General features: G+C 70.7%; 198 protein-coding genes and 1 pseudogene. 78 read left to right on the top strand and 121 right to left on the bottom strand.

All coding sequences use genetic code 11. The annotated features are described in order from the left end of the window. Nucleotides 1–268 precede the first annotated feature (268 nt). A complete protein-coding gene (locus BJ992_RS12685) occupies nucleotides 269–1,030 on the top strand; it encodes a sirohydrochlorin chelatase family protein (protein ID WP_184980646.1) in 762 nt (253 codons plus the stop codon). 3 nt (nucleotides 1,031–1,033) lie between these two features. Here BJ992_RS12685 and BJ992_RS12680 read toward each other — a convergent pair whose 3' ends face one another. Next, nucleotides 1,034–2,536, bottom strand: a complete 1,503-nt coding sequence (locus BJ992_RS12680) for a glutamate-cysteine ligase family protein (RefSeq protein ID WP_184980644.1) — start codon at nucleotides 2,534–2,536, stop codon at nucleotides 1,034–1,036. A gap of 199 nt (nucleotides 2,537–2,735) precedes the next feature. Here BJ992_RS12680 and BJ992_RS12675 point away from each other — a divergent pair, with 199 nt between their 5' ends. Together BJ992_RS12675 and araD are read left to right on the top strand one after the other, a co-directional pair. Then, nucleotides 2,736–3,863: a hypothetical protein gene (locus tag BJ992_RS12675; RefSeq protein WP_246496618.1), complete on the top strand. Its 1,128-nt coding sequence runs from the start codon at nucleotides 2,736–2,738 to the stop codon at nucleotides 3,861–3,863. 57 nt (nucleotides 3,864–3,920) lie between these two features. After that, on the top strand, nucleotides 3,921–5,645 hold the full coding sequence (araD, locus tag BJ992_RS12670; RefSeq protein ID WP_184980642.1) for an L-arabinonate dehydratase: 1,725 nt from the start codon (nucleotides 3,921–3,923) through the stop codon (nucleotides 5,643–5,645). Nucleotides 5,646–5,982: 337 nt separating this feature from the next. Here araD and BJ992_RS12665 read toward each other — a convergent pair whose 3' ends face one another. Then, on the bottom strand, nucleotides 5,983–6,678 hold the full coding sequence (locus BJ992_RS12665) for a ribonuclease activity regulator RraA (RefSeq protein WP_184980640.1): 696 nt from the start codon (nucleotides 6,676–6,678) through the stop codon (nucleotides 5,983–5,985). Nucleotides 6,679–6,788: 110 nt separating this feature from the next. Beyond that, nucleotides 6,789–7,688 (bottom strand): dihydrodipicolinate synthase family protein, encoded by a 900-nt coding sequence (locus tag BJ992_RS12660; RefSeq protein WP_184980638.1) that lies wholly within the window; start codon nucleotides 7,686–7,688, stop codon nucleotides 6,789–6,791. 178 nt (nucleotides 7,689–7,866) lie between these two features. Here BJ992_RS12660 and BJ992_RS12655 point away from each other — a divergent pair, with 178 nt between their 5' ends. Next, complete coding sequence (locus tag BJ992_RS12655; protein WP_184980636.1) at nucleotides 7,867–9,042, top strand: TIGR03118 family protein; 1,176 nt, start codon at nucleotides 7,867–7,869, stop codon at nucleotides 9,040–9,042. Between the two features lie 101 nt (nucleotides 9,043–9,143). On the opposite strand, the gene BJ992_RS33735 is transcribed toward BJ992_RS12655, so the two are convergent. The 7 genes from BJ992_RS33735 to BJ992_RS12620 form a co-directional block, all read right to left on the bottom strand. Next, the gene (locus BJ992_RS33735; protein WP_184980634.1) at nucleotides 9,144–9,821 is read right to left on the bottom strand and encodes a hypothetical protein; all 678 of its coding nucleotides are present in this window, start codon (nucleotides 9,819–9,821) and stop codon (nucleotides 9,144–9,146) included. Nucleotides 9,822–9,823: 2 nt separating this feature from the next. Continuing rightward, the gene (locus BJ992_RS12645; protein WP_246496617.1) at nucleotides 9,824–10,597 is read right to left on the bottom strand and encodes a bestrophin-like domain; all 774 of its coding nucleotides are present in this window, start codon (nucleotides 10,595–10,597) and stop codon (nucleotides 9,824–9,826) included. A gap of 212 nt (nucleotides 10,598–10,809) precedes the next feature. Continuing rightward, nucleotides 10,810–11,904 carry a phosphotransferase enzyme family protein gene (locus BJ992_RS12640; protein ID WP_343072631.1) on the bottom strand — a complete coding sequence of 365 codons (1,095 nt, stop codon included), beginning with the start codon at nucleotides 11,902–11,904 and terminating at the stop codon, nucleotides 10,810–10,812. Then, the gene (locus tag BJ992_RS12635) at nucleotides 11,901–12,089 is read right to left on the bottom strand and encodes a hypothetical protein (RefSeq protein WP_184980632.1); all 189 of its coding nucleotides are present in this window, start codon (nucleotides 12,087–12,089) and stop codon (nucleotides 11,901–11,903) included. The genes BJ992_RS12640 and BJ992_RS12635 overlap by 4 nt, the downstream gene beginning before the upstream one ends. 9 nt (nucleotides 12,090–12,098) lie before the next feature. Then, nucleotides 12,099–12,554 (bottom strand): methylation-associated defense system protein MAD4, encoded by a 456-nt coding sequence (gene mads4, locus BJ992_RS12630; RefSeq protein WP_425503657.1) that lies wholly within the window; start codon nucleotides 12,552–12,554, stop codon nucleotides 12,099–12,101. A gap of 70 nt (nucleotides 12,555–12,624) precedes the next feature. Beyond that, nucleotides 12,625–13,980, bottom strand: coding sequence for a methylation-associated defense system AAA family ATPase MAD3 (gene mads3, locus BJ992_RS12625; protein ID WP_184980628.1), 1,356 nt, complete (start codon nucleotides 13,978–13,980; stop codon nucleotides 12,625–12,627). Between the two features lie 403 nt (nucleotides 13,981–14,383). After that, nucleotides 14,384–15,970: an NsdA family TPR-like regulatory protein gene (locus BJ992_RS12620; RefSeq protein ID WP_184980626.1), complete on the bottom strand. Its 1,587-nt coding sequence runs from the start codon at nucleotides 15,968–15,970 to the stop codon at nucleotides 14,384–14,386. Between the two features lie 212 nt (nucleotides 15,971–16,182). On the opposite strand from BJ992_RS12620, the gene BJ992_RS12615 reads away from it, so the two are divergent. Beyond that, complete coding sequence (locus BJ992_RS12615) at nucleotides 16,183–16,773, top strand: ATP-binding protein (RefSeq protein WP_246496616.1); 591 nt, start codon at nucleotides 16,183–16,185, stop codon at nucleotides 16,771–16,773. Here BJ992_RS12615 and BJ992_RS12610 read toward each other — a convergent pair. Genes BJ992_RS12610 through BJ992_RS12590 form a run of 5 tightly spaced genes read right to left on the bottom strand, consistent with a single transcriptional unit; the run spans nucleotide 16,767 to nucleotide 21,344 of the window. Further along, nucleotides 16,767–17,309, bottom strand: a complete 543-nt coding sequence (locus BJ992_RS12610; protein WP_184980624.1) for a tetratricopeptide repeat protein — start codon at nucleotides 17,307–17,309, stop codon at nucleotides 16,767–16,769. The genes BJ992_RS12615 and BJ992_RS12610 overlap by 7 nt on opposite strands. Before the next feature lie 58 nt (nucleotides 17,310–17,367). Beyond that, a complete protein-coding gene (locus BJ992_RS12605) occupies nucleotides 17,368–18,261 on the bottom strand; it encodes an HpcH/HpaI aldolase/citrate lyase family protein (protein WP_184980622.1) in 894 nt (297 codons plus the stop codon). Continuing rightward, nucleotides 18,262–19,437, bottom strand: a complete 1,176-nt coding sequence (locus tag BJ992_RS12600; RefSeq protein ID WP_184980620.1) for a CaiB/BaiF CoA transferase family protein — start codon at nucleotides 19,435–19,437, stop codon at nucleotides 18,262–18,264. Next, nucleotides 19,403–20,356 (bottom strand): ribokinase, encoded by a 954-nt coding sequence (locus tag BJ992_RS12595; RefSeq protein WP_184980618.1) that lies wholly within the window; start codon nucleotides 20,354–20,356, stop codon nucleotides 19,403–19,405. The genes BJ992_RS12600 and BJ992_RS12595 overlap by 35 nt, the downstream gene beginning before the upstream one ends. Nucleotides 20,357–20,390: 34 nt before the next feature. After that, nucleotides 20,391–21,344, bottom strand: coding sequence for a GNAT family N-acetyltransferase (locus BJ992_RS12590; RefSeq protein ID WP_343072630.1), 954 nt, complete (start codon nucleotides 21,342–21,344; stop codon nucleotides 20,391–20,393). Between the two features lie 102 nt (nucleotides 21,345–21,446). Here BJ992_RS12590 and BJ992_RS12585 point away from each other — a divergent pair, with 102 nt between their 5' ends. Then, a complete protein-coding gene (locus BJ992_RS12585) occupies nucleotides 21,447–22,415 on the top strand; it encodes a CorA family divalent cation transporter (protein ID WP_184980616.1) in 969 nt (322 codons plus the stop codon). Between the two features lie 95 nt (nucleotides 22,416–22,510). Here BJ992_RS12585 and BJ992_RS12580 read toward each other — a convergent pair whose 3' ends face one another. Then, on the bottom strand, nucleotides 22,511–22,801 hold the full coding sequence (locus tag BJ992_RS12580) for a hypothetical protein (RefSeq protein ID WP_184980614.1): 291 nt from the start codon (nucleotides 22,799–22,801) through the stop codon (nucleotides 22,511–22,513). Beyond that, the gene (locus BJ992_RS12575) at nucleotides 22,798–22,941 is read right to left on the bottom strand and encodes a hypothetical protein (protein ID WP_184980613.1); all 144 of its coding nucleotides are present in this window, start codon (nucleotides 22,939–22,941) and stop codon (nucleotides 22,798–22,800) included. The genes BJ992_RS12580 and BJ992_RS12575 overlap by 4 nt, the downstream gene beginning before the upstream one ends. A gap of 690 nt (nucleotides 22,942–23,631) precedes the next feature. On the opposite strand from BJ992_RS12575, the gene BJ992_RS12570 reads away from it, so the two are divergent. After that, on the top strand, nucleotides 23,632–24,144 hold the full coding sequence (locus tag BJ992_RS12570) for a hypothetical protein (protein ID WP_184980611.1): 513 nt from the start codon (nucleotides 23,632–23,634) through the stop codon (nucleotides 24,142–24,144). 91 nt (nucleotides 24,145–24,235) lie between these two features. Here the strand turns inward: BJ992_RS12570 and BJ992_RS12565 are convergent, their stop codons facing one another. From BJ992_RS12565 to BJ992_RS12550, 4 genes are all read right to left on the bottom strand, one after another. Further along, complete coding sequence (locus tag BJ992_RS12565; protein ID WP_343072629.1) at nucleotides 24,236–24,670, bottom strand: nuclear transport factor 2 family protein; 435 nt, start codon at nucleotides 24,668–24,670, stop codon at nucleotides 24,236–24,238. 224 nt (nucleotides 24,671–24,894) lie between these two features. After that, entirely contained in the window at nucleotides 24,895–25,725 is an 831-nt protein-coding gene (locus BJ992_RS12560) for an alpha/beta fold hydrolase (RefSeq protein WP_184980607.1), read from the bottom strand. A 184-nt stretch (nucleotides 25,726–25,909) separates the two neighbouring features. Continuing rightward, nucleotides 25,910–26,311 carry a phosphatase domain-containing protein gene (locus tag BJ992_RS12555; protein WP_221474789.1) on the bottom strand — a complete coding sequence of 134 codons (402 nt, stop codon included), beginning with the start codon at nucleotides 26,309–26,311 and terminating at the stop codon, nucleotides 25,910–25,912. 150 nt (nucleotides 26,312–26,461) lie between these two features. Continuing rightward, entirely contained in the window at nucleotides 26,462–26,854 is a 393-nt protein-coding gene (locus tag BJ992_RS12550; protein ID WP_184980605.1) for a RidA family protein, read from the bottom strand. Between the two features lie 190 nt (nucleotides 26,855–27,044). Here BJ992_RS12550 and BJ992_RS32150 point away from each other — a divergent pair, with 190 nt between their 5' ends. The 3 genes from BJ992_RS32150 to BJ992_RS12530 all read left to right on the top strand — a co-directional run bounded on the left by BJ992_RS32150 (nucleotide 27,045) and on the right by BJ992_RS12530 (nucleotide 28,889). Next, nucleotides 27,045–27,698, top strand: coding sequence for a MarR family winged helix-turn-helix transcriptional regulator (locus BJ992_RS32150; protein ID WP_221474788.1), 654 nt, complete (start codon nucleotides 27,045–27,047; stop codon nucleotides 27,696–27,698). Continuing rightward, nucleotides 27,698–28,552, top strand: a complete 855-nt coding sequence (locus BJ992_RS12535; RefSeq protein ID WP_184980603.1) for a haloalkane dehalogenase — start codon at nucleotides 27,698–27,700, stop codon at nucleotides 28,550–28,552. The genes BJ992_RS32150 and BJ992_RS12535 overlap by 1 nt, the downstream gene beginning before the upstream one ends. A gap of 121 nt (nucleotides 28,553–28,673) precedes the next feature. After that, entirely contained in the window at nucleotides 28,674–28,889 is a 216-nt protein-coding gene (locus tag BJ992_RS12530; RefSeq protein ID WP_184980601.1) for a hypothetical protein, read from the top strand. 260 nt (nucleotides 28,890–29,149) lie between these two features. On the opposite strand, the gene BJ992_RS12525 is transcribed toward BJ992_RS12530, so the two are convergent. Continuing rightward, nucleotides 29,150–29,452 (bottom strand): sigma factor, encoded by a 303-nt coding sequence (locus BJ992_RS12525; RefSeq protein ID WP_343072628.1) that lies wholly within the window; start codon nucleotides 29,450–29,452, stop codon nucleotides 29,150–29,152. 282 nt (nucleotides 29,453–29,734) lie between these two features. Here BJ992_RS12525 and BJ992_RS12520 point away from each other — a divergent pair, with 282 nt between their 5' ends. Next, nucleotides 29,735–29,962 (top strand): hypothetical protein, encoded by a 228-nt coding sequence (locus BJ992_RS12520; RefSeq protein ID WP_184980599.1) that lies wholly within the window; start codon nucleotides 29,735–29,737, stop codon nucleotides 29,960–29,962. A 197-nt stretch (nucleotides 29,963–30,159) separates the two neighbouring features. Here BJ992_RS12520 and BJ992_RS12515 read toward each other — a convergent pair whose 3' ends face one another. After that, nucleotides 30,160–31,182, bottom strand: coding sequence for a glycoside hydrolase family 10 protein (locus BJ992_RS12515; RefSeq protein WP_184980597.1), 1,023 nt, complete (start codon nucleotides 31,180–31,182; stop codon nucleotides 30,160–30,162). Between the two features lie 170 nt (nucleotides 31,183–31,352). Here BJ992_RS12515 and BJ992_RS12510 point away from each other — a divergent pair, with 170 nt between their 5' ends. Next, on the top strand, nucleotides 31,353–31,886 hold the full coding sequence (locus tag BJ992_RS12510; RefSeq protein ID WP_184980595.1) for a DUF302 domain-containing protein: 534 nt from the start codon (nucleotides 31,353–31,355) through the stop codon (nucleotides 31,884–31,886). A 104-nt stretch (nucleotides 31,887–31,990) separates the two neighbouring features. Further along, the gene (polX, locus tag BJ992_RS12505; protein ID WP_184980593.1) at nucleotides 31,991–33,673 is read left to right on the top strand and encodes a DNA polymerase/3'-5' exonuclease PolX; all 1,683 of its coding nucleotides are present in this window, start codon (nucleotides 31,991–31,993) and stop codon (nucleotides 33,671–33,673) included. 159 nt (nucleotides 33,674–33,832) lie between these two features. Here polX and BJ992_RS12500 read toward each other — a convergent pair whose 3' ends face one another. The 9 genes from BJ992_RS12500 to BJ992_RS12460 form a co-directional block, all read right to left on the bottom strand. Further along, nucleotides 33,833–35,443 (bottom strand): solute symporter family protein, encoded by a 1,611-nt coding sequence (locus BJ992_RS12500; protein WP_184980591.1) that lies wholly within the window; start codon nucleotides 35,441–35,443, stop codon nucleotides 33,833–33,835. Beyond that, nucleotides 35,440–35,730, bottom strand: coding sequence for a DUF485 domain-containing protein (locus BJ992_RS12495; RefSeq protein WP_343072627.1), 291 nt, complete (start codon nucleotides 35,728–35,730; stop codon nucleotides 35,440–35,442). The genes BJ992_RS12500 and BJ992_RS12495 overlap by 4 nt, the downstream gene beginning before the upstream one ends. Before the next feature lie 210 nt (nucleotides 35,731–35,940). Continuing rightward, nucleotides 35,941–37,671 carry a sodium:solute symporter family transporter gene (locus tag BJ992_RS12490; protein ID WP_184980587.1) on the bottom strand — a complete coding sequence of 577 codons (1,731 nt, stop codon included), beginning with the start codon at nucleotides 37,669–37,671 and terminating at the stop codon, nucleotides 35,941–35,943. Further along, a complete protein-coding gene (locus tag BJ992_RS12485; protein WP_184980585.1) occupies nucleotides 37,668–38,048 on the bottom strand; it encodes a hypothetical protein in 381 nt (126 codons plus the stop codon). Before BJ992_RS12485 ends, BJ992_RS12490 begins: the two co-directional genes overlap by 4 nt. A gap of 108 nt (nucleotides 38,049–38,156) precedes the next feature. Next, nucleotides 38,157–38,924 carry a LytR/AlgR family response regulator transcription factor gene (locus BJ992_RS12480; protein WP_343072977.1) on the bottom strand — a complete coding sequence of 256 codons (768 nt, stop codon included), beginning with the start codon at nucleotides 38,922–38,924 and terminating at the stop codon, nucleotides 38,157–38,159. Between the two features lie 93 nt (nucleotides 38,925–39,017). After that, nucleotides 39,018–40,166 carry a sensor histidine kinase gene (locus BJ992_RS12475; RefSeq protein ID WP_425503726.1) on the bottom strand — a complete coding sequence of 383 codons (1,149 nt, stop codon included), beginning with the start codon at nucleotides 40,164–40,166 and terminating at the stop codon, nucleotides 39,018–39,020. Nucleotides 40,167–40,438: 272 nt separating this feature from the next. Continuing rightward, complete coding sequence (locus tag BJ992_RS12470; protein ID WP_343072626.1) at nucleotides 40,439–40,870, bottom strand: HIT family protein; 432 nt, start codon at nucleotides 40,868–40,870, stop codon at nucleotides 40,439–40,441. Then, on the bottom strand, nucleotides 40,867–42,024 hold the full coding sequence (locus BJ992_RS12465; protein ID WP_184980581.1) for an acyl-CoA dehydrogenase family protein: 1,158 nt from the start codon (nucleotides 42,022–42,024) through the stop codon (nucleotides 40,867–40,869). The genes BJ992_RS12470 and BJ992_RS12465 overlap by 4 nt, the downstream gene beginning before the upstream one ends. Before the next feature lie 15 nt (nucleotides 42,025–42,039). Beyond that, nucleotides 42,040–42,552, bottom strand: coding sequence for a MaoC/PaaZ C-terminal domain-containing protein (locus BJ992_RS12460; RefSeq protein WP_184980579.1), 513 nt, complete (start codon nucleotides 42,550–42,552; stop codon nucleotides 42,040–42,042). A 154-nt stretch (nucleotides 42,553–42,706) separates the two neighbouring features. On the opposite strand from BJ992_RS12460, the gene BJ992_RS12455 reads away from it, so the two are divergent. Further along, on the top strand, nucleotides 42,707–43,873 hold the full coding sequence (locus BJ992_RS12455) for a MalY/PatB family protein (protein ID WP_246496615.1): 1,167 nt from the start codon (nucleotides 42,707–42,709) through the stop codon (nucleotides 43,871–43,873). Nucleotides 43,874–43,887: 14 nt separating this feature from the next. On the opposite strand, the gene BJ992_RS12450 is transcribed toward BJ992_RS12455, so the two are convergent. Next, nucleotides 43,888–44,826, bottom strand: a complete 939-nt coding sequence (locus BJ992_RS12450) for a diacylglycerol/lipid kinase family protein (protein ID WP_343072625.1) — start codon at nucleotides 44,824–44,826, stop codon at nucleotides 43,888–43,890. Between the two features lie 118 nt (nucleotides 44,827–44,944). Next, nucleotides 44,945–47,722 (bottom strand): immune inhibitor A domain-containing protein, encoded by a 2,778-nt coding sequence (locus BJ992_RS12445; RefSeq protein WP_184980577.1) that lies wholly within the window; start codon nucleotides 47,720–47,722, stop codon nucleotides 44,945–44,947. A 165-nt stretch (nucleotides 47,723–47,887) separates the two neighbouring features. Here BJ992_RS12445 and BJ992_RS12440 point away from each other — a divergent pair, with 165 nt between their 5' ends. The 6 genes from BJ992_RS12440 to BJ992_RS12415 all read left to right on the top strand — a co-directional run bounded on the left by BJ992_RS12440 (nucleotide 47,888) and on the right by BJ992_RS12415 (nucleotide 57,245). Beyond that, nucleotides 47,888–49,246, top strand: coding sequence for an FAD-linked oxidase C-terminal domain-containing protein (locus BJ992_RS12440; RefSeq protein ID WP_184980575.1), 1,359 nt, complete (start codon nucleotides 47,888–47,890; stop codon nucleotides 49,244–49,246). Between the two features lie 92 nt (nucleotides 49,247–49,338). After that, nucleotides 49,339–50,877, top strand: coding sequence for a protein kinase domain-containing protein (locus BJ992_RS12435; RefSeq protein ID WP_184980573.1), 1,539 nt, complete (start codon nucleotides 49,339–49,341; stop codon nucleotides 50,875–50,877). A gap of 90 nt (nucleotides 50,878–50,967) precedes the next feature. Beyond that, nucleotides 50,968–52,500 carry an acyl-CoA carboxylase subunit beta gene (locus tag BJ992_RS12430; RefSeq protein ID WP_184987949.1) on the top strand — a complete coding sequence of 511 codons (1,533 nt, stop codon included), beginning with the start codon at nucleotides 50,968–50,970 and terminating at the stop codon, nucleotides 52,498–52,500. Nucleotides 52,501–52,590: 90 nt separating this feature from the next. Next, the gene (locus BJ992_RS12425; protein WP_184980571.1) at nucleotides 52,591–54,543 is read left to right on the top strand and encodes an acetyl/propionyl/methylcrotonyl-CoA carboxylase subunit alpha; all 1,953 of its coding nucleotides are present in this window, start codon (nucleotides 52,591–52,593) and stop codon (nucleotides 54,541–54,543) included. 75 nt (nucleotides 54,544–54,618) lie between these two features. Beyond that, nucleotides 54,619–55,404 (top strand): enoyl-CoA hydratase-related protein, encoded by a 786-nt coding sequence (locus tag BJ992_RS12420; protein ID WP_184980569.1) that lies wholly within the window; start codon nucleotides 54,619–54,621, stop codon nucleotides 55,402–55,404. Next, nucleotides 55,401–57,245: an acyclic terpene utilization AtuA family protein gene (locus BJ992_RS12415; RefSeq protein WP_184980567.1), complete on the top strand. Its 1,845-nt coding sequence runs from the start codon at nucleotides 55,401–55,403 to the stop codon at nucleotides 57,243–57,245. Before BJ992_RS12420 ends, BJ992_RS12415 begins: the two co-directional genes overlap by 4 nt. Nucleotides 57,246–57,264: 19 nt before the next feature. On the opposite strand, the pseudogene BJ992_RS32815 reads toward BJ992_RS12415, so the two are convergent. After that, nucleotides 57,265–58,491: pseudogene (locus tag BJ992_RS32815) on the bottom strand (MFS transporter); the annotation flags it as partial. Nucleotides 58,492–58,523: 32 nt separating this feature from the next. Between BJ992_RS32815 and BJ992_RS12410 the strand changes: the two are divergent. From BJ992_RS12410 to BJ992_RS12390, 5 genes are all read left to right on the top strand, one after another. Further along, nucleotides 58,524–59,132, top strand: a complete 609-nt coding sequence (locus BJ992_RS12410) for a helix-turn-helix domain-containing protein (RefSeq protein WP_184980565.1) — start codon at nucleotides 58,524–58,526, stop codon at nucleotides 59,130–59,132. 104 nt (nucleotides 59,133–59,236) lie between these two features. Beyond that, nucleotides 59,237–59,740 carry a DinB family protein gene (locus tag BJ992_RS12405; protein ID WP_184980563.1) on the top strand — a complete coding sequence of 168 codons (504 nt, stop codon included), beginning with the start codon at nucleotides 59,237–59,239 and terminating at the stop codon, nucleotides 59,738–59,740. A gap of 124 nt (nucleotides 59,741–59,864) precedes the next feature. Continuing rightward, nucleotides 59,865–60,071, top strand: a complete 207-nt coding sequence (locus BJ992_RS12400; RefSeq protein WP_184980561.1) for a hypothetical protein — start codon at nucleotides 59,865–59,867, stop codon at nucleotides 60,069–60,071. Between the two features lie 171 nt (nucleotides 60,072–60,242). Beyond that, the gene (locus BJ992_RS12395) at nucleotides 60,243–61,094 is read left to right on the top strand and encodes a helix-turn-helix domain-containing protein (RefSeq protein ID WP_184980559.1); all 852 of its coding nucleotides are present in this window, start codon (nucleotides 60,243–60,245) and stop codon (nucleotides 61,092–61,094) included. Nucleotides 61,095–61,167: 73 nt separating this feature from the next. Then, complete coding sequence (locus BJ992_RS12390) at nucleotides 61,168–61,425, top strand: hypothetical protein (RefSeq protein WP_184980557.1); 258 nt, start codon at nucleotides 61,168–61,170, stop codon at nucleotides 61,423–61,425. A gap of 53 nt (nucleotides 61,426–61,478) precedes the next feature. Here the strand turns inward: BJ992_RS12390 and BJ992_RS12385 are convergent, their stop codons facing one another. Genes BJ992_RS12385 through BJ992_RS34255 form a run of 3 tightly spaced genes read right to left on the bottom strand, consistent with a single transcriptional unit; the run spans nucleotide 61,479 to nucleotide 65,636 of the window. Next, on the bottom strand, nucleotides 61,479–62,864 hold the full coding sequence (locus BJ992_RS12385) for an aspartate aminotransferase family protein (protein ID WP_184980555.1): 1,386 nt from the start codon (nucleotides 62,862–62,864) through the stop codon (nucleotides 61,479–61,481). Further along, complete coding sequence (locus tag BJ992_RS12380; RefSeq protein WP_184980553.1) at nucleotides 62,848–64,023, bottom strand: aromatic ring-hydroxylating oxygenase subunit alpha; 1,176 nt, start codon at nucleotides 64,021–64,023, stop codon at nucleotides 62,848–62,850. The genes BJ992_RS12385 and BJ992_RS12380 overlap by 17 nt, the downstream gene beginning before the upstream one ends. Further along, nucleotides 64,020–65,636: an FAD-dependent oxidoreductase gene (locus BJ992_RS34255; protein ID WP_184980551.1), complete on the bottom strand. Its 1,617-nt coding sequence runs from the start codon at nucleotides 65,634–65,636 to the stop codon at nucleotides 64,020–64,022. The genes BJ992_RS12380 and BJ992_RS34255 overlap by 4 nt, the downstream gene beginning before the upstream one ends. Nucleotides 65,637–65,791: 155 nt before the next feature. Between BJ992_RS34255 and BJ992_RS12370 the strand changes: the two genes are divergently transcribed. The 6 genes from BJ992_RS12370 (at nucleotide 65,792) to BJ992_RS12345 (ending at nucleotide 71,270) form a co-directional block, all read left to right on the top strand. Further along, the gene (locus BJ992_RS12370) at nucleotides 65,792–67,018 is read left to right on the top strand and encodes a polyamine ABC transporter substrate-binding protein (protein ID WP_184980549.1); all 1,227 of its coding nucleotides are present in this window, start codon (nucleotides 65,792–65,794) and stop codon (nucleotides 67,016–67,018) included. Nucleotides 67,019–67,105: 87 nt separating this feature from the next. Further along, nucleotides 67,106–68,026, top strand: a complete 921-nt coding sequence (locus BJ992_RS32810; RefSeq protein ID WP_184980546.1) for an ABC transporter permease subunit — start codon at nucleotides 67,106–67,108, stop codon at nucleotides 68,024–68,026. After that, nucleotides 68,023–68,937, top strand: a complete 915-nt coding sequence (locus BJ992_RS12360) for an ABC transporter permease (RefSeq protein ID WP_184980544.1) — start codon at nucleotides 68,023–68,025, stop codon at nucleotides 68,935–68,937. The genes BJ992_RS32810 and BJ992_RS12360 overlap by 4 nt, the downstream gene beginning before the upstream one ends. Nucleotides 68,938–68,944: 7 nt before the next feature. Next, the gene (locus BJ992_RS12355; RefSeq protein ID WP_184980542.1) at nucleotides 68,945–70,174 is read left to right on the top strand and encodes an MFS transporter; all 1,230 of its coding nucleotides are present in this window, start codon (nucleotides 68,945–68,947) and stop codon (nucleotides 70,172–70,174) included. A 29-nt stretch (nucleotides 70,175–70,203) separates the two neighbouring features. Next, nucleotides 70,204–70,578: an effector-associated constant component EACC1 gene (locus BJ992_RS12350; RefSeq protein WP_184980540.1), complete on the top strand. Its 375-nt coding sequence runs from the start codon at nucleotides 70,204–70,206 to the stop codon at nucleotides 70,576–70,578. Nucleotides 70,579–70,607: 29 nt separating this feature from the next. Next, a complete protein-coding gene (locus BJ992_RS12345; protein WP_184980538.1) occupies nucleotides 70,608–71,270 on the top strand; it encodes a hypothetical protein in 663 nt (220 codons plus the stop codon). 8 nt (nucleotides 71,271–71,278) lie between these two features. Here the strand turns inward: BJ992_RS12345 and BJ992_RS12340 are convergent, their stop codons facing one another. Together BJ992_RS12340 and BJ992_RS12335 are read right to left on the bottom strand one after the other, a co-directional pair. Then, nucleotides 71,279–72,445 carry an acyl-CoA dehydrogenase family protein gene (locus BJ992_RS12340; protein WP_184980536.1) on the bottom strand — a complete coding sequence of 389 codons (1,167 nt, stop codon included), beginning with the start codon at nucleotides 72,443–72,445 and terminating at the stop codon, nucleotides 71,279–71,281. A gap of 55 nt (nucleotides 72,446–72,500) precedes the next feature. After that, nucleotides 72,501–72,914 (bottom strand): nuclear transport factor 2 family protein, encoded by a 414-nt coding sequence (locus tag BJ992_RS12335; RefSeq protein WP_184980534.1) that lies wholly within the window; start codon nucleotides 72,912–72,914, stop codon nucleotides 72,501–72,503. Between the two features lie 151 nt (nucleotides 72,915–73,065). On the opposite strand from BJ992_RS12335, the gene BJ992_RS12330 reads away from it, so the two are divergent. Beyond that, on the top strand, nucleotides 73,066–73,674 hold the full coding sequence (locus BJ992_RS12330) for a TetR/AcrR family transcriptional regulator (RefSeq protein ID WP_184980532.1): 609 nt from the start codon (nucleotides 73,066–73,068) through the stop codon (nucleotides 73,672–73,674). Here the strand turns inward: BJ992_RS12330 and BJ992_RS12325 are convergent. From BJ992_RS12325 to BJ992_RS12305, 5 genes are all read right to left on the bottom strand, one after another. Further along, nucleotides 73,655–74,212: a hypothetical protein gene (locus BJ992_RS12325; protein ID WP_184980530.1), complete on the bottom strand. Its 558-nt coding sequence runs from the start codon at nucleotides 74,210–74,212 to the stop codon at nucleotides 73,655–73,657. The genes BJ992_RS12330 and BJ992_RS12325 overlap by 20 nt on opposite strands. Beyond that, nucleotides 74,213–75,265, bottom strand: coding sequence for a DUF916 domain-containing protein (locus tag BJ992_RS12320; RefSeq protein ID WP_246496614.1), 1,053 nt, complete (start codon nucleotides 75,263–75,265; stop codon nucleotides 74,213–74,215). Next, nucleotides 75,258–75,773: a hypothetical protein gene (locus BJ992_RS12315; protein ID WP_184980528.1), complete on the bottom strand. Its 516-nt coding sequence runs from the start codon at nucleotides 75,771–75,773 to the stop codon at nucleotides 75,258–75,260. Before BJ992_RS12315 ends, BJ992_RS12320 begins: the two co-directional genes overlap by 8 nt. Nucleotides 75,774–75,965: 192 nt before the next feature. Beyond that, complete coding sequence (locus BJ992_RS12310) at nucleotides 75,966–76,604, bottom strand: TetR family transcriptional regulator C-terminal domain-containing protein (RefSeq protein ID WP_184980526.1); 639 nt, start codon at nucleotides 76,602–76,604, stop codon at nucleotides 75,966–75,968. A gap of 66 nt (nucleotides 76,605–76,670) precedes the next feature. After that, nucleotides 76,671–77,291 (bottom strand): TIGR03086 family metal-binding protein, encoded by a 621-nt coding sequence (locus tag BJ992_RS12305; RefSeq protein ID WP_184980524.1) that lies wholly within the window; start codon nucleotides 77,289–77,291, stop codon nucleotides 76,671–76,673. A gap of 97 nt (nucleotides 77,292–77,388) precedes the next feature. Here BJ992_RS12305 and BJ992_RS12300 point away from each other — a divergent pair, with 97 nt between their 5' ends. Continuing rightward, a complete protein-coding gene (locus BJ992_RS12300) occupies nucleotides 77,389–78,351 on the top strand; it encodes a helix-turn-helix transcriptional regulator (RefSeq protein ID WP_184980522.1) in 963 nt (320 codons plus the stop codon). 145 nt (nucleotides 78,352–78,496) lie between these two features. Here BJ992_RS12300 and BJ992_RS12295 read toward each other — a convergent pair whose 3' ends face one another. Then, complete coding sequence (locus tag BJ992_RS12295) at nucleotides 78,497–79,468, bottom strand: hypothetical protein (protein ID WP_184980520.1); 972 nt, start codon at nucleotides 79,466–79,468, stop codon at nucleotides 78,497–78,499. 544 nt (nucleotides 79,469–80,012) lie between these two features. Between BJ992_RS12295 and BJ992_RS32145 the strand changes: the two genes are divergently transcribed. Next, the gene (locus BJ992_RS32145; protein WP_221474786.1) at nucleotides 80,013–81,536 is read left to right on the top strand and encodes an SMP-30/gluconolactonase/LRE family protein; all 1,524 of its coding nucleotides are present in this window, start codon (nucleotides 80,013–80,015) and stop codon (nucleotides 81,534–81,536) included. Nucleotides 81,537–81,707: 171 nt separating this feature from the next. On the opposite strand, the gene BJ992_RS12280 is transcribed toward BJ992_RS32145, so the two are convergent. Next, nucleotides 81,708–82,103, bottom strand: coding sequence for a hypothetical protein (locus tag BJ992_RS12280; protein ID WP_184980518.1), 396 nt, complete (start codon nucleotides 82,101–82,103; stop codon nucleotides 81,708–81,710). Between the two features lie 280 nt (nucleotides 82,104–82,383). Between BJ992_RS12280 and BJ992_RS12275 the strand changes: the two genes are divergently transcribed. Continuing rightward, complete coding sequence (locus tag BJ992_RS12275; RefSeq protein ID WP_221474785.1) at nucleotides 82,384–82,701, top strand: hypothetical protein; 318 nt, start codon at nucleotides 82,384–82,386, stop codon at nucleotides 82,699–82,701. Between the two features lie 91 nt (nucleotides 82,702–82,792). Here the strand turns inward: BJ992_RS12275 and BJ992_RS12270 are convergent, their stop codons facing one another. The 3 genes from BJ992_RS12270 to BJ992_RS12260 are packed head-to-tail and all read right to left on the bottom strand — an operon-like array spanning nucleotide 82,793 to nucleotide 84,015. Continuing rightward, nucleotides 82,793–82,975 carry a DUF397 domain-containing protein gene (locus BJ992_RS12270; protein WP_184980516.1) on the bottom strand — a complete coding sequence of 61 codons (183 nt, stop codon included), beginning with the start codon at nucleotides 82,973–82,975 and terminating at the stop codon, nucleotides 82,793–82,795. A gap of 18 nt (nucleotides 82,976–82,993) precedes the next feature. Beyond that, a complete protein-coding gene (locus BJ992_RS12265; RefSeq protein WP_184980514.1) occupies nucleotides 82,994–83,197 on the bottom strand; it encodes a DUF397 domain-containing protein in 204 nt (67 codons plus the stop codon). Then, nucleotides 83,188–84,015, bottom strand: coding sequence for a helix-turn-helix domain-containing protein (locus BJ992_RS12260; RefSeq protein WP_184980512.1), 828 nt, complete (start codon nucleotides 84,013–84,015; stop codon nucleotides 83,188–83,190). Before BJ992_RS12260 ends, BJ992_RS12265 begins: the two co-directional genes overlap by 10 nt. Before the next feature lie 347 nt (nucleotides 84,016–84,362). Here BJ992_RS12260 and BJ992_RS12255 point away from each other — a divergent pair, with 347 nt between their 5' ends. The 3 genes from BJ992_RS12255 (at nucleotide 84,363) to BJ992_RS12245 (ending at nucleotide 87,118) form a co-directional block, all read left to right on the top strand. After that, a complete protein-coding gene (locus BJ992_RS12255) occupies nucleotides 84,363–84,806 on the top strand; it encodes an ATP-binding protein (RefSeq protein ID WP_184980510.1) in 444 nt (147 codons plus the stop codon). Between the two features lie 663 nt (nucleotides 84,807–85,469). Then, nucleotides 85,470–85,763: a hypothetical protein gene (locus BJ992_RS12250; protein ID WP_184980508.1), complete on the top strand. Its 294-nt coding sequence runs from the start codon at nucleotides 85,470–85,472 to the stop codon at nucleotides 85,761–85,763. A 281-nt stretch (nucleotides 85,764–86,044) separates the two neighbouring features. Further along, a complete protein-coding gene (locus BJ992_RS12245) occupies nucleotides 86,045–87,118 on the top strand; it encodes an AI-2E family transporter (protein ID WP_343072976.1) in 1,074 nt (357 codons plus the stop codon). A gap of 272 nt (nucleotides 87,119–87,390) precedes the next feature. Here BJ992_RS12245 and BJ992_RS12240 read toward each other — a convergent pair whose 3' ends face one another. After that, on the bottom strand, nucleotides 87,391–90,219 hold the full coding sequence (locus tag BJ992_RS12240; RefSeq protein WP_184980506.1) for an NACHT domain-containing protein: 2,829 nt from the start codon (nucleotides 90,217–90,219) through the stop codon (nucleotides 87,391–87,393). 367 nt (nucleotides 90,220–90,586) lie between these two features. On the opposite strand from BJ992_RS12240, the gene BJ992_RS12235 reads away from it, so the two are divergent. After that, entirely contained in the window at nucleotides 90,587–92,818 is a 2,232-nt protein-coding gene (locus BJ992_RS12235; RefSeq protein ID WP_184980504.1) for an acetate--CoA ligase family protein, read from the top strand. A gap of 117 nt (nucleotides 92,819–92,935) precedes the next feature. Here BJ992_RS12235 and BJ992_RS12230 read toward each other — a convergent pair whose 3' ends face one another. Both BJ992_RS12230 and BJ992_RS12225 read right to left on the bottom strand, forming a co-directional pair. Continuing rightward, the gene (locus BJ992_RS12230; protein ID WP_184980502.1) at nucleotides 92,936–96,619 is read right to left on the bottom strand and encodes an NACHT domain-containing protein; all 3,684 of its coding nucleotides are present in this window, start codon (nucleotides 96,617–96,619) and stop codon (nucleotides 92,936–92,938) included. A gap of 277 nt (nucleotides 96,620–96,896) precedes the next feature. Next, nucleotides 96,897–98,471, bottom strand: coding sequence for an MFS transporter (locus BJ992_RS12225; protein ID WP_221474783.1), 1,575 nt, complete (start codon nucleotides 98,469–98,471; stop codon nucleotides 96,897–96,899). Nucleotides 98,472–98,669: 198 nt separating this feature from the next. Here BJ992_RS12225 and BJ992_RS12220 point away from each other — a divergent pair, with 198 nt between their 5' ends. Continuing rightward, nucleotides 98,670–99,296 carry a helix-turn-helix domain-containing protein gene (locus BJ992_RS12220; protein ID WP_184980500.1) on the top strand — a complete coding sequence of 209 codons (627 nt, stop codon included), beginning with the start codon at nucleotides 98,670–98,672 and terminating at the stop codon, nucleotides 99,294–99,296. A gap of 11 nt (nucleotides 99,297–99,307) precedes the next feature. Here BJ992_RS12220 and BJ992_RS12215 read toward each other — a convergent pair whose 3' ends face one another. Next, nucleotides 99,308–100,849 carry a phytoene desaturase family protein gene (locus BJ992_RS12215; RefSeq protein WP_184980499.1) on the bottom strand — a complete coding sequence of 514 codons (1,542 nt, stop codon included), beginning with the start codon at nucleotides 100,847–100,849 and terminating at the stop codon, nucleotides 99,308–99,310. Nucleotides 100,850–100,933: 84 nt separating this feature from the next. Here BJ992_RS12215 and BJ992_RS12210 point away from each other — a divergent pair, with 84 nt between their 5' ends. The 3 genes from BJ992_RS12210 to BJ992_RS12200 all read left to right on the top strand — a co-directional run bounded on the left by BJ992_RS12210 (nucleotide 100,934) and on the right by BJ992_RS12200 (nucleotide 104,724). Then, nucleotides 100,934–101,872: a pseudouridine-5'-phosphate glycosidase gene (locus tag BJ992_RS12210; protein ID WP_184980497.1), complete on the top strand. Its 939-nt coding sequence runs from the start codon at nucleotides 100,934–100,936 to the stop codon at nucleotides 101,870–101,872. Further along, nucleotides 101,873–102,766: a PfkB family carbohydrate kinase gene (locus BJ992_RS12205; protein WP_184980495.1), complete on the top strand. Its 894-nt coding sequence runs from the start codon at nucleotides 101,873–101,875 to the stop codon at nucleotides 102,764–102,766. A gap of 290 nt (nucleotides 102,767–103,056) precedes the next feature. Beyond that, nucleotides 103,057–104,724 carry a hypothetical protein gene (locus tag BJ992_RS12200; RefSeq protein WP_184980493.1) on the top strand — a complete coding sequence of 556 codons (1,668 nt, stop codon included), beginning with the start codon at nucleotides 103,057–103,059 and terminating at the stop codon, nucleotides 104,722–104,724. Nucleotides 104,725–104,733: 9 nt separating this feature from the next. Here the strand turns inward: BJ992_RS12200 and BJ992_RS12195 are convergent, their stop codons facing one another. The 6 genes from BJ992_RS12195 to BJ992_RS12170 form a co-directional block, all read right to left on the bottom strand. Further along, entirely contained in the window at nucleotides 104,734–105,186 is a 453-nt protein-coding gene (locus BJ992_RS12195) for a GNAT family N-acetyltransferase (protein ID WP_184980491.1), read from the bottom strand. Nucleotides 105,187–105,340: 154 nt separating this feature from the next. After that, complete coding sequence (locus tag BJ992_RS12190) at nucleotides 105,341–106,183, bottom strand: helix-turn-helix domain-containing protein (protein ID WP_184980489.1); 843 nt, start codon at nucleotides 106,181–106,183, stop codon at nucleotides 105,341–105,343. 93 nt (nucleotides 106,184–106,276) lie between these two features. Beyond that, nucleotides 106,277–107,443 carry an acyl-CoA dehydrogenase family protein gene (locus BJ992_RS12185; RefSeq protein ID WP_184980487.1) on the bottom strand — a complete coding sequence of 389 codons (1,167 nt, stop codon included), beginning with the start codon at nucleotides 107,441–107,443 and terminating at the stop codon, nucleotides 106,277–106,279. Then, complete coding sequence (locus BJ992_RS12180) at nucleotides 107,430–108,371, bottom strand: hydroxymethylglutaryl-CoA lyase (RefSeq protein WP_184987939.1); 942 nt, start codon at nucleotides 108,369–108,371, stop codon at nucleotides 107,430–107,432. The genes BJ992_RS12185 and BJ992_RS12180 overlap by 14 nt, the downstream gene beginning before the upstream one ends. 11 nt (nucleotides 108,372–108,382) lie before the next feature. Continuing rightward, nucleotides 108,383–110,356, bottom strand: a complete 1,974-nt coding sequence (locus tag BJ992_RS12175) for an acetyl/propionyl/methylcrotonyl-CoA carboxylase subunit alpha (protein ID WP_184980485.1) — start codon at nucleotides 110,354–110,356, stop codon at nucleotides 108,383–108,385. Between the two features lie 3 nt (nucleotides 110,357–110,359). Then, a complete protein-coding gene (locus BJ992_RS12170; protein WP_184980483.1) occupies nucleotides 110,360–111,943 on the bottom strand; it encodes a carboxyl transferase domain-containing protein in 1,584 nt (527 codons plus the stop codon). A 97-nt stretch (nucleotides 111,944–112,040) separates the two neighbouring features. On the opposite strand from BJ992_RS12170, the gene BJ992_RS12165 reads away from it, so the two are divergent. The 5 genes from BJ992_RS12165 to BJ992_RS12145 all read left to right on the top strand — a co-directional run bounded on the left by BJ992_RS12165 (nucleotide 112,041) and on the right by BJ992_RS12145 (nucleotide 117,538). Further along, the gene (locus tag BJ992_RS12165; protein ID WP_343072624.1) at nucleotides 112,041–112,637 is read left to right on the top strand and encodes an SACE_7040 family transcriptional regulator; all 597 of its coding nucleotides are present in this window, start codon (nucleotides 112,041–112,043) and stop codon (nucleotides 112,635–112,637) included. Nucleotides 112,638–112,725: 88 nt separating this feature from the next. Next, nucleotides 112,726–113,346 carry a PadR family transcriptional regulator gene (locus BJ992_RS12160; protein ID WP_221474782.1) on the top strand — a complete coding sequence of 207 codons (621 nt, stop codon included), beginning with the start codon at nucleotides 112,726–112,728 and terminating at the stop codon, nucleotides 113,344–113,346. Then, on the top strand, nucleotides 113,343–114,329 hold the full coding sequence (locus tag BJ992_RS12155; RefSeq protein ID WP_184980479.1) for an ATP-binding cassette domain-containing protein: 987 nt from the start codon (nucleotides 113,343–113,345) through the stop codon (nucleotides 114,327–114,329). The genes BJ992_RS12160 and BJ992_RS12155 overlap by 4 nt, the downstream gene beginning before the upstream one ends. Before the next feature lie 3 nt (nucleotides 114,330–114,332). After that, nucleotides 114,333–115,202, top strand: a complete 870-nt coding sequence (locus BJ992_RS12150; protein ID WP_184980477.1) for an ABC transporter permease — start codon at nucleotides 114,333–114,335, stop codon at nucleotides 115,200–115,202. Between the two features lie 122 nt (nucleotides 115,203–115,324). Further along, nucleotides 115,325–117,538 carry a thiamine pyrophosphate-dependent enzyme gene (locus BJ992_RS12145; protein WP_184980475.1) on the top strand — a complete coding sequence of 738 codons (2,214 nt, stop codon included), beginning with the start codon at nucleotides 115,325–115,327 and terminating at the stop codon, nucleotides 117,536–117,538. Here the strand turns inward: BJ992_RS12145 and BJ992_RS12140 are convergent. Together BJ992_RS12140 and BJ992_RS12135 are read right to left on the bottom strand one after the other, a co-directional pair. Then, nucleotides 117,535–118,104 (bottom strand): TIGR03086 family metal-binding protein, encoded by a 570-nt coding sequence (locus tag BJ992_RS12140; RefSeq protein ID WP_184980474.1) that lies wholly within the window; start codon nucleotides 118,102–118,104, stop codon nucleotides 117,535–117,537. The genes BJ992_RS12145 and BJ992_RS12140 overlap by 4 nt on opposite strands. Nucleotides 118,105–118,127: 23 nt before the next feature. After that, complete coding sequence (locus tag BJ992_RS12135) at nucleotides 118,128–119,276, bottom strand: magnesium and cobalt transport protein CorA (RefSeq protein WP_343072623.1); 1,149 nt, start codon at nucleotides 119,274–119,276, stop codon at nucleotides 118,128–118,130. A gap of 308 nt (nucleotides 119,277–119,584) precedes the next feature. On the opposite strand from BJ992_RS12135, the gene BJ992_RS12130 reads away from it, so the two are divergent. Further along, nucleotides 119,585–120,325, top strand: coding sequence for a M50 family metallopeptidase (locus tag BJ992_RS12130; protein ID WP_343072975.1), 741 nt, complete (start codon nucleotides 119,585–119,587; stop codon nucleotides 120,323–120,325). Between the two features lie 52 nt (nucleotides 120,326–120,377). Here the strand turns inward: BJ992_RS12130 and BJ992_RS12125 are convergent, their stop codons facing one another. Next, a complete protein-coding gene (locus tag BJ992_RS12125) occupies nucleotides 120,378–124,544 on the bottom strand; it encodes an AAA family ATPase (protein WP_184980473.1) in 4,167 nt (1,388 codons plus the stop codon). Further along, nucleotides 124,541–125,665 (bottom strand): exonuclease SbcCD subunit D, encoded by a 1,125-nt coding sequence (locus BJ992_RS12120; protein ID WP_184980472.1) that lies wholly within the window; start codon nucleotides 125,663–125,665, stop codon nucleotides 124,541–124,543. Before BJ992_RS12120 ends, BJ992_RS12125 begins: the two co-directional genes overlap by 4 nt. 148 nt (nucleotides 125,666–125,813) lie before the next feature. Between BJ992_RS12120 and BJ992_RS12115 the strand changes: the two genes are divergently transcribed. Together BJ992_RS12115 and BJ992_RS12110 are read left to right on the top strand one after the other, a co-directional pair. Continuing rightward, nucleotides 125,814–127,307, top strand: coding sequence for a prolyl oligopeptidase family serine peptidase (locus BJ992_RS12115; RefSeq protein WP_184980471.1), 1,494 nt, complete (start codon nucleotides 125,814–125,816; stop codon nucleotides 127,305–127,307). Nucleotides 127,308–127,496: 189 nt separating this feature from the next. After that, nucleotides 127,497–128,939, top strand: a complete 1,443-nt coding sequence (locus BJ992_RS12110) for an LCP family protein (protein WP_184980470.1) — start codon at nucleotides 127,497–127,499, stop codon at nucleotides 128,937–128,939. Nucleotides 128,940–129,014: 75 nt separating this feature from the next. Here the strand turns inward: BJ992_RS12110 and BJ992_RS12105 are convergent, their stop codons facing one another. The 6 genes from BJ992_RS12105 to BJ992_RS32805 all read right to left on the bottom strand — a co-directional run bounded on the left by BJ992_RS12105 (nucleotide 129,015) and on the right by BJ992_RS32805 (nucleotide 138,581). After that, nucleotides 129,015–130,088 carry an enolase C-terminal domain-like protein gene (locus tag BJ992_RS12105; RefSeq protein WP_184980469.1) on the bottom strand — a complete coding sequence of 358 codons (1,074 nt, stop codon included), beginning with the start codon at nucleotides 130,086–130,088 and terminating at the stop codon, nucleotides 129,015–129,017. A gap of 141 nt (nucleotides 130,089–130,229) precedes the next feature. Next, on the bottom strand, nucleotides 130,230–131,414 hold the full coding sequence (locus BJ992_RS12100; protein ID WP_184980468.1) for a VWA domain-containing protein: 1,185 nt from the start codon (nucleotides 131,412–131,414) through the stop codon (nucleotides 130,230–130,232). Beyond that, nucleotides 131,414–133,705, bottom strand: a complete 2,292-nt coding sequence (locus BJ992_RS12095; protein WP_425503656.1) for a DUF5682 family protein — start codon at nucleotides 133,703–133,705, stop codon at nucleotides 131,414–131,416. Before BJ992_RS12095 ends, BJ992_RS12100 begins: the two co-directional genes overlap by 1 nt. 265 nt (nucleotides 133,706–133,970) lie before the next feature. Further along, nucleotides 133,971–135,032, bottom strand: coding sequence for an ATP-binding protein (locus BJ992_RS12090; RefSeq protein ID WP_184980466.1), 1,062 nt, complete (start codon nucleotides 135,030–135,032; stop codon nucleotides 133,971–133,973). Between the two features lie 334 nt (nucleotides 135,033–135,366). After that, on the bottom strand, nucleotides 135,367–136,788 hold the full coding sequence (locus BJ992_RS12085) for a DUF5691 domain-containing protein (protein ID WP_184980465.1): 1,422 nt from the start codon (nucleotides 136,786–136,788) through the stop codon (nucleotides 135,367–135,369). Between the two features lie 233 nt (nucleotides 136,789–137,021). Continuing rightward, entirely contained in the window at nucleotides 137,022–138,581 is a 1,560-nt protein-coding gene (locus BJ992_RS32805; protein ID WP_343072621.1) for an SWIM zinc finger family protein, read from the bottom strand. Between the two features lie 125 nt (nucleotides 138,582–138,706). Here BJ992_RS32805 and BJ992_RS12075 point away from each other — a divergent pair, with 125 nt between their 5' ends. Beyond that, complete coding sequence (locus BJ992_RS12075) at nucleotides 138,707–139,312, top strand: cupin domain-containing protein (protein WP_184980464.1); 606 nt, start codon at nucleotides 138,707–138,709, stop codon at nucleotides 139,310–139,312. Nucleotides 139,313–139,418: 106 nt separating this feature from the next. Then, a complete protein-coding gene (locus BJ992_RS12070) occupies nucleotides 139,419–140,954 on the top strand; it encodes an aldehyde dehydrogenase family protein (RefSeq protein WP_184980463.1) in 1,536 nt (511 codons plus the stop codon). A gap of 70 nt (nucleotides 140,955–141,024) precedes the next feature. Here the strand turns inward: BJ992_RS12070 and BJ992_RS12065 are convergent, their stop codons facing one another. Further along, nucleotides 141,025–144,054, bottom strand: coding sequence for an AAA family ATPase (locus BJ992_RS12065; protein WP_184980462.1), 3,030 nt, complete (start codon nucleotides 144,052–144,054; stop codon nucleotides 141,025–141,027). 33 nt (nucleotides 144,055–144,087) lie between these two features. Beyond that, entirely contained in the window at nucleotides 144,088–144,795 is a 708-nt protein-coding gene (locus BJ992_RS12060) for a hypothetical protein (RefSeq protein ID WP_184980461.1), read from the bottom strand. A 544-nt stretch (nucleotides 144,796–145,339) separates the two neighbouring features. Here BJ992_RS12060 and BJ992_RS12055 point away from each other — a divergent pair. Continuing rightward, nucleotides 145,340–146,311 carry a pirin family protein gene (locus BJ992_RS12055; RefSeq protein ID WP_184980459.1) on the top strand — a complete coding sequence of 324 codons (972 nt, stop codon included), beginning with the start codon at nucleotides 145,340–145,342 and terminating at the stop codon, nucleotides 146,309–146,311. Between the two features lie 427 nt (nucleotides 146,312–146,738). Continuing rightward, complete coding sequence (locus tag BJ992_RS12050; protein ID WP_184980457.1) at nucleotides 146,739–149,627, top strand: glycosyl hydrolase family 95 catalytic domain-containing protein; 2,889 nt, start codon at nucleotides 146,739–146,741, stop codon at nucleotides 149,625–149,627. A gap of 137 nt (nucleotides 149,628–149,764) precedes the next feature. Here BJ992_RS12050 and BJ992_RS12045 read toward each other — a convergent pair whose 3' ends face one another. After that, on the bottom strand, nucleotides 149,765–150,157 hold the full coding sequence (locus BJ992_RS12045) for an ATP-binding protein (RefSeq protein WP_184980456.1): 393 nt from the start codon (nucleotides 150,155–150,157) through the stop codon (nucleotides 149,765–149,767). Nucleotides 150,158–150,454: 297 nt separating this feature from the next. Here BJ992_RS12045 and BJ992_RS12040 point away from each other — a divergent pair, with 297 nt between their 5' ends. The 3 genes from BJ992_RS12040 to BJ992_RS12030 are packed head-to-tail and all read left to right on the top strand — an operon-like array spanning nucleotide 150,455 to nucleotide 152,144. Then, a complete protein-coding gene (locus BJ992_RS12040; protein WP_246497193.1) occupies nucleotides 150,455–151,138 on the top strand; it encodes a DUF5753 domain-containing protein in 684 nt (227 codons plus the stop codon). After that, nucleotides 151,128–151,328 carry a DUF397 domain-containing protein gene (locus BJ992_RS12035; RefSeq protein WP_184980452.1) on the top strand — a complete coding sequence of 67 codons (201 nt, stop codon included), beginning with the start codon at nucleotides 151,128–151,130 and terminating at the stop codon, nucleotides 151,326–151,328. The genes BJ992_RS12040 and BJ992_RS12035 overlap by 11 nt, the downstream gene beginning before the upstream one ends. Before the next feature lie 60 nt (nucleotides 151,329–151,388). Further along, nucleotides 151,389–152,144 carry an SDR family NAD(P)-dependent oxidoreductase gene (locus BJ992_RS12030; RefSeq protein WP_184980450.1) on the top strand — a complete coding sequence of 252 codons (756 nt, stop codon included), beginning with the start codon at nucleotides 151,389–151,391 and terminating at the stop codon, nucleotides 152,142–152,144. 299 nt (nucleotides 152,145–152,443) lie between these two features. Here BJ992_RS12030 and BJ992_RS12025 read toward each other — a convergent pair whose 3' ends face one another. The 3 genes from BJ992_RS12025 to BJ992_RS33720 all read right to left on the bottom strand — a co-directional run bounded on the left by BJ992_RS12025 (nucleotide 152,444) and on the right by BJ992_RS33720 (nucleotide 155,045). Further along, nucleotides 152,444–153,601, bottom strand: a complete 1,158-nt coding sequence (locus BJ992_RS12025; RefSeq protein ID WP_184980448.1) for a WD40 repeat domain-containing protein — start codon at nucleotides 153,599–153,601, stop codon at nucleotides 152,444–152,446. Further along, nucleotides 153,514–154,305, bottom strand: coding sequence for a hypothetical protein (locus BJ992_RS12020; protein WP_184980446.1), 792 nt, complete (start codon nucleotides 154,303–154,305; stop codon nucleotides 153,514–153,516). Before BJ992_RS12020 ends, BJ992_RS12025 begins: the two co-directional genes overlap by 88 nt. A 611-nt stretch (nucleotides 154,306–154,916) precedes the next feature. Beyond that, a complete protein-coding gene (locus BJ992_RS33720) occupies nucleotides 154,917–155,045 on the bottom strand; it encodes a hypothetical protein (RefSeq protein ID WP_281390342.1) in 129 nt (42 codons plus the stop codon). Nucleotides 155,046–155,376: 331 nt separating this feature from the next. Here BJ992_RS33720 and BJ992_RS12015 point away from each other — a divergent pair, with 331 nt between their 5' ends. Further along, a complete protein-coding gene (locus BJ992_RS12015; RefSeq protein ID WP_184980444.1) occupies nucleotides 155,377–157,752 on the top strand; it encodes a hypothetical protein in 2,376 nt (791 codons plus the stop codon). Here BJ992_RS12015 and rfbB read toward each other — a convergent pair. From rfbB to BJ992_RS12000, 3 genes are read right to left on the bottom strand one after another with little or no spacing between them, the layout of a single operon-like run. Then, nucleotides 157,742–158,710, bottom strand: coding sequence for a dTDP-glucose 4,6-dehydratase (rfbB, locus tag BJ992_RS12010; protein ID WP_184980442.1), 969 nt, complete (start codon nucleotides 158,708–158,710; stop codon nucleotides 157,742–157,744). The genes BJ992_RS12015 and rfbB overlap by 11 nt on opposite strands. Beyond that, the gene (locus BJ992_RS12005; protein ID WP_184980440.1) at nucleotides 158,707–159,774 is read right to left on the bottom strand and encodes a glucose-1-phosphate thymidylyltransferase; all 1,068 of its coding nucleotides are present in this window, start codon (nucleotides 159,772–159,774) and stop codon (nucleotides 158,707–158,709) included. The genes rfbB and BJ992_RS12005 overlap by 4 nt, the downstream gene beginning before the upstream one ends. After that, on the bottom strand, nucleotides 159,771–160,280 hold the full coding sequence (locus tag BJ992_RS12000) for a GtrA family protein (RefSeq protein WP_184980438.1): 510 nt from the start codon (nucleotides 160,278–160,280) through the stop codon (nucleotides 159,771–159,773). The genes BJ992_RS12005 and BJ992_RS12000 overlap by 4 nt, the downstream gene beginning before the upstream one ends. A 160-nt stretch (nucleotides 160,281–160,440) precedes the next feature. Here BJ992_RS12000 and BJ992_RS11995 point away from each other — a divergent pair, with 160 nt between their 5' ends. Then, on the top strand, nucleotides 160,441–161,379 hold the full coding sequence (locus BJ992_RS11995) for a glycosyltransferase family 2 protein (RefSeq protein ID WP_184980436.1): 939 nt from the start codon (nucleotides 160,441–160,443) through the stop codon (nucleotides 161,377–161,379). 4 nt (nucleotides 161,380–161,383) lie between these two features. Here the strand turns inward: BJ992_RS11995 and BJ992_RS11990 are convergent, their stop codons facing one another. Next, nucleotides 161,384–162,172, bottom strand: coding sequence for a GNAT family N-acetyltransferase (locus BJ992_RS11990; protein ID WP_221474778.1), 789 nt, complete (start codon nucleotides 162,170–162,172; stop codon nucleotides 161,384–161,386). Then, nucleotides 162,172–163,365: a dTDP-4-amino-4,6-dideoxygalactose transaminase gene (gene rffA / locus BJ992_RS11985; protein WP_184980434.1), complete on the bottom strand. Its 1,194-nt coding sequence runs from the start codon at nucleotides 163,363–163,365 to the stop codon at nucleotides 162,172–162,174. The genes BJ992_RS11990 and rffA overlap by 1 nt, the downstream gene beginning before the upstream one ends. 167 nt (nucleotides 163,366–163,532) lie before the next feature. Between rffA and BJ992_RS11980 the strand changes: the two genes are divergently transcribed. Next, nucleotides 163,533–167,309 (top strand): DUF4082 domain-containing protein, encoded by a 3,777-nt coding sequence (locus BJ992_RS11980; RefSeq protein WP_184980432.1) that lies wholly within the window; start codon nucleotides 163,533–163,535, stop codon nucleotides 167,307–167,309. 11 nt (nucleotides 167,310–167,320) lie between these two features. On the opposite strand, the gene BJ992_RS11975 is transcribed toward BJ992_RS11980, so the two are convergent. The 4 genes from BJ992_RS11975 to BJ992_RS11960 all read right to left on the bottom strand — a co-directional run bounded on the left by BJ992_RS11975 (nucleotide 167,321) and on the right by BJ992_RS11960 (nucleotide 172,851). Next, nucleotides 167,321–169,330: a DUF4082 domain-containing protein gene (locus tag BJ992_RS11975; protein WP_184980430.1), complete on the bottom strand. Its 2,010-nt coding sequence runs from the start codon at nucleotides 169,328–169,330 to the stop codon at nucleotides 167,321–167,323. Nucleotides 169,331–169,599: 269 nt separating this feature from the next. Then, nucleotides 169,600–170,406 (bottom strand): hypothetical protein, encoded by an 807-nt coding sequence (locus tag BJ992_RS11970; RefSeq protein ID WP_184980428.1) that lies wholly within the window; start codon nucleotides 170,404–170,406, stop codon nucleotides 169,600–169,602. Nucleotides 170,407–170,476: 70 nt separating this feature from the next. Continuing rightward, complete coding sequence (locus tag BJ992_RS11965; protein WP_184980426.1) at nucleotides 170,477–171,577, bottom strand: ice-binding family protein; 1,101 nt, start codon at nucleotides 171,575–171,577, stop codon at nucleotides 170,477–170,479. 14 nt (nucleotides 171,578–171,591) lie between these two features. Next, nucleotides 171,592–172,851 carry a nucleotide sugar dehydrogenase gene (locus BJ992_RS11960; protein WP_184980424.1) on the bottom strand — a complete coding sequence of 420 codons (1,260 nt, stop codon included), beginning with the start codon at nucleotides 172,849–172,851 and terminating at the stop codon, nucleotides 171,592–171,594. A 438-nt stretch (nucleotides 172,852–173,289) separates the two neighbouring features. Here BJ992_RS11960 and BJ992_RS11955 point away from each other — a divergent pair, with 438 nt between their 5' ends. Beyond that, nucleotides 173,290–174,579 (top strand): UDP-glucose dehydrogenase family protein, encoded by a 1,290-nt coding sequence (locus BJ992_RS11955; RefSeq protein WP_343072974.1) that lies wholly within the window; start codon nucleotides 173,290–173,292, stop codon nucleotides 174,577–174,579. Nucleotides 174,580–174,637: 58 nt separating this feature from the next. On the opposite strand, the gene BJ992_RS11950 is transcribed toward BJ992_RS11955, so the two are convergent. From BJ992_RS11950 to BJ992_RS11935, 4 genes are read right to left on the bottom strand one after another with little or no spacing between them, the layout of a single operon-like run. Beyond that, nucleotides 174,638–175,615, bottom strand: coding sequence for a methyltransferase domain-containing protein (locus tag BJ992_RS11950; RefSeq protein ID WP_184980422.1), 978 nt, complete (start codon nucleotides 175,613–175,615; stop codon nucleotides 174,638–174,640). Nucleotides 175,616–175,617: 2 nt separating this feature from the next. Next, the gene (locus BJ992_RS11945; RefSeq protein WP_221474777.1) at nucleotides 175,618–176,448 is read right to left on the bottom strand and encodes a methyltransferase; all 831 of its coding nucleotides are present in this window, start codon (nucleotides 176,446–176,448) and stop codon (nucleotides 175,618–175,620) included. Nucleotides 176,449–176,452: 4 nt separating this feature from the next. Then, nucleotides 176,453–177,592, bottom strand: coding sequence for a glycosyltransferase (locus BJ992_RS11940; protein ID WP_184980420.1), 1,140 nt, complete (start codon nucleotides 177,590–177,592; stop codon nucleotides 176,453–176,455). Beyond that, a complete protein-coding gene (locus BJ992_RS11935; RefSeq protein ID WP_184980418.1) occupies nucleotides 177,589–178,590 on the bottom strand; it encodes an NAD-dependent epimerase/dehydratase family protein in 1,002 nt (333 codons plus the stop codon). Before BJ992_RS11935 ends, BJ992_RS11940 begins: the two co-directional genes overlap by 4 nt. A gap of 458 nt (nucleotides 178,591–179,048) precedes the next feature. Between BJ992_RS11935 and BJ992_RS11930 the strand changes: the two genes are divergently transcribed. Both BJ992_RS11930 and asnB read left to right on the top strand, forming a co-directional pair. After that, on the top strand, nucleotides 179,049–180,179 hold the full coding sequence (locus BJ992_RS11930) for a glycosyltransferase (RefSeq protein ID WP_184980416.1): 1,131 nt from the start codon (nucleotides 179,049–179,051) through the stop codon (nucleotides 180,177–180,179). After that, nucleotides 180,179–182,095 (top strand): asparagine synthase (glutamine-hydrolyzing), encoded by a 1,917-nt coding sequence (gene asnB, locus BJ992_RS11925; RefSeq protein WP_281390340.1) that lies wholly within the window; start codon nucleotides 180,179–180,181, stop codon nucleotides 182,093–182,095. The genes BJ992_RS11930 and asnB overlap by 1 nt, the downstream gene beginning before the upstream one ends. Before the next feature lie 25 nt (nucleotides 182,096–182,120). Here the strand turns inward: asnB and BJ992_RS11920 are convergent, their stop codons facing one another. From BJ992_RS11920 to BJ992_RS11900, 5 genes are read right to left on the bottom strand one after another with little or no spacing between them, the layout of a single operon-like run. Continuing rightward, nucleotides 182,121–183,029 (bottom strand): glycosyltransferase family 2 protein, encoded by a 909-nt coding sequence (locus BJ992_RS11920; RefSeq protein ID WP_184980412.1) that lies wholly within the window; start codon nucleotides 183,027–183,029, stop codon nucleotides 182,121–182,123. A gap of 10 nt (nucleotides 183,030–183,039) precedes the next feature. Beyond that, nucleotides 183,040–184,341, bottom strand: coding sequence for a polysaccharide biosynthesis protein (locus BJ992_RS34250; RefSeq protein ID WP_184980410.1), 1,302 nt, complete (start codon nucleotides 184,339–184,341; stop codon nucleotides 183,040–183,042). A gap of 3 nt (nucleotides 184,342–184,344) precedes the next feature. Next, nucleotides 184,345–185,517 carry a glycosyltransferase gene (locus BJ992_RS11910; RefSeq protein WP_246496608.1) on the bottom strand — a complete coding sequence of 391 codons (1,173 nt, stop codon included), beginning with the start codon at nucleotides 185,515–185,517 and terminating at the stop codon, nucleotides 184,345–184,347. Between the two features lie 39 nt (nucleotides 185,518–185,556). After that, nucleotides 185,557–186,957 (bottom strand): O-antigen ligase family protein, encoded by a 1,401-nt coding sequence (locus BJ992_RS34245; protein WP_184980406.1) that lies wholly within the window; start codon nucleotides 186,955–186,957, stop codon nucleotides 185,557–185,559. A 25-nt stretch (nucleotides 186,958–186,982) separates the two neighbouring features. Further along, a complete protein-coding gene (locus tag BJ992_RS11900) occupies nucleotides 186,983–187,924 on the bottom strand; it encodes an NAD-dependent epimerase/dehydratase family protein (RefSeq protein ID WP_184980404.1) in 942 nt (313 codons plus the stop codon). A gap of 508 nt (nucleotides 187,925–188,432) precedes the next feature. On the opposite strand from BJ992_RS11900, the gene BJ992_RS11895 reads away from it, so the two are divergent. The 3 genes from BJ992_RS11895 to BJ992_RS11885 are packed head-to-tail and all read left to right on the top strand — an operon-like array spanning nucleotide 188,433 to nucleotide 191,846. Beyond that, the gene (locus BJ992_RS11895; RefSeq protein ID WP_343072620.1) at nucleotides 188,433–189,428 is read left to right on the top strand and encodes an NAD-dependent epimerase/dehydratase family protein; all 996 of its coding nucleotides are present in this window, start codon (nucleotides 188,433–188,435) and stop codon (nucleotides 189,426–189,428) included. Continuing rightward, nucleotides 189,425–190,459, top strand: coding sequence for an MraY family glycosyltransferase (locus tag BJ992_RS11890; protein WP_184980402.1), 1,035 nt, complete (start codon nucleotides 189,425–189,427; stop codon nucleotides 190,457–190,459). Before BJ992_RS11895 ends, BJ992_RS11890 begins: the two co-directional genes overlap by 4 nt. Next, nucleotides 190,446–191,846, top strand: coding sequence for a polysaccharide biosynthesis tyrosine autokinase (locus tag BJ992_RS11885; protein WP_184980400.1), 1,401 nt, complete (start codon nucleotides 190,446–190,448; stop codon nucleotides 191,844–191,846). The genes BJ992_RS11890 and BJ992_RS11885 overlap by 14 nt, the downstream gene beginning before the upstream one ends. Here the strand turns inward: BJ992_RS11885 and BJ992_RS11880 are convergent. The 4 genes from BJ992_RS11880 to BJ992_RS11865 form a co-directional block, all read right to left on the bottom strand. After that, entirely contained in the window at nucleotides 191,812–192,495 is a 684-nt protein-coding gene (locus tag BJ992_RS11880; protein ID WP_184980398.1) for an arsenate reductase/protein-tyrosine-phosphatase family protein, read from the bottom strand. The two genes, BJ992_RS11885 and BJ992_RS11880, sit on opposite strands and share 35 nt — an antisense overlap. 115 nt (nucleotides 192,496–192,610) lie before the next feature. Beyond that, complete coding sequence (locus BJ992_RS11875) at nucleotides 192,611–194,368, bottom strand: DUF4012 domain-containing protein (protein WP_184980396.1); 1,758 nt, start codon at nucleotides 194,366–194,368, stop codon at nucleotides 192,611–192,613. A gap of 13 nt (nucleotides 194,369–194,381) precedes the next feature. Beyond that, on the bottom strand, nucleotides 194,382–195,185 hold the full coding sequence (locus BJ992_RS11870) for a fibronectin type III domain-containing protein (RefSeq protein WP_184980394.1): 804 nt from the start codon (nucleotides 195,183–195,185) through the stop codon (nucleotides 194,382–194,384). A 256-nt stretch (nucleotides 195,186–195,441) separates the two neighbouring features. After that, nucleotides 195,442–196,662: an ABC transporter ATP-binding protein gene (locus tag BJ992_RS11865; RefSeq protein ID WP_184980392.1), complete on the bottom strand. Its 1,221-nt coding sequence runs from the start codon at nucleotides 196,660–196,662 to the stop codon at nucleotides 195,442–195,444. Between the two features lie 166 nt (nucleotides 196,663–196,828). Between BJ992_RS11865 and BJ992_RS11860 the strand changes: the two genes are divergently transcribed. Both BJ992_RS11860 and BJ992_RS34240 read left to right on the top strand, forming a co-directional pair. Further along, nucleotides 196,829–197,827 carry a LacI family DNA-binding transcriptional regulator gene (locus BJ992_RS11860; protein WP_184980391.1) on the top strand — a complete coding sequence of 333 codons (999 nt, stop codon included), beginning with the start codon at nucleotides 196,829–196,831 and terminating at the stop codon, nucleotides 197,825–197,827. 478 nt (nucleotides 197,828–198,305) lie between these two features. Then, nucleotides 198,306–199,259 carry a lytic transglycosylase domain-containing protein gene (locus BJ992_RS34240; RefSeq protein ID WP_221474775.1) on the top strand — a complete coding sequence of 318 codons (954 nt, stop codon included), beginning with the start codon at nucleotides 198,306–198,308 and terminating at the stop codon, nucleotides 199,257–199,259. A 23-nt stretch (nucleotides 199,260–199,282) separates the two neighbouring features. On the opposite strand, the gene BJ992_RS11850 is transcribed toward BJ992_RS34240, so the two are convergent. Continuing rightward, a complete protein-coding gene (locus BJ992_RS11850; protein WP_184980389.1) occupies nucleotides 199,283–199,915 on the bottom strand; it encodes a TetR/AcrR family transcriptional regulator C-terminal domain-containing protein in 633 nt (210 codons plus the stop codon). 93 nt (nucleotides 199,916–200,008) lie between these two features. Here BJ992_RS11850 and BJ992_RS11845 point away from each other — a divergent pair, with 93 nt between their 5' ends. Beyond that, nucleotides 200,009–201,154: a diiron oxygenase gene (locus tag BJ992_RS11845; RefSeq protein WP_184980387.1), complete on the top strand. Its 1,146-nt coding sequence runs from the start codon at nucleotides 200,009–200,011 to the stop codon at nucleotides 201,152–201,154. Here the strand turns inward: BJ992_RS11845 and BJ992_RS11840 are convergent. The 5 genes from BJ992_RS11840 to BJ992_RS11820 are packed head-to-tail and all read right to left on the bottom strand — an operon-like array spanning nucleotide 201,151 to nucleotide 205,543. After that, nucleotides 201,151–201,474 (bottom strand): DUF202 domain-containing protein, encoded by a 324-nt coding sequence (locus tag BJ992_RS11840; RefSeq protein WP_184980385.1) that lies wholly within the window; start codon nucleotides 201,472–201,474, stop codon nucleotides 201,151–201,153. The genes BJ992_RS11845 and BJ992_RS11840 overlap by 4 nt on opposite strands. Beyond that, entirely contained in the window at nucleotides 201,471–201,809 is a 339-nt protein-coding gene (locus BJ992_RS11835) for a YidH family protein (RefSeq protein WP_184980384.1), read from the bottom strand. Before BJ992_RS11835 ends, BJ992_RS11840 begins: the two co-directional genes overlap by 4 nt. 55 nt (nucleotides 201,810–201,864) lie before the next feature. Continuing rightward, a complete protein-coding gene (locus BJ992_RS11830; RefSeq protein WP_184980382.1) occupies nucleotides 201,865–202,239 on the bottom strand; it encodes a hypothetical protein in 375 nt (124 codons plus the stop codon). A 43-nt stretch (nucleotides 202,240–202,282) separates the two neighbouring features. Continuing rightward, the gene (locus BJ992_RS11825) at nucleotides 202,283–203,881 is read right to left on the bottom strand and encodes a Na+/H+ antiporter (protein ID WP_184980380.1); all 1,599 of its coding nucleotides are present in this window, start codon (nucleotides 203,879–203,881) and stop codon (nucleotides 202,283–202,285) included. Nucleotides 203,882–203,926: 45 nt separating this feature from the next. Beyond that, on the bottom strand, nucleotides 203,927–205,543 hold the full coding sequence (locus BJ992_RS11820) for a hypothetical protein (protein ID WP_184980378.1): 1,617 nt from the start codon (nucleotides 205,541–205,543) through the stop codon (nucleotides 203,927–203,929). Nucleotides 205,544–205,950: 407 nt separating this feature from the next. Here BJ992_RS11820 and BJ992_RS11815 point away from each other — a divergent pair, with 407 nt between their 5' ends. Continuing rightward, nucleotides 205,951–208,083: an ATP-dependent DNA helicase gene (locus BJ992_RS11815; protein ID WP_246497180.1), complete on the top strand. Its 2,133-nt coding sequence runs from the start codon at nucleotides 205,951–205,953 to the stop codon at nucleotides 208,081–208,083. Between the two features lie 42 nt (nucleotides 208,084–208,125). On the opposite strand, the gene aroQ is transcribed toward BJ992_RS11815, so the two are convergent. From aroQ to BJ992_RS11750, 12 genes are all read right to left on the bottom strand, one after another. After that, entirely contained in the window at nucleotides 208,126–208,560 is a 435-nt protein-coding gene (gene aroQ, locus BJ992_RS11810; protein WP_184980374.1) for a type II 3-dehydroquinate dehydratase, read from the bottom strand. Between the two features lie 52 nt (nucleotides 208,561–208,612). Next, nucleotides 208,613–209,689 (bottom strand): 3-dehydroquinate synthase, encoded by a 1,077-nt coding sequence (gene aroB, locus BJ992_RS11805; RefSeq protein WP_184980372.1) that lies wholly within the window; start codon nucleotides 209,687–209,689, stop codon nucleotides 208,613–208,615. A gap of 144 nt (nucleotides 209,690–209,833) precedes the next feature. Next, entirely contained in the window at nucleotides 209,834–210,340 is a 507-nt protein-coding gene (locus BJ992_RS11800; RefSeq protein ID WP_184980369.1) for a shikimate kinase, read from the bottom strand. Nucleotides 210,341–210,413: 73 nt separating this feature from the next. Further along, nucleotides 210,414–211,592, bottom strand: coding sequence for a chorismate synthase (gene aroC / locus BJ992_RS11795; RefSeq protein WP_184980367.1), 1,179 nt, complete (start codon nucleotides 211,590–211,592; stop codon nucleotides 210,414–210,416). A 70-nt stretch (nucleotides 211,593–211,662) separates the two neighbouring features. Continuing rightward, complete coding sequence (locus tag BJ992_RS11790; protein ID WP_184980365.1) at nucleotides 211,663–212,196, bottom strand: prepilin peptidase; 534 nt, start codon at nucleotides 212,194–212,196, stop codon at nucleotides 211,663–211,665. A 335-nt stretch (nucleotides 212,197–212,531) separates the two neighbouring features. Continuing rightward, complete coding sequence (locus tag BJ992_RS11780; RefSeq protein ID WP_343072619.1) at nucleotides 212,532–213,068, bottom strand: SseB family protein; 537 nt, start codon at nucleotides 213,066–213,068, stop codon at nucleotides 212,532–212,534. 470 nt (nucleotides 213,069–213,538) lie between these two features. Beyond that, complete coding sequence (locus BJ992_RS11775; RefSeq protein WP_184980361.1) at nucleotides 213,539–213,988, bottom strand: hypothetical protein; 450 nt, start codon at nucleotides 213,986–213,988, stop codon at nucleotides 213,539–213,541. Nucleotides 213,989–214,667: 679 nt separating this feature from the next. Continuing rightward, a complete protein-coding gene (bar, locus tag BJ992_RS11770; protein WP_184980359.1) occupies nucleotides 214,668–215,774 on the bottom strand; it encodes a barbiturase in 1,107 nt (368 codons plus the stop codon). Between the two features lie 14 nt (nucleotides 215,775–215,788). Then, nucleotides 215,789–216,697, bottom strand: coding sequence for a carbamate kinase (locus BJ992_RS11765; protein WP_343072618.1), 909 nt, complete (start codon nucleotides 216,695–216,697; stop codon nucleotides 215,789–215,791). Nucleotides 216,698–216,790: 93 nt separating this feature from the next. Next, a complete protein-coding gene (locus BJ992_RS11760; protein ID WP_184980357.1) occupies nucleotides 216,791–217,171 on the bottom strand; it encodes a type II toxin-antitoxin system death-on-curing family toxin in 381 nt (126 codons plus the stop codon). Beyond that, nucleotides 217,168–217,515: a ribbon-helix-helix protein, CopG family gene (locus BJ992_RS11755; protein ID WP_184980355.1), complete on the bottom strand. Its 348-nt coding sequence runs from the start codon at nucleotides 217,513–217,515 to the stop codon at nucleotides 217,168–217,170. The genes BJ992_RS11760 and BJ992_RS11755 overlap by 4 nt, the downstream gene beginning before the upstream one ends. A 69-nt stretch (nucleotides 217,516–217,584) precedes the next feature. After that, nucleotides 217,585–218,757 (bottom strand): pyridoxal phosphate-dependent aminotransferase, encoded by a 1,173-nt coding sequence (locus BJ992_RS11750; RefSeq protein WP_184980353.1) that lies wholly within the window; start codon nucleotides 218,755–218,757, stop codon nucleotides 217,585–217,587. A gap of 150 nt (nucleotides 218,758–218,907) precedes the next feature. Between BJ992_RS11750 and BJ992_RS11745 the strand changes: the two genes are divergently transcribed. The 4 genes from BJ992_RS11745 to BJ992_RS11730 are packed head-to-tail and all read left to right on the top strand — an operon-like array spanning nucleotide 218,908 to nucleotide 221,622. Next, entirely contained in the window at nucleotides 218,908–219,879 is a 972-nt protein-coding gene (locus BJ992_RS11745) for a DUF418 domain-containing protein (protein ID WP_184980351.1), read from the top strand. Nucleotides 219,880–219,904: 25 nt separating this feature from the next. Then, entirely contained in the window at nucleotides 219,905–220,726 is an 822-nt protein-coding gene (locus BJ992_RS11740) for a nitrilase-related carbon-nitrogen hydrolase (RefSeq protein WP_184980349.1), read from the top strand. Nucleotides 220,727–220,735: 9 nt separating this feature from the next. Beyond that, complete coding sequence (locus tag BJ992_RS11735; RefSeq protein WP_343072617.1) at nucleotides 220,736–221,194, top strand: hypothetical protein; 459 nt, start codon at nucleotides 220,736–220,738, stop codon at nucleotides 221,192–221,194. After that, on the top strand, nucleotides 221,191–221,622 hold the full coding sequence (locus BJ992_RS11730; RefSeq protein ID WP_184980347.1) for a hypothetical protein: 432 nt from the start codon (nucleotides 221,191–221,193) through the stop codon (nucleotides 221,620–221,622). Before BJ992_RS11735 ends, BJ992_RS11730 begins: the two co-directional genes overlap by 4 nt. On the opposite strand, the gene BJ992_RS11725 is transcribed toward BJ992_RS11730, so the two are convergent. From BJ992_RS11725 to BJ992_RS11705, 5 genes are all read right to left on the bottom strand, one after another. After that, nucleotides 221,598–223,100 (bottom strand): carboxyl transferase domain-containing protein, encoded by a 1,503-nt coding sequence (locus tag BJ992_RS11725; protein WP_184980345.1) that lies wholly within the window; start codon nucleotides 223,098–223,100, stop codon nucleotides 221,598–221,600. The genes BJ992_RS11730 and BJ992_RS11725 overlap by 25 nt on opposite strands. Next, entirely contained in the window at nucleotides 223,097–224,254 is a 1,158-nt protein-coding gene (locus BJ992_RS11720) for a CaiB/BaiF CoA transferase family protein (RefSeq protein WP_184980343.1), read from the bottom strand. The genes BJ992_RS11725 and BJ992_RS11720 overlap by 4 nt, the downstream gene beginning before the upstream one ends. Nucleotides 224,255–224,397: 143 nt before the next feature. Beyond that, nucleotides 224,398–224,553 (bottom strand): hypothetical protein, encoded by a 156-nt coding sequence (locus BJ992_RS11715; RefSeq protein WP_184980341.1) that lies wholly within the window; start codon nucleotides 224,551–224,553, stop codon nucleotides 224,398–224,400. Nucleotides 224,554–224,664: 111 nt separating this feature from the next. After that, the gene (locus tag BJ992_RS11710; RefSeq protein ID WP_221474772.1) at nucleotides 224,665–225,639 is read right to left on the bottom strand and encodes a sensor histidine kinase; all 975 of its coding nucleotides are present in this window, start codon (nucleotides 225,637–225,639) and stop codon (nucleotides 224,665–224,667) included. After that, nucleotides 225,636–226,619 (bottom strand): MEDS domain-containing protein, encoded by a 984-nt coding sequence (locus BJ992_RS11705; protein ID WP_184980339.1) that lies wholly within the window; start codon nucleotides 226,617–226,619, stop codon nucleotides 225,636–225,638. Before BJ992_RS11705 ends, BJ992_RS11710 begins: the two co-directional genes overlap by 4 nt. Before the next feature lie 492 nt (nucleotides 226,620–227,111). On the opposite strand from BJ992_RS11705, the gene BJ992_RS11700 reads away from it, so the two are divergent. The 3 genes from BJ992_RS11700 to BJ992_RS11690 all read left to right on the top strand — a co-directional run bounded on the left by BJ992_RS11700 (nucleotide 227,112) and on the right by BJ992_RS11690 (nucleotide 230,086). After that, nucleotides 227,112–227,942: a DUF2786 domain-containing protein gene (locus tag BJ992_RS11700; RefSeq protein WP_184980337.1), complete on the top strand. Its 831-nt coding sequence runs from the start codon at nucleotides 227,112–227,114 to the stop codon at nucleotides 227,940–227,942. Between the two features lie 141 nt (nucleotides 227,943–228,083). Further along, nucleotides 228,084–229,766 (top strand): hypothetical protein, encoded by a 1,683-nt coding sequence (locus BJ992_RS11695; protein ID WP_184980335.1) that lies wholly within the window; start codon nucleotides 228,084–228,086, stop codon nucleotides 229,764–229,766. Continuing rightward, entirely contained in the window at nucleotides 229,763–230,086 is a 324-nt protein-coding gene (locus tag BJ992_RS11690; RefSeq protein ID WP_184980333.1) for a hypothetical protein, read from the top strand. The genes BJ992_RS11695 and BJ992_RS11690 overlap by 4 nt, the downstream gene beginning before the upstream one ends. Nucleotides 230,087–230,686 lie beyond the last annotated feature (600 nt).

Here is a 230,686-nt window from a genome sequence, read left to right as displayed (position 1 = left end):
CGCTCACCGCCGCGACGCGCGAAACAACCCTGTCATGATCTCGAATGATTACGGACGGTTGACACCCGCTGTCGGGCCGAGACCCAAAATCAAGTGTCCTGAACCGGTTGTGGGAAACCCCACTGTCACCTACCTAGGCGAATCCGACTCAAAATTCGCCCCATACCCCGTAAAATCCGCCGTTGTGAACGATGGTCACCACGCTCCACACGAGCTCCCGGTCCGCGGGCGCTCGTTCCGTACCACCTCCGGACGGCATCGCCGGCCGGTGCCGGCGAACCTGCCGCCGGAGGCGCCTGCCCTCGTGCTGGCCGCTCCCGGCGCGGAAAGCGACGTGCCGAGCGACGTCAAGACCATCGTCTGCGTCGATCATCCGCAGCTCGACGTGAAACTGGTCCACCTCGGCGACCCCAAGATGAGCCTCGCCGAGACCCTGGCCGACTGCGCCGCCAAGCGGCCGGACGGCGCCACCGCCGCCGTCGTGGTCCCCATGGTCACCGGCCCGCACCCTCAGGTGTACCGCGCCGTACGGGAGGCGGTGGCCGAGAGCGGCGTGCTCACGACCGTCGCCGACCCGCTCGGCCCCCATCCGCTGCTCGCCGAGGCGTTGCACGTCAAGCTGGCCGACGGCGGCCTCGCGCGTGCCGACCGCATGCGGCTGTTCAACATCGCGGCCCCGGTGGACGGCATCATCATCGGAACGGTCGGCGGCCAGGAGGCCGTCCGCGCGGCCGACGCCACCGTCGTGCTGCTGGCCGCGCGTCTCACGCTTCCCGTGGTGGCCGCGTCCCTGGACGCCTCCCCCGGCGTGGGTGACGCCGCGCAGCGCCTGCGGAACATCGGCGCCTCACGCCTCGCGCTGTCCCCGTTCCTGATCGGCCCGGAGATCGACCCCAGGCGCATCACCGACGCCGCCGAGTCGGTGGGGGCCGGCTGCGCCGAGCCGCTCGGCGCGCACAACGCGGTGGCGCAGCTCGTGGCCCTCAGCTACGGCAGTTCCCTCACCGGAGTCGACCCCGACGGGCCGTGACCCTCACCGGCCGGCGGCCGGGGACGCGGCGGGGACGCCGAGGTCCTCCAGCGGGTCGGGCCACGTGTGCACGGGTGCGTGGGTGAACGACAGCGCGCGGTAGTGCTCCAGCATGGCCGCACGGACCCCCGGCTCGGCGCCGAGCGCGGCGAGCGCGCGGCGCTGCCAGCCGGCGCCGGTGCGGCGCAGCCGTACGCGTTCGGCGACCACGTCGAGCAGGCGGCCGGCCTCCTCGGGGTCCACGCCGGACGACACCAGGCCGTCGCGGGCCACCGGCAGCAGATCGAGAGCCAGCTCGTACGCCGGGACGTACCCGTCGCGGCCCGGCCAGGCGAGCTCGGCGTCGAGGCCGCCGCGCGCCGCGCGGTAGAAGTTGCGGTAGGCGTCGGCGAACGGGAACTCCTCCGTCCACGACGGGTCGGCGGCGGTGGCCCGGACCAGGCCGACGAGGAACGCCGCGTTGGCCGCCATGTCGGGTGCGGTGGGCCCGGCGGGTAGTGCGCGCAGCTCCACCCGCAGGTGGCCGCCGTCGGCGGGGTCGTACACGGGCCGGTTCCACTGCCAGACGGTCCCCTGGTGCAGCCGCAGCTCGTCCAGCTCGGGGACGCGGCCGGCACGCACCGCCTCCAGCGGGTCTTCGTCAGAGATGACCGGCATGACCGGCTCGTACTCCCGCACGCTGAGCGCGAACAGCTCGGCGGCCCCCTCGCGCACCCAGCCGGACCCGAAGCAGACCCGGCCGCCGACCCGCCACAGCCGCTCGGGGTCACGGTCGTCGGCCGAGGCCTCGAACAACGCGATGCGGGTCTCCTCCCACAGCTCCCTGCCGAGGAAGGCCGGCGAGTTGCCGCTCACCGCGAGCACCGGCCCGATGGCGAGCTGCGCGGCGTTGTACGCGGCGGCGAACGCCTCAGGCGGCGTGCGCAGATGGACCTGCCACGAGGTGTTGGCGCTCTCCAGCAGGACGTCCTCGACCTCCAGGTCCAGCCGCTCCACCCCGGCGATCCGCACCCGGAACGGCTCCTCGCGCACCCGCCGGATGCCGCTGCTCAGCGCCTTGTACCGCTTCTCGTCGCTCATCGAGTCCGGTCCGAAGTCGAACTCGGTGAGCGTCGGCAGGATGCCGATCGGCACGACCCGGCCGCCGTACGCGTGCGCCGCCTCGTCCACCCGCGTCATGGTGTCGCGTATCTCGGCCTCCAGCGCGGTGAACGGACGGCCGGCCAGCGGCAGCGGCGTGAGGTTCACCTCCAGGTTGAAGCTGCCGAGCTCCAGCACCACCCGGTCGTCGTCCACGGCCTCGAGGACGTCCTTGTTGCGGCGCAGGGGCCGCGCGTTGCCGTCGATGAGGAAAAGCTCCAGCTCGGCGCCGAGAGTGGCGGGGCCCGCGCCGAAACCGGGGCGGGCGAGCACATTGTCGAGCGCGGTGAGCGAGTCCTTCAGGCGTTCACCGAAACGTGCGAACTCCGCTTCGGAGAACCGCTCCTTGGCCACGTGCTGTCCCATCCGCGTCCTCTCCGGTAGATGTCCGAGTGACCGCCGTCGCCTCGGTCTCTGTCCAGGGGGAAGGCATTCATGCTCGCACCGCGCGCACTCGTTGTGACAATCCGGCGTGCCGCGTCGTGCGCACGGCATTGACGGGACGGAAGTGAATGGGTATGCCTGAACAACGCCATTTGTAGGTGAGGGCCCTTAATGGGAGGCGATGGCAATGCGCGTGCTGGTGCACGCCTACCCGTGGGACGTCATCGGTGATCCGCTGTTCACCGGACGCATGCAATCTCTCGGCTGCGACGGGGTCAACCTCGCCGCGGCTTACCACACGGTGCGCGCGGCCACGCCGTGGCACCCCGAGCACGCGTACCTGGACGCCAGGCACGCCGCGCTGTACCGGCCCGTCCGCGAGGAGGCCTGGACCGGGCGGCGTCTGGTGCCGGGTGCCGCGCCGTGGATGACCGGCCCCGACTCCTTCGGCACGGCCGCGACGGCGCTCACCGAGGCGGGGGTGCCGGTGACGGCGTGGGTGGTGCTGACGCACAGCAGCCGCCTCGGTGAGGCGAACCCGGACCTGAGCGTGGTCAACTGCTTCGGCCAGCACTACCCGTGGGCCCTGTGTCCCTCGCGTGCCGAGGTGCGCGAGTACGCCGCGACGCTGGCCGCCGAGTCGGTGCGCGGCCTGCCGCTCGCCGGCGTGCTGCTGGAGGCGTGCGGCCAGCTCGGGGCCGACCACGGCGGCCACCACGAGAAGACCGACGGCGCCTACGACGCACGCGCGCGCCGCATGCTGTCGGTGTGCTGCTGCGAGGCGTGCACGACGGCGTGGGACGGCCGCGGCGTCGACCCCGAGCGCACGGTGCGCGAGCTGCGGGCCGCGGTGCGCTCACGGGAACACGACCTGGACGAGGCGACCGCCGGCGCGGTGCTCGCCGTACGGCACGAGGCGGCCGACGAGCTGCGGCACGAGGTGATCGCGGCGCTGCCGTCCGGGCTGCGGGTCACACTGCACGCCAACCCCGACCCGTGGGCCACCGGCGCCAACCCCGGTCTCGGCCCCGAGCCGGGGAAGGACGTGGACGCCGTCGTGGTGCAGTGCTGGCCACCGGGCCAGGACTCGGCCGAGCGGGTGCGCCAGGCGCGCCGGCTGCTGCCTGAGCACGTCGCCGTGGGGTCGTACGTCACGGTGCTCCCCCCGGTGCGTCCCGAGGAGGTGGCGCCGCACGTGCGGCGGCTGACGGAGGCCGGTGCGCAGGAGATCCACCTGTACCACGGGGGTCTCGCCGGGCCGTCACGTCACGGCATGCTCGCCGACGCCGTCCACGCCGCGCGGACCTGACGAGGCACACGAATCCTCCTCCTATACCGTGATAGATCGGGCTAACGAGGAGGGTTCGTGGACCGTCTGGCACCTGAGCAGTTGCGCAGCCACCGGTGGTACGGCACCGACACCGTGCGGTCGTTCAGCCACCGGGCCAGGACCCGGCAGCTCGGACTGTCCGCCGAGGACCACCTCGGCAAACCGGTCGTCGCGATCATCAACACGTGGAACGAGCTGAACCCCTGTCACATCCACCTGCGTGACCGCGCCGAGGACGTCAAACGCGGCGTCTGGCAGGCCGGCGGCTGTCCGGTGGAGCTGCCGGTCATCTCGCTGTCGGAGAGCTTCCAGAAACCCACGACCATGCTGTACCGCAACCTGCTCGCCATGGAGACCGAGGAGATGCTGCGGTCCCACCCGGTGGACGCGGCGGTGCTCATGGGGGGCTGCGACAAGACCACCCCCGCGCTGATCATGGGTGCCTCCAGCATGGACATCCCCGCGATCTACGTGCCGTGCGGGCCGATGATGCCGGGGAACCTGCGCGGCGAGGTGCTCGGCAGCGGCACCGACGTGTGGCGCTACTGGGCCGACCGGCGCGCCGGCCTGGTCCCCGACGGCGTCATGCGCGACCTGGAGGAAGGCATCGCGCGCTCCCCCGGCCACTGCATGACCATGGGGACCGCGTCCACCATGACGTCGGCCGCCGAGGTGCTCGGCATGACCCTGCCAGGCGCCGCCGCCATCCCGGCCGTCACCTCGGCGCACGTCCGCATGGCCGCCGCGTGCGGCCGGCGGATCGTCGAGATGACCTGGGAGGACCTGCGTCCGTCGAAGATCCTCACCGCCGAGGCGTTCCACGACGCCGTCACCGCCGTCCTCGCGCTCGGCGGCTCCACCAACGCGGTCATCCACCTGATCGCCATGGCCCGCAGACTCGGCGTCGACCTCACCCTCGACCACTTCGACGCCGCGTCCCGCCGCGTGCCGGTCCTGGCCGACCTGCGGCCGAGCGGCACGTACCTCATGGAGGACTTCTACCTGGCAGGCGGCCTGCCGGCCCTGCTGACCCGCATCACCGACCTGCTGCACCTGGACCGCGTCACCGTCACCGGCCGGCCGTTCGGCGACGGCATCGCCGACGCGCAGGTGTACGACGACAAAGTGATCCGCCGGCGCGACGACCCCCTGTCGGAGGAAGGCGGCCTCGCGGTCCTTCGCGGCAACCTGGCCCCCTCCGGCGCGGTGATCAAACACGTCGCCGCCGAGCCGCGCCTGCTGCGCCACACCGGCCCCGCCGTCGTCTTCGACGGCCACCGCGACCTGCGCCGCCGCATCAACGACGAGAACCTGCCGATCACCCCCGACTCGGTCCTGGTCCTCCGCGGCGCCGGCCCCCGCGGCGGCCCCGGCATGCCGGAACAAGGCATGCTCCCCATCCCCGACCGCCTGCTCAAAGCCGGAGTCCGCGACATGGTCCGCGTCTCCGACGCCAGAATGAGCGGCACCAGCTACGGCGCCTGCGTCCTGCACGTAGCCCCGGAGTCCCACGTCGGCGGCCCACTGGCCCTCGTCCAGGACGGCGACCTCATCACCCTGGACGTCGAGGCCCGCCTCCTGACCCTGGAGGTCCCCGAAGAGGAACTGACCCGCCGCCGCGCCGCGTGGACACCACCGCGAACAGTCTTCCGCCGCGGCTACGGCGCACTGTTCGACACACACATCCAACAAGCCGACCAGGGCTGCGACTTCGACTTCCTCACCGGCACCGGCGGAGCCCCAGAACCCGACACCGAGTGACACCAACGACAAAGCCGGTGCCGGCCCCAAAGCCACACCGGAACCGACACCGGCCTCACGACAGCGACCAGCCCATCACTCCACCGCAACGGCCGGTGCCGGCCCCAAAGCCACACCGGAACCGACACCGGCCTCACGACAGCGGCTGGCCCGTCACTCCACCGCAACGGCCGGTGCCGGCCCCAAAGCCACGCCGGAACCGAGACCGGCCTCACGACAGCGACCGGCCCGTCACTCCACCGCCGTAGCGGTGTTCCCCGGCGCCGACGCGGCGGGACGTCGTACGGCGAATTCGGCGCCGCAGTACGGCGGCCCAGCGGGAGGCAACCGGCCGGCTTCAGCGCTTTTCGCGGTACGCGCGCAAGGTGTCCTCGTCCGGTGGGTAGGTGCCTCGTAGGGGTGCGCCGTTCTCGACGAGTTCCTGGATGTACTCCTCCAGGTGCTCCTGCTCCAGCGCGTCGCGTGCCACGTCGGCGGCCAGGTGGCGTGGCACGCAGACCACGCCTTCGGCGTCGGCGACGATGACGTCACCGGGGTACACCGGCACCTCGGCGCAGCCGATGGGGACCTGCATGTCGATGGCGTGGTGGCGTGCGAGGTTGGTGGTGGCGCAGACGCCGGCGGCGAACGCCGGCAGTTCCAGCTCGGCGAAGAACGGCGAGTCGCGGACCGCGCCGTCGGTGACGAGGCCCGCGGCGCCGCGGCGGAGCAGCCGGGTCGCGAGGATGCCGCCGATGGACGCGGCACGGGTCTGGCCGCGGCAGTCCATCACCAGGACCTGGCCGGGACCGACCGACTCGACGGCCTTGCGTTGCGGGTGGTCGTAGTCGCGGAACACCGACAGCACGTCGAGGTCCTCACGCGCCGGGATGTGCCGCAACGTGAACGCCTCGCCGACCATGCGGGTGCACGACGGGTTGAGCGGACGCAGGCCCGCGAGAAAGGCGTTACGGAGGCCCCGCGCGAAGAGCTGGGTGGTGATTGTCGCGGTGGACACCTGCCGCAGCGCCTCGAACACCTCCGGGCCGAGCATGCCTGCGCTTTCCTCCCGTCCGGAGGCGCCTGCGCTCTCGCCAGGACCGGTCGTTCCCGAACTCTCCGAGCCGTGCTGCATGTGTCCCTCGTCCCTTTCCATGCGTGCGGTCATGTCGTGTCGAGCCGCAGTCCGGCGAGCGCGGCCGACACCTCGGCACGCTCGGCGTCAGGCAGCTCCGAGATCGGTGGCCGTACGTCCCTGCGGCACACGCCGAGCTGGGCCAGCGCCTCCTTGAGCACCGACACGTTGTTGCCGTTCGAGTGGCGGGCCCGCAGGTCCTCGACGGGTTTGAGCCGCCGCCACAGCTCCATCGCCGCCGCCGTCTCGCCGTCGCGCAGCCGCGCAAGCAGCGCCAGCGACAGCTCAGGCGCGATGACGGCCAGCCCGGAGGTGAAGCCGCGCGCACCGGCCGGCCAGAGGAACGGGGCCCATCCCTCGGCGAGCCCGCACACCCACACCAGCCCCGGCAGCTCACCGGCCAGCTCGGCCAGGCGCGGCGGGTCCGGCACGGCGTACTTGACTCCGGTGACGTTGCCGCACGCGGCGGCGAGCCGTCCGATGGCACGCGCGGTGACCAGCGGCGACCGTACATAGCAGACGACGCCGAGACCAGGCACCGCGTCGGCCACGGCACGGTGGTACGCGACCCACCCGTCCTCCGTCTGGTACGGATGCACCGGCTGATGCACCATGACGGCGTGCGCGCCGAGGCCGGCGGCCTCACGCGCCATCTCCACCGCGCGCGCCGTGTCGTGTCCCACCCCGGCGACGACCACCGCGCCGCGCGCCTCCCGCACGGTGAGTTCGACGACACGGCTCAGCTCGGCCGCCGACAGCGAGTAGAACTCCCCGGTGTTGCCGTTGGCGGTGACCACGCCGACCCCGGCCGCCACCATGCGCTCCACCACGGCGCCGTAAGCCGGCTCGTCGACATGACCCGCCTCGTCGAACGGTGTCACAGGAACCGCCACCACCGAAGCGAGCGCCTGCCGCACCTCATCGATCACCGAGATATCCCCCTCCGACGACCGTCCGCCGCATCCGGTATATCAGCACATCACCCCTCGGACCCGTGACCTGCGGGACAGACGTGGCGGAAACAGTTCCAAATTCGATTTGAACCGGGACCCGAGTGGCCGCGTACCTGTGGCCGTACGCACATGCAGACGACATCAGGAGGCCTTGATGCGGCCACGCATCGTCACGCTCTGCGCTGCGGCACTCGTCCTGGGCATCACCACCGGCACGATCCCCGCGCAAGCTGATTCCACGTCACGTCCCAAGGAGTCCAAGAGAGTCACCACCGGAAGTTCCCGCTTCACCTCGGTTCCCATGATCTCGGACGTGGCAGGCAAGGCCGACGTGACCGACCCCAAGCTGGTCAACCCGTGGGGTCTGGCCATGGGGAAGACGCTCTGGGTGTCCAACGCGGGTACCGGCACGGCCACGGTGTACTCCGGCGGCGCCGGGCTCATCACCAAGGAGAAGACCGAGGTCTGGATCCCCGGCGGCACGCCGACCGGCCAGGTGTTCAACGGCACCGACGGGTTCGAGATCTCCTCCAAGGGCAAGTCGGGACCGGCGCAGTTCATCTTCGCGAGCCCCAGCGGCGCCATCACCGGCTGGAACGCCGACGTGGACCCGAAGAACGCCATCATCGCCGCGTTCACGCGGAAGGCCGACTACAAGGGCCTCGCCATGATGCCGACCAACCGCGGGTCGTTCCTGCTCGCGGCGGACTTCGGCCGTAACCGGGTCGACGTGTACGACAGCGACTTCCGCAAGGTGCGGACGTCCCGCTCGGCGTTCCGCGACAGGGCACTGCCGTCCGACTACCACGCCTTCAACGTCGAGATCGTCGGCACCTCGGTGTACGTCGCGTTCGCCAAGCGCGACCCCGAGACCGGCAAGTCGATCGCCGGCCGCGGCCTCGGTTTCGTCAGCCGCTTCTCGGCCACCGGCCGCTTCCTCGGCCGTGTCGCCGCACGCGGCGCGCTCAACGCACCGTGGGCCATGATCTCCGCTCCGCGCGGCTTCGGCGCTCTCAGCGGCGCGTTGCTCGTCGGCAACTTCGGCGACGGCCACATCAACGCCTACAACAGAAGCACCGGCCGCTACCTCGGCCCGCTGCGCAAGGCCGACGGCCAGCCGCTGGCGTTCGAAGGCCTGTGGGACCTGGAGCGCGGCACCGCGGCGAGCGGCGGCGAGAACTCGGTGTGGTACTCCGCCGGCATCCAGAAGGCCCAGCACGGCGTGGTCGGCCTGATCATGCCGGCCGGCGCCAACGGCGCCGCCGCCCCGACGTCGTCGGCGACCCCGTCACCGAGCTCGTCCCCCACCGGCTACAACAACAACTACTGAGGGACCCAGCACGTATCCGCACACGAATAGGCGGAAGTCGGCTGCGGGGTGGCGCGCCCCGCAGCCGTCTTTCGCGTGTTCGGACCCTTTTGTCGAAGGGGTTACCGGACGGCGAACGCGACGCTCGCGATGCTCGCGATGACCGTGGACAGGACGATCACAACGAGCAGGGTGTCGAGAGGCTTGCGCCGCTTGGCGGGTGCCACGGCCAGACGCCGCGGCAGGGGACGCACCTCCAGGGGTCGAGGCGTGGGACGCACCACCGGCGGTGACGGCGTCGGGGTCTCGGTGGGAGGGGTGGGACGGGGGGCCGCGAGCGGCGGCCTCGGTCCGGGGGGAACCGAGGGACGCACCGCCGGCACCGAGGCCGGAGGCGAGGCTGGTCGCCGTGACGGCCGGGGTGGGACGGTGGGCCGCGCACGCGGTGGTGTGGCGCGCGGCGGTGTGGCACCCGGTGGTGTGGCGCGTGGAGGTGTGGCGCGCGGCGGCCGAACCGTCGGGGACGGGGCCGGCGCCGGAGGTGGCGGCGGCTCCTCGGGGACGGCGCGAGGACAGATCGGCGGCCCGAGCACGCTGATGCCGGCACGCAACCTGACCACCACGTCGAGATCGATGCAGATGGTGATGCCGTCCCCGTTCAGCACGTCACGGGACGGCACGGCCGCCACCGCACGGGACGGCACCGCCGCCACCGCACGGGACGGCACCGCCGCCACCGCAGGCAGCGCCGGAACACCTGCCGCGAGCACGACGGCCAGGAGAATCGCGATGCGACGCATGGTCAGCCACTCGTCGGGATCTGCTGGATCTCCAGCAGCGCGGCGGTGAAGGCCTCAGGTCCGACCGACAGTCCGCTCGCGAAGACATGCGAGATGTGCCAGGCGAGAAAGATCCCCGCGCCGAGCATGCCGGACATCAACGTGAGCGGCACCAGAGCCCACCCCCGAGGCCGGGCCCCGGCGAGGAACGGGAACAGGATGACGATGACGCCGGTCAGCACCGCCAGCGGCAGGATGCCGGGAGGCGGCTTCGTGGCCGCGTCGGCGGCCCGCTGCCGCCGCGCCGCCGACATGGCCTGCACCTGCTCCAGCACAGCGGCCCGCGCCGCCTTGGCGTCGTCGTCGGTGAGCACCAGCGCCGCCACCTGCGTACGCAGCGCGTTGACCCGCTTGGTCCCTTCGGGATCGAGCCGTCCCTCGGCCAGCCGCGGCCATTCCTTGTCGGCCACGAACCCGAGATAGGCCCGCACCTGCGACCGCACCGCGTCCGCCGCCGCCGCAGGCAGCCCCGCCGCGGCCCAGTACGTGTCCACCGCCGCCTGACTCTCGGCGTAGGTGTTGAGCCGCGCCGAGTCCGCCGTGGTCCACGGCACCACGATCGCGATGGCGAACACCAGCAGGAACATCGCCGACAACATCGAACCCGCATGACCCGCCGACGGGCCGTTCGGCGCGAGGTCGTCGGTGCCGCGGCTGACCCGCCGGAACAGCAAGGCCGCCGTGCCGACCACGCCAAGCGCCACGCCGACGGCGACCACGAGGACGAACATGATCATCTCCCTAACCTTGTCGCGGGGGAAGGCGGCGCGGTCGCCTTACCGATCACATGCCGTCACATGACTACCACATTACGTGACCATCCGGGGGCGCCATTCCCCCAGATGTGCACACCGTTACACGACAGGAACCAACGGTAGTCAGCGAGATGCCGGCCGGCACCGCGGCGGCCGTGCGTGAGGCCGGTCGGGACTTCCGTTGGTCCGGTGCTTCAGCGGTAGTTCGTGAGATACCGCTCGGCGAGGACACAGGTGCCCTCGGTGTACCCCGCACCGAGCCGCTGAGCGATGTCCACCACAGGATGCGTCCCGATCCATGCGACCAGCAGCAACCGCCGCACCATGACGAACGTCCACAACTCCCGCTCGTCCGCCACCGGCAGCTCCAGCACAGTCCGGTACCCCCGCACCCAGGAATCCATCATCTCCGGCACATCAGCACGATCCTCGATGAAGCTGACAGCCGCCGCGAAGTCATACATGAACCACCCGAACCCACAGTCATCGAAGTCGATGACCGTAGTCCCCACCCCCTCCTCCACCAGCAGATTGGCCGCTCGGAGATCCGCATGAATCAACCCGTACCGCTCCTCCCCCACCCCGAACCGAGCCAGCCGGCCCCGCACCACACCCTCCAGCCGTCCGAGCACCTCAACCTCCGCACGACCGACCCCGGCCCCGTCCCGCCACCTCCCCCACCGAGCCCTCTCCCCGAACGCCGCCTCCACATCCCAATGAAACCGAGTGAATCCCGCCGGCCTCTCCCACCTCCGCGCATGCGCATGCATCCGCGCCGTAAGCACCCCAAGCTGCTCGAACCCGCCGACCAACGCCTCCTCCGCCGGCTCACCCCCCGGCACGAACCCGAACATCACACACTCCCGCACCTCTCCCCCAGGATCCTCGACCCTGACCACCCGCTCCCCGTCCCGCGCCGCCACAACAGCCGGCGTGGTCACCACCCCCTCCTCCCGCAACGCCGTCACCCAGTCCAACTCCGACAGGACAGCCCCAGCCGCGTGATACCCCAGCCGATGCACCCGAAGAACAGCCCGCCACTCCCCGTCCTCAACCAGAAACGTCGCATTCTCCGACACATCAAGCAGCGAGACCTCAGCCCCAGCAGACACGTCATACCGCCGCAACGCCGACCGAGCCACCCCCGCGACCCGTCCAAGAACCCCATCCCCCTCCGACAAATCGTGAAGCAGCACAAACCCTCCCCGAAGCCCACAAGCGTCCCGAATGATAACGGCCTCCAGGCCGGTGCCGTTTCCCTGGAGGTACCGGTAGGTCTCATCTCTCACAGGTGGTGAGACGTGCGGGGAAACCAGGTCCGCAGGTGTTCACAAAGAGACTGGAACGCCGTGTCCTGGCAGCTGCGGACGGAGATCTTGGCGGCGAGCCTGCCGAACTCGGCGTTGAAGGATGTGAGCTTGTAGCGGCGCCGCAGGTGGTCGAGTGCGGCCTTGGGGTCGGGGGGCTTCGACAAGCCGGCGGGTCAGTGGCCGCTGCGTTCGAGGATCGCACGGAAGTCGGAAGGGAAGTTCAGCGTCTGCGCGACATGCGGACTGTCCTGCCAGATCCATGCCTCCAGCTCAGGGTCGATCACCACGACGGTGAAACTGTCCCATCGGGACTTGAGCCGCGTCGTGAGAGCCTCACGGATGGCGTCCGCGCCGGGGCTGCCCTCCCAAGCCGCGTCGAGCATGACCACCGCGTGCGCGTACTCCCCCTCGTACAGGCGAAGCAACTCGTGCGCACGGAGGAACACGCCGGGGTCCCGACCTGGATCGACGATGATGTCGCGTCCGGGATCCACGGAGAACGGTCCGCAACCGAGAGCGTGATGGAACCTCTCACGAGAGAAGAAGCCGCGGAGCATCGCCTCCATTCCTTTGTCCGCGACCAGGAAGACGACGTCACGGACAGGCGGCTGGGGGGAGGGCCGGTTCACGTGTGTGTGCTCACCTCTCAGAGCGAAGACGACGACGGGACACGGTGTGATGCCTCGCGGGATCGGCGGGTCACGAGAGCACACCGGACGCGAACAGGGTGCCGACGTCGAGCGAGCCACGCCACTCGCGGAGCCGGGGATGCCGGTCGCCGCGGACCACACCGACGCTCCCGTCGTCGTTCAGCCGCGCGGCGAGCACGTCGGACAACTCGGTGTGCGCGAGGACGATCGGCGAGTGGGTGGACACCAGGACCTGGGTGTCCCACAGCGAACTCAGCGACTCGACGACCGTCTCGATCGCGCGCGGGTGGATACCGTTCTCCGGTTCCTCCGTCACGAGCAGCCGCGGCATGACCTTCTCCCCCAGGTACGGCAGCAGCGTGAGCGCCAGGATGCGCAACGTGCCGTCCGACAGACCGGAGGAGGTGACCCGGTAGCCGCCGGTGTACTCCACGGAGAAGTACGCGTAGTGGTCCTCCTCTCTTTCCACCGCGTGGATCGCCGCGACCTGCGGCAGCGCCGACCGGACATGATCGACCCAGGCGGCGAAGCGCTCGGTGTCGGTCTGCTGCAGGTGGAGAGCGAGCCATGGCATGTTCCCCCCCGATGGCAGCAGGCGCAGCGGGTCTCCAGGAGGCGCGGGACGCCGCAGCGCCTCCCAGTCGGGTGCGAAGAACACCGCGCGCTCGCGAAGCAACTGCGCGAACCAGAGTGCGGCGGGGAACAACGTCTCGTCCGAGGGGATCGAGCCCAGCGCGAGCTGCTCGAACGGCACTCGCAGAGGCGGTATGGCCACATTCCCCGGCGACGGCTCGGTCTGCGCAGGGAATTTTTCCGGAAGGACCAAGTCCGTCACCATAGTGTTTGTCTCAGGGAGATACCCTGTGGCCGGCGATCTGCTGCTCCGCATGATCACCGGACGGCGATTCGGCGGCACCTCCTCCAGACCGCGCTCCGCCGTCCCGTGTGGAGATGCCTCCATCTCCACGCCGGTGTCGGCTCTGAAGTCCAGATACAGGTACTCCGTCTCGACGTCGACGGTCCGTGGGGTGACCCTGAGTCGAAGCTCATAGCGCAGATGGGTGTGGACACGCCGCTCACCGTGGCGAACCTGAGCGGCCTGCGCCAGGACCTCAGAGAGGTCGTCGTCCAGACGCGCCTCGACGGCGAAACCGATACTGTCCCCCTCCCCCTTGTGCAGCAGTTCGACCGGGGTGCTCGCTCGGGGAGCCCGGCCGTGCTCCTGCCGCTCAAGGAACGCCGAGACGACCCGCCGCCGGTCCAGCATGTCGCCGAGCAACGCGGGGATGTCCAGCAACGTCGTCTTCCCCGCGCCGTTGGCCCCGGCGAAGACGTGATAGCGGCCGAGATCGACCCCTAGCGTCTGGAAGCAGCGGTAGCCGTACGCCTCGATCCGGGTGATCAACTCGTGCTCCCCTGCTCGGGCCAGGCCCACGCCAGATCAGGACGCATCCGTCCCTGCTCAGAACCCATCCATGCCTGCTCGGGAAGGCGACCCATCCATGCCTGCTCGGGAAGGCGAAAGCCCGTCACCCTGTGTCCGCTCTCCGTTGAGGACTCGCAAGCGACGACGCCGCCGAGGTCCTCCAGCGACTGCGCTCGCCCCGTTCCGGTCCGCTCACCGATCTCAAAGCCGACTTGCCTCATCGCACCCTCGCCCCTGCGTTCCTCACGTACTCGGCGTCCCGACGGGCCACGTCGCCGGATGCCGAGTCCGGGAACCTCGAATCTTATGACCAAAGGACCGGGATGCCCGGCCGTTCGAACGGCGAGTCAGCTTAACCAGGCGGCGGGTCCGGTGGTTCGTCTCAGGCGGTGGCGGTGGTGGTGACGCCGAGGACTCTTAGTTCTTCGTCGAGGTCGCGGATGTGTTTGTTGCGTTCCCAGGGCTGGAGGTGGGTGCGGGCTTGGCGGATCAGGCGGGACAGGCAGCCTGAGTTGTATGCGCGGCCGACGTGTGCGGCTTGGCGGAGTTTGTCGGCGGCTGCCGGGATGTCGCGTTTGCGGGTCAGGGCCTGTGCGTATCGGACATACGTTTGCCCCTTCAGGTACTTAGGCATGGTCGGTGAGGTCAGGGCTTGTTCTGCTGCCGCGATGGCGTCGTCGGGACGGTCCCAGGCGAGCATGCAGTCGGATGCGCAGCTCTGCACCTGGTCGATGGTCCACCAGTACAGATAGAGGGGGTCGGTTTCGCCTCGCGACCGGCCGGCGAGTTGGGTCGAGTGTGCGAGTGCTCGTTCGCTCTCCTTGGCGTCACCGGCTCTCGCCAGCATGCGTGCCAGTTCCATGCTCTGGACGGAACGCACGAGATCGCTGGAGCCGCGGCGAGCCCAGCCTTGGGCCGCGAAGGAGTGGTCCAAGGCGGTCCCCGTACGGCCCCGGCCGTCTGCCATGCGACTCAGGAGGACGTGGACGTACGCGCTCAGGTGCACGTCGGAGATCTGCTGTGCGGCGGTCAGAGCGGCGTGGTACCTGCGGCGTGCCTGCGGGAAGTCCAGCAGGTCGTTGTAGATGTAGCCGGACATCTGATCGAGTTGAGCGCGAGCACGGATGAGCCGGTCGCGCACGGCGGGTAGCGCCGACTCGTGGCGCAGCATTCCGGTCACGAGAGCGCGCTGGGCCTCGACCGTGGACAGGACGGTGGCGGGGCCGAAGTCGTCGTCGAGGCGGCGGCAGCGGGCCGTCAGTTTCTCGATCACTTCCACGGTGGCGGTGTCGACACGGCCGGTGCCGCGTACGGCTCGGGTGAGCCGGTCCTCCTCAGGTGGGGTGAGGTGGCGTAGCAGGGTCACTGCGGGGGTGCCGCCTAAGGCAAGGGCCAGTTCGAACAGCAGGTCGCGTCGTCGCACATCGGCCTCCTCGGTTCTGAGGGTGCTGAGAAGTACGCCGCATTCCGAGGGGGTGATGACATAGGCCTCGTCCTCGGCAGGCGCCTCGGTGTCCATGCTGGCACGCGAAAGCTTCTTGGCTGGGACAGGACGAGAGGGGTGGGGAGCGAGGTGGCTGTGGTCCGTACGGTTGATGAGCTCGCGGTCCTTGACGGTGTACGTGGCGTAGACCTCGTCGGTGATGAGCCGTCTGGCCTTGGTGCGATAGATGCGTGCGAAGACGGTCAGGGCCTGTGCGCTCGGACGGCGGTCGGAGGCGGGCCAGGACTCGAAGACGTACAGGCGGCACTCGCGCAGGGACGCGCCGGCTGCCGGGTCGAGGTCGTTGTAGGCGGCCACCACCTCGGAGCCGGTCATGCCGTGCGCGTACCGGTGGAGCTTCAGTGGGGTGGCCTGGTGGTAGAGCGCGAAGATGTCGGCGATCTGGTCGTGGCCGAAGCCCTGGCCGCGTAGCGCCTCGCTGCGCCTGCGGCATTCGAGCAGGACACGGTAGCCGTCCCCCGACATCGTGGACCCCCTTCCGGCATGGCCATGTGGTCACCGATCGCACTTGATTGATTACCAGGAGTTTACCCCTTCGGAGAGGCCGGTCATGCCAACTCGGGAACACCGGCTGCCTGATGTACGTGTTCTGGCTGGTCATCGCGGCGATCACGCGATCACCGGCCGGAGGTGACCGGGTATGCCGCCGCCGGGGTCCGCACGCCAGATTCGGACCCATGTCACACATGCCAGGCGACGGCCGGGTCGACAGGCCGGAAGGGTCCGCGTCGTCACAGCTTTCGGAGAGTCTCATCCCCCGGATCGACAGGCCGGGAAGGGCCGCGTCGTCACAGCTTTCCACGGCCTTCGCGGGGACCATGGTGTGGGCCAGGTCCTTTCCCGGCAGGCCCGACCAGGCGGCTCAGGCCCGGCGGTTCGTCCGGTTCCTGCTCGCGGGTACCTCGTGTGCGGACGAGGCCGAGTTGATCGTGTCGGAGCTGGCCGGCAACGCCTTGCGGCACACGCGCAGCGGTGGGCCCGGCGGCCGGTTCATCGTGGAGGTGACGGTCGCGCGGTCACCGCTTCCGGGGAGGGCCGGGGTACTGGTCGCCGTCCACGACGAAGGGGGTGGTGATGTGCCGCAGGCCGGCGCGGTGGACGGGGACCGGGCCGGAGTGGTGGACGGGGATGTGGAGGAGAACGGTCGCGGGCTGGCGATCGTGGCGGCGGTGGCGGTGCGGTTCGGGTTTCAGGGGAGTTCGGTGGACGGTCACACCGTGTGGGCCTATCTGCGGGCCGAGGCCGGGGAGGGGGTGTCGAGCTACTGATCGCGTTCGCGCTGGTCGTGAACCGGCGGCCCGTCCGGCGTGGCAGGCGGGTCCGGGTCGATGAGGAGGCGAGCGTAGTTGGCCATTGAGCGCTGGTAGCGCGGCAGGTGGGGGGCCAGCGCGGCGAGGACCAGGGAGAGTCCTTCGCGTTCGCGGCCGGTGTCGGCCAGGCAGAGGGCCAGGCAGGCGCGGACGGCGTCGTCCAGGTGGTCGGTGACGGCCAGTTCCGGGGTGAGGAGTGCGACGCCTTCCTCGGGGTGGCCGAGGTTGCGCAGGGAGCTGGCGAGCTGGATGACGGTGCGGCGGCGGCGTTCGCCGGACAGGTCGTGGGTGAGGGCCTGCCGGTAGAGGGTGACGGCTTCGGCGGGGTGGCCGGTGGAGTCGTAGGCGGCGGCGCGTTCGAACAGCGCGTCACCGTCGTCGGCGGGGAGTTCGGCGGCGAGGGTGCCGATGAGGGTGAGGAAGTCGGTCTCGGTGCGGGTGTCGAACGAGGCCCAGGCGTCCGCGACCCGGCGTTCCCAATCCTTTTTGTCCATGAGGAGTAGTTTTTCAGAGGTTTCGTCCGCCGGTGGCATCGGTAAGAGTGGCTCGGCTTCAGAGGTTTCGTCCGCCGGTGGCGTCGGCGAGGGTCGCGCGGGCCTGGCGGATGATGGCTTCGTCCACGAAGCGGCCGTCGGGGAGGACGGTGGCGCCGGCGCCGGAGGCGGTCAGTACGGCCTCGGCGGCGGCGATCTCCGGAGCGGTCGGACGGTAGGCGGCCACGATCACGGGGAGCTGGGCCGGGTGGATGGCGGCGCGGCCGCGGAAACCCATGGCGCGGCCGAGGCGGCAGGACGCGGCGAGGCCGTCGAGGTCGCGGACGTCGGTGTACACCGACTGCGCGGGGGCCGGCAGCCCCGCGGCCCTGGCGGCGACCACGACGCGGGACCTGGCCCAAGCCAGTCCGGCTTCGTCGTGCACGCCGAGCTCGGCCCGCAGGTCGGCCTCCCCGAGGCCGATGGACGCGACCGAGGGGTGCGCGGTGGCGATGTCGTACGCGCGTTCCAGGCCGACGGCGGACTCGATCAGCGGGTGCAGCGGCACGCCTGGCGCGGTGTCGGCGACCGTCCTGAGCAGCGCGGGTGACTCGGTCTTGGGGAGGCGCAGTCCGGCGGTACCCGCCATCAGCGGCGCGAGGGCCCGCAGGTCGGCGAGACCCCAGGCGGTCCGCACGTCGTTGACCCGCACCTGTAATCGCGTGAGGTCCCGCGCGACGCCGTCCCATGCCGCCGTCCTCGGTGCCGGCACGTCCCCCGCGTTCATCTGTGCCGTACGTCCGTCCCTCCGGCGCAGGGACGTCAGCAGCGTCACCACAGCGGCACGTGCGGCGTCCTTGGCGGCGGGGGCCACGGCGTCCTCAAGGTCGACGACGACCACGTCGGACGGGCCGGCGAGGGCCTTGGTGAGGCGGCCGGGGTGGTCGGCGGGGGTGTAGAGCCAGGTGAGCATTCAGATCACCTTCTTGGCGCGCAGGGAGTCGAGGTCGGCGGGGGTGAGGCCGAGTGCGGTGAGGACGGCGTCGGTGTCGGATCCGTGGGGACGGCCGGGCCAGTCGATCCGGCCGGGGGTGGCGGACAGGCGGAACATGACGTTCTGCATGCGCATCGGCCCGAGGTCGGGATCTGTGACAGTGGTGACGGCGTCGAGTGCCGTGAGCTGCGGGTCCGTCATGACGTCCCGGATGTCGCAGATCGGCGCGACGGCGGCCTCGGCCTTGTCGAACGCCTCCAGCACCTCGTCCCGGGTCCGCGCGCCGACCCACGCGGCGACGGCGGCGTCCAGCTCGGCGGCGTGCTCGGCGCGGCCCGCGCCGGTGGCGAACCACGGCCGGCGAGCAAGGTCCAGGCGGCCGACGAGGCGCATGACGCGTTCGGCGACGCTCTGCGCGGAGGTGGACACCGCGACCCAGGTGCCGTCGGCGCAGCGGTAGGTGTTGCGTGGCGCGTTGTTGACCGACCGGTTGCCGGTGCGCGGCGGCACGACGCCGAGCATGTCGTACACGGTGGGCTGCGCGCCGAGCACGGTCAAGATGGGCTCCACGAGCGACATGTCGATCACCTGGCCGACGCCGGAGACGTCCCTGGCCCGCAGCGCGGTCAGCACGGCGTACGCGGTGGCGAGCGCGCAGATGCCGTCGGCCAGGCCGAACGGCGGGAGGGTCGGCGGGCCGTCCGGTTCGCCGGTCATGGCGGCGAAACCGCTCATGGCCTCGGCGAGGGTGCCGAAGCCGGGACGGTGCGCGTACGGGCCGAACTGGCCGAAACCGGTGACCCGGGCCAGGACCAGGCCGGGGTTGGCGGTGGTCAGGCGGTCGTAGGAGAGGTTCCAGCGTTCCAGGGTGCCGGGCCGGAAGTTCTCGATGACGACGTCGGTGCCGGCGGCGAGCCGGAGCAGCAGGTCCTGTCCTTCGCGGGTGGACAGGTCGAGGGTGATGGCGCGTTTGTTGCGAGCGAGCATCTTCCACCACAGACCGCCGGGACCGTGGCCGCGTGACGGGTCTGGTTTGAGCGGATGTTCCACTTTGATGACATCCGCACCGAAGTCTCCGAGCAGCATCGCGGCCATCGGGCCGGCGAAAAGCGTGGCGAGGTCAAGGACCCGGATGCCGTCCAGCGGGCCTTCCATGGGGTCTCTCCGTTCGTCGCAGCGCGGCGTCGATCTCCGCGCGGGCCGGCATCGAGGTGCCGGCCCCCGCTCGTCGCACGGACAGGGCCGCCGCGGTGGCGGCGAACCGCAGCGCCTCGGCGACCGGGAGGCCTTCGGCGCGGGCCACGGTGAGCGCTCCGGCGAAGGCGTCCCCGGCCGCCGTGGTGTCGACCGCGCGGACCGGCACGGCGGGGACGCGCAGCCGCTCCCCCGTCCGTGACCCGTATCGTGCCCCCTGATCACCGAGAGTGATCACCGCTTCGGGGACGAGTTCCAGCAGCGCCTCCAGAGCGTCGCCGGGGTCGTCGTGGCCGGTGACGGCCGCGGCCTCGTGCTCATTCGGCACGATCAGGTCCACGGCGGCGAGCAGCTCAGGCGGCAGTTCGGCCGCGGGGGCCGGGGTGAGGACGACCGGTACGGTGGCGGCGCGCGCGGCGGCGACCACCGCGTCCATCGGCAGTTCGAGCTGGAGCATCAGCGCGTCGGAGCGCGCGATGACGGCGAGGTCCTGCGGCGTCGGGCCGGTGACGGCGCCGTTGGCGCCGGGGATCACGATGATCGAGTTGCCGCCGTCGTCGTCGACCACGATGTGCGCGATCCCTGTGGGGCCCGGCACCTCGCGCAGCCGCGAAACGTCCACACCGGCGTCGGCCAGCGCGGCGCGCAGCACGGGCCCGAACGCGTCGTCACCCACCGCTCCGATGAACGCGGCGCCGGCGCCGGACGCCTTGGCCGCCGCGATCGCCTGGTTGGCGCCTTTCCCGCCGGGGACGGTGGCGAACGACCGGCCGGTCACCGTCTCGCCTCGTCCCGGTGCCACCGGCGTGTACGCCACCAGGTCCATGTTCGCGCTGCCGAACACCGAGATCACGTGTTCCTCCTCGTCGCCTGGTGCCATCGAAGGTAGCGCCACCTCGGCGAGGGCCACAGGTCTACAGCGCGCGGCGCCACACGTCGATGGTCAGCACGGGCCGCATGCCGGCCGACAGGTACAGGTCCAGCGCCGGGGAGGTGTTCTCGGAGTCCACATGCAGGTAGGTGCCGGCGCGGCCCCTGGCGGCGTCCGCGGCGAAGGCGTGCCGCAGCAGCAGGCGGCCGAGGCCCCGGCCGCGGAACTCCGGCAGCACCGCCAGCACGCGGACGTACCCGGAGTTCTCGTCGGAGACGAACATGTCGGAACCGAGCAGCATGCCGGCCGGGACGCCGTCCACCGTGGCGAGCAGCAGTTGCTCCCAGTCGTGCGTGCTGGACGCGTCGAAGTCGGCGCGCCACGCGGCATAGTCACGCGCCACGAAGCCGAAGTGCTCGGCGAACCCCTTCTGATGCACCTGGTGCGCGGCCCTGACGAGGTCCTCGGCCTCGGCGGCCCGCCGCACCTCGACGCCGTCCGGGGGCCGGGGTGCGTCCACGGCGCCGGTGTGGTCGGCGCGCAGGCGGTGGAAGCTGCGTTCGGCGGCGAAGCCGTGCCGTTCGGCCAGCTCGCGTTTGCGCGCGTCCTGCGGGTAGATCCCGATGGCCGCCACCGCGCGCGGCGCGCCGACCTCGGCGGCGATCTCGCGGGACCGCTCCAGCACGACGTCCCACAGCCACGCCGCCACGCGCGGGTCCAGCGAGCAGACCTCGATGTCGCACTCGCCGCCGTCCCCCTGGCGGCGCGCGTACCCCCAGCCGGTGACGTCGCCGTCGCGCAGCACCACCCAGGCGTCCCGCGACCGGTCCAGCGCCGGATCGGCCAGCTCGTCCGCCACGTCGTCCGGCGTCATGTCCGGGTGGCCGAGCACCTCGGTGTCACATGCCGCCACCAGCGCGTGGATCGCCCCCGCGTCGTCCGCCTCGGGACGCCGCACCTCGTACGGCCCCTCAGGCGCCGTCGTACCCTCGTTCACGAACCCCGTTCTACACCCGCCGCCTGCCTGCGATCGAACGGGTTTTCCCCGGCCACCGCGCTCACGGTGAAGCGGCGCGGCGGCGCGTTACGCTTGGTGGCCGTGGCCCTCACCCGTCTGTACCGTCACGGCGCGCTGGAGGCCGAGGGGTTCCCCATCGCGGAGGTCTCCGACCATCTGCGTGACCCCGAGGCCGTCGTGTGGTTCGATCTGCTCAGCCCGACGCCGGAGAAGCTCGCCGTGGTCAGCGAGGAGCTCGGGCTGCACCCGCTGGCGATCGAGGACGCGCTGCATCCCCATCAGCGGCCCAAGGTCGGGTTCTACGACAGCCACCTGTTCCTCACCGTGTACGCCGTCCGGCTCGCCGGCGGCGGGCTCGATCTGTCCGAGCTGTCGGTCTTCGCGACCAAGAACGCGCTGGTCACGGTGCGCGGCAGCGACTCCTGCGACATCGACGCGATCAAGGCGCGGTGGGACAGCGCGCCAGGCATGTCCAGGTACGGCGTCGCGTTCCTGCTGCACGGGGTGCTCGACTACGTGGTGGACGGCCACTTCGACGTCGCCGAGGAACTGGACGACCGGGTGGAGGACCTGGAGGACGAGCTGTTCTCCGACACACCGGCGTCCGGCCGGGCCATGCAGCGGCAGATGTTCGACATCCGCCGCACCACCGTCCGGTTCCGCCGCATCGTGACGCCGATGCGTGAGGTGCTGAACAGTCTGCTGCGCCGCGGCCCCGAGATGCTGCCGCCGGAGATGACGCCGTACTACCAGGATGTCTACGACCACGTGCTGCGGGTGTCGGAGTGGACCGAGTCACTGCGCGAACTGGTGGGGAACGTCTACGAGACCCACCTCAACCTGCAGGGCAACCGCATGAACGAGATCATGAAGCGGGTCACGAGCTGGGCCGCCATCATCGCCGTCCCCACCGCCATCACCGGTTTCTACGGCCAGAACATTCCTTACCCCGGCTTCGCGCACGTCACCGGCTTCTGGACGTCCACCGTCCTCATCGCGGTGATCTCGGTGGGGCTGTACTTCGTGTTCCGCAAGAACGAATGGCTCTGACACCGTTCCCCGGCAACCACCTGCCGACAACCTCGGCTCGACCCGTTCTCGGTGGCCACGAACCATCCGGCGCCGTCACAAGCCGGTCTCGGGGGTCACAACCCATCCGACGCGGTCACGACGTCCCGGCCCGCGCCGCGGCCGTCCTCGATGGCGTACCACTCCTCGTCCGACAGCGGTGTCGTGCCGAGGGCTCGGGCCGCCTCGTCCAGGCCGGCGCGGTTCAGCCGCCAGCCGTGCATGAGGCTTTCCGCTCGCCTGCGCTGCCGCTCGCTCGCCACGATCGTCGCCATCGCGGCCCGCACTCTGCTCACCGTGCCGCGGTTGACCCGGACCCGCTCCGGGAACCCGCCTAGGTCCCCCGGGTCGTCGTCTTCCTCCGTCACCCCACCTGCTCCGCTCCCCCGTCGTTCGTACTCCGCTCGCGCAACTGCGCGTACCGCCCCGCCACCCGGCGCGCCGTGGTGACCGGATCGTCGGCCGGGCCGTAGGAGTACGTCCGCCGCCGCGTCGTCTCGGAAACCACTCCAGACCACCAGAAATAACATCGACCGTCCGTCCACGCCACCAGGTCCGCGCAGACCTCCACCAGAGCAACCCCTCGACCCTCACGTACCCGGCCGCTGATGCCGTGCCCTTCCAGCACCCCTCTCAGCCGATACGCCGCCCGAGCCGCGGCCCGCCGCCGCTCGGCCTCGTCACCACGCATGACCACCATCCGCTACCGCATGACATAAGGTCATGGGTCGAAAATAAGAATTGCTCTCATTAGCGGCAAGAAGGTTTCCCGTAGTTGCTCGGCGTCGCGCGGGAGAACTGAGTGGTCTTTGCCATGTTCTTACGAGGATCGGTTTTCGGCGTCCGAATCATCGCAGATCAGGCGGCCGTATAGTGCCTGCGCTCTGCCGGCCTGCGAGGTGAGAACTGTCGTGGGGAGCGAATATTCATTGTGAAATGTTTCGGGGAATTCGCTGCGGCAGGAGGGGATCACACAGAGCTGTCCGCCGTGCCTGTGAACGGCCGCGTAACGGTCGTTCCCCTTTTCCGGGGTCCGTGCCGCCGATGAGAGCGATCGCGGTCCGGGGCCCGCCGCCACGTACGGCCACGACCTCGTCCGGAACCCGCCGCCACGTACGGCGACCGACCGGGAACCTGCGCAACGCCTGTACCGGTATGAGGTGTACGACCTTCCCGGCATCCGACAGGAACCCCACCCATGCGTCACCCGAAAGCCGTCCTCACGGCCACCGTGTCCCTCGGTCTCTGCGCCACGGCCCTCAACGGCTGTACCGGGGCTGACGAGCGGCCGGCACAGTCCCCCGCCGTTTCCGGCACTCCGGCCGCGGCGTCCACCGCGCGGGACTGTGCGGTCACCGGCCCCTCGGACCGTACGGCCGAACCACCGGCCGAGGTGCCGCGCGACGGGACGGACCGCTGGTACGGCGAAGAGGTGCTCTGGGTCTCCCTGCCTGACCCCTCCTATCACCCCGAGAAGGGGCCGGACGGGCACAGCATGAAGGTCGGCTGGTGGCGGCTCACGGAAGGCCCCCTGACGGTCAGGGCCACACGGGTCGGCGGCGGCAAGGCCACGATGACGCCGCACATCCCCTCCGGCTACGGCCGCACCGGCTTCCAGGCCAGCGGCCTCGACTTCTCCGAGACCGGCTGCTGGCGCGTCACCGCCACCCTCGCGGACACGGACATCGACTTCCATCTGCGGGTCCAGTGACCCCCGGGCCCGACCACCGACCGTCCGCCGGCCGAACCGCCGCACGACGGCGCCGATCGCTGGAGCGTCCCGCCGTTCCGGCCGGCTTTTCCTAACGCTCAGCGGACGTGGGGACCAGGCCGTCGGCCATGAGGCCGGTGAGCACAGCCTCACCGAGAGCCTGTACGGCCGACTGGGGGCGGACCATCACGGTGAGTTCTCTGATCAGGCCGGCGTCGTCGAAGTGGAGCATGTCCATGCCGTGGATCTGCTTCCCGCCTGCTGTGGCGCGGAACACCAGGACCTCTGACGGTGTCTCCTGGCCGTCGGCGCTGGTTTCGGCCGTACCCGCGAAGTTTCCGACGTAGCGGAACTCCTCGAAGGTGCGCAGAAGTACTCCGAACAGGCCCATCACCATCTGCTTGCCTTCGAACGGAGTGAATTTCACCGGGCTGTAGAGCCGGATGTCTTCCGCGAACAGTTCCTCGAAGGCGCCGAGGTCACGCTTGTCCACCGCGGCACGGAAACGCTCGCCAGTCGTCGTCACGACCAACCTCCATGATCGAGAAATAGTAGCCTCCCGTTCATTTTGGTACCGCGGGATTCCGCTCCTGCCGCCAGGTCCGGGTTCCTCCTGAATCATGAGGCCTGGCGGTCGGCACCTGATCGATGCTCGGGTGCCGACCCGGGGCCTTTACTTTGTAGATCATGAGGACTCCCCGCCACATGAGGCAGGACGTGGTCACCGTACGGTCAGGCGCCGGCCGCCGGTCAGCCGGCGACGGTCGTCACGAAATCGGCTGGGACGTCGTGCCACGGGAAGTGACCGGTCCCCGCCAAGGTGACGTGCCGAGCGGCCGGGAAGAGCGCCGCGAACTCGGCCACGGCGGAGGCGACGGAGTTCAGGTCGTAGGCGCCGGAGAGGAGGAGGACCGGGGACAGGAAGGATTTGAGCGCGATCCGGGTCTCGTCCGGAGTGAAGGCGCCTTCGGCGGCGAAGACCGCGGCGGCGTCGTCGTTCCGGTGCGTGCCGTGGGACCGATGGTAGGACTCGGCCTCCGGGGTCCAGCGACCGTAATAGAACGGGGCGATGGCGTCCCAGGCGCCGGGTGCGGGGTCGCCGGCGGTGATGCCGGTCAGCGCGGCGTACGCCTCGGGGTACCACGGCTCGTTCGCGCGCAGGCGGGCCACCGCCAGCCGGTCGCCGGCGGTGACGTGGATGCCGGGGGCCGCGAGACTGGGGGTGACGAGGACCAACCGGCTCACGCGGGCCGGGTGGCGGGTGGCGTACAGGGTGGCGATGTTGGCGCCGGCGGAGTGCGCCAGGAGGTCCATCCGGTCGAGGCCGAGATGGGTGCGCAGGGCCTCCACATCGTCCACCAGGCGGTCGCAACGGTACGTGGCGGGGTCCTCGGGGACGGCCGAGGCGCCGGTGCCGCGGGGGTCGAGCAAGATGAGGCGACGGTGCGCGGACAGGCCGCCGAGGTCGCCGAGGTAGGCGGAGTCCTGCATGGGGCCACCGGGGACGCAGACCAGCGGGTCGCCGTGACCGTGGACGTGGTACGCGAGTCGTGTTCCATCGTATGAGGGGAAAGTCGGCATTAGTCATTCCTTTCAGCGGGGAACCTCGGCCGAGTCGGCGTGACCCGGCGGACTCGACACGACGTGCTCACGTCGGCGCGGGCCTGTACCGAGTCGACCCGAGCGGACCGTCTCGGCGTGGACCGGCCGGGTCGGCGCGAGCGGCCGGACCGGCACGGTTCGCCGGGTCGGCGTGGGGTCGGGATCAGAAGTCGCCTTCGGCCACCTGGAGGACGGTCAGGCCGAGGGAGCGCCACATGGCGACCACGGATCTGCGGTCGTCGATGACGCCGGTCACGCTCTGGTGCGCGAAGTGGCGGCGGTAGATCTCGCGCTTCACCTTCACGTCGGAACGGTTGTCGTGGTCGGCGCGCAGCCACAGGCCTTCGGCGCGGTCCCAGTGGCCGACGTGGGTGGCGAGCCAGAACTCGGTCTGGTGGCGGCAGTGTTCCTTGCGACCGGACAGGTAGGCGACGCGGTGGCCGGCCAGGACGAGCGCCTGGACCACGGCGACGACCGGCGCGTTGGGAGTGTCCTCGCCGACGCGGGCCCAGTCGTACGGACCGCGGTCACCGCGCAGGGCGAGGGTGCCGTCGATGTCGACCAACCACAAGCCGCTCGCTCGCGGCGCGCCGCCGCACGGGCCGGAGGTCAGGTGCGCCTGCCGGTGGCGCCGGGTGCCGACTGTGACATGCGCGTCATGCTAGGCGGGGCCGATCGGCGCGGGCAATCGACTTTCCCGCGCCGGCCGACGGCGTCAGACGGTGGCGGGACGGCGTGCGTAGACCTCGATCTCGATCTTCATACGGGGGTCGGACAGGCCGCACTGGATCATGGTGGCGGCGGGACGGTTGGCGCCGAGCGCGCGGTGGATGGCGGGCCAGCAGGGCTCGAAGTCGTCACGGTCCGGCAGCATGTAACGGACCCGCACGACGTCGGCGAACGTGCAGCCGGCCTCGTCCAGGGCCGTACCGATGTTGCGCAGGCACTGTTCGGCCTGGTCGACGATGTCGTCGGAGATGGTCATGGTGGCGTAGTCGAACCCGGTCGTGCCGGAGACGTGGACATGCTCACCGTCCACCACGGCCCGGGCATACCCCACCTGCTCCTCGAAACTGGACCCACTGAAGATCGCTCGGCGCTCGGTCATGGACCAGAACCGTAGAAGATCGGCAACCCGGCCGCCACATGATCCACGGAAGTCCGCCGCACACTCGCACCATCCCCGGCTCCTCCTCAACCGGCCATGCACGCCATCGCGGACCGAAAAGCGAACGTCGACGCGCGACACTCCTCCTCTAAAGTAGCCATGGCTATAGTAGCCATGTACTGTATCGGCCATGAGAAGACCCGTGGAGCCGACACCGGGATACCTCGTGTGGCGGCTGGCCAACCGGTGGCGAGTCGCGGTCGACAGAGCACTGGCCCCGGCCGGCCTGACCCACAGCCAGTACGTGGTCCTGGCCTCCCTCTACGGCATGGAGGCGACCACGACCTCCTCCGAACAGCGCGACCCCACCGGGCCCTCCCCACTCGACCCCGCCACGTCCCCCCGTGCCGAGCACCGACCCCCCGCCAAGCACGCCTCCGACACCACCACCCCGGCCAAGCAGGCCCCCGGCACCGTCTCCCCCACCCGGCGTGAACCCGTCGAGTCCTCCCCCACCCAGCGCGAACTGGCCGACCACACCGGCCTGGAAGCGCTGTACGTCTCCAAACTGGCCCGCACCCTGGAGACCCGCGGGCTCATCGAGCGCACCCGCGACGCCAAGGACACCCGCGCCGTACGCCTCGCGCTCACCGCCGAAGGCCGCGAGGTGATCCGCCCCGCCATCGGCACGGTGCGCGTCCTGCTCGACCGCCTGCTTCAACCCCTCGGCGGCCGAAGCGACCCGCGCGCCATCGCCTTCACCCGCGACCTGACGGCCCTCCTCGACACCCCGCTCGACCTCCAGGACGACCCGCCACCTCCCGGCGACCAGAAGGACCACTGATGCCCGAGATCCGCGTACTCGACTCGACCCTCCACTACGAGGACTCAGGAACCGGCACGCCGATCGTGTTCCTGCACGGCAACCCCGCCTCGTCCCATCTGTGGCGCAAGGTCCTGCCCCTGATGGGCCCGGGACGGTTGCTGGCCCCCGACCTCATCGGCATGGGCCGCTCCGGAAAACCCGACATCCCCTACCGTTTCGCCGACCACGCACGCTACCTCGACGCCTGGTTCGACGCGCTCGGCCTCGACCACGCCGTACTGGTCGGCCACGACTGGGGCGGCGCTCTCGCCTTCGACCACGCCGCACGCCACCCCGGCCGGGCCCTCGGCGTGGCCTTCCTGGAGACCATCGTCAAGCCGCTGTCCGCCGGCGACCTGTCCCCGCAGGCCAGAAAACGCTCCGAGCTGATCCGCACCGCCGAAGGCGAGACCATGGTCCTCGACCAGAACCTCCTGGTCCGCCAGGCCTTCACCGGCGGCGTCCGCACCCCCCTCACCGAGGAGGAGCTGGCCCCGTACCTGGCCCCCTACCCCACCCGCGACTCCCGCCGCCCCCTGCTCGCCTGGGCCCGCCAGATGCCGATCGACGGGGACCCCGCCGACCTGGTCGTCCGCATCGAGGCGTACGACGCATGGCTCGCCACGAGCACAGACGTCCCCAAACTCCTCCTCACCTTCGAGGGCTCCCCCACCCTCCTCATCGACGACCGCATGGCCGCCTGGTGCGTCGCCACCATCGCGGCCCTGGAAACCGTCCACTGCGGCCCCGCAGGTCACCACGCTCCAGAGGACCGTGCCGCCGAGATAGCCGCCGCGGTCACCGAGTGGACCACCCGTCTCCTCCCCCGCTGAACGTTTCACCTCCCGCGCCTCTCACGCGCAGCTCACTTCCGTTCTCGATCCCCGGTGAGCGACGCGACCTGTCCCCCTCCCTCCACCGGTGCGATGCTTGCGCCACCCCCAAGGAGGAGCCATGCGCACCGTACGAACTCTCCTGACCTCCGCCGTCCTCGGCACCGCGCTCGCGGTCTCCCTGAGCGTCGCCACCCCTGCTCACGCCGAGACGCTCCGCAACGTCTACTACTACGACTGGGACTGCCACCGCGTCGGTAACCTCGGCATCCAGAGCGGCTGGTGGTCCTCCTACCGCTGCTCTTACGAGTACAACTTCTGGTTCCTCTACGCCTGACCCATGCCACCGGCCCTCTCCGCGCCGCACCGCGGAGAGGGCCGGGCCATACGGCGGGACCCCGACACCCGCGGCACGGACGGCGGGCCGGCGTGGCCCGTGATCGGGTCTCGCCGGGAGGGGGTTCATGGAGCACGTTCGTCAGACGTGATCGGCTGCCGGCTGGACGGAGGCGCGGACGCTTTTCATGGTGTCTGGCTGCCGGACGGGTAACTTCGCCAGGGCGCCACGTACGTCATCGGCCACCGCGCGCGTGTCGCCTAGGTCGCCGGGGGGGCCGGGTCGGGCAGATCGGCGCGTGGAATCTCACGGCGCCACCGGGCACGCCACCAGGACCGGTGGGTGTTGACCATGATGCGGCGCAGGTAGGCGTCGGGGTTGCTGCCGGTGTCCAGCCGATGCCAGACCCGGTGCAACTTCCCGAGGCAGGACTGCACCAGGTCCTCGGCGGCGTGCCAGTCCCCCGTGAGCAGGACCGCCGTCCTGAGGTGGTGGTCTCCTCGGCGCCGCACGAACTCCACGAAATCGGCGTCCACCGCTCTCCTTTCGTCGCTGTAGGCCACCTCTGACACTCCTTGGGCCACCTTCCGGGTTGACCCCGGGCACGCGCCGGTCCGGGCCTCGGTTCAGGTGGTGGTTGTGCCAAGGGGGGAGGGACGACGACGGCCGTCGGGTGAACTTTTCACGGGTACGTCAGCAGATCGGCAAGGTCATACCGGCAGAGGTGGGGAGTCGCGGCGGCGGCCCTGGTCAGGGGTGGGTTCCGGTGCGATATTGCGGGTGCGTGCGCCCTGGTGTCCTAGCGATCGGTGGGGGGTGCCCCTCGTTCGCACAGTGGAGGATCGATGCGTAAGTTACGGGCCCTGATCGTCTCGATGGCCGTCGTCGGCGGTGCCCTGTTCGCGTTCGGCAGCGCACCCGCGCAGGCCGACAGTATCCGGTATGTCTACTACTACCAGTCCGACTGCTACAACGGCGGGTACCTGGGGATCCAGTGGGGCTGGTGGACGAACTTCAACTGCGCACCCGCGAACTTCTACCCCGGCGACACCCGGTGGGTCCTGTGGGCCTGACCCTGTGAGAGAGGCCTGGCGGGGTCCCGCCAGGCCTTTTCCGACGCGAGCGTGGCGGACAGGCGTCCTCAAGAGGAGGACGGTGGGGTCGAGGCGGGGTGGTGCCGGCGTCGGAGACCAGCCGGACGTGCACGAATTCCCGGCGGCCCGCGGGCCGGCGCCGCGCCGGGCCGGCCCGCGGCCTGATCAGCGGATCGTCACCCGCCGAGCAGCGTGTTGTAGATCGCGGTATAGGCAGGTTTGGGCTGGATGTTCACGTCCCATGGCGTCGCGGATCCCTGGCTGGGGAACGAGTACGGGATCTTGGAGTACTTGTCGGAGAAGGTCCACAGGGTCACCCCCGCGCACCGCGGCACGGTCAGGCAGGCGCGCACCATGGTGGTGTAGTCGGCGGCCTGCTGAGCGTCCTTGGCGGCCGTCCTCGGCTGCTGGACGCGCACGTCCAGCTCGCTGATCACGACGTCCAGCCCGAGGTCGGCGAAGCGCTGGAAGTTCTGCGCGACCCCGCCCGGCACCTGCCCGGCGGCCATGTGCCCCTGGAACGCGACGCCGTCGACCGGCACACCCTCGGCCAGCAGCGAGCGCACCAGGTTGTACAGCCCCGTGCTCTTGGCGCCGAACCCCTCGGCGTCCGACTCGCTGATGTACAGCTTCGCGCCGGGGTCCGCGGCCCGTGCCGCTCGGAACGCGTCCGCGATGTACGACGCGCCGAGCCGCTGGTAGAAGAACGAGGTGCGGTACCCGCCGGTGCCGTCCAGAGGCTCGTTGACCACGGTCCACGCGCGGACCGCTCCCCGGTAGTGCGTGGCCAGCCGGTCGATGTGGTAGATCATCGCCTCCCGCAGCCGGGTGGGGTCGAGGCTCTGCACCCACGCCGGCACCTGGCTGTGCCACACCAAGGTGTGTCCCTGCACGGTCATGTCGCGCTGCCGCGCGTACGCCACGATCCGGTCGCCGTAGGTGTAGTTGAACTGGTTGCGCATCGGCTCGGTGGCGTCCCACTTCATCGCGTCCGTCGGCGTGACGGCGGTGAACTCCCGGTCGAGCACCGTGGTGTACGGCACGTCGCCGAGCTGGCCGACGTCGATGCCGGCCCCGAAGTGCTTGCCCCGCAGGGCCGCGAGGGAACCGAGCGTCATGGCCGCGTCGGCCGGTGGGGTGGCGAACAGACTCGCCGCCGTCGCCACGGCGGTGATCAGCGTGACCGTTCTCCCGTTCATGGGTGCTCCTCGGACGCCGATTCTTTTCGGTGTCGTGACGTTAGGTTTCCCTGGGATCTCCGTCAATCGCCGGAGCGGCCCACCGGGAAGTGTCGATGTCGTCGCTGAAACTTTCCGGCGGATTTTCGTGTCACGGCCCCGGGGTACGCCACACAGAAAGGAGGAGTGAGATGACCCGTCTGGGTGCTGTCCTGGAGGCGGTGCACGAGATGTGCCGTCTCGACATCGACGTCGGGCTGCCGTTCGACGTGTTCCGCGGGAGGTACGAGCAGGCGGTGCCCGCCGTGGACGGCGCCGCGCTCACCCGGCTGATCAGCGACGGCGCCGGCTGGGACGAGGTGCTGCGCGCGGCCGCGGCGAACGCCCCGCACGGCTTCATGATCTACTGGAGCTTCGACGCGACCCCGCTCATGGGCCTCGCCGGGGACCACCTGCGCTGTGTCGAGTACCTCATGGGCAATCACACCATCGCCGAGCGGATGTACCGGTACGAACCCGGCGTCATGCTGTACGCGCCGTTGCGCACGGTGATCCACGAGGACCTCCAGGGCACCACGTGGTTCAGCGTGGACCACCCCCGCGCCGCGTTCGCGTCGTTCGGCGACCCGCGCGTGACCGCCGTCGGCGCCGAGCTTGACCGGAAACTGGCAGGCCTGCTGGAACACCTCGACGTCCCGGTCCCCGGCAGGCTCCTGCGCGACTGACCTCAGGGCCGCCCAGGCCATCAGCACCACCAGGGCCAGCACGAGCGGTCGTGCCGGACGGTCACCTGCGCGGGACAGGCGGCCAGGCACTTAAAGTGACCTGTATGGGGCGGGCCAATGACGCCGCGGCGGCGGCGCTTGAGGAGTACGCGGAGCTGTTCGCGATGACGGGTGGGGACGCGTTCCGGGTGCGGTCGTACCAGAAGGCGGCCAAGGCGATCGCGGGGCATCCGGGGGACATCTCGCGGGTGGACGTGCGGGAGGTGCCGGGGGTCGGGGAGGCGATCGCGAAGAAGGTCGAGGAGTTCCTGGCTCGGGGGAGTTTCCGGCAGCTCGACGCGTTGCGGGAGGAGGTGCCTGAGGGGGTCCGGCGGATGACGCGGATCGCTTCGCTCGGGCCGAAGAAGGCGGTGTTGCTGTTCAGGGAGCTCGGGATCGGGTCGCCTGAGGAGTTGGAGCGCGCGATCCGTGGGGGGCGGCTCGCGGGGGTGCGGGGGTTCGGGGCGAAGACGGAGGAGAACCTGCTGAAGGGGATCGAGCAGCTTCGGCAGGCGGGGGGCCGGGTGCATCTCGGGGTGGCGATGGAGCTGGCGGAGCGGGTGGTGGCGTCGTTGCCGGCGGAAAGGGTCGCTTACGCGGGGTCGTTGCGGCGGATGAAGGACACGGTCGGGGACGTCGATGTGCTGGCGGTGGGGTCGGTCAGCCTGATGGAGGTGTTCAAGGGGCAGCCGTACGTGGCCGAGGTGATCGCGAGCGGGGAGCGCAAGACGTCGATACGGTCGGACCGGGGGTTGCAGGTGGATCTGCGGGTGGTGCCGGAGGAGTCGTGGGGGGCCGCGATGCAGTACTTCACCGGGTCCAAGGAGCACAACGTGCGGCTGCGTGAGATGTGTGTGAAGCGCGGGTGGAAGCTGTCGGAGTACGGGTTGTTCGAGGGTGAGCGGGTGGTGGCGTCGCGCACCGAGGAGGACATCTATCACGCGCTCGGCATGCAGTGGGTGCCGCCGCCGCTGCGTGAGGACGTCGGGGAGATCGAGGCGGCGCTCAAGGGGGAACTGCCTGAGCTGGTCACGGTGGAGGATCTGAAGGGGGATCTGCACACTCACACCGATCTCACGGACGGCATCGCGACGCTGGAGGAGATGGTGACGGCGGCGGCGGCGCGCGGGTACGCGTACTACGCGGTGACCGACCACGCACCGAACCTGTTCATGCAGCGCATGACGCTGGAGAAGATGCGGGAGCAGCGGGAGCAGGTGCACCGGCTGCAGGAACGGTTTCCTGACATGCGGCTGCTGCACGGCACCGAGCTGAACATCGCGCCGGACGGCACGGTGGACTGGCCCGCCGAGATCCTGGCGGAGTTCGACGTGACCGTCGCGTCGGTGCACTCGCATTTCACGCAGTCCCGCGAGGAGATGACGCGCCGGTTCGTCGCGGCCTGCGAGAACCCGCACGTGCACATCATCGGCCACCCCACGACCCGCAAGATCGGCAAACGACCCCCGGTGGACGCCGACTGGGAGACGGTCTTCGCCGCCGCGGCCCGCACCGGCACCGTCATGGAGATCGACGCCTACCCCGACCGCGCCGACCTGCCGTCCGACCTGGTCCGCATGGCCCGCCACCAGGGGGTGCGCTTCTCCATCGACAGCGACTCGCACGCCGTGCCGCACCTGGCGAACATGCGGTTCGGGGTCGGCATCGCGCAGCGCGGCGGCCTGACCACCGACGACGTGATCAACACCTGGCCGCTGGACCGGCTGCTCGGCCTGCTGTCCTCGTAGGGATCGACACCTGCGCCGCAGGAGTGGCTGCTCGTACGCCAGGCCCGGAGATCTCGGCTTCCGGCGTGCACAAAAAAAATGACCACCCGGTCCCCCGAGGGCCGGGTGGTCCTCCCGGCCGGGGGTGATGCGGACCCCCGGCCGGGTGGTCGAGGGGGATCAGTGGGTGGTGGCCTTCTCGGCGCCGGCTCCGGTGAGGGAGCGGACCTCGATCTCGGCGTACTTGGCGGCGTTGTACTCCTTGCTGAGCACAGTGCCGATGTAGCCGGCGAGGAAGCCGATGGGGATGGAGACGAGGCCGGGGTTGTCGAGGGGGAACCAGTGGAAGTCGGCGTTCGGGAACAGGGAGGTCGGCTTGCTGGAGACGACCGGGGAGAAGATGACGAGGAACAGGGCCGCGCCGAGGCCGCCGTAGATGGCGGAGACGGCGCCGGTGGTGTTGAAGCGCTTCCAGAAGAGGCTGTAGATGATGGCGGGGAGGTTGCCGGAGGCGGCCACCGCGAAGGCCAGGGCCACGAGGAAGGCCACGTTCAGGGACTGCGCGAAGATGCCGAGGACGATGCTCACCGCGCCGATGGCGAACGCGGCGATCCTGGCGACGCGCACCTCCTGCTGGTCGGTGGTGTTGCCCCGCTTGAAGACGTGTGCGTACAGGTCGTGCGCGAAGCTCGACGACGAGGCCAGGGTGAGGCCGGCGACGACGGCGAGAATGGTGGCGAAGGCGACGGCGGCGATGATGGCGAGCAGGATGGTGCCGCCGACGTCACCGAAGATGAGTTCGCCGACCTTCTGCGCGAGTTGTGGCGCGGCGGTGTTGCCTGCGGCGTTCTGTTCCTTGATGGCGCTGCTGCCGACGAGCGCGGCGGCGCCGAAGCCGAGGACCAGGGTGAGCAGGTAGAAGACGCCGATGATGCCGATGCCCCAGATGACCGACTTCCTGGCGTCCTTGGCGGTGGGGACGGTGTAGAAGCGGATGAGGATGTGCGGCAGGCCGGCGGTGCCGAGGACGAGCGCGAGGCCGAGGCTGATCAGGTCGAGCTTGCCGGTGAGGCCGGCGGCGTCGGTGCCGTAGCGCAGGCCGGGTTCGAGGAACGCGTCGGCCTTGCCGCTCTGACCGGCGGCGTCGCCGAGCAGGCTGGACAGGTTGAAGCCGAAGTGGCCGAGGACCAGCAGGGTCACCAGTGCGGCGCCACCCATGAGCAGGACGGCCTTGACGATCTGGACCCAGGTGGTGCCCTTCATGCCGCCGACGACCACATAGATGATCATGAGGACGCCGACCACGACGATGGTTCCGGCCTTGCCGGCGTCGGAGGTGATGCCGAACAGCAGGCCGACGAGGGCCCCGGCGCCGACCATCTGGGCCAGCAGGTAGAAGATGCTGACGACGATGGTGGACACGCCGGCGGCGGTGCGCACCGGACGCGGGCTCATGCGGAACGCCAGCACGTCGGCCATCGTGTACTTGCCGGAGTTGCGCATCAGTTCGGCGACCAGCAGCAGCGCCACCAGCCACGCGACGAGGAAGCCGATGGAGTACAGGAAGCCGTCGTAGCCGTACAGCGCGATGATGCCGGCGATGCCGAGGAACGACGCGGCGGACATGTAGTCGCCGCCGATGGCGAGACCGTTCTGCACGCCGGTGAACGAACGGCCGCCGGCGTAGAAGTCGGCGGCGCTCTTGGTGTGCCGGCTGGCCCAGAACGTGATGCCGAGCGTCGCCGCCACGAACAGCACGAACAGGACGATGCCGAGCGTCTGCTCGCTCATTCGCCGCTCCCTTCGATCTCGCCACGCAGCTTGTCCGACAGGGGGTCGAGCTTGGTGGCCGCGTGCCGCGAGTAGCCCCACGCGATCAGGAAGGTCGACACGAACTGCAGGATGCCGAAGATCAAGGCGATGTTGATGTTGCCGAACACCTTGGTGCCCATGAAGTCCCGCGCGAAGGCGGACAAGATCACGTACAGTAGGTACCAGACCAGGAAGGCGACGGTCACCGGGAAGGCCCACGAACGGTAGCGCCGGCGCAGTTCCTGGAATTCGCTACTGGCCTGCACCTGTTCATATATCGATGACTCGCCATGTCGAGTGGCCACAAGACCTCCCACGTTGTGACTTGGATCACGCCTACGGTAGGAGCGTGGTGAGGGTGGCGCAGTGGCCGGAGGGTCCGCGTCGCCAAGCCGTAGCTAACGCTCGGTCACGGGGGGCGATGATGCGCCGAAAGGGGCGTTCCACGCGACGAATGGTCCTAGCCGACAAGCCGGTCACGTCGAACGGGGCCGCCAGTCGCCGCGGTCGACGTTCAGCGCCTCCGGCGCGTGCAGCCGCACCATCGTCCGCGCCACCCCGCGCGGCACCCGGCCCGGGGTGAAGAGCGACACCACGATCATCACGACGAACGCGATCGGCACGGTCCACGCCGCGGGTTGCGCGAGCAGCGCGCCGGTCCACCCGGAGAACGGGCCGCCGCCGATGACCGTGATCACCGCGGCGCTGGCCAGCCCGCCGCCGGCGACCAGGCCCGCCATGGCGCCGGTGGTGGACAGCCGCCGCCACCAGATGCCGAGCACCAGCAGGGGACAGAACGACGACGCGGCGACGGCGAACGCCAGGCCCACCACGTCCGCCACCGCGACGGACCGCGCCGCGAGCGCGAGGCCGAGCGGCACGGAAACGGCGAGCAGCGTGGCGGCGCGGAACGACGGCACGCCGCCGCGCAGGATGTCCTGTCCGATGACCCCGGCCACCGACACCGCGAGACCCGACGACGTCGACAGGAACGCGGCGAACGCGCCGGCGACGACCAGCGCGGTCAGCCACTCCCCCGCCGTGCCGCCGATCAGCCGTCCCGGCAGGGACAGCACGACGGCGTCGGTGCGGCCGGTCATCAGCAGCTCGGGGGTGTACAGGCGGCCGAGCGCGCCGTAGAGGGCCGGCATCAGGTAGAAGGCGCCGAGCAGCGCGAGCACCACCAGGGTGGTGCGGCGCGCGGCGCGGCCGTCGGGGTTGGTGTAGAAGCGCACCAGCACGTGCGGCAGGCCCATGGTGCCGAGAAACGTCGCGAGGATCAATGAGTACGTCGTGTACAGCGGGTGTTCGCGGCCCTGCAGCGGCAGCAGCCACTGCTCGCCGTCCAGCACCGGCAGGTCGTGCATGTGCGGCACCGCGGCCCCGGCGGGGAACGTCACCGTGGAGTCGTGCCGCACGCGGTGCTCGCCGGGGGTCAGGGTGAGCGGCGCGTCGCGCAGCCGCCGGCCGTCCACCTCACCGGTGACGGTGACCTCGACCGGCGCGGCCACCCGCACGGTGACGTCGGTGCCGACGGCCACGGCGGTGCGGTCGGCGAACACCGGCGGTGGCGCGCCGCCGACGGCCGGCGCGCCGTTTCCGTACCAGGCGAACAGCAGGAACAGCAGCGGCACGGCCAGCGCGGTGAGCTTCAGCCAGTACTGGAAGGCCTGCACGAACGTGATGGACCGCATGCCGCCGGACAGCACGTTGACCGCCACCACGACGGCGACCACCACGCCGCCGACCCACGGCGGCGCGCCGGTGACCATGCGCAGCACCAGGCCCGCGCTCTGGAACTGCGGCATCAGGTAGTACCAGCCGATCAGCACGACCAGCACGCTCGCCATGCGCCGCACGGCCATCGACTCGAGGCGCGCCTCGGCGAAGTCCGGCAAGGTGTAGGCCCCCGAGCGGCGCAGCGGGGCCGACACCAGCACCAGCAGCACGAGGTAACCGCCGGTCCAGCCGACCGGCAGCCACAGCATGTCGGCGCCGTAGGCGAGGATCAGGCCGGCGATGCCGAGGAACGACGCCGCCGACAGGTACTCGCCGCCGATCGCGGAGGCGTTCCACAGCGGTGAGACGGTGCGGGAGGCCACGTAGAAGTCGGACGTCGTGCGGGACAGGCGCAGGCCGAACGCGCCGATCAGGATGGCCGCCACCACGACGACCGCCACGGCCGCGAGGCCAAGCGCCGGATTCACTGCCGTTCGACCAGGTCGGCGAAGTGGCGCTCGTTGCGCTCGGCCTGCCGGACGTGCAGCCAGGCCCCGGCCACGAAGGCGGGGTAGATCAGGCCGGCGAGCACCACCCACGGCAGCGGCAGGCCGGCGACCCGCAGATCGCTCAGGTGCGGCACGAGCAGGAACAGCAGCGGCAGGCCGCCGACGACGCACGCCAGCACCGTGCACACGAACAGAGCGAGGCGCAGCTGCGTGCGGATGAGCGAGCGCATGTAGACCTCGCCGAGGCGGGTCTGCTCGTCGATCTCGCGGGTGGCGGGGTACCGGGGACGGCGCGCGGCCGTGGTGCGCGGACTCGTCACCACCTCGCGGCGGGGCCGCTCAGGGGTCCTCGTCATGAGGCGCGGCCCTTCCCACGAGTCACCCCGGGGCTCCTCGTCATGAGGCGCGGCCCTCACGAGGAACCGCCACGCGGCCGTTCGCGTGGGCCCGCCGGGATGTGCGGATCACTCGGTGCGGCCCTTCCTGGCGCGCCGGACCAGCAGGTCGCGCAGTTCGCGGGTGTGGCGGCGGCTCACCGGGATCTCGGTGTCGCCGATGCGGACGGTGCAGCGGCCGGAGTCGATGTGCAGTTCGTCGATGTGCTTGAGCGCCACCAGGTGGCTGCGGTGCACGCGGACGAACCCGGCGGCCCCCCACCGCTCCTCCAGCACCGCCAGGGGGATGCGCACCAGGTGGCTGCCGCTCCCGGTGTGCAGGCGCGCGTAGTCGCCCTGCGCCTCGACGTACCGCACGTCGGAGCTGGCGACGAACCGGGTGACGCCGGCCAGCTCGACGGGGATGGTCTCGGTGTCCGGCCGGGACGCCTCGGACGCCGGTTCGGTGGCCCCCGGCAGGCCGGCGCAGACCCGGCGGACGGCCTCGGCGAGCCGCTCGGGACGTACCGGCTTCAGCAGGTAGTCCTCGGCCTTGATCTCGAAGGCGTCCACCGCGTGCTCCTCGTAGGCGGTGACGAACACCACCCGCGGGGGCCGCGCGAACTGCGCGAGGAGCCGGCCGAGGACCACGCCGTCGAGGCCGCGCATGCGGATGTCGAGGAACACCGCCTCCACCGGCCTGCCGTCGGCCATGGCGCGGTCGAGCATCTTCAGGGCCGAGGCGCCGTCGCGGGCCAGCGCGACCTCGCCGATCCGGGGATCGGCGCGCAGCATGTAGGCCAGGTCTTCCAGCGCCGGCTGCTCGTCGTCCACCGCCAGCACGCGCAGGCCGGTCACATCCACTTCCATTCACCCGTCGCACACCTGAATTCCTAGAGAGTGATGAATCAGGCGAGGTAAGTCAACGGGGAGGGGGGCCTGCGCGGATAACTATACGGAGACACCGGGCCGGTACTTCGGCAACCGGACGTTGATCTTCGTACCGGCGCCGGCCGCCGTCTCGACGACCAGGCCGTACTCGTCGCCGTACACCTGGCGCAGCCGCTCGTCCACGTTGGCCAGCCCGACGCCGCCGGCGCCGGACCGCTCGTCGGTGTCCCCCGACAGGATGCGGCGCAGCCGGTCGGGTTCCATGCCGACGCCGTCGTCCTCCACGCTGATCGCGCATTCGGCTCCCGCGTCCTCGGCGATGATCGTGATGCGGCCCTCCCCCGCCTTGCCTTCGAGGCCGTGCCGGACGGCGTTCTCGACCAGGGGTTGCAGGCACAGGAACGGCACGGCGACCGGCAGCACCTCAGGCGCGATGCGCAGCGACACCCGCAGGTGGTCGCCGAACCGCGCGCGTTCCAGCGTGAGGTAGCGGTCGATGGACCGCAGCTCCTCGGCCAGCGTGGTGAACTCGCCGTGCCTGCGGAACGAGTAGCGGGTGAAGTCGGCGAAGTCCAGCAGCAGCTCGCGGGCCCGCTCGGGGTCGGTGCGGACGAACGACGCGATGGTGGTGAGGGAGTTGTAGATGAAGTGCGGTGAGATCTGCGCGCGCAGCGCACGCACCTCGGCCTCCATCAGCAGGGTGCGTGAGCGGTCGAGCTCGGCGAGCGCGAGCTGCGAGTCGACCCAGCGGGCCACCTCGCCGGTGGCGCGCACCAGGCCCGCCGAGGCCTGGTCGCCGTACGCGGCGAGCGACCCGACCACGCGGTCGTCGGTGGTGAGCGGCACGACGACGGCGTGGCGCACGGGACACTCGGGCCGGTCGCAGGCCACGGTGTCGGGGCCGAGCACCTGGGTGCGGCCGTCACGCAGGGTGGCTGTGGCGTGCGCGAACGCCTGCTGCGCGTGGTGGTCCCCCGCGCCGTCGTACACCAGCAGCTCCTCGCCGCTGGTGATCGCGATGGCCGGTGAGCCGAGCAGCTCGCGCAGGTGCCGGGACGCCTTGAGCGCGCCGGACGCGGTGAGGCCGGCCCGCAGCGGCGGCGCGGCCAGCGAGGCGGTGTGCAGGGTCTCGAACGTGGCACGCTCGGCGGGGCCGGTGCCGAGCTCACGCCGGCCGCGCAGCACCCGCCACAGCACGATCGCGGGCACTCCCGCGAGTATCAGCAGGAGCGGCAGCGCGAACAGCGGTTCCACGCCGCCGGAGCCTACTGCACGCCGCCGCGCCGCAGGCCGCGCGTGACCGGCGCTGTGGACGAACGGCGTGCGCCACTCGCCAGGCGGCCCCGCCGCACCGGCGAACGGCGCCCCCGGATCGCCAGGCGGCGGGTCGGTCACCGGGACCGACCGTGTGCCGGGGTCACCAGGCGATGGGTTCGCCACCGGGACCGACCGTGTGCCGGGGTCGCCAGGCGGCGGGTCCATCAGATCTCGCCGAGGCCGTCGCGGACGCGTGCGGCGTACTCGGCGGCCTCGTCGTCGCTGTCGTACTTGGTGCGGGGCCAGAAGAAGCCGCGCAGGCCGTCCTTGGGCCGGCGCGGCACGACGTGGGTGTGCAGGTGGGGGACGCTCTGGCTGACGCGGTTGTTCATCGCGACGAAGCTCCCCGCCGCGCCGAGGCCCGTCTCGACGGCCGCGGCGACGGCCCTGACCCTGGTGAAGTACGGCCCGACGTCCTCAGGCGGCAGGTCGACGAGGGTCTCGGCGTGGATGACCGGCACGACCAGCACGTGGCCCTTGAACAGCGGCCGGTTGTCGAGGAACGCCGCGACGACGCCGTCGTCGAGCACGACGGCGGCCGGCAGGTCTCCCGCGACGACCGCGCAGAACGGGCAGGGGCCCGTGGCGGGGCTCACCAGCCGGCCTTCAGCGCGCCGGACAGCAGGGCCCGCGCGATGACCAGACGCTGCACGTCGTTGGTGCCTTCGCCGATCGCCATCAGCGGCGCGTCCCGGTAGAGCCGTTCGACGACGAACTCCTGTGAGTACCCGTACCCTCCATGGATCCGCATGGACTCCATGGTGGCGCGTAGCGCGACCTCGGAGGCGAAGTACTTGGCCATCGCGGCCTCGGCGTTGACCGCGCCGGCCTCCGAGCGGGACGCGGCCCAGTAGGTCAGCAGCCGCGCCGCCTGGATGTCGGTGGCCATGTCGGCGAGTTTGAGCTGGATCGCCTGGAAGTCCCCGATGGGCCGGCCGAACGCCTGCCGTTCCCGCGCGTAGCCGAGCGCCGCGTCGTACGCGCACTGCGACACCCCGACGGCGCGGGCCGCGATGTTGAGCCGGCCGAGTTCCAGCGCCGACAGCACCTGCTGCATGCCGCGGCCCTCGGTCCCGCCGAGCAGCCGCGACGCCGGCACGCGCACGCCGTCGAACACGACCTCGCAGGTCTCGGTGCCTTTGTAGCCGAGTTTCGGCAGGTCGCGGCTGACGGTGAAGCCGAGGTCGGCGTCCACCAGCAGCACCGACATGCCTTTGTGCGCGGGCTCGGTCACCGAGGTCTTGACCAGCACCGGCAGGGGGTCGGCGTGCCTGGCGTTGGTGATCCACGTCTTGGTGCCGTGCACGACGTAGGAGTCGCCGTCCCGCACGGCGCGCGTGGTGATGCCCTGCAGGTCGGTGCCGGCGCCTGGCTCGGTGAGCGCGATGCCGGTGCGCCTGGCGCCGGTGGCGAGGTCCGGCAGGTACGCGGCCTTCTGCTCCTCGGTGCCGTAGGTGGCGATCATCCAGGCCGACAGGGTGTGCGAGCCGAGGATCCCGGCGACCCCCATCCAGCCGCGCGCGATCTCCTCGAAGACCAGCGCGAACGACACGCGGTCCAGGTCCAGCCCGCCGTACGCGGCCGGCACGGTGACGCCGAACAGGCCGAGCCGCCGGAACCCGTCGATGATCTCGGCGGGGTGGCGGCCCTCGCGCTCCCACTCGGCCGCGACGGGGACGATCTCCCGGTCGACGAAGTCGCGCAGGGTGCGCCGGAACAGCTTCTGGTCGTCGTCGAGCTCGAAGTCCACAGCGCCTCCGGCCGTCTACAGCGGCCCGGTGCGGGCCTCGGGGAAATGGTCCCGGTCCTGCGCCGAGTCCTTCTTGTACACCAGGACCGACCGCCGCCACGAGAGCACCTCGTCGCCGTCCTGGTTGAGGCCGCGGGTGCGGCAGGTCACGATGCCGGCGTACGGCCGGGACCGCGACTCGCGTTTCTCGAGGACCTTGGACTCGGCGTACAGGGTGTCGCCGGCGAACACCGGGTGGGTGAGCCTGATCTCGTCCCAGCCGAGGTTCAGCTCGGCGTTCTGGCTGATGTCGATCACCGACATGCCGAGCACGATCGCCACGGTCAGGCCGGAGTTCACGATGACCTTGCCGGCGGGGGCCCGCGCGGCGTAGTGCGCGTTGAAGTGGTTCTGGTTGGTGTTCATGGTCAGCAACGTGAACCACGTGTTGTCGGCCTCGGAGATCGTGCGGCCGAACGGGTGCCGGTACACGTCGCCGATCACGAAGTCCTCGTAGTAGCGGCCGATCCTCGCCTCGTGCACGGTCACGATCCCACCCGCCTCTCCCGTCCCGGCCATTCCAGCACGCGGGGTGGCGGCCGGGCCAGCAGGGTGTCCACCCTCCGGACGGAACAAAACGCCTGATGTGCTAGTCATGGCCATAGAACACCCTGCGACGACGGCCCCTGACGTGCGGAGGAGCATGATGAGCGGCATCGGCCACGCCAACCCCCTGACCGCGTACGACCTGGCTGAGCTGCGGCGACGGCGCAGCGTCAAGTGGCGCGAGCATCCCGGGGACGTGCTGCCGGTGTGGGTCGCCGAGATGGACACACCGCTCGCGCCGCCGATCGCCGAGGCCCTCACCGCCGCGGTCGCGCGCGGCGACACCGGGTACGCCGAACCCGGCGCGCTGCCTGAGGCGTTCGCGGGGTTCGCGGCACGGCGGTTCGGCTGGCGGCCCGACCCGGCGTCGGTCCGCCTGGTGCCGGACGTCATGACCGGCATCGTGGAGGTGCTGCGGCACGTCACGGGGCCCGGCGGCCAGGTGGTGGTCAACACGCCGGCCTACCCGCCGTACTTCAGCTGGATCCCCAAGATCGGCCGCAGGCTCGTCCCCAGCCCGCTCGCGCTCACCGCGCAGGGATACCGGCTGGACCTGTCGGACCTGGAGCGGCGGTTCGCCGGCGGCGCGGAGGCGTTCCTGCTGTGCAGCCCGCACAACCCGACCGGCCTGGTGTTCACCGACGAGGAGCTGCTGGCCGTCGCGGAGCTGGCCGGACGGCACGGCGTGCGGGTGATCTCCGACGAGATCCACGGCCCGCTGGTCTACCCCGGCACCCGTTTCGTGCCGTTCGCCACGGTGGACGGCACGGCCGCCGAGCGGTCGATCACGGTGACGTCGGCGTCCAAGGCGTGGAACCTCGCGGGCCTGAAGGCCGCGGTCACCGTGTACGGGCCGGGGGCCGGCGCGGAGCTCGCGATGGTGGACGACGAGATCAGCGAGTTCAGCGGCCTGTTCGGTGTGATCGCCTCGGAGGCGGCGTTCAGCGAGGGCGAGCCGTGGCTGGACGACCTGCTGGCCGGGCTGGACGCCAACCGGCGCCTGCTCGGCGACCTGCTGGCCGAGCACCTGCCGGAGGTGGGGTACCAGCCGCCGCAGGCGACCTACCTGGCGTGGCTGGACCTGCGCGCGCTCGGCCTCGGCGACGACCCCGCCGAGTGGTTCCTGCGCCGCGGCGGCGTGGCGCTGTACGCCGGGCCGATGTTCGGCCCCGGCGGCGCGGGCCACGCGCGGTTCAACTTCGCCACGGCGCCGGAGGTGCTGACCGAGGCGGTACGGCGCATGGCGGCGGCGCTGCGCGTCTGACGGCGCCGGCCCGGTCAGGTGTCGACGAAGTCCGGCGGGACCATCACCCGCATGCCGTTCGGCACGGTGCGGATCGTCAGCGGGGTGCGCAGGCGCACCTCGCCGTCCACGTCGGCGGGGAGCGGCGGGTCGGTCTCGATCAGCAGCTCGGCGCCGGTGACGAACGGGCCGCCGGCGAGGCTCGTCCAGCGGCCGGTGGCGGCGCGCGCCATGGTCTCGGCGAGCAGCCGCAGCCGCCGTCCCGAGCCGAGCGCGTAGGCCACCAGGCGGCGGTTGTCGATGCTGATGTCCTTGGCGATCTGCCAGCCGCCGTGGTAGCGGCCGTTGGCGATGTTGAGCTGGTGGGTGAGCAGCTCGTGCCTGCGGCCGTCGACCGTGACGTACGCGCGGAACGGCCGGTGCCGCGGCAGGACGGTCAGCGCGGTCAGAGGGTAGGCGGCGCGGCCGAGCAGCCGCTTCAGCCACGGCTTGACGGTGCCGGCGACCTGGACCGAGACCCCGAAGCTCGCGAGGTTGGCGAACGGCGTGTCCCCCGCCATGCCGAGGTCGATGTCGGCGACCTTGCCGTGGCTGAGGACCTTGACCGCACGGGCCAGGTCGAGCGGCAGGCCGAGGCTGCGCGCGAAGTTGTTGGTGGTGCCGAGCGGCAGCACGCCAAGCGCCACGTCGCGGTGCGCGATGTGCTTGACGGCCCCGCTGAGGGTGCCGTCGCCGCCGCCGACCACCAGCAGGTCGGGTTCGAGGCCGAGCGCCTCGTCGAGGATCTCCGGCAGCCGCGCCGGGTCGGTCACCGCGTAGGTGCGCATCGGCCGGAATCCCTCGTCGGCCAGCCGCCGCAGCGCCTCGAAGTACAGGCGCCGTCCCCGCCGTGACCTGGTGTTGACCACCAGGACCAGCCGGCGCAGGTCGCGGATCGCCTTGGTGTGCTCCGCTTTGCTCCGCAACTCGCTCACCGATCACCTGTTCCCCGTAGACGCGTCCCGGCACATGCTATTTGAGCCGGGAAAGCGGACGGGGCGGGTACGGCGTGCGCCGTACCCGCCCCGCGGGTTCCTCAGGAGGACCTGAGGGTCACTTCTTGGACGCGGTCACCTGGAGGATGACCCCGAGGTTGCCCGGCAGCGGTGAGATCAGCTTGATCTTCACGCCGAGCTGCTTGCCCTCGTCGCCGGGGTTGCCGGAGCCGAGGGTGAACCCGTTGACGGTCTCGCCGTACAGGTCCGTCGCCGGAGTGCCGTCGGGGTTGACGATCCGCGCCGAGTACAGCTGGTTCCCCTTGGACGGCACGACCGTCGAGCCGTCGCGGAACCGGTAGTACAGGCCGTCGTCACGGATCTCCAGACCCGGGTACCAGCCCTTGGCGTCGGTGAACTCCTTGATCGGGCTCTGCGGGCCGAAGTTCGTGCAGACCGGGACGAACGGCGCGGACTCCAGGCACTCCTTGAAGGAGTACGTCTTGTTGAAGCCGAACGCCGCGTTGGAGGACTGCGGCCGGGACGGGATGTTCTTCAGCACGCCGGGGTCCGCCGCGGCCGCGGCGCCGGTGCGGCGCAGCGGGTCGAAGTGGGAGTCCACCAGCAGGAGCTGACCCTTGGCGCCGAGCGACGGCGGAGCCCACAGGTTCGCCGAGGCGTTGTTGGCGGTGTAGGACGTGTCGCGCAGCCACACCAGCAGACCAGGCGCGTTGTACGGCGTCTTCTCGACGTTCCAGGCGCCGTCACGCAGCCAGGTCGTGTCGTAGGCGTACTGCAGGCCCTTGTCGAAGCCGTCGAGGTTGCGCCACTCGGCCAGGTAGTACTGCGCGCTCTCGCTCGAACCGCTGTACCGCTTCCAGCCCGTACCGGTGGTGTCGGTGAAGGTGGTCACGGTGGGGGTCCAGCCGTTGTCGCCGGACTCGACGTCGTCGCTCCAGACCGTGGTGGAACCGTTGGTCACGGAGAAGTCGTCGAGGAACCAGCCACGCTCGGCCGCCGCCGCGTCGGTGGCGTACCGGGTGCGCAGCGTGATGTTCTGGCCGGCGAACGGCGCGAGGTCGACGTAGTAGTTCTGCCAGCCGCCGGAGTCACCGGTGAGGCCGTACTTCTTGTTGCCGTAGTCGACCAGGCGGTGGTTGGGGTCGGCGTAGCCGTCGTCGGTGGAGACGAGCGTGCCGTCCGCGCCGTAGACCTTCTGTTCTTTCCACGTCGCGCCGCCGTCGGTGGAGACCTCGACGAACCCGAAGTCCCAGTCGGCCTCGATCGTGTAGTCGGTCCAGAACCGGAACTTCACGTCCGTGCCGGACGGCACCGCGATCGACCGGGTGAGCCGCACGTCGGCCCAGTCCTGGTCGTTGCCGGAGTACCAGACGTTGGACCCGCTGTGCGGCGTGGTGAGCACCACCGTCTTCGGCGGCAGGTTGACCCGCACGCCGTCCTCGGTGAGCTTCGGCGTGCGCGAGCTCTGGCCGACGGTCAGCAGCTTGGTCCCGGACCCGGGCTCGACGACCTTCGGGTTGGCCCAGCCGAGCACCCACTTGTCCCACAGACCCATGTGGGTCGGCAGGGACTGGAAGATGGGGCCGGAGTGCGAACCGGTCGACATCAGGTCCCAGAACTCGACGTCGCTGTCGCCGCCGTTGCTGGAGTCGTACAGGTCCGGCAGGCCGAGGTCGTGGCCGTACTCGTGCGCGAAGACGCCGACGCCGGAGTCCTCGGGCTGCACGATGTAGTTCGAGATCTTGACGCTGGTGCCGGGGACGGTGTAGCCGCCGGGGATGGCGCTGGAGTGGGCCCAGATGGCGTACGTGCCCTCGTTGCCGCCGCCACCCGACTTGTCCTCACCGGCGTGCACGAGCACCAGGTGGTCGACCACGCCGTCGGGCTCGTTGAAGTTCCCGTCGCCGTCCGCGTCGGAGGTGTCCTCCTTGTCGTAGTCGGCCCACGGGAAGTTCGGGTTCTGCGCCGCGAGGACGTTCACCGCGTCGATGCCGAGCTGGGACGCGCCACGCGGGTTGTCCGGGTGGCCGGACATGTCCTGCGGTGCCGCGTTGCAGGCGCCGGCGCCGTACCACGCCTCGGAGTGGGGGACCTTCAGCCAGCCGATGGCCTCACCGGTGACGGTGTAGGCGCCCTTGGACATCTCCTCGTACATGTTCTTCAGGGTGTTGCCGGAGATGTCGATGCCCGGCTTGCCGTCCCGGGGGTCCTTCAGGTCCGTGCGGACCCGCTTGGTGATCCCCTTGGAGGAGTAGAGCATCGAGTTGTAGTGCGCGTTGTTGAAGTCCGGCACCCACATCGAGTTGTTGTCCTTGCCGCCGCCTGCTGCCGTGGCGGGGTTCGGAATCGTGTTGTGCAGCGGCCCGTTGAGCAGCGTGCCGGCCGGCTCGGTGACACAGTCGGTCGTGTCGTCGGTGCTGCGCGGACGGCTGAAGCCGGAGAAGTCGTCGTTGGCCTTGTCGTTGAACTCGACCAGCAGGGTCAGCAGCTTGGCTTCCTGCGTGACCTTCGCCTTCTTGTACAGCCATTCGAAGGGGTTCTTGCCGGTGCGTACCGCCTGGCGCTCGTGCTTGTTGAGCACTCGCGCGGCGACGGGGTTACCGAGGTTGTGCTTCTTGTCGAATTCCTCGGCCGTGGGCACGTGGCCCTTCCGCCCCGCCTTGGTGTCGACCTTCTCGTCGGCCTTGGTGGCGGACTCGGCCTGCACCCGCGGAGGGGCGTAGTTGATGTAGTAGTCGCTCGCCTTCGGCTGGTACCGGGCTGCGGTGCCGTCCCCCGCCGTGGCCGGGGAAGCCGAGCCCGTGACCACGAGCGTCGCAGCCGCCAGTCCGAGGACCGGCAGCGTCGCGGCGAGACGCCTGACTCTGCGTGACAACAGGGATCCTCCTCATACAACCGCCAGAATCGGCAAAGCGGACGTTAGAGGAAAAAGTAAAGCGAAAGTAAAGTAAACTCGGGATGTTGCTGAATCGTCATCTGCGGGAGTCGACACCGGACCCCGAGTGGGAGAAATCGGCGAGCGGCACATACGCTCACATGCGTGAACCACCTGGCTGACCTCGTCGCGGCCCTGCCCGCGGGCCGTGTGCTGACCGATCCCGACGTCGCCGGTGCCTACGCTCGCGACCAAACATTCCTTCCACCAGGCACGCCGCTGTGCGCCGTCGTCGCCGAGAGCCGCGACGACGTGGTGACCACGCTGCGTTGGGCCACCGAGCACCGCGTGCCGGTGGTGCCGCGCGGCGCCGGCACCGGTCTCGCCGGCGGCGCCACCGCCGTGGAGGGCTGCGTGATGCTCTCCATGATCCGCATGACGGCCGTGCGCGAGCTGTCCCCGGCCGACGAGATCGCCGTCGTGGAACCCGGCGTGATCACCGCCGACCTGGACCGCGCCGCGCGCGCGCACGGGCTGATGTACGCGCCGGACCCGTCGTCGTACGAGATCTCCACCATCGGCGGCAACCTCGCCACCAACGCCGGCGGGCTGCGCTGCGTCAAGTACGGCGTGACCCGCGACTCGGTGCTCGGCCTCGAGGTCGTGCTGCCGGACGGCCGGGTGCTCGCCACCGGCCGGCGCACCATGAAAGGCGTCACCGGGTACGACCTCACCGGCCTGTTCGTCGGGTCCGAGGGCACGCTCGGTGTGATCACCGCGGCCACGCTGCGGCTGCGCCGCGCGCCGGAGACGCCGCCTGCGACGTTCGCCGCCGAGTTTCCCTCGCTGCGCGCCGCCGGGGACGCCGTGGCGGCCATCATCGCCGCCGGGTGCCGTCCCTCGCTGCTGGAGCTCATGGACCGCAACACCCTCAAGGCCATCGACGACTGGAAGAACATCGGCCTCGAACCCGGGGTGCGGGCCATGCTGATCGGCCAGTCCGACGACGGCGTCCCCGGCGCGGCCGAGCGCATGGCCGCGCTGTGCGAGGAGAACGGCGCGACGTTCGTGGCCGCCACCTCCAGCCCCGATGAGGCCGAGGAGCTGATCGGGGTGCGGCGGCTGGCGTACCAGGCCAAGGAACGGCTCGGCACGTGCCTGGTCGAGGACGTGTGCGTGCCGCGGTCCGCGCTGCCGGTGATGATCTCCGAGATCGAGGCGGCGGCGGAGCGGCACGGCGCGCTGATCAGCACGGTGGCGCACGCCGGCGACGGCAACCTGCATCCGGTGTTCATCTTCGAGCGCGGCCTGGCCGAGCCGCCGCCGCACGTGTGGGCCGCCGCCGACGACGTGTTCCGCGCGGCGCTGCGCCTCGGCGGCACGCTGACCGGGGAGCACGGCGTGGGGGTGCTCAAGCGCCGCTGGCTGGACCTGGAGCGCGGAGAGGTCTCCGGCGACGTGCAACGGGGGATCAAGAACGTCTTCGATCCCCTCGGCATCATGAACCCCGGGAAGGCCATCTGAGCCTCTCAAGTCACCGGCGGCTGACGGCGTCCCGCTGATAGCGTGCCGAGAACCGGCAAACACCACCAAGTCATGATTCACGGGGGTTCTGAGTGACGCAGGCGCTCACCGGCGGCGATCCGCACCGCCTGGGGGCGTTCGAGCTGCTCGGACGCCTCGGGGAAGGCGGCCAGGGGGTCGTCTACCTCGGCCGGGGGCCGTCCGGGGAGCCGGTCGCGGTCAAGCTGCTGCACGCGCGGCTGTCGGACGACGGCGACGCCAGGGCCAGGTTCCTGCGCGAGGTCGAGGTCGCGCGGCGGGTCGCGCGGTTCTGCACCGCGCCGGTGCTGCACGCCGACGTCGAAGGCGACCGGCCGTACATCGTGAGCGAGTACGTGCCGGGACCGTCGCTGCGGCTGCTGGTGGACCGCGAAGGGCCGCGGCGTGGCGCCGCGCTCGACCGGGTGGCGGTCAGCACGGCGACCGCGCTCGCCGCGATCCACAGCGCCGGCGTCCTGCACCGCGACTTCAAACCGGCCAACGTGCTCATGGGCCCCGAAGGGCCCGTCGTCATCGACTTCGGTGTGGCCCGCGCGCTGGACACCCCCGGCGCCACGCTCACCGCCGACACGATCGGCACGCCGTCGTACCTGGCGCCTGAGCAGCTCGGCGGCGGGCCGCTCACCTCGGCGGTGGACGTGTTCGCGTGGGGTGTCACGATGGTCTACGCGGCCGGGGGACGGCCCGCGTTCGGCAACGACTCCATCCCCGCGGTGATCAACCGCATCCTGCACGAGCCGCCTGACCTCGGCCCCCTGGACGGGCCGCTGCGCGACCTGGTGGCCGCGTGCCTCGCCAAGGACCCGGCGCGCAGGCCGACGGCCGAGCAGGTGCTGTCCCACCTGATGGGCCGGCCGTTCGTCCCGCCACCGCCGCCGCGTGCGCCGCGCCGCCTGCGGCCGGTGCTCGTGCCGGTGGCGGCCGGCCTCGTCGCCGCCGTGCTCGCGGCCGGCGCCACCCTGGCCCTGCGCGCCGGCGCCGATCCCCCGCAGGCGCAGCCGCCGGTCGTCGCCGGTGTGGAAGGCAGCGAGGAACCCACCGCCGAGCCGGCCGGGTCGCCGACGGCCACGCCGACGCGGCGCACCCGCACGCCGTCCCCGCGGCCCAGCCGTCCGGCGGCGGCCCGCACGTCCCGCACCCCTTCGCCGTCGCCGTCGCGGACCCGCACACCGACCCCTGCGCCGTCCCCCACCCCCAGCGCGACCCCTTCGGCCACCCCCACCCCGAAGCCGACGCCGACGCCGAAACCCAGCCCGTCGCCGAAGCCCAACCCGTACACCGCGGCGCAGGTCTGCGGGTCCGGGTACAAGCGGATCGACGCGCACGCGCTCGGCGCGAACGCCACGGTCGTGCTCATGTACAACGCGACCGCCGGCAAGAACTGCGTGGTGACCATGGCCAAGTACGTCGCGCCGCAGAAGGTCCGGATGTCGGCCGTGCTCAAGGTGCAAGGCGGCGCGTCGCAGTCCGACGGCGGCATGTTCACCGCGTACGCCGGGCCGGTGCGGCTCACCGCCGGGAAGGCCTGCGTCATCTGGGGTGGCAGCCACGCGGGTACCTCCTGGCAGAGCGGCTGGTCCCACTGCGGGTAGCCTGCGACGCGAGGACGATCTCAGGAGCGCAGCGTGATCCACAGCCGTCTCGACCCCGCCGACCCCGCCGTCCGGGCCAGGCGGGAGGCCATGCTCGCCAAGCTCGCGGACCTCGGCGCGGAACAGGCCAAGGCCGTCGCCGGAGGTGGCGCCAAATACGTCGACCGGCACCGCGCGCGGGGGAAGCTGACCGCGAGGGAACGCGTCGAGCTGCTCGTCGATCCCGACTCGCCGTTCCTTGAGCTGTCGCCGCTGGCCGCGTGGGGCACCGATTTTCCGGTCGGTGCGAGCGTCGTCACCGGGATCGGGGTCGTCGAAGGCGTCGAATGCGTGATCGTCGCCAACGACCCGACCGTGCGCGGCGGGTCGTCCAACCCGTGGACGCTGCGCAAGTCGCTGCGGGCCTCCGACATCGCGCTGGAGAACCGCCTGCCGCTGATCAACCTCGTGGAGTCCGGCGGCGCGGACCTGCCGACCCAGAAGGAGATCTTCATCCCCGGCGGCCAGGTGTTCCGCGACCTCACACGGCTGTCGGCGGCCGGCGTGCCGACGGTGGCGCTGGTGTTCGGCAACTCCACCGCCGGCGGCGCGTACGTGCCGGGGCTGAGCGACCACGTGGTCATGGTCAAGGAGAGAGCCAAGGTGTTCCTCGGCGGGCCGCCGCTGGTCAAGATGGCCACCGGGGAGGACGCCGACGACGAGTCCCTCGGCGGCGCCGAGATGCACGCACGGGTGTCCGGGCTCGCCGACCATCTGGCCCTCGACGAGCACGACGCGCTGCGCATCGGCCGGCGGATCGTGCGGCGGCTCAACCGGCCCGCCGCTCCTTCCCGGGTGGGTGCGCCGCCGCTGTACGACGAGGACGAACTGCTCGGGGTGGTGCCGGAGGACCTGAAGGTGCCGTTCGACCCGCGTGAGGTGATCGCGCGGGTCGTGGACGGCAGCGAGTTCGACGAGTTCAAGGCCCTGTACGGGGCCGGGCTGGTCACCGGGTGGGCCGAGCTGCACGGCCACCCGGTCGGGATCCTCGCCAACGCGCGAGGAGTGCTGTTCAGCGAGGAGTCGCAGAAGGCGGCGCAGTTCATCCAGCTCGCCGACCGCACCGGAACGCCACTGGTGTTCCTGCAGAACACCACCGGCTACATGGTCGGCAAGCGGTACGAGCAAGGCGGCATCATCAAGCACGGCGCGATGATGATCAACGCGGTGGCCAACTCGGCCGTGCCGCACCTCACCGTCGTCATGGGTGCGTCCTACGGCGCCGGCAACTACGGCATGTGCGGCCGCGCCTACGCGCCACGCTTCCTGTTCTCCTGGCCGAGCGCCAAGTCCGCCGTCATGGGCCCCGCGCAGCTCGCCGGCGTGCTGTCCATCGTCGGCCGCGCCGCCGCGCAGGCCCGCGGCCAGGTGTACGACGAGGAGGCCGACGCCGCGATGCGCCAGATGGTGGAGGCCCAGATCGAAGCCGAGTCCCTGGCGTTCTTCCTGTCCGGCCGCCTGTACGACGACGGCGTGATCGACCCCCGGGACACCCGCACCGTCCTCGGCCTGTGCCTGTCCGCCATCTGCTCCTCCCCTCCCCCACCTCCCGCCTCCGCCGGTTTCGGCGTCTTCCGGATGTGACCGCAGCATGAGCACAGAACTCCACCCGGAGGAGATCTCCGTCCGGATCGTCCGTCCCCGCCGGTCCCCGCGACTGGATGTGACCTCGACATGATCACACGGCTGCTTGTGGCCAACCGCGCAGAGATCGCGCGACGGATCTTCCGTACCTGCCGTGCGCTCGGGATCGGGACGGTCGCGGTGTTCTCCGACGCCGACACCGGCTCACCGCACGCCGCCGAGGCCGACCAGGCGGTGCGGCTGCCTGGGGCCCGGCCCGCCGACACCTATCTGTCCGTGCCGTCGATCATCGAGGCGGCGCGTGCCGCCGGCGCCGACGCCGTCCATCCCGGTTACGGGTTCCTGTCGGAGAACGCCGAGTTCGCGCGTGCCGTGCTCGACGCCGGGCTGACCTGGGTCGGGCCGGCGCCTGAGGCGATCGCGGCGATGGGCTCCAAGATCGAGGCCAAGGAGCTGATGGGCCGCGCCGGGGTGCCGCTCCTGCCGTCCCTGGACCCCGAGGACGAAGGGCTGACGTTCCCCGTGCTGGTCAAGGCATCCGCCGGCGGCGGGGGCCGTGGCATGCGGACCGTGCGCGACGCCGCCGAGCTGGCCGAGGCGGTGGCGGCGGCGCGACGCGAGGCCGCGGCGGCGTTCGGCGACGGCGCCGTGTTCGTGGAACCCCTGCTGGAGGACGCGCGGCACATCGAGGTGCAGGTGCTCGCCGACACGCACGGCACCGTGTGGACGCTCGGCGAACGTGACTGCTCGATCCAGCGCCGCCACCAGAAGGTCGTGGAGGAGACCCCCGCGCCGGGTCTCGCGGCCGGCACCCGCGCGCTGCTCCTGGAGTCCGCCGCCAGGGCCGCCACCGCCATCGGGTACGTCGGCGCCGGGACCGTCGAGTTCCTCGTCAAGCCGGGGCCGTCCGGCGACACCGTGGCGTTCCTGGAGATGAACACGCGTCTCCAGGTCGAGCACCCCGTCACCGAGTGCGTGTACGGCCTCGACCTGGTCCGTCTCCAGCTGGAGATCGCCGAAGGCGCACGCCTCCCCGCCGATCCCCCGGCCCCGTCCGGCCACGCCATCGAGGTCCGCCTGTACGCCGAGGACCCCGCCGACGGCTGGCGTCCCGGCAGCGGCCCGGTGCACCTGTTCGACGTCCCCGGCGTGGACACGCGTTTCACCGTCCCGGACGGCCCCGGCCCCCACCTGCGGCTCGACTCCGGTGTGGAGACCGGCTCGCACATCGGCGTCCACTACGACCCGATGCTCGCCAAACTCATCGCCACCGGCCCCACCCGCTCCGGCGCGGCCCGCCGCCTCGCCACCGCGCTCGCCACGTCCCGCCTCCACGGCCCCGCCACCAACCGCGACCTGCTGGTCGGCATCCTGCGCCACCCCTCCTTCCTGGCAGGGGACGTGCACACCGGCTTCCTGACCCGCCACGACCTCCACGTCCCCGGCGACGGCGGCGCCGATCTGGCGGCACTCGCCGGAGCCCTGGCGCTCGCCGCCGGCCGCCGGGCCACCGCCAAGGCGCTCGGCGGCCTGCCGAGCGGATGGCGCAACGTCGTGTCGCAGCCCCAGCGGACCGCGTTCGAGGGCCCGGCCGGACGCGTCGAGGTGGCGTACCTGCTGACGAGAGACGGCCTGGTCGCCGACGGCCACGAAGACGTCCGCCTGGTGTCGGCCACCGCCACCGAGGTGGTGCTGGAGACCGGTGGCGTCGTGCGCCGCTTCGCCGTGGCCGCGTACGAGGACACGCTCTTCGTCGACTCCCCCCTCGGCTCGATCCGCCTCACCGCACTCCCCCGCCTGCCGGCCCCCGAGGACACCGCCACCCCCGGCTCCCTCCTGGCCCCCATGCCAGGCACCGTCCTGCGCGTCGAGGTCACCCCCGGCACGGCCGTCACCGCCGGCCAGCCGATCCTCACCCTGGAAGCCATGAAGATGGAACACCAGATCAAGGCCCCCACCACAGGCGTCGTCACCACCGTCGGCACGGCCCCCGGCCACCAGGTCGAAGCAGGCGCCGTGCTCGCCGTCATCGAGGAAGCCTGATGCTCACCCGTCGCCGCAGATCCCCGCTCGTCCTCGGGACGACGGCTTCAGGCACACCGTCGTGAAGGAGAACTGATGCTCGTTCATCTGGAGACACGCGACGGCGTGGCGACCCTCACCCTGGACTCCCCCGCCAACCGCAACGCACTGTCCACCCGGCTGCTCGCCGAACTGCTCGACGCTCTCGGCCAGGCGCTCGGCGACGACGCCACACGCGTGCTCGTCCTCACCGGCACCGGCACCGTCTTCTGCTCAGGCGCCGACCTCAAGGAGCAGGCCGCGTCCGGCGCACCGGTCACCGGCGCGTTCCCCGACGTGCTGCGCGCCATCTGGGACAGCCCCAAGCCGGTGATCTGCCGACTGAACGGCACCGCACGCGCCGGCGGCCTCGGCCTGGTCGCGGCCTGCGACTTCGCCATCGCCCCCGACACCGCCACGTTCGCGTTCAGCGAGGTACGTCTCGGCGTCGTCCCCGCGATGATCGCCGTGACCGTCCTGCGGCGCCTCGACCCCCGCGCCGCGTCCGAGTACTTCCTCACCGGCGAGGTCTTCGACGCCACCCGGGCCGTCGGCATCGGTCTTCTCACCCGCGCCGTCCCCCCCGGGACCCTGGACGACACGGTCGCGCACTACACCGGAATGCTGCTCAAAGGCGGCCCCGAGTCCCTGGCGATCACCAAGCGGCTGGTGCGCACCGTCCCCTCGATGTCCGTGGACGAGGGCCTGCGCCAGATGGCGGACCTCTCCGCCGAACGCTTCACCTCGGCCGAAGGCCAGGAAGGCATCAGCGCCTTCCGGGAGAAACGTCCCGCCTCCTGGATCCCGGCCCCGGACGGCGCGACCGGGGAGCGGCCGGCATGACGAGCGGCGAGGCGCCGTTGCGGATCGCCAACTGCAGCGGCTTCTACGGCGACCGGTTGTCGGCGGCACGCGAGATGGTCGACGGCGGCCCCATCGACGTCCTCACCGGTGACTGGCTGGCCGAGCTGACCATGCTCATCCTGGCCGGAAACCGCATGAAGGGTCGTCCCGGCTACGCGCGCACGTTCCTCACCCAGATGGAACAGGTCCTCGGCACCTGCCTCGACCGCGGCATCAAGATCGTCTCCAACGCCGGCGGCCTGGACCCGGCGGGCTGCGCCCAGGCCGTCACAGATCTGGCGTCCCGTCTCGGCCTCACCCCGACGGTGGCCCACATCACCGGCGACGACCTGCTCGCCGCCGGCACCGACCTCGGCGACATGACCAACATGGACACCGGCGAACCCCTGACCGCCACCCCCGTCACCGCCAACGCCTACCTCGGCGGCCGTCCCATAGCCACCGCGCTCCGGTCCGGCGCCGACGTCGTCATCACCGGCAGGGTCACCGACGCCGCTCTCGTCACCGGCCCCGGCATGTGGCACTTCGGCTGGACCGCCACCGACCTCGACGCTCTCGCCGGCTCCGTCGTGGCGGGCCACGTCATCGAATGCGGCTGCCAGGCCACCGGCGGCAACTACTCCTTCTTCGAGGAGATCCCCGACCTCCCCCACTGCGGCTTCCCCATAGCCGAACTCCACGCCGACGGCTCCAGCGTCATCACCAAACACCCCGGCACCGGCGGCGCCGTGACCATCGGCACCGTCACCGCACAACTCCTCTACGAGATCGCCTCCCCCGCCTACCAGGGCCCCGACGTCACAGCCCACTTCGACACCATCCACCTCACTCAGCGATCCCCCGACCGCGTCCACATCACCGGCGTCAAAGGCACCCCTCCACCTCCGACCCTGAAAGTGGCCCTCAACTACCTGGCCGGCTACCGCAACACCATGACCCTGGCCCTCACCGGCCTCGACCTCGAAGCCAAAGCCCGCCTGGCCGAAGAAGCCATCTTCACCCGAGTCCCGAAATCCTCCTTCACCGAAGTCCACACCGACCTCACCCCCACCACCCCCGCCGGCCTGGCCCTCCTCCGCATCACCGTCATGTCCCCCGACCAGCGCCTTGCCGGCCGCGCCTTCTCCTCCGCCGTCGTGGAAACCGGCCTGGCGAGCTACCCCGGCTTCTACTCCCTCACCCCACCCACCGACGCCACCCCCTACGGCGTCTACTGGCCCACCACGACCCCCACCACCACCGTCCACCCACAAGTCCACCTGTCCCCCCCACCAACCGAGACCGTGCACCACACCTCCCCCGACCAGACCGCACACCACACGTCCTCCACGAAGGCAAGCCACGCACCCCCACCCCCCGCCACCGCCGAGCCCTCCCCCCGCCTCCCCGGCACCTCCCTCTCCGGCGCCGACGCGGCGGGACGTGGTACGGCGAATTCGGCGCCGCCGTACGGCGAGAAACCCTCCCCCGTACCTGCCGGCACAGATGTCCGATGGGCCCCGTTGGGAACGATCGCCGGAGCCCGCTCAGGCGACAAAGGCGGCAACGCCAACCTCGGCGTCTGGACCCGCACTCCGGACGAGTACACGTGGCTGCGCACCTACCTCACCACAGACCGCCTCAAAGAACTCCTCCCGGAAACGAGCCACCTGAAGATCGACCGCTACGACCTCCCCAACCTCCTGGCCGTGAACTTCGTCATCCACGGCCTACTCGGCCGCGGCGTAGCGGCATCCCCCCGCCTCGACCCCCAGGCCAAAGCCCTCGGCGAACAACTCCGAGCCCAGCTCGTCCCCATCCCCCCACGCCGGAGTGCTTGACGGTGAGGTTCGCGACGGCCGGACGCGGCAAGCCGGCGCGGACCACCGGAACCATCCCGGCAAGACAGACCCCCACGGCGGTGATGAGCACGACGGGAAGCGAGGTCATCGTGGCCAGGAGGCCGCCGAGTGCGGCGCCGACGGGAATGCCGCTCATGCCGATCAAGCGGTACACGGAGTTCACGCGTCCGAGCAGATCCTCCGGTACCAGACGGTGGCGCAGTGAGATGGTCACGACGTTGGCCAGCGCGTTGGTGACACCGAGGAGCACGGCCGCCGTGTACGTGGGGACGAGATGCGGCGCCAGGACGGGGACCAGCAGCAAGAGGCTGTTGACCAGCCAGGAGAGCAGCAGGGCCCACTTGTCACCGAGCTCGGCGATGACGCGGTGCGCCACGAGCGAGCCGGCCAGGATTCCCACGGCGACGGCGGTCATCAGCAGCCCGTAGGCGGCGGGGGTCAGCGCCAGCGAGGTCCACGGCCCGACCGCGAACAACACGAAGACGGCCCAGTAGGCGGCGTTGGCGAGGTTGAGCAGCCCGGCGCTGGCCGCCACCGAGCGCAGCACGCGGTGACCGCGAAGGTACCGGAGTCCTTCCACCATGTCGGCACGCAGCGGCCGGGTGGACACGCGCTCCGGCCGGAAGCGGCCGTGCATGCCGAGCAGGAGGACCGCGGCGGCGGCGTACACCACGGCGGGTGCGGCGAACAGCACGGCGGCGCTCACCCCGACCAGCAACCCGGCTGCGGGACCGCCGAGGAAGTCGTTCCCGACGGTCTGCGCGCCGACGATCCTGCCGTTGGCGGCGGCCACCCGCTCCGGCGGCACGGTCATCGGCAGGACCGACTGCGCGGAGGTGTCAGCGAACACCTCCCCCACCCCGGCGACCAGCAGCGCCACCAGCAGCACGGGAAACGTCAGCTGACCGAGCACGCCGAGCACCGCCACGACAGCGAACACGCCGGCCCGGGCCCAGTGCGCGGCGACCATCACCCGCCTGCGGTCCCGCCGGTCGGCCATGACCCCGGCGTGCAGCGTGCACAGCAGCCACGGCAGGCCGCCGGCCACCGCGGTCAGCGACACCAGCAGCGGTGAGCGCGTGACGCTCACGGCGAGCAGTGGCGCGCCGACCTTGAGCACGCCGTCCGCCACGTTGGACAGTCCGGTGGAGGCCCAAAGGAAGGCGAACGTTCTGCCGATCGTCACGGCTCCTCCGCTACAGTGTGTGCAAGTAAAGTTGTGCATAAATTCCTTTGCAAAGATAGGTGTGCACACTCATGGAACGCAAGAGCTTCTCCGCACGGGCCCTCGACGCTCACACGCTGAAGTCGTTCGCGCACCCCACTCGCCTCCGCCTGTACGAACTTCTCGACGCCGGCGGCCCCTCCACCGCCACCCGCCTGGCCGAACACCTGCACGAGAACACCGGCGTGACCAGCTACCACCTGCGCGAACTCGCCAAGCACGGCATGATCGAACAGGTCCCCGGCCTCGGCAAGGGCAAGGAGAAGTACTGGCGCGTCACCCCCGGCGGCTACTCCGTCGGCCCCCCACCCGACGACGAACCGGAGACCGCCTCCGCCATCGAGATCCTGACGGACCACGTGGTCCACCACCGAGCCACCGAACTGACCCGCTGGCGCGAGGAGGAATCCACCCTCCCCCCCGAATGGAAGGAAGCCGGCGGCCTCAGCCGCCGCTCCCTCCGCCTGACCCCCGAAGAGACCATCACCCTGTCCCACCAGATCCAGGAGATCCTCACCACCTACCGCACCCTCTCCGACCACCGCGAGTCCGAGACACCTCTCGTCCCACCCCCGGACACCACACGGGTCGTCATTCACTTCGACGTCCTCCCGGCCCACCCCGAGGGGACACCGCAGTAAGGAACGAGCAGGGAAGCAACGGATGCGTCCCGCGGAGAAGACCCCGGCCGGCCTCCCGGATAACCGGTGGACACGGCCGGTGGACGGGGAGCAGGCTCGGGGTCATGGTGCGGAGTGATATTCCTGAGGCGTGGGACGAGCGGGCCGTGTTGGAGAGGCTGCTTGACTACACGCGGGCCACGGTGCGTGCGAAGTGTGAGGGGTTGTCGGAGGAGGGTGCGCGGAGTGCGCCGCTCGGGACGTCGCCGTTGATGTCGATCAGTGGGCTGGTGAGTCATCTGCGGTGGGTGGAGTACTCGTGGATCCAGGTGCGGCTGTTCGGTGAGGACGATCACGGGCCGTGGACGGATGACGATCCGGATCGGGAGATGCGGATCGGGGTGGAGATTCCGCTGGCGCGGTTGCTGGCGGAGTACGAGGAGCAGGCCGAGCGGTACCGGGGGTTGTTGCGGGAGGTGAGCCTGGACACGTGGGCCAGGAAGCCGACCAGGGAAGGACATATCGTCAATCTGCGGTGGATCTACCACCATCTGATCGAGGAGACGGCCCGGCACAACGGGCACATCGACATCCTTCGCGAGATGGCGGACGGGGTGACCGGGGACTGACAACGGAGTTTGCCGGAATTACCCGATTGGTCTAGCTGGCGCAGAACATCCCGTTCGCGACGTCTGGATGGATTACAATTGCGCGCAATTGCGCCAGTCGATCTTCCTCCGGGGAAGGACATCCATGCGTCTGCGGTTTCTCGGGTCCACGTCGGAGGCCGGTGCCTGTCCGTCGCTGTACGAGACGGACCGGGGCACCATCGTCGTGCAGGGGATGGCGGTGACCGATCCGGACGCGCGGGCCGATCTGCGGGACGTACTGGACGGGGAGACCGCGGTCGAGGTGCCGCGCGAGTTGCTCACCGAGATCGCGCGGCGGCTGCTCGCCTGAGGGCCGGCCGCCGGTGGCGCACCGGCGGTGGCCGCTGACCGCGCGGTGGCCGCTCCCCCGGGTTCAGCTGCGATGACGTCGCTCCGGTCACGAATAGGGAGATCCCTATGGCCTGACCGGCGTCGCCGTTCTACCCTCGTGCGAGTTCCGATGCCCCAGCCGGAGGTAGGTTTGAGCGGCTTTCAGGAGGCGCGGGTTACTTTAGGCGCGCAGCTCCGGCACCTGCGTGAGACCGCGCAGATGTCCGGGAAGGATCTCGCGGCGCGGCTCGGCTGGCAGGCGTCCAAGGTGTCGCGGATCGAGAACGCGCGGCAGAGCGCGTCCGAGGAGGACGTGGTCGTCTGGGGGCAGGCGGTGGAGGCGCCGCCGGAGGTGATGGACGCGCTGATCGCGCAGGCGGTGTCGCTGATCGAGCGGCAGGACTCCTGGCGGCAGCGGCACAAGTCGGGGCTCGCGGCCCTGCAGGAGGACGTGCGCGACCTGGAGTCCCGCACGTTGCTCTTCCGGGTGTTCGAGCCGGGGGTGATCATCGGGCTGCTCCAGACGGCCGAGTACGCGCGGCACATCTTCAGCAAGGTGCGGCGGGTGCAGGGGGTCGGGGACGACGTGGACGCGGCGATCCGGGTGCGGATGCGCAGGCAGGACATCCTGTACGACCCCGAGCGCCGGTTCCACTTCCTGATGCCGGAGGCCGTGCTGCGGTACCGGCTGGCGCCGGACGACGTGATGCGCGGTCAGCTCGACCGGCTGCTGGCGGTGACGACGCTGCCGAACGTCGAGTTCGGGCTCATCCCGTTCGGCGCGGAGCTGCCGTCGGCGCTGTTGAACGGGTTCTGGATCTACAACGAGTCGCTGGTCGGGGTGGCCACGCGCACCAAGGAGTTGCTGCTGCGCGACCCCGAGGAGGTGGCGTTCTACGCGGCGGCGTTCGAGGAACTGCGCGCGGCCTCGGTCTTCCATGAGCAGGCCCGCGAGCTCATCGTCCGCGTACTTGTGGAGTACTCCTCACAATCGACGCCTTGATCCGCACAATTGCTTGCCGATCATCCCAAGATCATGCAATCCTTGCCTTCCAGGTGATCTGGAGGTGAGGCCGGTGCTCGACACGATGTCCTGCCTTGAGCGCTTCGCGGACTCCACTCGCACCCACATCGACCTCGCGGTCCGCGTCGTGCCGGGCTCCCCGGCCAGCGTGCGTGTGCGCAACCGTTTCAGCAGCAACCTGCACGAGGTCGTCACCTGCAGCTCCGAAGGCGCGTTCGTCACCTCGTGGGGGTACCGCCTCGGCACGGTGGACGACATCGACGCGGCGGCGGCCCGGCTGGCGTACCTGCTCGCGGCCATGCCGGCCTGACGGTCCATGCCTGAACGGCACCGCGCCTTTCCTGCGCCGCCGCGCCGGAGCCGTCAGCTCGGACGCAGGTGTGCCGCCATCCGTTCCAGGTTGACGACGAAGCGCCGCACGTCGGCCTCGGTGTGCTGCACCGACACCGTCCACTGCTCGCACTTGCCCCACGGCGGCAGGAACACGCCGCCGTTGTGCTGGTACAGCCAGTGCGCGTTCCCCCACTGGTCGGGGTACGCCACGAAGTCGCGGTAGTCGCGCAGCGGCCGGTCGTGGAACACGACGGCCCCCTTGGCTCCGTAGGACCGCACGTGACCCGGCAGACCGTACCGGTGCAGGATCTCCTCGGCGCCGTCGGACATGACGCGCCGCAGCCGCTCGAAGTGCCGGTACGCCGCGTCGTCGAGGATGTCGAACAGCATGGCCCGCGCGGCGGCCATCGTGAGCGGGTTGCCGTTGAACGTGCCGACCTGCTCGTAGGTGCCGTCGGCGATGATCCCCATGAGCTCGGGAACCCCGCCGATCGCGCCGCACGGGATGCCGCCGGCGAGGGCCTTGGCCAGGCAGATCAGGTCCGGCACCACACCGGACCACTGCGTGGCCCCGCCTTGCGACACCGCGAGCCCGGTCTTGACCTCGTCGTACGCCAGGTACGCGCCGTGCCGGTGCAGCAGCGCCTTCAGCCCGGCCAGGTAGCCGTCCGGCGGTGCGATGAGCCCGATGTTCATCATGATCGGCTCGATGATCATGCCGGCGATCTCGCCGGGGTTCTCCACCAGCAGCCGTTCCACCGGCTCCAGGTCGCCGAACGGCACGACCAGCGTGAGCTGCGCCAGCGCCGGCGGCACCGCGGGCCCCACCGGCACCGAGTACGGCCGTCCCGCCGGGCCGCGCTCCTCGGGGCCGGGGTACACCGACACCTGCACACTGTCGTGGTGACCGTGGTACGTCCCCTCCACCTTGATGATCTTCATACGGCCGGTGGCGGCCCGCATCAGGTGCACGGCGTCCATGGTGGACTCGGTGCCGGAGTTGCCGAACCGCCACAGCGGCACCCCGAACCGCCGGGCCAGCTCGCGCGCCACCACGACCGCGTCCTCGGTGGGCTGCGCGAAATGCGTGCCTTTGCGTACCCGATCGGACACGGCCGCCACGATCGCCGGGTGCGCGTGACCGGCGAGGCCGACGCCGAAGCCGCCGTGCAGGTCGACGTACGACGTGCCGTCCACGTCCACGACCCGCGACCCCGCGCCGTGGGAGATCCACACCGCGCCGGGTGGCGCGTCCTGCCAGTTGGAGGCGACGCCGCCAGGCAGGACGTCCGCGCTGGCGGCGCGCACGCGGCGCGACTCGGCGGTGCGGGCCAGGAAGACCGACTCCTCGGCCTCGATCAGTGTGTCCAGCAGGGCTAGGTCCCGGTCGGCGACGGTCTCACTGGCGACGGACATCTTCGTTCCTTTCGACCGCCGGCAACCGGCCGGTCAGGTATGCGGCGCCGACCCAGGCGATCCACTGGTTGGTGACCTCCTCCTCGGGGGCGAACGGGCCCGGCACGTAGCCGCGGGACGCGACGCCGCGCTGCACGCCTTCGCACGCCTCCCAGTCCTGGCGGTTGGTGACGTCCCAGAAGTCCACCGCGTACGAGGGGTCGGCGCCGGCCGCCTCCGGCGGGAACAGCCACTGGCAGGTGACCTTGGTGTGTCCCGCGGTGACCGGTTCGAGCACGTGGGTCATGACGTAGTCGGGGTGCATGCTGAGCAGCAGGTTCGGATAGAGCTGGATGTACTCGACCTTGCGCCGCAGCGTGCCGGTGATCCCCCGCAGGTGCGTCCCGCCGGACGCGCCGGTCATCGACATGGTGTCGGCGCCGTCCACCAGGGTCATGCTGCCGCCGGCCCACAGCCCCGTCGGCGGGTGGTTGTCGCCGCTGTCCGGCGGGGACACCCGGCACAGCTCCGGGTGGATGGCGGGACAGTGGTAGCACTCGTGGTAGTTCTCCACCGCGAGCTTCCAGTTGGCCGCGAGGTCGTACTCGTGCGTGGCGGCGACCGTGAGGCGTTCCATCTCGTACGGCGCGACGATCTCCTCAAGGCCCGCGAGGTACTCCGGCAGCGGCGGCGCGTCACCGGAGGCGTTGACGAACACGAAGCCGTGCCACTCCGCCACGGCGGCCGGCACCAGGCCGAGCGCGCCTGTGTCGAAGGCGTCGCCGGAGCGCGGCACGCGGCGCAGCGCGCCGGTGAGGTCGTAGACCCAGTTGTGGTAGGGGCAGGTGATGAGGCGGCCGGTGGCCGTCGAGCCGCACGGCAGCAGTTCGTGGCCGCGGTGCCGGCAGACGTTAGAGAAGCCGCGCAGGGTGCCGTCCTCGTCGCGCACCAGCAGCACACTGTCGTCGCCGACGGCGACCGCCTTGCGCGAGCGCGGCCCGAGGTCGGACGACCGTCCCGCGCAGACCCAGCCGCCGGCGAGGATCACCTCGCGTTCGAAGGCGAGCACGTCGTCGGACAGGTACGCGGCGGCCGGCAGCATCGTGCCTGGCGGGACGACGGCGGCACGCACCTGATCGAGGTCGAGGGGTGCGGTGCGTCCTCGTGCCGTGCCGGTCATCGTCGCCACCTCCGGTCGCGCAGGATCCGCTGTGAGCACAGGTACCCGGCGATGCCGGTGACCCCGCCGCCGCCGTGCGTGGCCGACGAGCACTGGTACAGGCCGCGCACCGGCGTGGTGTAGCCGGCGTACCCGGGGGCCGGCCGCAGGTGGAAGAGCTGGTCGGCCGACAGCTCGCCGTGAAAGATGTTGCCGCCGACCAGGCCGTACTGCTGTTCCATCCGGTGCGGCCCGATGACCTGCCGGTGCAGCACCGACGCCTTGAAGCCGGGGGCCAGGTCGTCGTACAGCCCGATCACCCGGTCGGCGTACGCGTCGAGCTCCGCCTCGTGCGGCTCGGCCGACCAGGTGTGCGGCACCCACTGCGTGAACATCGACATGACGTGCGTGCCTGGCGGACACAGGCTCGGGTCGAGGATGGAGGGGATGACGCTGTCGGAGAACGGCGCCGCGGCGGGACGTCCCTCGCGCGCGTCCTGGAAGGCCCGCTCGACGTACTCCAGGTCGTGGCACAGCTCCACCGACCCGCTGAGCTGCTCCGGCGCGAGATCGGGCCGCGAGGCGAACCGCGGCAGCCGCGACAGGGCTACGTTGATCTTCACGACGCCGCTGCGCGACCGCCACCGCTCGATGTCGGCCACGAAGTCGTCCGGCAGTTCGGCCCGCTCGATCTGATCGAGGAACGTGATCCTCGGGTGGGTGGCGGCCACCACGACCGGCGCGGTGAACTCACGGCCGTCGGCGAGCGCGACACCGGTGACCCGTCCGCCGCGCACGGCGATGCGTTCCACCTTGGCGTCGGTGAGCACGTGCGCGCCGAACGCCTCCGCGGACCGGCGGATCGCGGCCGACACCGCACCCATGCCGCCGATCGGGTACCCCCAGCTCCCCATCTTGCCGTCGCCGACGTCACCGATGGTGTGGTGCATCATGACGTACGCCGTGCCGGGCTCGGCCGGCCCGGCCCACGTGCCGATGACGCCGTTGATCGCCATGGTGCCTTTGACCTGTGGCGACTCGAACCACTCGTCGAGCAGGTCGGAGATCGACATGGTGAACAGCCGGACCGCGTCCGCCGCGCCGCGCGTGCGCAGCCCCCGCATGGCCCACGCCAGCCGCAGCTGGCCCATCAGGTCACGCGGCCGCATGGAGCCGACGTTCGGCGGGGTCTTCATCAGCAGAGGCGCGAGCACGTCGCCGACGCCGCGCAGCCACGCCTCGTACCGCGGCATGGCGTCGGCGTCCCCGCGGCCGAACACCGACAGCTCGGCGTGGTCGTGGCGCTCGTCCCCGGTGAGCATCAGCGACCTGCCGTCCGGGAACGGCATGAAGTCGGGGCCCATGGGGACGACCCGGTAGCCGTGCTCGGCCAGCCGCAGGTCGTTCAGGATCGTGGGGGGCATGAGGCTCATCACGTACGACAGTGCGGTGACCTTGAACTCCGGTCCCCATGGCGTCTCGGTGGTGGCGGCGCCGCCGGTGACGGCGCGGGCCTCCAGCACGAGGGGCCGCAGCCCCGTCCGCGCGAGGTAGGCGGCGGCGACGAGCCCGTTGTGCCCGCCACCGACGATGATCGCGTCGTAGGTGGTTGCTGTTCGGTCGCTCCGGTCCACTGGCCGGGCCCTTCCTGCCACGTTCGGGGTACCGTTTTGCCCCGACCCGGAAAACTTGGTCTGAGAGCCTTGTGGCGGCGGACCCTCCACACCAGACTAACTGGTTAACCAGTCAGTCTGGCAAGAGGTGACCTGATGCCAGAAATGAGCCGCGCATGCCCCCCCACCCACGCGACCCACTGAACCGGCGCCTGTTCCTGCAGGTCGCAGGGCTGACCACGCTGACAGGTCTCGCCGCGGCGTGCGGCGGGGAACGACCGGGACGCCGCGCCGCCGCCGCGTCCGCCGTGCCGCTGAGCCGTCCCACCTCCCCCGCGACGCTGCCGCTGCACGCCGACGTGCCGGCCGTCGCGAGCGGCCTCGAGCCGGAGAAGGGCGGCACGCTCAAGCTGCTCAACTACGCCGAGTACATCTCTCCTGACGTGTGCAAGGCGTTCGGCAAGGAGCACGGCGTCGAGGTCGAGGTCACCGTGTTCACCACGATGGACGAGATGATCGCCAAGCTGCGCACCGCAGGCGAGGGCTTCGACGTGTGCTTCCCCACGCCGGACGTCATCGCCAAGGCCGCCGTCGGCAAGCTGCTCCAGCCGCTCAACGCGTCCTACCTGCCGCACCTCGCCGGGGTCTGGCCGCAGCTGCGCGACCCGTTCTACGACAAGGGCTCGCGGTACACCGTGCCGTACAACGCCTACACCTCCGGCATCGGCTACCGCGCCGACCGGGTGAAGAGTCTGCCGTCCAACGGGTACGACCTGCTGTGGGACGCCGCGTACAAGGGGAAGTCGTACGTCATCGACGACGCGCGCGAGGGGCTGGCGCTGGCGATGCTGCGCAACGGGGTCACCGACATCAACACCGAGGACCCCGCCAAGATCAAGCAGGCCGGCGCGTGGCTGGCCGAGCTGATCCCCCGCACCGGCGTCAAGGTCGGCATCTCCGCCTACCAGCTCGTCGCCGAGGGCCAGGCCACCGTGCATCACTGCTGGTCCGGCGACATGATCAACGCGCAGGCGTACCTGCCGAAGGGTGTGGACGCCGAGGTGCTCGGCTACTGGTACCCCGACGCGTCCCTCGGCGTGGTCGGCACCGACACCATGGCTGTGCCGCGCAACGCCACCAAGCCGGTGCTGGCGCACATGTTCATCGACCACCTGCTCGATCCCAAGGTCGCCGAGCAGAACTTCTCCTACACCGGCTATCAGCCGGCGCTCACCGCCATCACGCCGGAGAAGATGGTGACCGATGGATTCGTGACAGAACAGCTCAAATCCACCATTGTTACCCCTGACGTCTACGCGCGCAGCCTGCAGATCCTCCAGATCAGCCCACCCGCCGAAGCCCTGTGGAACGACGCCTGGGCCGCGTTCAAGGCCGGACGCTGACAACCGGCGGCCGGTGGCGGACACCAGGCGGCGCAACGGACGGGGGGTGGGAAACGATAGAGGATCGGATGACGAGGCGGTGAACGGGTGAGGGTGACCGGACGCGCGACGGCGCGGCGCGGCGTGGCGCGCACCGGGCTGTGGGCCGCGCTCGCGGCACCCGGCACGCTGTGGCTGCTGGCGCTGTTCGCGGTGCCGTTCTACGCGGTGGCCGCCGTGGCGTTCGGCTACACCGACCCGCTGTTCAACGCGCCGATCCCCGAGTGGGACCCGCGCTACTGGGACGTCACGACGTTCGGCGAGGTCGTACAGCGCAGCCTCACCGGCGACCTGCGGCCGGTGTTCCTGCGCACCCTGCTGTACGTCGGCGTCGCGCTCACCGTGTGCGTACTGATCGGCTACCCGGTGGCCTACTACCTGGCCCGGCACGCCGGCCGCCGCAAAGGCCTGCTGCTCGCGCTGGTGCTCGCGCCGTGGTGGATCAACTACATCACGCGCATGCTCGCCTGGCTCAACCTGCTGCAGGACGACGGCTACGTCAACGACCTGCTCATGGCGGGCCACCTGATCAGCGAGCCGGTGCGCTGGCTGTCCGGCAACCCGTACACCGTGATCCTCGCGCTGGTCTACGGCTACATCCCGTTCTTCATCGTCCCGCTGTTCTCCACCCTCGACCGGGTCGACGAGCGCCTGCTCGAGGCCGCGCGCGACCTCGGCTGCACCGGCGCTCGCGCGTTCTGGCACGTCACCCTGCCGCTGTCCCGCCACGGCCTGATGACCGCCGCCGCCATCACGGCACTGCCGATGTTCGGCGACTACTACACCACCACCCTGGTCTCCGGCTCCCCCACCACCACCATGGTCGGCAACCAGATCGAGTTCTACCTCCTCGGCGGTTCCAGGAAGGAACTCGGCGCCTCCCTCGTGCTGATCCTCTCCGCTCTGCTGATGGCCCTCATGGCCTACTACCTCATCGCCACCCGCCGCGCGGAACGCGACCTCACATGACGACCCACGACGTACGACGCCATGAGCACCCGCCGCGCGGACCACGACCGCGCGTTCGCGAGGAGCGTTCCCGGCGCCGTGCCGTCCGCCGCGGCCCCGTGGTCCTCGCCACCCTCACCTGGCTGTACGTCGCCTGGTCGCTCCTCCCCGTCCTCGTCGCCGTGCAGTTCTCCTTCAACGCCGGCCGCTCACGCAGCACCTGGCAGGGCTTCTCCCTGCGCTGGTACGCCGGCGACCCGGCGTCTGTCGCCGCCGACCCCGGCCTGCACACCGCGCTCGTCAACAGCCTGGTCCTCGCGGCCCTGACCACCCTGGTCGCCACCCCGCTCGGCGTGGCCCTGGCCATCGGCCTGGCCCGGTGGCGCGGCCGCACCGGCCGCGCGGCCGGCGGCCTGATGCTGCTGCCGCTCGCCACCCCCGAGATCGTCATGGGCAGCGCGCTCTACCTGGTGTTCACCAACCTCTATCTGTTCGTGCCGCTCGGCCGTCCCGCCATGGTCCTCGGCCACGTCACGTTCTCCGTCTCCTACGTCGTGATCATCGTCCGTTCGCGCCTGGCGTCCATCGGCGACGAGTACGAGACCGCGGCCCGCGACCTCGGCGCCTCGCGCCTGCAGGCGCTGCGCCTGGTCGTGCTCCCCCTGCTCACCCCCGCCGTCTTCGCCAGCGCCATGATCGTGTTCGCGTCCTCCATGGACGATTTCGTGATCAGCGCCTTCCTGTCCCCCGACGCGTCCTCGGTGACCGTCCCCATCAAGCTGTACAGCGCCGTCCGCACCGCCCCCACCCCAGCGCTCAACGCGCTGGCGACCCTGCTGCTCGCCGCCTCCGCTCTGGCCCTTGTCCTCGCCTGGCTCGTCCTGCGCCGCCGGGGCTCGACCGCCGCCCTACGGGACATGGCCTCGATGTGACCTACCGTTGGCGCGGCCCTCCCTGACGGCACTGCTCGTGGCCGAGACCATCTCGGTCACGGGCAACCACGCCACCCGGCTGGCCCTGCCGTGGTTCGTTTTGGAGACCACGCACTCGGCCGGCCGGATGAGCGCCGTGCTGGCCACCCAGATGGCCGCCATGGCGATCTGCGGCATCCCCGGCGGCGCACTGGCCGCCAGGTTCAGTCCCCGGCGCGTCATGCAGGTCTCCGACCTGGCCCAAGGCCTCCTCATCGGCCTCGTCCCGGCCCTGTACGCGGCCGACCTGCTGTCGTTCCCCGTGCTGCTCGTCATCGTGTTCCTCGTCGGCTCCTTCTTCGCGCCGTACCACGCCGCGCAACGCGTGCTGCTGCCGTCCCTGGCAGGTGACGGTCTTCGCGCGTTGGAACGTGCGAACACCTTGCTCGTCGGCGCGGCCCGCAGCGCCGCACTGCTCGGCCCCGCCGTCGCGGCCGTCCTCATCGCCTGGGTAGGCGCCGCACAGGTCCTGGTCCTCGACGCCGCCAGCTTCCTGGTCGCGTCCCTGCTCGTCACCCTGGCCGTCCGCACCACCGGCCCCGCGCGAACCACCCCCGCCAAGGTGTCCGCCGGTGTCGCGGTACTCCTGCGCGACCGCGTCCTGCGACCGTGGACGTTCGGCCAGTGCGCCTGCGAGATGTCCGTGCAGATCGTCCTCGCCGCCATCCCCGTGATGGCCTTCCTCCGCTACGGCGGCCAGGCCGAGACCGCGGGCCTGCTCCTGATGCTCTTCGGCGCCGGCGCCGTGGCCGGCAACATCCTCGTCCTCGGCCTGCTCCGCCACTTCACCGGCACCCGCCTCATCCTCGCCGGCTGCGTCCTGGAGCCCCTGGCCCTGTGGGTCATCGTCGTCGACACCCGCCTCATCACCCTCGGCGTGATGCTCCTCCTCGCCGGCGTCTTCCTCGGCCTCCTGAACGGCCCAGGCGCCGCCATGCAGATCGAACGCATCCCCCCACCCCTGCGCAGCCAAGGCATGTCCGCCTTCGCCACGGTCGTCCTCGCCGCCGGCGCCATCGGCCTCGCCGTCAGCGGCCCGGCCGCCGAGACCCTCACCCCGAGCGCGGTCTTCTCCATCGTCGCCGCTCTGTACACCGCGGGCTGCGTCCTCGCCATGATCGCCACCATGCGACGACACGCACCCCTCATTGAGGGTCACGAATCATCGCTGCCGGATCATCCTGCGTCACACTGGTGACGTTCACCCGCTTCCAGTGATGAGGGCATATGACGTTCGTGGTCACCGCATGGTCGGAGAACCCGGGGGAGTTACGCCGGCTGCACAAGCGAGTGATCGAGGAGCGGTCGATCCGGGGCCGTGCGCGCATCGTGGAGGTCGAGACGGAGGGAGACCGCCTCGGCCCTCTGGTGGACTCCTTACAGGTGACACTGGCCTCAGGCGTAGCGACCGCCGCCTTCGCCGACATGGTCGTGACCTGGCTCGGCACTCGGCCGGCGGAGGTCACCGTACGGTTGACCCGCGACGAGCATGAGATCGTCGTCTCGGCCGACGAGGTCGCCGTCATGCCTCCCGCCGCCGCACGCGAGCTCACGGAACGGCTGACCGAGATGTTCGACGGCGACCACCGGCACTCCTTGTAGCAGGGCCACGCCGATGCGATGCTGACCCAATGGACCTGGTCCGTACCGTCATGGACCTCTTGGTGATCCCGCTCCTCACCCTCGTCGCGACCTTGGTCGCGGTCGACAGCTGGCTTGCCGACCGGCGGTCACGCACCCGGCCGCGGAACACGCAGCACCCCGGCTCGCCTTCCGCCGGTCCGCCGCACGGCGTCATGTACGGTCTGCCTGATCCCTACGCGCCGTCCACGCCGTACGGCCAGGCTCCCGCGTACGGTGGTGCGCAGGTTCGCGCCGTGCCACCTGCCGCGCCGTCCCGTCCGGTGTCCGCCGGTATCGCCTTGTGGGCCGTGCCTCTGCTCCATGTCCCCCTCCTCGGGGTCGGGTGGTGGCACATCGTCGCCTGGGACTCCATCGTGGCGGGATCCTTGGGTGAACTCACCCCCCAGGACCTGGAGAAGTCGCCGGTGAGCGCCTTCTTCTTCGTCCTGTCCGGCGCTCTGCTCTGCCTCCGGCTCGCGCGATCCGACGACCCCGCGCACGACGGCCGGCGGTGGCTGTACGGGACGCTGCTCGTGGCCGACATAGTCACGGCCGTCCTGCTCATCGTGCTCAGGGAACAGATCTGGAACTACACGTTTCTCCCCGCCTTCGCGGTGTTCCTTCTCCTCACCGGCTGGTCCCTGCCACGCGGACGACGTCAGTACGGCTGACCCCGCGGTCAGGCGATGACCGACGGGACGCCGCGGCGGAGCATCGAGCGCGTGATGACGAGGCGCTGGATCTCGCTCGTCCCCTCCCAGATGCGGTCCACGCGCAGTTCGCGCAGAAAGCGTTCCGCCGGGGTGGTGCGCATGTAGCCGCGGCCGCCGAAGGTCTGGACGGCGCGGTCGGCGCAGCGGTGTGCGGCTTCGCTGGCGAAGAGCTTGGCCAGGGACGCCTTGGCGTGGACGATCCTGGGGTCGGTGCCGGAGTCGGCCAGCGACGCGACCTCGTACACCAGCAGGCGGGCCGCGGCGGCGTCGGCGGCCGAGTCGGCGAGAGGGAAGGCCACCCCCTGGTGCTCGATGATCGGCACGCCGCCTTGTACGCGGGCGGTGGCCCAGGCGACGGATTCCTCCAGGAGTCTGCTCATCGCGCCGACGCAGTGGGCCGCGATGCCGAGGCGTTCCTCGACGAACCACGCGCGCTGGAGGTCGTCCGCGCCGCCGAGCGGGCCGAGGACCGCGGTCTCGGGGACGCGCACGCCGTCCAGGCGCAGGGTGGGGTGGCCGTGCGGGAAGGTGTGGGTGAACGGCGGGTCGTCGGTGAAGGTCAGGCCCTCGGTGGCGGCGTCCACGACGAACAGGGTCGGGCCGTGCTCCTCGGCGAGCGCGACCACGATGTGCGCGGCGGCGACGTCGCCGCTGGTGACGAACCACTTCTCACCGTCGAGGACCCAGCCTCCGGCGTCGCGGCGCGCGGTGGTGCGGATGCCTGAGGGGTCCGAGCCGGCGTGCTCCTCGGTGACGGCGTACGACAGCCAGCCCTCGCCGCGCAGTGCGGGCCGCAGGTATCGGTCGATCTGCTCCGGGGTGCCGGCGGACATCACGTTGTAGGCGTCCGGCACCCACCACCACAGGCCGTTGGTGTTGCGGCCGAGTTGTTCGTGCGCCACGACGTAGTCGACGGCCGACCACCCCTGGCCGCCGTGCGCGACGCTGTGCCTGCCGCCGTTGAGGCGTGCGCGGACGGCGGCCGTCATGATGCCGGCCACGACGCCGGACGGCAGCCGGCCGCCGGACCGCTCGGCGGTCTCCTCGTGCGGCACGAGCTCCTCGTCGACGAACCGGCGGGCCCGCGCGCGCAGTTCGTCCTGCTCCGGCGTGAGCCGTACCAGGGACGTCATGGCATCCTCTCCTAGGCTGACTGATCACCCAGTCAACTCAGTGCCGTCACCGGTGTCAATCCCCGCGCAGCGACGCCACCAGACCCGGCAGTCCTCCGGTGGCCGCCGCGACGGCGATCGGGTCCTGGTACTCACGCCAGAGCACGACCTTGCCGTCCCTCGCGCGCAGCACCCCGGCGAACGGGGCCCAGGCCTCGCGTCCGTCCGGCAACGTGCCACCGAGTTCGTACTCGACCACGATCACCTCGGGGTCGGCCGTCTCGTGGACCACCACTTTCCGGCGCCGCAGCTCGAACGGGAACGCCTGCCGTCCGGGCCGCGCGAACGCGAGCCACTCCTCCTTGCCTACCCACCGCCGCGGCCGGCCCGGCGGCGCGAACGGCGTCTCGACCACGAGGCCGTCGGCGAGGACGTCTTCGTGCTCGCCGAAGATGGGGAAATCCTCGAACAGCTCGCGTGGTGTGCGCATGGCGAATCCTTCCAGCCGACTAAGATGAGTGACGACTCACGTTGGAAAATAATGAGTGCCGACTCATCTTGTCAACGGACGGACTTCCGCATGCCTGAATCGCCTATGCGCACCGACCGGCCCCGCGACCTCCTCACGGACGGATCTCCGCATGCCTGAATCGCCTGTGCGCGCCGACGCCAAGCGCAACCGGTCCCGCATCCTCGCCGAGGCGGCGGCCGTGTTCGCCGAGAAAGGCGCGTCCGCGTCCACCGAGGAGGTCGCCGCACGGGCCGGCGTGGCCATCGGCACCGTCTTCCGACACTTCCCCACCAAAAGAGACCTCCTGCAGGCCATCGTCAAAGACCTGCTGGAGCGCCTCACCGAGGAGGCCGCGACCCTCGCCGCCGACGGCGACCCCGCCACGGCCCTGTTCGACTACTTCCGCCACATGGTCGCGCAGGCCGCCGCCAAGAAGACCGTCGCCGACCTGCTCGCCGCCGACACCGGCGTACAGCTGGAGGTCTCCGGTCCCGTCCTCACCCTCAGCGCCGCCGTGCAGACCTTGCTGAGCCGCGCGCAACACTGCGGCGCCGTCGACCCCGCCGTCCGCCTCGACGAGGTCATGGCCCTGCTCACCGCCACCTGCCAAGGCGCACTGCGTTCCGGCTGGTCCCCCGATCTCCAGGAACGCACCCTCACCATCGTCTTCGCCGGCCTGCGGGACCGGTCCTCCCAGGCCGGCGAAGACGTGGCGGCGGTCAGGCGACGGAGTGGGTGACGACGCCGGTGTAGGTGCCGGCGGTCACGCCGGCGAAGGGGATGGACAGGACCAGGGTGGGATTCCAGGAGGCGGAGTTGACCCCCCCTTGCGCGGTGCGGGAGAACGCCGTCCGTGGGACGGCGAGGGTGACCCTGGCCGCGGCGGTCGGCTGCCCGGGAACGAACGGCCCATTTCCTTGGGTGGCGGTGGCCTGGCCGGACCAGTAGCTCATGTTGGCCCGGCCGATCGTGGCCACCGGCGGGGTGGTGCGGGTGTAATCGGTCGAGGAGACAGTGGCCGTCCAGGCACCCGCGCCTGGCGCGCGCGTGTCGGTCACCGTCACCGTCCCCATCTGCGCGCTTCGCTGACTTCCGGACGTACCGCTGCCCAGGGACACCGCCGCAGGTGCGGTGATGGTCAATGCCCCGGCGCGGGCCAGGACGTAGGTGGCCGACGAAGCGGCCGTGGACGCCGGACATGACGGCAGGACCGCCGCGGGTACGCAACCGGCCAGTACGGCCATGGTGACGAGAGGGGGTTGGGTACGTCTGCGCATTTACGCCTTTCGGGGTTCGGGGTGGGGTCCGGCCCGCCGGCGTCTCCAGACGACGATCCCGGCGGCCGCCAGACCCAGTGCGACGACGAGCGCGGGAAGGATGAGCCACGAGGTGCCGGTCAAGGCGACGGGCCTGCCCACTCCGGCTTCGGGGAAGACGACGGTCGCGGACACCTCGCGTTCGATCATGCCGCTACGGACCACCAGGTCGGCCTTCCAGGGCCCTTGCGGCAGCCGTGGGTCCAGGACGACGGCCAGCCGTCCGGACTCCCCCGGCCGCAGGGTGACCCCCAGTTGTGCGGGGTAAGGTCCGGCGCGCAGTCCACCCGGCCCGTCCGACAGGGACAGCGAGCCGGACAGGTCCAAGGCCCGGCCACCGGTGTTGTGCACCCGCGCGGCCAGGACCGGACGGCCTGACGCGTCACGCTCGGGGGTGAGCCGGTCGATGCTCATGTCGGACGGCGGCTCGCCGCCTGGGCCGATGTCGAGATACATCCGGATGCCGACCCGGATGGCCAGGCCGATGTTCCGCGCCTTGTCGGGCTCGGCGGTGGCCTGAGCCCAGATCACGCCGTACCGCTCACCCTTCCACGCCTCGGACGGCACACGAATGGTGAACCGCACTCTGCGTGCCTGACCGGGGGCCAGGTCGATCTCCGCGGGCCTGACGGTGGTCCAGCTCGTCAGCTCGTTCGGGGTGCGGTCAGGCGCGAAGACGAACGCGTGACCGCGGATGTCGGCCGCCGCCGGATACAACTGGACGCGCATCGGGTGCCCGCTGCTGTTGGACACCTCGATCCGCCGCCTGACGGTGGTCCCAGGATCGAGGTGGTCCACCACACCCTTGAGCGCACGAGGGTCGGCGCGACGGGCCACGGGTGCGTCGACCAGCCGGATACCCAGTCCTCCCCGGGGGTCGTCTCTCCTCGGGGACGACGCCGGCGAGGAGCCGGCCGTGGCGGGAACCGGCACGGCCGCGACCGCGACCGCGCCGGCACACAGTCCGGCCAGCAGGACACCGATGGCCGGACTGCCGCGTCGTGGGTCAGGCAACGGAGTGAGTCACCGTCCCGCTGTAGGTGCCAAGGCCCACCGACAGCGGGATGGCCACGGCGATGGTCGGGTTCCACGTCGCCTGGCTGTTACCTGTGCCGCCGCTGTAGGACATGGCGACCCGCTGTACGTCCAGGGTCCCGCCGGGGCCCGAGGTGAGGGTGCCGTTCCCGGTGATCAGCGTGCCGGGGCCGGGTGTGTAGGTCGCCGCGGAGGAGGGGACCGTGTCGGACGGGCCGACGAAGGCTGTGGACGAGACACGGGCGGTCCAGTCCGAGGTGGGGACTCCGCCTCGTGCGTCGGTCACCGTGATCGAACCGATCGGCCCGCTGACGCTGTTGCCCGCCGCCGCGCTGCCGAGGCTCACCGGCCCCGCAGGCGCGGTGATGGTCAACGCGCCGGAGGTGACCGTGAAGGTCACCGTGGTGTCCACGGCAGCGGCCGGATCGGTGAGCACGGCCAAAGTCAGCGCGGTACCCGACATCAACGCGAGCAGCCTGAGTCGCATGCTTGTTCCCCGAACATGTCAACGCCCCCGCCATGGGCGAGAGCCCGATGATCACCTGCGTCCACGGTAGGGAGCAAGGTTCGTGGTCGCGGGGAACGACGGGCCCGTCCTGGGGCTAATTCGCCTTCCCTTGGCGAAGGCTTGATGTCCGGGACGCGCCGATCGCCACGGTCACGGGGAACGAGTCACGATCTAGACGGGAAAGGCGCTACGAGGCAGCCCCACCTCACGCGAGGCGGCGACGCGCGCGTGTTCCAGCAGCCGCTTACGTGACAGCACACTGGGATGCAACGTGTAGCGGATGATCAGGCCGTCGAGCATGCCGTCCAGCCGTTCCGCCGCACCCTCGGGGTCGTCGCAGGTGAACTCCCCCGACTCGACCCCGGCCTCGATGACCTGCCGGACCGCGCCGATCCACGCCGACTCCAGCTCCAGCAGGATCTCCTGAAGCACCTTCTCGCGCAGTCCCGCCGCGAAGGCGTCGATCCACAGGATCCAGCTCTGATCGGAACGCGTGCGCGGAATGTAGTACCGCAGCACCCGGTCCAGCCGCTCCACCGCCGGCCCGGACCCGCGCACGATCTCACCGAGCCGGACCACCTCACCGTCGATGGTCGACCGCAGCATGGCCGTGATCAGCTCGTCCTTGGTGGCGAAGTGATAGTGGATGAGCCCGCCGCTGACGTTCGTCGCCTTGGCGATGTCGGCGACCCGGGTGCTGGAGATGCCACGCTCCAGCACCACCCGCCGCGCCGCGTCGAGCAACTCGGCCCGCCTCTGGTCGGCCTGGTCGGCCCGGCTGCTCCCCGACGATCGTCCGGCACTCTGCACGGCTAGATGCTACTCCGTAACCGCTCGCCGTAACCGTCCCGCGATCGCCGGTGTACCCGTCCCGCGTCAGCGGGGTTCGCGGCCGAGGTACCGCAGCAGCTCGTCCACCACCGGGGTGGCGGACGGCGCGCCGTCGGCCTCGACCACGGCGGCGTACGCACCCCACTGCCGCAGCGGCTCGACGATCCCCCGCGCGGCGGCGAGCAGGTGGCCCGCCAGCTCGTCGTCCAGCGGCGACGGCTGTCCCGTGGCCACCGCGATGTCCCAGGCGTGCACGGCGGCGTCGAGCGCGCACATCACCGCGGCCACCGGGGTAGGCAGGTCGCCGTGCGGCAACGGCGTCGGAACGGTCGCGGTGTCGTCGGACACCGTGGCCCACGCCGCGGCCGTCTGCTCGACGGCCTCCTTCACCAGCCCCGCCGCGGTGCCGTCCACGGTCCCCGACGGCGCGAACGGGTCGTACGCCGGCCCGTTCCCGACGCCGAGCTTCATCGCGTACGCGAGCTGGTCCCCGGCGGCGTGCTGGATGACCTGGGTGACCGACCACTGCGAGCACGGCGTGACGTTGTCCTCCTGGCCGTCCCGCACCCCCGCGACGGTGCGCTCCAGCGCCTGGTACGAGGCCGCCAGCACCCCGCGCCACACCGGCCGGAGAGACTCGACGGTCGCGCTGTCGGTGGTGTTCATGTTCACGCCTTTCGAAGTTCTTCCTTGCTTGTGACACCAACGCTACGACCCCATTAGGCTACTTTCGTTCCTAATAGGTGTGGAGAGCGAGAAATCGATGGCACCGACCACGACCCGAGTGCTGCGCCTGCTGTCCCTCCTGCAGGACCGCTCCCACACCGGCCGCGAACTCGCCGACCACCTAGGCGTGACCGGCCGCACCCTCCGCCAGGACATCCAGCGCCTCCGCGACCTCGGCTACCCCGTCCACGCCACCCGCGGCGCCGTAGGCGGCTACCGATTGGGACAAGGCGCCAAAATGCCGCCACTCCTCCTCGACGACGACGAGGCCGTAGCCGTCGCACTCGCCGTAGGCCTCGCCGAAGACGGCTCCACCGGCATCGCCGACATCGACGCCAGCCTCACCAGAGCCCTCGCCAAACTCCAGCGCGTCCTCCCCAAACACCTCCAGCGCAAAGTGACGGCCCTCCGCTCCGCCACCGCCGTAGGCCCCGCCACCGTAGGCTCCCGCGAACCCGACGCACCCGTCCCCGCCACCACCCTCACCACCATTGCCACCGCCATCCGCGACCACACGACCCTGCTCACCACCCGCACCGCCACCGAGACCGAGGTCGAGCCGTACCGCCTCATCAACTGGCGCCGCCGCTGGTTCCTCGTCGCCTACCCCCTCACCACCCACACCTGGCAGGCCCTCCCCGTGGCCGACCTCACCGACGTCCGACCCGCATCCCGCCACTTCGCGCCACGCTCCCTGCCGGACGACGACCTGGTCGCCTTCGTCCTCCGCGAAGTAGCCAAAACCGGCTGGAAAGTCCAAGCCCGCATCACCGTCCTGGCCCCCGCCGAAACCGTGATAGCCCGCATCAACCCGGCGGTAGGCATAGTGGAGGCCGTCGACGCGCACACCAGCGTCCTGGTGACCGGCGCCGACGCCTTGGAGACCATCGCCATCTACCTCAGCATGCTCATGATGGACTTCCGCGTGGACGGCCCCCCGGAACTCGTCACCCACATCCGCACCCTCGCACGCCGCTACACCGAAGCCCTCGACGACTAGGCCGGCCGGACCCGCCACGCAGCAACTCGTCCCCTTGATCTGCCGCGAGATCGTCTTACAGAGCCCGGACCGGCTCCGCCTCGCCGGAAAGCCGTGAAGCGCACATTCTTACCTGTGGAAGCCGGCACTCCTTTTGTGCACGCGCCTAGTCTCTTGATGTCAATTCGTCCCAGCACCCTCCACAGAGACCCCCCTCGTCGTCGACTGTTATGAACGGCAGTCCGCAGCGGGTGCAGTCGTCGATGTTGTCGAACGCTTCAGCGCAGCTGAAGCAAAAGCGCATCGGCCTGTCGGGGTCGGCTGCCACAAGAACGCCGTGAACAAGACTTTCGTCGTCGCACTGGGGGCAGCGATCCGCGTAGGGCTCTCCTTTGCGAAAAGCGCGGTAGCCCTGTTCCAGGATGATCGCGACGTAGTCGAGCGGCAGTTCCTGCCTGTCGTGTTGAGCGTGGCAGAACAGACATGTGGATTCTTGAGTGTCGACCACCAGGGCCCATTGGCCGCACTGGGGACAATGAAGGGTCTGCCACGGCGCTCGCGACAGTTGCTGGGCCAGCGCCTGCATGCGAGTGGTGACGAGGCTCTGGATACGGTGCAGGCGAGACCGCACGAGGTTCATCTGGGTGGCCAAGTGGTCGGCTTCGGTGTCGAGCAGCACAGGTTGAAGGTGGTTTCTGATGAAATCCAGGAGAAAATTCAGCACATTGGCCGTGCGAGCCTCGACGGCTGCCGCCGTGTCGGTGAGACCGAAGTGCTGGAGCCGGTTTCGCTGACGGCTCAAATAGGTGATTTCTTCTCTCGCGTCCTTCGGAATTTCGACACCTATATCGGACAGCCGAGACAGTGCCTCCTCCGCGCTGCAGCTGTAGAAGTCACCTTTTCGAAAGCTCTCCAGCGTGGCCTTGCCTGGCCTGCCGAAGACAAGTTTCCAGTCATTGATGATGAGCCGGGATTTCAGGAGCACCTCGACGCCGGCCTGGAGGTGTAACACCGCGTATTTCAAGTTCCGCGCGGACGGCCCTCCTTCCAGATGTTCGACAGCGCTCAGCAAATAGTCGACTCCGTTCACGAGCGGAGAGAACTCGATTCTCGATTCACTCTTTTCGCGGTCACCCATGATCGCTTCACCTCCGGCTTGCCTGCGGCGCCTGACTGCCTTTTGGCCCTGATCGCTGACAAGATCTGCCGCCTGGCCGGCCGCACGTCGGCACGGGACGAGGCGCCGCGCGCGGCACGCCGCGACAAAAACGCGTGTCGTACTCCTGGACGGCACTCTCATCCCGATCGACGCGTGACCGCCGACCGGCTGTACCAATCGCACATGCCACAGCTCTCGACGGCAAGCTGAACGTTTCAGCACCCTGGCCTGGGCTCCTTCCGTACCGCGATCACCTCACCGTACGAACGGCCGGTCGCGTTCCCCCAGGCTGAGACGGCTTCCGGCGCGGCGCGCGACCAGCCGTAGCGGCGAAGGTGATCACACCGCGTCTCACCACGCGAACGCCGTGCCGGACCGTTAATCGCGACCCCCAACTTAATCGCTTAATTTCGTGAGGCTCGGCCGACGGCGCGCCGTGTGGCGTACCGGCGGCTCTCCGTCCCCGACCGGCCCCATCGAGCGGCCGGCAGTAGCCGTCGTCATTCCCCGAAAGGACTTCCTGATGAGACGAAGTCTCGCCACTGTCGCGGCCACCGCACTGGCCGCCGCACTGGCCGCCGCCGGTGGAGTAGCAGCGGTCTCGACGCCGGCCGCGGCCGCCGCCGGATGCAAGGTGACGTACAAGATCGTCAGCCAGTGGGGCGGCGGCTTCCAAGGCGACGTGGCCATCACCAACCTCGGCGACCCGATCAGCAACTGGAAACTGGAGTGGGACTTCCCCGACTCCGGCCAGCGCATCGCGTCCGGCTGGAGCGCCACCTGGACCCAGTCCGGCACCCGGGTGTCCGCCACCAGCCTGCCGTGGAACGGCTCCATCCCCACCAACGGCACCGCCACCGGCCTGGGCTTCACCGCGACCATCACCAGCACGAACCCCATCCCCAACACGTTCTGGCTGAACGGCTACATGTGCAGCGGCCCCGTCCCGGTGACCCCGACGCCGACCCCCACACCGACACCTACGCCAACCCCCACCCCCACCCCCACCCCCACCCCCACACCGACTCCAACGCCGACCCCCACCCCCACCCCCACCCCCACACCGACTCCAACTCCCACACCTACGCCAACCCCCACGCCGACCCCCGGCACCCCACGTCCCGGCGTAGGCCCGTGCACGACAGGCACGACCTATCCCAACCCTCTCCCCACCACCTCAGTGACCGCCACCAAGATCCGTGACGGCTTCAACTTCCTCGAAGGCCCGGCCTGGGACGCCACCAGCCAAACCCTCCTGCTGTCCCTCATGCGCGACGGCACCGGATCGGAGAACGTCCAGCCCGCCGACGTCCTCCGCTTCACCGAGCCGAACACCTTCGAGACCTTCATCCCCAACACCGGCAGCAACGGCCTGGCCATCAGCCGCGACGGCAGCACCCTCCTGGCCGCCACCCACGACCAGCGCAGCGTCTCCTCCTTCCGCCTGTCCGACCGCGCACGCGGCGTAGTGGCCTCCACCTACCAGGGCCGCGCCTTCAACTCCCCCAACGACCTGACCGTCGCCGCCGACGGCACCGTCTACTTCACCGACCCCGACTTCCAGCGCGCCAACCGCCCCGACCAGATGTCCGGCCGCACCGGCGTGTACCGGGTCAAGAACGGCGTCGTCAGCCTCATCGACGACACCATCCGCGAGCCCAACGGCATCGTCCTCTCCCCCGACGGCAAGACCCTCTACGTAGGCGGCAACGGCACCGGCCGCGTCTACAAGTGGCCGGTCAACTCCGACGGCTCCGTGGGCCAGCGCTCCGACTTCGCCTCAGTGAACGGCTCGGACGGCGCCACCATCGACTGCGCCGGCAACCTCTACCAGGCCTCCTTCAACGACGGCCGAGTCCGCGTCTTCTCCCCCTCAGGCACCCAGATCGGCACCATCTTCGCCGGCCAGAACACCACCAACGTCGCCTTCGGCGGCCCCGACGGCAAAACCCTCTACATCACCTCAGGCACCCCCTCCCGAGGCGGCAACACCGGCAACTTCGGCCTCTACCGCATCCGCCTGAACGTCCCCGGCTGGCCGTACTGACCCCCAACCTTCCACTCAATGCAGATGCCAACGCTTTCTGGCAGCTCAACGGCACCATGACCGGCCCCGGCAGCACCTACCCCTGATACACCTGGAACGAGAAACAGATCGCCGCCTGACCGGAGACGACCCGGCCGCCTCGCTCGGCGAGGCGGCCGGCCTTTTCCCCGGCTACGAATTCCAGAGAATTCCGATCGTGTCCCAGGAGCTGTTGTACACCTTCAGGTAGTAACGACCGTAGAGCCCGTCGATCCTTCCGCTGCGACTGTTTCCGGTTCCGATGTATCCCTGTCCCACAATGGCACCGTTGTCCGCGTCGTAGACAGCGTAGTTGGAGTCGTCCCAGGCGGCGTTCTCCACGCTCCACTTGACCCAGTGGCCACTGCCGTTGGCCGGGATGATATCGGTGTTGCAACTGTACGTACCGACGTTGCAGGTCACCGTCTGCGCGCTGGCAGGACCGATGAAACCGATGGTCATCATCGCCATGACGGCGATCACGGTCAACGACCGGCGGAACCGGCGTATACCGCGGAGCGGATTCACTGAAATACTGACCGGCTTCACGCCAATCCTTTCGTGGTAGGCAATGACGTGCTCATCACAACGTGCCGACAACAGAGATTCTTGCCTTTACGTGCACGTCATTTGCCTGCCAGCGCACGTCGGCCCCTCAACGCACACCAGCTTGTCCAGGTGCGACGGCACCTGTTCCGAGTCGAGCCAAGGGCTTGTGACCGGTGGGGCCCGATCCCGTGCGGCATGTGCGAGGTGGAGTCCGCCGAGGCCGCTGATCTCGCGCTCGGGTTTGCGTCGGCCTCCTCCGCTGTGGTGCGGCGAGCCTGGGTTGAACGACCTCTTCGACGCCGAGTCGTTCGTCGAGTCCCAGATCCGCAAGTTCGTGCAGGGGCTGCTGCAGCGACTGCTCGCCGACCCGGGCCTGGTCCACCCAGACCCGGGTGAACTCGAAGAAGCAGTTCATGGAGTCGCAGACTTCCATTCCGCTGTCAACGAGGCCGTTGCCGACAACCAGGTGGCGCACAACACCATGGCTGACTACTTCTTCAACGAGGGGCCCGCACTCAAGGGGGTCATCGCAGCTCTCGCCGACGCGTTCCACGAGGCCGCGATCGATGAGGCAGGTCGGCCTTCCTCAGCGTCTTGAGGTATCTCCCGCTGTTCCTCCCCCTTGTTCGTGGGGCCTTGCGGATCAGGCTGTCCGGAGGCGGCGCGGTGCCGCCGCCAGGCGATGCGGCCTACTTGAGGCTGGCGACGAAGGATCGCCATTCGGAAGGACTGAAGACCAGCGTGGGGCCATCCGGAAACTTGCTGTCGCGTATCGCGACCACACTCGGCAGGTTGCCGGCGACCTCGACGCACTGACCTCCGTTACCGCCGGAGAAAGACGATTTACGCCAAACAGCAATGCTGAGATCCATTCCTGTCTACTTTCTCGATCATTTGGATGGATACGCGCTCGCCTTGACACCGACGACGAAGGAGCTCCACTCGGACGGACCACACGTGAGTATGGGGCCATCCGGAAACTTGCTGTCGCGTATCGCGACCACACTCGGCAGGTTGCCGGCGACCTCGACGCACTGACCGCCAGTACCTCCAGAGTAGGACGATTTTCGCCAGACAGCGTGACTTAGGTCCATTCCCGCCTCGCTTCCTCGATCACTTTGAGAGACACACGCTCAGGATAAGCCCAGAGACGTATCGCCTCATATCGGTTGCGGATGGTCGTCACCATCCTGTGGTCGCTGGTGAACTGACCTTCGGCGGAGGATTCTGCGTGAATGGCGTGTGGCTGTCCATCTCTGAGTTCAGCGATCATGAACGCTCCGAGCAGGCCGATAAGACAGTTCGGGTCCACGATCTGTACGGAGACGTTGGGCTTCTCGGTGATCTCAATCAGGTAGTCGAGCTGCTCTCGCATCACCTCCGGCCCACCGACCTGGCGGCGCAGTACGCCTTCGTCGATGAGGGCCACGAAGAGGGGAGGGTCGTCTCGGTCGAGGATGCCTTGGCGCTGTGCGCGGGACTCGACGCGTGCTTCTACCTCCTCGGCGGCGATCTGGGGCTCCTGGTTGAAGATGTGACGCGCATAGGTCGGGGTCTGGAGAAGGCCGGGGATCAGCAGGGGGTCCCAGGACCAGAGGACGCGGGCTGCCGGCTCGATCTCCTCGGCCCAGTCGGTGAACCAGTCTGGGCTATTGGGTCGGGCTACGACGCGCCTGCGTAGGTCTGCGAAGAAGGTGCTGTCACTGGGGCCGAAGAGTTTGTCCAGCCTCTCGGCGTCGGAGACCGATGGGGTGCGGGTGGCGGCCTCCAGGCGGCTCACCTGGGTCTGAGTGCAACCGAGGCGTGCGGCCACGGCTGCCTGGGACAGTTGAGCGGCCTCTCGAAGGCGGCGCATCTCGGCACCGAAACGCGCGCGGGGGGATTCGGGGCCTGGGAAAGGCTCGACGCTCATCGCGTTCCTCCAGAAATGAGGTTAAAAACGGACTTTCTGGGTTGCGGGTAATACCGGATAGATGGTTTATCTAAACCGGCACCTCGACATCGCAGGTCATTTTCTGGGGTACTGATTCGCCCCCGATTTCGCTGGTCACGGGAGCAATCTAAGCACACGGATTCTTTGTTCTGCAGGACAAAGGAAAGCAATCTCATCACTCGTGAATCAGCAAGGGGACGAGGTATGCGGGATCGGAACTATGTCCTTACGGGTCTCATTTGTCCGCACTGGGGATGTGCGAACGGCGGCCCGGCGACGACGAGCGCGAGGCATACGGTGCGCGTGGTCGTGGCGGAGGTGGTCGTGTGAGGTCGGGAGAGCAGGTGCTGCGGCACGGTGGGGAGATGCCGGGGGCCGATGTGTGGAGTGGGGAGTTTCCCGGGGAGATCTCGTCGGTGCCGGTGGCGCGGTCGTGGGTGCGGGGGGTGCTGGTCACGCGGGTCGGGGGGCCGGCGCTGGACGATGTTCTGCTGCTGTTGAGCGAGGTCGTCACGAACGCGGTGGCGTACTCGGCCTCCGGCAGCACGGAGGGAGGACGGGTGACGGTGCGGGTGGCCGTCTCCTCGCGGCTGGTGCATGTGGAGGTGACCGATGCCGGGTCGGCCACGAGCGCGCCTGTGGCTCGGGTGGTGGAGGCCGACAGCGAGGGTGGCCGGGGGTTGTGGCTGGTCAACATGATCGCTACGGCGTGGGGGTCCCACTGCGACGACGAGGCAGGCAGGACGGTCTGGTTTCAGGCTGCTCTGTAGGCGGGTCGTGGCGCGAGGCGCTCGCGGACTGGTCCGGCATGGGGGGACTTGCTGAACGGCTCTCGTTCGCGAGTCTGTCGGCCTCCTCGGCACCACACTCACCGGCATTGCTCCCGCCTCCGCAGCCACCTCCCCCATCGACTGCTCCACCGGCGGCTACACCCGAGTCCTGGCCACCTACATCCCCACCAACCTCCAACGAGGGACGATAGACGGCCGCATCTACAACATCTCCGGCCCAACGGCGTACACGTACGAAATGTGCCTCGACATCCCGACACCTCGACCTTCACCATCGAGGCCCAGATCCGCTCCCTCGACGGCTCCACCCGCGTCTTCCTGGACGAAGATTCCGGTCTGACGCCGAACACACCGGCCGCCTGCCCCTCTAAGGCGGCTGGTCTTTTCTTCCCAGGTGACCCTGGATTGCCGCATGGACAAACGCACCCAGGGGGCTGTGCTGAAGTTTTCACGGCTGTCGTGGGGGTTCCCTTTTGGACTGTCCGCTGACGTTGACGCACGGGGGAGCGCGTGAAATAAGGACGGCGGATGTGGCCGAGTTCCGTGAGGAAGTGCCGCCGTCCCGATCGGCGATCATCGCCATCGCGCCGGCGTTCTTCCTGGGGTCATGCTCGGCAGGTGGTAGGCCTCGACCGAGGGGACATGATGCGTCGACTTCGCACGGCTGTTGCACTTGCCGGCATCGCCACCGGACTGCTGATGGGCCTCGGGACCCCGGCCCAGGCCGCCGCGCCTGCGGACCGCTCCTCCGCCACCAAAACCGCGAGCCCCGGCTGGTGGCGGTTCGGCGTGTATTACACCTCGGACGCCTGCCACTATTTCGGCAACAGCCTGACCCAGACCCCTCAGTTCTCGTCGTACTACTGCGTCCAGAATGTGTGGGACACCGTCGATCAGAGGTACTACTGGGGCCTGTGGGTCTACCAGGTCTCCTGAACCCTGTATCGAAGTCGGTCAGAGCTATTCGTTGATCGCAGCGATCAGGACGGTGGCTCCGGCCGATCGCCGGCTACACACCACGACAGAACCCGATCCCGCAGACACTGACCGCTTGACCCGCAGAGTCGGGGGCCGGTGAGTATCTGGTGTGGCGGCGACCGGCCGGGAGGGCTGTAGGGGTTGCGGTGCGGTGCCCCTAGGGTGTGCTTGTGGCTGGTGCTATTAGTGCGAGTAAGACTCGTGGTGCGTTGCGGACGTCGGCGCGGATCTCGTTGGAGATGTTGCTTGTCGTCGTGATGACGGTGGTGACGTTGTGGGTTCTGGGGCAGATGTGGTCGGTTCTCTGGCCGCTGGTGATCGCTCTGCTTCTCACCACGCTCACCTGGCCGGTGACCCGGTTTTTGCGGGGGCTCGGGTGGCCGCCTGCGTTGGCGGCTTCGGTGGTGACTGTTCTGTTTCTGCTGCTGATGGCCGGCACGGTGGTGCTGATCGCGGTTCCGGTGGCGTCGCAGGCCGGGGAGTTGGCCACGGGGGTGGGGAACGGTATTCAGCAACTGCGGAACTGGGCTGCGGGGCCGCCGTTCAACATCGGGGCTGATCAGGTCAGTACGGCGCTCGACGCGGCGGTGAAGCGGATTCAGGACAGTGTGGGGAGCATTGTCACGGCCACGCTCACCGGGGTGGGGACGGTGGTCAACGGGCTGGTGACGACGGTTCTGGCCTTGTTCCTGATGTTCTTCTTCCTCAAGGACGGGCCGCGGTTCCTGCCGTGGCTGGCGCGTCAGCTTCCTGGACGGCTGGCGACGGACGTGCTGGTCGTGGGTGAGCGGAGCTGGGACACGCTCGGGTCGTTCGTGCGGTCGCAGGCCTTTGTGGGGTTGCTCGACGCGGTGTTCATCGGGCTGGGGTTGTGGATCGTGGGGGTGCCGTTGGTGCTTCCGCTGGCGGTGCTGACCTTTGTGTCGGCGTTCATTCCTATTGTCGGTGCGCTGTTCGCGGGGTTCGTCGCTGTTCTCATCGCGCTGGTGTCGAACGGGTGGACGGATGCGCTGATCGTGCTGGCCATCATCGTGGCCGTGCAGCAGCTTGAGGGGAACGTGTTCCAGCCGATGGTGCAGAGCCGGGGGCTCGGGCTGCACGCGGCGGTGGTGTTGCTGGCGGTGACGCTCGGGGGGAATCTCGCGGGGATCGTGGGGAGCCTGCTGGCCGTGCCGGTGGCGGCGTTGATCGCTGTGGTGTGGAACTACCTGCGTGACCAGCTCAGCGATCCGCCTGAGGAGGTGGTGGCCGGCGGGCCGGAGACGGATGCGCCGGATGCCGGTGCGTCGGTCGCCGCACAGGAGGCCACCTGACGTGGCCGGCCGTCGACGCTGGATCGGGACGGACGGTGCCGCGCTGGAAGCGGCCTGACATGGTCGCCGGCCGGCGGCGCTGAGCGGTGGCGCGCGGGAGGCGGTCCGACGTTGAGGGCTGGTGGCGGGGTGGACCCGCCGGTGGCCGGACGGGACCATGATCGGCCGGCCACCGGCCCCGTTGCCGCCGCGAGGAGCGGACGGTCCGCGCGGTTGAGCCTATGGTGACTATGCGTGTGTCTTCAATCGCTTTTGGTGACCTACAGTGGCCGTCACTGGCGGACGAGGAGGAGGACCTCGTTCGCCGGGAGGCGGCCTGCGGCTCGTTCTTGGAGGGCCACCAGGCCGCGGTACGCCTCGGCCAGGGTCACGGCGACCCTCGGGACGACGGCGGGTACGCCTGCCTTGGTGACCTGTGCGGACACGGCCGGGGTGGCGAGGACGGCCAGTACGGCGAGGAGTTCGACGCGTGCGCAGGTCAGGGTCGTCTTGTCGTAGGGGGACGAGCGGTCCAGGATCGGGGTGACGGTCGTGTGGACGGTGCCGGCCAGGCCGACCGCTGTGGCCATGGGTTCGTCGTGGTCGCCGGGGATGTCGTGCAGCAGGTCGAGTGCGCGGCGGGTCAGGACGTCGGGGGGTCTGCGCGTGGTGTCGCGGGACTTCAGGGGGCCGCAGACCAGGTCTCTGAGGTAGGTGTCGAAGTCGGCCAGTTCCTCGCCGGTGCGTGATCTGCGGGGCCGGGTCATGGCGCGGCAGGCCACGAGGAGCTGGAAGGCGTCGAGGGTGGTGGGACGGAAGCCGGTGAGGCCGGCGTGGTCGAGGGCCGAGTCGGTGTGGAGGTCCCTGGTGGGGCCGTCGACGCGGACGTGGAGTTCGCGTGCGAGGTCGCGGGCCAGTTCGCGTACCTGCATGGCGTCGGCCCAGGAGATCATGCGGGGTAATCGTTCCACGCGGTCGGGGGTGAGGCGGCCGTCCCGGCCGAGGTCGAGGAGGCCGGCGGAGCCGACGCCGCCGTCCAGAGCGCGGCTGCGGACCACGATGCGCAGGTACGGGGTGGTGGCGGCGCGGTCGGCGGCGGGCCGGCGGCGCAGGGGTCGTGGGGGGACGTCGTACGGCCAGGGGACTCCGTCGGGCCGGTGCAGGCGGGGTCGGGTCTCGCCGTGGGCCCAGATGGTGTGGCCCGCCACGCCGGTGACGAGGCCGGCGGCGGGGTCGGACAGTTCGGCGGTGGTGGGGAGGCGGTAGACGGTGCCGTCGTCGAAGTGGGTGTTGAGCCAGGTGACGAAACGGGTCACGTCCACGGCCCACATGCCGGTGGCGGGGTCGGTCTCCTGGCCAGGCGCGGGATCGTCGTCCCGGGGGATGTGCCTGCCGGACGCCTTGCGGTCCTTGGTGAACAGGGCCCATAGCTCGCGGGTCACGGGGTGCGCGCAGACGGCGGTGCCTTCGCCGAGGACGATGACGTCGCGCAGTGCGCGGGAGGCCTTGACGCCGGTGATGAGGCGGCGGCGCGCGTCGTCCTCGCCGCCGGGGTCGGTGTCGGCGGGGAGGGTTTCCAGCTCGGCCCTGGTGCGGGGGTCGACGGCGACGGCCTCCTCGGCGCAGTCGAGCGCGAGGGCCAGTGCGCGGACGGTTCCCGAGGCGATGCAGGCGGCGATGACGGGGGTGGCGTCGTCGGCGCCGGCGGCCCACAGTCGGGTCGTCTCGCGCCACCAGGGGTCGTCGACGTTGCCGGTGAGCAGGCCGAGGAGCTCGGGGTGGCGGCGGATCTGCTCCGCGGTGAGGTACTCCTGCAGCGTGGGGTGGACGAACGCGTACAGGTCGGGGCCTCGTTCGACCAGCAGGCCGCTTCTGACGACCTCCGCCAGGAAGACGCGTGGCCGTACGTCTGGGGAGACCTGGCGCAGGGCCTCCTCGATGACGCCGACGGCGGCGGCCGCGGGGATGTCGTTGACGTGGTCGCGGGTCATGACGAGGGCCAGGCGGCGCATGACGTTCTCTTTCTGCGGGCCGCGCAGGCCGGTGGCGCCGGCCAGGCGTTTGGCCTCCTGGCGGCGGTGCAGCAGGACCTCGCACATCTCGGCGTACAGGTCGGCGCGGCTGCCGGGGAGCTGGTTCCGGTACGCGTGCACGTTGGCGATCATGGTGAGGAGCAGCGGGTTGGCGGCCAGCTCGTACAGGGCCGGGGTGGCGCGCAGGCGTGCGATCAGATCGTCGGCCTTGGCGCGGGCCGCGGCGCGGACCTGTCTGCCGGTGGCTTCGGTGTCCCGGCATTCGATGGCGTAGTACCAGCCGTGCAGGAAGCGGGAGATCTGCTCGCCGGTGAACCTGCGGACCTGGAGGACCTCGGCGCCTGGCAGGTCGTCGGGGTGGAAGCCGTGGGAGCGGGTCGTGATGATGAAACGGTTGCGGGGGTAGCGCTCGATCTGGCGCCGCACCCAGGCCACGACGCCGTCCGGGACCTCGTCGAGGCCGTCGAGCATGACGACGCAGCCGCCGCGGTCGAGGCGGCGTTCCACCCAGGAGGCGGGGACCTTGCCGTGGAGCCAGCCCGCGGCGACGGCGGCGGCGCCGAGAGTGGGGGGCTGGTCGCCGGTGACGGCGGCGGCGTGGTCGCGCAGGTACAGCAGGACCGGCAGCGGACGGCGGATGCCGGGCCGGGTGGGGCCGCTCAGTCGTTGCGCGGTGTGACGGACGAGGGTGGTCTTTCCCGAGCCGGGGTCGCCTTTGACGACGAGGACGGGGCTGGTGTCGCCGCGCAGGAACGATTCCAGCGATCTGCGCTCGCCAGGCGGAGCGTTCTGCGGAGATTGTCCGTTGTCATGCGGCGGTTTCAGAGCGAGGCTCACGTCTACATATACCTGCCGTAATTGCAGCGCGTAAGGGGGATTAGTGGCCACACCAATTGTCTCGATCGCGCGGACGTTGTCCCGCAACTGCCGCACGTACGTGCCGCGCCGGCCCTGCGGCACCAGCGGCGCCTCCCTGCGCTCCCCCGCCAGTATCTCGCCTGACCACAGGCTCAGCGCCGCCACGGCGACCGAGGCGTAGGCCCATCCCCAGCTCAGCCCCCCGTCGCCGAACACCTGGTTGGTCGTCACGGAACCCGCCACCATCCCCGCCGCGCCAGTCATGATTCGCAGGCCTGTCCTGAGGCCGCTCACCGGACCATCCCGTGTTCCCTCGCCCCGTCTGGATTTCCAGTTTTCTGTTTGACGCCGGAAATTACCATGAACATGCGCGGTCCGTCGCCGGAAAGTCGAATCGCTATCGGTTGGCGGAGGCAACTGACCGATCATTCGGGGACGGATTTAAACGTAAACTTTCTCGCCGACAATAGGGGTTTCCGGTACGGCCGCCGGAGTCGCCGCAGGTCACGGCGGACGTGACGGCAGGTTTCCCTGTGCGCCGCCGTCGCAGGCGGTGGAGGCTTGACGCTGACTGGATGCTCAGTCAGGGTTGGCGGATGTGAATCTCGCACGTCTGCTTCGGCCGCGGTCGGTGGCGGTGGTCGGGGCCTCCACACGGCCCGGGTCGTACGGGAACCTCGCGGTGGCCAACCTGGTGACGGCCGGGTTCCCCGGGCCGGTGTTCGGGGTGCATCCCACCGCGGCCGAGGTGCACGGGGTGCCGTGCGTGCCGCGGATCGCGGACCTGCCTCTCGCACCGGACGCCGCCGTCATCGCCACACCCGCCGCCACCGTGCCGGGGCTGGTGGCGGAGGCCGGTGCGCGTGGGTGCGGCGGCGCGGTGGTGTTCGCGGCCGGCTTCGCCGAGACGTCCACCCCGGGAGGGGTCCGGCTGCAGGAGGAGCTGGTCGCGGCGGCGGCGCGGTACGACATGCCGGTGTGCGGGCCGAACGGGAACGGGATCGTGGCGGTCGCGGCGCGTGCGCCGCTGTGGGGGGACGCGTACGTGACGCGGCGGCCAGGTGGGGTGGCCCTGGTGTCGCAGAGCGGGAACGTCGCGGTGAACGCGCTGCTCAGTGCTCGTGGGTTGCGGCTGCACACTGTCGTGTCGTGCGGGAACCAGGCGGTGGCCGGCGCCGCGGACTATCTGGCGGCGCTCGCCGCCAGTGACGGGGTACGGGCCGTGGGGCTGTACCTGGAGGACGCCGGGGACGGGAGGCGGCTGGCGGAGGCGCTGGCCGCGTGTGCCGATCGGGGGGTCGGGGTCGCTGTCCTCCAAGGCGGCAGCAGTGCGCTCGGGGCCGCTTCGGCGGCGGCTCATACCGGTGCGGTGGCGGGGGACGCGCGGGTGCTGCGCGCTCTGGTCGAGGAGGCGGGGGGTGCGTGGGCTCACAATCCTCATGAGCTGCTCGAACTCGCCAAGACCCTTGCCTGCGCCGCGCCTCCTGGACCGACGGGGATCGCGGGGTCCGGAACGCCGGCGTGGGGCCGGCCGCCTGAGTCCGAACGGGAGGCACCAGTCGTCGATCAGGTACCGGAGGCCGAGCACGGGGTGCGGGTCACCGGACAGGTGCCGGGGGCCGAGCGCGGGGTGGCGGTGAGTGAACGGCGGGGGCCGGAGGTGGGGGTGCTTGTCGTCACGTGTTCCGGCGGGGACGCGGCGGTGGCGGCAGACGAGGCGGCGCGGCATGGGGTGCCATTGGCGACGTTGAGTGAGGCGACCAGGGTGGCGCTCCAGAACTTGTTGCCGGAGACCGCGACGCCGGGGAATCCGCTGGACTACACGGCTGTGATCTTCGGGGACGCGGCGCGGACGGCGGCGCTCATCACGGTCGCCGCCGGCGACCCGTCCGTGGGGCCGGTCCTGGTCTGTCACGACCGGCCGGCCAGTGTGCCGGAGGGGGCCGCCGCCGAGTGGGACGGGGCCTTGGAAGGGATCATCTCGGCGGCGGAAGCACTGCCTGGACGGCTTGTGGTCGCGTCCACCCTCCCCGAGCTCATGCCGGAGGAGGTCGCGGAACGCCTGACCGGTCACGGTGCCGCGCCGGTCGCCGGGCTCACCGAGGGGGTCCGCTGCGCCGGAGCGCTGCTGCGCCGTACCGCCGGCGGTGAACGGCTGCGGGAGATCGCCGCGGCGGCCACCCGTGCGGGGTCCGCCGCGGGGTCGCGGCCGGCCGAGCATGAGGCGAAGGCGCTGGCCAGGTCGTACGGCATTCCTGTGCCGGCCGGACGTACGGCGCGCACGCCGGACGAGGCCGTGGCGGTCGCGGCGGCCCTCGGTGTGCCGGTGGCGGTCAAGCTCAGCGGCCCGGACATCGGTCACAAGGCCGACATCGGGGCCGTCGTGCTCGACGTCCGCCGTCCTGAGGACGTACGGGCCGCCGCCGACCGCCTGCTCGGCCTTCCGGTGGAAGGGATGCTGCTCGTGGAGGAGATGGCGCCGCCGGGGGTGGAGATGATGGTGGCCGTGCGGCGGGACGGGGTCGTGCCAGTGCTGGTGGTGGCGATGGGTGGCACCTGGGTGGAGGTGCTGGACGACACGGTGCTGCTTCCGCTACCCGTCACACCGGAACAGGTCGTGGCAGCGGTAAGGCGGCTGCGGGGGGCCGCGCTGCTCAACGGTGGACGGGGCCGGCCGCCGGTACCGCTCGCTGCCTTCGCGGCGCTCGCGACCCGCGCCGCCGCGCTCGCTCGTGAGGAGGACCTGGCGCTGCTGGAGTTCAATCCGGTCATCGTGGGGCCCGGCGGCACGACGGCCGTGGACGCGGTGGTCGCTCGGGTCGGCGCGTGACGGAGATGAGCGTCGCCGGTCAATGACGAGCCGGGTGAGTGCGGCCGGTCAACGGCGAGCCGGGTGAGTGGGGCCGGTGAACGGCGAGCCGGGTGAGTGGAGCCGGTGAACGGCGATTCAGGAGGCCCGGTCGTCGTTCTTCCGGCGGACCAGGAGGATGACCTCGTTCTGCCGGATTCGGCTTGCGGCCTGTTCCTGTAGGAGAACCAAACCGCAGTACGCTTCGGCCAGTGACGGCGCGACCCAGGTCAGACCCGGGTACCGGGGCTTCGACGGCGGCCCGAGTTCGGCCATCGCGGCGAGCAGCGCGACACGCGCGTGTGCCAGTGCCGCCGCGTCGTACGGCGCGGTCCGCTCCATGATCGGCATGATGGTGCGCAAGGCAAGCAAGCACAGAGAACGCACCAGCAGCGTCCAGGATGGGGCCTCAGAGGGACCCCATCCGGGTTCCAGCCTGCGGCACACCTCTCGCACCACCGCGTCCGGCGGCGTCTCGACCGTGTCTCTCGACGTCAGTGCCTGGGCCAGGACATCGTGAAGGAACGAGTCGAAGTCCCTCAGCGCCTCACCGGCCTTGAGCCGTCTGCTCTTCTGCGTTCCCCATCGCCGGACCAGCGTCGCGCAGGCCGACACGAATCGCGACTGCGGTTCCGGCAGGTGAGCGAGGTCCAGTGCGAGGTCCAGGCGGCGCAGGACCGCATGCGGTGCCTCTGAGCGGTGGGTATCGAGATCCGGGTCCAGCGCGAGCTCGCGTTCCACTTCGCGCGCGAGATCGGCCCTCCGGCCGTGCTCGTTGTCGTGCTCCAGGCCGGAATACACTGAGCCCTTTTTCCGGTCGACGAGTCGCGTCAGCCGGCCGACGCGCTCCAGCACAAGTTCTTCGTGGTCGGAACCGAGGAGACGCGCGTAGGGCTCGACCACGTCGCGCGTGATGGTCAGTTCCACGAGGACAGCCAGAGCCCGGCCAAGGCATCCGGCCAGCTCGCGAGCCACGGCGGCCGGCTCGAAGGCCGGCGAGGAGGGATCCGGCGCTTCGTAGGGGAGGATCGTGAGGTCTTCCATTGCCTTGCCATCGACGATCAACCCGTGTTCGACGGCCGGGCCTGGATCGGGGTCGTCCCCGGTCCCGCCGGCCGCACCGAACGCCGCCGCGAGTGCGATGTCGACATCGTCGATGAGCGCCGTGTGTGCCGGGTCGTAGACATGGCCCTCCTGTACCGGAGCGACCGCCTCGGCGCGGACGTGCGCGATCGCGAGAGCGTGCGCGAGCGTCGTGGCCCTGTCGAATTGCCGGTGCAGGTTCGTGCTCACACTCCGGATCAAGGTGAATGAGCTCAGGCTGCGTTCCAGCAAACGGTGAAGCAGAGGTGCCACATGACGCGGATCGTCCCCGAGGGGGATGCCGAGGAGTTCACCGAGCCAGTGCGTACGGGTGAGAAGGGGAGTACCCGGGACGGAGATGGCACGGGTGAGGTCGCGGGTGAACGCCAGGACCAGGATGAGCTTGAGAATGCTGCACCGTGGATGGGGTACCCGGCGCGGCGTGGTGGCGGCGAGGACGAAGACGCGGCTCACGTCCGTGAGTTTCTTGCGGTCCGCCGGCCGCTTGGGGTACGGCGGCAAGGCGAGCCGTAAGTATGGTCGTACGGCTCGCCGGTCCGCGGCCTGGTATCCGCGCAAGGTCGCCGCGCCGAGGCTCGGCGGTGGGACGCCGCCGGGCCGGTACAGGCGGGGCCGGTCGTCTCCGTGGGCCCAGAAGATGTGACCGGACAGGTCGGCCGAGCGGCCGACGGCGGGGTCGGCGAGCTCGTCGGGGGTGGGGAGGCGGTACGCGGTGCCGTCGTCGAAGTGTGAGTTGAGCCAGATGACGAAACGCGCGGCGTCGACGTGGCTCATGCCGGTGGCCGGTTTGCCGTGATCGGTCCAGTCGGGGTCGTCGCGCTGAGGATGGCGGCCGGCGGCGCGTTCGCTCCGTGCGTACAGCGTCCACAGTTCGCGGTTCACGGGTCGTGCGCAGACAGTGGCGCCGTCGCCGAGCGTGATGACGTCGCGGAGGCTCCGGGACGCCTGGACGGCGGTGATCAGGCGGCGGCGGGCCTCGTCGCTGCTGTGCGGGTCCAGGGCCGACAGAACGGTGTCGAGTTCTGCGCGGGTGCCGGGGTCCACGGCGAGTGCCTCTTCCGCGCAGTCGAAGGCCATGGCGAGGGCCCTTACGGTGCCGGAGGCCAGACAGGCGGCGATGACGGGGGTGGCGTCGGAGGCGGCGGCCCACAGGAGGGTGGTCTCACGCCACCAGGGGTCGTCCACGCTGCGGGTGAGCCAGGCCACGTGTTCGGGGTGTTCGCGGATCTGCGCGGCGGTGAGGTACTCCTGCAGCGTGAGGTGTGCGAAAGAATAGACACCGTTTTCGCGTTCGACGAGCAGGCCGCTTTTGCGTACCTCTTCGAGGAATGTGCGTGGGGAGACGTCGCGGGAGACCTGGCGCAGTACCCTCGCGATCAGGAGTTCGGCGTTCGCGGTGGGGACATGCTCGACGCGGTCGCGGGTCATGGTGAGGGCCAGGTGGCGCACCACCCGTTCCTTCTGAGGACCGCGCAGGCCGGTGACGTCGGTGAGGGCCTTGGCCTCCTGGCGGCGGTGCAGGAGCACGTCGCACATCTCGGCGTACAGCTCGGCGCGGCTGCCGGGGAGTTTGTCGCGGTACATGTGGACGTTGGCGATCATTGTGAGGAGCAGGGGGTTGGCCGCGAGGTCGTTGAGCGCGCGGTTCGTACGCAGGCGGGTGTCGAGGTCGGCGGCCTTTGCTTCGGCTTCGGCGCGGACCTGTTTGCCGGTGGAGTTGGTGGCGCGGCACTCGACGGCGTGGTACCAGCCGTGCAGGAAGCGGGTGATCTGGTCGTCGGTGAGGCGGCGCACCTGGAGGGTCTCGGCGCCGGGGAGGGGGTTGGACAGGTAGCCGTGGGGTCGTGAGGTCAGGACGAAACGGTTGCGGGGGTAGCGTTCGATCTGGTGTCTCACCCAGGCGACGACCCGGCCGCGGTCCTGTTCGTCGGCGACCTCGTCGAGGCCGTCCAGCATGACGACGCAGCCGCCTTTGTCCAGGCGGCGTTCGACGAAGGACGCGGGGACGCTGCCGTGGAGCCAGCCGGCGGAGACCGCCACGGCGCCGAGGGACGGCGGGTCGTCGGCGAGGACGGCGGCGGCGTGGTCGCGCAGGTAGAGCAGGACCGGCAGCTCGCGGCCCGGCCATGGCAGCCAGGCGTGCCGGCACAGGTCGAGTGCGGTGTGGCGGACCAGGGTGGTCTTGCCTGAGCCGGGGCCGCCGATGACGGCGAGCACATGGCTGCCGTCGCCGTGGAGGAACGAGTCGAGGGTGCGCCGCTCCTCCTGCGGGTCGTCGGGGGTCACGCCGATGTACGGGGTGTGCTCGGTGTCCTGGGAGGACGTGAGCACCAGGCTCACGTCCACGTACACGTCGCGCAGGTTCAGCGCGTAGAGCGGGGTGGTCGCGATGCCGATGGTGTCGATACGGCGGACGCTGTGGCGGAGTTGCCGCACATAAGCGCGGCGCCGGCCCCGAGGTATCCCCGGCCCGGTATCGGGGACCGCACTCGGGATGTCCGTTCCGCCGGGGGCCAGCACCTCGCCGAACCACAGGCTCAGGACGGCCACGCCGATGGAGACGTACATCCAGCTCCAGCGCAGTTCACCGCCGCTCAGCACCTGGTTGGCGGCGACGGAGACCGCCACCAGTCCCGCCGCGCCGGTCACGACTCTTAAGGCCGTTTTGAGACCGCTCATCCGCAAAATCTCCGCGCTTTCCTCGCCGCTCCGGAAAACCGGCAAATATCATGAAAAGTCGCGATCGTCCCCCACGACCACGTCCATCGGTATCAGCCGATCCATGAGCCTAGCCAAGGACATCCATCCAATTCCCTGCTTATACCGTGACTCATTTGGAGATCGATTGTTTCGCGAGTGGAGTTACGGCCGGATGCGGGCCCGGCTGTACCAGGTGATGCCGGACCAGCCCTGCGCGCGAGGCCGGGAACGGTCGCGGTGCGCGATCGACTCTCGGTCAGTGGGTGGTCCCGTCGGCGGACTCCGTGACGGATGCCGGCGCGCGCGTGGGTCCCCGGAAGGCGACGAACAGTGCGAGCGCGGCCATGACCGCCACGCCGACCCACATGGCCTGCTGCCAGCCTGCGACGAAGGCCTCCTGTGCGGCGGTCATGATCCGCTCGGCGTGGCCGTCCGCGTGCTGACTGACGGCCGCGGCGTTGGCGACACCTTCCCTCGCGGTCGCGGCGAGGTCGGCCGGCACACCGTCGAGGCGGCCGCGGAGCGCGTTCCGGTAGCCGGCGACCAGCAGGCCTCCCAGCAGGGCGATGCCGAGGGCCGCGCCGAGTTCCCGGGTGAGGTCGTTGAGCGCGGACGCCACGCCTTGCTGCTCACGCGGCAGAGCGGAGGTGATCGCCTCGGTCGAGGGTGTCATCGCCAGCCCCGCTCCGAGTCCCATGGCGATCAGTCCCGGCAACACGCCGAGGTATCCGCCGGAGACCGACACGAGTGACGCCATCAGCGCCAGCCCGGCACCGGCGAGGCCCAGTCCCGTGACCATCGACCCGCGGACGCCGATGCGTGCGGCCAGGCGTGGCGCGACGCCGGAGGCGGCCATCATCAGCAGTGCCATCGGCATCAGCCCGAGGGTGGCGAGCAGACCGCTCCAGCCGAGCACGACCTGGAAGAACGGGTACAGGACGAGAGAGACCCCACCCTGGACGCCGAACAGGACCAGCAGCAGCGTGGTGCCGGAGGAAAGGCCGCGGGTCCGGAAGTTCCTGATGTCCAGCAGCGGGGACGGCGTGCGCAGTTCCCACGCGACGAACACGGCTGTCGCGACCACGGCCACGACGAGCGTGAGGACGACGGCGGGGTCTCCCCAGCCCCGCGCGGGTGCCTCGTGCAGCGCGTAGGTGAACCCGACGGCGGCGACGACCGAGGCCAGCGCGCCGGGAAGATCGAACCGGCCCCGAGCGGCCTCACGCGAGTTCGGGACGGCACGGACACCGATCAGGACCGCGGCGAGGGTGAGGACGACCGGCAGAGCGAACAGCCAGCGCCAGGACGCGACGTCCACCAGGAGCGCGGACAGGTACATGCCGAGGATGCCTCCGCCACCGGCGACCGCGGTCCACATGCCGATCGCCTTCGAGCGTTCGGTGCCGGGGAAGGACGAGGTGATGACCGAGAGGGTGACCGGCATGATCATCGCCGCGCCGATACCGCTGAGCAGGCGCGCGCCGAGCATCACCCCCGCGACCGGCGCGAGCGCCGCGGCGACGTTCGCGACCCCGAAGACGGCGAGGCCGGCGACCAGAACGGGCTTGCGTCCCCAGCGGTCCCCCGCCGCGCCGAGCGGCAGCAGGAGTGCCGCGAGGGTCAGGGTGTAGGTGTTGATGATCCACAACACCTGTCCCTGGGACGCGTCGAACGTGACGGCCAGTTGCGGCTGCGCGACGTTCAGCCCGGAGACGGACGCGACGACGGCCATCAGCGCGACGCACACGGCCCACAGGATCGCGCGGCGGCGCCGCGGATCGTCGATCACCGGCGCGGTCGTGTCCGCACCGGACATGGCAGTGGAAGACATGATGGGAAGGTCCTTTCAACGAACAGGCCGGCCGCAGAAGAACAACCGGGCACGAGAGCCCGCGTCCGGCGCGCTCACCGCGACGCGAAGGGGTTCCGCGTTCATCGCGTTCTCCCCCCTGCTTCGACGTGCGGCCCCCAGACTCACCTCCATCACGCCAGGACGCAAACATCCTTGCCAAATGGCAAACTAAGGGACATGGACCGAACCACCGACGCGACCCTCGACGCCGTGGGCCCTCGCCTCAAACACCTACGGCTGCGCCGCGACGTCACGCTGACCCGGCTCGCCGCGGAGACCGGCATCTCCACCAGCACCCTGTCCCGCCTGGAAGCCGGACTGCGACGCCCCACCCTCGAACAACTCCTGCCGCTGGCCCGCTACTACGGCGTCACCATCGACTCCCTCGTCGACGCTCCCCGCACCGCGGACCCGCGGGTCGACCTGCGTCCCCTGTCATGCAGCGACGGATCGATCATCATCCCGCTCACCCGCCGTCCCGGCGGAGTCCAGGCGTACAAGTTCGTCCTCCCCACCGGCCGCGACGACGCCGTCCCCGACCTCCGCTCCCACGAAGGCCACGACTGGGCCTACGTGCTCAACGGCACCCTGCGCCTGGTCCTCGGCGACCACGATCTCCTCCTCCACGCCGGCGAAGCGGTGGAGTTCGACACCCGCACCCCCCACTGGTTCGGCGCCACCGGCGCGGGCCCCGTCGAATACCTCAGCCTCATCGGCCGCCAAGGCGAACGCACCCACATCCGCGCCACGACCACCCCTCACGAGAACCCGCACACGCGGTCCCATGGCGCGGTCGCGGAGTGAGGCGGGACGGCTCAGCCGCCGAGAACCGCCATGGCGGCGTTGTGACCGGGGATGCCGCTGACGCCGCCGCCTCGGCGTGCGGCGGCGCCGCACAGCAGGACGCGGTCGTGGTGGGTTTCCACTCCCCAGCGGCCGTTTTCCTCCGGGGTTTCCGCGTAGGGCCAGGTGAGGTCGCGGTGGAAGATGTGGCCGCCGGGGAGGGCCGCCTCGCTTTCCAGGTCGGCGGGGGTTTTCGCTTCGAGGCAGAGGGTTCCGGAGGGGGTGCGCAGCAGGCAGTCCTCCAGGGGTTCGGCCAGGACGGTGTTGACGGAGGCCAGGGTGGCGGCGAGGGCTTCGGCGCGGGACTTGTCCGGGTCGGCGCGGAAGAGGCGGGACGGCATGTGGAGGCCGAAGAGGGTCAGGGTGTGCGCGCCGGTCGCCGCGAGGCCGGGGGTGAGGATGGAGGGGTCTGTCAGGGAGTGGCAGTAGACCTCGGCGGGGGGAAGGGTGGGGATCTCGCCTGCGGCGGCTTCGGTGTAGGCGCGGGCCAGCTGGTCGCGGGACTCGTTGATGTGGAAGGTGCCGCTGAAGGCCTCGGCCGGGGTGACGCCGGGGTCCTTGAGGCGGGGCAGGCGGGACAGGACCATGTTGATTTTCAGTTGAGCGCCTTCAGGGGTGTGCTCCGGGTCCTCTCCGAGGAGGCGGGAGAGGGTCGTCGGTGGGGTGTTGGCGAGGATGTGGCCGGCGGTGACGGTGTGTTCGGCGCCTTCGGGGGACCGGAAGCAGACTTCGCCGGTCACCGGGTCCACGGCGAGGACTTCGGTGTTGGTGTGGATCTCGGCGCCGGCCTTCGTGGCGGCGGTGGTCAGGGCCGTGGTCACGGCTCCCATGCCGCCGACGGGGACGTTCCAGTCCCCGGTGCCGTTGCCGATCACGTGGTAGAGGAAGCAGCGGTTGGCGAGGAGGTCGGTCGAGGGGTCGGCGAAGGTGCCGATCAGTGCGTCGGTGAGTACTACGCCGCGTACGGTGTCGTCGGTGAAGGTCTCGTCCACGACTTCACCGATGGGTCGTTCGAAGGTGTCGCGCCACAGGGACTCGTCGGCCACCACGTGTTCGCGGACGGTGGTGCGGTCGCGCAAGGGCTCCAGGAGGGTGGGGGCCAGGCGTTCGGCCAGGTGCGCGGTGGCCGCGTAGAAGCGGCGCCAGGCCTCGTGGTCGGTGGCGCCGCCGGTGACGGCCGTGAAGGACGCGGCGGTGCGGTGGTCGTCGGCGTTGTCCACCAGGAGGCCGCCGTCTCCTACGGGGGTGTAGGAGGCGTAGCGGCGGCGGCGCAGGTCGAGGGTCAGGCCCAGGTCGGTGATGATCTTGGTGGGGAGGAGGCTGACCAGGTAGGAGTAGCGGGAGACTCGTGCGCCTACGCCGGGGAAGGCCTGGGTGGAGACGGCGAGGCCGCCGGTGCACGGCCGGCGTTCCAGGAGCAGCACGCGGCGGCCGGCGCGTGCGAGGTACGCGGCGGCCACCAGGCCGTTGTGTCCGGCTCCGGCGATGACCACGTCGTACCGCGAGTGGCGCATGACCAGGTCTCCTAACTCGGACAGTACGGTGTCAGGGGGGCAAATCTCCCTGGAGCGTACCTACGGGAAGGGCACGGAGCGAGCATGCACACTAGTGGTCCCGGCGAGACGATCATCCGGACATCACCTGAGGTCGCCGAGGCCCTGGCCGGTGGTGTTCCTGTGGTGGCGCTGGAGAGCACGATCATCTCGCACGGTCTTCCTCAGCCGCGCAATCTCGAGGTGGCCGTCGAGCTGGAGGGCCTGGTACGGGACTCGGGTGCGGTGCCTGCGACGATCGCGGTGCTGGACGGGGTGCCGTGGGTCGGGCTGGGCCGGGACGGGCTGGAGCGGATCGCCAAGGAGGCGGGGCTGCGCAAGCTCGGGTTCCGGGATCTGGCGCCGGCGGCGGCGCTCGGCGCGAGCGGGGCCACCACGGTGTCGGCCACGGCGTTCCTCGCGGCGCGGGCCGGGATCCGGGTGTTCGCGACCGGAGGGCTCGGCGGGGTGCACCGGGGGTGGACGTCGGACCAGGACGAGTCCGCGGACATCGGGACACTCGCCGCGACGCGGATCACGGTGGTGTGTGCGGGGGTGAAGTCCATTCTTGATGTGCCGGCTACGCTCCAGCGGCTGGAGACCCGGGGGGTCACCGTCGCGGGGTACCGCACCGACACCTTTCCGGGGTTCTATCTGCACACCACTGGACTGCCGGTGGACTGGCGGCTGGACGAGCCGGCGCAGGCGGCGGGGGTCATGCGTGCGCAGGACCGGCTCGGAGGGCCGGAGGCGGCGCTGATCGTGGCCAATCCGGTGCCGGAGGAGAGCCAGCTCGATCCCGGGTTGCACGATCGTGTGCTGGCGGAGGCGCTGACCGAGGCGGAGCGGCAAGGGGTGACCGGTCAGGCGATCACGCCGTTCCTGCTGGACTATCTGGTGCGTGGCACCGATGGCGCGTCCCTGGAGGCCAACCTCGCGGCGGTGCGCGGCAATGTCGGCCTGGCGGCGCGGATCGCGGTCGCCTGGGCCGTCGCGGAGGGCTGAGTGGCGGGGTTGCTCGTCATCGGGGACGTCGTCACCGATGTGGTGGCGCGGCATCGGTCGCCGGTCGCGCCGGGGACGGACACCGAGGCGGACATCGTGCTGCGGCCCGGCGGGTCGGGGGCCAACACGGCCGCGTGGGCCGCGTATCTCGGTGCGGACGCGCGGCTGCTGGCGCGTGCGGGGTACGACACCGGGGCCTGGCACGTCGGTGAGCTCACCCGGGCCGGGGTGCGGCCGCACGTGCGGATCGACCCGGCGCACCCCACCGCGGTGGTGATCGCCATGGTGGACGGCGCCGGTGAGCGGACCATGCTCACCACGCGCGGGGCCGGACGGCGTATCGGGCCGCAGGACTGGGACGACGGGTTGCTGGACGGCGTCGGACGTGTGCACGTGTCCGGGTACACGTTGTTCGCGGCGCCGGGGCTGGAGCTGGTGCGGCTGGCGACGCGAGCGGCGCTGGAGCGTGGGGCCGCGGTCAGCGTGGATCCGGCCTCCGCGGGGTTCCTGCGGGAGTTCGGGTCGGAGCGGTTCCTGCGGGAGACGTCCTCGGCAGGTCTGGTGATCCCCAACCTGGACGAGGCGCTGCTGCTGACCGGGGCCGGGGACGCCGTCACCGCCGCCGAGGCGTTGAGCGCGCGGTACGGCACGGCGATCGTGAAGCTCGGCGAGGACGGCGCTCTGCTCGCGACCGGAGGCACCGTCACCCGGCACGCCGCGGGGACACCGGGAGCCGGGCCGCTGGACTCCACCGGTGCGGGGGACGCGTTCGCCGCCGGGGTGCTGACGGCCCTCCTCGGCGGCGCGGACGCAGGCGCCGCCGTCGAGGCGGGGTGCCGTGCCGGCGCGACGGCGGTGACCCGCGTCGGCGGACGGCCCGTCTCCGGGCCGTAGACCTCTGGACGGCCGTCCGTGAGAACCGCGGTGACCGTCCGGACAGCCCGCCGTGTCGGTCCGTGCTCAGGCCGCAGGCCACGGGATCGGCCCTCACCATCACTTTGCGTCATGGTGATGTGTGGATGTGCTGATCTTCAAGGTCGGAGCGGTCCAGGGGAAAGTGTGCGGTCAGGCGCCAGATGAGTGGTCCTCGCACTATGTTCTCCTTGATGACGCTAATTGCCAGCGTCCGGCGTAAGCTGCACCATTAGCAACATGCGTCACACTCGGGAGGATGCGGTCAGCCGATGGACGCCGATTCAATGATCTGCCTGAGTGATCTCGTCCCGGCCCTGCGCTGGAGCCGGCCTCAGCAGGTCGCCGAGGTCCTCGCCGATCCACGGCTGCCGGGGGGCTGGTGGGGGTCGGTCGCTCTGGGTCGCGCGCTCGGCACGACCGGTGTCGACTGGGTGTGCGATCGTTTGTCCCGGCTCGCGGTGCTTCGCTGGGACCACCTTGCGCTCATGGACGTGCTGCCGGCGCTTCAGGTGCACACGGTGGATCCCGCGCTCACCGGCTGGCCGGAGCCGGCCCGTACGGCGATCAACGGCATGGGGGGGTGGGACCGGCTGCGGCGGCTGACGGCGGCCGACCTGCGTGCTCCGGCCGGGCCCGCGTCGGCCGAGGTCGTCATCACGACCGTGTTCCGGGAGATCCTGGGACGCGTACCGGCCGTGTCGAGCCCCGTGTCGAGCCCTGTGGTGTCGAGCCCTGTGGTGTCGAACCCGGTGTCCTCCCCCGCGCCTGCCGTCCCGGCGCAGCCGCCGGTGGTGGCCTCGTCGCCGCCGGTACGGCCGGTGCCGCCGACCAGAGCCGCGCCTGCGCCGCCGCCGAAGCCCCCGGTGTCGGACAATCCGCTGGTACGGCTGGTGGACACGGTGTTCCGTGAGTGGACGCCGATGGAGCGGGCCGTGGCGATCGAGCGGCTGTTCGCGGCGGAGCCGGTGAGCCTGCGCACGCTCGCGCACGAGCTGCACGTGGACCGTGATGTGCTGTCGCAGGCGCAGCGGGCCGCCGAGGAGCGGGTGCTGCACTGGCTGCGGTCGCCGGAGTCGACCGCGGTGACGGGGCACTTGTTCCGGCTGACCGAGTGGCTCGGCACGGCGGCGACGGAGGAGCAGCTGATCGCGGCCGACCCGGCGCACCCCATCGACGTGCCGTCGCTCGGCACGCCGCTGTGGCGGGTCCTGGTGGCGCTGATGCCGGACCGCCGCCTGCAGGACGGCTGGCTGGTGGTCGGCGATCTGACGCGGCTGCGTGAGCGCAGTGTGCAGGTGCTCGGCGGGAAGACCAGCGGTGAGGACGCCGTCGAGCTGCTCGGCCAGCTCGGCATCCGCGCGCACTCGGCGGAGGCGTGGATCGAGTCCCTGCCGAAGACGGCCGCCGCGCCGCAGGAGCCGCTGTCCCCGACGACCACCGGTGGTTTCCCCGCTCCCCTCCCCCGCCGCACGCCGGGGGCCAACGGCCATCAGATCCGCGGCGGCACCCCCGTTCCGTCGGTGTCGGGGAGCCTGCCGGACGCGCAGACGGCGCAGAGCGCGCTCGCGGCGCTGACGGCCCTGTCGGCGAACCCGCCGCGGCCCCACCTGGTGCCGGAACCCCGTACGGCTCAGCGTCCCCTGCCGGGTCCGGCGTCCGATCCGCGCAGGTGGCAGCGGATCGACGTGACGAGCGAGCATCTGCGCGGCGAGCCGGTGCCGGTGCCGGAGGGGTACGCCACGCAGCTCGGCATGCGTCCCGGCACACTGCTGTCGGTGACGGGGCCGGGGGACAACGCGGTCGTGCTGGTGTGGCGGGACCGGCAGCCGGTGTTCGACTCGTTGCAGCCGGTGCTGATGCGCCTGAACGCGCGGCCGGGAGACTCGGTGTACGTGACGGTGGACGGTTACCGGCTGGACGCGCAGCTCACCTCGTAGGCGCGGCGGTCAGGCCTGGTCCTCCAGCGACATCAGGGTCTTGCGGTAGTAGGTGCCGGCGGACTCGTAGCGCAGGGCCTGGTAGAACTCCTGGGCTCTGCGGGTGGCGAGCGCGATGTAGCGCGCGTCCCTGCCGCGGGCCCAGGTCTCGAACTCCTCCAGCAGGGCCCGGCCGAGTCCGCGGCGGCGGAAACCGTGCTGCGACACGGCTTCCTCGATCCACGCCACGTGGCCGTTGGCGAAGAGCGTGAGGTGGACGAAGCCGAGCAGGTAGCCGCGGACGTGGCCGTTCACGACCGCGACCAGGAGCAGCGCGTCGGGGTTGTCCAGCAGGGCCGGCAGGTGCTGGTCGAACGGTTCGCGCCGGGGACGCACCGACATGGCGAACTCGCGGGTCAGTGCGAAGATCTCCTCGGCGTCGTCGTGGACGGCCCTGCGCACCAGAAGATCATCAGAAGTCATGAAAAGGACTTTAGGGAGTAGACCCGTCGTCCGTCCAATCGCGCCGCGTCCCTTCCCCGCGCCGCGTGCCTGCCGGGTCACCGCATGTCAGCCGTGTTCGACGGCCGCCGTGCCGCTTCCCTTCCCGCGCCGTGTGTCCGCGGGTCGCCGCATGTCAGCAGCAGTACGACGGCCGCCGCGCCGCGGCCGTGGCGCCGAGGCAGGCCAGTGCGTGTTCCGAGGGGCTGCCGGGCTCGGCCTGAAAGGTGACCAGCTTCTGGCAGGAGGTCTCGTCGATGGTCATCACCTCCATGGTGGTGAACAGGTCGCCGGCCGTGTGGTGGTGGAAACGCACGGGGTCGCGGCCCCGGCTGCGCACGTCGTGCCTGGCCCACATGCGCCGGAAGTCGGCGCTGCGTTCGGACAGCTCCTGGACCAGCGCGGCCCGTTCGGGGTCGTCGGGCCCGATCCCGACCGCGGCGCGCAGGTGCGCGACCTTGCAGCAGGTGTCCTTCTCCCAGTCCCGGTAGAACTCCCGCGCGCGGGGGTTGAGCAGAGCGAGACGCAGCAGGTTGCCGTTGTGCTCCAGTCCGCCGTACAGGCCTTCGGCGACCGCGTTGCGTGCCAGCACGTCGAGCCGCTGGTTCACCACGTACGCCGCGACCCGGTCCCAGCGCTCCATGAGCCGCACCACGTTGGGGTCGACCCGGCCGGACGCGCTGTCGGTGCAGGGTCCGGCGCGGGGCCGTGCGAGACCGTGCAGGTACTCGGCGGCCTCGGGGCCGAGCTGGAGGACCCGTGCGAGGGAGTCGAGCACCTGGTCGGACGGGTGGCGCTCCCTGCCTTGCTCCAGCCGTATGTAGTAGTCGGTGCTGACCCCGGCGAGGGTCGCGACCTCCTCGCGGCGCAGGCCGGGGGTGCGGCGGCGGTCGGACAGCGGCGGCAGGCCGACCTGCTCGGGGGCCGTCAGGTGACGACGGGCCCTGAGGAAGTCCCCCAGATCGTTGTCCCGGCGCATATCACCAAGCCTCGGCCGTGACCTGCCCTCCGGTGAACCCTGGGGCCGGGTTCTTTGCCGTCCACTGGACGAAACTCGACCTCCGGGTGGCGGTCAGGCCGGCAGGCCGAGCTGGCGCGCGATGAGGATGCGCTGCACCTCGCTGGTACCTTCGCCGATCTCCAGGATCTTGGCGTCGCGGTAGAAACGGCCCACGGGGAACTCGTTCATGAAGCCGTAGCCGCCGAAGACCTGGGTGGCGTCGCGCGCGTTGTCCATGGCGGCGTCGGAGGCGACCAGCTTGGCGATGGCGGCCTCCTTCTTGAACGGCTCCCCCGCCAGCATCTTCTCGGCCGCGTGGTAGTAGGCGAGCCGCGCGGTGTGCGCGCGGGTCTCCATGTCGGCGATCTTGAACTGGATGGCCTGGTAGCGCGCGATGGGGACGCCGAACGCGTGCCGTTCCTTGGCGTACCGCAGGCTCTCGTCCACGCATCCCTGCGCGAGGCCGACCGACAGGGCCGCGATGGCGACCCGGCCCTCGTCCAGGGTCCGCAGGAACTGCGCGTAGCCGCGGCCCCGCTCGCCGAGCAGGTTGGCGGCCGGCACGCGGCAGTCGGAGAACGACAGCTCACGGGTGTCGGAGGCCGACCAGCCGACCTTGGAGTACTTCTTGGAGACGGTGAAGCCGGGGGTGCCGGACGGCACGATGATGGTGCTGATCTCCGGCGCGGTCGTGCCGTCCTCGCGTTCCCTGCGGCCGGTGATGGCGGCGACCGCGACGAAGCCGGTGAGGTCGGTGCCGGAGTTGGTGATGAACGCCTTGGAGCCGTTGATCACCCATTCGTCCCCGTCGAGCACGGCCATGGTGCGCATGCCACCCGGCACGTCGGAGCCGCCGCCGGGTTCGGTGAGGCCGAACGCGCCGAGCACCTCGCCGGACGCCAGGCGCGGCAGCCATTCGGCCTTCTGCTCGGGGGTGCCGTACCGGTGCAGCGGCATCGCGCCGAGCGACACCGCGGCCTCCAGGGTGATCGCGACCGAGGAGTCCACGCGGGCCAGTTCCTCGAGGGCCAGGCACAGCGCGAAGTAGTCGCCTCCCATGCCGCCGTGCTCCTCGGGGATCGGCAGCCCGAACAGCCCCATGCGGCCCATCCGGCGGACGATGTCGTAGGGGAACTCGCAGCGCTCGTAGTAGTCGCCGATGACCGGTGCGACGACGTCGCGTGCGAACTCCTCGACGGTGGCGCGCAGGGCCTCGTACTCGTCGTCAAGCCTGTGCATGGTCGGGCTCCTGTTCCTTGGACAGCGCCTGGACGACGCGGGAGGGACTAGGACGGCCGAGCTCACCGGCCAGCCACACGCTGGTCGTGACCAGCGCGCCGAGGTCGACCCCGGTGGCGATGCCGAGGCCGTTCAGCATCCACACGAGGTCCTCGGTGGCGAGGTTGCCGGTGGCGCTGCGCGCGTAGGGACAGCCGCCGATGCCTCCGGCGGAGGCGTCGACGACGGTCACCCCGGCGCGCAGCGCGGCGAGGGTGTTGACCAGGGCCTGGCCGTAGGTGTCGTGGAAGTGCACCGCCAGCCGCTCGGGGCCGACGCCGGCGGCGGCGAAGCCGGTGAGCAGCGTGGTGACGTGGCCGGGGGTGCCGGCGCCGATGGTGTCGCCGAGGGACAGTTCGGCGCAGCCGAGGTCGAGCAGCCGTACGCCGGTGCGGACGACCTGCTCGACCGGCACCGGGCCCTCCCAGGGGTCGCCGAAGCACATCGACAGGTAGGCGCGGACGCGGATGCCGGCCTCGGTGGCGCGGGTCACCACGGGGGTGAACATCTCGATGGAGGCGTCGAGGCTCCGGTTGAGGTTGCGCCTGGCGAACGTCTCGGTGGCGCTGCCGAAGATCGCGATCTCGGTGACGCCGTGCGCCATGGCCCGGTCCAGGCCGCGCTCGTTGGGGACGAGCACCGGGTACCGCACGCCGGGGGCCCGGTCGAGGCGGGTGAGCAGGTCCTCGGCGTCGGCGAGCTGCGGCACCCACGTGGGGTGGACGAAGCTCGTGCTCTCGACGGCGGTCAGCCCGGCGGCGGCGAGCCGGCTCACCAGCAGTGCCTTGGTCTCCACCGGCACGACGGTCTTCTCGTTCTGCAGGCCGTCCCTCGGGCCGACCTCGTAGATCGTGACGCGGTCCGGCAGGCCCTCGGCCCGGAACTCCATCGGCAGGCCCGTCACGACTCCTCCTCGCGGACGACGGCGAGCACGGCGTCCATGTCGACCGGACGGCCGGCGCGGACCGGCAGGTCGGCGACGACGCCGTCCATGGGGGAGGTCACGGTGTGCTCCATCTTCATCGCCTCGACGATCATCAGCGGCTGGCCCTCGGTGACCCGTTCGCCGGGGACCACCTTGACCAGCAGGACGGTGCCCGGCATCGGGCTGCGCACCACGCCGTCACCGGTCCGGCCCGCGGCGGCGTCGCCGGGGTCGCCGGGGACGTGCGGGGTGACGGCCCAGGCGTGGCCGTCCCGGCCGAGCCACACGGCGCGGCCGTCGGACGCGCAGGCGTACCGGCGGGTCACCCCGTCGAGGGTGACGAGCACCTCGCCGTCGCCACGGGTCAGCCGTGCCTCGGCGGCCGGTTCCCCGTCGTCGAGGACCACCTCCGCGCCGTGTCCCGGCGTCCCCCGCACCTGGACGCGCGTGGTGTTCCCCCGGGTCTCCAGGAGCCAGGTGGTCCAGGCGAGTTCGCCGAGCCGCCAGCCGTCCGGGACGTCCCACGGGTCGTCGCCGGCGGCCTCGGCGAGGTCGTCCTGGAAGACCAGCGCGGCGGCGGCCCGCACGTCGCGTGGCGGCGCGCCGTCGCCGTACGCGGCGGCGAGCAGCGTGTCGAGGCGCTCGTCGATGAGACCGGTGCCGAGGTCGCCGGCGGCCACGGCGGGGTCGGCGAGCAGTGCGCGCAGGAACGCGATGTTGGTGGTCACGCCGAGGACGGTGGTGGCGCGCAACGCGGCGTCGAGCCGCCGCAGCGCGGCCGGCCGGTCCCGGCCCCAGGCGATGACCTTGGACAGCATGGGGTCGTAGTCGCTGCCGACGACGCCGCCGGCCTGGATGCCGGAGTCGACCCGCACGCCGGCGGGCTCGGTGAGCGCGAGCACCCGGCCGCCGGTCGGCAGGAAGCCGTGCGCGGGGTCCTCGGCGTACACGCGGGCCTCGATGGCGTGGCCGCGGCTGCGGATCTCGTCCTGCGTGAACGGCAGCGGCTCCCCCGCGGCGACCCGGAGCTGGAGCTCCACCAGGTCGAGGCCGGTGACGAGTTCGGTCACCGGGTGCTCCACCTGGAGCCGGGTGTTCATCTCGATGAAGTAGCCGGGGTGTCCCGGCTCGTCCCCCGGCACGATGAACTCGACGGTGCCGGCGCCGACGTACCCGACGGCCGCGGCGGCCCGGACGGCGGCGGCCCCCATCGCGGCGCGGGTGGCGTCGTCGAGCAGCGGCGACGGGGCCTCTTCGATGATCTTCTGGTGCCGGCGCTGGAGGCTGCACTCGCGCTCGCCGAGGTGGACGACGCCGCCGTGCGCGTCGGCCATGACCTGGATCTCGATGTGCCGGGGGTTGGAGACGAACCGTTCCAGCAGCAGCGTGCCGTCCCCGAACGCGGCGACGGCGGTACGGCGGGCCGACTCAAGCGCCGCAGGCAGCTCCTCGGGGGAACGGACGACCAGCATGCCTTTGCCGCCGCCGCCGGCCGACGGCTTGATCAGCACGGGGTAGCCGACGGACGCGGCGACCGCCGCGAGGTCGTCCTCCGGCTCGGCGGCACCCGGCACCACGGGAACGCCGGCCCCCGCCACGGTGGCCTTGGCACGGATCTTGTCGGCCATGGCCTCCATCGCGGCCGGCGGCGGCCCGGCGAACACCAGGCCCGCCTCGGCGCAGCGCCGCGCAAAGGCGGCGTTCTCGGCGAGGAAGCCGTAGCCGGGGTGCACGGCCCGCGCTCCGGTGGCGAGGGCCGCCGCGACGACGCCGTCGACGTCGAGGTAACCACCTGGCAGGCGCACGGCGACGTCGGCCTCGGCGGCGTGCCTGGCGCCTTGGTCGGCGTCGGCGTACACGGCGACGGAGCGGACGCCGAGGCGGCGCAGGGTGCGCAGGATCCGGAGGGCGATCTCACCCCGGTTGGCGACGAGAACGGTGTCGAACATGCCTCACATCCGGAAGACGCCGTAGCCGACAGGGTCGAGCGGCGCGTTGGCCGCGGCCGACAGGGCCAGCCCGAGGACGGTGCGGGTGTCGACCGGGTCGATCACGCCGTCGTCCCACAGGCGAGCGGTGGAGTGGTACGGGTTGCCCTGCTCCTCGTACTGCTCGCGGATGCGCCGTTTGAACTCCTCCTCGTCCCCCGATCCGGAGGGACGCACCGTGGCCAGCACGTTCGCGGCCTGCTCTCCCCCCATGACCGAGATGCGAGCGTTCGGCCACATCCACAGGAAGCGCGGCGAGTAGGCGCGGCCGGACATCGCGTAGTTGCCGGCGCCGAACGAGCCGCCGATGACGACGGTGAGCTTCGGCACACGCGCGCAGGACACGGCGGTGACCATCTTGGCGCCGTGCTTGGCGATGCCGCCGGCCTCGTAGGCGCGGCCCACCATGAAGCCGCTGATGTTCTGCAGGAACACCAGCGGCACGGCGCGCCGGTCGCACAGCTCGATGAAGTGGGCCCCCTTGAGTGCCGACTCGCCGAACAGGATGCCGTTGTTGGCGACGATCCCGACGGGATGGCCGTGCAGGTGCGCGAAGCCGGTGACGAGCGTCGGGCCGTACTCGGCCTTGAACTCCAGGAACCGGCTGCCGTCGACCAGCCGGCCGATCACCTCGCGCACGTCGTACGGCACGCGGGTGTCGGCGGGGACGATGCCGTACAGGTCGCGCGGGTCGTGCAGCGGCTCCTCGGGCCGCGCGCGTTCCCAGGGGGAGGCGGCGCGCGGCGCGAGGGTGGCGACGATGTCGCGGACGATGGACAGCGCGTGCGTGTCGTCGCGCGCCAGGTGGTCGGTGACGCCGCTGATCCGCGCGTGCACGTCGCCGCCGCCGAGGTCCTCGGCGCTGACCTCCTCACCGGTGGCGGCCTTCACCAGCGGCGGCCCGCCGAGGAAGATCGTCCCCTGGTTGCGGACGATCACGGCCTCGTCGCTCATCGCGGGGACGTAGGCGCCGCCGGCGGTGCAGGAGCCGAGGACGGCGGCGATCTGCGGGATGCCTTCGCGGGACATGGTGGCCTGGTTGTAGAAGATGCGGCCGAAGTGCTCGCGGTCGGGGAACACCTCGTCCTGCAACGGGAGGAACGCGCCGCCGGAGTCGACGAGGTAGACGCACGGCAGGCGGTTGTGCAGCGCCACCTCCTGCGCGCGCAGGTGCTTCTTCACGGTGACCGGGTAGTACGTGCCGCCTTTGACGGTGGCGTCGTTGGCGACGACCACGCATTCGCGGCCGCTGACCCGGCCGACGCCGGTGATGATGCCGGCCGCCGGGGCCTCGTCGCCGTACAGGCCGGTGGCGGCGAGCGGCGAGAGCTCAAGGAAGCGGGAGCCGGGGTCGAGCAGGGTGGTGACGCGGTCGCGTGGCAGGAGCTTGCCGCGCTCCAGGTGGCGGCGGCGCGCGCGCTCGGGGCCGCCGAGCGCGGCGGTGGCGAGCCGTTCGCGCAGCTCGGCCGTGAGGCGTTCGTTGGCCTCCGCGTTGCGCTTGAACTCCTCGGCGTCGGGGACGGCGGCCGTCCGCAGCACAGGCGCCATGTGGCGTACCTCCTCCTACTCGGCCCCGGTTAACGAGCGCTAACACCGCTTCTGGATGTTAGTCAGCGATAACGTTGTTCGTCTACCATTGCGGCTCGTGACCGTTGTGCGGAGTCCTACCCGAGTTCCTGGCCGCAGGCGCGGAGAGATCCTCGCCGCCGCGGCCACGCTGTTCGCCGCGCGCGGCTTCCACGGGGTGTCCACCGAGGAGATCGGCGCGGCGGTCGGCATCTCGGGGCCCGCGCTGTACCGGCACTTCGACGGCAAGGAATCCCTGCTGGCCGAGATGCTGCTCGACATCAGCGAGCGGCTGCGCGGCGCGGCGGTGGAGCGGGTGACGCGGGCCGCGGACGGCGCCGAGGCACTGGACGCGCTGATCTGCGGACAGATCGACTTCGCGCTCGACCACCCGGCGCTGATCACCGTGCACGACAGGGAACTGGGGAACGTTCCCGAGGCGGAGCGGCGGCGGGTGCGGCGGCTCCAGCGGCTGTACGTCGAGGAGTGGGTCACGGTGCTCAGCGAGCTGTACCCCTCGGCGCGGCCGGCGCGGCTGCGCGCGGCGACCCACGCGGTGTTCGGCCTGCTCAACTCGACGCCGCACAGCGCGGGTGAGCTGCCGCGCGCCGAGATGGCGGAGCTGCTGCACCGGATGGCGCGGGTGGCGCTGCACACGTTCGTTAACGAGGGTTAACTTTCCCGACGTTGGTCAGAAATGGGTTGTTCGTGCCAACTATCTAGATATATCGTTCGCGTATCTCGATAGTTGGAAGGGTGATCACATGAGAGACCCCCGTGAGTGGCTGCCTCCCGTCGTCCCCCCTGGTCCCCCAGGCCCGCACGGTCCCCCGCCTCCCGAGGACAGATATCGCGAATGGGGCCCGCCTGCGCCACCGGGACCAGGGCCGCACTTCGCTCCCCGCGTGCGGCGCGGCGACGTCCGCGCGGCGCTGCTGACGCTCCTGCAGGAGCAGGCGCGCAACGGCTACCAGATGATCCAGGAGATCCACAGCCGCAGCGCCGGCATCTGGCGGCCGAGCCCCGGGTCGGTGTACCCGGCGCTCCAGCAACTTGAGGACGAGGGGATCGTGTCCGGCGAGGAGGCCGGCGGCAGCCGGATCTACCGGCTCACCACCAAGGGACACGACCTCGTCGCGAGGCGCGGGGAGCTCACCGACACCCCCTGGGCCGACGTGGCGAACACGCTGCCTGAGGAGATCATGGAGCTGCGCATGTTGTGGACGCAGCTCGACGACGCGTTCGGCCAGCTCATCCGGCACGCCAATCCTTCGCAGGCCGCCGCGGCGCGGACCCTGCTCAAGAAGACCAGACGCTCGATCTTCGCGATCCTCGCCGACGACGAGGACACCGTGGACTGTGACCACGGCAAGGGGGACACGTGACGACCAAGGACGAGACACCTGCGGTCGAGGTGCGGGGCCTGAGGAAGACTTTCGGCAAGGTGGACGCGGTCAAGGGCATCGACTTCGAGGTGCGGCCCGGCGAGGTGTTCGGGTTCCTCGGGCCGAACGGCGCCGGCAAGACCACCACGATCAGCATGCTGTGCACTCTCGCGCGGCCCACCGGCGGCACGGCGCGGGTCGCCGGCCACGACGTGGTGCGCGAGCGGGACGAGGTCCGGCGCAACATCGGGCTGGTGTTCCAGGACCCGACGCTGGACGGCTACCTGTCGGCCGAGCAGAACCTGCGGTTCCACGCCGAGCTGTACGGCGTGCCGCGCGAGGTGGTCGGCGAGCGCATCCGGCAGGTCATGGAGATGGTGGCCCTGTGGGACCGCAAGGACGCCAAGGTGATGACGTTCTCCGGCGGCATGAAGCGGCGCCTGGAGATCGCGCGCGGCCTGCTGCACTCGCCGCGTGTGCTGTTCCTCGACGAGCCGACGGTGGGCCTGGACCCGCAGACCCGGTCGGCCATCTGGGGGTACATCAACAAGCTCCGGCACACCGAGGACATCACGATCTTCATGACGACGCACTACATGGAGGAGGCCGAGTACTGCGACCGCATCGCGATCATCGACCACGGCGAGATCGTGGTGATCGACTCCCCCGAGGCGCTCAAGGCGAGTATCGGCAAGGACCGGGTGCAGATCCAGACCGGTGACGACGCGGGGGCCATCACCGCTCTCCAGGAGCGGTTCGGCATCGAGGCGGCGGTGCGCGAGGGTCAGGTGACGTTCGCGGTGGCGTCCGGCGAGGAGTTCGTGCCGCGCCTGTTCGCCGAGCTCGGCGTGCCGATCCGCTCGGTCAGCGTGTCGCGTCCTTCGCTGGACGACGTCTTCATGAACTACACCGGCTCCACCATCCGCGACGCCGAGGCCGAGAACGGCGCGGCGACGTGGATGCGGGCCATGGCGAGGAGGTAGGCGATGAGCACAGGCGTCACCGCTCCCGGCGTGGTCCGGGTGCACGTCCCCCGGCGCAGCGTCGCGCACGACCTGCGTGCCGTCAAGATCGTGCTGCACCGCGAGCTGCTGCGGTTCGTCAGCGACCGCACCCGCATGATCTCCACGTTCGTCCAGCCGGTGCTGTGGCTGTTCGTGATGGGGACCGGCCTCGGCACGCTGGTGTCGCGGGGGCCGGCCGAAGGGGTGGACTTCCGCACCTTCATCTACCCCGGCGTGATCGCCATGACGGTGATCACGACGGCGATGTTCTCGGCGGGGTCGATCGTGTGGGACCGCGAGTTCGGGTTCCTGCGCGAGATGCTGGTCGCGCCGGTCAGCCGGGGCTCGATCGTGGTCGGCAAGTGCATCGGCGGCGCGCTCATGGCCACCGTCCAGGGGGCCATCATCCTCGCCATGGCGGGGCTGGTGAGCGTGCCGTACTCGCCGGGGCTGATCCTCACGCTGCTCGCGGAGATGTTCCTGGCGTCGTTCACGATCACCGCGTTCGGGGTGAGCCTGGCGGCGCGGATGAAGAACATGCAGTCCTTCTTCGGCGTCATGCAGATGGCGATCATGCCGATGATCTTCCTGTCCGGAGCGCTGTTCCCCCTGGCGAACCTTCCGGGGTGGCTGTCGTTCCTGACGAAGATCAACCCGCTGACGTACGCGGTGGACCCGATGCGGCACGCGGTGTTCAGCCACCTGGACGTGACGCCGGAGGTCGTGCGGATCCTCAACCCGGGGGTGCACTGGTTCGGCTGGCAGGTCCCGGTCGGGATCGAGCTGCTCATCATCGCGGCGATGGGGCTGGCCCTGCTCGGGGTCGCCATCGCGCAGTTCCGCCGCGACTGACGCGGACAAATACCAGCAAAACTCGTGAAAGCCTCGCCGCACGTCGCGGCGGGGCTTTCCGGGTCTGGCCGTATCGGCAAGCCACCGGACGTGGCGTGACGACCGGCGACATAATCGGTGGTGTGGCCCGCGACACTGCCGAGACGCACTTCACCGAGTCGGTCGCCGCGCTGACGCCGGGTGAGCGCCGCGATCCCGCGCTCCCCGTCCGGCCCGGCACCACACTGACCGGAGGGCTGTGCCGCGACCTGTTCGAGACACAGGTCGCCAGCCGGCTGCTCGACATCGCGGCCCGGTGGCTGCGCGAGCAAGGCGAGGGGTTCTACACCATCGGGTCGGCCGGCCACGAGGGAAACGCCGCGGTCGCCGCCGCCGTGCGCGCCACCGACCCGGCGCTGCTGCATTACCGGTCCGGCGCGTTCTACCTCGCGCGGTCCGCGCAGGCCGGCCGGCTCGCCGAGGAAGGGCTGCGCGACGTGCTGCTCGGCCTCGCCGCCGCGGCCGAGGAGCCCATCGCCGGCGGCAGGCACAAGGTGTTCGGCCACCCCGGCCTCGCGGTCATCCCGCAGACCTCCACCATCGCGAGCCACCTCCCCCGCGCCGTCGGGGTGGCGTTCGCCATCGAGCGCGCGCGCAAACTCGGCGTCACCGACACCCCGTGGCCGGAGGGCTCGATCGCGGTCACGAGCTTCGGTGACGCGTCGATCAACCACGCGAGCGCGCTGACCGGGCTCAACACCGCCGCGTACTGCGCCTACCAGGGGCTGCCGCTGCCGGTGCTGTTCGTCTGCGAGGACAACGGCCTCGGCGTCAGCGTGCGCACCCCCCGCCGGTGGGTCGAGTCCGCCGCGCACCCCCTGATCCCCCGGTTCGAGGCCGACGGCTGCGACCTGGCCGAGGCGTACGACGTGGCGTGCCGCGCCGCCGACCACGTGCGCGGCCGCCGTTCCCCCGCGTTGCTGCACCTGCGCACCGTGCGGCTGATGGGCCACGCCGGGTCCGACGTCGAGTCGGCCTACCGCACGCCGCGCGAGATCGCCGCCGACCTGGAGCGCGACCCGCTGGTCGCCACCGCGCGGCTGCTGGTCCACGCGGGTCTCGCCGACCCCGGCGAGCTGCTCGGCCGGTACGAGACGATCCGTGAGCACGTGCTCAAGCTGGCGCTCGACCTGACGCGGCGGCCACGGCTGCGCTCGGCCGCCGAGGTCATGCGGCCGCTCGCGCCGCGGCACCCGGCGCGGGTCGCCACGCTCGCGGCCCGCGCGGCACCCGGCCGTGCGGCGCTGACCGGCGCCACGTCACCCGAGCGCGAGGGTCCGCTCACCCTGTCCCAGGCGATCAACCGCACGCTCACCGACCTGCTCGCCGCGCACCCCGAGGCGATGGTCTTCGGTGAGGACGTCGCGCGCAAAGGCGGGGTGTACGGGGTCACGCGGGGCCTGCTCAAGCGGTTCGGCGCGGCGCGGGTGTTCGACACGGTGCTCGACGAGCAGGCCGTGCTCGGGCTGGCGCTCGGCGCGGGGGTGTCGGGGCTGCTGCCGATACCGGAGATCCAGTACCTGGCCTACCTGCACAACGCGCTCGACCAGATCCGCGGCGAGGCGGCGTCCTTGCGGTTCTTCTCCCAAGGCGCCTACCGCAACCCCATGGTGGTGCGGGTCGCCGCCTACGCCTACCAGAAGGGATTCGGCGGCCACTTCCACAACGACAACTCCGTGGCGGCGCTGCGCGACATCCCCGGCCTGGTCGTCGCGTCCCCCGCGCGGCCCGACGACGCCGCCGCGATGCTGCGCACCTGCGTGGCCGCCGCCAAGGCCGACGGCGAGGTGTGCGTGTTCCTCGAGCCGATCGCGCTGTACCACACGCGTGACCTCATGGACGACGGGGACGACGGGTGGCTCGCGCCGTACGCGCCGCCGTCGCGGTGGGCCGAGACGCACGTGCCGATCGGCCGGGCCAGGTCGTACGGCGACGGCCGCGACCTCACCATCGTGACCTTCGGCAACGGCCTGCGCATGAGCCTGCGTGCCGCGATACGCCTCACCGCGGAAGGTCACGGGTGCCGGGTGCTCGACCTGCGGTGGCTGTCCCCGCTGCCGGTCGAGGACCTGCTGCACGCCGCCACCCTCACCGGCAAGGTCCTGGTCGCCGACGAGACCCGCGGGTCCGGCGGCGTGTCGGAGTCCGTGCTCGCGGCGCTCGCCGACGCCGGTTTCAGCGGTCAGGTGTCGCGCGTGACGTCCAAGGACTCGTTCGTCCCGCTCGGCGACGCCGCGGCCCACGTGCTGCTGTCGGAGGCCGAGATCGAGGACGCCGCGCGCAAGATGCTCTCCTAGGGCCGGCGGCCGGTCAGGGCCAGGGTGCGGGTCTGGATGTCGGCGTCCGCCGGCACCGGCACGGGGCCGGCGAACAGGCCGGTGGCGGCGAGGTCCTGTCCCAGCGAGGCCAGGTGGTCGTACGCGGCGGCCATCAGCGCCGGGTCGATCCGCTCGTCCACACCGAGGGCCCGCGCGAGGTCCCAGGCGTGCACGGCGAGGTCGGCGGCCATCTCACGGCAGTACGTGCGGCAGGGGACCGTGCCGTACGACAGGTGGACCTCGCCGTCCAGCGCGCCGGGGGCCGCGAACGCGGCCTGCGCGTCGGCGGCGGCCCGGGTCCAGCTCGCCACCGGGTCGTCGCCGAGCCGGTCACCGTCGAACCGGTCGCCGACCTCGGCCGGAGTCGCGCCTGCGACCAGTGGAGGCACCCAGAGCTGCTCCACCACCAGGTGGTTCACCAGGTCGCGCACCGTCCAGTCCGAGCACGGCGTCGGGTCGTCCCACTGGTCGGCGCGGACCATGCCGGCGCGCAGGCCGAACTCGTCCATCGCGATGGCGTGCAGTTCAAGCTCACGGTCTTCCATACCGGCCGACCTACCCCGCCGGCCTACAGCCAGTCGCGGCGCTTGAACACCAGATACAAGGTCAGGCAGACGATCCCCATCAGCGCCACGGCGAACGGGTAGCCGAAGACCCAGCCGAGCTCCGGCATGTGGGTGAAGTTCATGCCGTAGATCGTGCCGACCAGGGTCGGCGCGAACAGGATGGCGGCCCAGGAGGAGATCTTCTTGACCTCCTCGCTCTGCGCGTAGCTGGCCTGCGTGACGTTCTTCATCTCCTCGTTCTGCGCCTGGCTGACCAGCGTCGAGTTGACGATCAGGATGTCCTGGAGCATCTGCCGGAAGTTGTCCACCCGCTCCACCACCGTGATCGCGTGGTCGGCGACGTCCCGCAGGTACCGCTGCAGCTCGCCGTCCACGCCGTACTTGGCCGAACCCGCGATCAGGCCCTCCAGCATGGCGAGCAGCGGCCGGGTGGCGCGCTGGAACTCGATCACCTCACGCGACAGCGCGTAGATGCGGCGCGGCGCGGCCGGGTCGCCGCCGAAGACCTGCACCTCGATCTCGTCGATGTCCTTCTGCACCCCGGCGACCACCGGCGCGTACCCGTCGACGACGGCGTCGAGGATGGCGTACAGCACGGCCTGCGGGCCCTGGCGCAGCAGGTCGGGGTCCTCCTCCATGCGGCGGCGCACCTTGGACAGGTCGGGGGCCTCGCTGTGGCGCACCGTCAGCACGAAGTCGGCGCCGACGAACACGTGCAGCTCGCCGAACTCGACCTTCTCCTGCGAGTCGAGGTACCGCGCGGCGCGCAGCACCAGGAACAGCGTCTCGCCGTACCGGTCGGCCTTCGGCCGCTGGTGGGCCACGATGGCGTCCTCGACGGCCAGCTCGTGCAGCGCGAACTCCTCGGCGATGTGCAGCATCTCGCGCTCCGGCGGCCGGTACAGCCCGATCCACGCCATGCCGCCGGGGTTGGACCGCAGCGCCGCCACCGCCTCAGGCAGCGACGGCGGCGACGCCACCCGCTTGCCGTCCACGTAGACCGCGTTGTCGATCACACTCGGCTGGGCCGGGCCGCCGTCGTCCCTGGACCTCGGATCCATGGACCGCTCAGGCGCGACCTCCCCACGCTCCCCGTTCCGCGCGGCCCCACGCACGAGGCCCCGCAGCCCCCGAGTCCGCCGCTCCGCCACGTGACCCTCCTTCATCCCACCACCGGCATCCCACCACCGGCCGAGTCCGACCTTAACCGGACATTCCAAACTCCTGATGAACCTCCGGGCCCATACCCGTCACCGGCGCGCTCACCGCGTCCACGATCTTTTCCCGATCACGCGGCTTCCCGGAGAGACACCGGCTCCCCACCGGCCGGGAATCGCACCGCGTACCCGGCCCTTCCTGATCCTCCGGTCGCCGATCTCCTACCGGTCACCGACCTGTTCGCCGCGTACACGATCTCCTTCCGATCATGGGATGCTAGGTCGCGCCGCACGGTGGCCCGATCGACGGAGGTGGCACCCTGGAGACGCTCGACGCTCTCTGGACGCGCCTGATCACGACCCAGCCCGCGCCACCCTTATGGATCATCCTGCTCGCCGCGCTCGTCGCGCTGGCCGTCGTCCTGCACCCCAACGCGTGGCACCTGTCGCGCGGTCTCATCACGGTCGCGCACGAAGGCGGCCACGCCGTCGTCGCGCTGCTCACCCGGCGCAAGCTCCAGGGTATCCGCCTGCACTCCGACACCAGCGGGGTCACCCTGACCCGGGGCCGGCCCACCGGTCCCGGCATGATCCTCACCGCCGCCGCCGGGTACGTCGCGCCGTCCCTCATCGGGCTCGGCGCGGCCTGGCTCACCGCCGCCGGGTACATCACGGTCTTCCTGTGGACGGTGCTGCTGCTGCTCGCCGGCATGCTGCTGATGATCCGCAACATCTACGGCGCGATCGCGCTGATCACCGTCGGCGGGGCCGTCTTCACCCTGTCGATGTTCACCCCACCCGATGTCCAGGGCTGGGTCGCCTACGCCGCCTGCTGGTTCCTGCTGTTCGGCGGCATCAGGCCCATTCTGGAACTGCGCCGCAAACGCCGCAGGGGCCGCGCCGTCGACTCCGACGCCGACCAGCTCGCCAGGCTGACGCCGTTCCCTCCCGGCTTCCACATCTTCATGTTCCTTCTGATCTCCACCGCGGCCCTGGTCGCCGGAGCGTACCTGCTGGCCCCCATCACGCTTCCCCCGCTCTGAGCACTCGGTCTCGTCCGCGGGTCCCGGGCCGGTCGTGTCGCGCGCTGAGCCCTCAGCCGGGGACGGCGACCGTCAGGGTGGAGCCGTCGCGGTTCTTGCGGACCTTGAGCTGTGCGGGGACCCGGGAACGCAGCTCGGCGACGTGGCTGACGATGCCGACGGCGCGGCCGCCGTCGCGCAGGTCGTCCAGGATGTCGAGGACGGCGTCCAGGGTGTCCTCGTCGAGGGTGCCGAAGCCCTCGTCGATGAAGAGCGTGCCGAGCTCGACGCCGCCGGCCTCGGCGGTCACGACGTCGGCCAGGGCCAGTGCGAGCGCCAGGGACGTCATGAACGCCTCGCCGCCGGACAGGGTGGCGGGGTCGCGGTCGGTACCGGTCCAGCCGTCCAGGACCTTCAGGCCGAGGCCGCCGCCGGAGCGCCTGCGGTCGGCCGCGGTCCTCGCGGTGTCGTACAGCAGCAGGTAACGGCCGCCGGACATGTGGTCGAGGCGTTCGTTGGCGGCGTCCACGACCTGACGCAGGCGTTCCCCGAGCACGTACGACGACAGGCGGATGTGCTCGGCGTTGTCGGCCGACGTGCCGCCGGTCAGCTCGGCGAGCCGTTTCGCCAGCACGTACGCCTCCTCGGCGGGCCGCCACTCGGCGAGCGTCTCGTCCAGGGTCACGGCGAACCCGGCGAGCTGGTCGTGCCGCGCCACGGCCTGGTCCCGCGCCGACAGCCGCGCGGCGTGTTCCCGCTCGGCCTCGTCGTGCACGGCTTCGAGCACCGAGAGGTCCGGTGCCGGCAACGCCGCCGCCGCGAGCAGCGCCGGGTCCGCGAGCGTCCTGCCCACCGCGGCCCGCTCGGCGTCCAGCGTGCGCAGCCGCTCGCTCATCTCCTCGACGGTCGCGGCGTCCCGAGCCGCGGCCCCGACGTCCTCGACCCCCGGGAACCCCGCCTCCCGAGCGGCCCGCTCGGCCCGCTCCCACGCCGTCACCGCCTCGGCCTCCGCCGTGCCGGCGGCCCGCCGCGCCTCCGCCGCGTCCCGAAGCAGCTCCGCCTCATGCGTGAGCCGCTCCAGCCGCGCACTCAGCGAAGCGTCCTCCCCCCTGGCCTCCTCAAGGAGCGACCCCAGCCGCTCCACATCCACCAGCACGCCGTCCCGCCGCGCGTTCACACCGGCGATCTCCACCCCGACCCGCGCGCTCCGCTCCCCCGCCTCGGCCAACTCCTCCTCCACCCGGACACTCTCCGCACGCAGCTCCTCCTCACGCGCGGCCTCCTCCCCCACCCAGGCCAGCACCCGCTCCGCCTCGGCCAGGACCGCCAGGACCTCGTCCTCCACGGGCTCGTCGGCCTCGGCCGGCTCCTCCTCGTGGAGGGTGTCCCCGAGCGGCTTCTCCTGGCACACGGCCTCCTCCCGCACCTCGGCCGGCACGGCCGGGTCGTCGCTGTCCTGCGCCGGCTCCTCTCGGGACGCGGTCGCGACAGCCCACGGCAGGACCCACCCCGCGGTGGGACGAGGTCGCAGGCGGGTTCGGAGACCGGCCGCACGTGCCGCTTCACCGGCGGTGGACGTCTCCACGGCGCGGGTCGCGGCCTCGATGGCGGTCTGGAGGAGGCGGGAATCCTCGGTGCGGCGGTCGCGGCGGGACGTCACGCTCGGGTCGTCGCCGCGTGCGGCGTCCAGGGTGCGGGTGAGACGGTCGAACTCCTCGCGCAAGGCGGCCCGTGCCGTGCGGGCCTCGGCGGCCTCGACGGCGAGCTCGCGCGCACCGGCCTCGGCGACCTCAAGCTCGGCGCGCAGGCGGACGGCCTCCTCGGCCAGGGCCGGCTCGCCGGCGGCGGACTGCTCCAGCCGGGCCAGCTCGGCCTCGGCCTCCTGGCAGGCCGCGAGCGCCTCGGCGACCCCCAGGCCGCCGGCCTGAGCGGCGGCCTCCTCCAGGTGCGCGGCCAGCACCGCCACCCGTTCCTCGGCGGCCTGCCGCGCCTCCCACGCGGCCTCGTCGCGCGCCTCGGCCTCCTGCTCGTCATGGGACGTGGGGGCCGCCTCGTCCGGCGCGGCCGGAGCTGGATGCTCGTCCGAACCGCACACCGCGCACGGCTCGCCGGGGTGCAGGCCCTGCGCCAGCTCGGCCGCCATGCCGTCCAGGCGCGCCTGCCGGACGGCCTGCACCAGGTCCCGTGCCTCCTGCGCCTCGTCGGTGGCCGCTCTTCGCGCCTCCTCGGCCTCGGCCAGCTCACCTTCCAGCGCGTCACGCCGCTCGGCCTGCTCCGCCTGAAGCACCGCCGCGTCCCTGGCCGCCAGCGCCGCAGGCACCGCCGCCGCGTCGGCCCGCACCACCGCGAGCCGCTCCTCGGCCGCCGCGACCCGCGCCGGCAATCCGTCCCGTGCGTCCGCGAGCCCCGGCTCGCGCGCCGCGACCTCCCGCAGCCGCACCTCGACCTCGGCCAGCCCCCGCTCCACCTCGGCCAGCCGTTCCTCATCCCCCAGCCGCGCCTCAAGCACCACCACCTCGTCCTGAACCGACCTGGCGACCTCGGCCAGCCACTCCCCCACGACCACCGGGTCGATGCGGTCGGGTCCGGTGGCCGCGAGCCTCCCCACGCTCGCCGGCTCGTCATGGGCCGGCCCAGTGGCCTTGGCCGATCGGTTCACCAGCTCGGCGTACTCCTCTGAGAGCCGTTCGGCGACCGGTTCCAGCACGCGGTCCAGCTCCTCCAGTGCGGCCCGGGCCTCGACGGCGAGGGTGTCCCTGCGGCGGACGGTCTCCACGTCGGCGTGCGCGGCCTCCACCTCGGCCCGTGCCGCCGACAGCCGGGACGCCGCGAGCCGTGCCGCGGCGAGCTTCTCCCCCGCCTGTCGCCGTGCGGACGGCAGCTCGGCGAGGAGCGTCGCCACGTCCTTCTCCTCCTCGGCGAGCCGGTCGAGCCGCTCGCCGGTGCGACCGAGTTCCTCTCTCAGCTCGGCCAGCCGGTTCTCCTCCGCCGTGAGCTGTTCGAGCCGTGCCACCTCGTCGCGCCGGTCGCGTTCAAGCAGGGCCAGTTCCTCCACCCCGGCCTCACCGCCGGCCACCGCGACGGCGCGGGTGAGTGCGTCGGCGGCCAGGTCGGCGGCCTTGCCGGCGGTCTCCTCGCGGTGCTCGGCCTGCTGGATCAGGGGGAGGACCCGGCCGGCTCGCGCGGCCTCCGCGAGGATCGTCTCCAGGTCGGCGCGTTCGTCGGCGGTACGGTCGAGGTCGTCGCGGCGGGCCAGGGCCTCGGCGTGGGTGCGCTGGAGCTTGGCGAGGTCGCGCGCGCTTTCCAGCGCGTCGCGCGCGGCACGCAGCGTGCCGGCGGTCTCCTTGGCGGCGGCCCCCGCGTCGTCGCGTACACGCGCGGCACACGCCACCAGAGCGGCGGCCCAGCCGGCGGGGTCGGAGTCGGCCTGAGGAGCGGGAAGAGGATCAGCCGGGTCGTCCGTGCCGGGCTGCCGTGCCGGTAGAGGACCGGCCGGTTCGCCGGCGCCGGGCTGCGGCTCGGCAGGAAGAGCGAACGCGTCGCTGGTGCCGGCCGGCCGGTCGAGCAGCGGGCCGGCGGCGCCGCGCATGTGGTCGAGGGTGGAGTCGACCTGTTGGCGGAGGGTCTGGCGGTTCTGGCCGGCGCGGGTGCGGTGGTCGGCGAGCCACTGCTCCACGGCGGTGTAGAGGCGGACGGAGAAGAGTTTCTCCAGGAGTCTGCGGCGGTCGTCGCCGTCGGCGCGCAGGAAGCGTGCGAAGTCGCCTTGGGGGAGCATGGCGACCTGCCAGAACTGGTCGGCGTTCATGCCGAGGAGGCCGCCGATCAGGTCGCCGGCCTCGTCGAGGCGGCTGGAACGGAACGTCCACTCGCCGGTCGGGAGAAGCTCCTCCAGCAGGATCTTGGGTTTCTGCTCGACGGTGCCGTCGCCGCGCAGCTTGGGACGTTCCCACGCGGGGGAACGGGTGACGCGCAGGCGTCTGCCGCGCAGCGTGGTCTCCAGGACCACCTCCGGAGCGCGGCCCGGTGGCGCGTGGTCGCAGCGCAGGCGCCGCGCGCTGTCGCGCTGGCCCGGCACCCTGCCGTACAAGGCGTAGCACACGGCGTCGAGGACGGTGGTCTTGCCGGCGCCGGTGGGGCCGTGCACGAGGAACAGGCCGGCGTCGCCGAGCGCGTCGAAGTCGACCTCCTCTCGCGCGGGGAACGAGCCGAACGCGGTGAGCGCCAGCCGGTGCAGCCTCAAACCAGGGCCTCCTTGGCGCGGCACGACTCGAAGGCCCGGCGCAGCAAGGCACGCTCGGCGGCGTCGGCGGGCTCGCCGCGCACATCGCGGACGAAGTCCATGGCGACGTCGATCTCGGGCCGGCCGGCGAGCCGCGGGGCCCGCGCGGGCTCGGGGGCGTTCTCGGGGGCGAACACGAGGTTGAGGGTATGGGGGAAGCGCTGCCTGAGGCGCTCCATGGCCGCTTTGGGACGCACGGGGTCGGTGAGGGTGACCTGGAGCCAGTGGTCCTCGTACGCCGACCAGGCCGGCGAGGTGACCAGGTCGTCCAGGTGGCCGCGCAGGCGCGCCAGCGGCCGCGGCACCGGCGCGGGGACGAACGTGGCGGACGTCAGGCCCTCGGGGCCGATGTCGGCGAGCCACGAACCTTTGAGGTGGTCGGCCTCGGAGAAGGAGTAGGCGATCGGCGAGCCGGAGTAGCGGACGGCGTCGGTCATGCGCTGGCGGCCGTGCAGGTGGCCGAGCGCCACGTAATCGGTGCCGGCGAACGTCGAGACGGGGACGTGGGGGACGCCGCCGACACTGATGTCGCGCTCGCTGTCGCTGGACTCGCCGCCGGTGACGAACGCGTGGGCCAGCACCACCGACGGCGCGGCGCGGGTGGCGGCGTCGGCGCGGACGAGGGACATGGCGTGCGCGACGGCCGCGTGGTGGCCGCGCTCGGTGAGGCCCCACGGGACCCGCACCATGTCGGGCTCCAGGTAGGGGATTCCGTACACCGCGACCCCCTCGATCAGCACGGGACGGCCCACCCCGGCCGGGTCGGTGCGCAGGTGGACACCGGAGGCGTCGATGAGGCCGGCGCCGAAGCCGAGCCTGCGCGGCGAGTCGTGGTTGCCGCTGATGAGCACGACCCGCGCTCCGGCGTCGGTGAGGCGGCGCAGGGCCTCGCCGCACAGCTCGACGGCGTCCACCGGCGGCAGCGCGCGGTCGTACACGTCTCCCGCGACGAGCACGGCGTCGACACGCTCTGACCGCACGGTGGCGACCAGATGGTCCACGAAGGCACCCTGCGCGGCGATGAGGCTTTCACGATGAAATGCCCGGCCCAGGTGCCAGTCGGAGGTGTGCAGGAGACGCATGTCGCAGGAAGCTAACAGGTCCCGCTGACAAATGCGGCCCCTCGCGCACCATCGTTCGACCGGTGTGACTTAACCTACTGATCGAAGGTCATAATCGGGCGGAAAAAGCCCTCGCCGCGACGAGCCGCCCCGACCTTGAGGAGGTGGCGTGAGCGAGCGGGGCCGTCTGAGCGTGGCCGTCGCAGCGCTGCTTGCCGCGCTCACCGCGACGGGATACCTGCTGTCCCCGCCGGCGTTCGACCCGCCACCGCTGCGTGAGGACGTGAGCTTCCAGCACCTCCCGCCGCAACCGGCCGCCGAGGTGCGGCCCGTGCGGCACGACGGGCCCATCGTCACGCAGGAGATCGTCGTCCCCGCCGGCGACACCGCGCTCGCCGCCACCGTACGCGCGCCGGCCACCCCCGGCCGTCACCCCGCGATGGTGTTCGTCCAAGGCTCGGGGCCCGGTTACCGCGGCGAGTTCACCACGCAGGCCACGTGGCTCGCCAAGGCCGGGGTGGTGACCCTCACCTACGACAAGCGCACCGTCGGGTACGACTTCCGGCACCGCGACTTCTCGCTGCTCGCCGACGACGCGCTGCGCATGATCGACGTGCTGCGGAGACGTCCCGACGTCGACCCCGCGCGGACCGGTCTGTGGGGGGTCAGCGAGGGAAGCTGGGTCACCCCCATCGCGGCGCGCAGCGCCGACGTGGGGTTCACCGTCATGGTGTCCTCCCCCAACGTCACGCCGCTGCGCCAGGTGGCCTGGGCCCTCAACGAGCAGCTCGAACGGCTGCACGCGCCGGCCGGGGTGCGCGACCTGCTCACCAAGGCGATGGGGGTCGCCGGTTTCGACTTCCTGCGGTACGACCCCGAGCCGGCGCTGCGGCAGATCACACAGCCGGTGCTGGCGCTGTACGGCACGATGGACCCGTCGATCCCGTTCGTGGAGAGCACACAGAAACTCACCGCGGCGCTCAAGGCGGCCGGCAACCCCGCGTACACGATCAGGTTCATCGGCGGGGCCGACCACGCGATGCGGGTCAACGGCGGGCCGTTCACCAAGGGGTACCTCGAAACGCTCGCCAACTGGGTACTCGACCTGCCGCGCACGGCGCTGCCGCCGCCTGGCCTGCAGATCGCCGGCGCCACCCCCGTGCAGCGGTACGAGACGGCGGACGTGCCGCAGGCGCCGTGGTACGCCGGCGGCGCCATCCTCACGCTGATGCTGACCCTCGCCACGGTGGCGTACGTCGCGGCGCCGGTCACCGAGTTCGTGGTGCGGCTGCGCGACCGGCAGATCGTGTCACCGGCCCGGTCGCCGCAGTGGCCCGCCGTCCGGCGGCGGCTGCGGCGCATGGCGTGGACCGGCGTGGGGCTGTTCGCGGCGGTGATCGCGTTCATCATGCTGATCGTGCTGTTCTCGGTGAACCAGGCAGGCGCGTGGCCCGCCGTGCTGTCGGGGTGGCTCGTGGTGCGGGTCCTCGCGCTGCTCATGCTCGTGCAGGAGGTCACGGCGGCGGCCGCGGTGTACACGGCGGTGCAGGACGGCTGGGAGCCGGGCCGGTGGCAGCGGTTCACCATCGCGGCGGTGCTCGGCGGCACCGGCGGGCTGCTGCTCATCGCGGCCTACTACGGGTTGTTCAGCTTCCCCTGGTGAACGCGGGATCGGTTCCGCCGATGCGGACGCCGCCGGTTCACCGGTGAACGCGCGGCCGGTCGCCGTACGGCACATGGCCGGGTGACCGTTCGACGTGTGGCCGCATGCGGCCGTTGGTGAAGTGTTCATGTTCGCGTCGGACTCGCCGGATATCGTGCCGCCTCTGGAAACGGGGAGGTACAAGCAACCTTGGGCCACGCGAACAAGCCACCGGGGACGGCCGGAGTCATCGGCTGGACGGCGTTGTCCGCCATCGCGCCGGGTGCGGCGCACCTGCGGGCCGGCCGGCGGCGAACGGGATTCCTGCTGCTCGGGGGCTATCTCCTCGTCCTTGCCGCGCTGGTCGTGACCGTGCTCACCGGGGGTGCCGGGCTCGCGGGACGGCTGCTCGACCCGGTGTGGCTGCGCGTCGTCATCGTCGTGGCCTGCGTGGCCGGGGTGTGCTGGTTCGCGCTGCTCGTGCGGTCGTACGTCATCCTGCGGCCCGGTGAGCTGTCCCAGGTGGGGCAGATCATCTCCGGGGTGCTCACCGGCACGCTCGCGGTCGCGTTCGCGATGCCGTTCGCCGTCGTCGCGCAGTACGCGCTGGTGTCGGGTGCCACGCTCGACGCGGTGTTCGACGCGCCGTCGGCCGAGGCGGCGGCGACCACCCCGCCGGTCAGGCCGGAGGACCCGTGGGACGGCCGCGACCGGGTCAACATCCTGATCCTCGGCGGCGACTGGCAGCCGGACCGGGTGGGGGTGCGCACCGACAGCATCAACCTGGCCAGCGTGGACGTGCGCACCGGCGACACCGTGCTGTTCAGCCTGCCGCGCAACCTGGAGAACGTCCGCTTCCCGCCGGGGACCCCGATGCACCGCGCGTTCCCCGATGGGTTCCGGCTGCCTGCCAACCCCGACGGGTCGAGGGAGGACCTGCTGTTCTCGGTGTGGCAGTACGCCGAGAACCACCCCGAGCTCTTCGGCGGCCGGAAAGGCATGGGGCCGCGGACGCTGAAGGAGACCGTCGGGTACACCCTCGGGCTGCGGGTCGACTGGTACGCGCTCGCCAACATGTGGGGGCTCGCGCGGATCATCGACGCGCTCGGCGGGCTGACGCTCACCGTGCCGGTGGACATCGTGTTCGGCAAGTACAACGAGGGCCTGGTCAAGGCCGGCACCCGCAAGCTGCGCGGCGCGGACGCCATGTGGTTCGCGAGGTCCCGCACCAACAGCGACGACTACACGCGGATGGGCCGGCAGCGGTGCGTGCTGAACGCGCTGGTGCACCAGGCCGACCCGGCGACCGTGCTGCTGCGGTTCAACGAGCTGGCCCGCGCGTCCAAAGGCATGTTCCGCACGGACATCCCCCGGGCCATGCTGGAACACCTGGTGCCTCTGGCCCTGAAGGTCCGCGGCGCGAGGCTCGCCGGCGTCCAGTTCGTCCCCCCGCTGATCCACACCGGCTCCCCGGACTGGGCCCTCATCCGCCGCACCGCCGCGCGCGCTCTGCGTCCCCCGGCGACCCCCGCACCGGCCCCGTCCACGACCGGCGGCGTGACCGCCACCCCGTCGCCTGAGGTGACCAAGACCCCGAGACGACCCACCGGCACACCGGGAGCCCCCCGCCGCCTCGCCGACGGCTGCGCCTGACCGTACGACCCGCGCCGAGGCCGGTGTGGCGCGGCGCCGCCGTGCGCGTCTCCCGGCGGACCGCGCCGGCCGGGATCAGAAGCGGAACGACTCGGACGCGAGGCGGCGTACGCGGTCCTCGTCGACCAGGTGGCCGAGGCCCGGCTGGGTCAGCGGCACGGCCACCACGCCGCCGGACGCGCCGACCGGCGGGGTGACGATCTGCGCGCTGCGCGGCGGCTCGGTGACGTCGCTCGGCAGGGTGCAGCCGGGGAGGCTGGCGACCGCCACCGTGGCGGCGCGCGCGAGGCCCGTGCCGCGACCGCCGGCCGCGGTGACGTCCCACGCGGCCTCGGCGGCGCGGTCGTGCGCGCGGCGCGCGGCACGCAGGGAACCGAAACGGGACGGACGCAGCAGCAGCGCCGTGCCGGCCCGTGCCGCGACGGCCTCCTCGACGGCCGCGACCGAGTGCACCTCGACGGCGACCGTGGAGTTCACCCGCTCCTGCAGACGCGCGTGCATGTCGAGGTCGGCGTCACCGGCCGGCCCGCCGAACGGACGCTCGATCGCGGTCACGTCGTACGCCTCCAGGGACGGCAGGTCCCCGAGGTCGGTGTAGGCGCCTCTGCCGTCCACGGCGAGGGCCAGCGCCGGGTAGGCCTGCCGGACCGCGCGCACCGGCTCGACGTCCCAGCCCGGGTGGATGTCCAGCGTGACGTGCGCGTACCCGGCGCAGACGTGCCGGTTGACCCGCGCGACCATGGCCTCAAGGGACCGCTCCGCGGCCAGGCGCACCGTGGCGATCAGCGAGGTCCTGGTGCCGCCGAGAGCGTGCGCGAGCGGCACCCCCCGCATGCGGGTCCACAGATCCCAGCACGCGAGGTCGACCGCCGAGCCACCCGGCACGTCACCGAGCTCGTCCGGATGCTCCCAGTCGACCCCGAGCAGCGCCGGCGCGAGCGACTCCTCCATCGTCCCCCAGGTCTTGGCGAGCGTCGCGTCCGCCTCCCGCGACGGCCCCCCGCCGGCGTCCCCCCGCACCGCGGAGTGCACGGCCTCCCCCCAGCCGGTCATGCCGCCGTAGTCCGTGAGCTTCACAAGGATGCTCTCCGGCCGCCTGCCGTACGGCAGCACAAGCCGGAAGACCTCAAGCTCCCGTACGCGCGGCATGCGTCTCCTCCCTCGACCCTGCCTCTCCATGGTGCCTTCTCCCGCCACCCCGTCCAAACCGGAGAACCGAAAAGCCGGGGTACGACACGGGTCCCCGGCCGGAACAGCCCCCTGTCCGAGTGGCGGAGCACGGACACCGGGTCAGTGGCGGCCGCGGACGGAAAGGGTGCGTTCGGCCCACTGGGTGATGTCCCTGCGTTCGATGGCGGCGGCCATGAGCTCGGGGAAGGCGTCCGGGGTGCAGGCGAACGCCGGGACGCCTAAGGCGGCGAGGGCCTGCGCGTTCTCGTGGTCGTAGTGGGGCTGGCCCTCGTCGGAGAGGGCCAGCAGGACGATCACCTGGATGCCTGAGGCGGTCATGGCGGCGACCCGGCGGAGCATCTCCTCGCGGACACCGCCTTCGTACAGGTCGCTGATCAGGATGAAGATGGAGTCGGCGGGCCGGGTGATCAGGCCCTGGCAGTAGGCGATGGCGCGGTTGATGTCGGTGCCGCCACCGAGCTGGGTGCCGAACAGCAGCTCCACCGGGTCGTGGAGCTGGTCGGTGAGGTCGACGACGCTGGTGTCGAACACCACCAGGGACGTCCTGAGCGAACGCATCGACGCGAGGACCGCGCCGAACACGCTGGAGTACACCACCGACGCCGCCATCGACCCGCTCTGGTCCACACACAGGGTGACGTCGCGCAGCACGGCCCGTTGCCGGCGCGCGTACCCGACCATCCGCGACGGCACGACGGTGCGCCGCTCCGGCAGGTAGTTCTTGAGGTTGGCCCTGATGGTGCGGTCCCAATCGATGTCGGCGACCCGCCGCGGCCGTGACGTGCGCGCCGAGCGGTCCAGCGCACCCGACACCGCCGTCATGGTGCGCCGCGCGAGCCGGCGCTCCAGGTCCGCCACGACCTTCGCCACGACCGCGCGCGCCGACCTGCGCGCGGTCTCCGGCATGACGCGGTTCAACGAGATCAGCGTGCCGACCAGATGGACGTCCGGCTCGACCGCCTCCAGCATCTCGGGCTCGAGCAGCAGCCGGGTGAGGTTGAGCCGATCGATGGCGTCCTTCTGCATGACCTGCACCACGGTGGAGGGGAAGTACGACCGGATGTCCCCCAGCCACCGGGCCACCCGAGGCGCCGACCCCCCGAGCCCGGCCCCCCGCCGCGCGTCCCCCGCCGCGCCGCCACCGGACCCCTCCCCCGATCCCCCGCTGTCGTACAGCGCCGCGAGCGCCGCGTCCATCCGCGCGTCGTCCCCCGACAACTCCCCGGCGGCCCCACCGGCCTCCCCGCCGAGCACCATCCGCCATCTACGCGCTCGCTCGTCCATCAGTTCCTCCTGGTCGACATCGACGGCCCGCCGGCCCCCAAGATCTGCAGGACGGTGCGGACGGCCGGGGCCGCGCGCCGTGCGTCGGCCTCCGGGGTGGCGGCTCGGGCTGTGTGGGTGGTGGTGACGCGGGTGGCTATGGTGCGGCGTTCCGGGACCGGGAAGGCGCCGAAGGTGCGGCGGAGCAGGGGGAGGACGTCGATGAAGGCCTCGGGGGTGAGGGTGGTCAGCCAGGTGTCGACCAGGGTGAACAGGGTCGAGTCGTGCACCAGGAGCAGGCCGCTGCCGGCCAGGAAGCCCTCGACCCAGGCGGCGGCGCGGGCCGGTGGCGTGCCTGCCGACATGGCGCGGGACATGCGGCGTGACACCTCCTCGGCGGGGACGGTGCCGGCGTCGAGCAGGATGCGGGTGAGCCGGCCGCCGATGAGGCCGTGCAGGTCGTCGCGCGCGGCGATGCCGGACAGGACGGCCAGCCAGCCGTCGCGCCGGTCCTCGCGCAGGCCCACGGCGGTGTGCACGGCGTCCACGTGGCGCAGCAGCTCGCGGGCCGAGTCGTCGTCGAGGCCGGTGACGGCCGCCGGCAGGCCGGCTCGGATGCGCGCGAGCAGCGACTCGGCGATGGCACTCAGCCCTTCGGCGGAGGTGCCGCGCACGTCGCCGTACCGCTCGGCGCGCACCAGGGACGGCAGCGCGGCCATCAGGTGGGTGACGTCGCTGTCGAGCGCGGCGCGCGCCGACACGGCCGACAGCACCGACGTCAGCGCGTCCGGCAGGTCCGCGAGCAGGCACCGCTCGGCGGCGTCGGTGAGCTCGGCGAGCGGCCGGTCCCGCGCGGCGAACTCCCGTACCCGTGCCGACGCGGCGGCGGGGACGGTGGTGCCGTACCCGCCGGCCTCGATCAGCTCGATGTCGAACTCCGGACGCCACTCGAGCCGCCACGACTCCCGGAACGTCCCCTTGCCTCTCGCCTCTCGCGGCACCCCCCAGGCCACGCCGAGCAGCCCGAGCCGGTGCAGCAGGCGGCTGCGGTCGAGGTCGAGCGGTTTGCGCAGGTCGAGGTCGAGGTCGCGCTCCAGGGCCTCGGCACGCAGCCGGAGCCGCGTCATGCGTTCGCGCAGGTCCCGCTGCAACGGCACCATGGGGGTGCCGTCCGGGACGTGGCCGAGCCGCTCCCCCACGACCATGCGCCGCTGGATCAGCTCCACCGGCAGGTCGGCCCCCTCGCACAACACGGACCTGACCGCTTCGGTGACCTCGCTCAACCCGGCGAGCGGCCGTCCCCGGATCGCCGCGAGCCCTTCGGCCAGCCGTACCCCTTCGATGACGTGCGCCGAGGAGACCGGCAGGTCCTCCTCCCTGAGCACCGCCGCGGCCCGCGCCATCCACCGCTCGATCGGCCGTTCCGGACAGGCGAACAGGTGGTCGTACCACCCCGGCGACCGGACCCCGGCCCCGTACCCGCTCCAGGACGCGAGCCGTCCGTACGTCCACGGCACCCAGGTCATCTCGACCTTGACCCTCGGCAGCCCCCGCAGCAGCCGCTCGTCCGGCGCGGCCGGCCCGATCTCCCGCAACGCCGGCACATGCCAGGCCCCGCAGACGACCGCCACCCGCCGGTACCCGTCCTTGAACGCTCCCCGGACGACCTTGCGCATGTACGCCTCACGCCGAGCCTCACGCTCGTCCGGCACGTACCCTTCCCGCACCGCCGCCATCGCCTCGGCGATCACCTCGAACGGCGCGTCCCCCCGATGCTCGACGACGTCCTCCCACCACCGCTCCGCGTCGTCATACCCGGCCGCCTCCGCCAGCCTCCCGATCGGATCCCTCCCCGCGGGCCCGAAGTCCTCGACCCCGTCCTCGGCGACCTCGTGATCGCGCGACCCCTCCGGTTCCCGAGCGGCATCCAGGTCCCGCGAGGCACTCGGCGGCTGCGCGGCGTCCGGGCCCTTCGAGGCGTCCCGTCCGGCGGCGTCGCGCGAAGAAGGTGCCAGGCTGTACGCGGCGGGGAGGTCGCAGAAGCGGACCGGGACGCCGGCCGCGAGCGCATAGCGCATGGCCTGCCATTCCGGTGAGAACGCCGCGAACGGCCAGAAACCAGCCCGCGACGGCTCGCTGGGAACGTGCGCCAGCAGTGCGACCGGCGGCTCCATGTCCGGTTCCCCGGCCAGCCCGACGAGCGCGTCCGCCTCAGGCGGCCCCTCGATGAGCACGATGTCCGGCCGGACCCGCCGCAGCTCCGCCACAAGGGCCCGCGCCGACCCCGGCCCGTGATGCCGCACCCCGAGCACCACATGGACCGCCGCGCCATCCGTCCCCTGTGCCGACCCGACGGCGGCGGAATCGGAGAGTACGCCGATCGGCCCTCCACCTGGGAGGGAGTGGGATACGCCGGCATCGGCAGAACCGGACGGTACCCCGGCCGACTCCCCACCTGCGAGAGAGGCGGACATACCGACAGCCGAAGAACCGGACGGCACCTCCACCTGCTCCCCGCCTGTCAGGGAGGAGGACATACCGGGAGACGTGCCGGCGGCAGGGGTCGTGGTGGTGGGGTCAGGCATCGCGGCAGGCCCGGTAGAAGTCGCGCCACTCCGGACGCTCGCGGACGACGGTTTCGAGGTACTCGTTCCAGATGACGCGGTCGGAGACGGGGTCCTGGATGACGGCGCCGACGATACCGGCGGCGACGTCGGCGGGACGCAGGACGCCGTCGCCGAAGTGCGCGGCCAGGGCGATGCCGCTCGTGAGGACGGAGATGGCCTCGGCGGTGCTGAGGGTGCCGCTCGGGGACTTGACGGTGGCGCGGCCGTCGGTGGTGGCGCCGGAGCGGAGCTCGCGGAAGACGGTGACGACGCGGCGGATCTCCTCCATCGCGGTGGTGGTCTCCGGCAGCTCAAGAGCGCGGCCGAGCTGGGTGACGCGGCGGGACACGATGTCGACCTCCTCGTCCTCGGTGGCGGGGACGGGAAGCACGACGGTGTTGAAGCGGCGCCGCAGCGCGCTGGACAGCTCGTTGACCCCGCGGTCGCGGTCGTTGGCGGTGGCGATCACGTTGAAGCCGCGGGTGGCCTGCACCTCCGTCGCGAGCTCCGGCACCGGCATGGTCTTCTCCGACAGGACGGTGATCAGCGCGTCCTGCACGTCGGACGGCATGCGGGTGAGCTCCTCGATCCGCGCCAGCCGGCCCTCGGCCATGGCCCGCATCACCGGGCTCGGGGTGAGCGCCTCACGGGACGGCCCCTCCGCGAGCAGCCGCGCGTAGTTCCACCCGTACCTGACCGCCTCCTCGGCCGTCCCCGCCGTCCCCTGCACCAGCAACGTCGAGTCCCCGCTGATCGCCGCCGCGAGGTGCTCCGACAGCCACGTCTTCGCCGTGCCCGGCACACCGAGCAGCAGCAGGGCCCGATCGGTGGCGAGCGTCGCGACCGCCACCTCGACGACCCGCCGCGGCCCGATGTACTTGGGGCTGATCTGATCCCCGTCCCCGAGGATGTAGGTCGTCACGGCCCACGGCGACAGCCGCCACCCCGGCGGCCGCGACCGGTCGTCGGTCTTGGCGAGAACCGCCAGCTCCTCGGCATATTGATCTTCCGCGTGCGGACGCAGGACTGTCATCGGTGTTGTCAGCTCGCTCTCACGTAGGGGTGACACGGAATGGGGAGGTTCGAGGTCGTCGCGGCGGCCGGTCTCGTCCGGCGAAAGGCCATGGTCCTCGCGGCCGGCCTTGTCCGGCGATAGGGCCGTGGTCCTCATGGCCGGCCTCGTCCGGCGAAAGGCCACGGTCCTCGCGGCCGGCCTTGTCCGGCGAAAGGGCCGTGGTGGTCGGGCCGGCCTCGTCCGGCGAAAGGGTCGCGGTCGTCGCGGCGGCCGGAGCCCGGCGGACGTGGCGCGGCAGGGACCGCGCGGTCGTGCGGCGGCCCGGAATCGGTCAGCCGGCGGTCGGCGGTCGTCACGGTGGTCCCAGCTCGGTGAGCATGGCGTGGCGGAAGCGGAGGACGTCGGCGACGTCCTGGACGGCGGGTTCGGGGGAACGGGAGGCCGCGGTCGCGTGGCCGGAGGGGTCGGCGCGCTCGCCGGCGAGGCGGGTGAGTTCGCCGAGGTTCCAGGGCTGGTGGCCGACGGTTTCGACGATCTTGTCGAGGACGGCATCGGTGAGGGCCGGGCCCCAGGGGCCGGGGATGCCGCCGAGCATCATGATCAGCTGGCCGTCCACGGGCTGGCCTCGCACCAGCTCGGCGGCCTGGCCCGCGCGCTCGGCCGGTGGCAGGACGGCGAGCAGGTCGGTGAGGGGCTCCACGGCGAACAGCGCGCGAGCCCACTCGGGGTCGTTCTGGAGCACCACGGCGCGTTCCCAGCCGAGCCTGACCTCGCGCGGCCACTCCTCGACCTTCAACCGGACGATCTGCTTCGGCGGAAGGCCGAACCGGCCGGTCCAGAAGGTGAGAGGGGTGCGTGCGACGACCTGTTGGAGCCACCAGCTTCCCTGGCCGGTGCCTGCGGGGGCTCGTGAACGGATGCCGTCGCGCTCCATGGCGGCGTCGCACTCGGCGGGAGGCTCGGCGACGAGGCGGTCGCCGGACAGCGTCAGGCACCTCTCGGCCCGCGCGGCCATACGGCGGCCGAGCCTCGACCCGGGGAGCCTGGTGAGCAGGTCGGCGGCCTGGCCGCGGACCTCGCGCCTGCGGTCGTCCAGCGCGTCCTCAAGGAACGGCTCGTCGTCCATGGACAGGCCATCGGCGAGCGCGTTGACGAACGCGGCGCGGTCCTCGGGGCCTTCCTTGGCCCAGCCCTGGAGGAGCAGCTCGCGTGCCTGCGCCGGGTCGGCGCGCCGCAGCGTCCGCAGGTACGCGAGGCGGTCGCCGCGTGTGCCGTACTCCCAGAGGTCCATCGGCGGCCCCGGCGCGGCCGTTCCCGTCGTGACGACCGGCTCCGGCACGGTGACCGGGGTGGCCTCGTCCTGGACGTAGGCCCAGGCGGGGTTGAGGCCGGCCAGCCACCGGCCGCGGGCCCCGGCGAGCACCCCGATGGGAGCGCGCAGCGAACGGTCGCGCGCACCGTGGTCGAGCACCTGCGGCAGCAGCTCGGGAGGCAGGCGGTAGCCGCGCGCGGCGGCGGCCTCCAGCCACTCGGGGAGCAGCCGCGGCTGCTCGCCGTCCAGGATGCGCGCCAGCCGGTCACCCGCGGCACGCGGCACCATCGCCTGCTCCTCACCGGGTGCCGCAGGCAGCGGCTCCCCATGGCGCGGCGGCTGACCGGCCCGCATGCCGACGACATGCGCCGCCGCGCGTCCGAGCACATCGCCTTCCGGCCGCCGCTCCACCCCCACAAGCGCCGCCGACACCAGCCGCTCCCACTCCACGACCGTGCTCACACCACCTCCCGGACCGCCGTCACTCGTCCGCTCACCAGCGGCGTCTTCGCCGGTGGCTCCTGGACCGCTGTCACTCGTCCGCTCACCGGCGGCGTCTTCGCCGGTGATTCCTGGACTGCTGTCACCTGTCTGCTCACCTGCGGCTCGTGCGGCGTCCTCGCCGCTGCCTCGCTGACGGGGAGCCCTGTCGCCGGTGACGGCGCTCAGGTCCGGGCCGCTTTCGTCCGGGGTGTTCACAGGACCACCAGCCGTCCTTCCTCGTCCCACGCGGTGAAGGGTCTGAGCCCTAGAGGGGTCCACTCGGCCGCCACGGTCACCGGCCGGCCGCCGGAGACCGCGAGCAGGCGCCACGGGTGGCCGGCCACCGGATGGACCGGCATGCCGGGGGACTCGCCGCCGTCCTCGCGAGGAGTGGACGAGGGAGGGTCGGTCAGGAGCCAGCGGCCGGCGGACCTGGCGGGGGTGGCGGGTCGCAGGACGATCGGCCAGGAGTCGGTCCAGGGGTCGCCGGCGACGGCGGTGGCGATCTCGGTGAGTGCGCCGCTCACGGTGGTGCCGTCGGGGGGTGCGGCGGGGACGGGGCCGCGGCGGGTGGCGACCAGTGCGCGCAAGGGAGACGCGCCGGGATAGAACGCGAGGTCGGCGTCCACGGCGGTGCCGGTGACCAGTGAGACGTCCAGGGGCTGGCGTGGCGGCGCGAAGGACAGGACCAGCGCGAACCTGCCGGTGTGGCGGCCGCGCAGCCAGACGCGGCGGGACGTCAGATTGTCCTGCTCGTCGTCCCGCCGGCCGAGGACGTCCCAGACGTCGCGAACGAGCTCACCGGCCAGCACGTCGTCCCGTGAGACGGGGAAGCCGACGCGCGACCGGATCGTGTCGCGTAACGGCCCCGGCAGGCCGGACGCGTGGCGGTGGCCGACGGCGAGCAGGTGGAGCAGGCCGTACTCCCCGAGAAGCCGGGACGGCCAGTCCTCGTCGGCGAGCACGCGTGGCAGCCGCGACACGACCCCCGCGACACCAGGCGCCTGCGCGTCCACCAGCCGCCGCGCCAGCTCCTGCCAGCGCGCGGTGGCGTCACGCCGGGCCCCGGCCAGCCCCTGGCCGATCTGGTCGGCGAGCCACCGCTCCAGCTCGGCCAGCCCGGCCATGACCCTCTCCTCGCGCTGCGCCGCACGCCGCGCCGCCGCGTCGGCCGAAGACCCGGCGACCGCACCGGCCGGCCCGGCACCCGCCGCGCCGAGCAGAGCGGCCCCGTCGTCCGTCACCGCGGCCTCCCCCGCCGCGGAACGGGACGCGGAACCGTCCGCACCAGGCGGACCGGCACCGCCGGCACCAGGCGGACCGGCACCGCCGGCACCGGGTGGACGGAGTGCGTCCACCCCAGGTGAACCGGTGCCGTCCGGACCCGGAGAAGCCGCACCGTCCGCGCCAGGCGGACCGGCGCCCTCCTTGCGGCCGGCGCGTGCGCGGCGTTGCTCCAGCCACTCGCCGACCCAGGTGGGGGGCTCGTCGGCCGGGGTCACGCCGTCGGCGGACCATAGTAAGAGGAGGCCGAGTGCGTGTTTGCAGGGGAACTTCCGGCTTGGACAGCTGCACCGGTAGGCGGTGTCGGCGAGGTCGACGCACGCGCGGTACGGCGTGGCGCCGCTGCCTTTGCACTCTCCCCAGAGGACATCAGGCATGACCCCGGCGACCGGCCACTTGGCAGGGCCGCTGACGCTCTGCGCGCCTTTCTTGGACGACGCGTCGGGGGCGAGCGCCAGGACCTGATCACGGCTCCAACGTTCGATCACACAGGAACACTATCGACCCCCTCCGACAATTCCCGGCGGCTTCTTGTACCTGGTCAGAGGGGATATTTCATCCCAGAGACCCCAGTCGGGCGACACCCCGGCGACGGTCGCCTACGATCGGCCGGATGCTGCTGATGACGTACGACGCCTACCCCGACGGTCCCTCCATCGCGGTCGCGGGCGAACAGGAGGCCCTGCGGGTCGCGGCCCGTGAGTTCCCCGGTGACAGCACGGTGGTCGCCGTCGAGGACGGCACGGTGTTGTTCCTGCGCAGGGACGTGACCGGCGCGTTCACCGGCCTGCGGAGGCGGCCCCCCGTGGCCGAGGAACTCGGCCTGCTCCCCCACCCCGAAGGGGGCTGGTTCCGCGAGACGTGGCGCACGTCCGCCGAGTTCGTGCCAGCCGGGTACGACGGCCCCCGGCAGAGCGCCACCGGCATCTACTTCCTGCTCGCTCCAGGCGAGGAGTCGGTGTGGCACGCCGTCCGTTCCGACGAGGTGTGGTTCTGGCACCGCGGCGGGCCGCTGACGCTGACGCTCGGCGGCACGGGCCGCGAGCCCGGTGAGCCGGCCGCCGTCACCCTCGGGCCACGCGTGGAGGACGGAGAGCTTCCGCAGGTCATCGTGCCGGCGGGGACGTGGCAGGCGGCGCGGCCGACCGGCGCGGAGGCCGTGCTGGTGAGCTGCGTGGTGTCGCCGGGGTTCGACTTCGCGGACTTCACGGCGCTGTGATCCCCTGCCGCCGCGAAAGGGACAGGTTCAGGGGCAGGCGGTTGTGGTATCGGCACAGTGCGGGGACAGGCGGGGACAGGGCGATTCGAGGAGGGCGACGTTGAGCATGCGGATCGTTTCCGTCGTCGGCGGCAAGGCCGCCGAGGACACCAGTGCCGCGGCCTACGACTCGGTCAATCCGGCGCGGACCGCGGACATCGTGGCGAAGGTGCGACTCGCGGACGGCGCGACGTTCGCGTGGGCCTGCAGCGTGGCGTCGGCGGCGCAACGCGAATGGGAGAAAGTGCCGGCGCCGGTGCGCGGCCGGGTGATCGCGTCCATGGGACGGCTGGTGGAGGCCAACGCCGAGGAGCTGGCACGCCTGGTCACCGACGAGATCGGCAAGCCGTACGCCGAGGCGCTCGGCGAGGTGCGTGAGATCGTCGACACCTGCGACTTCTTCCTCGGCGAGGGACGCAGGCTGTACGGCCAGACGGTGCCGTCGGAGATGCCGGACAAGAGCCTCTTCACGTTCCGCGTGCCGGTCGGGGTCGCCGCAGTGATCACGGCGGGGAACTTCCCGGTGGCGGTGCCGAGCTGGTACATCGTCCCGGCCCTGTTGTGCGGCAACGCGGTGGTGTGGAAGCCCGCCGAGTACGCCGCCGCGTCGGCGCACGCGCTGTACCGGCTGTTCGCGGCGGCGGGCCTGCCGGACGGCGTGCTGAACATCGTGTTCGCCGACGGCCCGGCCACCTCCACCGGCCTTGAGGCGGCGCTCGAGGAGGGCACGGTGCAGAAGGTCGGGTTCACCGGATCCACCGCCGTGGGCCGCGTCATCGGTGAGCTGTGCGGACGTCACCTGCAATCGCCGTGCCTGGAGCTCGGCGGCAAGAACCCCATGGTCGTCATGCCGGACGCCGACCTGGACCTCGCCGTGGAAGGCGCCTTGTTCTCCGGTTTCGGCACCGCGGGCCAGCGCTGCACGTCGCTCGGCACCGTGATCGTGCACGAGTCGGCGCACGACGCGTTCGTGGAGCGGTACGTGCGCGCGGTCGCGGCGGCGAAGGTCGGCGACCCGCGCGGCGACGTGCTGTACGGCCCGATGCTGGACCACCGGTTCGCCGAGCGCTTCGAGGAGTACCTCGGGTGGCTCCAGCCGCACCACACCGTCGTGACCGGCGCGACCGGCCGCATCACCACAGGCAACCCGCGTGGGGACTTCGACGGCGCGGGTGGCCTGTTCTACCACCCGGTCGTGGTGGACGGCGTGCGGCCCGGGGACCGGCTGTTCATGGAGGAGACGTTCGGCCCGATCGTCGGCGTCACGACGTTCGGCGGGCTCGACGAGGCGATCGCGCTGGCCAACCGGCCGGGGTACGGCCTGTCGTCCTCGATCTACACCACCGACCCCAAGGCGGCCTTCCGGTTCCGCGCCGGGGTCGGCGCCGGCATGGTCAGCGTGAACAACTCGACCTCAGGCGCCGAGGCGCACCTGCCGTTCGGCGGCAACGGCAGATCCGGCAACGGCAGCCGCCAGTCCGGCATGTGGGTGCTCGACCAGTTCACGCGCTGGCAGGCGATGAACTGGGACTACTCGGGCCGCCTGCAGAAGGCGCAGATGGACGTCGCCGAGATCGTGCCTGACCTGGAGTTCCGTCTCTGACCTCCGCCGGTTCCGCCGGGGAAGGCCGCGAGAGCCGCCGCCTGGTCTCCCAGGCGGCGGCCTCGCAGGGTCACGACCCGCTCTGGCCGCTCTGGCCGTTCTGTCCGTTCTGTCCGTTGCGGCCGTCGTACCCGAGCAGGCGCATCGCCGTCTCCGGGTCCATGGCCGCGGCGAGCAGCTGCGCACGTTCGACGGCCCGGTCCCGCGACGCCTCGGCCCGCGCGCGTCCCGCCTGGTGGTTGCGCACGACGATGACCGCGATGGCGCACGCCACGATCACCAGCACCACCACGACGACGAACGCGACGACCCCGCCGACCGGCGCGACGTTCGCCGCGCCGCCGTCGGCCCCGCCGCCGAACACGGCGAGCCCGAGCACCACGAACAGCATCAGCGCCGCGATGGCCGCGAGCGCCAGCAGCACAGGCCGCGTCGACCGCCGGGGCTCCGGCGGCGGCGGTTGCGGTACCGCCGCCGGGGGGGCCTCTCGCGGCTTGTCCAAGCTCCACGGGATGAACTCCGGCGAACCACCGCCGTTGGCGTGCGGCGCGGCCACCCCGCCGTTGCCGGCAGGCGGGCCGATCAGCGGCGGCGCGGCGAACGGGTCAGGCGCCGCCGTCAGGCCGGACGTGGTCAGGCCGGGTGGCGCGGTCATGCCAGGTGGCGCGGTCAGGTCGGGTGGCGTGGCGGACGCCGACACCACCTGGCCCGCGATCACCGGTACGGCCGCCGGCGCGATCGCCGGCCGGGGCAGCGGCGTGGTGACGTGGCTGTGCGTGCGGTGCGCCTCGGCGGCCACCGTGTGGTACGCCTCCAGCGCGTCGCAGAAGTCGTCGTCACCGTAGACCGTGCCGTCCACCAGGGGGCCCCGCGTGCACTCGATCACCGCGATGACGTCGTCACCGGACAGTGTCTTGTGCTGCTCCAGCGCGTGCGCGACGGCGAGCACCTCGCGCCGGTTGGCCCGCAGCAGTTCCTCGGTCTTGCTCAACAGCCGCGCCAGGTTGTACTCGATGCGTTCGGCCAGCATGTCCGGCACGTTCTTGTCCCGTGCCGACCCCGGCTCCTGCGTGTAGCCGATGCCGCCGCCGGTCCCCGGCTGCGGCGCCGCCTTGCCGTCCCTGATGCCGAGCTGCTGCAGCGCCGGCAGCGCGGCGATGCCGACCCCCATGCCCCAGTACGCCTCCATCAGCCCGGTGACCATGGTGGCGCTCTCCAGGTCACCCGACACGCCGGAGGAGTTGTCGTCGCCGAAGAACATGCGCTCCCCGGCCAGCGACGCGAGCGACACGATGATGTCGCTCTCGTACTCGCTGCGCCACCGGGTGAACTGGTCCTCGGGTTTGATGCTGGACACCATGCCGAGGTAGTCGGCGCCTTTCTCGATGGTGGCGAGGTCGATCTCCAGGTGCTGCCGGGTGCGGTACGCCGCCACGGCGTGGCACGCCTCGTGCACGGCGACCGCGTGCCGTTCACGCTCGATGTACTCGACGTCCTCCGGCGGGCCGAGTTGCTTGAGCCGTTTGGCCGTCATCACGTCGTGCCAGGTGATGACGTCACGGCCGCCGCGGATCGCGGTGATCAGCGACTCGTTCACCAGGTCCTTGATGGTGGCGCCGGTGGCGTACGGCGTGATGGTGGCGAGCTTGTCGATCTGCTCGGCGGTCAGGTCGTGCCGCACCTTGCCGAAGTACCCGTGGTAGGTGCGCACCCGGCCGGCCTTCGAGGGGTAGCCGACCTTGTAGATGCGGTCGATGCGGCCGGGCCGCAGCAGCGCCTCGTCCAGGGAGTTCGGCATGTTGGTCGCCATCATGACGAGGATGCGGTACTTCGGCGGGGGCTTCGGCCGCATGCCGAGCAACCGCCGTACGTACCGGTTGAGCAGGCCGCGCGGCTTCTTCAGGCCGGACAGCTCGGTGAGCAGCGCCTGCAACGTCCCCTGGTCGCCGCCGCCGCCACCTCCCATCGGCATCCCCATGAAGCGTTCGCTCTGCCGCGGCGGCGCCTCGGCCGGCGCGGTGAGGGACCGGCGGGTCAGCAGGGACCGCGTGTCGCCGGACAGGTAGCCGAAGCCGTGGCAGGCGTGGTCGGCGCCGAACCCGATCCGGCCGCCGGGTGGGCCCTGCTGCGCGAGCGCGCCGCGCCGTCCGAGCGAGTCGGCCTCGTCGAAGAAGACGATCACGCCGCCGTACCGCAGCGCGAGCTTGCGCAGCTTGCGGAACAGCGACTTGACCTTGAGGATGCCGATCCCCATGAACATGTTGATGAACGCGCCGGGGTCCACGAACACGTACGGCTTGCCGGTCTCCCCCGCGACGGCCTCGGCCATCAGGGTCTTGCCGGTGCCGGGTGGCCCCCACAGCAGCAGGCCGCTCGGCACGTAGCCGCCTTTGGCCTCGATCTCGTCGGGCTTCTCCAGGAAGACGATGTTCTCCTTGACCCGCTCGACCACGTGGTCCTGGCCCCACACGTCGGTGAACCGGGTCTTGATGTCGTCGGGGAAGTACGTCTCCACGCCGCCTCTGGACATGAACCAGAACAGGCCGACGAACTGGAAGATGACGAAGAAGAACGCGAAAGCGAGCTGGAGCCCGTACGGCAGCACCTGCCACACCAGCGCCGGGGCCTGGAACAGCGCGAGCAGCGGGGACGTGCCGAGGATCTGGCCGAGGACCAGGGCCAGCAGCGCGATCCAGAACAGCCACTTCAGCGCGCGTGCGATGCGGAAGCGGTTCCAGTCGCTGAACCGGCGTTTGCTCCAGCGGTCGAACCCGCCGAACACGCTTTTCGTCCAGAACCGGTGGTAGCCGGGGGATTTCTCGCTGACGCGGAAGTGGACCTGTCGAAGCGCCTCGACGACGAACAGCACGAGGACGATGCGTCCCGCGCCTTCGGTGGCGGCCACCTGTGCGGCGTCGGTGAACGGCATGATGCCTTCGAAGCTCGCCATCTGGTGCCACACCAGGACGAGGAACGCCACGCCGAGGCCGATGAGGAACTTCAGCCGGTCCCACATCGGCATGGTGACCCGGCCGGTGGCGACCGGGCCGGAGTCAGGTGCCCGCAGACCGGCGGGCTCGGGTGCGGGGGTTTGTGTCATCGGGACTCCTCACGGTCACCAGGCCGGCCGGCGTCACCCGGGTAGCCGCTTGACCTTGAATGACTGCGCGATGCCGCTGATCGCCGCCGCCTCCGAGCGGTAGCAGGCGGCCGAGCAGCGGATCAGCAGTACCGACACGCGCGTGCCGTCGGCGGCGAGGTAGGCGGTCTCGTCGAATGTCTGCACAGGGCCGCCCTGCACCTTGTAGTTGAAGACGACGTGTACGCCGCGTACGCCGTCCGTCGGGGGGAGCACCTCGTCGCTGAGGAGTTCGAAATCCTTGAAGGGATAGCCGGGGGTCTTCTCCATCTGCTCGCGCAGCTCGTCGGTGACCACCACCGGTAACCCGGCGGCGTTGCGCAGCGCGTCCAGCGAGACCGCGTCGCGCTGCTTCTCGGTCAGGTTGGTCACCATGGCGAAGACGAACGGCTTGTCGGAGCCGCCGGCGGCGTCGAACAGGTGGTCCGCCGACGGAATGGTGTGCCCGTCGTAGCCCACGGTCCAGGACAGCTTCTTGCGCACCTGCGCCGTGGCGGAATCCAGGTCGCCGAAAACCTTGCGGTCCAGCGCTTTCTGGTCGACCTGCCGCCAGGTCGCGGGCACGCGGAAGTAGCTCTGCCCGTCGCCACCCATCACGTACGTGAAGCCCGGCCCACCACAACCGGCCGAGCTCACCATCACCACCGTCACTGCGGCGATCACCATAACGATCAGCCGTGACCCCACCCGCGTCCGTTCCACAGGGGCCTTACCTCCGCTTTGCGGGCCATCATGGTTGTTGTGCCCCCTATAAGGGGCTCTCTCCCTGAGCACAACCGGAAAAATCTTGACCAAATCTTGGCGAAAAATTAGCTCGACTTGTGACACACAGAGTGTCGTGACCGCCGGCGACCCTGGCGCCGGCCGCGACAACCCACGTGCCGTACCTGTGGCGACCCGCCGGACGGCGCGTCCCACGTCTCACACCTTGGGTCACGACCGGCGGCGACCCTGGCGCCGGACGTGACAGCTCTTCGCCGTACATGCGGCGACCCGCCGCACCTCTCGCGGCCCGTGACCTGCGACGACTCCGGCACCGGCCATCCGGGAATAGTTGAATACTAAACTACTGTTGTGCGGCGTGTGAGGAGCTCGACCGCAACGCCTCACACCGCCTACCAGGAGGTTCGCATACCGGCCACCGCCACCGACACCCTTACTCCGCCGAAACCGCCCCAGTCGCCAGAACACCCCGCCACCTGACACCAGCCGACCCGCGAACCTTCCCTCCAAGGAGAGCCGAACCATGCCTGCCGTCACCGTCGAGAACACCCTGACCCTGCCGCGCGTCGCCGCACCCGCCGACGCCGTGTCCCGTCCCGTGCTCGGCGTCAGGACCGCGCCGACCGGCTTCGAAGGCGAGGGCTTCCCCGTGCGCCGCGCCTTCGCGGGGATCCACTACCGCCACCTGGACCCGTTCATCATGATGGACCAGATGGGTGAGGTGGACTACCAGCCCGGCGAGCCGAAGGGCACCCCCTGGCACCCGCACCGCGGCTTCGAGACCGTCACCTACATCATCGACGGCATCTTCGACCACCAGGACTCCAACGGCGGCGGCGGCACCATCACCAACGGCGACACCCAGTGGATGACCGCCGGGTCCGGCCTGCTCCACATCGAGGCCCCGCCGGAGTCCCTCGTCATGTCCGGCGGCCTCTTCCACGGCCTCCAGCTGTGGGTGAACCTCCCCGCCAAGGACAAGATGATGGCCCCGCGCTACCAGGACATCCGCGGCGGCCAGGTGCAGCTGCTCACCTCCTCCGACGGCGGCGCGCTGCTGCGCGTCATCGCCGGCGAACTCGACGGCCACGAGGGCCCCGGCATCACCCACACCCCCATCACCATGATCCACGCCACCCTGGCCCCCGGCGCCGAGGTCACCCTCCCCTGGCGCGAGGACTTCAACGGCCTCGCCTACGTCCTGTCCGGCCACGGCACCGCCGGCGCCGAACGCCGCCCCGTCCACCTCGGCCAGACCGCCGTCTTCGGCGCGGGTTCCTCCCTCACCGTCCGCGCCGACGAGAAGCAGGACTCCAACTCCCCGTCCCTGGAGGTCGTCCTCCTCGGCGGACAGCCCATCCGCGAGCCGATGGCCCACTACGGCCCGTTCGTCATGAACACCAAGGCAGAACTCCAGCAGGCCTTCGAGGACTTCCAGAAGGGCCTCCTCGGCACCGTCCCGGCCGTGCACGGGATGTCCGAGCGGGGGCTGTAGGAGACTCACCGGCCATACGCGGTTCGAGCCCGGTCCGGACAAGGACCGGGCTCGCCGGCGTTCACCGGCCGGCGCCGCCGGACGATGGAACGGGTCCCCACTGAGGGGGGACGGCAGCACCTCCACCATGACGACCATAGGTGGGATGACTCGGCTGCCACAGCGCGCGCCACGGCGTACGGCGGCCGTGACCCCGCGAGGCGCGCACGTCCCGATGACCGCAGGGGGAATCGCCACTCGGCTGATGAAAATTTCACGACCAGCCAGCGGGTTTACCGACAGATCCGGAACCCGGAGCCGGAGCTCGCGACCTCGCGGTCCGCTCCCTTGACGGTAGACATCACACATCATATGTTTCGGCGAACATCGGATGCCTTCTCGCGCAGGCGACCATCGACCGGCACCTCCCTCGCCATCAGGAGTCTCGATGAACACGCCGATCAATCGTCGACACTTCATCGCCGGCACCTTGGCCACCGCAGGCGCCGCCGCGTTACCCGCCACGATCTTCGCCGGTCCGGCGGACGCCGCGGTGCCGCCGCAGTTCACACTGCCGCAACGCGGCATCCACGACACGACGGCGGCCGGGAACTGGACCGACGCCTTCCTGACCGGCAACGGCGAGTACGGGGCCATGCTCTACGGCGCACCCACCCTGGAGAAGGTGATCTTCACCCATCACCGGTTCGTCCTGCCGAACGGCACCCGCGACGTGACTCCCCCGGTGCTGTCGGGCCGGCTCGCGGGGGTCAGGGACAAGGCGCTCGCCGGTGACTTCAACGGTGCCACCGGGGACTTCACCTCCGGCTGGTCGCTGCGCTGGACCCAGACCTTCCATCCGGGCTACGAGCTGCAGATCGGCACCCCGGGGATGACGGGGGTCGGCGACTACGCCAGGATCACCGACTTCAGGACCGGTGAGGTCACCTCGACGTGGACCGACGGTTCCGGTACGTGGACGCGCCGCGCCTTCGTGTCCCGGGCCGACCGGGTGATCGTCCACGAGCTGACCCCCGCGCCGGGCCGGACGATCGACGCCACGCTGAGCGTCAACACCGCGCTCAGCGGCGTGCCGGGGTCCGTCGGCTTCACCACCTTGGCCACGGTGAGCAACGGTGACGGATACCTGAACCTGCGGGGCCGGTACCCGTCCGGACAGGGTGCGTTCGGCTACGAAGGCGTCACCCGGGTGGTCGTGTCCGGCGGTTCGGTACGGGTGAGCGGGTCGTCGATCGTCGTGTCGGCGGCGGCCAAAGTCCTGCTGCTGACCAAGCTCGACCGCTACGAGTCGTCCACCGCGTGGGACGCGCGACCGCTGCACACGGCGCTCGCCGCGCTCGGCACGGACTACGCGGCATCGCTCACCCGGCACACCCCCCTGCACACCGCGCTGTACGACCGTTCCCGCCTCGACCTGAGCGTCGGCGCCGCCGACCGTCAGTTGCCGACCAGCGAACTGATCGCACGGCAGAACGCCAACCGCAACGTCATCGACCTCGCGTTGCTGGAGCGCATGTACGACTCCGGCCGCTACCTCTTCCTCAGTTCCAGCGGCGTCCTGCCGCCGCGCCTGACCGGCCTGTGGACGGGTGCCTGGGACGCGGCGTGGGCCGGCGACTTCACCACCGACGCCAACGTCAACTTCCAGGTCGCCGGGGGCAACATCCTGTCCCTCACCGAGGCCATGGACGGCTACTTCACCCTGATCCTCGGCCAGCTCAACGACTGGCGCACCAACGCGAGGAATCTCTACGGCACGCGCGGCCTGCTCGCTCCGTCCCGCACCGACGGCGAGTACGGCAAGATGCTGCACTTCGACGGCGGGTTCCCCGGCCACACCTGGGTCGGCGGCGCCGACTGGCTGCTCTATCCGCTGCTGGAGTACTACCAGGTCACCGGCGACACCACGTTCTACCGCACCAAGCTCGCCCCGGTCCTCATCGAACTCGCGCTGTTCTACGAGGACTTCCTCACACGCACCGACGCGAGCGGCAAGGTCGTCTTCGTGCCCTGCTTCTCCATGGAGAACAGCCCCGGCAACACCGGCAGGCACCTGTCCATCAACGCGTCCGGCGAGATCGCCGCAGGCAAACACGCGCTGCAGGCCGCGATAGAGGCCGCGAACTTCCTCGGCACCGAGCAGGGCTCAGGCCAAGGCGTGCAGCGCTGGACCGCCTTGCTGGCCAAGATGCCGGACTACCGGATCAACGGCGACGGCGCGCTCGCGGAATGGTCGTGGCCCAGCCTGACCGACCGGTACAACCACCGCCACGTCCAGCACATGTACCCGGTCTGGCCGCTGCACGAGATCAACCCCGAGGACAAACCGGACCTGGTCCGCTACGCGAGCCGTGCTCTGGACCTGCGAGGAGACGAGTCAGGCGAGGCGCACGGCGCCATCCACCGCGCTCTGGCCCGGGCCCGGCTCAAGGACGGCGCCGGCGTGTACGGCAACCTGCGCAAGATCCTCGGCAACAACATGGTCTACCGGTCGCTGATGACCTCGCACAACCCGAACCTGTCCATCTACAACGCCGACGCCGCCAACTCGCTCCCCGCGATCCTCGCCGAGGCCCTGATCTACACCAGGCCCGGCGTCCTGGAACTGCTTCCCGCGCTCCCCGACCAGCTCGCCAAGGGCACCATCACCGGCGTGCGCGGCCGTAACCGCATCCGGATCGATGCGCTCACCTGGGACCTCGCGGCCCGCACCGTCACCGCCACCGTGATCTCCGACCTCACCCAGACCGTGACGCTCATCTGCCGCCGCGGCATCGCCTCCATCACCACCGGCGCGGCCGTCACCACCTCGCCGCTCGGCGGCCACGCACGGCAGCTGTCCCTCACCGCCGGCACGACGACCCAGATCACCGTAGAGCTGAACGCCGGCACCCCGTCCACCGGCATCGTCCGCCTGGTCAACCGCAGAAGCGGCAAGGTCCTGGACGTCTACGGCGGCTCCACCGCCGAAGGCGCCGCCGCCGTCCAGTGGCCCTGGACCGGCGGCACGAACCAGCAGTGGCGGATGCTCCAGAACTCCGACGGCACGTTCCGCCTGTCCAGCGTCAACAGCGGCAAGGTCCTCACCAGACCGAACACCAACCAGGGCACCGCACTCGTCCAGTCCACCGACACCAACGCCACGAACCAGCGGTGGCGCCTGGTCGCCGCGACCACCGGCTACTCCCGCCTCGTCAACGCCGGCAACACCCTGTGCGCGGACGTCGAAGGCGGCTCCACCGCCGACGGCGCGCGCATCATCCAGTGGCCCGCCAACGGCGGCACCAACCAGGAATGGCAGATCGTCACCATGTGACACCGGCCCCCAGGCGGCCGTCAGCTCACCGAGCGTCCGACGGCGACGACGACCTGTCTCCTCGGGGTCGTGGACGACCGCGTCGAGGGGACGCATTCCTGCCTGCGGGGTAGGACGGCCTTCTCATTCATTGCGATTCAGGCTTTGTACGCCACCTGAAACCACACGACGCGGCCCGCTGAATCCTCGTGAGTTCCCCATTCCCTGGACAACTGCTGTACGAGAAAGAGCCCTCTCCCGTTTTCCGCGAGCATGTCATCGGATACCGGCCCAAAAGCCTCGCCTCCGTCATCGACGACATCCACGTGGATCATGTCGTGACAGTCCGCCATGGCCACCGTGACCCGTCCACCGTCCCGTGACCTGGAGTGCACCACCGAGTTAGTCACCAACTCCGACACCAGCAGCGTCACATCGTCCACCGCCGGGTGCTCTTCTCCCAGCCGGCACCTCACGAACTCACGCGCGGTTCTGACCGCTTCAGGCGAACCAGAAAGCTCGATTACCCCTAATAGGTTACCTGTGCACATTAAGGGACACCCTCCCTCCTTGAGCGCTCAGTTCACCTCACCAGATTGGCCGTACTTCGCTATCATCGAAAGCGTTTACCTCTCACGCCTTTACCACAATCGACGTGAGGATAAAGGTAATGTCAGCAATAGTCCGATAACGAAAGGAAAGGCGGCCATTTGTCCCCCAGCGAGCTCGACCCCCGCGAGTCTCCGCGCGCGCTCTTCGCCTACTAGCTCAAGCGACATCGGAGCATCGCCGGCCTGACTCAGCACGGACTGGGTCACCGCATCGGCTATTCAGGTTCCTTGGTCGCCATGGTGGAATCCCTCAGACGTCCTCCTACCGAGGCGTTCGCCCGTCTCTGCGACGTGGCCATGAGCCTGGACGGCACGATGACGCGGCTCTATCACGCGACCACGTGGCACAAGGCCCCCGAGCACTTCAGGCTGTGGCTCGCGGAGGAACAGGACGCCACCGGACTGCGGAGCTGGGAACCCGTCATCGTCCCCGGCCTTCTCCAGACCGAGGCCTACGCGCGCGAGATGATCTCGAAGACGCCGAACATCACCGCGGAGCAGATCGAGCAACGACTCGTAGCTCGCATGCAGCGGCAATCGATCCTGCGCCGGGACAGTCCGCCTACGTTGAACTTCGTCATGGACGAGGCCGTCCTCCACCGGAAGGCCGGGGAGCCGGAAATGATGCAGGAGCAACTGAGTCACCTGCTGGAAGTAGCCCAGCAGCCGACAGTAACGCTCCAAGTCGTTCCCTATGAGACCGGGCTCCACTGCGGTCTCGCAGGAGGCTTCATCATCGCCGAGCGGAACGGGTCCCCCTATGTCGCCTTCACTGAGGGCCAACCCCACGGACGTACCACAGCGGACAACACCGAAATCGCTCGGCTGATGCTTCGGCATGACTCGATCAGAGCCGAGGCCTTACCGTTCAGACATTCGATCCGGCTGATCCAGGAAGCGGTGAACGCTCATGGTGCATGACCTTCATGGCGCGCGGTGGCGCAAGAGCAGCCAGAGCGCTGACGACAACTGTGTCGAAGTCGCATCGAATCTGCCTGGCATCTTCGCCGTCCGAGACAGCAAGAACCCTGTCGGCCTCGCGGTGGTCGTTCCCCGCTCCGAGTGGTCGGCGTTCCTGAACGCTGTCCGATCAAGGCCCTTGTCCGGCTGAGTCCGACGTGCCGCGTCGTGGTGGTGCGGGAAGAGGCATGCGGGCCGCTAGTCTGCCCGCATGCCTACCGCACTGATCACCGGAGCCACCGCGGGTATCGGGGCCGCGTTCGCTCGTAAGCTCGCCGCCGACGGCCTCACGCCGGTCCTCGTGGCCAGGGACGCCGCGCGGCTGAAGGAGTCCGCCGCCGGGTTGCGGAGGCGGTACGGCGTCGAGCCGGAGGTGCTGGCGGCCGATCTCACCACGGAGGACGGCCTCGCGGCGGTCGAGGAGCGCCTGCACGCCGGGGTGGACCTGCTGGTGAACAATGCCGGGTTCGGACACGAGAGCCGATACGAAGCGCTGGACGTGCCGGTGGCCGACGAGGTGCGGATGCTGCGGCTGCACTGCGAGGCCGTGCTGCGCCTCACCATGGCGGCACTGCCGTCCATCCGAGCCCGCGGCAGGGGTGGGGTGATCAACGTGGCGTCCGTGGCGGCGTTCTTCCCCGGCGGCACCTACAGCGCGTCCAAGGCCTGGGTGGTGAACTACAGCCAGTCCATGGCGCTGAGCATCCCCGAACCCCGGGTCCGCGTGATGGCCCTGTGCCCCGGATTCGTCCGCACGGAGTTCCACCAGCGCGCGTCCATCGACATCTCCGGCATTCCGTCCTGGCTCTGGCTCGACGCCGACCGCGTGGTCGCGACCGCCATGCGCGACTTCGCACGGGGTGCGCTGGTGAGCATCCCGGACCCCCGGTACAAGGCCATCGCGACGGTGGCCAGGTTCCTGTCCCCGGGAATGGTGCGGCGGGGCCGTGGCCGCGTAGGACGCTGAGCCCAAATAAGACTGGACCACTGGACGGTTGGTTCATCGATCGGCGGATTCCTCGTAGACCCTCCGCAGCAGCACAAGCACCTCGTCACCGAGCGTATTCATCCTGCTTCGCGTAGCTCGAAGGGGCGAGGATGGCTTCCGGCTTGCCCCGCCCCTTGCACGGCACCAGGACACGCTCACCTGCGCCGACATACGCCTTATCGGCCAGGGCGATCATGCGGTCGACGTCTGACGCGAAACGGCGTGACACCATAGCCCAGCAGGAGGATCCATAGGCTTGGCCTGCGATCAGTGATCGACTACATGCTGCTCACCCAATAGCCGACGGAACTTTCCGCACCCCTCTCCAGGAGCAAGTGGTGGTCATCGATGAAGTCCACCAGAAAGAATCCTTTTGGAAACGATCCACGTTCGATCACAGTATTCCTGTTGACATCCCACAAAACAAATCGACCTGAAGACGCGGCCGCGAGAACGCGCCGCCCGACCCGATCCACTGAAATATAGAAGTAGTCCTCATGGTCGGCGGAAAGTGTTTTGTCGGCGACTGTCTCCCCTGTGTTCACATCGATCACTATCAGGTGACCCGACCTTGATTTGAATATAGCGTGATCTGTCGACGGGTCCAGTACCTCTTCGAGTGAATCACATCCACAGAGGCCCATCGTGATCCCAGTTCTCCCCGGACGCGCTACTTGAACACCTTCGCTGGCGAGCATGACTATGTCACCGTTTGATTTGAAAGCAATGCTCGACGCCGCCGAGGAACCGCCCTCCAAGGGCGGGAACGTCAGCGTCCACAACACCCGCGAAGTGACCACGTCATAAACTGTGACGTCGAAGGCTCCTACAGCCACCTTTCCGGCCCCCTCATCTAGACCTATAACATCTGCTTCGGAGGGATCAAGGACCTGTATCACGGTTACAGCATGTCCCGGTCGATACACGGCCACTTGAGCGGTGGTCCAGTCATTGAAAAGGGCAGCGATCGACTTGCCGTCGCTTGAAATCGCTATGTCGCGCACCGGGAGGGACAGCCCTGCCACCTGCCTGAATCTTCGCATTCGCGCTTCAGACATGCTCGCAAGATAGACTTTCCCGGAATACGTGCCGATCGCCAACTCGCCGCCGGGGGTCGGACGGACCACCGTGACCTTCTCGCCGTGGACCGAGGAAAAGAGTTTCGCCGGATGTCCTATCTTGACGGACCGCGACCGGGAGGCCGGTATGGGTCGTGCCGTGACGACCGCCAGGCCACCTCTATTATCTTGATGGAGACGCAACCATACGACAGAACCTGAACTGATCAGTGCTGTTATTCCTAGGAGTGCTATCAGAGCCCCGAGTGAACCTTTTCGTTTCCTGTTCCTCATGAGGCGGCCTCGCTCAGCGAGTGCTTGCCGCCGACGAACTTCCACTTTCCGTTCGGCGACATCCAGGCGTTCTTGTAGTTCCATGTCCACGTCCTCTTGGTACCAGGCGTGGTTGCGAAAGGCTTTCCGTCGTCATCTACCCGGACAGTCGATTTTTTGTCCCCGGCCACCAGATCAATCTCTAAGCACCACAGATAATGACCCTTAGCAGCCGTAGCCGTTACGATAAACGTTTCGACCTCTCCACTTGCCACTTTGAAGCCAAAAGGCTTCTTACCGGCATATTTAACGCTCGGATCGGGCTGATCCAAATCGATGGTGAGGAATCGATACTCGACAGGCCCTGCCGTCGGGCACAGCGCTGTGAGGCCGTTCACAGGCGCGGATCGCTTAAGGACGATCACTCTTATGTTCGAGATGAGGGTCTCTCCAGCAGCTCGCCCCTGCACAGCGATCTGTATCCGCGAGGCATCAGCATCGATCGCGTTCTTGGCCAAGCCCCATTCATGGAATTTGGCACATCCCTCTCCCGGAGAGTCGTTCAGTTTCCTGACCGAGGGAATGATCAAGCTTTGTGCGGAATCCGAGAAGGCGCCGATTCGCATCGGGTCGGTTTCTACCGACACCCTTACCGGGTCGGCATCTGTCGACGACCTCTCAATGCCAGTCGCAAGATAGGTCACGATCCACGAGATGATTGCCGTCAACACCGTAGCCAGCAACACCCCCGACGGAGCAAGGAGTTTGCGCCATCCTTTTTTCGCATTTTCGGCTGTTTCTACTGACAATGACTGTCCTAAAATACTTGATCATCCGATCCTTGGAGAGCTATTGTCCACCTCCTCCACGCCGCCGGGAAGCAGGTTCGCGGAATCAGTGAATGTGATCTGGCTGTCGTCGTCCGAAAACCGACTTATCACAAGATTTCATCCAGTACGGGCGACAAGGAAAGGAAGTTCGCTATTTTCTTGAACACCAGGAAGATGTATAAATCGCGACAAGTCATGACTGTGGTGTGAATGCCTCTACTGACCCCCACGGCTGAGCCCGGAAGAGTCGGACGACGACCCGCGCGCCGGTGACCGGACGCAGGCGGACCGCACAATCAGAGAGGCACGACCCCCGCCGTACTGCGCGTGGGCTAGTCAGGGATCGCTTGATGAAAAGTAGTGACGGTGGCTCTGGCCTTATCGAGTACCGCGAGCAACGGCTCTGCTTCCTTGGCAGTACCGGAGCCGGTGCGATGCGTCTTCCTGCCGATTCGGATGCTCATCTCCACGTCCACCGCGCCTGGCGTGTAGTTGGCGTCGACACGATCGACATCGTCGGCCGAGTAGGTGCTGACACTGCCGTTCGACCTCCGTACAGTGAACTCAGGAGGGGAAATGGACGGCCGGAATCAGATCTCGACGATGCTACGGCGGCCGCGCCAAATGCTGACCATCCCGAGTACGGCGGCGAGCAAGCTGACGCAGGCGGCGATCATGAGCATGCCCCGCGCCGGCTCGGCTACGAGAGCGGTTGACATCGTCAGCCAGACCGGGAAGCGGACTGTCCTAAAGGATGGCGATTACACGCGAGCCGATATGCCACCTCCGACGACGGCGGTAACGATGCGTGCCGCACCGATCAACCCGCTTTTCCGCGCATTACGCGACAGCGGCCGTCCACGAAATTCGTCCCTGAACCGAAACGCCGGCGCATCTGCCGGGTGGCCGTCTCTGACCTCCACCGCGGCCGAGCCCGCGCGGGTTGCCGGGGCGGCGGCGTGGTCTTCGGCCGGGTAAGAACCGGCAACGACATCCCCGCGCCGGGGCGTCCGGCCCTGCTCCGGCGTTTCGGCTGGTCAGACTACGCGCATGTCCACAACCTCACGCCTGGACGACTCCACGCCGCCGCGGCAGAACGCGTCCGATCTCGCAGGGACCTCCGCCGTCGCCGACCGGGACGGCACCGGCCGCCGGGGACGGTGGTTCTGGAGGTCGGGATGGCCGGCCGGAATCGCGGTGGTCCTCCTGGTGGCGGGGGTACTGCACCGGTTCGGTGTTCCGGTCGCGCAACTGGTCGTGTTCGCCGTCTACCTGGTCGTCTGCCTCGCCGTCCCCGGCGTGCTGCTGCTCCGTGCGCTGTACGGCGGTGTGCGGACCGTGGTGGAGGAGGCCGCGTTCGGCCTGGCGCTGGGGTACGTCATCGAGGTGTTCGCCTACATCGGCGCACGGGCCGCCGGACGGCCGCTGCTCGTCCTGCTCTGGCCCGCCGCGACGTATGCCGCGTTCCTGGCGGTTCCCCGGCTGCGCGCGCACTGGAGGAGAAGTGCCGGACGGCCGCCGGTCCCGGCCTGGTGGCCGTGGTTCCTCGCGCTGATGGTGACCTATGTGGTCGCGTGGGGCTCGGCGACGTTCTTCCGGGCCAACGCGCTCGCCTGGCCGGCGACCGGGACGGCCCACCTGGACATGCCGTTCAACCTGGCCCTGATCGCCGAACTGCGGCATCACGTGCCGCCGTCGACGCCGTGGGTGGCCGGTGAGGGGCTGTTCTACCACTGGTTCGTGTTCGCGCATTTCGCCGCGTCGAGCTGGATCACCGGGATCGAGCCGCTCGTCCTGCTGTTCCGCCTCACCGTGCTGCCGATGCTGGCCGCGTTCATCGTGCTCGTCGGGATGCTCGCGAGCCGCGTCACCGGCTCCCGGCCGGCCGGGGCGCTGGCCGTCGCGGGGACGCTGCTCGTGGCGATGCCGAGTCTCTACCTCAACGCCAACGGGCTGTTCTCCTGGACCGGCGTCGTGCACGACCCCTGGATGCACCCCACCCAGACGTTCGGCGGGCTGCTGTTCGTCCCCGTCGTGGTGCTGCTCATGGACCTGCTGGAGGACCGTGCGCACGGAGCCGGACGGTGGGTGCTCCTGGTGCTCTTCGTGGTGGCGGTGATGGGGGCCAAGGCGACCTATGTGCCGTTGCTCGTCGCCGGGCTCGCCGTGGTCGCGACTGTGGAGTTCGTCCGGCGCCGCTGCATGCCGTGGCGCACCCTGGCCGTGCTGGGGCTCGGCCTAAGCTGCATGGCCTTCGCGCAGTTCGTCCTGTTCGGTGGCGCGCGGCAGGGAGTGTCCGTCGCTCCGCTGTCGCTGTTCCGCCTCACCTGGGGAGAACTGACGGGCCTCGGCTCGCAGGCCTCGCCTCCTCCGGGGTCACTGCTCGGCATCACCCTGGTGTACCTGCTGTGCTGGGTGGTGACCTGGTGCGGCGTCCTCGGGCTGATCGCCAGGCCGCGGCTGCTGACGCGCGTGCCTGTGCTGCTCATGCTGACCATGGCGGCCGCCGGGGCCGGCGTGCTGTTCCTGTTCGGCAGCGTCGGCCCGCCGAACCAGGGCTACTTCCTCCAGGCCGCCTACCCGTACCTGGCGACGCTCACCGCCTACGGACTCCTGACGATCGCAAGAGCGGGACGGGTGCGGTTCGCGGCGATGGCCGAGGCGGCCGCCGCAGGCGTGCTCGTCGCCTACCTGATCCGCGCGGTCTGCGCCGTCCAGGTACCCCTGTCCCCCGGCCGGACGGACGGGGTCCTGTTCCTGCCGTTCGCCGTCCTCGCCGTCCTGGTGGCCCTGGTGGCCGCGCTCGTCCTGGTCACGCGGGGGCGGGCCCGGGCCTGGGCCCTGCTGATCGCCGCGGTGGCGGGGGCCGGCGCTCCGTCGGCGTGGCAGGCCCGGCTCACCCTCCTGGCCCGCGGCTCCACCAACGGCGTCCACACCGAGTACCACCCGCGGCCCGACCAGGTGCCGCGCGGCCTGCTGGACGCCGGACGGTGGTTGCGCGCGCACTCCGCACCCGGCGACCTGGTCGCCACGAACGCGCACTGCCGCTGGGGGGCCGAGAGCCCCTGTGCCAGCCACCATTTCTGGGTGTCGGCGCTGACCGAGCGCCGGGTCCTGGTGGAGGCGTGGGGGTTCACCCCGACCAACATGGACCGCGCGCGACCCGGAGAACACCCCGAATACCGGCCGTTCTGGGATCAGCGGCTGTTCCGGCTGAACGAGAAGGTGTTCCTGGCGCCGACGGCCGCCGCGGTCGAGGAGCTACGGGACCGGTACGGCGTCCGCTGGCTGTTCGCCGATGAGCGCCACCCGGTCTCGGCGTCGCTCGGACGGTTCGCCGAGCTGCGCCTGCGGGACGGCGACTACGCGGTCTACCGCCTCCGCGACGCACCGGCGCACAGGCTCAGCGGCACCGTCACTTCCTGAGCGGACGCCACCAGGACTCGTTGTCGCGGTACCAGCGCACGACCTCGGCCAGCCCCTGGTCGAAGTCCACCCGCGGCCGGTATCCGATGGCCCGGGCCTTGCGGCCGTCGAGTGCGTAACGGCGGTCGTGACCGGGCCGGTCGGGGACCGTCTCCACCCTGTCCCATCCCGCGCCGACCGCCGCGAGCAGCCGTCCGGTGAGTTCGCGGTTGGTGAGCTCGACGCCGCCGCCGATGTGGTAGACCTCGCCGGGTGAGCCCTTGTCCAGCACGAGCTGGATGCCCCGGCAGTGGTCGTCGACGTGCAGCCACTCGCGCACGTTCAGCCCGTCCCCGTACAGCGGGACGGCGCCGCCGTCGAGCAGGGTGGTGACGAACAGGGGGATCAGCTTCTCGGGGTACTGGAAGGGGCCGTAGTTGTTGCAGCACCGGGTGACCCGCACGTCGAGGCCGTAGGTGCGGTGGTAGGCCCGGCACAGCAGGTCGGCGCCGGCCTTGGCCGCCGAGTACGGCGAGTTCGGCAGCAGTGGCTCGTCCTCGGTCCAGTGGCCTTCGTCGATCGAGCCGTACACCTCGTCCGTCGAGACCTGGAGGAACGTGCGGACGCCGGCGCGGAGCGCGGCCTGCAGCAGCGTCTGCGTGCCGAGCACGTTGGTCGTCACGAACCCGGCCGCGCCGGTGATGGAGCGGTCGACATGCGTCTCGGCCGCGAAGTTGACCACCAGGTCGTGCCCGGCCATCACGTCGTCCACCAGGTCCGTGTCGGTGATGTCGCCGCGCACGAACGTGTGGCGCGGGTGGCCGGCCACCGCGGCCAGGTTGGCGAGGTTCCCCGCGTAGGTGAGGCTGTCCAGGACGGTGACCTGGGTGTCCTCGTGACCGGGATGGCGGCCGGCGAGGAGCGAGCGGACGTAGTGGGAGCCGATGAAGCCGGCGCCACCGGTGACGAGGATCTTCATGACCTCACCTGAATCCTGCTGTGGTCGCCGATCATCAGTTCGTGGGTGTTCGACACACCGGCCGCGCGGCTGACCTCGACGTTGCGGCCGATGAGCGAGTGCGCGATGCGCGAGACCCCGTCGACGCAGGAGCCGTCAAGCACGATGGAGTACTCGATCTCGGCGTTCTGCACGACACACCTGCGGCCGATCGAGGTGAAGGGCCCGACGTAGGATGAGATGATCTTGGCGTCGGCGCCGACCACGATCGGCCCCCGGAGCACGGAGTTCTCCACCACCGCACCCGGTGCCACGACGACGCGTCCGGTCAGCTCGCTGAGGCCGTCCACCGTGCCCGCGATGTCACGCTCGACCTGCTCCAGGACGATGCGGTTGCATTCCAGGATGTCCTGCAGCCGGCCGGTGTCCTTCCAGTAGCCGCCGACCAGGTGCGAGTCGACCCGGAAGCCGTTGTCGATCAGCCACTGGATCGCGTCGGTGATCTCCAGTTCGCCGCGCACCGATGGCGTGATGGCGCGCACCGCGTCGTGGACGACCGGGGAGAACGTGTAGACCCCGACGATGGCGTAATCGCTGCGCGGATGCTCCGGCTTCTCCTGCAGGCCGCGGATCTCCCCGCCGGGCCCGAGCTCCGCGACGCCGTAGAACTGCGGCTCGGCGACCTTGGTCAGCAGGATCCGCGCATCGCAGTCGCCTTCGCGGAAGGCGTCGACCAGGCCGGATATCCCGCCGACCAGGAAATTGTCCCCCAGGTACATCACGAACGGATCGTCGCCGAGGAACTCCCGGGAGATCAGGACGCAGTGCGCGAGACCCAGCGGAGCCTGTTGAGGGATGTAGGTCACCCGCAGGCCGAAGCGCGAGCCGTCGCCGACGGCGGCCCTGACCTCGGCGGCGGTGTCGCCGACGACGATGCCGACCGTGGTGATCCCGGCGTCGCGCAGCGCCTCGAGGCCGTAGAAGAGCACCGGTTTGTTGGCGACGGGGACCAGTTGTTTCGCCGAGGTGTGGGTGAGCGGCCGCAGCCGCGTTCCCTTTCCTCCCGCCAGGACGAGTGCCTTCATCGCGTGTCGATCCTTCCGCCGGTGTGCGGGACGTCCCCGGTCCGTCGCACGGCACGGCGACGAAAAGCCCACATTCGATAGACCACGTAGTTCACCGGCACGCTCACCGCGATGAGGAACGCCTGGGCGAGCAGGACCGGAAGGCCCGCCAGCTCGACCAGCACGGGCAGGCCGGCGAGGGAGGTCACCAGGCCGGTGAGCCCCACGGCGTAGAACCGTAGGTAGCCGACCGGCCAGGAGTCCACGGCGCCGCGGAACACCACGAGCCGGTACCACGGATATACGAGCACCACGGTAACGAAATTGCTCGCCACGACCATGTACAGATAGGGAACCCGGTGGCGAAAAGTGAGTAATCCGACGGCAAGGAAGACGTAGTACACCGCGGCCGTGAGCGCGCCACCCGCCAGATATGTGATGAGGTGACCGCCGAAAGCCCGGATGACGTCGCGCCTGCTACGGCGGGATTCCGCTCCGAAATTTGGTGGAGTTTCCGTTTCGACCATACGGATCCCCCGAGCCGCGCGGTCAGACAATCAGATCGAGATGATTCTAGAGGGCCGACGACGAACCACGTCGCACTGCGGAGGAACTTTGAGGTCAATGAACCTTTTTCGACCCGGGGACGAGCCGACAGGAGCCGCCGGCCCACGCGGTCCGGTTGAAATGGGTTCGGTGTCGGTGATCGTCCCGTGTTTCCGCTCCGCGGGTACCCTCCCCGAACTGGTGACCCGCCTCACGACCGTCCTGCGCGATCTTTCGGTCGACCACGAAGTGATCCTCGTGGTCGACGGAAGCCCGGACGACACCTGGAACGTCGCGGTGGAGCTCGCGGGCCGGTTCGGCGCCGTGCGCGCCTTGCACCTGTCGCGCAACTACGGACAGCACAACGCGCTGGTCGCCGGGATCAGGGACGCTCGGCACGACCTGATCGTCACGATGGACGACGACCTGCAGCACCCCCCCGAGCAGATCCCGCTCCTGCTCGCCGCGCTGGAAGGCGACCGCCTGGACCTGGTGTACGGGGTGCCGCACGAGGAGGAGCACGGGGTGCTGCGCAGCCTGGCCTCCCGCTCGGTGAAGACCGCGATGTCCGGCGCGCTGGGCATCCGGACGGCGCGGATGATCAGCGCCTTCCGGGCCTTCCGCACGCATCTGCGGCACGGGTTCGCGGCGTCGTCCGGCCCGCACGCCTCGGTGGACGTCGCGCTGTCCTGGGCGACGACCCGGGTGGGGTCGGTGCGGGTCCACATGGACCGGCGGCGCGACGGACGGTCCAACTACGACCTGCGCATGCTGGTGCGGCACACGACGAACATGCTGTTCGGCTACAGCACGGTCCCGCTCCGGGTGGCCAGCTATCTCGGGATCATGGTGGGTCTGGCCGGCCTGGTGCTGTGCGGGGTGGTGCTGTGGAGCTTCGCCGTCGGCAACACCACGGTCGTCGGCTTCACCAGCCTGGCCACCATGATCACGATTTTCTCCTCGGCCCAGCTCATCGCCGTCGGCGTGCTCGGCGAGTACATCGGCCGGGTGCACGCCAACGGCATGGGACGGCCGATGTACGTGGTCCGCGAGCGGACCGGCTCGCAGGTCACCGTCTGAGGCCTCACGCCTGCGGCAACAGGCCCGGCCGGACGAGATGGACGGTGAGGAAGGTCCGCACCGGCTCGAACCCGTACCGCGACCAGGCCCGCTGCACCCGGGTGTGGTGACCCTGGGTGGAGATGACGATCTCGCCGGCGCCGCGAGCGCGGGCCCGCTCCTCCACGGCCGCGAGCAGATAGGCGTACAGCCCGCGGCCCTGAGCCGCGGAGACGATGCCGGCGAGCAGGATCTCGGTGCACGGGCCGTCGTCCTCGACGGTGGCGAGACCGACGGCCCGGGGCTCCCCCTCCCCCGTCTGGTACAGGGCCAGGCAGACACCCTCGGCGGCCGACCCACGGGCCCACTCCGCGTAGCCGGCCGTCGCCGCCGCCGGGTCGAACAGCGGGTTGGCCAGGTAGTGGCCCGCGTATCCCGCGAAGATGTCCAGGACCAGCGACTCGGCCACCGCGGGGTCGCCGAGCGGCGACCACCGCAGATCGGCCCGCGACCGCGCGGCACGGCCCCGCCCCACCGGCAGCCGCCAGTAGACCAGCGAGTCGGCGAGCACGGCGGTGCGGCCGAGCGTGAGCAGCTTGGCGAACCAGTCGACCCGCTCCGCCGGGTAGCGCAGGATCACCACGTCGGCCGCCGAGGCGAGGACGGCCTCGCGGACCGGCGGGAACGCCGGTCCGCCCTCCGCCGGCACGGTGAGCCGCTCGATCGAGCACCCGAACCGCGCCGACTCCCGCGCGGACGCCTCGGCGACCGCGGCCGGCACGGTAGGCGCGGCCATCAGGTGGCGCCAGGCCATCAGCTCACCCGGTAGCCGGTGACGGCGTCGACGACCCTGGCGCAGGCGCTCTCGTCGAGGTCGGCGTAGAGCGGGAGCCGCAGCAGCCGGTCGGCCGCGTTCTCGGCGACCGGACAGCCGCCGGGTGCCGGCCGGCCGTAGCGCCGGCCGGCGGGCGAGGAGTGCAGCGGCGAGTAGTGGAACACCGCCTGCACTCCCCGCTCCTTGAGATGGCCGATCAGGGCCTGCCGGTTCGCCAGGTCCGGGAGCAGCAGGTAGTACAGGTGCGCCGGGTGCGCGCAGCCGTCCGGCACGGCCGGCAGGGCGACCCCCTGCTCCTTGGCCCATCCGGCGAGGGCCTGGTGGTAGTGGTTCCAGACGGCGTGCCGCCGGCCCTGGATCTCGTCGAAGGCCTCCAGCTGCGCCGCCAGGTGCGCCGCCGCGATCTCCGACGGCTGGAAGGCGGAGCCCACGTCGACCCAGCGGTACATGTCGACCTGGCCGCGGAAGAACTGCCGGCGGTTGGTGCCCTTCTCGCGCAGGATCTCCGCGCGCTCGGCCAGCCGGTCGTCGGCGAGCAGCACCGCGCCGCCTTCCCCGCACTGCACGTTCTTGGTGGCGTGGAAGCTCAGCGCGGCCATGGAGCCGAACGAACCCAGCGGACGGCCCCGGTAGGACCCGCCGAGCCCGTGCGCGTTGTCCTCGATCACGGCGAGCCCGTACCGCTCCGCGATCTTGCCGATCCGCTCCATCTCGCAGGCGACACCCGCGTAGTGCACCACCATGACGGCCCGGGTGCGCTCGGTGATCGCGGCCTCGATGCGCTCCTCGTCGATGTTCAGCGTGTCGGGCCGGCAGTCGACGAACACCGGGACGGCTCCGCGCAGCACGAAGGCGTTCGCCGACGAGACGAAGGTGAACGACGGCATGATGATCTCGTCGCCGGGGCCGGGGTCGAAGGTGAGCGCCGCCAGGTCAAGCGCGGTGGTGCCAGAGGTGCACAGCAGCACGTGGCGTGCGCCGGTCACCTTCGCCAGCAGTTCCGCGGCCCGGTCGTTGTACGGCCCCTGGCCGGAGATCCATCCCCGGCGCATGGCGTCGGTCACATAGGCGAGCTGATTCTCCGCCACATAGGGATGATGAAAGGGAATGTGGGTCAGGCCATTTGTATGCACAGGCACAATGAACACCACGACCTCTTCCGACCCGGTCATTGATTCCCGCCTTTTGGCGAATCCTTGCGCAAGCCGTACGCCGCCGGGAAAGACCATCACCCGGCCCGCGCCGCGCCTGGCGCGGCCAGCCAAAAACCAAGCAAGAAATTCACCCTGCGGGGGTTTTCACCCGTGTCCGCGGGGGCGATGCCGCGACACTCCCACGCATGATCTTCCTGCGTCTTCCCGGTGGCCCGCGCACGGATTCGCGACCGGACCCCGATTCCGCGGGCACCGCGCGCCGGCCGCGGCTGCTGCGGATCACGCTGCTCGGCGTCGGCCTCGGGGTGGTCGCCATGCTGAGCATGCTCGGCGCCGCCGATGCGAACGCGCCGCTCGGAGGCCGGGCCGGGCTCGGGAAGGTCGCGACGGCGTCACGGCCCTCCCCGCCGCCGGCGGACGGCGCCGCGCTGCGGCAGGGACCGCGGATGTCCCCGGCGGCCCGGATGAAGGAGGCCGTGCGGCAGGCGCGGCTGGCAGGCAAGCCGAGGAAGCGGCGCGGCGGCCGGCTGGCCTGCCCGCCTTCCTCGGTCATCTGCCTGGAGAACCAGCTACCCGGCAGCCCACCCAGCCAGTGGGACATCGTGGGTGCGGGCGACGCCGGCATCCAGGGCTACGCCACCCAGATCAGCGTCAACAAGGGCCAGACCGTCGCCTTCAAGGTGAACACCCCGGCGACGTCCTACGAGCTGGACATCTACCGTATCGGCTACTACCAGGGGAACGGCGCTCGGAGGATCGCGACCGTCACCCCGTCCGCCGCCTTGCCGCAGACGCAGCCCGCCTGTCTCAGCGACACCACCACCGGACTGGTCGACTGCGGGAACTGGGCGGTCTCCGCCTCCTGGGCGGTGCCAGCCGACGTCGTCTCCGGCGTCTACATCGCCAAGCTGGTGCGGACGGACGGCACCGCCGGGGCCAGCCAGATCGTCTTCGTGGTCCGCGACGACGCGCGGAACTCCGACATCCTCGTGCAGACCTCCGACGCCACCTGGACCGCGTACAACGCCTACGGCGGCAACAGCCTCTACACCGGAAACCCGGCCGGGCGTGCCTTCAAGGTGAGCTACAACCGCCCGAACACGAGCCGCTGCTGTTCGTGCTGCCAGGGGAGCATGGAGAGCTGGTTCTTCAACGCCGAATATCCCATGATCAGGTGGCTGGAGAACAACGGCTATGACGTGAGCTACACCACGAACGTGGACACCGCCTCGCGGGGGGCGCTCATCCAGAACCACAAGCTGTTCATGTCCAGCGGCCACGACGAGTACTGGTCGAACGAGATGCGAACCAATGTGGAGAACGCACGGACGGCCGGGATCAACCTCTCCTTCTTCTCCGGGAACGAGATGTTCTGGAAAACCCGCTGGGAGAACAGCATCGACGGCAGCGGCACGCCGTTCCGCACCCTGGTCTGCTACAAGGAGACCCTCGCCAACGCCAAGATCGATCCGAGTCCGCAGTGGACCGGCACCTGGCGGGACACCCGGTTCTCCCCACCCTCCGACGGTGGCCGGCCGGAGAACGCCGTGACCGGCACCCTGTTCCGGATGAACGGCGTGCTCAGCGACACGATGACCGTGCCGTCGGACTTCTCGGCCATGCGGCTGTGGCGCAACACCGCGGTGGCGCAGTTGCAGCCGGGGCAGGTGGTCACCTTCCCGCAGGGGGTCCTCGGCTACGAGTGGGACGAGGCCCCCGCGGACGCGACCGCGCCGGCCGGACTGGCCCGCTTCTCGCGGACGACCCGCAGCACCACGACGCAGTATCTGCTCGACTTCGGCGGCACGTACGGCGCGGGCACGGCCACCCACGCCTTGGCGCTCTACCGGGGCTCCGGCGGCGGCATGACCTTCGGCGCCGGGACCGTCCAGTGGTCGTGGGGACTTGACGCCGTGCACGACCGTGCGGGCACCCCTACCAACCAGTCGATGCAGCAGGCGACGGTGAACCTGTTCGCCGACATGCTGATCCAACCGGCCAGCCTGCAGACCGACCTGGTGCCGGCGATCCCCTCGACGGACACCGGCCCGCCGACGACGACGATCACCACCCCTCTCACCAACGCGAACCTCCAGGCCGGTACCCCGGTCACCATCAGCGGGACGGCGACCGACACCGGCGGCGGCGTGGTCGCCGGCGTGGAGGTCTCTACGGACGGCGGCGTCACCTGGGGCGCGGCGACCGGTCTCGGCCCCTGGCAGTACGCCTGGACTCCCACCGTCCCGGGCCCGGTGACCATCCAGGTCCGCGCCGTGGACGACATCGGCGTGCTGCAGCCGACGCCGGCCACGGTGACGGTGAACGTCGTGCAGAGCTGTCCGTGCACCATCTGGCCGCCGACGACGCAGCCCGCCATCGCCTCGGCCCCCGACGCGCAGCCGGTGGAGCTCGGCGTGAAGTTCCGGGCCGCCGCCGCCGGAACGATCAAGGGCATCAGGTTCTTCAAGGGCCCGTCCAACACCGGCACGCACACCGGCAACCTGTGGACCTCGACCGGGCAACTCCTGGCGACCGCGACGTTCACCGGCGAGACCGCGACCGGCTGGCAGGAGGTCGACTTCTCGGTTCCCGTCCCGGTGAACCCGAACACCACCTACATCGCCTCGTACTTCGCGCCGAACGGCGGGTACGCGCTGAACACCTTCTATTTCACCCAGAGCGTGGTCAATCCCCCGCTCACCGCCTTGGCGGACGGCCTCGACGGCGGCAACGGGGTGTACAACTACGGCCCGGTCAGCACCTTCCCCACCAGCACCCACACCTCCAACAACTACTGGGTCGACGTGCTGTTCACCCCCTACAGCAGCCTGTGGACCAACGCCGCGACCCCGGCCCAGCCGGACGTCAACGAGACCGACCCGGTGGTGCTCGGCGTGAGATTCCAGGCCACCACCACCGGCACCATCAGGGGTGTGCGCTTCTACAAGAGCGCCGGCAACACCGGCACCCACATCGGCAGCCTGTGGAGCAACACCGGCACCCTGCTCGCCAGCGGCACCTTCGCCGGTGAGACCGCCTCCGGCTGGCAACAGCTGAACTTCACCACGCCGGTGTCCATCACCGCCGGCACCACCTACGTGGCCTCCTACACCACGGGAGGCCACTGGTCACGTAACTTGCAGTACTTCACCGCCCCCTACAGCAGCCCCCCGCTCGTCGCGCCGGACACCGTCTCGGCGAACGGCAACGGCGTGTACGTGTACAGCGCCACCAACGCCTTCCCGTCCAACAGCTATCAGGCCACCAACTACTGGGTCGACGTGGTCTTCGCCCCTTCCGCCTCGTTGTGGGACAACTCCACGCTCCCCGCCGAACCAGACGTCAACGAGGCCAACCCGGTGGTGCTCGGCGTGAAGTTTCGGTCCACCACCAACGGCACCATCAGGGGAGTGCGCTTCTACAAGAGCGCCAACAACACCGGCACCCACATCGGCAGCCTGTGGAGCAACACCGGCACCCTGCTCGCCAGCGGCACCTTCACGAACGAGACGGCCTCGGGCTGGCAGCAGATGTCCTTCACCACCCCGGTGTCCATCACCGCCGGCACCACCTACGTGGCCTCGTACACGACGGGTGGCCACTGGTCGCGCACCCTGAACTACTTCACCGCCACGTACACGAACAACCCGCTCGTCGCGCCGGACACCGTCTCGGTGAACGGCAACGGCGTGTACGTCTACGGCGCGGGGAACGCGTTCCCGACCAACAGCGCCAGGGCCAGCAACTACTGGGCGGACGTGCTGTTCGACGCCGGGCAGAGCTCGGCCGCGCTGCGGGCGAAGCGGATGGGAAACCACGGGACACGCGTCCGGCCGGGGCACGACGGCCCCGGCCGGATGCGTCGCCCGTCCGACATCTCGCCGGGACATCACCGGTTCGGCCGGGTGCGCCGTCCACTGAACGTCCGGACGGCGACGACGGGGGGTGCCCTGCTGTGGTGAGGGCCGCCGCGCTAGGCGATGTCGAACGCCACGTCCACCCAGTAGTTGCTCGACTGGTAGGTGTTGGACGGGAAGGCGTTGGCGGAGCCGTACACGTACACCCCGTTCCCGCCGTCCTCACCGTCGGCGAGCGCGTAGAGCGCGCCGTTGCGGTACTGGCTCGTGAAGTACTGCAGGGTGCGCGACCAGTGGCCGCCGGTGGTGTAGGAGGCGATGTAGGTGGTGTTCGCGTTGATCGACACCGGCGTGGCGAAGTTCAGCTGCTGCCAGCCGGAGGCGGACTCGTTCGTGAAGGTCCCCGCGGCGAGCAGCGCGCCGCCGGCGCTCCACAGGCTTCCCACGTGCGAGCCGGTGTTGTTCAGACCCTTGTAGAACCGGATGCCTTTGATGACGCCACTGATGGTGGACCGGAACTTCACACCCAGCACCACCGGGGAGGTCTCGTTGACGTCCGGCTCGGCCGGCGTCGCCGAGCTGTCCCACAACGACTCCGACGGCACGAACACGACGTCGACCCAGTAGTTGCTCGCCTGGTAGGTGCTGGACGGGAAGGCGTTGGCGGAGCCGTAGACGTACACCCCGTTCCCCCCCGAGCTGCCGGAGGAGGGCGCGGTGAGCGGGTCGTTGGTGTACGAGGTGGTGAAGTAGTTCAGGGTGCGCGACCAGTGACCACCCGTCGTGTACGAGGCCACGTAGGTGGTGCCGGCGCTGATCGACACCGGCGTGGTGAAGTTCATCCGCTGCCAGCCGGAGGCGGTCTCGCCGGTGAAGGTGCCGCTGGCGAGCAGCGTGCCGCCGGCGCTCCACAGGCTGCCCACGTGGGTGCCGGTGTTGTTCACGCCTTTGTAGAACCGGATGCCGGTGACCGTCCCGCTGATGGCGGACCGGAACTTCACTCCCAGCACCACCGGACTGGTCTCGTTGACGTCCGGCTCGGCCGGGGTCGCCGAGTTGTCCCACAGGCCCATGGTGACCACCTGGACCAGCGGGCTGGATGTGCTGGGTGCGAAGTGGACGAGGGCCTCGCCGTCGAATGCGTCGCCACCCAGGTAGACGGCGGTGATCGAATGCTGTCCGGGGGCGAGGGCCGAGGTGGTGAAGGACGCCTGCCCGGAGGGGTCGAGGGTCTCGGTGTCGATGATGGACTTGCCGTCCTTGAAGACGAGCTGGCCCTGGGGGACCACCGTGCCGGCGGTCGCCTGCACCGTGGCGGCGAAGGTGACCGCCTGTCCCGGCACCGTGGGGTTGGCCGAGGCGGTCACCGAGGTGGCGGTCGGCCGGTCGTTCGGCACGATGACCAGGGTGGCCGGTCCGGTGGTCGTGCCCTGCAGGGTGACCCCGCCGTTGACGGTGAAGCCCCGTCCGCGCAGTGCGGCGCCGGGGTGCACTGTCAGCGACGACTGCGCGATGACGTTACCGCGGAAGGTGGAGAAGGTGCCGAGGGTCGCGCCGCCGGTGACCTGGAAGAACACGTTGTCGGTCTGCGCGCCGTTCACCAGGTTCATGTTGCTGACGTTGGCCGTGGTCAGCGAGGAGCCCCGGAAGAGGAAGACGGCGCCGGGATCACCCTGCGCGTCCAGCGTGAGCGTCCCCGAGAGAAGGAACCCGCCGCCGCCCGGCGGGGTGTAGACGCCTGGCGTCTTGGTGGTGCCGCCGAGCTGGGCCGGGACGGTGACGACCGGGGTGCGGCTCGCCGCGTCGTTGTAGGCGGCGACCACGGCCGCCTTGGCCGTCGCCGCGGCGGAGTCTCCCGGGTGGATCGTGCCGCTCACCGTGCCGGGCGGGAACCCGGTGACCGTGTTGCCGGGGCTCACCCCGAGGTCGCCCTGGACGGAGGTGTTGTTGGTGTTGGTCACCGCCGACCCGCCGATGATGCCGTAGGACTTGGCGGCGCCGAGGTCGATGGGCGCCTGGTCGGCGATCGCGGCTTCCGGAGCGACGACGACCGTCCCCAGGGCGATGAGGAGGACGGCGAGGACGGCGGGAATGCCGGGCCGGCGGGTGCGCGGCTCTCTCTCCATGTCCGATTTATCGGACTTGCGGAATGAAGCACCGAAGAATTGGAGAGGGATACCGAATATGGGCCTATGTTCTCTCATAGGAGGCCCCCTAACAATATGCGATTGGGACAGACTTTACGCCTGAATGATGGCGACCGCTATAGGTAAACGGTCTACACATATCGCCTGGATGTACATATCAGTATTTATTGATATTTGCCGCCCGGGACGCGGCGCACACGGTAATAAGAATCGTTCTGCCGGATGATATTTTCCGCGGCACCGCACGGTCAGGCCGGCGGTGGGAGCGGGGCGAAGGGGAAGCAGTAGGACGTCCCCCAGGCCGGACCCGGCGGCGGCGTGCCGGGGGTGATGGTGCACGTGGTCTGGGACATGGTCCCGGCCGAGGTCAGCAGCGTGACCAGCAACGTGTTGAACGGCAGGGCCGCCTGGGTCAGGGTGACGCCGACGACTCCGTCAGGGTAGTTCGGAACCGCGCGGAGGCTGTGCCAGTTCCCCGTGGACGTACGGGGGTCGTTGACCCACACCGTGCCGTCCCCGGCCGCGTAGGCCAGGAAGTTCGTGGCGAACGGCGGGAACAGCAGCGTGAGCAGCACCGAGTCGATACTCGCGCTGGCTCCGGCCGGTCCGGCCGGCCCCGCCGGACCGGTCTGACCGGGTGATCCCTGCGGTCCGGGTGGTCCCGGCGGTCCCGCGGGTCCCCGCACCGGCACGGTCACCTCGGCGAGGTGCCGCGGGTCGCGGGCCGGGCCGTACTCGCGCATCCAGCGCCTGGCGGACCGGCCGGCCCCCTGCCTCGCCAGGACGAGCCTGCTCAGCCCGCGCTCGTACGCCAGCACGAACGTCCGGTGCCGCGCGCCATGGCGATGCGTCGTCACCCGGTGGCCCCGCCGGCATTCGCGGCGCCGGCGGTGACAGTCGCCGCGCGGCAGCGCCTCGCGCGGCCCCGCCTGCGCGCGCCAGGCGGCGGGCGGCGACTCGGTCGCATGGCCGCGTGTCGCGTCCGCCGCCGGTGCCCCCAGGGCTCCGCAGGCGATGGTCAACGCCGCCACCGGCGTCACGAAACGAGAAATCACGGGTCTCCCCCGAGCGGTGAATCGGCCGATCCGGCCTGCTGCGAACGACGCCCCGGCACGCGCGGGGTCGTCAGTTGAGGACGACCTGGTTGAGCACCGGTGACTGACTGGGGGCGAAGTCGACCCAGCCCTCGTTGTAGGCGGTTCCCCCGTTCACGTACACGGCCGTGATGGGGTGTGTTCCGACGGAGAGGCCGGAAGTGGTGAAGGAGGCGTGGCCCGACGGGTCGAGCATCGCCGAGCCGATGACCAGGTCTCCGTCCCTGAACAGCACCTTGTTGGTCGGGTTGAAGCCCCGGAAGTCCCCGGTCACGGTGGCGGTGAAGGTCACCGGCTGGTTCCGATGCGAAGGGTTGGCCGACGAGGTGAGCGTGGTCTCGGTCGGCGGGTTGTCCGGCTGGGTGGCCCGGGTGGTCGGCCGGCGGTCGGTGCCCTCGGTGACGACCTTGTCGTCGAGCGCCATGGCGCGGCCGTAGAGCGCCGTTCCGCTCCGGACCGTCACGTTGCTGAGCGCCATGACGTTCCCCCGGAACGTCGAGTAGCGGCCGAGATCGGCGGTGCTTCTCAGCTGCCAGACGACGTTGTCCGGCTGTGCGCCGTTGACCAGATTGATGTTGCTCACCCGGTCGGTGATGAGGGTGTCCGCCTGGAAGACGAAACCGGCGTCCGGATCACCCAGTGCGTCCAGGGTGAGGGTCCCGGAGATCTGGAAGACGCGGCCGGGGGTGGCGAAGACGCCGGGGGGAATGGTCGTCCCGCCGAGTTGCGGGGCGATGACGGCGGTCGGCGACCGGCCGGCGGCGTCCTTGTAGGCGCGCATGGCGGCCGCCTTCTCCCGCCTGGCCTCGGCGTCGTCCCGGTTGACCATGCCGCGCACCTGGCCCGGCGGGAACCCGTCGACCGTGGTGCCCGGGCTCACGGCGATGTCCCCGGCGACCGTGGTCATCCCGCCGTTGACGACCCCCGCTCCGGCCAGCAGGGCGAGGTCGAGGGCGTCACCCAGCTGGACCGCCGGCACGTCCGCGGCCGGGATGCGCGGACGCGCCGCCGGGCCGGCGCCGGTGGGGGCCGCGGCGAGCGCGCCGCCGGAGGCGCGCGGCGCTCCGGTCACGAGCAGGACCGACAGCGCCGCCAGGAGGCGCAGCACCGCGGGGCGGGCGAATCTCGGCATCGGTGGCATCCCTTTCACAGCAGCTCGACGTTGGGGCCGCGGCAGCGGTTGCGCGCGTCGAAGACGTAGGTCCCGGCGCGGCGCACCAGGTCGTAGTCGAAGCAGTCGTGGTCGGTGAGGACCACGACGGCGTCGGCCCGGGCCAGCTCGGCCTCCGTCAGGTCGACCATCTCGATCTCGGCGGGCAGCCGGGCGGCCTCCACGTGCGGGTCCACGGCCCGCACCTCCGCGCCGAGTTTGCACAGGGCCTTGGCCACCTCGAACGCCGGGGACTCGCGGCAGTCCCCCGCGTTCTTCTTGTAGGCGAGCCCGAGCAGCAGCATCCGGCTGCCGTTGACGGGCTTGCGTCGCTGGTTCAGCGCGAGGGCCAGCCGCTCCACCACGTGGTCGGGCATGTGGTCGTTGACGTCGTTGGCCAGTTCGACGAAGCGGAAGTTGTGTCCCAGGGTGCGCTTGACCCGCCAGGACAGGTACGAGGGGTCGATCGGCAGGCAGTGACCCCCGACCCCCGGCCCCGGCACGAAGCGCAGGTAGCCGAACGGCTTGGTGGAGGCGGCGTCGATGGCCTCCCACACGTCGATGCCGAGCTGCTGCGCGAAGATCGCCAGTTCGTTCACCAGGGCGATGTTGACGTGCCTGAAGGTGTTCTCCAGGAGCTTGCACAGCTCGGCGACCTGGAGCGAGGAGACGGGGACGACCCGCTGGACGATCCGCCGGTAGAACGCCTCGATCGCCGTCAGGGACCGCCGGTCGATGCCGGACACGACCTTCGGGGTGTTCGCCAGGTCCCAGTGGACGTTGCCCGGGTCGATCCGCTCGGGGCTGTAGCCCAGGTGGAAGTCCTCCGGCGTGCGCAGCCCCGAGCCGTCCTCCAGCAGCGGCCGCAGGTACTCCTCGGTGGTGCCGGGATAGGTCGTGGACTCCAGGATCACGGTGCTCCCCGGCCGGACCAGCGGGGCGATGGACTCCCCCGCCGAGCCGATGTGCCGCAGATCGGGCACTCCCTCGCGCAGCGGGGTGGGCACGGTGATCACACAGACGTCGAAGCCCTCGGCGGCGGCGTAGCCGGTGCTCGGCCGGTAGCGGCTCGATCGGAGCGCGGCGGCGAGCACCTCGTCGCCGATGTCCTCGACGTAGGACTCGGCGGCGTCGAGCCGCTTGACCCGCCACTCGTCCACGTCGATCCCCACGACGTCGAACCCGGCCTCCACGGCGCGCATCGCCAGCGGCAGGCCGACGTACCCCTGCCCCACGACGACCAGCTTGTCTCCCATGGGTGACCCCCGTCACTGCTTCCGAGATATGAGCCGACTGTAGATCTTCAGCGGACCGACCAGCGGAAACGTGGATGGTCTGGCGTGTCACGACGGAGGTGGCCGTCGGGCCTGTCCACGATTTGAACAGGACCGTTCCGTGTCTTGCCGCCACCGGCCGGGGAAATCCGCCCCGCCTCCGGTAGAAGTGATCAACCGGAGAAGGGAGCCTCTCCGGGCCGGCGCGGGCCCCGCGGGACGACCAGGCGCCGGACCCGGCTCGTCCGATGACCCGACGACGACCGATCGGAGACAGCCTTGCGTGGAGACTCACCGGCGGACCGAACGCCGCGGGCGCCTGCTCCGGACGCCTTCTCGCGCCTGTTTCATCTTGACGGCGAGCCGGCGGGCCGCCAGGAGCCACGAGGACCATACGGAACGGAATCACTGCGGGTGAGCGTGATCGGAACCGGCTATCTCGGCACCGCGCACGCCGTGGGGATGGCCGAGCTCGGTCACGCCGTGATCGGCATGGACGTCGATCGCGAGAAGATCGCGGCGCTGTCCGCGTGCGAGGTGCCCTTCTTCGAGCCGGGCCTGACCGAGTTGCTGCGCAAGAACGTCGAGGCGGGCCGCCTGCGCTTCACCGCGTCGTACGACGAGGTCGCGGCGGACGCCGACATCCACTTCGTCTGTGTCGGGACGCCGCAGCTTCCCGGCGCGCTGGGGGCGGACCTGCGATGGGTGGAGTCGGCCTTCACGGAACTGTCGGCGCGGCTGACCGGCCCCGCGCTGGTCGTGGGCAAGTCCACGGTGCCGGTCGGAACGGCGCGGCGCATGGCCGAGGTGGTCCGGCGGCACGCGGCCGACGGTGCCCGGGTGGAGGTGACCTGGAGCCCGGAGTTCCTCCGTGAGGGCCACGCCGTGGAGGACACCCTGCGGCCGGACCGCCTGGTCTTCGGCGTGGCGTCCGCGCGCGGGGAACGGCTGCTGCGCGAGGTGTACCGGCCGGTCATCGAGCACCACTGCCCGGTCGTGGTCACCGACTACGCCACCGCCGAGCTGATCAAGGTGTCCGCGAACACCTTCCTCGCCATGAAGATCTCCTTCATCAACGCGATCGCCGAGATCTGCGAGGCCGCCGGGGCGGACGTGCTGCCGCTGGCCGCGGCCCTCGGCCACGACGAGCGCATCGGCGGGTCCTTCCTCGGCCCGGGGCTGGGCTTCGGCGGAGGCTGCCTGCCCAAGGACATCCGCGCGCTGCTGGCCTGCGCCTCGGAGCTGGGGCTCGGGGACGTGGCCGCGTTCCTGCACCAGATCGACGTCATCAACCTGCGGCGCAGGACCCGGGTGGTGGACGCCGGCCGGGAGATGCTCGGTGGCCGGTACGCGGGCAGGCGGGTCTGCGTGCTCGGCGCGGCCTTCAAGCCCGGCACCGACGACGTGCGCGACTCCCCCGCTCTGGCCGTGGCGCAGGCGGTGCTTGACGAAGGCGCCGACGTGGTGGTGCACGATCCGGTGGCGACGGGTGGTGCCGCGCGGTCCCATCCCCGGCTGCGGTACGCAGGCACGCTCGCCGGCGCGGCGAAGGACGCCGACCTCGTCATGCTGCTCACCGACTGGACCGAGTGGCGAGGCATGGATCCGGCCGTACTGGAGCCCTGGGTGCGCGAGCGCACCATCGTGGACGCTCGCCACGCGCTGTCCCCCTCGCGCTGGCGATCGGCCGGCTGGAACTACCGCGCCTGACCCCCGCCGGGTGTACCGCTCCGGGCCGCGCCGTGGCGGCGCGGCCCCCGGCGCGGCGCTACTTGACGCCGCGGATGACGTACAGGCCGCGGTGCCGCTCGATGGAGACCTCGCTGAGCCCGAGGTCGTCCGCCCACCGCGCGAGGCGGCGGCGCGGCTGCGGCTTCTCGTGCCGCGGCGCGAGCCAGTCGAAAGTGTCGAGGATCGACCAGGTCAGCCTGGTTGCGTCGTCGGGAAGCCCGAGGTGGCGGTGGTTGGCCACCGGCACAAGGCGCATGAGCCACTGGCCCGCGACCGGCACCGAGCCGAGCGCGTCGGAGATCGGCAGCAACGACGGAACCGTCCGCTGGACCAGGCGGTACAGCCGGTGGGGCGGGATGCGCTTGGTCACCGGACGCAGGAGCTGCCGCAGGTGCGGGTAGGCGACGACAGCCGCGTAGACGTCGACGCAGAACCGTCCGCCTGGTCGCAGGTAGCGGAACATCGTCTTGAAGGCCCGCTCGACGTCGGGGGTGTGCTGGATCACTCCCAGGCACACCAGGTGGTCGAACGACTCCGCGCGCAGCGGCAGGTCGTAGATGCTCGCCTGGATCAGCCGCAGGTTGGGGAACCGGCCGTTGGAGGCGGCGTTGGCCTGGACGGCGCTGGAGATGTCCACCGAGGTGACGACCGCGCCGGTCTCGCAGAGCACCTCGGTGAACCGCCCCGCGCCGCTGCCGCATTCAAGGACGCTGCTGCCCCGCAGCTCGGCGAGCGACCACCCGCTCTGGCGCACGAGCCGCTCGCGTGAGATCGGTACCCCGGTGACGGAGTCCAGCTGAGTGAGGCGGTGCTGGTTCCACTGGTAGCCGAACGACTCGCCGTAGTTGTCCCACGGCACGAACCGCGGCACCTGACCGTCGATCGGGTAGGTGACGTCGCAGCTCTCACAGCGCAGCCCGGCGGCCGTACGCAACGGCCCGCGGCAGCGAGGACACACCAGCTCCTCGTGCCAGTCGCGGGTGCCCGGCGCCGGCCGGGGATCGGAGATCGCCATTCTCAGTCACCTCCAGGCGCCGCGAAGACGTATTCGTTGCACCCGAGGCGGCCCTTGCAGGTGCGCAGGAAGGTCAGCTGGAAGCCGCGGCCGCGCAGATGGCCGAAGACCTGCTCCGGGGTCGCCACCTCGAACGGGAAACCGCCGATCCAGTCGACGAGGTCGTGCCGCGCCGACATCCCGCGCCGCCGGACGCGGGCCCGCGGCGACCCACCGTCCCCCTCGCCGGCGAGCCGCCCGACCAGGCGCCTGGCCCCGAAGTACGTACCGCCGGACAGCAGCAGCGCTCCTCTGGCCAGCGGCCCGGAGCGGACGTAGCGGTGCTTCACCTTCCACCACAGGCGGCTCGGCAGGCCCTGGTCGTTGTAGATGGCGATGTACAGCGCGCCGCCCGGTGCGACCAGCCGGGCGGCGGCGTCGACCGCGCGCCACATCTCGCCGGTGTGGTGCAGCACCCCCCAGGAGTAGACGACGTCGAACCTCCCCAGGCGGCGCATGTGGTCGTCGTCGAGGATGGAGCCGCGTTCGATCGTCCAGTCCCCGTGCGGGGCGAACCTGCGGCGCAGTTCCTCACAGGCGGCGACCGACGCGGGGTCGTAGTCGAAGGAGTGGACCTTCGCGCCGAGCCGGTGCGCGGCGAGCGAGAACAACCCGCTCCCGCAGCCGACGTCCAGGAAGGTGCGTCCGGCGAGGTCGCCGGCCTCCAGTGCGGCCGTGAGCGAGGCGGTGGCGTCGGCGATGCGCCGCTCGTCCACCACGTCCAGATATCTCAGCCAGTTCTCACCGAAGGCGAAGCGCTCATCGGCGCTCCGTCGCCTTTCGTCCACAGCCACCAGGTCACTCCGATCTGTCGGATGTCCGAAGGGCGGGTCGCGGGCCGTGCCCGCGCACCCGCAGCAGCCGGCGGTACAGACCGGCGTACGCCCCGACCATGGCGTCGAGGCTCAGGTTGGCGCGGCTCCAGTCGCGCGCGGCGGCGCCGAGCCGCTCGGCGAGCGGCCGGTCGGTCAGCAGCGTCTCGACGGCGGCGGCCAGGGACCCCGGATCCTCCGGCGGGACCAGCAGGCCGCGGCCGTCGAGGAGCTCGCGGTTGCCGCCGGCGTCCGTCACGACCAGCGGCCTGCCCGCCGCCATGGCCTCCATGATCGCGTTGCACAGGCCGTCCGCCAGGCCGGGGTGGACGACGACGTCGGCCCGTGCCAGAAGCGCGGGCACGTCCGCGCGGCAGCCGAGGAACCGGACCTCCACCTCCAGCGAGCGGGCCTGGCGTTCCAGGGCCGCTCGTTCCGGCCCGTCCCCGGCCAGCGCCGTCACGCACTTCACCCCCCGCGCGCGCAGGACGGCCATCGCCTCCAGCAGGTGCCGGTGCCCCTTGTAGGGGTGCAGGTTGGCGACGACCAGCACCACAGGCGCCGTGACGCCGAGGTCCGCCGGCGGCGCCGGCTCATAGGCGGACGCCGGCAGCCCGTTGTAGACGACGGTGATCTTGTCGGCCGGCACGCGGCGGAGCCGCGCGACCTGCTCGGCCACGCCGGCGGCGTTCGCCACGACCAGGTCGGCGAGGCGGTCCGCCAGGCGGGCGAGCCACACGGCGGCCCCGGCGGCGCCGGTCAGCGTGGCCAGTGCGCGTTCGCCGGTGACGACGACGGGGACCCGGGCCAGCCGCCCCGCGCACACCCCGGCGACGTTGGCGCGGATGAGGAAGGTGTTCAGCACGTCGGGCCGCGCGCGCCGGAGCCGCCGCACGAGCGACGCGAACGCCGCGACGTTGCGCGGCAGGGCCGCCGGCCCTCTGCGGAATCCGAGGTGGACGACGGGGACGCCGGCCTCACGCAGCACCGCCTCCCAGTGCCCTCCCTCGTACATGACCAGGACCTCGACCTCCTCGCCGCGCTCGCGTAGCCCGCACGCCAGGAGGGTCAGTTGCTTCTCGGTGCCGCCGCGGCCGAGCTGGCCGATCAGCAGGGCGACCCTCATGGCGCGACGTCGCGGCGACGGAGTGTCCACGCCACCTGGGCCGACAGCCCGTCACGCAGCTCGACGGCGGGCCGGTAGCCGATCACCGCCTCGGCGCGGGTGGTGTCGGCATGCGTGTCGCGCACGTCGCCCGCCTGCCCCTCGGCGAACGTGAGCGGGACCGGCCGTCCGGTGACCTCGCCGACCAGGTCGGCGGTGTCCAGCACCGAGGTGGTGACCCCGGTGCCGATGTTCACCACCTCGGCCTCGACGTCGGCGTCCATGGCGGCCAGGTTGGCGCGGACGGCGTCGGCGATGAAGGTGAAGTCGCGCCGCTGCTTGCCGTCGCCGTTGACGGTGAGAGGCCTGCCGGACAGCGCCGAGGCGATGAGCCGGCTGATCAGCATGTCGGGACGCTGCCGCGGCCCGTAGACGGTGAAATAGCGGAGCGCCACCACGGTCGGCCCGGTCATCTCCCGCAGAGCGTGCGCGATGGCCAGCTGCTCGGCGGCGAGCTTGGTCACCCCGTACGGGGACAGCGGGGCGGGCAGGTGGGTCTCGGGCACGGGCCCGTCCGGGGCACCCCCGTAGACGCTGGAGGATGACGACACCACCACGCGCCGGACGCCGCAGCGCGCCGCGGCCTCCATCAGCAGGTGGGTGGCCACGATGTTGCTGCGCGCGTATCCGGGGAACTCCGCACCCCAGGACGTGCGCACGCCGGGACGGGCGGCGGCGTGGAAGACCGTGTCGGCGCCGCGCAAATGAGGTTCCAGCGCGATCTCCGCCAGATCACCGCGGACCATGGTGAACCGGTCGCAGCCCTCGTTGACCGCGAGGTTGCGTGCGGTGATGCCCGGCGGGTGACCGGCACAGTGGTCGATGCCGACGACATGATCGCCCCGATCGAGCAGTGAGCGGGCGATGTGCGATCCGATGAATCCGGCGACCCCGGTCACGACGTGGCTGCGCCCCCGGCTCTCCGCGACGTTCACCGGAATGGTATTCGCGGCTTCCATGGACTGGCCCCCACCGCCCTTGATCGTAGTTCGCCGAACCGCCTTGAGGCGGTGCCGGTGCCGAGGAACCCGGCATTTCCCGGCCGGCCGAAATCAGGCGATCCGGCCCGCCGGGGCCATCGTAAAGGCGAATGGCGCGCGGGGCGCATAGCCGGGCAGGCGTGTCGTGACCTGCGGATTCGCCACGCGGGGCACGACGATGATGCCGGGTTTCGCGGCGGCTCGGGTCTACCATCGACTCCTGCCGATCGCTGCCCCGAAAAGCCGGAGAAGGCCGCGGTCTCCATGAGATCCGCTGTTTCGGATACCACCGGGCCGTTGCGGTCCGGTGGTTATCGCGGTGTTCGCCGCATCACCGGATCACGGCGGTCAGGCAGTCAGACGGCTTTTACGGCGGTTGGGGGGAATTTCGCCGCTCGCGGTTTCCGCTCCTCTTGTCGGCAATGGAAGGTCTTTTCGTGGCAGCAAGACAGCACCCCGCCGGCCTGCGGCGCGTCGTGCTCCTGATGAGCGAACTCGAACTGGGCGGCACCGAGAAGCAGGTGTTCCTGCTGGCGAACGGCCTTCACGACAGCGGGGTCGAGGTGGTCGTCCTCCTGCTCACCGGCGGCGGGCCCTACGAGGAACGGCTGCGTGCGGCCGGCATCGACGTGCGCCGGCTCGGCTTCGCCCGCGACCCCGCGAGCCTTCCCGCGCTCTGGCGCAACACCTGGGCCTTCGCGCGCCTGGTCCGCGAGCTCCGCGCCATCAGGCCCGACGTCCTGCACGCCTTCCTGTTCCGCAGCTACATGATCGGCCCGCCGGCGGCGAGGCTGGCGGCGGTGCCGGTGGTGGTGGCGGGGCGCCGCAACCAGAGCGACTACAAGCGCGGCCGCCGGTGGGTCTTCACCGTCGAGCGGGCCGCCACCTTGATCACCGACCACATCGTCGCCAACGCCGTGGCCGTACTGGAGGACGCTCGCACGGTCGAGCGCGTCCCGGCGCACAAGCTCTCGGTCATCTACAACGGGCTGCCCGGCGAGGTGTTCGACGCGGTCACGCCGGCGGAGATCCACGCCGATCACCCCGTCCTGGTGTGCGTGGCGAACTTCAAACGGCAGAAGGGCCACACCTACCTGCTGCGGGCCGCCGCGGAGCTCGCGCGGCGCGGCCGGCCGTGCACCCTGGTGCTGGTCGGCGACGGCCCGGACCGTCCCGCCCTGGAGGCGCGGGCGAAGGCGCTCGGTCTCGACGTCCGCTTCCTCGGCCGCCGCGCCGACCACGAACGAATGCTGGCGCGGGCCGACGTGGTGGTGCTGTCCTCGCTGTTCGAGGGCATGAGCAACGCCGTCATGGAGGCGATGGCCCTCGGCCGTCCGATCGTGGCCACCGCCGTCGGCGGCACTCCTGAACTGCTCGACGGCCGCGGCGTCCTGGTGCCGGCCGCCGACCCGCGGGCCCTGGCCGACGGCATCGCTCACGTACTGGAGAACCCCGCGCCGGCCGCAGCGCTCGGCGCGGAAGCACGCGACTGGGCGCGCAAGAACCTCGACGTGGGACGCATGGTCGACGAGCACGTCCATCTCTACCGGCGACTGTTGGAGGACTGATGTGCGGAATCGCGGGAGTCGTGTCGACGTCCAGTCCCGAACTGGACCTGGTGCGCCGCATGTGCGAGGTCATCGTGCACCGCGGACCGGACGGTGAGGGTCTGCACCACGACGACCACGCCGCCCTCGGCATGCGCCGGCTGGCGATCATCGACGTGGCCCACGGCGACCAGCCGGTCTACAACGAGGACCGGCAGGTCGTGGCGGTCTTCAACGGCGAGATCTACAACTACGCCGAGTTGCGGCGGGACCTGGCCCGGCGGGGTCACCGGCTGCGTGGGACCGGCGACTCCGAATGCCTGGTCCACCTTTATGAGGAACACGGGCCTGAGATGGTGCGGCGGCTGCGGGGGATGTTCGCCTTCGCGGTGTGGGACCGCGCGCGAGGGAGGCTGCTGCTGGCCCGCGACCGGGTCGGCAAGAAGCCGCTGTACTGGCGCTCGGACGGCGGCTCTCTGTGGTTCGCCTCCGAACTGAAGTCACTGGCCCAGGACCCGGGCCTGCACCGCGAGGTCGATCCGGTGGCCCTGCACCACTATCTGACCTACCAGTACGTCCCGGCGCCGTGGTCCATCTACCGGGGGGTGCACAAGCTCCCCCCCGGCCACCTGCTGGTCTGGGAGGCCGGCCAGGTCACCGTGCGGCGCTACTGGAGCCTGGACAGCACCCCCCGCCGGGTGGAGAACGAGCGGGACGAGGCGGAGCGGCTGCGCGAGCTGCTGCTGGAGGCCACCCGCATCAGGATGGTGAGCGAGCGTCCCCTCGGGGCGTTCCTCTCCGGCGGCGTCGACTCCTCGGCCGTGGTGGCGGCCATGGCGATGCAGAGCACCGAGCGGGTGCGCACGTTCTGCGTCGGCTTCGAGGAGAGCCGCTACGACGAGCGGCACAAGGCGCGCATGGTGGCCGACCGGTACGGCACCGACCACCACGAGCTGGTCGTCACCTCGCGGCTGCTCGACGTCCTGCCCCGCATCGCCTGGCACTTCGACGAGCCGTTCGCCGATTCCTCGGCCATCCCCAGCTTCTACGTCGCGCAGCTGAGCCGCAGGCACGTCACCGTGGTGCTCAGCGGGGACGGCGGTGACGAGTGCTTCGGCGGATACCAGCGCTACATCCTGATGGGGAAGGCCGGCTGGATCCCCGCCCTGTCCGGAGGACCCGCGGCGGCCTCGGCCCGCCTGGGCGACCTGCTCTCCGAGCGCACCCGCAGCGGATCCGTGGGACGGCGGCTCGGCCGGCTGATGCAGTTCGCCGCGGAGACCCCGTCACGGCGCTATGCCCGTCTGATGTGCGCGTTCACCCCCGAGCAGAAGGCCGAGATCTACACCGGCGAGATGCGGACGCTGCTGGCCGAGACCGACAGCTACCGGCTGCTGGAGGAGGTCTTCGAACGGTCGACGGCGGCCGGCGCGATCGGCCGGGTGCTGGAGGTGGACGTCGCCACCTACCTTCCGGGAGACCTGCTGGTGAAGGTCGACATCACCTCCATGGCCAACTCCCTGGAGACGCGGTCGCCGCTGCTGGACCACCACCTGATGGAATGGGCCGCCGGCCTCCCGGCGGAGCTGAAGGTGCGCGGAGGCCGGACCAAGCTCCTGTTCAAGCGGGCCGTCGCCTCGTGGCTGCCCAGGGAGATCCTGAGCTACCCCAAGCAGGGGTTCGGCGTGCCGCTGGCCGCGTGGCTGCGCGGCGAGCTGCGGGAGCTGGCCTTCGACACCCTCACCGACCACACCGCACGCACCCGCGGCCTGTTCCGTCCGCAGGCGGTCCGCGAACTGCTCCGGCGGCACGCCGAGGGTGCCGACCACAGCGTCCGGCTCTGGACGCTCCTGCAGTTCGAGCTCTGGCACCGCGCGCACGCCGCCGCGAGCGGCCCGACGGTGGCCGAGGCGGCCTGTCCCGCTCCGCTCGGCTGAGCGGGACGGCCCGCGGACGGCGTGCTCAGTCCGGGCCGGCGCGCCGGTCGGCGAGGAACAGTGCGGTGCCGAGCGGCAGCGCCGCCGCCGCCAGCAGCCGTGCCCGCCGGTTCTCCAGGTCCCTCAGCTGGCGCACCGGCGGGATGCCCAGGTGCAGGCCGCTGCGGACGTACTGCGCGGCCCACTTGGCGAACCTGGCACGTGCGTACGGCCACCACCGGTGCAGGTCCTCGTTCAGGACCGTGGCGTAGAAGACGCGTCGGCCCGCCGCCATGTCGGCGAACGGACGGCGGCAGAGCCGGTCCTCGCCCTCCAGGTGGTAGAAGCGCAGGGGGACGTCGAGGTAGCGGAGCATGCCGCCGACCTGCCGCCACACCAGGCTCTCCGGCAGGAACGAGGGGGTGCCGGTCTCAGGGAACAGATGCCGCCGTAGGACCTCCAGGCGGTCGAACCTCACCCGTTCCTCCCAGCGGTCGTGCGTGTAGAACAGCTCGTGCCACGTGCCGTCCAGATACGGCGCACCTCCGGCGAAGGGCCGTCCGACCAGGCCGTCCTCGGTCACACACCGTCCACCCACGCCGCTGAACAGCTCGCGCGACCCGGCGGGGATGTCCTTCCATTCCTTGCCCACGGTCGCGAGCGCGTCCGGCAGGAGCCGGTCGTCGGAGTCGACCACCCCGGCCAAGTCCCCCGACGCCTCCCGTACCGCACGGTTGTAGGCGACGTGCTTTCCCGCGTTGCGCTCCTGCCGGACGTGGACGACGGGGAAGGGCGCCTGCGCGCCGAGCTCGGCCAGCACGTCAGGAGTGTCGTCGGTGGATCCGTCGTCCACCACCACCCATTCCAGGTCGGCGTTCTGTGCCGTCAGGCTGCGGTAGAGGCGCGGCAGCAGATGGGCACGGTTGTAGGTCGGCGTGAGCACACTGATCTTCATCGGGGTCACCTCATGGTCTGGTGGCAAGGCGCTGTCTGACGCGTGCGAGGATGCGCAGGACCGCTCGCACCTCCCGCGGCCCGGGGACGATCGCGGACAGGGGGAGGCCGGTGGCACGCAGGAACCAGGCCGTCTGCGTCGCGGCGAAGCAGGCGAACGCGATGGAGGAGGCGATGGCGCACCCGAGCATGCCGAACGCCGGGATCAGCGCCAAGGCGAGCGCGGCGTTCAGAGCGAAGGCCAGTACCGCGATCCCCGTCGCCGTGCCCGGCCGGTCCAGGCGCACCAGGTGCGTCCATATCGGCCGGGTGACCGCATAGAGCAGAACGCCGGGGGCCAGCCCGAACAGCGCCACCGCGCTGTCGCGGAACTCCGCTCCGTAGACCAGGGGAATGAGTACCGGCGCGGTCAGGCAGAGCACGGCCATCGACGCCACCCCGACCAGTCCGGCGAGGCGGGTCGCCGTCGCGGTGACCTTGGCGGCGTCCTCGATCTCCTCGTCCGCCTGCCGGGCCAGACCCACCAGGGACAGCGACATGGTGGCCACGCTGACCAGGTCCACCAGGGTCACCGCGACCGAGAACAGCCCGGCGGTGGCGGCCGACTCGGTGGCGTTGAGCACCAGCACGTCGGCGCGCATCAGGATCTGCACGGCGACCAGGCCGATGTGGTTGCGCAGGCCCAGCGTCACCGTGCGCACGGCCAGGCCGGTCTCCCGGCACGCCACGCCGAACCGGCCGAACCGCACGAACAGGGCGAGCGTGACGGTGACCGACAGCACCCAGACGCACACGGCTCTCGCTATCGTCAGCGACCCCGCGGCCGAGCAGAGCGCCAGCAGCGCGAACTGCGCCGCGGACCCGCCGAACGAGCCCCAGGTGGCCAGGCCGACGCGGCCTTCCAGGCCGAGCGCCGCGGTGACGTAGGTTCCGGTCACGTTGATCGGCACGGTGAGCAGCACGACGGCCAGCAGGAGCGGCTCCCTCAGGCTCGCGCGGTCCCCCATGGCCACCGCCGCGGCGGCCGCGACGAGCGCGGCCGCCGTGCCGAGCACGGGGCCGAGCAGGAGGCAGTTGGCGCGCAGCGCGGGACGCTCGGCCTGCCGCTGCCAGCGTGACACCATCGCCTGGTCCACCGACAGGTTGCCGAGGAAGTACGAGCTGATCGCGACCGACAGCAGGACGTAGTACGTGCCCCGGCCGGAAGGAGCGAGCTCCCTGGCGAGGATCACGCCGCTGCCCATGGTCATCGCCAGGGTGGCGGCCCGCGCCAGCAGGGTGCCGAGCGCCGCCGTACCCCACCCGCTCGTCACCGGTCATCCCCCCTCGGCTCGCGCGTGCGACGCGGCGGCCGGGCCGGCGGGCTCCCAGCCGTGGGCCCGCGCGATCTCGGTGTAGACGGCCTCGGTGTCGGCCACCAGGCGGGCCGCGCCGAACAGCCGGGTGGTCCTGCGGCGGGCCGCCTCCGCCATGGACCGGCGCAGCGGCTCGTCCGCCAGGAGCCGGAGCACGCAGGCGCTGAGTTCCTCGACGTCCGTGGCGGCGAGCAGCCCGGTCACCTCGTGCTCGACGACCTCCGCCACGCTGCCCACCCGGGTCGCCACGGCCGGCACCCCGGCCATGCCGGCCTCGATGAGCGACAGGGGCATGCCCTCGTTGTCGGAGGTGAGCAGCACCAGGTCGCAGGCGGCATAGACCTCACCGACCTCCGCCCGCCAGCCGAGGATCCGCAGCGCTCCGCCGAGCTCGCGTGCCGCGTCGGCCAGCAGACCGCTCAGCTCCCCCGAGCCGCAGACGAGAAAGCGGACGTCGCCGCGGACGGCGCGGACCGCTCGCACCACCTCCAGGAAGCGGTCGGGACGTTTGATGGCGGTGACCCGGCCCACGTAGGCGACGACCGGCACGTCCGGCGGCAGGCCGAGCCGCCGCCGGGCGACGGCGCGCTCGGGGACGTCGCCGACACCGGTGCCCGGGGGCATGACGACGTACTGGCCAGGACGGCCGACGCGGTGAGCGAGCAGGTCGTCGCGGACCCGGGCTCCCACGGAGAGCAGCCGCTCCGACCGCCGGGCGAGCACCCGCTCCAGCCCGGCGACGAGCCGGGTCGTGGCCGGCGAGAAATACCCGTTCAGCAGGTGCCCGTGGAAGGTGTGGACGATCGCGGGGCGGCGGGTGAGGATCGCCGCCGCGCGCCCCAGCGCGCCGGCCTTGGCGGTATGGGTGTGCACGATGTGCGGCCGGAACCGGCGCATCTCCGCCACCAGCCCGGTGAGCGCCCCGAGGTCGTCCAGCGGGCTGACCGACCGGCCGAGCCCCGGCACCACGCGTGCGTCCAGGTCGGACTCGCACAGATCGAGGAAGTCGGCCTCGCCCTCCTGCACCTGGCCCACGTAGAGCCGCTGTTCGAAGCGGGCCGGGTCGAGGTGCCGGCACAGGGCGGACACCTGCCGTGCGGGTCCCCCGACGTTCATCCGGGCGATGATCCGCATCACCCGGATCCTGTCTTGCGATCGCATCCGATCCCTACCTCACTCCACGGCCGCGGCCGGAACGGACAGAGAGCTCCGGTTCACCGGCCGCCCGGCCGGCGAACCGCGAGGTTCACGACATTCGACGGCGGCGGGTGATTCGCCGCGATGGGTGCGCATGGCCAGCAGGCAGGCCAGGCAGACCCAGAGGTACGACGACCAGGCGGGGTGCGGCAGCATCAGGTCGGTGCCGATCCACGCCATGGACGAGACGACCACCGCGCGCACGACACCCGCGTCGCCCGCTCTGCGCGGCCGCACCCCGCGCAGCAGGATGACCAGGAGCAGCACCAGCGCCGGGATGCCGTTCTCGGCGGCGACGCGCAGGTAGTCGTTGTGCGCGCCGCTGCGCTCCCCGGATCTCGGGGCGTAATCGATGAGCTGGACGAGATTGCCGTACCCGACGCCGCGAAGCGGGTGCTCGACGATGAGCCGCAGGGAGAAGTCCAGCACCTCCCAGCGTTGAACGTCACTGGAGATGATGCTCGCCTCGTTGCGCCAAGGCGTCAGCAGCTCGCCAAACCCCACGCCCCAGCTCACCGAGGCGACGGCGACCAGGGCCGGCGCGGCCAGGACGGCGAGGCGCACCACCGGCGGACGGCCGGTCACGAGGACGAAAACGGCGCCGACCACCACAGCGAGCACCCCCGACCGCGACTCGGAGGCCACCACGCAGGCCAGGCACACGGCGGCGGGCACCAGCCAGCGCACGGCGCGGCGGGTACGCGCCAGGGCCAGGCACGCCACCACGGCCGGTCCGTCGACGACACCCAGGCAGGTGGACAGGTAGGTGAGGGTGCGCAGCCGCTCGCCGCTCTGGTAACCGCAGGCGAGCGCGAACAGCGCCACGGCGACCGCGCTCCAGACGAAGGCGTGGACGACGACCACGGGCCGCGGCCTGACCATCACGACCACGGCGAGCATCAGCAGGCAGACGACCAGACCGGGGAAGTGGCGTCCGCCGGCGTAGCGCAGGGAGAACTGCGCGGCGACGGCGACGGGGGGAGCGAAATAGCCGGCCAGCACGATGACCGCCAGTGCGGCGATCGGCAGGTGTTCGACGGTCGGCCTGAGCCCGCCCAGCAGCGCGCGGGCACCCACGGCGACGGCCAGCACGATCACACACCCGGTGACCGCCGCCGCGGTGAGCTCGACGTACACCAGGTCGCCGCCGAAACCCAGTTCCAGCACCATCGGCACCAGCAGGCCGATCGGGATGAGCGCCACGCTCGCCGCGCGCGGGGAGGCGAACGCCAGCACCGCATAGGCGATGTACGGAAGGGCGACCAGCAGCCGCTCGTGGCCGGCGAACACGATCAACGCGGCCCCCGTGAGCGCCACGCACAACGACGCCTGAAGGATGTCCGCCGTGCCGAGCCGGCTCACCGATCGCGGACCCACCGCCCGACCGAGCCGGACGAGCGGGTCAGCCGGCAAGGCGACCGCTCTCCGTGAACCAGTCCAGCGTGTGCCGCAGACCGGTCGCCAACGGGACCGGCGTGAGGTCGGGGAACAGCTCCCGCAGCCTGCGGTCGCAGCCCTGGGAGTGCCGGATGTCGCCGGTGCGCGCGGGCTCGTGCACGACCTCTACGGGACGGCCGGCCAGCCGGCCGACCAGGTGGGCCAGTTCGATGACCGTGGTGCTGGTCCCGTAGGCGAGGTTGACCGGCGCGGGGGAGACCAGCCCCCGGAGCAGGGTGTCCACGATGACCTCCACGACGGTGCCCACGTAGGTGAAGTCGCGTGACTGGCCGCCGTCGCCGTGGACCCGCAGGGGCTCTCCGCGCAGAGCGGCGGCGATGAACGCCGGGACCACGGCGGCGTAGGCGTGGCCGGCGGGCTGCCCGGGTCCGTAGACGTTGAAGAAGCGGAAGACCAGCGCCGGAACGCCGAAAGCGGCGCCGTAGGCCAGCGCGTAGGCTTCGGCGGCCAGTTTGCCGGCGCCGTAGGGGCTGATGGGCACGGTGGGCACGGTCTCGTCCTTCACGTCCGCCGGGGCCGCGCCGTACACCGAGGAGGACGAGGCGACGATCACCGGTGCGCCGGAGGCGCGGCAGGCCTCAAGGACGCACAGCGTCCCGGTGGCGTTGACCTCGTGGCTGTCCAGCGGCGCCGCGATGGAACGGGCGACGGACGGCCGCGCGGCCAGATGGACGACGGCGTCGGCCTCGGCGACCAGTTTGGCGACCGTCTTCCGGTCGAGGATGCTCCCGATGACCAGCTCGGCGCCGGTGCCGCGCAGGTTGTCCATCGACCCCGAGCTGAGGTCGTCCAGGGCCATCACCCGGTCGAACCGCGGGTGCGCGCCGAGCGCCTGGCACAGGTTCGAGCCGATGAAGCCCGCTCCCCCGGTCACCAAGACCTTCACGCCTGCCCCCCCGCCGATGACGCACATTGGTCGCGCCTTTTGGACCGGCCCCGGCACATCGCCGCCATGCCCGCGCACCGCCTCCGCGCGCGAGGGCTTTCAGGGAGGTCGAAAAGGTTCATGGCGCAGGACGCTACCGGGGACGGCCGGAATACTGCGGAAAGGACACGGATCCGATCGGCCATATGAACCGGGCTTTGCCTGGACCGACAATTCCACTGAACCCTTTTCGACCGAGGTCACGGCCTGCGGTGAGCAGGGGCCGGGATGACGTCGTGTCCAGGTCGAGGTTGGACGACATGGCGCCAACCCGCGAGGACCGGCGAAAACACGTCCTTTTCCGACTATGCGCGAACAAAGGGTTTCGCTCGGCAAGCGGCGCTGAAAATGCCCGCCAAATATACGCAAGACGGCGGACGGCTGCGGCCCGGCGCCAATGCGCCATCTATAACGTTCCGCTGTTCCCTAAATGCGACACGTCGACCGGGTGTCCGACAGAGGAGCCATCTTGACTGCAAAAGGCATGCATTTCCTGATCACCGGCGGAAGCGGGTTCATTGGCTCACATCTCATCGACGCTCTGCTCGGCGATGGTGCTTTCGTAACGGTTCTCGACAACCTCTCCACCGGCCGCCTGGCGAATCTGGCCCACGTCGTCGCCGATCCGCGTCTGCGTTTCGTGCAGGGGTCGGTGCTGGACGAACTGGTCGTGGACGAGCTGGTCCACCGGTGCGACGTCGTGGTGCACCTGGCCGCGGCCGTGGGGGTCAAGCTGATCATCGAGGAACCGCTGAAGTCGCTCACCACCAACATCCGCGGTTCTGAGATCGTGATCGAGTCCGCTCACCGCTACCGCAAGAAGATCCTGGTGGCCAGCACCAGCGAGATCTACGGCAAGAACTCCACCAGCCCGCTGCGCGAGGACGCCGAACGCATCCTCGGCACACCCTCGGTGGTGCGGTGGGCCTACAGCACGGCCAAGGCCGTCGACGAGATCCTCACCAACGCCTACCACCGGGAACGCGGCCTGCCGACCATCATCGTGCGGCTGTTCAACACGGTCGGTCCCCGGCAGAGCCCCGCCTATGGGATGGTCCTCCCTCGTCTGGTGCGGCAGGCGGTCGCCGGCCTCCCGCTCACCGTCTATGGCGACGGCACCCAGACGCGCTGTTTCACGCACGTCGCCGACGTGGTGGACGCCCTGATGCGGCTGCTGGACCACGACGGCGCGGTGGGCCAGACCTTCAACGTCGGCTCCCCACGCGAGGTGAGCATCCTGGAACTGGCCAAGCTCGTCATCGAGTACACCGGCTCCACCTCGGCGGTGGAGATGATCCCCTACCACGACGCGTACGAACCGGGGTTCGAGGACATGGTGCGCAGGGTCCCCGACACGGCCAGGCTTCGCGCGCTGACGGGGTGGGAGCCGCGGCTGACCCTGGAGGACGTGCTGATCCAGACGATCGCGGAGGCCCGCGCCGAACTGGCTGCGTTGCGGCGGTGAACGGCATCACCTTGCTGCTCGCGGCCGTGTCCTGCTTCCTGCTGTCGAGCGGCGCCACGACGGTGCTCACCCGGCTGGCCCTGGCCTGGGGCATCACCGACCGTCCCGGCGGCCACAAGGCCCATTCCCGTCCCGTCCCGTACCTCGGAGGCGTGGCCATCGTGCTCGGCACCATCGTGCCGGTGATGTTGCTGCCGGACTTCCAGGAGCGCCGCTGCGTCGTGATCGTCATGGCCGGCGTCGCGGTCGCCGTGCTCGGCCTGATCGACGACCTGTCGCCGTTGTCCCTGCGCGTGCGGCTGGCCGTGGAGACGCTGGCGGCCGGCGCAGTCGTGCTGAGCGGGGTCGAGGTTCCCTTCACCGGCGGATGGGTGGACGGCCCGGCCACCGCGGCGTGGATCGTCGTGATCGGCAACTCCCACAACCTGCTCGACAACATGGACGGAGCGCTCGGCGCGGTGGCCGCGGTGAGCGCCGCGGTGCTGGGGCTGACCGCGTCCCTGCGGTCGGAGCCCGGGCTGGGACTGCTCCTGCTGTCGCTCAGCCTGGCCAGTCTCGGGTTCCTGCGGCACAACTGGGCTCCGGCGAAGGTGTTCATGGGGGACGCGGGCTCGCTGTTCATCGGCTTCGTCCTGGCGTCCTCGGCCGCCCTGCTGGTGACGGGGTCCAGCGCCGCGACCGGGATCGCGGGGCTGGTCCTGTTCACCTTCGTCGCGGTCGTCGACACCGGCGTCGTCCTGGTGTCCCGCAGACGGGCCGGCCGGCCGCTGCTGAGCGGGGGAACCGACCACCTGTCGCACCGCCTGCGCCGCCTCGGGCTCGGCACCCGGCTCACCGCGGTCACCCTGGCCGGCGTCTCCGCCATGACCGGCGTGCTCGGCCTGCTGATCGTGCTGCACCGGCCCCCGGCGGTGGCCGTGACCGTCGTCGCGGTCGCCGGCGCGCTGGCGCTCATCGGGCTGGCCCAGAAGGTGCGCGTCTATCCCGCCGTCCTGGCCGACCATCCCTCGAAGATCCGTGAAAGGCGCTGATCCGGTGGACCTGCTCTCCTACCTGCGGCTGGCTCGCCGTAGCTGGCCGGTCATCCTCCTGTCGTTGGTGCTCGCCACCGCCGCTTCGTTCCTGGTGACCGCGAGGACGCCGCCGACCTACGCGGCGACCGTGTCCATGGTCGTGTCGGCCCACGACGAGGGCAAGACCAGCACGGCCACCGCCTACCAGGCGGCGCTGCTGTCGGTCCAGCGGGTGAAGTCCTACGCCGCGCTGCTCACCAGCCGCAAACTCGCCGCCCGGGTCGTGTCCGGAGACAAGGAAGCCCGGCGACTGGCCGAGAACATCACCGCGGATGTGGTGCCGGACACGGTGATCCTCCGCGCCACGGTCACCGACCGCGACCCCGTGCGCGCGGCATGGCTGGCGAACGCCGTGGGGACGCAGTTCACCCGGCTGATCGGCCAGATCGAACGCCCCGCACCCGGCGATCCCGCCACCGTCAAGATCACCCTCCTCGACAAGGCGGAGGTCCCGAGCAGTCCGGCGAGCCCTCGGCCGCTGGTCAACCTGGCGATCGCCTTGTTCGTCGCCTTGCTTCTGTCCTCCTGCGCGATCGCCGTGCGCGGGATCATGGACACCGCGGTCACCACGGTCGAGGAGCTGCGCGGGCTGGCGGACGGCCCCGTCCTCGGCGTGATCGGATACGAGCCCGACGCGCGGCGCCACCCGCTGATCGTCCGCCATGAGGGCCGGTCGTCGAGGGCGGAGGCGTTCCGCTCGCTGCGGACGAACCTGCGCTTCCTGAACGTCGACGGCGCGCCTCGCTCACTGCTCGTCACCAGTTCCCTGCCGGGCGAGGGCAAGACGTCCGTCGCGGCCAACCTCGCCATCGCCATGGCCCAGACCGGATGGCGGGTGCTGCTGGTGGACGCCGACCTGCGCCGGCCGAGCGTGCCGTCCTATCTCGGCATCGAGGGCGCGGTGGGCCTCACCGACGTGCTCCTCGGCGACGTGGACCCGGCAGACGCCGTGCAGAGCTGGGGGCGGCCGAGCCTGTCGGTCCTGCCGAGCGGCAGGATCCCGCCGAACCCCAGCGAGTTGCTCGGCTCCCAGGGGATGCGCGGGCTGATGGACCGGCTCACCCAGAAGTACGACATCGTGATCATCGACACCGCTCCCCTGCTGCTCGTCACCGACGCCGCCGCGCTCGCCGCGAGCTCTGACGCCGTGCTGCTCGTCGCCCGGTACGGCAAGACGCGGCGGGAGTACGTGACCCGGGCGGCGGAACTGCTGGCCTCGGCCAACGCGCGCCTGGCGGGCACGGTGCTGAACTTCGTGCCCCGCAAGTCCGGCGAGGTCCACTACGGGTACAGCGAGTACCAGGCCAACGTCAGCGAGGAGCGGGCCCCGCTGGTCGGGGTGTGACCGGCCCCGTCACCATCGACAGCGGCACCTCAAGCGCCTGCCGCACCGCGCGGACCGCGGCGCGGTAGGCGCGGGGCGGTCCGCCGTAGGGGTCGCCGATGTCGGGCCGGTCCACCGGGATCACCCCACGCAGGTCCCGTGCCTCGGCGAGCAGGGCATGCGCTCGCCGCACCGGGTCGTCGTACGCGGTGACCAGGGCCGGGGGGACGGCCGCGGCCAGAGCGCCGAACTCGGCCACCGTGAAGACCCGGTGGGCCGCCGCCGGGCACGCGGAGACGATCCACGCTCGGTGGGTCAGCGCGGCGGCCAGGACGAGGTCCGCCTCCTCGATCAACTCGGTGGTGAGCAGGCGCGGCACCCGCTCCCCGGCCCCGGCCACACCGGCCTTCTCCAGCGCACGGACCGCCTTGGCAGGCAGCCTCCCCCCCGGCACGGCGTGCGTGCCGGCGCTCTCCGCCACAATGGCCGGATGGCCGGCGAGCGCGGCCCCGGCGATGCGTTCGGCGGCCGGCGAACGGCACAGGTTGGCCGAGCAGACGAACAGGACGCGGAAGACCCCCGTGCGGGAGGCCGGCGTCGCGCGCGCGTACGTCTGTCCGACCGGCCGTCCGGTCTGCTCCCGCATGGGTGTCTCTGGGAAGTGCGTCATGGGGCACACGCTAGAGCGGCCTCCCAGGTGGCAAGTGGCGACGCGCTTTCGTTTGAACCTTTCTCAACCTGGATGACGGCAGGGCCTGGTGCGACCGGTTTCGGCGTCCGGCCGCTCAGGGGGTGCAGCCGCGCCGGTCCGCGCTGATCCGGGTCAGCTGCGGCCGGGTCAGCGGTTGCACCGGCACACGGGGGGTGACGGCCGTCGCGGGCTCGGCGAAGTCGAACTCCAGGGTCCTGGACTGGCGTGGCCGGAACTCCAGCACGGTCGAGTAGACCGGGTGGGACCGCTCGGTCTCGCGCAGCACCGCCACCGATGCGCCGTCCACCCGCGCCGCCTTCATCCGCGCGCCGACCCCGGCGTACAACGACACCCACAGCCGGTGCTCGGCCCTGCCGGTCGCCTGGCCCGCGGGGGCCGCGGTGACGTAGGACGGCAGGCGGTCCGCCGGCACGTCGTTGGTCAGGCGGACGCGCACCGTCGAGTCGCGCCGTCCGTCACGGCAAGGACCGAGCCGGTAGTCCAGTGACCGGCTGAGGTAGTAGTCGAGCTTGTTGCCTCCAGAATTGTTCACCACCAGGCCCGCGAACGGGCCGGGAGAACGAGGCAGTACTCCGCCGAGTGAGGTGGCGGCCAGGCGGCGCTGCTCGGCGGGCCGGCGGCTCCAGATCTGCACCCGACGCTCCTCCACCATGGGCTTGGCGACCGGCAGCAGCCGCGCGGGATCGAGATACGTCTTCGGCAGCGCGGCGCGCACGGCTTCGGCGATACCGAGCAGGAAGCGCTTGCGCGTCACGGGGTCGGGGAAGCGTTCGTAGGCGGAGCGTTCGGTGAGCTCGACGACGTTGTCGGCGCGTACCCGCTCACCGTCCGGGAGTCGCACCGGGCCGATCAGGCCGAGCAGGTAGGACAGCGCCACCGGGTCGATCGCGACGGCGCCGTCCAGCCGCCGGCCGGTCCGCCGCTCGTACAGCGCGATCCAGGTCGAGGCGGCGTACGGGAAGTGCGGGGAGAGGTTGGAGACCGACAGCAGCCGCACCGCGCCGAGACCGTACCTGGCGCGGAACTCGTCCCCGTGGTCGGTGACCGGCGTGCCGGTGCCTACGAGGTCGTTGTTGGAGCTCAGGCGCTCGATGGACAGGACACCGCCGCGAGCCTTGAGCACGCCGAACGCGCCGACCAGCCCGCCGGTGCCGCGTGCCTCGGCGTTGGTCTGGAAACCGAGGAAGTAGCGCCGTGTACCGTCGAGGCCGAGCATCGGCGGCAGCAGCTCTGCGGTCGTGGCGGCGGCGGACACCAGGCCGCGCAGCCGTTCCACCTCGCGAAGTGCCATGGCCCTCGCCTCGTCCACCTGTCCCGAGCCGGTGCGCGCGGGGGTGGCGGCCAGCAGTGCGCGGGCCCGGCCGATCCGTCCGGCGGCTCGCGAGAGCACCGGCGCCGCGGTCCTGATGTCGGCCAGCGCGCGGCGGGTGCCGGCGGCGGAGCCCGGCTCGGCCGCGGTGAGCGGCGTCACGGCGTCCAGCACTTCGCTCATCGCGCCGGTGACCTCGGCCGCGGACACGGCGAGGCCCCGCACGGTCGCCGCGGCGTCCCCGAGGAACGGCAGGTGCGTGAGCAGCGACCAGGCGGGGCCTGTGGTGAGGCGCCGGGCCTCGGCGGTGTGGTCACGCGCCTCAGCGAGCGCCACGGTGACCCGGCCGGCGTCACGCGCGCCGATCAACCCGCGCAGACGCGCGAGTGACCGGTGCGCGGCCTCCAGGTGGTCGCGCGTGCTCAGCCCGAGATGGACCGGCCAGCCCACCCCCGCCACCAGCGTCACGGCGAGGACGAGCAGGCCGGCCCGTACGGTCCGGCGGCACCGGGTCGGCGGCACGGGCCGCGTGTCGCTAGCGGGCTTCCGCGGACCTGCGCCGGCGGACGGCGACGACGGCACCCGCCGCGCCGGCCAGCAGCAGCACACCGCCGGCCCCGGCGAGCGCAGCGACCGGCGCGCCGGTGAACGGCAGCGTCCCCGCGATCACGCCGCCCTTGGGCCCGTGACCGTGCTCGCCGCGCTCACCCTGCTCGCCGCGCTCACCGCCGCCGTGGCCACCACGGCCGCCGTCGCCGGCGTACGATTCGTCGTACTCGCCGGGACCGCCGTACAGGTCGTCGTAGCCGCCGCCTCTGCCACCGCCGCCTCTGTCATCACCCTCCTCGTGCACGAGGAGGGTGTTGCCGCCGATGAGCTCGTCGTGGCCGTCGGAGCGGTGACCCCCGCCCTTCTCGTGGCGCACCAGCTCGCGGACCGGCTCCCTGCCGGGACGGGTGACGATGTTGCTCGGAGCCGACACCTTGCCCGCGGCGTCACGCGCCTTCACGAAGTACGACACCGTCACCTCCGGCGGACGCCGGTCGGTGAAGGTGAGCTGGGTGGCCGGGACTACCGCGATGAGGCGGAACGGCGAGGTGGCGGCGAAGATCTCGTACGCCACCACACCAGGTCCCGGCGGGTAGATCGGCAGGGCCGTGGACGGACCCCAAGTCAGGATGATCAAGTCGGGTGGCGACTCGGTCAGCGTCAGGTTCGTCGGTGCGGTCGGCGGCTGCGTGTCGGGCTGCCGCCACGCCGAGGCGTGCGCCGCCTGTGGCACAGGAGCGGCTCCGGCGTTCGCAGCCGTGCATGTCGCCATGACGCTCGAGACGGTCACGGAAAGTAGCAGAGGTATCGCGTAGTTCTTGCCAGCCATTCAATTCTCCCCGATGGGCGACGATCCGAGCCGTTGAGAGCCTCGCCCGGAAATCGAAGTCGACGTGCTCTTTTGTAGTCGTCGCCCGAACCGGGATGCCGCGACCGCGCAGGGCCTTTGCTGAAAGATCGCTCGCTTTCTGCTCGAACTGGACGAAGAAGGCCCCTGCCGCGGGGGTGGTACGCGGCGGGGGCCTTCTATGGGAGGAGCGGGTCGGTCAGCGCGTCAGGTTCGCCGGGTGGCCGATGGACAGGCCCGAGTCGGTGTCGAAGAAGTGGAGGTTGTGGGTGTCCACCACCAGGTCGACGTTCTGGCCGGGACGGACGTGGCTGCGGGAGTTCACCCGGGCCGTCCACAGGGACTTGTCGCCGACCAGCGGGAGCGCGGCCTCCTCGTCCTCGCCGTGGTCGGCGGCGGCCACCGTGTCGCGGTGCTCGACCGGCGGCGCGTCGATGAGGAACAGCACGTTGATCTCGCTGCCGAGCTCCTCGGTGACCTCCGCGCGGGCCGGGATGCGGGCCCAGCCGGCCGAGTGGCCGTTGGCGGAACCGGAGTCCTCGAAGTCGGAGGGGCGGATGCCGAGGATGATCTTCTTGCCGAGGTACTGGTCGAGGCCCGGCTTCTCGCTGAACGTCGAGTCGGGCACCGGCAGGTTGTGGCCGGCGAACGACACGGCGGGGCCGGCGTCGGAGCGGACCAGCTCGGCGGTGACGAGGTTCATGGACGGCGAGCCCATGAAGCCGGCGACGAAGAGGTTGACCGGGTTCTCGAAGAGGTTCTGCGGGGTGTCGACCTGCTGCAGCACACCGTCGCGCAGCACGCAGACCCGGTCGCCGAGGGTCATGGCCTCGACCTGGTCGTGGGTGACGTACACGGTGGTGACGCCGAGGCGCTCGTGCATCTGGTTGAGCGAGGCGCGCATCGAGACACGCAGCTTGGCGTCGAGGTTGGACAGCGGCTCGTCCATGAGGAAGGCCTGCGGCTCACGCACGATGGCGCGGCCCATGGCGACACGCTGACGCTGACCACCGGACAGCGCGGCGGGCTTGCGCTTGAGGTACTGGTCGAGGCCGAGCATCTTGGCGGCCTCCTGGACGCGCTTGCCGATCTCGGCCTTCGGCATCTTGCGGAGCTTGAGGCCGAAGGCGAGGTTCTCCTCGACCGTCATGTGCGGGTACAGCGCGTAGTTCTGGAACACCATCGCGATGTCGCGGTCCTTCGGCGGCAGGTGGTTGACCACGCGGTCACCGATGGAGATCTCGCCGCCGCTGATGTCCTCAAGACCGGCGATCATGCGCAGCGCGGTCGACTTGCCGCACCCGGAGGGGCCGACCAGGACCATGAACTCGCCATCCTGGATGTCCAGGTTGAGGCCGTTCACGGCTTTCACACCGCCCGCATAGATCTTGTCTACGTTGCGGAGAACGATTGATGCCATGACAGTCCTTCGTGCGTCCGGTTCGCCGCCGGAAATGGATACGTTTTCATGAATCTCACCGGAACCGGACATCCCTGTCAAGCCCTTGCGAAATAGTGGCTCATCACACGGTCAGGAGAGGCGCACCGGCTGGCCTCGCGGTGGAAAACATGATGGAATCGTTTCCATGAACCCCAGCGGCCGTCGCCGTACGACGATCAAGGACGTGGCCGAGGCCGCCGCCGTCGGCGTGGCCACCGCGTCCCGCGTGCTGTCCGGCACCGGATCGGCGAGCGCCACCACCAGGGAGCGGGTGCTCGCCGCCGCGGCACGGCTCGACTACCGGCCGAGCGCGCTCGGCCGCAACCTGCGGCGGCAGCACACCGGAGGCATCGGCCTGCTGCTGCCGGACATCACCGACGCCTTCTACAGCCGCCTCGCCGACGGCGTGCTGGCGTGCGCGCAGTCCGCCGGGGAACCGGTGATGATCGGCATCACCGGCGACGACCCCGAGCGCGAGGCCGAGCTGATCGGCTCGCTGCTGGAGCAGAGCGTGGAACGCGTCATCGCCGTCCCGTGCGGCGACGGCGAGATGTGGGGACCCGCCTTCCGCGCCGGCCTCGGGGTCGTCTTCGTCGAACGCCGCGCCGCGGGCCGCGACGACGTCCCCACCGTGCTGGCCGACGACCGCTCCGGCGTCCGCGTCGCCGTGGAGTACCTCATCGGCCTCGGCCACCGCCGCATCGCCTTCCTGGCACGCCATGGCCAGTCGCAGCGCGTGCGCGCCTACCGGGAGGCGCTGGCCTCCCTCGGCATGCAGGTGGACGAGGAGCTCATCGCACGCGCGCACGCCACCCGCGACTCGGCCTACGCCGCCGCGTCCGGCCTGTTCCAGCACCGGCCCGACCTGACCGCCGTCCTCGCCGGAGGCAACATGCTCGGCGAGGTCGCCTTCCTCGCGGCACGCGAACTCGACCTGCGCGTCCCGAGAGACCTCTCCTTGATCATGTTCGACGACGTCCCCTGGGCCGAGCTGTGCTCCCCCCCGCTGACCGTCATCTCCCAGCCGCCGCAGGACATGGGCTACCGCGCCGCCGAACTCGTCCTGCGGGAGTCGCGCCGGCCCCGCACCGTGACGCTCCCCACGGAACTGATCATCCGGGGAAGCTGCGCACCCCGCCGCTGAACCGGGACAAAAACCCTGCGACGGCCCGTCGCGGGGGTTCCGCGTGGCCTCGACGCGCCGGGCCCGCGACAGCGCACCGGCTGATTTTTCCGGCATGTTCGGAACCAAACGTCAAGGTCACCGGAATTCTTCGTCAGATCGCGATCATGTCACGTACGAGGCGGGCCAACAGGGGCTCGCGGGACGGCAGAGATGTGCCGCCGTGATCGCAAACAAGTGTCCGCGGCGTGTCCCCGGTCGCGGCGCGAGGGCCGGGACGCCGTTAGAAACCGCCGTAGGACCCGTCGCGGCGCCGTCCGGGAGGCGCGGGAGAAGCGTCTCTCCAGAATCCGGACCGGCCACGCGGACGCCTCGCGCGCACGCCATGCGCGCGGGGATGTGGCGGCCCGCCTTCGTGGTGGACCGCGCTTCCGCACGCGACCCGACGAATAGGACCGATTTGGAGAGAACCCGCGCTTTCCGCAGCGCAGTAGTGGTCGTGATCGCTGCCGCCGCCCTGCACGGGGGCGCCGGCACGGCACAGGCCCTGATCGCCGGCGACGCGGAGGCCGTCAACGGCCCGGCCGAGCCGCTCATACCCGGCCGCGGCGGCCTCGCCGCCGCCACCCTCCCGTACGGCGCCGCCGTGAAGGCGCACGCCGACCCGGGCAGGGCTCTCGAACTCACCGGCCCGCCGATCGGCATGAGGGCCGGCCTGAGACTCCGGCCGGAGAAGGCCCCGGCCGCCACACCGCGAGCAGGACGGACCGCGCGGACCACCGCGACGGCGAGAACCGCTCCCACGCGCACCGGCACCACCAGAGCCCGGACCGCGAAGATCGCGAGGGCCGCCACGACCACGAACGCGGCGCGGACCGCGCGGGTCACGGAGGCCATGCGCACCGCACAGGCCTGGACGGCGGCACACACCGCACGGGCCTCGAAAGCGGCACACACCACGCCGACCGCGACGACGGTGCATCTCGCACGTATCGCGAGAACCGTGCGCACCGCGAACGCCGCGAAGTCGGCGAGAACCGCGAGGACGGCGAGAACCGTCAGGTCACTGCGGGCCCTGAGGGCTCAGCGGGCCGCGCGGATCGCGAGGGCCGCCGCGCGGCGCCACGTACGCAGGCTGGCGCGCGCTCCGCAGGGCAGGAACAAGGTGATCGCCTACCGGCTGGTCGCCCAGCGGGACTGGCCGCTCGCGCAGTTCCGCTGCCTGGACAGCCTGTGGACCAGGGAGAGCGGCTGGAACCACCGCGCGCAGAACCCGTCGTCCGGCGCCTACGGCATCCCGCAGGCCCTGCCGGGCAACAAGATGGTCGGCGTCGGACAGGACTGGCGCGTCAACCCCATCACCCAGATCCGGTGGGGACTGAAGTACATCAAGGGCCGCTACGGCAACCCGTGCGGCGCCTGGGGCCACTTCAGGTCGCACAACTGGTACTGAGCATGGCGCGGGGAGCGTCCGGGTCACCCCCGGGCGCCCCTGTGTTCCTCCAGGCGCACCGCGATCGCGTTGACCAGCAGGTCGAGGCCGTACTCGAACGTCTCCTCGTGGTCGTAGGACGCGAAGAAGCCCGCCATGGCCCCCGTCTCGGGGAACAGCACCGGGTCCACGTCGGTGGCCCGCGGCGCCGGGGTGATCGCCGGGGTCACCCCCACCTCACGCAGCAGCGACCCCACGATGAACGCGATGAAGGTGCGCAGCACGTGCACCGCGTCCTGTGCGTCGAACCCGGCGTCCCGCAGCGTCGCGAGGGCCCGTTCCACCGGCAGCAGTCCCGCCGTCGACTGCATCTGCCGGCTCACCACGACCATGGTGGAGCGCGGGTAGTGGTGCGCGATCTGCCGGAAGGCCCTCGCCTGGCTGCGCACCCGCTCGGTCCAGTGCGCGCCGGGGTCGTCGGTGAAGGCGAGCTGCGACAGCACCGTCTCGGCCACCGCGTCGAGCAGCGCGGCCTTGCTCGGCACGTGGTTGTACAGCGACATCACGCCGACGCCGAGACCGGCCGCGATCCTGCGCATCGAGATCGCGTCGGCGCCTTCCCGCTCGATCAGGTCGATGGCGGCGCCGACGATACGGGAACGGGAAAGAGGCGGCATAAGGATCATTCTCTCCTGGCCGATTGACGTACGTACAGCGTACGTGTCACCCTCCAGATGTACGTACGGTGTACGTCCCGACGGAGGCCCCCCGTGTCGACCCATGAGCTCTACACCATCCCCGCCGAGCTCTCCACGTGGGACGTGGAGATGGCCGGTTCCTCCCGCTTCACGTGGGAGTACGACGACGGCCGCGACCGCATGCTCGCCCTGTACCAGAAGGGCAAGGACAAGCAGTGGGACTCGGTCAAGCGCATCGACTGGGGCATCGAGGTCGACCCGTACGACGTGCTCGGCATCCCCGACCAGGCCATCGCCATCTACAACACGCCGCTGTGGCACCGCATGGACGAACAGCAGCGCAAGGAGGTCAGGCGGCACGGCGCGGCCTGGCAGTTCTCGCAGTTCCTGCACGGCGAGCAGGGGGCCATGATCTGCTCGGCGCGCATCGTGGAGTCCGTCCCCGACCTGGACGCCAAGTTCTACGCCGCCACGCAGACCATGGACGAGGCACGGCACGCCGAGACGTACGCGCGCTTCCTCAAGGAGAAGGTCGGCATCGCGTACCCGATCAACCCGTACCTGAAGTCCCTGCTGGACGACACGCTGAGCGACTCGCGCTGGGACATGCCGTACCTCGGCATGCAGGTGCTCATCGAGGGCCTCGCGCTCGCCGCGTTCGGCGTCATGCGCGACATCACCGACAAACCGCTGCCGAAGCAGATCCTCGCGTACGTCATGCAGGACGAGGCGCGGCACGTCGCGTTCGGCCGCATGGCGCTGCGCGACTACTACAAGAACCTCACCGACGCCGAGCGCCGCGAGCGTGAGGACTTCGTCATCGAGGGCTGCTACCTCATGCGCGACCGCCTGCGCGGCGTCGAACAGTGGGAGAACCTCGGCCTGTCGCCGCAGGAGGTGCGGCAGGCGCTGGCGGCCACCGACGAGTCGCAATACTTCCAGTTGTTCCGCTCGCTGCTGTTCAGCCGCATCGTGCCGTGCGTCAAGGACATCGGCCTGTGGAGCGAGCGCCTGCAGAAGGCCTACGCCGACATGGGGGTCCTGGAGATGGCGGGGCAGAACCTCGACGCGCTCATGCGCCAGGACGAGGAGATCGCCGAGAAGCTCGACGTGGAGCGCTTCGCCGCCGAGGAGGCCGAACGCGCCGAAGAGGTCGCCGCCACCATCTCCCTCGGCACAGGCTCCCTCGGCACGGGAGAGGACCCCGCGCGGCGCTAGCCGGCGAGCAGCGCCAGCAGCAGGGCCCCCGTGGCGACCGCCAGCGTGCCGAGCCAGGCGAACACCGCGTCGAGGCGTACGTCCGGCGGCGGGCCGTCGCCGCACCGCTCGGCCTGGCGGTGCCGCACGCGCGCACGGGCCAGCAGCACCGCGCCGCACAGCGCGGCGAGCACGAACGGCGCCGCCGCGCGGCCCTCGTGGAACCGCCGTCCCGCCGCGCCCGCGGCCAGCAGCCCGCCTGCCGCGAGCGCCACACCGGTACGGATCCACGCGAGCAGCGTGCGCTCACGATGCAGCCCCGGCGTGGGGTCCGCCGTCATCGGGCCACCACGATGAGCACCAGCGCCAGCGCCGCCACCAGCGCGACGCCGTACCCGAACACCGGCGCGAGGGCCAGCGCGGGGATCGGCGCGCGGCGGCGCAGCGCGGTCTGCACCCGCCGCCACCGGGGGTAGGCGAGCGCCGCCGCCAGCGTGGCGAGCAGCGCCAGCACCACGGCCACCGCGACCCGTACCCAGGAGACGAACACCTCGCGCGGCACCGCCGCCATCGCGACACCGGCGGCGCTCAGGGCCAGCGAGGTGCTCAGCCAGGTGAGGAACGTGCGCTCGTTGGCCAGCGTGAACCGGGGGTCGGGCTCGCTCTCCTCGTCCATGCCGGCAACGCTAATTCGCTGGCAATCCCCCTAGAGAAATCGGGGTACGCGCAGGTCAGGTGCACTCCTCGGCGACGGTCCTGAGCGCCTGCGCGGCGTCGGTGGCGACCTTCTGCGCGGCCTGCGCGGCGTCGGCGGCGTTGTTGACGTCCAGCTTGCCGATGCTGTCGGCGAGCTTCTGCAGCGCCTCGTTCAACGTGGTGTTGCCGGCCTTGTCCGCCACGTCCTCCAGCTTGGTGGCGCCGTCCCGCAAGGCCTTCTCCATGGCCTCCGGGTCGTTGACCAGGCTGCCGACCTTGGCCGCCGTGTCACTGATGACCTTGTTGGCCTCGATGCAGCCCTGGGCCTTGTCCAGCGAGCTGCACCCGGTGACCAGGACCACGGCGGCGACAGCGGAGACGGCGAAAGCGGCACGGGGGAGGAATCGCATGCCCCGACCCTAGCCAACCCCGGCGCGGCGCGCGGCGGGCCGCTCAGTCGCGGGCCAGGCTCGCCTCCTCGTAGTCGAGCTCACGGGTGACCCGCCGCAGCACCTCGTCGTCGATGCGGCGCTCGTCGCGCATGCGGACCAGCACCTCGCGCTCGGCCTCCAGCATGGCCCGCCGCAGCCGGCGGTACAGCGCGCTCGGCGTCTCCTCGCCGTCCTGGCCGACGCCGCCGCCGAGCCGTTCCCACGCACCCATCGCGCGGCGCTCGGCGAGGGTGCGCAGCCGGTCGACCACCTCGGCGTGGGTCTCCGGCACGCCGTCGGCGGTCAGCTCGTCCAGTCTCGCCAGCGCCGCGGTCGCCGCGGCCTGCTGCGCGGCGGCCTCCGCCAGGTTGTCGCGGTAGACGTCCTGGTCGCCGGACACACCGAGCCTGCGCACGACCATCGGGAACGTCAGGCCCTGCACCAGCAGCGTGCCGATCACGGCGGTGAAGGTGAGGAAGAGCAGCAGGTCGCGCTCAGGGAAGCCCTCCGGCAGCGCGAAGGCCGCGGCCAGGGACACCACACCCCGCATGCCGGCCCAGCTGATCACCGTGACGTGGGCCATCACGCGCTTCGGCCGCGCCTCGCGGGACTTCCCCGACAGCAACGGCAGATAGGTCGTGGCCGCCGTCCAGACGAACCGCGCCAGCACCAGCGCGGCGAACACCGCGATCGCGTACCACGCGAGCCGCCAGGGGTTCTCACCGCCGAGGCCCTGCAGGATCAGCGGCAGTTGCAGGCCGATCAGCAGGAACACGACGACTTCGAGGAAGAAGTCGAGCACCTTCCACACCGAGTGCGACACCAGCCGCGTGCCGTACCCGACGCGGTTCATGCGGTGGCCGAGGTAGACGCCGACCACCACCACCGACAGCACACCGGACGCGTGCACCGCCTCGGCCGCCAGGTACGCCGCGAACGGCAGCATCAGCGACACCGTGTTGGTGATCAGCGGATCGCGCACCCGGAGGAACATGCGTGCCGACAGCCGCGCCAGCACGTACCCGATGACCAGCCCCGCACCCGCCGCGTACAGGAAACGTCCGGCCCCGATGAGGAGGCTGAACCCCTCCCCCGCCGCGGCCGCCACCGCGACCCGGTAGGCGGTGAGCGCGGTGGCGTCGTTGAAGAGACTCTCCCCCAGCAGGATCGTCATCATCTTGCGCGGCAGCCCGAACCGCCGCGCCACCGCCACCGCCGCCACGGCGTCCGGCGGCGCCACGATCGCGCCGAGCGCGAACGCCGCCGCCAGCGGCATCTCCGGCACCAGCAGCCGCACCAGCACCGCCACCACGGCCGCGCTGAACAGGACCAGGCCGACCGACAGCAACCCGACGGACCGGCTCACGTCGCGCAGCCGCAGATAGCTGCTCTCCAGCGCCGCCGAGTACAGCAACGGCGGCAGGAACACCAGCAGCACGACCTCAGGGTCGAGGTCGTACCGCGGGCCCCCCGGGAAGAACGTGGACATCACATAGGACGCCGTCAGCCCGACGAGCACCAGCAGAAGCGGCGCCGGCCAGCCCCGCCACCGGGCCAGCCCCGCCACCGCGACGGCGCCGGCGGCCGGCACCAGGAGCTGGAGCTCCATGTAGAGATTCATCGACGGTCAGGATACGTCCCCCGCGTCAGGCGGAGATCCCGGCCGTCACCAGTCGCGGGACTTCTCCCTGGAGTAGGGACGGTCGTCGGCGTAGCCGGGGTGGTCCTCGGGGCGGACGCGCTCGCCGGTGCTGTACATCGGCTCGTGGACGTACGGCCGGGAGAGCTGCGGGTCGGTGGAGTCAGGCGAGGGGCCCATGGAGCCGAGGCCGAGCGGGTCGGCGGGGTCCACCTGCGACTGCGGGGGGACGCGTGGCGGGTAGGAGGGGTCGGCGGGCCTCGTGGGGTCGTACGGCAGGGAGTCGTTGACGATCATGTTCTCGCGGGGGACGGCGTCCCCGTGGCGCGCGCCGCCGTACTCGGCCGCCGGGGGGTAGTCGGGCTGCGGGGGGTAGCCGGGACCGCCGTACGCGGGTGCGTAGCCCTGGTGCGCGCCGTAGCCGGGGGTGGCCGGGGGGGTGGCCGCCGGGGGGACGCGGTAGTCGGAGCCGTACTCCGGTGCGGGGGTGTAGGCGGCCGGCGTGTGGCGCCGGGTCGTCTCGAAGTCGGCCGGCTCGCCGTACTCGTTGCCGTAGCCGGGGGTGTAGCCCGGGGAGGCGCCGTAGGCGGGGGCGGGCTCGTACTCGGGTGCGTTGCGGTAGTCCGGGGGGGCCGAGTAGTCGAGCGGCGGGGCCGTGTAGTCGCCGTGGGGCTCCAGCGGCCGGCCGAAGCCCTCGGGTTCCGGCCTCTCGGCCGGGTTGCCGTACGTGCGTGAGGAGCTGTAGCCGCCGTACTCCCCGGTGGGGGGCTCGGCGTAACCGGCCGCGGGGGCCTCGCCGTAACCGGCGGCCGGCGCGTCACCGTACCCGGGGGCTTCGCCGTACCCGGCCGCGGAGGCGTCGCCGTACCCCGCCGCGGGAGCCTCGCCGTACCCGGCCGCGGAGGCCGTGGCGTACCGCGCGGCGGCACCGTGGTCGCCGGGGGCCGCGCGGCGGCCGGTGCGAGGCGGCTCCGGAAGGGTGAAGCCGTCCGGCGGGGTGAAGTCGGGATGGGCCAGGTGCTCGGCAGGCGTGCCGTGGTCGGCGGCGATCGGCTCGGCGGCGGACGGCCACTGCGCGGCGGGACGCTCACGCGGACGGTCGTCCGGCGGGTAGGGAGCGTCGTGCGGCTGGTAGGCCGGCGGCGGCACGGCCTGCGCGCCGGTGCTCGGCATCGGCGGCTGGTGCGCCGGTGCGCCGTGGGACGCGACGAGCCGGTCGGCAGCGGGAGCGCCGCCACGGGCCACCAGCACGTCGTTCGGGCCGAGGCCGGGCCCCGGGGCCTGCTCGCGCGGCGGCCTGGCGTACTGGCCGGTGCCGGGGTACTCGGGATGGTCGGCGTACTCGGCGGGACCGTCGTGCTCGGCGTCCTCGCCGTCGTACTCCTCGCCGTCGTCGGCGTAGTCCTCCTGTGGATAACCGTCCTCGGCGTACTGACCGCCGACCTGGCTGTAGCCGTCGTCGAGGGTGTCGAGCAGACGGCCGACGTCCTCCATGGGCATGCGGAAACTGGCGGTGCACATCTCGCCTCGCCAGAGGCTGAGGACGAGGGTCCCTTCGTGCCAGGTCACGCGGAGCACACGCTCCTGACCTCGCGCGTCGAAGAACACCTCACCGAAGGATGGCAGTGGGACAACTTCCGACATGGCAGACATCGAACTATGACCAGCCTTTATTCGTCCACTAGACCTCAGGAAACACTACCGAACCGTACGTATCACCGACCATGGCTCATCAGTGTGGCCCTCCTCGCACCTTCCCCCCACCCCGGGGGCACGCGAAACGGCAGATCGTCGTCGACCCCCAGGACCCGGCCACGCCAGTGTGCCATGCCGATCGCCGCCTGGGTTCCGGAATGCCGAGATGGACCCGTATCGCCCAGGCGGGCCGTCGTCCACAACCCGGCACGGCGACCCTCCGTGGACGGGTAGCGTTTCATGCCGTGCTCGACGACTTCCACCGCGCGTCAGACGACGCCGCCGGCGACACCGACGACCTCGGCCACTTCGACGACGCAGAGGAGCATGAGGACGACCTCCCCTCGGTCGAACAGCTGCTGAGCGCGGCCGTCACCGGGCTCGGCGGCGCCGAGCGGCCAGGTCAGGTCAAGATGGCCCAGGCGGTGCGCCACGCCATCGAGCACGACGAGCACCTCGCCGTGCAGGCCGGCACCGGCACCGGCAAGTCCCTCGCCTATCTCGTCCCCGCGCTGCGGCACGCCATCGAGTCCGACAGCGCGGTCGTGGTCTCCACCGCCACCATCGCGTTGCAACGGCAGCTCGTGGACCGCGATCTCCCCCGTCTGGCGCAGTCCCTGGCCGACCACCTCCCCCATGAGCCACAGTTCGCCATCCTCAAGGGAAGACGGAACTATCTCTGCCGCCACAAGGCCACCGCCGGGTGGGCCGACGACGAGGAAGAAGGCCTGTTCGACCCGCGCGACATCAGCCTCACCGGCCGCATGGTGCAGCGCATCCAGGAATGGGCCGAGGAGACCGAGACCGGCGACCGTGACGAGCTCGTACCCGGCGTCAACGAGCAGGCGTGGCGGCAGTTCTCCGTGAGCGCGCGCGAGTGCCTCGGCGCGCAGCGCTGCCCGAGCGGCGCCGAGTGCTTCGCCGAGCTGGCCAGGGAGCGTGCCGGGCAGGTCGACGTGGTCGTCACCAACCACGCGTTGCTCGCCATCGACGCCATGGAGGACTTCGCGGTGCTCCCCGACCACGACGTCGTCGTGGTCGACGAGGCCCACGAGCTGGTCGACCGGGTCACATCCGTCGTCACCGACGAGCTGTCCGACGTGTCGGTGTCCACCGCGGTCCGCCGGGTGGGCCGGCTCATCGAGCAGGCCGTGGCCGACCGGCTCCAGGAGGCCGGCGAGGACCTCAAGGCCCTGCTCGCCGTGGCGCCGTCCGGCCGTCTCGACACACTTCCCGGCGTACTCGGCGTCACCCTCGGGGTGATCCGCGACGCCGCCTTCACGTGCATCACGGCGCTCGGCTCGCGCGGCGCCGACCGCGACGACCCCGAGCGCGCCGGCCTGCGCAAGGCCGCCTTCACGGCGCTCGACGAGATCCACGACACCGCCGTCCGCATCCTCGACGCCTTCGGCGGCGACTCCGAGATCGACCGCGCCGAAGTCGTCTGGCTGGAAGCCGCCACCGACCGCCGTCCCGCCACCCTGCGGGTAGCACCCCTGACGGTGGCAGGCATGCTCCGCGCCAAACTCTTCGCCGACCGCACCGTCATCCTCACCAGCGCCACCCTCGCCCTCGGCGGCGCCTTCGACGCCATGGCCCGCCAATGGGGCCTCGGCCCCTCCACCCCCGACGGCCCCGCCCCCGAGACCACCGCCCCTGACGAGACCACACGAACCCCCGGCTCCGACGGCACCGCAGAGACCACCGGCTCCGGCACGTCCGTGGGAACCACCGGCTCCGGCACGTCCGTGGGAACCGCCGGCTCCGGCAGGGCCACGGAGACCACCGGATCCGGTAAGGCCGCGGATGCGCCACAGCACAAGGGCTGGACCGGCCTCGATGTCGGCTCGCCGTTCGACCACGCACGCAGCGGCATCCTGTACCTCGCACGTCACCTGCCTCAACCCGGCCGCGACGGACTGCCTCAGGCCTACCTCGACGAGATGGCCGAGCTCATCGAAGCCGCCGGCGGCCGCACCCTCGGCCTGTTCTCCTCCATGCGCGCCGCCAAGGCCGCCACCGAGGCCCTGCGCGACCGCATCGGCGTCCCCCTGCTGTGCCAGGGTGACGACTCCACGTCCCAGCTCGTCCAGCGTTTCGCCGACGACCCCGCCACCTGCCTGTTCGGCACCCTGTCACTCTGGCAAGGCGTAGACGTCCCCGGCCCCTCCCTGAGCCTCGTCATCATCGACCGCATCCCCTTCCCCCGCCCCGACGACCCTTTGGCCTCGGCCCGCCAGCGCCACGTGGCCGCCAAAGGCGGCAACGGCTTCATGTCCGTGGCCGCCACCCACGCCGCCCTCCTCCTGGCCCAAGGCGCCGGCCGCCTCCTGCGCTCCCACACCGACAAAGGCGTGATCGCCGTCCTCGACCCCCGCCTCGCCACCGCCAGATACGCCCCCTTCCTCCGAGCCTCCCTCCCCCCCTTCTGGACCACCGACGACCCGGCCAAGGTCCGAGCCGCCCTCCGCCGCCTCACCACCGCCTGACCGAACCCCGTCCACCCGGCCCACCCACAGGACCGGAAGCGGTCAGGCGGTCAGGTCCGCGACGGCCCGGAGTGCCAGTTCGTACGAGCGGAGGCCGAAGCCGGCGATGGTGCCGGTGGCGACGGCCGCGACCACCGAGGTGTGGCGGAACTCCTCACGTGCGGCGGGGTTGGAGATGTGCACCTCGATCAGTGGCGCGGTGCGTTGTGCGATGGCGTCGCGCAACGCGTACGAGTAGTGGGTGAACGCCGCCGGGTTGAGGACCACCGGCAGGCGCTTGTCGGCCGCCTCGTGGAGCCAGCCCACCAGTTCGGCCTCGTCGTCGGTCTGGCGGACGTCGACGTCGAGGCCCAGCTCGGCGCCGGCCTTGCGGCACATCGCGGCGAGGTCCTCCAGGGTCTCCGCGCCGTAGACGTCCGGCTCGCGCGTACCCAGGCGAGACAGGTTGGGGCCGTTCAGGACCAGCACCGCCCTCATGCCACTCTCTCCTTAGCTTCGAAGGGCCCGGCCGTGCGGGCCCGCGACGAGGTCACCGGGCGATCTTGCGGTAGGCCTCTTCGAGGAGCTCCTCGGGGGGGTCCTCCAGGCGGGTGACCTTGGCGACGTCGTCCAGGATGACGAAACGGCGGCGGGTGCCGCGGTTCTTCTTGTCCACCCGCATGTGGTCGCGCAGCTCGGGCCAGGCGTCGTGGCGGTACGCCGTGGGGAGGCCCACGGCGGCGAGGATGTCGCGGGTGCGCTGCACCAGGGACAGCGGAGCGTGGCCGGACAGGTGGGACAGCTCGGCGGCGTAGACCATGCCGATGGCCACAGCCTCGCCGTGACGCATGCGGTAGTCCTCCACACGCTCGATGGCGTGAGCCAGGGTGTGACCGTAGTTGAGGGTCTCGCGGACACCGGACTCACGCAGGTCGGCCCCGACGACGTCGGCCTTGACCTGGATCTTGCGCTCGATCAGCGCACGCGTGTGCCGGCCCTCGGGGAGGCGCGCGCCTTCGGGGTCGTCCTCGATCAGCAGCAGGATCGTGGGGTCGGCGATGAACCCCCCCTTGATGACCTCGGCCAGGCCGCCGACGTAGTCGTCCCGTGGCACCGAGACCAAGGTGGCGAGGTCGCACAGCACGCCGGACGGCGGGTGGAACGACCCGACGAGGTTCTTGCCTTCGGGGGTGTTGATGCCGGTCTTGCCGCCGACGGCGGCGTCCACCATGCCGAGCAGCGTGGTCGGCACCTGGACAACCTTGACACCACGCAGCCACGTGGCCGCGGCGAACCCGGCGAGATCGGTCGTGGCGCCGCCGCCGACCCCCACCACCGCGTCGGACCGGGTGACGCCGTACCGGCCGAACGCCGACCACAGCTCCGCCGCCACGTCCACCGACTTGGCCCGCTCACCGTCCGGCACCGGAAGCGCCACCACCGAGTACCCCGCCGACTCGATCGCGCCGCAGACCGGCCGCGAGATCTCCGGCAGACCGGCCGGGTGGACCACCGCCACCGTACGGACCTCGTCACCGAGCAGCCCCGGCAGCTCCGCGAGCACCCCCGTGCCGACGACCACGTCGTACGGACGCTCGCCTTTGACCGTGATACGTGTACTCGTCACGACGACAGCCCTTCGACCCTCTCATCCGCGACCACGACCGAGACACGACCGACCGTGCCATACGTGCTCGTCACCACGACAGCCCTTCGACGATCTCGTCCGCGATCACGACCAGGACGCGCGTGACCGTGACAGGTGTGCTCGTCACGACGGCAACCCCTTGACGATCTCGTCGGCGATCTCGGCCGGGTCGCGGTCGTCGGTGGCCACCGTGAGCGAGGCCAGCGACTCGTACACGGGACGGCGCTCCTCCATGAGCTGCTTGAGCCGGCTGCGGGGATTGAGCACCAGCAACGGACGGGCCGACCCGAGCCCCACGCGCTTCACCGCGTCCGACAGCCCCACCTGGAGGTACACGATGAAATGTCCGATAAGCAGCTCGCGGGTCGCCGGGTCGAGCACCGCGCCACCGCCGAGGGACACCACACCGTCATGCTCGGCCAGCGCGTCGCGCACCGCCGTGGCCTCCAGCTCGCGGAACCGCTCCTCACCGTCGTCGACGAAGATGTCGGACACCGCCTTACCGGCCACCGCCTCGACATCGGCATCGGTGTCACGGAACCCCACCCCGAGACGCTCGGCCACCGCGCGGCCGACCGTGGACTTCCCCGACCCCGGCGGGCCGATCAGCACAGCCTTCGGACTCGTCACTTGATCACCACCGAACGGACACGCGGACAGGCCACGATCTTCCCCGGCCCCGGCCGGCCGATCCTGGGACTCGTCACTTGATCACCATCGAGGAGAGGTAGCCGGACAGGTTGCGGGCGACCTCCTCCACGGAGTCGCCGCCGAACTTCTCGACGGCGGCGTCCGCGAGCACCAGCGCCACCATGGCCTCCGCCACGATGGCGGCGGCCGGCACCGCGCACACGTCGGACCGCTGGTTGATCGCCTTGGCCGGCTCACCGGTCAGCACGTCCACCGTGGACAACGCACGCGGCACCGTGGAGATGGGCTTCATGGCGGCGCGGACCCGCAGCGGCTCGCCGTTGGTCATGCCACCCTCGACGCCGCCGGCGCGGTTGGTGACCCGGCGCACCCCGGACTCGGTGTTCTCGATCTCGTCGTGCGCCGTGGAGCCGCGTCTGCGGGCCGTCTCGAAGCCGTCGCCGACCGCGACCCCCTTGATCGCCTGGATTCCCATCAGCGCCGCGGCCAGCCGCGAGTCGAGCCGCCGGTCCCAGTGCACGTAACTGCCGAGACCAGGTGGCAACCCGTACGCCAGCACCTCGACGACACCGCCGAGCGTGTCACCCTCACGCCGCGCGAGATCGATCTCCTCGACCATGGCGTCGCCGGCGGCGGGATCGGCACACCGCACCGGGCTCTCGTCCACGGCCGCCAGATCGTCGGGACCCGGCACCACGCCGTCCGGGGCCTCGACGGCCCCGATGGACACGACATGGCTGACGATGTCGACCCCGAGCGCCTGCTTGAGGAAGTTACGCGCCACCTGACCGAGCGCCACCCGCGCCGCCGTCTCACGCGCGCTCGCGCGGTCGAGCACCGGCCGCGCGTCGTCGAACCCGTACTTCTGCATGCCGGACAGATCGGCATGACCCGGCCGGGGCCGTGACAACGGCGCGTTGCGGGCCTGCGCCGCGAGAACGTCCGGGTCGACCGGATCGGCCGCCATCACGGTCTCCCACTTGGGCCACTCGGAGTTGCCGACCCGGATCGCCACCGGAGCGCCGAGAGTGTGACCGTGACGCACACCGCCGACGACGGTGACCACGTCCTTCTCGAACTTCATGCGCGCCCCCCGGCCGTAACCGAGACGGCGCCGTGCGAGGGCATGCTCGATGTCGGCCGTCGTCACCGCGACTCCAGCGGGCAGCCCTTCAAGGATCGCGACGAGCTCCGGGCCATGGGACTCGCCTGCGGTCAACCAGCGCAGCATGGGGACAAGTCTTCCACGTACCAGCGACTGCCCTCACATCCCAGGGGCCCTCCTGTGGACGACCGGGGGGTCACCACAGCGCCACCAGCACCCCCGCGGCGATGAAAGGGCCGAGCGGGAACTGCGTCTTCATCGTGGCCCTGCGCGTGATCAGCAGCATGACGGCGTACAACGCGCCGAGAACCAGTCCCCCCATCGCCGCCGCCAGCCACCGGTCCACGCCGAGCGGCCCGGCGAGCATCCCCGCGACCCCCGCGAGCTTGACGTCACCGAACCCGAGCGCGTCCGGCCGTACGAACCACATGACGGCGTACGCGCCACCGAGCGCCAGCCCGCCGAGCAGCGCCGGCCCCAGGTCACCTGTGGGGACGAGGAGGACGGCGAGCACGAGGCAGGACGGCAAAGTGATCACGTCAGGCAGCCTCCGCGTCCGCCAGTCGACCACGGAGAGCAGGACCCCGGCGACCGCCGCGTACCCCCAGGCCCACAACAAGGCCGTCCCCGCGAGCCGCCAGGCCACCACCGCGCACACCGCCGCCGTACCCACCTCCACCCACGGCGGCCACGACCACACCGGCCACCTGCGCGGCGCCTCCTTGAGCACCGCACGCGCCTCGGCCCACCTGGCTCTCCACCCGGACCGCGGGTCAGTCTCGGCCCACCCGGCTCTCCGCTCGGACCGCGGGTCAGTCTCGGCCCACCCGGCTCTCCGCTCGGACCGCGGGTCAGTCTCGGCCCGCCTGGCAATCCGCTCGGACCGCGGGTCTCCAGGGGCCGGCTCCGGCTGCGGGACGTCGAGCGTCTGGTCGTGCCGCGGCGTTTCCACGCTCCGCTCGGCGGTGAACCCGTCCGCGAGCACCCGGACGACCGTTCCCGCCAGAAGGCCGGCGGCTCCAGCTCCGATCACGAAGGCCCACACGTCCGCGACCCTAGTGGAGGTCAGCCCCTCTGGCGGCGCAGACGAGGAAGGAGGCGGCGCCTCCCCGGCCGTGCGACGGTCACGTCCGCGTGAGGTCGCAGCGACTCGACCAGTGCGCCGAGATCAGTGAGAGGTTTTCCTGTGGCGGCCATGGCATGGAGCAGCGAGCCCTCCAGGACGAACGGCACCGGCCCGGCCACGTCGACCACGACGGCCGCCGCGTTCTCGCTGATGGCGGCCTGACAGACCTGAGGAGTGAGCACCTGGATCGGCCGCGCGTCCGCACGCCAGCGCCGCAACGCCTCGGCACCGGTGAACGCCGGCACCGCTCTCCTCCCGTCACCTCCCACCAGCACAGGGAGCGCCATCTCGCTTTCCTTCTCCCGCCTGAGCCCGTCCTCACCGGTCTCCGCCTCAGTGAGCACCGCCACCACCGGCACCAGCAACCGCACCTCCGCCAGCACCGCCGCGACCCCCGCGACCTCCGCCTCCCCTGCGGCGTACGCCGCCAGCACCCCCGCCACCGCCGCGTCGGCCGCACCATCGTCGTCGGCCACCAAAGGCCGCGGAATACTCACCACGACCAGCGAGCCTACCCGGCCGCTCCAGCCGGTCCCCACCCACAAGCGGAGGCACCGGTGCGTGAGTGCTGGCGGGCTCTCGCAGTCCTCCTGCGGGCTATCACCTCTTTGACCCTGGGAGACACCAGAACAGGCGGAGCGGAGGCATCCAACCGGTGTCCATGGCCACTCACTGTGACTCACCGTTCGCGAGGTACGCCACGGGCCAGAATCAGACGGGCAGTCCCCCAAGGCCACGTGCTCGACGCCGACGTTGTGTGGGCCATGCCGCAGGACGGGACGTGGCCTTCGCGGGTGCGCCTCTGACGGTCCTCCTCCAGTGCTCGCCCTGCCTGAGCGTCCCGTCTGCCGTCATCCCGCCCTCTTGGGGACGCGGGCCAGGCACGTGACCGGAAATGATCTGCAAACCACCGCGCTCGTCCACCCGCCTGCGCCGTCTCGTGCCGCTACGCGAAGACAGCCCCGGCCGCACGGAAGTTGATCTCGCCCGGGCCGAGGCCTTGCCCTTGTGTCGTGAATCCGAGCGAGATGCAAAGACCCCTGTTCACGGGTCTGTTTATTCCTCCCAGAACGAAGATCGATTCTCCGCCTATGTTGTTGACGACCGGCGCATCGGTTTGAGCGACGACCCGACCGGCCGCATGAACCCATGCCTGGAAAACGCGTGGGTAGGTCGAGGAGAATTCGACTCTGACTTCCAGCAACTGCGGCTGCCCCGTGACGGGAACCGGGGCATGGAAGTAGTTCTGCTTCTCATCCAGCATGAAGAACCTGGCGACATGCCCTTCTTTTAATCCTTGCTGATCGGTCCAGCCGATGTTGTCTATATTGCGCAGATTGTCCGGCCCATACAGTCGGGGAATGAATACGTTTCCATGGACCCACGTCTCTGGCATATCTCTTCTCCCGCGACACCCTCCGGAACACCTGCCGTCAATATCCCTCACTATGACAGACTTGGCAAGCCTCAATAATGTCAGACATGCACGATATATACACTTCGCGCACAATGTCCCATTCATGAAAGATACATCTATCTGTGCATTTTGACAAGCTTTGTGCATCAAATGACGCGCGTCGCGAGATTCGGCTGGCCATAAGCACTTCTGATTCCCGAAGGGAACACGAACGACGCGTCGATCCTCCTCGGCGATCACCGCAGATCGACTGCCTGAAAAGGACAATGAAGCGACACGCACGACAGAAAGTACCGGCGGCCGCCCTTCCTCGTGAGGAGCTCCACAGAGAGACAGAGAGACCGACGCTTCGCCACAGCACAGCCGAAACCTCAGGGACCGCCGATACGGAACTCACCGTTACCGGCCAATGGAACTCGCTGGTCCCGGTGCGGCGTCGCACCCACGGACACCGGGAGGTGCGCTGGGCTGCCGGCCTCCGATGGGTCGGCATCGACCACAGGAGCCCCGGTCCCGAAAGGGGCCGCATCTCCCTTCGGGCCGGCACGACCACGAAGCCGTGACGGCCCGGCGTCTGAAGACGAGAGTCGGCAGTCCAGGCTTTTCAGGGTGCTCCGAAGCGTTCCGGTACCGGTGCTTCCGAGCCGGACGGTGAGGTTCAGCCGAGGTCGGCGATGGCGGCCACGGGGCCGCCGCCGGAGGGGCCCTGGTGGACGGCGGCCACGGAGACGAAGACGGCGGGGTCGCCGGTCACCGAGGCGGCCACGCCGCCTACGGTGGCTTTGATCTGGCGGTGCCAGTGGACGTCGGAGTCGTCGAGCATGATGTTGCGGCGGCCCCGGACGCGGCCGGAGGGGTCGGCTTCGCATTTCATGAAGACGTTGACGAGGCGGCCGGCGAGGTCGCTCGGGTGGGGGCGGTCGGGGAGGTCGATGCCGCTCGACCGGATGGCCTCCCAGATGCCGTCGGCGTCCAGTGCGTCCTTCATGACGCTGTGGCCGATGCGGTAGCGGCCGCCGATGCCGCGGACGTTGCCGACGACGACGATCTGCGCGCGGTCGAGTTCGACGCCGGAGGAGCAGGACGCGACGCTGGAGTACAGCGACAGGTCGCGGTGGATCTGGTCGGCGGACGGCATGTCGATCTCGCCGAGGGCGACGGCGATGCCGAGAGCGGTGGTGGAGTTGGAGATGTCCATGGACGGGCCGGTGTCCTCGGTGATGACGTCGTGGCCGCGGGACTTGGCGTCGGTGATGGTGGCGAGGGTGAGCAGTGGCGTCTTGGTCTGCACGTAGTGGACGTCGGCGGGGTCCTCGATGCCGGCGGCCTTCATGGCTTCGCGTACGCCGGCGGCGACCTTCTCGACCATGGCGGGACGGCCGATGTCCTCGGGGAGGATCACGTCGCTCATGGCGACCCCGACGGAGACCCGGGGTTCGTCGCTCGCGGGTGCGGAGGCGGGGTCGACGGTCGCGAAGATCGTGGCGTGGGGGCTGAGTACGCCGTCGGTGCCGCCGGACCAGACCAGTGGCACCTGCGCGACCTCGTCGGGGGTGCGGGTGCCTTTGGCGACGAGCACTTCGCGGAAGGCCCGGTCGGCGAGGATGCGGGTGTAGTCGTTCACCCCGCCGTTGCCTTCGGTCTTGCCGATCACGGCGAGCACCCGGTCGGCCTCGATGACCCCTTCGTCGATCAGTTTCGACAGCCCTCCGGCGTCGGTGACGCTCTCGATGGCGACCTTGCGCACCTCGATCGGGTCCGGCATATGTCCTCTACCTCTCATCCTTCGACGACGGTGCCGACACCGCCGGTCAGCGCCTCGCCGATGTTCTCCAGCGAGGTGATCACGGCCCGGCCCCCGGTCTCGGCGAACCGCAGCGCGGCCTCCACCTTGGGCCCCATGCTGCCACTGCCGAAGTGCCCGGCGTCGAGCAGCGCGCGCATGTCGGCCACGGAGATCCGGCCGATGGGCCTGGCGCCGGGGGTGCCGTAGCCGATGACGGCGGCGGGTACGTCGGTGGCGAGCACCAGCACGCCGGCCCGTACGGCGGGGGCGAGCACGGCGGCGGTGGCGTCCTTGTCCACCACGGCTTCTACCCCGGTGAGAGCGCCGGACGGCAGGCGTACCACGGGTACTCCGCCGCCGCCTGCGACGACGACGGTGTACCCGGCCTCCATGAGGGTGAGCGCGGCGGGTGCGTCGAGGATCTCCAGCGGCCGGGGTGAGGCGACGACGCGGCGCCAGCCTTTGCCGGGGAACTCGCGCCACGTCTCGCCGAGCGCCTCGAACCTGGCGGCCTCGTCGGGGCCGAAGTAGCTGCCGATGGGTTTGACGGGGTCGCTGAACGCCGGGTCGGCGGCGTCGACGAGGGTGCGGGTGACCACCACGACGGAGCGGTGGCCGAGGGAGTTGAGGACCAGCACGCCGATGGTGGCCTGGGTCTGCGCGCCGCACCAGTCCAGCGGTACGGGGGGCACGACCGCCGCGGCGATCTGGTTCTTGAGCAGCAGGTTCCCCACCTGGGGGCCGTTGCCGTGCGTCAGGACGACCTGGTGGCCGGCGTCGATCAGCGCGGACACGTGGCGCATGGCCCGCTCGACCGCCAGCCGCTGGTGCACGGGGGACGCGGTCCCGTCCGGCGCGGTCATCGCGTTCCCGCCGAGAGCTATAAGTACGCGTTCACCCACAGCCCGAAGCTAGCCCCCTTGGGCCTCCCTCTCATTGGCCACAATCGCCCAGGAAAGCGGCGTCCTTCGGCTGTTGTCGCCAACGCTCGGGGGTCACACGATGGCCCGGAACCCCCAGAGAGCCTGCGCGATCTCGTCCATGTCGGCGAACCGTCCCGCCGCAACCGTCCGGACCAGCTCGCACACCGCGTCGTCGGCGGCGTCGAGCTCGATCCCGTTGTACGACAGGAAGACCACGGTGCAGACCCAGGCGACCCGCGTGGTGCCGGTGGCGAACGGACGGCCGGTGACCAGGGAGTGCAGCAGCGCGGCGGCCTTGCTCAGCAGGTGCCGGTACGCCTCGTGGCCGAACATGGACGCCTGGGGCCGGTGGACGGCGGCGTCCAGCGACCCGGGGTCGCGCAGCACCGGCTGTTCGCCGAGCGTGAGCGCGGCGAGGTCGACGATCTGGGGTGCGGTGAGGTACCGCGTCATCCGCCGAGGCCAGACAGGCCGTGCGGGCCGCCGGAGCCGCCGGTGCCGCCAGGGCCGCCGGTGCCACCAGGGCCGCCGGTGCCACCAGGGCCGCCGGTGCCACCAGGGCCGCCGGTGCCGCCAGGGCCGCCGGTGCCGTCAGGGCCGTCCATGCGGTCGAGCGCGGTGCGCCAGTGGCCGACGGCCGCCGCGCCTAGTCGCCGAACCTCCTCGTCGGCGTCGTGGCGGGTGAGGTACTCGTCCACGGCGGCCTGCACGACCTGCTGCACCGTGCGCCCCTCCTTGTCGGCACGCCGGCGCAGGGCCTCCAGGCGGTCGTCGCTGAGGCGGAGCGTCATTGCCATACCTCCACGGTGCGCATCCGTTATCAGGGGTTTTGGACACGTTGAGTGTAGAACTCTTTACAGACCGCGTCAGGCGTTTCCCTGCAGACGGCGCAGTCTGGACGCCGCGTCGTCGATGACCTCGTCCCGCTTGCAGAACGCGAACCTGACGAAGTGCCGGCCGAGTTCCGGACGGTCGTAGAACACCTGGGTGGGGATGGCGACGACCCCGGCGAGCTCCGGCAGCCGCCGGCACAGCTCCATGCCGTCGGTGAAGCCGAGCGGCCGGATGTCGGTCTGCACGAAGTAGGTGCCGGACGTCCGGTACGCCGCGAACCCTGCGGCGCGCAGGCCGTCCGACAGCCGGTCGCGTTTGGCGGCGAGCGCGTCCCGCAGCTGCGCGACCCAGGGGAGCTCCTCGCGCAGCGCGTACGCGACCGCGAGTTGCCAGGGGCCGCCGGCGGTGTAGGTGAGGAACTGCTTGACGGTCTGCACGGCGCGCACCAGCGGCGCGGGTGCGCAGATCCACCCCGTCTTCCAGCCGGTCACCGAGAACGTCTTGCCGGCCGAGGAGATCATGACGGTGCGCTCGCGCATGCCCGGCAGCGTGGCCATGGGGACGTGCTCGACGCCGTCGTAGGTGAGGTGCTCGTACACCTCGTCGGTGACGGCGATGATGTCGCGCTCCTGGCACAGCTCGGCGATGACCGTGAGCTCCTCGCGGGTGAACACGGTGCCGGTGGGGTTGTGCGGCGAGTTGACCAGGATCACCTTGGTACGCGGGCCGGCGGCGGCGCGCAGCTCGGCGGGGTCGAAGGTGAACCTGCCGTCCACGGGCCGCAGCGGCACCGCGCGGCGGACCGCGCCGGCGAGGGTGATGGAGGCGGCGTAGGAGTCGTAGTACGGCTCGAAGACGATCACCTCGTCGCCGGGCTCGCACAGCGCGAGGATCGACGCGGCGAGCGCCTCGGTGGCGCCGACCGTGACGAGGATCTCGCCGTCGGGGTCGTACGCCAGCCCGTAGTGGCTCTTGCGGTGGTCGGCGACGGCCTGGCGCAGCTCGGGAAGACCGGGGCCCGGCGGGTACTGGTTCGCGCCGCCGAGCACGGCCCGTGCGGCCTGGTCGAGCATGGCCGGCGGACCGTCGGTGTCGGGGAACCCCTGGCCGAGGTTGATCGACCCGGTGCGCACGGCGAGCGCGGTCATCTCGGCGAAGACGGTGGTGCCGAAGACACGCATGCGACTGACCAGAGGTTCGTCCACGCGGTCAGCCTAGCCGTGTTCCCCGCGCGTCGCCTTCGGCGGCCTCGGCCGTCCCTGGCCGGGTGCCTTCCCGGCTCGTGCGGGGAACGGGCTCGGCTACCCTCGTCGAGTGATTGCCGGTTTCGCACCCTATGCCGGGACCGTACGGCCATGACCCGCATACGCGACATCGACGTCCTGCGGGGGTTCGCGGTGTGCGGGATCATGGTGGTCAACACCTGGCAGCACACCGCGGGAGCCGTCGAGGACCGCGTGCCGGCCACGGCCGACTGGCTCGTGGAGAACCTCGCGCAGAGCCGCTTCTACCCGATCTTCTCGTTCCTGTTCGGCGTCAGCGTGGTGCTGTTCCTCCGCTCGGCCGCCGGCCGGACCCCCTTCCCGCGTGCCGCGCTGCTGCGGCGGCTCGCCGTGCTCGCGGCGCTCGGGCTGCTGCACCGGCTCGTCAACCCCGGCGAGGTACTGCTGCCGTACGCGCTCAGCGGCGCGCTCCTGCTGCTGCCGGCCTCCTACCTGCCGCGGTGGGTGGTCCTGCTCGCCGGGGCCGGCGGCACGCTGTGGGCCGTGCTGTTCCACGCGGGGGGTGTGTGGCTGATCCCGGGGTTGTGCCTGCTCGGCACGGCCGTCATGCGAGGCGAGCCGTCGCCGCGTCTGCTGTGGCCGGTGTTCCTCGTGACCGGCACGGTCGCGGCGGTCCTGGTCCCCGTGTGGGGGTACCTGTGGGCCAGGCCCGAGACGTTCGAGTTCCCGTTCACCGTGAGCGTCTACCCCGTGGCGGGCCTGCTCGCCGCCACCGCCTACTGCACCGGCCTGCTGCTGTGGCTGCGGTACCGGCCCGGTTCCCTCGGCGTGCTGGAGGCGCTCGGCCGTACAGCGCTGACCATGTACCTGTCCGGCACGGTGATCATCCTGGCCGCGGTGCCGCTGCTGGCGGCCGACCTCACCCGGTGGAGCGTCTTCGCGCTGGCCGGTACCGCGCTGGTGGCGCAGGCGGCGTTCGCCAGATGGTGGCTCGCGCGGTACCGCCACGGCCCGCTGGAGTGGGTGTGGCGGTGCCTCACCTGGTGGGAGATCGTGCCGAACCGTCGCGCCGTCCACAGGACGGCACCGGAACCCGGCGCCTGAGCCCGCGGGCCCGTACCCTTGAGGCGTGACGCGCATCGCCCTGTGCCAGATCCCGGTGTCCACCGACTCCAAGACCAACCTGGAGCGGGTGCGCGACGCGCTCGGCCAGGCGGCCTCGCGCGGCGCGTCCGTCGCCGTGTTCCCCGAGGCCACGCTCACCCGGTTCGGCAAAGGCGTGGCCGACGCCGCCGAGCCGCTCGACGGGCCGTTCCTCACCGCGGTCGCCGACGCGGCCCGCACCCACGAGGTGGCCGTCGTGCTCGGCACGTTCGAGCCGGCGGACGGCCGGGTGTTCAACACGGCCGTGGTGCTCGACCGGCGCGGCCGGCGGGTGGCCGCCTACCGCAAGATCCACCTGTTCGACTCCTTCGGCGCCAAGGAGTCCGACCTGGTGGCCCCCGGTGACACGCCGGTGGTCGCCGAGCTGGCGGGCCTGCGGCTCGGCCTCATCACGTGCTACGACGTGCGCTTCCCCGAGCTGGCGCGCGCGCTGGTCGACCAGGGTGCCGACGCGTTCGTGGTGATCGCCGCGTGGGGCACCGGCCCCATGAAGGAAGAGCACTGGGCCACCCTGGTCAGGGCCAGGGCCATCGAGAACACGACGTGGACCGTCGCCGTCGGCCAGGCGCCGAACCCCGAGGCCGCCGACGGTTTCGGCGTGGGCCGCAGCATGCTGGTCGATCCCCTCGGTGTGGTGCGCGCCGACCTCGGCCCGGCCGCGTCCGTCCAGGTCGTCGAGATCGACCCCGCCGAGACCGACCGGGTGCGCGCGACCGTGCCGTCGCTCGCGCACCGGCGTCCAGATATTTATCGCGCAGTGCCGAATGCCGAGGTCGGCAGATCGTAAAATGCCGGTGTGAGCGAGCTGGCACCACTGACGCAGATGCAGAAGGTCATCCCGCCGCGCTTGCTGGTGCCCTACCTGGCGGGTCAGCGCACGATCATCTCCGGTTACGTCTACCGCGTGCAGGACTGCTCGCGGCTGGACGGCCCGGAGCAGCTCGTCTCCGCGCTCGATCTGACCTTCGAGGGTTCCGAGCTCGACGCGACGGTCCCCGAGGTGTACGTCCTGCGCTGGCAGGTCCGCGACACCGACACCTATGTCGTGCCGTACGGCCAGCACATGGGTGGAGATTGGAACGATTCGCCGCCGTTCGCCGGCAACGGGTTCACCACCTCGCGCCGCCACGTCGTCCCCCAGTTCCACACCCCGCCGATGCCGATCCCGGCCGGCGCCGAGATCCGGCACATCACCGCACGCGGCGAGCGCGGGTTCGCCGCGTTCGACGGGCTGACGTGGCGGCGCGCGGCATGACCGGCATCGAGCCCGTCGGCCTCGGCTACGTCGCGCGCCTCGACGACCAGACCTTCGCCGCGGCCCTCGGCCCCGGCCCCGACGACGTCACGTTGTTCAGCGAGGAGGCCCGCGAGGGCTTCGACGCCGCCGGCGGCTACTGGCGGCGGCAGGTGCGGCGCGACGAGCTGGAGTGGCTGGTGCTGCTGCGCACCGTCGGCGCGTTCGGCGGCGAGCCGTGTGTGGTGCTCGACGAGGACGACGACGGGCTGCACATCGCCTACACCGGTCACAGCGGTCTGCGCGCCGAGGCGCTCGGCTACTGGATGGTCGACCACGGCGCGTACGAGGTCGTGGTGCCGCACGACGAGGTGCATTCGATCAGGGTCGAGCGGGTCCCCATCCCCACGCGGCCCGGAGCCGGTCAGCCCTCGCCGAGCCGCCGGTAGCGGTCCAGCCGGCCCGCCAGCCGCTCGTCCGGCTCGCGGGCCAGCAGGTCCGCGATCTCCTGTTCCAGCGCGTGGCCGACGCGCCGGCAGAACGCCTCCGGTTCGTAGGCCGCGTCCGGCAGTTCCGGCACGATCCGGTCCACGATGCCGTCGGCGGCGAGGTCGGCGGCCCGCACGCGCTGCGCGCGTGCGATCTCCTCGGCGAAGTCGACGCTGCGGTACAGGATCACCGAGGCGCCTTCGGGAGGCAGCGGCGACAGCCAGGCGTGCTGCGCGGCGAGCACCCGGTCGGCCGGCAGCAGGGCCAGCGCGGCGCCGCCGGCGCCTTCGCCGAGCAGCAGGCAGACGGTCGGCGCGTCCAGCATGACGAGGTCGGCCAGGGAGCGAGCGATCTCGGCGGCCAGTCCGCCTTCCTCCGCGGCCTTCGACAGGGCCCCGCCGGGGGTGTCGATCACCGTGACCAGCGGCAGCCCGAGCTCCTCGGCGAGCCGCATGCCGCGCCGCGCCACCCGCAGCCCCGCGGGGCCGATGTGCCGGCCGGCCCGTTGCCTGCCGCGGTCCTGGCCGATCACGACGGCCGGCACGGAGCCGAACCTCGCGAGCGCCAGCAGCAACCCGGGGTCGTTCTCACCGGCGCCGGTGCCGTTCAGCGGCGTGACGTCGGTGGCGGCGACCTTGAGCAGGCCGCGGACCCCGGGACGGTCGTCCCTGCGTGACCGGGTGATGGCCTCCCAGGCGTCCACGGTCAGGGCCGGTTCCTCCGGCGGCATGGGCCGCCGCTCGACCGGGCCGTCCTTCGGCGCGCACAGGACGGCGAGCGCGCGGATGGCGACCTCGCGTGCGTCCCGCGCGGACACCACGGCGTCCACCAGGCCCTGCTGGAAGAGGTTCTCCGCGACCTGCACCCCACCGGGGAAGGGGTAACCGTGCAGCGACTCGAACACCCTCGGCCCGAGGAAGCCGATCAGCGCGCCGGGCTCGGCGGCCGTGACATGGCCGAGCGACCCCCATGAGGCGAACACCCCGCCGGTCGTCGGATGCCGCAGGTACACGATGTACGGCAGGCCCGCGGCCCGGTGCGCCGACACCGCGGCGCTGATCTTCACCATCTGCGCGAAGGCGAGCGCGCCTTCCTGCATGCGGGTGCCGCCGGACGCCGGTGACGCCAGCAGCGGCAGCCCCTCGGCGGTGGCCCGTTCGACGGCCCGCGTCAGCCGCCTGGCGGCGACCACCCCGATGGAGCCGGCGAGGAAGGAGAACTCGCAGGTCATCACGGCCACCCGGCGTCCGCCGAGCAACCCCTCACCGGTCATCACCGACTCGTCGTAGCCGCTCTTGGCCCGCGCGGCCGCCAGTTCCTCGGCGTACGCCGAACCCGGCGCGGCCGGGTCCGCCGGGGGGTCGTCCCACGACGTGAAGGTCCCGGGGTCCAGCACGGTGCCGATCAGCGTGCGGACGTCGGGTCGTGCCGCGGTCACGCTTCCCGCTCGGCCAGCCAGTCGAGCACGGCCCGCTCGTCCTGGCCGAGTCCCGGCGGGGCCAGGTGCTCGGCGGGTGGCGCGCCGTCGAAACGCAGCGGCGGGCCAGGCAGCTCGATCGGGCCGAGCACGGGGTGGTCCACCGTCACCACCAGGCCCTGGGAACGGACCTGGTCCCAGGCGTACACCTCGTCGATGGACCGGATCGCGCCGGCCGGGATGCCGGCGGCGGCCAGCTCGGCCAGCCAGTGCGCGCGGTCGTACGCGGAAAGGGCCCGCTCCATGTCGGCGACGAGCTGCTCGCGGTGCGCGAAACGGTCCTTGTTGGCGGCGTACCTCGGATCCGCGGCGTCCATGCCGAGCAGCGGCGCGAGCCTGCGCCACTGGGTGTCGTTGGCCACCGCGATCTGGATCATGCCGTCGGCGCAGCGGAAGGCCCCGTACGGCGCGATGGACGCGTGGTGGTTGCCGCCGGCCGCGGGGACCTTGCCGCCGACCGTCCACGCGGTGCCGTGGTAGGAGTGCACGCCGACCACCGACGCGAGCAGGGAGGTGCGCACCACCGTGCCTTCGCCGGTGCGTTCCCGCTCGTACAGCGCGGCGACCGTGCCGTACGCGCCGTGGATGCCGGCCAGCAGGTCGGCGATGGAGGCCCCGACCCGGTACGGCTCGGCGGGTGAGGGGCCGGTGAGGCTCATCAGGCCCGCTTCGCCCTGCGCGATCTGGTCGTAGCCGGGACGGCCGCCTTCCGGGCCGTCGTGGCCGAAGCCGGTGATGGACAGCACGACCAGGCGGGGGTTCAGCTCGTGCAGCCGCTCCACCGGGAAGCCGAGGCGGTCGAGCACACCGGTGCGGAAGTTCTCCACCAGCACGTCGCTCTGCCGGACGAGGCGGGTGAGCAGTGCCGCGCCTTCCTCGCTCTTGAGGTCGACGGCTATGGAGCGCTTGTTGCGGTTGGCCGCCAGGAAGTACGTCGATATGTCGCCGTCCGGCCCGGCGAACGGCGGTCCCCACCCGCGTGACTCGTCACCCGTGCCGGGTTGCTCCACCTTGATCACTGTGGCGCCGAGATCACCCAGCATCTGCGCCGCGTGCGGTCCCGCCAGCGCGCGGGACAGGTCGAGGACGACGATGTCACTGAGAGGTCCCCGCAAGGCCAGCCTCCACAGGTCGGCAGATCACACTTCAGGCAAGCCTGCCAGGTCCGCACCGCTTCCCGACACCCGGCCCCGCGGATCTTTCACGCGGGACGCGCCGCCCCGGCCCTCGGCCGGGTGGCGCGCCTCGGTCACGTCGCTCAGTGATGGGTGCGGCGGGTCCGCAGCCGGTCCATGAACTCGCGGACCCGGTGCTGTGTGCGGGGGTCGCGGGCCATCGTCTTGGCCCGGTTCACGTGCTCGTGGCCCTTGGGGCTGCGGAGGTATTCCTTGATGCGGTCAACCATGGATGCCATCGTCGTCACCTCGTCCGTCGGGTCACCGTTTCACTGAACGGCTACCCGCAGACTCCCTGATCAATCACGCAAAGTGCTCACTTGCTCCAAAAACAGGACAACCCTGGCGTTCTAGCGGCCTTCGACCGGCGACGGCAGCTCGAAATGGATGCGCACCGACGTGCCTCCGGGACGGCGATGGATCCGCACCAGATCGGCCAGCTCGTTCACGATCAGGATGCCGCGTCCCCGGCTCACGGCGTCCGGCGGCGGGATCCGTCCCGCCATCGGGTCGTCGAGTGTGCCGAAGTCGTCGATCTGGCACACCAGCAGGCCGTCCTCACACCACATCCAGACGGTGCCGGGCTCCTTGGAGTACTCGGCGGTGTTGGTCGCCAGCTCGTTCACCGCGATCAGCAGGTCGCAGGTGCGCTGCTCCGTCAGCCCCGCGGCCCCGGCCCATCCCGCCACGAACTCCCGCAGCGGCGCCAGCGAGCCGAACCCGTCGAACGGGAACATCGCGGCCTGGCGCGGCGGCGCCGGCAACGGCCAGTCGAACGTCATGGCCGTCACCACCGGGTCGCCGTACGCGGTGCTCGACCAGACGTCCGAACCGTCCTGCAGATGCGGGTGGGTGACCGCGGCGTCGTCGATGGCGCTCGGGTCCAGGCCGGCCGCGTCGTAGGGACACAGGATCGCCGCGTCCCGGCCGGTGAACGCCGTGTTGATGAGCGCCTCGTGCGCCACGCACTCCGGGTACTCCAGGGGGCTGCGGCCCGGCCAGATCGGCTCACCGATGATCCACACCCGCCTGCCTTGGTTGGCCTCGGCGAAGGCGAGCAGCACCGACGGGATGATACGTCCGGGGTTGCGGCCGGCCACGGCCATGTCACGGAACACGACGTCCGCCGACCTCTCCCCGAGGCGTGACCTGATCAGCTCACCCCGGTCACCCGGCACGGCCACCAAGGCCGGTTCGCCGAGCGCCAGGGCCTGCTCCAGGAACGACACGCACCCGGCGGCATATTCGTCGAAGTCACGGTAGATGAGACCGATATGTCGAAAAGGATCATCCGTCGGCTCCTGCGCCGACGCCGACACCGTCATCTCAACGCCTCCGGTCGTCCTTCACCAGCGCCGTCCGCCGCCTCCCCGGCACCCGGCCCGTCGCGTCCCCTGCTACCCAAAGCAGAGGACTTCATGTGGCCGGAACCGGCACCCCCCCGGAGGCCGGGGCCTCCGACGGGACGCGGGTCGAAACCCGCCAGCTTCAGCAACCTGACCAGGGGCAGCGAGCACCCGGTGAACCGCACCCCCGCCGGCACGGCGTCGGCCGCCTGGACGAGCATGCGGGCCGCCGCGGCGTCGGCGAATCTCAGCCGCTCCACGTCCAGAGTAAGCGGCACACCGGCGTCGGGGAAGTCCTCCGCGAGCCCCGCCAGCGTCGCCGCCAGCGCCCCGCGGTTGGACGCGTCCACCTCACCCATCAGCCGCACCCCCGGCGGGTCGGCGGTACGCAGGATGCGCAGCAGCGGACGCCACATGAACGACGCGTTCGGCGTGAAGGCACTCGGGTGCGCCGCCGACAGCCGCCTGAGGCGGTCCGGCGCGAACAACCGCCGGTCGTACTGGCACAGCGCCATCGCGAACCCACCGGCGAAGACGCGGTTCACCTCGGCCTCGTACCACTCGAGCCGCTCACCTCCCGGCACCTCCCCCGCGGCCCACGTCATGTCGCCGATGACCCGCAACCCCGCGTACCCGAGGTCCCGCGCGTTGTCGATCTCGCGCGCCCAGCCGCCGATCACCGCCTCCGGCTCGAACCGTCCCGCCGCGAGATACCCCTCGGCGATCGACCGCACCTGGAACTGCCCCGCGTCCAGCAGACGCCGCACATCGACCCCACCGGCCTCCAGATCGGCGAACACCGTGGCGAGGGGCTCACCCGCGAAATACAGCAGCTTCTGATGATGACGAACCCCTGCGAAAGCCGACCCCACCAGCGCGGCCCGCCGCTGGTCGTCATCGTCATAGGTCACGCACACGTGGTCCCCGGGACGCAGCCGGTCGATCACAAGCGGGTCCATCGACGAGCCCTCCTCCAGCGACCGCGGGTCCACCCACCCTTCAGCACGCGACCTCCGGCCCAGGTTGTCCACTCAACGCTAACCGAATGTGTCGGCGACCCGCAAAGCAAAGGCAAGGCTTTTCTCGGTATCTCTAGTCCCGCGCGTCAAATGTCCCTCCAACCTTTCCCCCACCCCAACCCGGCCCCCACCACCCCCCCGGACACCCACGCACATAACTCTCCACCCCTATATTCACCCCTCAATCACCGTTTCCCGATATTCCCCCCATGCCGGGATCAACAGCCCTCCCTCCCCAGACACCCACCTCTCCCATCACACCAAGCACGACTCCCCTGATCCGCGCCTTCACCACCAAGCCGGCTCCCCGCGACCCCACGACCACACATCCCGCTCCTATCACCCCAACCGGTCACCTCCCCACTCGCGAACCCACCCCCCGAACCGCACCCGCACACGCACCTCGGCCGCGTCGGCACATCGGCTAAGTTGGTGATCTCCCACCGTCCGGACCCACGAGACCAGGAGACCCGTCCGCTGACCAGCACCGGCCAGGCGCACCTGGACAAGATCATGGAACGCGTCCGCCGCCTCCTCGACCTCGCCGAACACCCCGCCACCGGCGAAGAGGAAGCCGCCGTGGCCTCGGCCCACGCCGCCGCTCTCATGCTCCGCCACGGCCTCGACGCCTCCGCCGTCCGCCGCCACGCCACCGGCCGTCCCGAGCAGATCGACGCACTGGAGTTCGACGTCTCCAACCGCGGCGGCCACGCCAGGGAACGCTGCTGGTCCCTCCACCTCGTCTGCGACGCCATGGGCTGCAAGGCGGCCCAGCACTGGACGACCCCCCAGGGCCGAGGCATCCGCGCCGCCGTCCGGGTCACCATGACCATCATCGGCCCCACCCCGGTGCTGGACAGCCTCCGTCTCCTCCTGCCGTCCCTGACCCTCCAAATGGAAATCCACGTAAAACCGGCTCTCGCCACCTACACCCCGCCTCCTGCGGCGAACCGTGAATCCGCCACCAAATCCTTCCGCCGCGCCTTCTACGTAGGCTTCGGCGCCGGAGTGGCCACCAAAATCCACACCCAGACCACCCAACTGGCCGAAGACCTGAAAGACACCACCGCCGCCCTGGTCCTGGCCGACCGAAAACCCCTGGTCATCCAAGAATTCACCCGCCGCTTCCCCGGCCTCCGTAAAGCCCGACAAACCTCCCTGAACCCCACCGGCTACCACAAAGGCCACCAAGCAGGCCTCCAAGCCGACCTGGCCGACCCCACCCTCCCCGACCTCCCGTCAACCGAGCAGCTCCCCCGCTGAACTCCACGCCGCACCCACCCCCACCTGCGTTACCGTGAAGACGGGGAAATCAACAGATCGGCAGAGCGCGGAACCGGGGCCATCGACACATCCGTGGGACGTGAAGACAGGACCATCAACGCATCCACAGGGGGCGAAGACATGGGACAACCGCAACCAGGCACCGGCCCCCTGTCCCCCGACTTCACCGGCATGGACCCACCCCAGATGGACGCCTTCATAAACACCCTCGACCACGCACGCAGCCAGATCGCAGAACACACAGAAGCCATCCGCCTGGCCCTCAATGCCGCCGCACTCCCCACCTCCTCCCTCAACCCCATAACCGAAATAGAACACTGGATCGACACAAAACTCGTCGAACTCCGCCGCCGTAACGAAACAGCCCGCGCCACCAGCAACCTTCCCGGCTGGACCCCCGAAGGCACCCCCCACCTGATCCCCTACAAAGAGGAAACCCACCTCACCCCCGCCGAGGCCCGAGCACTAGGCACCGCACTGGCCACCCGGTACAAGACCATCGACCCCGGCGCCTTGTTCGACCCAGGCCTCGACGAGAAGTACCAGCACATCATCGACACCCTCGCCGACCACACCGCCGACCCCAACGTCACCGCCGCCTTCTTCGCCACCCTCGGCCTGCGCCACACCCTCACCCTCCGCCACCACCTGCGCCGCGGCCTCCAGGAAAGCGACGACTCCGCAGTGGACACCGTCAGCAAAGCCTTCGCCACCGCCGTCACCGCAGGCACCGCCACCCCCGGCTTCGCCACCATCGCCAACGCCATGAAGAACCGAGCCGAGTCCCACAACGACCAGCAGGCCATCGGCGACCTGATCTCCACCGGCCGCTTCCCCACTGAATGGCTCGCTCAAGTAGCCGCGGCCCAGATCTTCACCCTCGACGCCAAAGCCACCGGCAAAACCCTGACCCCCTACCTCAACGCTCTGGCCGAAGACCCCAGCGCAGCTCGCCTGGCCATAGCCCTGGCCACCAAAGACACCCCCCTCCCCAAAGACACCTTCACCACCCTCGTCCCTCCCACACCCCCCACCCCCGACAAACGACCCGACCTCGCCACCTTCCTCAGAACCCTCAATACCCGCACCTCGACCGACCCCACCTCCGCCGACGCCTTCGGCAAACTCCTGGCCGCCGCCTCCGGCGCCTACAACGAAAAAGACGGCGCACACACCCCCGAAGCCTCCCGCTTCGCCTTCACCGTCATGACCACCCTCGACGACGTGAACCTCGGCGAGGAAACCAGAGTGCATCTGTCGGAGATCGCCGGCTCCTATGCCACCGAAATCCTGGAAGGCGCCAACCTAGGCGACAGGAACCACATACTCGACAGCTCCAACACCCCCGTCGACTCTTCCCTCCCCGGCCTGAAGCCCGCTTTCCGCCTCAGCCCCGAAGACACTTACCGTTTCCTGAAGACCTTCACCAACAACCTGGCCAACCAGATTCCCTTCCACGCAGGGATGGACCGCCTCACCACCCGCCTGGTCGACGAAGCCGTCCCCCAGATGATCAAGTCCAATGACCCGACCCGGCTGGACGACATCTTCGGCGCTCTCGGCAACGTCCGAGGCTTCGAACTGACAGCCAGAGAAGCCTGGGGGAACGCCAAGGACCAAGCCGCCGAAGAGACCCGTCAACTACAGAGCCTCTTGATCGGCAACGCCATGGGGGTCGTCGGCCTCGCCTTCGAGGGAGGCAAAGCGATGATCTACACCGGCCTCAGCGCCGTGTGTCCTACTACGACACCACCAAGGATGAGCCTGAGGGTGAGGTCGACAAGATCAGAGCGTCTGACATGAAAGAAACCCTCGGCCGTCAGCACACTATCGCCCAAGCTCTCCTAAATGCTGGATTCCATCCCGATGCCACTCCAAGCGAATACGATACGACTAGCCGATCTGGCATTAAACTTGCCGACCAGAATGGCAACCTTCGGCCATTTTCAGAAATTATCGACTTGGGTACCACCGGCTACGATGAACTCGATCGCTGGTTTATAGCAAACGGCATGGGTGGAAAGGAAAATCTAGCGTTCGGTCAACTCACGAACCGATATGCGGATCGATTCGAGGGACGCAAGGAACGTGGCATGTTACGAAGCCTGGAATTCGATAGATAAACTAACCAACAGGAAGGCATTCAGTCTCCCCGCGAACGACATAGACTCCAGGCGTTCGGGAGTTGAGCGTCAGATTTGTGCGAGTCGAGGAACTAGCAAGTCTAACAACTCCGCCACTGTCGCTAACTATACTGTAGGTAGCGACACGCTTTAACGCACCAACCAACATGTCATTGAGGGCATCCGGATTAGTACCAGGATCCAGATCAGCCCCTTCTGCCGCGAACGTTTGCCTCGCCTGACCCTCAGCACAAGGCAGGTTTCTCCCTCCCGGATCTGTCACTGTTACGTTTTGCGCATTTCTCTCCTTTAGTAGCCGAATGACATGAGACTTAAGAGTTTGACCCGCTTGCGCAGCCGTGGGACCATCGGCATTGGAGCATGACGCCAGAGATATAGTGAGTAGCACCAAAAAGCAGAAAACGCCACAGCGGAGTCTAATCGGAGATGATATGCCAAGCATGGGCTAGCCTCCGTGTCTGGCCGAAGCGCTGTCTAGAGTCGCATAATCATAGTGAGAACCTCTGCGCCAACAAGTATCCAGCCTCCCCGCGCGGTAGGAGCCTGACCTTGCCTATTGACGATGACCTGGTTCCCAAC

This window comes from Sphaerisporangium rubeum (assembly GCF_014207705.1).
GTDB lineage: Bacteria > Actinomycetota > Actinomycetes > Streptosporangiales > Streptosporangiaceae > Sphaerisporangium > Sphaerisporangium rubeum.
Note: the sequence above shows the minus strand (reverse complement) of the source record. Positions and strands in the feature narration are given on the sequence as shown.

Excerpts from the sequence above, each read along its gene's own strand:
- BJ992_RS12620 (WP_184980626.1), bottom strand. The coding sequence starts at position 15,970 with ATGTCGGGGGACGGCTACCGTGTCCTGCTCGAATGCCGCAGGCGCAGC.
- BJ992_RS12230 (WP_184980502.1), bottom strand. The coding sequence starts at position 96,619 with ATGAGCGGTCTCAAAACGGCCTTAAGAGTCGTGACCGGCGCGGCGGGA.
- BJ992_RS12430 (WP_184987949.1), top strand. The coding sequence starts at position 50,968 with ATGCTCGCCAAGCTCGCGGACCTCGGCGCGGAACAGGCCAAGGCCGTC.
- BJ992_RS11825 (WP_184980380.1), bottom strand. The coding sequence starts at position 203,881 with ATGAATCTCTACATGGAGCTCCAGCTCCTGGTGCCGGCCGCCGGCGCC.
- BJ992_RS12370 (WP_184980549.1), top strand. The coding sequence starts at position 65,792 with ATGCCCCCCCACCCACGCGACCCACTGAACCGGCGCCTGTTCCTGCAG.
- BJ992_RS11980 (WP_184980432.1), top strand. The coding sequence starts at position 163,533 with ATGATCTTCCTGCGTCTTCCCGGTGGCCCGCGCACGGATTCGCGACCG.
- BJ992_RS12550 (WP_184980605.1), bottom strand. The coding sequence starts at position 26,854 with ATGACCGAGCGCCGAGCGATCTTCAGTGGGTCCAGTTTCGAGGAGCAG.
- BJ992_RS12090 (WP_184980466.1), bottom strand. The coding sequence starts at position 135,032 with ATGACAGTCCTGCGTCCGCACGCGGAAGATCAATATGCCGAGGAGCTG.
- BJ992_RS12570 (WP_184980611.1), top strand. The coding sequence starts at position 23,632 with ATGCGTCACCCGAAAGCCGTCCTCACGGCCACCGTGTCCCTCGGTCTC.
- BJ992_RS11850 (WP_184980389.1), bottom strand. The coding sequence starts at position 199,915 with ATGCCGCCTCTTTCCCGTTCCCGTATCGTCGGCGCCGCCATCGACCTG.
- BJ992_RS12045 (WP_184980456.1), bottom strand. The coding sequence starts at position 150,157 with ATGTGCACAGGTAACCTATTAGGGGTAATCGAGCTTTCTGGTTCGCCT.
- BJ992_RS11865 (WP_184980392.1), bottom strand. The coding sequence starts at position 196,662 with ATGGCATCAATCGTTCTCCGCAACGTAGACAAGATCTATGCGGGCGGT.
- BJ992_RS12160 (WP_221474782.1), top strand. The coding sequence starts at position 112,726 with ATGAGAGACCCCCGTGAGTGGCTGCCTCCCGTCGTCCCCCCTGGTCCC.
- BJ992_RS12680 (WP_184980644.1), bottom strand. The coding sequence starts at position 2,536 with ATGGGACAGCACGTGGCCAAGGAGCGGTTCTCCGAAGCGGAGTTCGCA.
- BJ992_RS12265 (WP_184980514.1), bottom strand. The coding sequence starts at position 83,197 with ATGGACCTAAGTCACGCTGTCTGGCGAAAATCGTCCTACTCTGGAGGT.
- BJ992_RS11910 (WP_246496608.1), bottom strand. The coding sequence starts at position 185,517 with ATGCGGATCATCGCCCGGATGAACGTCGGGGGACCCGCACGGCAGGTG.
- BJ992_RS12340 (WP_184980536.1), bottom strand. The coding sequence starts at position 72,445 with ATGACGTCCCTGGTACGGCTCACGCCGGAGCAGGACGAACTGCGCGCG.
- BJ992_RS11755 (WP_184980355.1), bottom strand. The coding sequence starts at position 217,515 with ATGGCAATGACGCTCCGCCTCAGCGACGACCGCCTGGAGGCCCTGCGC.
- BJ992_RS11975 (WP_184980430.1), bottom strand. The coding sequence starts at position 169,330 with ATGGAGAGAGAGCCGCGCACCCGCCGGCCCGGCATTCCCGCCGTCCTC.
- BJ992_RS11960 (WP_184980424.1), bottom strand. The coding sequence starts at position 172,851 with ATGGGAGACAAGCTGGTCGTCGTGGGGCAGGGGTACGTCGGCCTGCCG.
- BJ992_RS32145 (WP_221474786.1), top strand. The coding sequence starts at position 80,013 with ATGAGACGAAGTCTCGCCACTGTCGCGGCCACCGCACTGGCCGCCGCA.
- BJ992_RS12260 (WP_184980512.1), bottom strand. The coding sequence starts at position 84,015 with ATGAGCGTCGAGCCTTTCCCAGGCCCCGAATCCCCCCGCGCGCGTTTC.
- BJ992_RS12405 (WP_184980563.1), top strand. The coding sequence starts at position 59,237 with ATGGTGCGGAGTGATATTCCTGAGGCGTGGGACGAGCGGGCCGTGTTG.
- BJ992_RS12515 (WP_184980597.1), bottom strand. The coding sequence starts at position 31,182 with ATGAACGGGAGAACGGTCACGCTGATCACCGCCGTGGCGACGGCGGCG.
- BJ992_RS12250 (WP_184980508.1), top strand. The coding sequence starts at position 85,470 with ATGATGCGTCGACTTCGCACGGCTGTTGCACTTGCCGGCATCGCCACC.
- BJ992_RS11935 (WP_184980418.1), bottom strand. The coding sequence starts at position 178,590 with ATGGAAGCCGCGAATACCATTCCGGTGAACGTCGCGGAGAGCCGGGGG.
- BJ992_RS12455 (WP_246496615.1), top strand. The coding sequence starts at position 42,707 with ATGATGAGCGGCATCGGCCACGCCAACCCCCTGACCGCGTACGACCTG.
- BJ992_RS12210 (WP_184980497.1), top strand. The coding sequence starts at position 100,934 with ATGCACACTAGTGGTCCCGGCGAGACGATCATCCGGACATCACCTGAG.
- BJ992_RS12005 (WP_184980440.1), bottom strand. The coding sequence starts at position 159,774 with ATGAAGGCACTCGTCCTGGCGGGAGGAAAGGGAACGCGGCTGCGGCCG.
- BJ992_RS12180 (WP_184987939.1), bottom strand. The coding sequence starts at position 108,371 with ATGGAGTTCCGGGCCGAGGGCCTGCCGGACCGCGTCACGATCTACGAG.
- BJ992_RS12175 (WP_184980485.1), bottom strand. The coding sequence starts at position 110,356 with ATGTTCGACACCGTTCTCGTCGCCAACCGGGGTGAGATCGCCCTCCGG.
- BJ992_RS12325 (WP_184980530.1), bottom strand. The coding sequence starts at position 74,212 with ATGCGCAGACGTACCCAACCCCCTCTCGTCACCATGGCCGTACTGGCC.
- asnB (WP_281390340.1), top strand. The coding sequence starts at position 180,179 with ATGTGCGGAATCGCGGGAGTCGTGTCGACGTCCAGTCCCGAACTGGAC.
- BJ992_RS12150 (WP_184980477.1), top strand. The coding sequence starts at position 114,333 with ATGAGCACAGGCGTCACCGCTCCCGGCGTGGTCCGGGTGCACGTCCCC.
- BJ992_RS12215 (WP_184980499.1), bottom strand. The coding sequence starts at position 100,849 with ATGCGCCACTCGCGGTACGACGTGGTCATCGCCGGAGCCGGACACAAC.
- BJ992_RS11705 (WP_184980339.1), bottom strand. The coding sequence starts at position 226,619 with ATGGACCCGCTTGTGATCGACCGGCTGCGTCCCGGGGACCACGTGTGC.
- BJ992_RS12500 (WP_184980591.1), bottom strand. The coding sequence starts at position 35,443 with ATGAGCGAGCAGACGCTCGGCATCGTCCTGTTCGTGCTGTTCGTGGCG.
- BJ992_RS12105 (WP_184980469.1), bottom strand. The coding sequence starts at position 130,088 with ATGCCGCGCGTACGGGAGCTTGAGGTCTTCCGGCTTGTGCTGCCGTAC.
- rffA (WP_184980434.1), bottom strand. The coding sequence starts at position 163,365 with ATGACCGGGTCGGAAGAGGTCGTGGTGTTCATTGTGCCTGTGCATACA.
- BJ992_RS11840 (WP_184980385.1), bottom strand. The coding sequence starts at position 201,474 with ATGACGGCGGACCCCACGCCGGGGCTGCATCGTGAGCGCACGCTGCTC.
- BJ992_RS11920 (WP_184980412.1), bottom strand. The coding sequence starts at position 183,029 with ATGAAGATCAGTGTGCTCACGCCGACCTACAACCGTGCCCATCTGCTG.
- BJ992_RS12610 (WP_184980624.1), bottom strand. The coding sequence starts at position 17,309 with ATGGACAAAAAGGATTGGGAACGCCGGGTCGCGGACGCCTGGGCCTCG.
- BJ992_RS12675 (WP_246496618.1), top strand. The coding sequence starts at position 2,736 with ATGGCAATGCGCGTGCTGGTGCACGCCTACCCGTGGGACGTCATCGGT.
- BJ992_RS12040 (WP_246497193.1), top strand. The coding sequence starts at position 150,455 with ATGGTGGAATCCCTCAGACGTCCTCCTACCGAGGCGTTCGCCCGTCTC.
- aroQ (WP_184980374.1), bottom strand. The coding sequence starts at position 208,560 with ATGAGGGCGGTGCTGGTCCTGAACGGCCCCAACCTGTCTCGCCTGGGT.
- bar (WP_184980359.1), bottom strand. The coding sequence starts at position 215,774 with ATGCCGGACCCGATCGAGGTGCGCAAGGTCGCCATCGAGAGCGTCACC.
- BJ992_RS12170 (WP_184980483.1), bottom strand. The coding sequence starts at position 111,943 with ATGGCGCCTGTGCTGCGGACGGCCGCCGTCCCCGACGCCGAGGAGTTC.
- BJ992_RS11990 (WP_221474778.1), bottom strand. The coding sequence starts at position 162,172 with ATGGCCTGGCGCCACCTGATGGCCGCGCCTACCGTGCCGGCCGCGGTC.
- BJ992_RS12330 (WP_184980532.1), top strand. The coding sequence starts at position 73,066 with ATGCCTGAATCGCCTGTGCGCGCCGACGCCAAGCGCAACCGGTCCCGC.
- BJ992_RS12220 (WP_184980500.1), top strand. The coding sequence starts at position 98,670 with ATGGACCGAACCACCGACGCGACCCTCGACGCCGTGGGCCCTCGCCTC.
- BJ992_RS12295 (WP_184980520.1), bottom strand. The coding sequence starts at position 79,468 with ATGGGTGACCGCGAAAAGAGTGAATCGAGAATCGAGTTCTCTCCGCTC.
- BJ992_RS12510 (WP_184980595.1), top strand. The coding sequence starts at position 31,353 with ATGACCCGTCTGGGTGCTGTCCTGGAGGCGGTGCACGAGATGTGCCGT.
- BJ992_RS11860 (WP_184980391.1), top strand. The coding sequence starts at position 196,829 with ATGAACCCCAGCGGCCGTCGCCGTACGACGATCAAGGACGTGGCCGAG.
- BJ992_RS12645 (WP_246496617.1), bottom strand. The coding sequence starts at position 10,597 with ATGATCATGTTCGTCCTCGTGGTCGCCGTCGGCGTGGCGCTTGGCGTG.
- BJ992_RS12350 (WP_184980540.1), top strand. The coding sequence starts at position 70,204 with ATGACGTTCGTGGTCACCGCATGGTCGGAGAACCCGGGGGAGTTACGC.
- BJ992_RS11940 (WP_184980420.1), bottom strand. The coding sequence starts at position 177,592 with ATGAGGGTCGCCCTGCTGATCGGCCAGCTCGGCCGCGGCGGCACCGAG.
- BJ992_RS11880 (WP_184980398.1), bottom strand. The coding sequence starts at position 192,495 with ATGACGCACTTCCCAGAGACACCCATGCGGGAGCAGACCGGACGGCCG.
- BJ992_RS12425 (WP_184980571.1), top strand. The coding sequence starts at position 52,591 with ATGATCACACGGCTGCTTGTGGCCAACCGCGCAGAGATCGCGCGACGG.
- BJ992_RS11950 (WP_184980422.1), bottom strand. The coding sequence starts at position 175,615 with ATGGCGATCTCCGATCCCCGGCCGGCGCCGGGCACCCGCGACTGGCAC.
- BJ992_RS12520 (WP_184980599.1), top strand. The coding sequence starts at position 29,735 with ATGCGTAAGTTACGGGCCCTGATCGTCTCGATGGCCGTCGTCGGCGGT.
- BJ992_RS11730 (WP_184980347.1), top strand. The coding sequence starts at position 221,191 with ATGACCGGCATCGAGCCCGTCGGCCTCGGCTACGTCGCGCGCCTCGAC.
- BJ992_RS12185 (WP_184980487.1), bottom strand. The coding sequence starts at position 107,443 with ATGCACAGGCTTGACGACGAGTACGAGGCCCTGCGCGCCACCGTCGAG.
- BJ992_RS12420 (WP_184980569.1), top strand. The coding sequence starts at position 54,619 with ATGCTCGTTCATCTGGAGACACGCGACGGCGTGGCGACCCTCACCCTG.
- BJ992_RS12415 (WP_184980567.1), top strand. The coding sequence starts at position 55,401 with ATGACGAGCGGCGAGGCGCCGTTGCGGATCGCCAACTGCAGCGGCTTC.
- BJ992_RS12360 (WP_184980544.1), top strand. The coding sequence starts at position 68,023 with ATGACGACCCACGACGTACGACGCCATGAGCACCCGCCGCGCGGACCA.
- BJ992_RS11710 (WP_221474772.1), bottom strand. The coding sequence starts at position 225,639 with ATGACGGTGTCGGCGTCGGCGCAGGAGCCGACGGATGATCCTTTTCGA.
- BJ992_RS12015 (WP_184980444.1), top strand. The coding sequence starts at position 155,377 with ATGTCCACAACCTCACGCCTGGACGACTCCACGCCGCCGCGGCAGAAC.
- BJ992_RS12300 (WP_184980522.1), top strand. The coding sequence starts at position 77,389 with ATGGCACCGACCACGACCCGAGTGCTGCGCCTGCTGTCCCTCCTGCAG.
- BJ992_RS12655 (WP_184980636.1), top strand. The coding sequence starts at position 7,867 with ATGCGGCCACGCATCGTCACGCTCTGCGCTGCGGCACTCGTCCTGGGC.
- BJ992_RS12270 (WP_184980516.1), bottom strand. The coding sequence starts at position 82,975 with ATGGATCTCAGCATTGCTGTTTGGCGTAAATCGTCTTTCTCCGGCGGT.
- BJ992_RS12315 (WP_184980528.1), bottom strand. The coding sequence starts at position 75,773 with ATGCGACTCAGGCTGCTCGCGTTGATGTCGGGTACCGCGCTGACTTTG.
- BJ992_RS12050 (WP_184980457.1), top strand. The coding sequence starts at position 146,739 with ATGAACACGCCGATCAATCGTCGACACTTCATCGCCGGCACCTTGGCC.
- BJ992_RS11715 (WP_184980341.1), bottom strand. The coding sequence starts at position 224,553 with ATGGCATCCATGGTTGACCGCATCAAGGAATACCTCCGCAGCCCCAAG.
- BJ992_RS12055 (WP_184980459.1), top strand. The coding sequence starts at position 145,340 with ATGCCTGCCGTCACCGTCGAGAACACCCTGACCCTGCCGCGCGTCGCC.
- BJ992_RS12200 (WP_184980493.1), top strand. The coding sequence starts at position 103,057 with ATGGACGCCGATTCAATGATCTGCCTGAGTGATCTCGTCCCGGCCCTG.
- BJ992_RS12225 (WP_221474783.1), bottom strand. The coding sequence starts at position 98,471 with ATGTCTTCCACTGCCATGTCCGGTGCGGACACGACCGCGCCGGTGATC.
- BJ992_RS12075 (WP_184980464.1), top strand. The coding sequence starts at position 138,707 with ATGCTGCTGATGACGTACGACGCCTACCCCGACGGTCCCTCCATCGCG.
- BJ992_RS12065 (WP_184980462.1), bottom strand. The coding sequence starts at position 144,054 with ATGACACAAACCCCCGCACCCGAGCCCGCCGGTCTGCGGGCACCTGAC.
- BJ992_RS11820 (WP_184980378.1), bottom strand. The coding sequence starts at position 205,543 with ATGTCGGAAGTTGTCCCACTGCCATCCTTCGGTGAGGTGTTCTTCGAC.
- BJ992_RS12530 (WP_184980601.1), top strand. The coding sequence starts at position 28,674 with ATGCGCACCGTACGAACTCTCCTGACCTCCGCCGTCCTCGGCACCGCG.
- aroC (WP_184980367.1), bottom strand. The coding sequence starts at position 211,592 with ATGCTGCGCTGGTTGACCGCAGGCGAGTCCCATGGCCCGGAGCTCGTC.
- rfbB (WP_184980442.1), bottom strand. The coding sequence starts at position 158,710 with ATGAAGATCCTCGTCACCGGTGGCGCCGGCTTCATCGGCTCCCACTAC.
- BJ992_RS32150 (WP_221474788.1), top strand. The coding sequence starts at position 27,045 with ATGAGAAGACCCGTGGAGCCGACACCGGGATACCTCGTGTGGCGGCTG.
- BJ992_RS12030 (WP_184980450.1), top strand. The coding sequence starts at position 151,389 with ATGCCTACCGCACTGATCACCGGAGCCACCGCGGGTATCGGGGCCGCG.
- polX (WP_184980593.1), top strand. The coding sequence starts at position 31,991 with ATGGGGCGGGCCAATGACGCCGCGGCGGCGGCGCTTGAGGAGTACGCG.
- BJ992_RS12400 (WP_184980561.1), top strand. The coding sequence starts at position 59,865 with ATGCGTCTGCGGTTTCTCGGGTCCACGTCGGAGGCCGGTGCCTGTCCG.
- BJ992_RS33720 (WP_281390342.1), bottom strand. The coding sequence starts at position 155,045 with ATGTCAACCGCTCTCGTAGCCGAGCCGGCGCGGGGCATGCTCATGATC.
- BJ992_RS12305 (WP_184980524.1), bottom strand. The coding sequence starts at position 77,291 with ATGAACACCACCGACAGCGCGACCGTCGAGTCTCTCCGGCCGGTGTGG.
- BJ992_RS12615 (WP_246496616.1), top strand. The coding sequence starts at position 16,183 with ATGTCACACATGCCAGGCGACGGCCGGGTCGACAGGCCGGAAGGGTCC.
- BJ992_RS12195 (WP_184980491.1), bottom strand. The coding sequence starts at position 105,186 with ATGACTTCTGATGATCTTCTGGTGCGCAGGGCCGTCCACGACGACGCC.
- BJ992_RS12600 (WP_184980620.1), bottom strand. The coding sequence starts at position 19,437 with ATGGAAGGCCCGCTGGACGGCATCCGGGTCCTTGACCTCGCCACGCTT.
- BJ992_RS12385 (WP_184980555.1), bottom strand. The coding sequence starts at position 62,864 with ATGTCCGTCGCCAGTGAGACCGTCGCCGACCGGGACCTAGCCCTGCTG.
- BJ992_RS12120 (WP_184980472.1), bottom strand. The coding sequence starts at position 125,665 with ATGCGTCTCCTGCACACCTCCGACTGGCACCTGGGCCGGGCATTTCAT.
- BJ992_RS12380 (WP_184980553.1), bottom strand. The coding sequence starts at position 64,023 with ATGACCGGCACGGCACGAGGACGCACCGCACCCCTCGACCTCGATCAG.
- BJ992_RS11775 (WP_184980361.1), bottom strand. The coding sequence starts at position 213,988 with ATGCCAGAGACGTGGGTCCATGGAAACGTATTCATTCCCCGACTGTAT.
- BJ992_RS11745 (WP_184980351.1), top strand. The coding sequence starts at position 218,908 with ATGACCCGCATACGCGACATCGACGTCCTGCGGGGGTTCGCGGTGTGC.
- BJ992_RS12560 (WP_184980607.1), bottom strand. The coding sequence starts at position 25,725 with ATGCCGACTTTCCCCTCATACGATGGAACACGACTCGCGTACCACGTC.
- BJ992_RS12485 (WP_184980585.1), bottom strand. The coding sequence starts at position 38,048 with ATGACGAGGACCCCTGAGCGGCCCCGCCGCGAGGTGGTGACGAGTCCG.
- BJ992_RS12190 (WP_184980489.1), bottom strand. The coding sequence starts at position 106,183 with ATGCGCCGGGACAACGATCTGGGGGACTTCCTCAGGGCCCGTCGTCAC.
- BJ992_RS12070 (WP_184980463.1), top strand. The coding sequence starts at position 139,419 with ATGCGGATCGTTTCCGTCGTCGGCGGCAAGGCCGCCGAGGACACCAGT.
- BJ992_RS12410 (WP_184980565.1), top strand. The coding sequence starts at position 58,524 with ATGGAACGCAAGAGCTTCTCCGCACGGGCCCTCGACGCTCACACGCTG.
- BJ992_RS12025 (WP_184980448.1), bottom strand. The coding sequence starts at position 153,601 with ATGGAACTACAAGAACGCCTGGATGTCGCCGAACGGAAAGTGGAAGTT.
- BJ992_RS11835 (WP_184980384.1), bottom strand. The coding sequence starts at position 201,809 with ATGGACGAGGAGAGCGAGCCCGACCCCCGGTTCACGCTGGCCAACGAG.
- BJ992_RS12345 (WP_184980538.1), top strand. The coding sequence starts at position 70,608 with ATGGACCTGGTCCGTACCGTCATGGACCTCTTGGTGATCCCGCTCCTC.
- BJ992_RS12335 (WP_184980534.1), bottom strand. The coding sequence starts at position 72,914 with ATGCGCACACCACGCGAGCTGTTCGAGGATTTCCCCATCTTCGGCGAG.
- BJ992_RS12000 (WP_184980438.1), bottom strand. The coding sequence starts at position 160,280 with ATGGTCGAAACGGAAACTCCACCAAATTTCGGAGCGGAATCCCGCCGT.
- BJ992_RS11760 (WP_184980357.1), bottom strand. The coding sequence starts at position 217,171 with ATGACGCGGTACCTCACCGCACCCCAGATCGTCGACCTCGCCGCGCTC.
- BJ992_RS12535 (WP_184980603.1), top strand. The coding sequence starts at position 27,698 with ATGCCCGAGATCCGCGTACTCGACTCGACCCTCCACTACGAGGACTCA.
- BJ992_RS11830 (WP_184980382.1), bottom strand. The coding sequence starts at position 202,239 with ATGCGATTCCTCCCCCGTGCCGCTTTCGCCGTCTCCGCTGTCGCCGCC.
- BJ992_RS11965 (WP_184980426.1), bottom strand. The coding sequence starts at position 171,577 with ATGCCGAGATTCGCCCGCCCCGCGGTGCTGCGCCTCCTGGCGGCGCTG.
- BJ992_RS33735 (WP_184980634.1), bottom strand. The coding sequence starts at position 9,821 with ATGCGTCGCATCGCGATTCTCCTGGCCGTCGTGCTCGCGGCAGGTGTT.
- BJ992_RS12665 (WP_184980640.1), bottom strand. The coding sequence starts at position 6,678 with ATGCTCGGCCCGGAGGTGTTCGAGGCGCTGCGGCAGGTGTCCACCGCG.
- BJ992_RS12035 (WP_184980452.1), top strand. The coding sequence starts at position 151,128 with ATGGTGCATGACCTTCATGGCGCGCGGTGGCGCAAGAGCAGCCAGAGC.
- BJ992_RS11995 (WP_184980436.1), top strand. The coding sequence starts at position 160,441 with ATGGGTTCGGTGTCGGTGATCGTCCCGTGTTTCCGCTCCGCGGGTACC.
- BJ992_RS12595 (WP_184980618.1), bottom strand. The coding sequence starts at position 20,356 with ATGGCACCAGGCGACGAGGAGGAACACGTGATCTCGGTGTTCGGCAGC.
- BJ992_RS12100 (WP_184980468.1), bottom strand. The coding sequence starts at position 131,414 with ATGGACGAGCGAGCGCGTAGATGGCGGATGGTGCTCGGCGGGGAGGCC.
- BJ992_RS12140 (WP_184980474.1), bottom strand. The coding sequence starts at position 118,104 with ATGGAAGACCGTGAGCTTGAACTGCACGCCATCGCGATGGACGAGTTC.
- BJ992_RS12245 (WP_343072976.1), top strand. The coding sequence starts at position 86,045 with ATGTTGCTTGTCGTCGTGATGACGGTGGTGACGTTGTGGGTTCTGGGG.
- BJ992_RS12605 (WP_184980622.1), bottom strand. The coding sequence starts at position 18,261 with ATGCTCACCTGGCTCTACACCCCCGCCGACCACCCCGGCCGCCTCACC.
- BJ992_RS11690 (WP_184980333.1), top strand. The coding sequence starts at position 229,763 with ATGAAAGAAACCCTCGGCCGTCAGCACACTATCGCCCAAGCTCTCCTA.
- BJ992_RS11695 (WP_184980335.1), top strand. The coding sequence starts at position 228,084 with ATGGGACAACCGCAACCAGGCACCGGCCCCCTGTCCCCCGACTTCACC.